Below are 224,858 nucleotides of genomic sequence, written 5' to 3' on the forward strand. Positions count from 1 at the left end.
GGTGCTGCGGCTCTTGCCAGCGGAAGATCGGCTCGCCGGCCGGCGCCACCACGGCCACGACCAGATAGCGGGTGTCGGCCAGGAAGGCCGGCACTTCTTCGGCGCTCGGGGCCGGCTTGATGGTGCCGCCCTTGTGCGCGGCGGCGGCCAGCTTGTGGGTCAGCGCATAGGTTTCGGAATGGGTGCGCGGCAACTGGTCGAGCGAATACAGGGTCGGCGCCATCGCCATGCGCGTGCCTTCGGCCAGCAGGTGGCCGGAGAAGTGCGCGCCGAGGGTGGCCAGCAGGTCCGACGGGATATTGCCGGTGGCGATGGAGAAACGGGTCCAGGCCAGGATTGGCGCCGCGATCAAGAGCGCCTGCCAGGTGACGTCGCCTTTTTCGGTCTGTTCGACCATGCACGACGATTCGCTGACCGCTTCCACGGTATCCATCAGCACGTCGTAGGAGGCGAGGTCATCCTTGAACAGGGTATTCAGGGCGCTGTCGACGCTGTCCTGATGATTGAGCTTGAGCAGCTTTTGCAGGTGCGTGTCCAGCTGGCGTTCCCAGGCCCGTTCCTCGGCCCGGCTGGCAGCTTGCATGAGGGCTTGCGAGAGGCTGACGAGGCGCTGGCTTTCTGCGGAGAGTTTGGTTGAATCTTTGGAAGGACGACGCATGGCGCTTGTGAGTCTCTTGTCGGTGAATGAATCGAAAGTTCAGTGGGTCATGATAAACCCATATCCCCGGTATTGTAGTTGATTCGGCCACAAGTCACGAATACCGGCGGCGGCGCCCGGGTGCGCACGACAGCGCTTGCATGTCGGCGCGAGCCGGTACATAATGAGAACGATTCTCATTCAAAGCCATGTTGAAGGTGCAAGCGTGGCCCAGGGTGCGATTCGATTGAGGCTGCCCGCGACCGGGAAACTCGTCGGTAGCTGGTTTGGCAGCATTGTTTCACGGAGTACCACCCCCGCCGGGAAACCGGATTTGCCCCTCCTGGCGCCGCCAGGGGGGATTTTTTTGTTGGCATTCAAAAAAGAACTGAACATGATGCTGCATATTCCCGGCGTGCTGACGCCGGAGCAGGTGGCGCAGATCCGCGCCCGCCTCGATCAATCTCCCGAATGGATCGACGGCCGCGAAAGCGTCGGGCCGCAGGGCGCGCGGGTCAAGCGCAACCGCCAGCTGGGCGAGAGTACGCCGCTGGCGCTCGAGCTCGGCCAGATCGTCAGCGCGGCGCTGATGGCCAATCCCCTGTTCTTCGCCGCGGCGTTGCCTCTGCGGGTGCTGACGCCTTACTTCAACGCCTACAGCGGCGGCGAGCATTACGGCCTGCACGTGGACGGCGCGATCCGCGCCCAACGCGGCGGCTTGCCGCCGCTGCGGGCCGACGTGTCGACCACGGTGTTTCTGAGCGGGCCGGACGAGTACGACGGCGGAGAGCTGGAAGTGGTGGACCTGTACGGGACGCACGAGGTCAAGCTGGATGCGGGCGATGCGATCGTGTATTCGTCCGGCAGCATTCACCAGGTCAAGCTGGTGACGCGTGGGGAGCGGGTGGCGTCGTTCCTGTGGACGCAGAGCATGGTGCGCGATGACGGCAAGCGGGCCATGTTGCTCGACCTCGATACGCATATCCAGCGGCTGCGCGCCGAGCACGGCGAATCCGAGACGACCGTGGGGTTGACGGCGCATTATCACAACCTGTTGCGGATGTGGGCCGAGGTGTGATGCGCTAAAAAGCAACTGCGTTAGAGGTTGCGAGCAAACGAGCAGTTGACGTGATCGTCTGAGTTTTTGTTGGTTTTACCTTAATGCCCGATGAGCTCCATCGGGCGTTTTGTTTTTCCGAGACACAGTGGAGTTTATTCGGAATATTCCGACAGGTCGACATTGCCTTTGCTCAATTTTTAATGAAGGGAAACTGCCAAAATTCACGCTTATTCAGAAGTGGATCATGGGAGACCGCCGTGCACATTGGTGATGAACTCGTCAGTCTTATGCAGGAGAACAGATACCTGCAAACCACACATCGCCCAATTCGGCTCAAGCTTTTCCATCTAGGCAAGCAGATCAGCGATATCCTGCTTCCGCAGTTTATCCGCGGGAACGAAACCGTATGCGGCGGGCTCGACTATCAGGTCGACTGTGTGGCTACTTCAAACACGCTTCCCCTAAAAGAATTAATCGGTTTGGTCGCCACTATTGAATTTGTCACTGACCGCGGGTCTTTACGACGGGTCAGCGGAATTGTCGCGCAGGCAAATTCCGGCGAATTCGACGGATCAATCGCCAGCTATCGCATCGTCATCCGTGATGTCATGGCGATCATGGAACAGCGTGTCAACACCCGAATCTTCCGAAGGATGAGCTGGCCGCAGGTCGTAACTGTGGTGCTGGACGAATGGGCGCGCTCGAACAGCGCGCTGGCCGGGATTTTTGATTATGAATTCGCGCCAGGATTTCACATGGAGGCGCACTCTGAGCGCGAACAGACAATCCAGTTCAACGAATCGGATGCGGCGTTCGTACGCCGCCTGCTGAAGCGGTCGGGAATCGGCTGGTTCTTCCGGCCGGGCCGTCATCGTGCACGTCCAACGGAGCAGCAGGCCGGTGATGTGCAGGAGGCGCACACACTCACGTTGTTCGATGCATCCAGCATTTTTGATCAGAACGCGGCCGGCGTCGTGCGGTTCCATCGCGACGACGCCACTGAAGAGCGTGACTCGATTACAGGTTGGGCAGGTGTTCGCACGCTTCAACCGGGCAGCGCGAATGTATTCAGCTGGGACTACAAGCGATCAGCAAATATCGATTTTATGCATGCCGAGGTTCCAGGCATGGCCAACCAAGGTCCATTGGGCAACGAGCTGGCTGGAAGCGTGCAAGAGTTTATTGTCGAATCGCCCCATGTAGCTGGTGATGACGAAGAATTGTACCGCCAGGGCCGGTTGCGTATGCAACGCAAGGAGCTTGATGCGAAGCGTTTTACAGGCGAAGGAAGCGTACGCGACTTTCGTGCAGGTGAATACTTCACGATCAAGGGGCATCCGGAGATCGACCGGCATCCAGCAACGGAGCGAGACTTCGTTATCACATCAATTGATATCAGAGCACGAAATAATTTGCCGAGGAGCCTGGAAGAGCGAGTACAGCACCTGTTCGCTCGTAATGGCTGGCATGGCGCGGTTACCAGCTTCAATCCGGCCGGCGCCCCAGAAGCGCCCGCGTTTCATCTGCGGTTCGATGCGGTGCGACGCGGTATTCCGATTGTGCCAGCATTTGACCCGCGTACCGACCTGCGTGATCCGGGTCTGCAGACCGCCCTTGTGGTCGGCGGAGAAAAAGATGTCGTGTATTGCGATGAGTTCGGCCGTGTAAAGATTCGCTTCCCCGCAATGCGTCAGGCTGACCACCAGCATGCAAAAGGTGCCGGTGCGTCAAATACGGATAGCGATTCCGCGTGGGTAAGAGTAGGGACAAATTGGGCTGGCAGTAGCAGTTCACGTTGCGGGACGCTGGCGTTGCCGCGTGTCGGAACCGAAGTTCTGGTGGCCTTTCTGGGCGGAGATCCCGACAAACCGATCATCATTGCGCAGCTATACAACGGACAGGCTCTCCCCGCGCCTTTGAGCGAGCGGGCGAATGTGCCACAGACGCGGTTTCTGTCTGGGATGCGCAGTGAAGAGATTCAGGGTTCACGTGCGAACCAGCTGCGCTTCGACGATACGCCGCGCGAAATCAGCGCCCAATTGGCAAGCGACGAGGGCGCTTCACAACTGAATCTCGGTTGGCTCACGCATCCACGGGGAGAGGGCCATCGGCCTCGGGGCGAGGGGGCGGAGTTGCGCAGCGACCATGCCGTGGCAATCCGAGGCGGCAAGGGCGTGCTGATTACGGCTGACCCGCGTAACAAGGCCGAAGGCAAGCAGCTGGACCGGGAGGAACTCATCGGATTGGCAGACGGATTACGCGACATATCCGATCAGCTCGCGAAGCTGGCGGAGGCCCACGCGAAAGATCCTGCCAGCGGTCCTCTATTGACAGAACTGTTGGACAAGCTCAGGCATCTCGATCACGGCACCAACGCCGTTGAAAGCGGCGGCGGTTCAGGCGGAGCCGGGATTGTGGCAATCGCTGGCCCGGCTGGCATCATCATGGCGAGCGCGGAAAGCGTGGTAATTGGCGCTGAAAAGAATGCCGACTTCATCACGGTTGCGGATACGTCCTTGACCACCGGGGGGAAGACATCAGTACGTGCGGGGCAGGGAATCAGCATGTTTGCCAACGATGGCGGAATGAAGTATATCGCGGCACGTGGCGGCGTAAGGACTGAGGCCCAGGATGGCGTAATTGAACAGGTCGCGAAGAAGGTGATGGAGCTGATCAGCACGACGGACTGGATCAATATCAAGGCTAGAAAAGGTGTACGGATATACGGCGGTGGCAGTGAGTTGAAGATCAGCGCTGAGGGGATCATTGCTAATACAACTGGTAATAGTCATGTGTACGCCGCGGATCATCAGACGTTTGCGAAGAAAGCGTCCGAGATGCAGTTTCCTGACGAACTGCCGCATCATGATATTTGCATTCCTTGCATGCTCGCGGCCGCACGTGCACATAGTCCACTAGTGGAGGCGGAATGAATGATCATAGGTGCGAGATGTTTGTCTATTTCCTGATTGATAATGGACTGCTGCAAGAAGTGTCGGCAGGCTATAGCGAAGATGATGTGAAAAGCCGTCCTGAATGGCTAGAGCCGCTTTATTCCGAACGTGCTTTGGAGGTCAGTCCACTCCTAGTAGATATCGAATCTGCTTACGAAGAAGGTGCCCTTGATCAGGTCATGGGTTACTTGAATGCGTGCAAGCCCGCGCTCCACGTATCGATCATCGAAACTAGCCTGGACCTTAAACAGATCGCTCAACATCTGCGCCGCTTTATCTTTATTCTCGACTCTGCGGGGAAACAGTTCACGCTCAGGTATGGTGATTGCGCAGTGCTCGCGGTACTCCCCTCGATCTTAAATCCAGAGCAATGGGCAGCTATGAGCTTGCCAATCTCACAATGGAATATTTGCAACCGATCAGGAGCGATCGTGCGACTTCCGCTAAATCATTTCACTTCAAGCACACCGACGCCAATATGTTTGGAGCAGGATCAGTTGGATGCCCTTGAGGAATCTAGTGAGCCTGACCATTTCGTTGCCAAAGTGAGGATGATGCACCATGGTGCTGACTTTCCGGGTAGCGCTGCTGATCAATACACTTGGGCATGTGCTGCGCGCCAAATTTGGCGTGCAGCAAATAACTCAAATGAGTTGTGTTTAACTTTTTTGACAGAGGCGGCTATTTTTACGCGCGGCAATATTTTGAGAAGACAAGCCATCCAAGAATTTCTTGCAATTGAAAAGGCAGGGATATTTCGAGAAAGGTTGCAAGAACTGGTCAGGCAGATGAGCTCAATCTGACTTTGTAATAGCAATGGTATTGGTTGATAATATTTTCGAGGAAATTTATGAAAATTGGCCAATTAAAAAATTTCTCGTGGGGTAAGATTTTTTTGTGCGCAATTGCAATCAGCGTGATTTGGTCTTCCGCCAAGAAACATTCCGTTCTAGCAGGTGATGAAGGGTTGCCTGTCACTGTCAAAGGTGTTCATCATCTTGGGCCAGATTATCTGATTAGCCAATTTTATATTGATAAAAAAATTGGCGACGGCGTCGGGGAGGGTGGGGGCGGTGGAAGTAATGTATGTTGTCTGATACTTCCAAAAAAATGGACTCCTGATTTGAAGGTGGAAGTACGCTGGGAGGTACATCATATCGTCAGGCCACATAGTCCGCTACAGTCTGAAACTGCGGAGCTCGTAGGAATATATCAAGCTCAAGTTCCGGTTGAAAAATATAAAGAGCCAGATCTTTTCTGGGTTCATTTCTTTTCGGATGGGAAAGTACGTGTTGTGGTAACTCCTTTTGGATTCGATGGTGATAAACATCCAATTCAATGGGGTAATGCACAGGCAGCTCAATTGGCGTCGTCGGGCAAGATAATAAGAGAATTCTTCAGCGAAGAAGAGGTTGCTGAGTTCGCAAGACAAGCAGATATTGATAAAAAAAATCTTGGAGGATGGTAATGAGTCGCGAGACAATTTCTGCTTCGCCCACGAAACTAGCTCCTGTCAGTGACATGAAGATAGTGGTTCCAAAAGTGAGTTGCGATGTTAAATCGTGCCAAGTAACCCTAAATATAGGATTATTCTTTGATGGTACTAATAATAATATGTATAGAGATTTGCCGCATTTGGCGGATACAAACATCGCACGTCTATTTAGGAGTTATATTGATAGAAGGAAGGACGGATACGAACGTGTCTATATTCCTGGGGTCGGAACAAGTTTTCCTGAAATAGGAGAAGATGGAGAGAGTAAGCTCGGTACGGGATGGGCATTCGGTTGTGAGGGAAGGGTTGTCTTCGGGTTGCTGTCCGTTTTTAACTTCCTAAGTTATCGAACCATGAAGAATTATTTGTTCGATGAGAAAACCGTGCTCGGTTTATGTCGTAATAGATCTCTGTTTACCGGTGTTGCCGATCGCGAGCACCTCGCTAAATTTGATATGGATATGAGCTTGGTGACGGGGGCAGCAGAAGGGGTTAATATCCGCCATCTTTTTCTAAGGCAACAATCGGATTTGCTCGAGGCGAAGCTAAAAAATTACAAACCGCATATTGCTGAATGTTTCATTGACGTATTTGGTTTCTCAAGGGGGGCAGCGGAAGCGCGGGTATTTTGCAACTGGCTAAATGATTTGCTCGTCAATGGTCGCTTAGCTGGCGTTCCATTGCAATTTCGTTTCCTTGGAATAATTGACACTGTCGCGTCAGCAGGATTCTGGTCAGGTACAACAGCGCTAATTAAGAACTCAACTGGTGGGCATGGGTCATGGGCCAGTGCTAAATCACTGCGCGTCCCGAATTCAGTTCAGAACTGCCTGCATATGGTGGCAATGCACGAACTTCGACGAAATTTTCCTTTGGATGCATTTGGAAGCAAAGATAGGATGTCATCCGGATGGGTACAATATGCTTATCCAGGCGCCCATAGCGATGTTGGCGGCGGTTACCGGCCAGGCGAACTAGGTCTCGCGGTAGACGACGACTCCAAAAAGCTATCCCAAATTCCGCTGAATCATATGTTCGATTGTGCTGTAGCTGCTGGCGTTCCATTGAAAAAAACCGTGACTCAGCTATAGGACGTGATCCATTTGCGATTCACTCTGACGTCATTAAGTCTTATGATGATTTCATTTCACAGGCAACGCTGACGCCGCGACCGATGTACGAGTGGCTCCAGCCTTATCTCAATTGGCGTTGGCAAATACGTGAAAGTTTTCATACATCAAATCAAGTTACGCGGGCAGTCCAAGAAGAAAAAGAGATATTGCTAACTTTTAACAAGCGTCTTATCAATGATGCTAATGCCATGACAAGAACTAAAGATATGGGTGTTGGTAGACGAATATTTGAAATTGTTAAAGATCGCACGTTTACTAGAGGTAGGAAAGATTTAATCACTAATCTATTTCTCGAGCCAGAAGCACAGTCAGTGTTGGCACTTGCTAAGAAATCTAAGGCAACACTGCCATCTTTCGCCATATTGTTCGATAATTATGTGCATGACTCCCTTGCAGGATTCAATTTGCACCATTTAGAACTATCTGGATACTGGCGATATAGAAAAGTCTTTTTAGATTCCGATGATCACCTCATCGCTATAAACGAGAGTGTCGCTGGGGCTGATAGCATCGCCTGAGCAAATCAGTTAGGAGTAAAATGAAAAATCAGAACGGACGTGGGGTTATTCGGCTAGGTGACAAGACCAGCCATGGCGGTAAGGTCACCTCCGCAACAAAGGATTTTACTGTACTCGGCAAGCCTGTGGCCGTCGAATGGGATTCAACCTATTGTCCTAAATGTAAAGGCATGTTTCCGATCCAACCAAATGGTAGCGATCGCAAACACCATGGAAAACAAGTCGCTTATCACATGGATACTACTGCATGCGGGGCCAAGCTGATTTCATCAATATGAATACCTATGGGTATGTCGACACTGTCGACATACCGGTATCGAAGCAGGAGCATAAAAAGGCTGGAACCCTCTCAGATTCCAGCCCTTTTTATTTAGACAACCATCCCGTATTGAAAAGACTTTGCCCGATTACGCCGCCAGCAGCTGACGCAGCACGAACGGCAGAATACCGCCATGCTTGTAGTAATCGACTTCGATCGGGGTGTCGATGCGCAGCAGCACTTTGACTTCCTGCGTTTCACCGTTTTCGCGGTGGATCACCAGGGTCGCCAGTTGTTGCGGCTTGATCTCGCCTTCCAGGCCCTTCAGGTCGTAGGTTTCTTTACCCGTGATGCCCAGGGTGTCGACGCTGTCGTTGCCGATGAACTGCAGCGGCAGCACGCCCATGCCGACCAGGTTCGAACGGTGGATGCGCTCGAACGAGCGCACGATCACGGCCTTCACGCCCAGCAGCTGGGTGCCCTTGGCTGCCCAGTCGCGCGACGAGCCGGTGCCGTACTCTTCGCCGCCGAAGATCATGGTCGGGGTGCCCGCTTCCACGTACTTCATCGCTGCGTCGTAGATCGACATCTGTTCGCCCGACGGCTGGTGCAGCGTGATGCCGCCTTCGACCGCCGAACCGTCCGCCTTCGGCGGGATCATGCGGTTCTTGATGCGCACGTTGGCGAAGGTGCCGCGCATCATGATCTCGTGGTTGCCGCGGCGCGAGCCGTAGGAGTTGAAGTCGGCCTTCAGCACGCCGTGATCCTTCAGCCACTTGCCTGCAGGACCGTCTTCCTTGATCGAACCGGCCGGCGAGATGTGGTCGGTGGTGATCGAGTCGCCGAACACGCCGAGTGCGCGCGCGCCGGTGATGCCGGTGGCGGCCGCTTTCGGGGTCATCTCGAAGTCGCTGAAGAACGGTGGTTCGGCGATGTAGGTCGACTCCGGCCAGTTGTACACCTGGCCTTCGGTGGTCGACACGCGTTCCCACAGTGCGCCAGGGTTGCCCTTGACGTCAGCGTAGTTCTTCTTGAACACTTCCGAGTTCATCGCGAAGCGCATCAGTTCGCCCACTTCCTGCGACGAAGGCCAGATGTCGCCCAGGTAGACGTCGACGCCGTTGGTGTCCTTGCCCACTGGCTCGGTCATCAGGTCTTTCGTCATGTTGCCGGCGATCGCGTAGGCGACGACCAGCGGAGGCGACGCCAGGAAGTTCGAACGGATGTTCGGGTGGATACGCGCTTCGAAGTTACGGTTGCCCGACAGCACGGCGGCGGCGACGATGTCGTTCTGGGTGATCGCGGCGTTCAGTTCCGGGGTCAGGTCGCCGGCGTTGCCGATGCAGGTGGTGCAGCCGTAGGCGGTCACGCCGAAGCCCAGTTTATCGAGGTAAGGCAGCAGGCCGGCGGCGGTCAGGTACTCGGTGACCACGCGCGATCCAGGCGCCAGCGACGACTTGATGTGCGGCGCCACGGTCAGGCCGCGCTCGACGGCTTTCTTGGCCAGCAGACCGGCGGCCAGCAGCACGCTCGGGTTCGAGGTGTTGGTGCACGAGGTGATGGCGGCGATCAGGATGTCGCCATTCTTCACGCGCACGCCGTTGGTGGTCTCGTAGACTTTCGACAGGTCGTCCGGGTTCTTGTTGAAGCCGTTCTGGGTGGTTGGCTTGCTGAACAGTTCGGTGAAAGTGTTCTTCACGTGGCCCAGCTCGATACGGTCTTGCGGACGCTTCGGACCTGCCAGCGATGGGGTCACGGTCGACAGGTCGAGTTCCACCACGCGGGTGTAGTCGATCTCGCCTTCTTGCGGCACGCCGAACATGCCCTGCGCCTTGTAGTAGCCTTCGAACGCAGCCAGTTCGTCTTCGGTACGGCCGGTGCCGCGGAAGTAGTCGACAGTCGCTTCGTCGACCGGGAAGAAGCCCATGGTCGCGCCGTATTCAGGCGCCATGTTGCCGATGGTGGCGCGGTCGGTGGTCGACAGCGAGCGGGTGCCTTCGCCGAAGAACTCGACGAACTTGCCGACGACTTTCTCTTTACGCAGCAGCTCGGTGACGGTCAGCACCAGGTCGGTCGCGGTGCAGCCTTCGCGCAGCTTGCCCTTCAGGTTGACGCCGATCACGTCCGGGGTCAGGAAGTACACCGGCTGGCCCAGCATGCCGGCTTCGGCTTCGATGCCGCCCACGCCCCAGCCGACCACGCCGACGCCGTTGATCATGGTGGTGTGCGAATCGGTGCCGACCAGGGTGTCAGGGTAGTACATGTCGCCCTGTTTCATGACGCCGCGCGCCAGGTATTCCAGGTTGACCTGGTGCACGATGCCGAAGCCCGGAGGCACCACGCCGAAGGTGTCGAAGGCTTGCATGCCCCACTTCATGAACTGGTAGCGCTCGTTGTTGCGCGAGAATTCCAGCTTCATGTTCAGGTCCAGCGCGTTCGGTTCGCGGAAGTGGTCGATGGTCACCGAGTGGTCGACCACCAGGTCGACCGGCACCAGCGGCTCGATCTTCTTCGGATCGGCGCCGGTCTTGGCGGCGACGTTGCGCATCGCGGCCAGGTCGGCCAGCAGCGGCACGCCGGTGAAGTCCTGCAGCACGACGCGGGCGACGACGAACGGGATCTCGTCGGTGCGTTCCGCGGTCGCGCCCCAGTTGGCCAGCTGCTTGACGTGCTCTTCGGTGACCTTCTTGCCGTCGCAGTTACGCAGCACGGATTCGAGGACGATACGGATCGACACCGGCAGGCGCGACAGGTTCACACCGAGGTTTTCCGCCAGCGCCGGCAGCGAATGGAACTGGCCGCTCTGGCCGCCGCCGATCGGGAATTCCTTCAGTGTGTTCAGAGTGTTGCGAGACATAATCTCTCCTTCAGTGGGGTATTGTTATTTCAACAGCAGAAATGCGGCCGTCATAACTTCGGGCGATTCGATTTTTCCCGGCCGGGACCGGGGCTTGCATCACATTTCGATTCAACTTTTTACTGCGTCCGCCGGAGCCGCGGCGACGATCGCCGACTGCTCGGCGTTCTTGCATTCATTGGCCAGCTGGCGGTTCAGCTTCGAGTCCAGCAGGATGCCCTTGGCCGGGATGCCGATCCAGATCAGGCCCCAGTGCGGGTTCTCGAAGCGCAGCGCGCCGGTGGTGGTGCCCACGCGCGACAGGCGGTGCAGGCGGTGCTTCCAGCGCAGCGCGATATGGCTGTCGTCGGTCTCGTTGGTGTAGATCGTGACCTTGTTGTTCAGTTCACACGCGTACTCGGTGACCTTGGTGTCGGTGATGTCCGGCTCGTTGACTTCGAGCGGGTCGGCGGCAACAACGGCCGCCGTGGCGGCGCCTGCAACGGCAACGCCGGCGACGGCAGCTTTCGCCTTCTTCGACGGTTTCTTCCTGGCTTGCGCCTTCAGGACTTTTTCCGCTTTCGGGTGCTTTTCCTTGGCGGCAGCGGTTGTACCAGCGGCTGCGGCCGGCACGCACATGCCGGCGCTCGCCAGCGCGACGGCGCAGGCGGCGATCAGTTTGGGGAGGAGGGTGGCCATGGTCGGGTCAGTTGGAGGCTGAGGCATTGGGGAGGTTGACGATTGCCGCAGCCGCCTCCGGCAGCGCGAGGCCGGCCAGCTTAGCGCGCTGCAACACCGACCAATAATATCGGTAGCTCGCACGGTCGTGCAAGCGGCCATGTTGAGCAATCGGTCCCCAATCCGCGGCCATGGCCTCGGTCAAGATATTTGTTGCTTCGTTCACCTCGGAAAGACGCGGCGTAAACGCCTTCAGGATCGGCTTGATCTGGTCCGGGTGGATGCTCCACATGCGGGTAAAGCCGAACTCGGCACCGGCGCGCTGGGCGTCGTTGGCCACCGTTGCCGTGTCCTTGATGTCGGTGGTGACATTGTGCGACGCTACCTTGCCATGCGCATGGCAGGCCGCCACCATTTCCAGCTTGGCGCGCACCACCAACGGGTGGGTGAACTGGCCCGGGGTGCGCATCGCGCTGGCCGGAATCGCGCCATAGTGGCTGGAGACGAAGTCCATGATGCCGAACGACAGGCACTCGACCTGGGGCAGGGCGGCGATGTCGTAGGCTTCGCGCAGGGCGCCGTGGGTTTCGATCAGCACGTGCACCGGCAGATCGGTGCGGGTTCCCGCATGCCCGTTGACCAGGTCGATCGCGCGTCGCACCTCGTCCACGCCCGACACTTTCGGCAGCACCACGTAGGCCAGGCGCGCCGCAGCGCCGCCCACGATGGTAGCGACATCGTTGGCGAAATGCTCGCTGGCCGGCTCGTGCAGGCGCGCGCCGATGCGGTTGTGGCGGTTGTCTTCGCTATTGATGAGCGACGCCACCAGCGCCGCATGCTCGGCTTCGCCGCCGGTCGGGGCGCCGTCCTCGCAGTCGAAGGTGATGTCGAACAAGGGGCCAAGCTCTTGTTGCAGGGCCATCGATTTGCGCATCAGCTTCTCGCTGCCGGCGTAATGGTCGCAGGCGGGGAGAAGAAGCGGCTGGCGTTTGCCCTGGAATAAAACCTCGGAAGGATGCATATCTCTTATGACGACGTAAGACGGTACTGCGCCGCGCCGGGTAAATGGCGCGGCGCGGTTGGCGCGCGGCAGTCGCCGCGCGCCGTGGTACGGCGATCAGCCCAGCAGGTGAGCGACGCCGGCTTTCTCTTCTTCCAGCTCTTTCAGGGTCAGGTTGATGCGCTCTTGCGAGAATGCATCGATGTCCAGGCCCTGGACGATGGTGTATTCGCCGTTCTCGGTGGTGACCGGGAAGCCGAACATGGTGCCTTCAGGGATGCCGTACGAACCGTCCGACGGGATGCCCATGGTGGTCCACTTGCCGTTGGTGCCCAGCACCCAGTCGCGCACGTGGTCGATCGCTGCGTTGGCGGCCGAAGCTGCCGACGACAGGCCGCGCGCTTCGATGATCGCGGCGCCGCGCTTGCCGACGGTCGGCAGGAAGGTGTTGGCGTTCCATTCCTGGTCGTTGATCAGGTCCTTGATCGACTCGCTGCCGGCGGTGGCGAAGCGGTAGTCGGCGTACATGGTCGGCGAGTGGTTGCCCCAGACGACCATCTTTTCGATGTCCTTGACCGCCTTGCCGGTCTTGGCGGCGACTTGCGACAGCGCGCGGTTGTGGTCCAGGCGCAGCATGGCGGTGAAGTTCTTGCTCGGCAGGTTAGGGGCCGATTTCATCGCGATGTAGGCGTTGGTGTTGGCCGGGTTGCCGACCACCAGCACTTTCACGTTGCGCGAAGCGACGGCGTCCAGCGCCTTGCCCTGCACGGTGAAGATCTGGGCGTTGGCTTCCAGCAGGTCCTTGCGTTCCATGCCCGGGCCGCGCGGACGGGCGCCGACCAGCAGGGCGACGTCGACGTCCTTGAAGGCGGTCATCGGGTCGGCGTGGGCGGTCATGCCGGCCAGCAGCGGGAACGCGCAGTCGTCGATTTCCATCATGACGCCCTTGAGCGCCTTCTGAGCCTTCTCGTTGTCGATCTCGAGCAGCTGCAGGATGACCGGCTGGTCCTTGCCCAGCATGTCGCCGTTGGCGATGCGGAACAGCAGGGAATAGCCGATCTGGCCGGCGGCGCCGGTCACGGCAACGCGCATTGGGGTTTTAGCCATGATGAATCTCCAAAGTGGGAATGAACGTGCTCAATTAAGTTAAGCGGTCAACGCCTGGGACTTGCTGGTTCGGTGAAGCTGCAATGATACCAAAAGCGCATGCCAAATTAACCGTGTGTCGCGCGCGTACAATGTCTGCGCAAGTCGCCGCCGACGCCCGGTCGGCCACGAGTGTATTCCTCTGCCGTTGCCTCTGTCAATTCATATCATATGTCTTATATAAGACACATATGTTTGCCAGAGTTGCACTGGACGGTCGTGCGCTTTTGTGGTGAAATCGCGGTCTATGAATTCCGCTCCGTCCAACCCGGCCATCCCGGCCTCAGCCAGTGTCGGCTCGCCGTCGTTCCGGCCGCTGTACCAGCAGATCAAGGCCCTGATCACCCAGAGCCTGCAGGCGGGCGAATGGAAGCCGGGCGAACTGATGCCGAGCGAGGTCGAGCTGGCCGCGCGCTTCAAGGTGTCGCAAGGCACGGTGCGCAAGGCGATCGACGAACTGGCGGCCGAGAACCTGGTCGTGCGCCGGCAGGGCAAGGGCACCTTCGTGGCCAGCCATGCCGAGGAGCGCGCCCACTTCCGCTTCCTGCGCCTGATGCCCGACGAAGGCGTTCCCCACCATCCCGAGAACCGCTTCCTCGAAGTCAAGCGCATCCGCGCGCCGGCCGAAGTGGCGCGCCTGCTCGAGCTGAAATCGGGCGACGCGGTGGTGTACATCAAGCGCGTGCAGTCGTTCGACGGCCAGCCGACCATCCTGGAAGAGTTGTGGCTGCCGGGCCAGCTTTTCAAGGGCCTGAGCGCCGAGCGCCTGGTGGAATACAAGGGGCCGATGTATGGCCTGTTCGAGACCGAGTTCGGCACCCGCATGATCCGCGCCACCGAGAAGATCCGCGCGGTGGCGGCCGACGCGCAGACCGCCGAGCACCTGAAGGTGGCCGAGGGCACGCCGCTCTTGTGCGGCGAGCGGGTGTCGTTCACGTATGGCGACAAGGCGGTCGAATTGCGGCGAGAAATGTATTCGACCGCGAAACACCATTATTTGAATGAGCTGTCATAAAAACAAAATAAACACGATGGAAATCGATCGGTAAATATTCGCTCATTTCTGTCATTTCAAACAGTTCTGAAAATAGCCGAAAAGAATTAAAACTCGCGGCTGCGGCGATTGTTTGATGCGATTAAAATATATTGGTTTTGGGTACGCGACGGACATGACCCGGTTCGCCGCTCGCTGTCCCGCTCGCCCGCTCCGAGTTTCCCCGGATCGGGCCATGCAATCGGCAAGAATGCAGGGTTCATACAAAAATTTGTCATAAATGGGAGGTGTACCATCATGTCGGAAGCCGTGAGAGAAGCAAGCAAGAAAGGGCGGCCGGTGTATCGCAACGTCGACATCGGCGACATCACGACCAAATATCGCATGCCGCCGTCGGCGATCGTGTCGATCCTGCACCGCGTCAGCGGCGCCGGGTTGTTCCTGCTGCTGCCGTTCCTGCTCTACCTGTTCCAGCAGAGCCTGCTGTCCGAGTCGACCTTCGGCTATTTCCAGGGCATCGTCTCGCACCCGCTGGTCAAGATCATCCTGCTCGGCCTGTCGTGGGCTTACCTGCACCACTTCACCGCCGGCATCCGCCACCTGTTCATGGACAATCACTTTGCCCTGGACAAGGATGCAGCCCAGTCGACCGCCCGTTGGGTGCTGATCATCAGCCTGCTGCTGACCGCCGTGGTCGGCCTGAAACTGTTCGGAGTGTTCTAAATCATGGCAAGCAAGAATAATATCGGCCAGCGCCGCCTCGTCGTCGGCGCGCACTATGGCTTCCGCGACTGGCTGGCCCAGCGCATCACCGCGATCCTCATGGCGGTCTACACCGTCGTCCTGCTGGCCATGTTCCTGACCGGCCAGAATTTCACGTATGAAGGCTGGGCCGGCCTGTTCGCCAGGCAGTGGTTCAAGCTGCTGTCGATGGTCACCTTCCTGGGCATGTACTACCACGTCTGGGTCGGCATCCGCGACATCTGGATGGACTACATCAAGAACGTCGGCCTGCGCCTGACGCTGCAATTCATCACCATCTTCTGGCTGGTGGGCTGCGTCGCCTATACCGTGCAAATTCTCTGGAGTGTGTAATCGTGGCAGCAATCAAAACTGCAATCCCTACCCGTCGTTTTGACGCGGTCATCGTCGGCGCCGGCGGTTCCGGCATGCGCGCATCGCTGCAGCTGGCAGAAGCCGGCCTGAACGTGGCCGTGCTGTCGAAAGTGTTCCCGACCCGTTCCCACACCGTGGCTGCCCAGGGCGGCATCGGCGCCTCGCTCGGCAACATGAGCGAAGACGACTGGTACTGGCACATGTTCGACACCGTCAAGGGTGGCGACTACCTGGGCGACCAGGATGCGATCGAATTCATGTGCCGCGAAGCCCCGAAGGTCGTGTACGAGCTGGAACACTTCGGCATGCCGTTCGACCGCAACCCTGACGGCACCATCTACCAGCGCCCGTTCGGCGGCCACACCGCCAACTTCGGCGAGAAGCCGGTCCAGCGCGCCTGCGCCGCGGCCGACCGTACCGGCCACGCGCTGCTGCACACGCTGTACCAGCGTAATGTCCGCGCCCGCACCCACTTCTTCGTCGAGTGGATGGCCCTGGACATCATCCGCGACGCCGAAGGCGACGTGGTCGGCGTGATGGCGCTGGAAATGGAAACCGGCGACGTCATGATCCTGGAAGCGAAGACCACCATCTTCGCTACCGGCGGCGCCGGCCGTATCTTCGCGGCCTCGACCAACGCCTTCATCAACACCGGCGACGGCATGGGCATGGCGGCGCGCGCCGGCCTGCCACTGCAAGACATGGAGTTCTGGCAGTTCCACCCGACCGGCGTGTCCGGCGCGGGCGTCCTGATCACCGAGGGTGTGCGCGGCGAGGGCGGCATCCTGATCAACAGCAACGGCGAACGCTTCATGGAGCGCTACGCGCCGACCCTGAAGGATCTGGCGCCGCGCGACTTCGTGTCGCGTTCGATGGACCAGGAAATCAAGGAAGGCCGCGGCTGCGGTCCGAATAAAGACCACGTGCTGCTCGACCTGCGCCACATCGGCAAGGACACCATCGAGAAGCGCCTGCCGTCGATCCTGGAAATCGGCCACAAGTTCGCCAACGTCGATGCGACCAAGGAACCGATTCCCGTGGTGCCGACCATCCACTACCAGATGGGCGGTATTCCGACCAACATCCATGGCCAGGTGGTTGCCCCTGACGGCAACGGCGGCCAGAAGATCGTCAACGGCCTGTACGCAATCGGCGAATGCGCCTGCGTCTCGGTCCACGGCGCGAATCGCCTGGGCACCAACTCGCTGCTCGACCTGGTGGTGTTCGGCCGCGCGGCCGGCAACCACGTGGTGGCCTCGAACCTGAAGCAGCGCTCGAACAAGGCCTTGCCTGCCGACGCGGCCGACTTCGCGATGGACCGCCTGAACAAGCTGGAGAACGCGACCGGCGGCGAAAAAGTGCAGCACGTCGCCAACGACATCCGCGCCACGATGCAGAAGTACTGCGGCGTGTTCCGTACCCAGGAACTGCTGGACGCGGGCGTCACCGAAATCATGAAGCTCGACGAGCGCCGCAAGCACGTGTCGTTCCAGGACAAGTCGAAGGTCTTCAACACCGCCCGCGTGGAAGCGCTGGAACTCGACAACCTGATCGAGACCGCGAAGGCGACCATCGTCTCGGCGGCGGCGCGTCCGGAATCGCGCGGCGCCCACGCCCACAGCGACTACCCGAACCGCGACGACGAGAACTGGATGAAGCACACCCTGTTCTTCTCGGAAGGCAACCGTCTCGAGTACAAGCCAGTGGTGCAGAAGCCGCTGACCGTGGACACCTTCAAGCCGAAGGCCCGTACTTTCTAATATTGATGTAAAGCCGGAGCAAACCGCTCCGGCTTGATAGAACAGGTAATCAAATGGCACGCACCGTCCAACTGAAAATCTACCGCTACGATCCGGACAAGGATCAGAAGCCTTATATGCAAGACGTGACCGTCGAGCTGAAAGACACCGACAAGATGCTGCTCGACGCCCTGCAGCGCATCAAGTCCGACGTCGACGATTCGCTGGCCCTGCGCCGCTCGTGCCGTGAAGGCGTGTGCGGTTCGGACGCCATGAACATCAACGGCAAGAACGGCCTGGCCTGCACCACCAACCTGAACGAACTGACCCAGCCGATCGTGCTGCGTCCGCTGCCGGGCCTGCCGGTGGTGCGCGACCTGATCGTCGACATGACCCAGTTCTTCAAGCAGTACCACTCGATCAAGCCGTACCTGATCAACGATTCGATCAAGCCGGAGAAAGAGCGCCTGCAGTCGCCGGAAGAGCGCGAAGAGCTCGACGGCCTGTACGAGTGCATCCTGTGCGCCTGCTGCTCGACCTCGTGCCCGTCGTTCTGGTGGAATCCGGACAAGTTCGTCGGTCCGGCCGGCCTGCTGCAGGCCTACCGCTTCATCGCCGACTCGCGCGACGAAGCCACCAACGAGCGCCTGGACAACCTGGAAGACCCGTACCGCCTGTTCCGCTGCCACTCGATCATGAACTGCACGGACGTGTGCCCGAAGGGCCTGAATCCGAACAAGGCGATCGGCAAGATCAAGGAACTGCTGGTTCGTCGCGCCATTTAATGGCGTAGTGCATGTGGCGCCGGAGCAGGGCGCCGCATGCGATCCGGTATGCAGACGTGCGTCGAACGGTGCGGTATGCAGACGCCGGTTGAACGCGTCGGCGGCATAGCCGCCAACCCTACGTAGGGTTGGCGGGTCCCCCGCCGACGCGTTCAGCCAGCCTCGAATCAGCCGCGAAACGTAGGGTGGACGGCTCGCCGTCCACGCGTTCGACGCACGTGTGCATCACCCCGCATCGTCTTCCAAAAAGACGCTGCAATACAGTAAAAGTACCGTACTGCCGAATCGCGGCAGCCGGAGTATGATGTCGAACCAATAACGGACTGTAGAGTGAATCTGAGCTCAACCGCGCATCAAGCCGACCCTGCCAACCGTGCCCGCCTGCGCTGGCGCGCGCGCCGGGGCCTTCTCGAGAACGACCTGATCCTCACGCGCTTCCTGGATGCGCACGAAGAACAATTGACGGACGACGAGGTCGATGCGCTGACCCGCCTGCTGGACCTGGCGGACAATCCACTGATGGATCTGCTTTTGGGACGTGTAGAGCCCGAGGGCGATGTCGACCTGCCGCACGTGCGCGCCTTGCTGGCGAAGCTGCGGCAAGCGTAAGCGAAATTGCGAAGCGGCCGCCGTGTGGCGACCGGTTCACGTAAGGTTTCGTTTTATTTTGTAGAACCCACTCCCACAAGAAGGAAGTGCCATGAATATCTCTGATACCAAAGCCACCCTGTCGTTCTCGGACGGCAGCCCGTCGGTCGACATGCCGATCTACAAAGGCACCATCGGCCCGGACGTCATCGACATCCGCAAGTTGTACGGCCAGACCGGCAAGTTCACCTACGACCCTGGCTTCATGTCGACCGCTTCGTGCAACTCGAGCATCACCTACATCGACGGTGACAAGGGCGAGCTGCTGTACCGCGGCTACCCGATCGAGCAACTGGCCGTCAACTGCGACTTCCTGGAGACCTGCTACCTGCTGCTGAACGGCGAACTGCCGAACGCCGAGCAAAAAGAACAGTTCAGCGACACCGTGACCAAGCACACGATGATCCACGAGCAGATGAACTTCTTCTTCCGCGGCTTCCGTCGTGACGCGCACCCGATGTCGGTGCTGGTCGGCACCGTCGGCGCCCTGGCCTCGTTCTACCACGACTCGCTCGACATCAATGACGCCAAGCAGCGCGAAATCTCGGCCATCCGCCTGATCGCCAAGCTGCCGACCCTGGCCGCGATGGCCTACAAGTACTCGATCGGCCAGCCGTTCATGTACCCGCGCAACGACCTGTCGTACAGCGCCAACTTCATGTACATGATGTTCGCCAACCCGTGCGAAGAGTACAAGGTCAACGACGTGCTGGTGCGCGCCCTGGACCGCATCCTGATCCTGCACGCCGACCACGAGCAGAACGCATCGACCTCGACCGTCCGCCTGGCCGGTTCGTCGGGCGCGAATCCGTTCGCCTGTATCGCAGCCGGCATCGCCTGCCTGTGGGGCCCGGCGCACGGCGGCGCCAACGAAGCGGCGCTGACCATGCTGAAGGAAATCGGCTCGGTCGAGAACATCCCTGCCTTCATCGAGAAGGTCAAGGACAAGAACTCGGGCGTGAAGCTGATGGGCTTCGGTCACCGCGTGTACAAGAACTTCGACCCGCGCGCCAAGCTGATGCGCGAAACCTGCCACGAAGTGCTGAACGAGCTGGGCCTGCAGGACGACCCGCTGTTCAAGCTGGCGATGGAGCTGGAAAAGATCGCCCTGAACGACGAATACTTCGTGTCGCGTAAACTCTACCCGAACGTCGACTTCTACTCGGGCATCGTGCAGTCGGCCCTGGGCATCCCGACCTCGATGTTCACCGGCATCTTCGCCATGGCGCGCACCATCGGCTGGATCGCGCAATGGAACGAAATGATCGCCGATCCGGAGCAGAAGATCGGCCGTCCACGTCAGCTGTTCGTGGGTTCGCCGGTGCGTGACGTGCCGTCGATCGACAAGCGCTGATCGAAACGCGTTGTTACCAAGAAGCGGGCTGCGGCCCGCTTTTTTTACGTCCGTTCAGGGCGGCGCGGCCGTCAGGCGCTGCTGGTACGCGCTCGGCGTGGCGCCGAATGCTCGCCGGAATACGGCGATGAAGGCGCTTGCGCTGGAGTAGCCCAGATCGAGCGCGATCGTGCTGACCGGCTGGCCGGTGGCCAGCAGTTCGAGCGAACGCATCAGCCGGGCACGCTGGCGCCAGGTGCTGAAAGTAAAACCGGTTTCCACCACGAAGCGGCGGCTGAGCGTGCGCGCGCTGATCGCGCCCCAGTCCGCCCATTCGTCCAGTCCGCGTTCTGACGCGGGATCGTCCACCAACGCGCGGGCAATACGGCTCAGCCTCGCATCGACCGGCATCGGCAGGCCGAGCGGCTCGGGTGGCAAAGTGCCGATCTCGTCCATGATCACCTGCGCCACCCGGTCCTGAGCAGGCTGCAATGGCGTGGCGCGTTCCAACGGCCAGCTGCCGGCGCGCAGCACGGCTTCGCGCAGCAGGCCGGAAATGCGGATGGTGCAGGCGCGCTCCGGCAGGGCGCTGCAGGCGCCTTCGGCGACATACGCGCCCCAGCCTTCGAACGGTCCGTGCGAACAGGCCCAGTGAACCCGGTGCGGCGGCAGCCACACCGCGTGGCTGGACGGCACCACCCATACCGCGCTGTCGACACCGACTGTCAGCAGGCCGCGCACCGATCCGAACAGCTGACCGCGTGCGTGCGCATGCGGCGCGGACAGGTGCTCGCTGTCGTCGCGTCCGGCGACGACGATCACGACCGGGCCGTCGCTCCAGTTGACCATGCTGCGGTCGACGGAAAAATCACTCATCAGATAGAAAATGTGGCGCCATTCTGTTATTGAATGGCGGCTTTACCGTACGGCCGCCAGATTGTCCGATGCTACAGTGGCCGCAACGATTCCACAAGGAGCCAGCCATGCCCACCGACCAAGCCACCAGCGAGCAGGAGCGCGTCGATCTCGGCGCCCTGTACGCGCCGCCGCAAGAACGCATCACCAAGGCGGTGCTCGACCACCTGGCCGACGTGCACGAGGAATACCTGCGCCGCGCCACCTTCTTCTGTCTGGCCACGGCCAGCGCCGATGGCCTGGATGCCTCTCCGCGCGGCGGCCCGCCCGGCTTCGTGCGCGTGCTCGACCCGCACACGGTGGCGTTTGCCGACTGGCCGGGCAATAACCGCATCGAATCCATGCGCAACCTGGAACGGGACGAGCGGGTGGGCATGCTGTTCCTGTTTCCCGGGCTCGACATCTTCATGCGCATCAATGGCCAGGCGCGGGTCAGCACCTGGCCGGAATTGCTTGAGCAGCTGGCGGAAAACGGCAAGACGCCGAAGACCGCCACCGTGGTGCGGCTCAACGAAGTGCTGTTTCATTGCGGCAAAGCGGTCAATCGGGCCAGGCTGTGGGACGAGTCGGGACGGATCGGGCGCGACCAGGTGCCGTCGCCGGGCCAGGTATTCGTCCGGCTTGCGGGAGTGACGCAAGAGCAGGGCGCGCAGCTCGACGAGCATTATGCGCATGCGGTAAAGCACGATCTGTACTGAAAGGCCGATCCCGACGTCAAGCGGACGGCGCTGACGCCCGATTTGGCGGAATCACAATTGGCGGACTATACTGGTTGGAATCGTCTTCGTCGTCCGCCATGCATTCTTCCCGACTGCCAGTTCCTCACATCGTCCCGCGCCAGAAGCCAGGCGTGGCAGGCGCGTGCGCGGACAGTCGCATGAATGCCGCCATCGCGTGCCGAGCGGCACACCTCATCGTTCGTCACTGCGCCCGGCTTTCCCGGGCTCGGTGAGGAACCACGGGGGGCTGCCGCCCGCCCGTCCTCCCGAGCCACCTCCATCGCACCGTCGCGCCGGCCAAGCCGGCTTCAAGTCAGGGCCGTCAACCGGCCACACCATGGAGAACACAATGAAACCTTCGATCACCGTATCCTGGCTCGACCTCGAGCGCCTGGAACGCATTCTCGACCGCCTGCCCGCCGCCCAGGCCAACGCACGCGACGCGTTGATGAGCGAACTCGACCGTGCAGAAATGGTCGAGCCCTGGGACATGCCGTCCGACGTCGTGACGATGAATTCGCGTGTGCGCTTTGCCTTTGCCGGCTCGAGCGAGGCGGTCACGATGACCCTGAGCTATCCGAAGGACATGCACGACAGCGACCAGCAACTGTCGGTGCTGACGCCAGTCGGCACGGCTCTACTGGGCCTGCGCATCGGCGACAGCATCACCTGGGAGCGCCCCGATGGCCGGACCTTCGAGGCAACCGTGCTCGACATCGACTATCAGCCGGAGCGGGCCGGCGAGCTGCATCGCTGAGCCGTCTGGCCGCTCAGCCTTCTAGAACAGGCATTTGGCACGCGCCCGCGCGACAAAGATGAAGGGCAGGGCCAGATAGCCGCCGATGACGAAGGGGCCGATGCCGGTCGGTTGGCGCTTGAGGCCATCGTGGTGCAGGCAATACGGCACCTTCGCCTCGGCAAACTCACGCGAAAATGCCCGGTAGCTGTCCCCGCTGAGCGCGGTTTCTTTTTGCTGCCACTCCGCCTCGGATTTAGTGGCCTCGGGTGCGATATCGGGCAGGGCGCTGCGTACAGCCTGCTCCAGCGGCCGCTCGCGGACGGCCTGCCGCAAGTCAGTGGCAGGGGCGGCGGGCAGTTCCTGCGCCAGCACATTGGCTTGCGCCAGGATCATCAGGCCCATCACCGGGCGCAGTACCACACTACGAAACAAGCCCTGCCGGAAACGCGTCATCGCCTAGCCTCATCGTCACGATATTGGCAAATATACACCGGCATCGACGGTCGCAGCAGATTGCATGATTCGCCACATTTCCGTGTGTACAATATCCGCTCGACTCTTGAACTGAAAGGACTTTCATGAAGCGCTTCCTGACCGCCTGTTTCCTGTTCCTCAGCATGCTTGGCAGCGCCCATGCTGCCACTGACGCCGCCCTGACCCGCGACGTCAACGCCTTCCTCGACGGCTGGCACCAGGATGCCGCCAACACCCGCATGTCCTACTTCGACAAGATCGCCAAGGATGGCGTCTACATCGGCACCGACCGCACCGAAGTCTGGACACGCGACGAATTCCGCAAGTGGTCCAAGCCCTATTTCGACGCCAGGAAAGCGTGGACCTTCAAGGCTACCAAGCGCAACGTCTACGCGTCGGCCGACAAGTCGCTGATCTGGTTCGACGAGCAGTTGCACACCGAAAACCTGGGCCCGTGCGTGGCCAGCGGCGTGATCCGCAAGACCAGGACCGGCTTCGAGATCGTGCACTACCAGCTGGCGGTCGCGGTGCCCAACGACGTGGTCGAGCAGGTGACCGGCATCATCGCCGAGCACGAGAAGAAGGCCAAGAAGTAATCCGCGCATCGCCCAAGGCGCCGGCCGCCGCCGGCGCGCGCCGCTTGTGCTAAGGTGGCCGCTTCCCCGCAATAACGAACTTCCCGCCAGTGACTGCATCCCGTCCCATCCCCTACGTCGGCCGCTTCGCGCCATCCCCGACCGGCCCGCTGCATGCCGGTTCGCTGGTGGCTGCGCTGGCCAGCTACCTCGACGCCAAATACCACGACGGCACCTGGCTGGTGCGCATCGAGGACATCGACGAAGGCCGCAGTGTGGCGGGCGCGGCCGACGGCATCCTGGCGCTGCTCGATGCGCTCGGGATGCACGCCGACGGCGACATCGTCTGGCAGAGCCAGCGCAAGCACCTGTACCAGGCCGCGGCCGAGCGCATCGTCCAGGATACCTATCCCTGCGGCTGCAACCGGCGCGAGATCGCCGATTCGCGCCTCGGCTTCGCGCCCGACGGCGCCGCCATTTATCCCGGCACCTGCCGCCACGGCCTGGGGCCGGGACGCACCATGCGCAGCCAGCGCGTGCGCGTACCCGATGCGGGACAGGACGAGATCAGTTTCGTGGACCGCTTCGCCGGCCGCCATACCCAGCATCTGGCGCGCGACTCGGGCGACTTCGTCCTCAAGCGCGCGGATGGCTTCTGGGCCTATCAGCTGGCGGTGGTGGTGGACGACTGGGAGCAGGGCGTGACCGACGTGGTGCGCGGCGCCGACCTGCTCGACTCCACCCCGCGCCAGATCTACCTGCAGCGGCTGCTCGGAGCCCCGACGCCGCGCTACCTGCACGTGCCGGTGGTGCGCAATGCGAACGGCGAAAAGCTGTCGAAGCAGACCGGCGCGCTGGCGGTGACGGTGGAAGACGAGCCGGCCGCCGTGGCTGCGCTCCTGGGGGCGGCGCAGGCGCTGGGCCTGGTGCTGGATGCTGCCCTCGGGCCGAGCGCATCGCGCCAGGACTTCTGGCGCGCGGCGGTCCCGGCCTGGGGCAGGCTGCTGGCGCAATGCGAAATGCCTACACCGGCGGCATGACGCGGCGCCGGCCGTACAGCGCCAGCATTCCCAGGCCCAGCCCCAGCATGCCCCAGGTCGTCGGTTCCGGAATCGGCGCCGCCACGGCGAAGCCGCGGATTTCGCCGGCCGGATAACGCTCGGAGTGGATGTTGACGTAGGCCTGGTTGGCGTTGAAGGCGTCGATCAGCGCGCCGCTGGCCAGCTGCGGCGTGCCGCCATTGGCGGTCAGGAAAGCGGGATCGTAGATCGCGGCGTCGCCCAGATCGAAGCTGTAGCTGTAGTCGCCGGCCCGTCCTCCCAGCGGGAAGTCGACGAAGGGGATTGCGATGGGCGCCACGCCGCGGAAGGCATCCGTCGTGCAGCAGTGGATGTGGGCGCTGATGGCCGGGGCGCTGAGATCGCGGAACGGCACCTCGGCGCGCAGGATCATGTCGTCGATCTCGAAGGTCGACACGCTCGAGCCGGGCGAACCGTTGGGGATGTCCTCGGCCGGGCCGCTGGCCACCGCGCGGTAGGTGACCGGTACGGCCTGGCTCGCCGTGGCGGCGAACAGGGTGGACGCCGCCAGGGCCAGCGCAGCCAGCCTGGGCAGAGTGTGGGCTTTCTTCATGGCATACCTCCTGATTAGGAAAGGATTCCAAGCGCGCTTCCGGCCGGAAGCGCCGCCCAAAAAATTAGCACAGCAAGAAGCAGTCGCCCACACGGTACGGGCGGTCAAAGACCGCTGAGAAACCTCGTCAGCTCAAGAAAGAGTTACCCGGCAAGAAACGGAGCGGCGCAGCGCAAGGAAAAGATTCAGGACGGATTGCGCAGGATGCTGATCCGGCCATCGGCTTCGAGAAAGGCGCACTTCATGTCCGGACGCGGGCAGTCGGCTTCGCGCAACGCTTCCTCGACGTCGCTCTGCGACAGGCGGCAGCGCTTCAGCACCGATTCGAAGAACACGCCGTCGCGCCCGATCAGCACCGGGCTGCCTTCGATGAGCTCTTCCAGCTTCTTGCTGCGCGACGTAAGAAAGGCGAACAGCACGGTCAGCGACACCAGCGTCGCTGCGATGATCAGGCCGCCGAACAGTGTTTCGTCGCCGCCGGTCATCGAGTTCGACACCGCCTCCGACAGCAGCATCACCACCAGCAGGTCGAACGGGGTGAACTGCCCGACCGTGCGCCGGCCGGACAAACGCATCATGGCCAGCAGCGCCAGATACACGATGGCGCCGCGCGCAATGAGTTCCCACCATGGAAGATCGAGATCGAACATATGCCCTCCGCAGGCATGAGGCTGGTGTATGCATTGTAATCACTTTGCCAACAATGCGGTTCCAAGCGTGCGCTTGTCTTAGCTGTGCGGTCACTGCGACTGATTCGGCTATTTATTAGTCTATTTCTTTCAACTAAATGAAATTCTAATAATTATCATTCTAAGAACTGTCAGATAAATAATGAATTTTTCCCGGTATTTGACGGCCTGAACGGATAGGTCCATAGGGCCGGGTCCTACAGAACGGTTGGCGCTTTTCGGTGTTCAGGCTGCCTGACGGTGGCTACGATGGAGTCCTTCGAGTCGGCTTCGGCTGACACGTTTTTTACACTGCATTTGACCGGAGGTAATCATGGCAAACAACGACCAAGGCAACAACCAGTACACCAAGCAGGGTAACAACCAGAGCGACAACCGCGGCAACAACCAGTACACCCAGCAGGGCAACAACCAGAGCGGCAACCAGGGCAACCAGGGCAGCGGCAACCAGGGCTTCGCGTCGATGGATCCGCAACGCCAGCGCGAGATCGCCAGCGAAGGCGGCCGTGCCGCACACGCATCGGGCAATGCGCACGAGTTCAACTCGCAGGAAGCGCGCGACGCCGGCTCGATGAGCCACAAGAACGGCAACCAGCAAAGCGGCAACCAGGGCAATCAGGCTAACCAAGGCAACCAGCAGAGCGGCCAGCGCGGCGGTACGCCGGAGCAACATGCCGAAGCCGGCCGTCAAAGCCACAAGAACGACCAGCGCTAAGCACCGGTCAAGGGCGGGCGGACTGATGTGACAGTCCCGTGCCCTTTATCCATTGCCTGCATCCGCCTTCGTGCGGACGCAGGCTCGCGTCGTTAACAAGGCAAGGAACTTGCTCAGCCGACGTGGTGACGCCGCATCTGGAAACGCATCTTGCCGCTTTCCTTTCGGCACACACCGGCCATCGTTTCATGCGGTCCCAGCTTGACCGTCATCTTGCTGCCGTTCTTGCGCCTTGCGCAGGCAGCGTGCGCGGATTCCGGAATCTCGGCCACGGCGGTCGGCGCCAGCGGGATGGCGGGATTGGGCGGCATCGACGGCGCCGCCAGCGAAGGCGGTCCCATCATTGACGGCGCCACCATCAAGCTCATCGCAGCATCGCCTGGCTTGTCGGGCGGCAGGACCGGCTTCCCGGGCGGCGCGGGTGGCGCCGGTGGCGCGGGTTCCTTCTCGCAATCGCCGCCGCTGGCGCTGCATTTGACGATCACCTGGGCCTGGTAGGCGCCGGCGCTGGTGCCGGCGCACGCCAGCAGGGCGAACAGGATGAGTGGTAACGATTGCTTCATGATGGGGACTCCTTGTCGGTGGCCAGCGGCGCATGGGGCGGCTGGCTGCCACCATCATGCGCCCGAACGTCTTCTCATTCTTGTCATTCTGAAAAGTTCTTGACGTCATCATATCGCTTACGGTCTACTCAGGGCGCTCGCATCCGCAATGCTTCGACCACGACCGTTCACATGCTCAATCTGCTCAACGCCATCCCCCGCGACCTGATTCTTCCTCCGACCAGCCTGTTCTTCGTGATCGGACTCGGCCTGGCGCTGTGGCGCTGGTGGCCGCGCACCGGGCGCATCCTGGCAGCCGGCGGACTGGCGGCGCTGGCGATCCTGTCGAGCAATGCCGGCGCCGGCTTCTTCGTGCGGCCGCTGGAAGCGATGACCACGCCACTGCTGGCGCCGGAGAGCGCCGGCGCCCAAGCCATCGTGGTGCTGGCGGCGGGGCGGTTGCAGGACGCACCCGAATACGGCGAGCGCGACATTCCCGACTACATCGCGCTGGCGCGCCTGCGCTACGCGGCCCACCTGCAGCGGCGCACCGGCTTGCCGCTACTGGTGAGCGGCGGCAATGGATCGAGCGGCGCCGATCCCAAGCCGGAAGACCGCGCCTATACCAAGGCCGACGCGATGGCGACCGCGTTGCGCGAGGATTTCGGGGTACCGGTCAAGTGGGTGGAGGGCAATTCGCGCGACACGGGCGAGAACGCCAGCTACAGCGCGGCGATGCTGGGCAAGGATGGCGTCAAGCGCGTCCTCCTGGTGACCGATGCGATGCACATGGCGCGCGCCCGCTCGGTGTTCCAGCGCGCCGGGCTCGAAGTGGTCGATGCGCCGACGATGTTCTTCAGCGACCAGGCGAGGGGCATCCGTGCATGGCTGCCGAGCGCGGAAGGCATGCGGCGCTCGTGGTATGCAGTGTATGAACTGCTGGGGCTGGCCTGGTACCGGCTGCGTTTCGGCTAAGGGTTGTAGCCGGTGTTGATGATGCTGAATCCCAGGACGAACATAGCGACGGCAACCGCCATCGGGATCATCGACACCAGCATGCCCAGGCGGCTGTAGGGGCCGGGCCTGCGGCGGCGCGCCTGGTAGGCCTTGTAGCCGACGTAGAACGCGAGCGGCGGGAAGATGAATACCGGGATCATGAGCCAGAGGGTAAAGAGGGTCAGGATCGACAGCAAGAGCGAGAGTGCGTACATGATTCCCGGATGGTAGTTGCAGGAGCGTTGCCGGGAATGTAGGTGCTTATTGCTGAGGTCGCAAGTTGGGCTGCAATCGTGCGCTGAGAGCATGGACTCTAATAGACGTCGCGCCGGTAACGTCCATCCGCCATCAGGCGCTCGACCACATCGAGGCCCAGCAATGCGCCCAAGGCCTCGTGCACGCCGCCAGCCATACCCTGCAGGCTGCCGCAGACATAGATCGCCGCGCCGTCGCCCACCCAGCGCCTCAGCTCGTCGCCATGCGCCAGCAGCAGGTGCTGCACGTAGCGCGTTGCGCCGCCGTCGCGCGAGAAGGCGAGGTCGAGCCGCTCCAGCACGCCACCGTCGCGCCACGCTTCCAGCTCGTCGCGGCACAGGAAGTCGTGGGCCGCATTGCGTTCGCCGAACAGCAGCCAGTTGCGCCGCTCGCCGGCGTCGATGCGCGAACGCAGCAGCGCGCGCAGCCCGGCCAGGCCGCTGCCGTTGCCGATCGCAATCAGGGGCCGGCGCGCATTGTCTCCCAGCCGGAAGCGCGCATGGGCGCGCAGGCGCAGGCGGATCGGTTCGCCGTCCTGAGCCCCGCCGCACAGCCAGCTGGAGGCGACGCCGGCGCTGCCATCTTCGCGCTGCTGCAGGCGCACCATCAGGCCCAGGCTGCCTTCTTCCGGCAGCGAGGCAATCGAATACTCGCGCGGATGCTCGGGGTCGCCTGGCGCGCTGACCTGGGCCAGGTCGCCCGCTTCCCACACGGGCAGGATGCCCGACACCGGCACCAGCGCCAGGCGGAACAGGGGCGCGCCCTGGCTGCCGGGATTCATCAGTTCGCGCCGCGCGATGCGCCAGTCGTCATACGTCGGCGCTTCCCATTCGGGCGCGTCGCTGGTGCCGGCCAGCCGGCCGACCTGGTGCTGCCATTCGGCCAGCGCGGACGGGGCGCCACGGTCGACGTCGATGCGCTCGAACAGCGGCGTGGCGCCGCGCGCCGCCAGCCAGGTGTCGAGGGCGCGGCCGAAGCCGCAGTAATTGGTGTAGGTGGCGTCGCCCAGTGCCAGCACCGCGTAGTGCAGGTGCGACAGGTCGGGCAGGGCGTCCATGATCTGTCCGGCGAAGCGGGCGCCGGTGTCGGGGGCGTCGCCTTCGCCGTAGGTGCTGCAGATAAAAAGGATGCGCGAGTTTGCCGCCAGCCCGGCTGCGTCCAGGGTCGACATGCAAGCGGCGCGTGCATTCAGGCCGCCCAGCAGCAGGGTGGCGGAGGTACGTTCGGCCAGAGATTCGGCGCTGCCGGTCTGGCTGGCGTGCACCACCAGCCAGTCGGCCCGCATATCGGACACCCCCGCCGCCCCGGCATGCGCCAGGCGCTGGCGCCAGATGTTCAGGCACATGGCCAGCCAGGCGCCGGACAGGGCCAGCGCGCCGCCCCAGCGCAATGGATCGACGGTCAACATCATTGCTGCATCCGGCTCCAGGCGGCGGACACGGATTCACGCAACCCGTCCGCATCGCGCACCAGGAAGCGCGCGGCGATGCCGCGTGCGTCGGCGAAGGCGAGCCCATCCTTCGGACCCAGCACGGTGAGCGCGGTCGACAGCGCGTCGGCCGCCATGCAGGTGGCTGCCAGCACCGTCACCGAGGCGACATTGTTAGCGACCGGCTGGCCGCTGCGCGGGTCGAGCGTGTGCGAAGCGCGCTGCGCGCCGTGTTCGAAGTACTGGCGGTAGTCGCCCGAGGTGGCGATCGCCAGCCCGTGCAGGGCCACTACCGCTTGGCGCGCTTGGCCGTCCGGCACACTTTCAATCTCGACCCACCATGGCTCGCCATTGTCCTTGACCCCGGCGCCGCGCAGCTCGCCGCCGGCCTCGACCACGAAATGGCGCACGCTGCGCGCTTCCAGGCAGGCCGCCATGCGGTCGACCGCGTAGCCCTTCGCAACCGAAGAGAAGTCGAGCGTCGCGCCGCCCGGCTGCAGCAGGCGTCGGTTGACGCGGTCGAGCAGGGGCTGGCGTTCGCTACGACGTGCCAGCAGCGCGCCGATCGTCAGTGCGTCGGGCGTCCGAAAGCCGTTCTGGTCGTAACGCGCGCTGGAACCGAAGCCCCATAGGGTGACCAGTTCGCCCGCGGCCGGATCGTAGGCGCCGCCGCTATCCTGCGCCACCTGCAGCGCGTAGTCGGCCACCTCATAGAACTGCGGCGGCAGGGCATGCCAGCTGCCGGCCGGCGCACGGTTGTAGCGCGCCAGCAGCGAAGCATTATCCCAGTGGCTCATCTGCGCGACGATCTCATCCAGCTCGGCCTGAAGCGCACGCTCGACGGCGGCGCCGTCGGCACCCGGCGGCAGCATCATGCGCGCCGACCAGCCGGTGCCCATGGTGCGTCCGTCTGCCTTGAACAGCGTGCTGCCGCCAGGCGGCAAGGCCTCGTCAATGGCCAGCGGAACGATCACGTCGCGCATCGAGGCTCCTTACTGCGGCAGCACTTCGAGCGTGGCGGCGTAGCTGTAGCGGCGCGCGCCAGGCTCCGGGCGGCCCTTGCCGGCCTCGAACGGATACTTGGCGCTGAGCCAGTACATGTTCGCGCTCGGCACCGTGAAGCTGGCCTCGCCCCTGGCGTCGGTGCTGAAGCGCAGCTCGCCCAGCGTGCCGCGGTATTTGACACCGCCCGGCACCATGCTGAACGGGAAATTGGCCAGCGGCTTGCCGTCGAGCTGGAACTTGAAGCGGATCGGCTCGCCCGTGCGCAGGTCGGTCGGATTGGTCACCGGCACCAGTTCCAGGCCGACGCCGCTCGGCTTGAGGGCACCGTCGCTGGTGCTGTTGGCCGAGACAAAGGTTTCCAGGCGTGCGTGGGTGGTGCTGGTCTCGACGTCGGTGGCGCCGGCCGGGACCTGGGCGCCAGGCGAACCTTCCGCGCCGCGGAAGCGCTTGGTTTCGCCATTCAGTTTGTAGCTGCCGAACACATTGTTGTTGACGATCGCCAGGCGATACGTGCCGTCCTTCGGCAGGCGCACGTCGATGGTGCTGCGGTACTTGCCGAGCACGGCGCCGGTGGCCTGGGTGGAGACGCCGTCCGGATCGGTGATCGTCAGGCCGTCCAGGCGCAGCGGCACGTGGTGGAATTCGAACAGGCCTTCCGAGATCGCGCCGTCGAGCGTGACCCAGGCTTCCTTGGCCTCGACCATCGAGTTGCTCGGCAACAGCCAGCCGCGGTGGGCCTGGGCCGACAGCGTCAGCGTGGCCAGGGCCAGGCCGAGCGCGGCCGCCTTCATCGTACGAAGTTGCATGGTGATCTCCTTTATTGTTGGGATTATTGGATCTGCAGCGACACCGCGCCCAGTTCTTCCTTGCCGGCCGCGTTGGCGGCCAGCTTGCCCTTGCCGGCCCAGTTGAATGGCACCTTGACCAGTTCGCGTCCGCCCGCTTCGCGCGCCGCTTCCACCACCAGCTTGTATTCGCCGGCCGGCAATTTATCCAGGCCATTGCGGGCGGCATTGAAGTTCATGGTGTGGCTGCCGGCGGCGCGGGTGGCGCCGCTGACGCCGTCGATCGGCAGGGTGGCTTCGCGCCCGGCCTTGCGCCACCAGGTGCGCAAGTCCTTGACCCATTTCTCGCCGGCGTTGTCCTTCTTCTTGACGTCGTACAGCAGGGCCAGGCTGGAGGCGACGCTCTGGTCGGCGCGCTCGATCCAGATCGCGACGTAGGGCTTGTGGTATTCGGCCACGTTCAGCTGCGGCAGGTCGAATTTGACCGACAGGTCGGCGGCCATGGCCCAGCCGGAGGCCAGCGGCAGGGTCAACATCAGGGAACGGGACAGCAGGGTGGGCATCTTGTTGGACATGTTCATTCTTGCTCTTCTCTCGGGTTGTTGGAATCAATGTACGAATAACAAAGCCAGTACGGCCGGCAGCACGATGCCGAACCCCACCACCGGCCAGGTCGACGGCCGCTTGGCCGCGTGGTACTTCAGGATCAGGAAGCCGGTGATGCAGAACACCAGGCAGGCGATGGCGAACAGGTCGATGAACCAGCTCCAGGCCGGGCCGGTGTTGCGGCCCTTGTGCATGTCGTTCAGCCACGAGATCCAGCCGCGCGAGGTGACTTCGTATTCGGCGCCGCCGTCGACCGCGATGCGCAGCCAGGCGTCGCCGCCGGGGCGGGGCAGGGCGATGTAGGCGTCGTCGGGCGTCCATTCGGCGCGCTTGCCGCGCACGTCGACCGGGAAGGTGCGGTTGGTCCAGTCCGCCAACTCTCCCGGCAGCGGCACTTCGGCGTCGGCGTGCTCCTCGGCCCAGGCGCGCAGCTGGATGCGCAGCGGTTCCGGCAGCGTGGCTTTCAGGTGCGTGACCTGGGGCTTCGCTTCGATCAGCGCCGCGTTGTTCAGGGTCAGGCCGGTAAAGCTGAACAGCAGCATGGCCATCAGGCAGATCGCCGAGCTGATCCAGTGCCACTGGTGCAATTGCTTGAGCCACATGGCGCGCCTGGCGCCGGGCAGGGGAGCGGCCGCGGGCACGGCGGCAGCGGCTGCAACGGCAGGCGTTACGCCATCGGGCGAGCTGGTGCGTGGAGCGGAGGGCAGGGTCGAATCCATCTGTAAATAATAATCATTATCATTTACGTGGTCAACTCAGCCGTTGGAAGAATGTCGGAAATACCACGTACGTGGTGACATTTTGAAATAAATAATTTATAGAGGGTGGGTCTATACCGACTGAGATGATGCGTTACAATAACGTGCGCAAATTGGCAGGATTTTGCACACGATTTTGGTCTTGAACAGTCCTTCCCCCACAACTTGATGTCTTGAAGTGCAATCCGCTAACCGGTCAGGCCGTGCCGCGGAAGGTTAATTTAACCCGCCCCAACCTCGCGAAGCGCGAAAAGAAAGGTGAGCAAGAATGATGCAACAATATAACGCCAACTCCTACCTGTTCGGCGGTAATGCGCCGTACGTGGAAGAGTTGTACGAAGCGTATCTGAACAATCCGACGTCGGTGCCCGAAAACTGGCGCGCCTACTTCGACCAGATGCAGCACGTGCCGGCAGTCGACGGCTCGAGCCGCCCCGACGTGGTGCACTCGTCGGTCGTCGCTTCGTTCGCGGAACGCGCCAAGCAGGGCCCGATCCGTACCGTGGTCGCCTCGGCCGACTCCGAACTGGGCCGCAAGCGCGTGGCCGTCACCCAGATCACCGCCGCCTACCGTTACCTCGGTTCGCGCTGGGCCAACCTGGACCCGCTGCAGCGCCAGGAACGTCCGCCCCTGCCGGAACTCGACCCAAGCTTCTACGGCTTCACCGAAGCCGACATGGACACCGTCTTCAACATCAGCAACACCTACTTCGGTCAGGAAACCGCGCCGCTGCGCGACATCCTGAACATGCTGCGTGACACGTACACCCGTTCGATCGGCGCCGAGTTCATGTACATCAGCGACCCGACCGAAAAGCGTTGGCTGCAAGAGCGCCTGGAGTCGATCCGTTCGACCCCGACCTTCAGCGCCGAAAAGAAAAAGCACATCCTCGAGCGCCTGACCGCGGCCGAAGGCCTGGAACGCTACCTGCACACCAAGTACGTCGGCGCCAAGCGCTTCTCGCTGGAAGGCGGCGAATCGTTCATCGCCTCGATCGACGAAGTGATCCAGCGCGCCGGTGAAAAAGGCATCCAGGAAATCGTGATCGGCATGGCCCACCGCGGCCGCCTGAACGTGCTGGTCAACACCCTGGGCAAGAGCCCGGCCGACCTGTTCGAAGAATTCGAAGGCAAGCACGCCGACGACCTGCCGGCCGGCGACGTCAAGTACCACCAGGGCTTCTCGAGCGATATCTCGACCCCGGGCGGTCCGGTCCACCTGTCACTTGCTTTTAATCCTTCTCACCTCGAGATCGTCAACCCGGTCGTCGAAGGTTCGGTCAAGGCGCGCATGATGCGCCGCGGCGACCGCAAGGGCAAGGAAGTGCTGCCGATCCTGGTGCACGGCGACGCTGCATTCGCCGGCCAGGGCGTGGTCATGGAAACCCTGAACCTGGCCCAGACCCGCGGCTACGGTACCGGCGGTACCGTGCACATCGTCATCAACAACCAGATCGGCTTCACCACCTCGGACCCGCGCGACGCCCGTTCGACGCTGTACTGCTCGGACGTTGTGAAAATGATCGAAGCGCCGGTGCTGCACGTCAATGCCGACGATCCTGAAGCCGTCGTGCTGGCCAGCCAGATCGCCCTCGACTACCGCGCCGAATTCGGCAAGGACGTCGTGGTCGACATCATCTGCTACCGCAAACTGGGCCACAACGAGCAGGACACCCCGGCGCTGACCCAGCCGCTGATGTACAAGAAGATCGCCAAGCACCCGGGCACGCGCAAGCTGTACTCGGAAAAGCTGGCCGCGCAGAACACCATCCCGGCGGACGAGGGCGACAAGCTGGTCGCCGCCTTCCGCGACGCGATGGACGCCGGCAAGCACACGGTCGACCCGGTGCTGACCAACTTCAAGAACAAGTACGCCGTCGACTGGGCGCCGTTCCTGAACAAGAAGTGGACCGACGCCGCCGACACCGCCGTGCCGCTGACCGAACTGAAGCGCCTGGCCGAACGCATCACCAAGGTCCCAGAGGGTTTCAAACCACATTCGCTGGTCGAAAAAGTGCTGGCCGACCGCGCCACCATGGGCCGCGGCGAGATGAACCTGGACTGGGGCATGGGCGAGCACCTGGCCTTCGCGTCGCTGCTGTCGTCGGGCTATGCGATCCGCCTGTCGGGCCAGGACGCCGGCCGCGGCACCTTCGTGCACCGCCACGCCGTGCTGCACGACCAGAACCGCGAGCGCTGGGACCAGGGCATCTACCTGCCGCTGGCCAATGTCTCGGATAACCAGGCCGACTTCACCGTGATCGACTCGGTGCTGTCCGAAGAAGCGGTGCTCGGCTTCGAGTACGGTTTCTCGACCGCAGAACCGAACACGCTGACCATCTGGGAGGCCCAGTTCGGCGACTTCGTGAACGGCGCGCAAGTGGTCATCGACCAGTTCATCGCTTCGGGCGAAGTCAAGTGGGGCCGCGCCTCGGGCCTGGTCATGATGCTGCCGCACGGCTACGAAGGCCAGGGTCCGGAGCACTCGTCGGCCCGTATCGAGCGCTTCCTGCAACTGTGCGCCGACAACAACATGCAAGTCGTGCAGCCGACCACGGCCGCGCAGATCTTCCACCTGCTGCGCCGCCAGATGGTGCGCCAGTTCCGTAAGCCGCTGGTGATCTTCACGCCGAAGTCGCTGCTGCGTAACAAGGATGCCGGCTCGGCACTGGGCGACCTGGCCAAGGGCGGTTTCCAGACCGTCATCGGCGAGTGCGACGACAAGATCGACGCGTCGAAGGTCAAGCGCGTGCTGGTGTGCTCGGGCAAGGTGTATTACGACCTGGTCAATTCGCGCAAGACCCGTAATGCGACCGACACCGCGATCATCCGCATCGAGCAGATGTATCCGTTCCCGCACAAGTCGTTCGCGGCCGAACTGAAGAAGTTCCCGAACGCGCTTGAAGTGGTGTGGGCCCAGGACGAGCCGCAGAACCAGGGTCCATGGTTCCAGATCCAGCACAACATCTTCGAAGGCATGGAAGCCGGCCAGCGCCTGGCCTATGCCGGTCGCGCCGCTTCGGCTTCGCCGGCGGTCGGCTACGCCGACAAGCACGTGGCGCAGCAGAAGGAACTGCTGGACACCGCGTTCTCGAAGCTCAAGGGTTTCATCCTGACGAAGTAATGGCACCGGCCCCACGCACGCACCGCGGCGTGGGGCTTTTTGCACAGAATAATTAATCGGAGTTATACATGGCACAAATCGAAGTCAAGGTCCCCCAACTGTCGGAATCGGTTGCTGAAGCGACCCTGCTGTCCTGGCACAAGAAGGTCGGCGAAGCCGTCTCGCGCGACGAGAACATGATCGACATCGAAACCGACAAGGTGGTCCTGGAACTGCCGGCCCCTGGCGCCGGCGTGATCGTGCAACTGCTCAAGGCCGACGGCGCGACCGTGGTCTCGGGCGAAGTCATCGCGATCATCGATACCGAAGCATCGGCCCAGACCAGCCCGATCGCCGTCAAGGCCATCCCGTCGGCAGCCCCGAACGCGCCGATCGAAAGCGCCGCGCCAGCTGCTGCTCCTTCGGCTGACCAGTCGAAAGCCGGCGTCGCCATGCCTGCCGCCGCCAAGATCCTGGCCGACAACAACATGAACGCCTCGGGCATCGAAGGCTCGGGCCGCGATGGCCGCGTGACCAAGGGCGACGCCCTGAATGCGGTGGCCAACAAGCCGGCCGCTGCACCTGCTCCTGCCGCCGCGCCTGCCAAGGCACCGCTGCAGCAAGTCGCCGCGCCGGCGCCAGCCAACCTGGGCGACCGTCCGGAAGAGCGTGTGCCGATGAGCCGCCTGCGCGCCCGTATCGCCGAGCGCCTGCTGCAATCGCAGTCGACCAACGCCATCCTGACCACCTTCAACGAAGTCAACATGGCTCCGGTCATGGAACTGCGTAACAAGTACAAGGACAAGTTCGAGAAAGAACACGGCGTCAAGCTGGGCTTCATGTCGTTCTTCGTCAAGGCCGCTGTCGCCGCCCTGAAGAAGTACCCGATCCTGAACGCCTCGGTCGACGGCAACGACATCATCTATCACGGCTACTTCGACATCGGTATCGCTGTCGGTTCGCCGCGTGGCCTGGTGGTGCCGATCCTGCGCAACGCCGACCAGATGTCGATCGCCGAAATCGAGAAGAAGATCGGTGAATTCGGCCAGAAGGCCAAGGACGGCAAGCTGACCCTGGACGACCTGTCGGGCGGTACCTTCTCGATCTCGAACGGCGGCGTGTTCGGCTCGATGCTGTCGACCCCGATCATCAACCCGCCACAGTCGGCAATCCTGGGCGTGCACGCGACCAAGGACCGCGCCGTGGTCGAAAACGGCCAGATCGTGATCCGTCCGATGAACTACCTGGCGATGTCGTACGACCACCGCATCATCGACGGCCGCGAAGCCGTGCTGGGCCTGGTTGCGATGAAGGACGCGCTGGAAGATCCGGCCCGCCTGCTGCTGGACCTGTAATCACCACTTGCCGGCATTCCTGAAAAGGTGCCGGCTGCTGTTTGCCGGAGAATGACATGCTGTCAGACGAAATCAAGCGGCTGCACGAGCTGCACCAGGCCGGCGCGCTGTCGGACGCCGAATTCGAGCAGGCCAAGGCCCGCATCCTGTCCGGCGCCGCGACCGTGAGCCTGAGCAAGGAGCACGTGTCGCGCGACTCGACCTCGTTCGCCACCCACCGCGACGACCTGCTGAGCGGCCTGCGCCGCTCGCGGCTGGACCGCTGGCTGGGCGGCGTGTGCGGCGGCCTGGCGCGCACCTATGGCCTCGAGTCCTGGGTCTGGCGCCTGATCTTCGTGCTGTTCGTGCTGACCTTCGGCTTTGGCGTCCTGATATACCTGCTGCTGTGGGTATTTGTTCCGGAAGAATAAACACGTTTGATGCGTGAAAGTGTGTCGGTAACCCGCACCTTTGGCACGTCGTTCCCGCGAAGGCGGGAACCCAAGTTCGCCGCGCCGCCATTCGATTCGAGCGCAGCCAGTGTGCAAGCAAACTTGGATCCCCGCCTGCGCGGGGATGACGTGCCGAGGGCGCGGGCCTGTTCCCGCCATACGATCGTGCAAAGGACTTAACAAGGAATTAGTAATGAGCGATAAACAATTTGACGTCGTCGTGATCGGCGGCGGTCCTGGCGGCTACATCGCCGCCATCCGCGCGGCCCAGCTGGGCTTCAAGACCGCCTGCATCGACGAGTGGAGCAACGCCGCCGGCAAGCCTGCCCCGGGCGGCACCTGCACCAACGTCGGCTGCATCCCATCGAAAGCGCTGCTGCAGTCGTCGGAACACTTCGAGCACGCCGGTCACGCCTTCGCCGACCACGGCATCAAGGTCTCGGGACTGGAACTCGACCTGGGCACCATGCTCAAGCGCAAGGACACCATCGTCAAGCAGAACAACGACGGCATCCTGTTCCTGTTCAAGAAGAACAAGGTCACCTTCTTCCACGGCCGCGGCAGCTTCGCCGGCAAGGCGGAAGGCGATGCGGGCTACACCATCAACGTCAGCGGCCCGACCACCGACACCATCACCGCCAAGAACGTGGTCGTCGCGACCGGTTCCAACGCGCGTCAACTGCCGGGCGCTGAGTTCGACGAGAAACTGATCCTGTCGAACACCGGCGCACTGGCGATCGATGCCGTGCCGGGCAAGCTGGGCGTGATCGGCGCCGGCGTCATCGGCCTGGAAATGGGCAGCGTGTGGCGCCGTGTCGGCGCCGACGTCACCGTGCTGGAAGGTCTGCCGACCTTCCTGGGCGCGGTCGACGAGCAGATCGCCAAGGAAGCGCACAAGCTGTTCACCAAGCAAGGTCTGAAGATCAACCTGGGCTGCAAGATCGGCGCCATCACCAAGAACGCCAACAGCGTCACGGTCGAATACGCCGACAGCACAGGCGCGGCGCAAACCGCCGAGTTCGATCGCCTGATCGTTTCGATCGGCCGCGTGCCGAACACGACCGGCCTGGGCGTCGAGACCGTCGGCCTGCAGGTGGACGAGCGCGGCTTCGTGGTGGTGGACGACGAATGCCGCACCAGCCTGCCTGGCGTGTGGGCGGTGGGCGACGTCGTGCGCGGCCCGATGCTGGCGCACAAGGCGGAAGAGGAAGGCGTTGCGGTTGCCGAGCGCATCGCCGGCCAGCACGGCCACGTCAACTTCAACACCATTCCTTGGGTCATCTACACCTCGCCGGAAATCGCGTGGGTCGGCAAGACCGAGCAGCAGCTGAAGGCCGAAGGCGTGCAATATAAAGCCGGCACCTTCCCGTTCATGGCCAACGGCCGTGCGCGCGCGCTGGGCGACACCTCGGGCATGGTGAAGTTCCTGGCCGACGCCACCACCGACGAAATCCTGGGCGTGCACATCGTCGGCCCGATGGCTTCGGAACTGATCTCGGAAGCCGTGGTCGCGATGGAGTTCAAGGCGTCGTCGGAAGACATCGCCCGCATCTGCCACGCCCACCCGTCGCTGTCGGAAGCGACCAAGGAAGCCGCACTGGCGGTGGACAAGCGTTCGCTGAATTTCTAAGCATACGCATCTCGTAGTTCGTAGGGTGGACGGCTCTGCCGTCCACGCGTTCAACCGGCATGCATGGCCGCGGTGCTGATCGGCATACGTGCGTTGAACGCGTGGACGGGGGACCCGTCCACCCTACGTTTTTGGTATCCGGCTTATGAACGTTCAAGAGTATTACCAGCACGCGCTGCAAGAGCGCGGCTTCAAGTCCGATCCTGCGCAGCAGATGGCGGTGGACCGCCTGCAACAGGCGTACGACGACTGGGTCGACTACAAGGCCCAGCGGTCGTCCGCTTTCAAGCGCCTGATCAACCGTCCCGATGTGCCCAAGGGCGTGTACATGTGGGGCGGGGTGGGGCGCGGCAAATCCTTCCTGATGGATTCGTTCTATTCGGTGGTGCCGGTGGTGCGCAAGACGCGCCTGCACTTCCACGAGTTCATGCGCGCCGTGCACGGCCAATTGGATGAGCTGAAAGGCGTGGCCGATCCGCTCGACGAAGTGGCCAAGCGCATCGCCAAGAAATACCGCCTGATCTGCTTCGACGAATTCCACGTCTCGGACATCGCCGACGCGATGATCCTGTACAACCTGCTCAAGGCCCTGTTCGACAATGGCGTCAGCTTCGTGATGACCTCGAACTACGAGCCGTCGACGCTGTACCCGGACGGCCTGCACCGCGACCGCATGCTGCCGACCATCGCCCTGCTGCAGGACAAGCTCGACATCCTGAACGTGGACGCCGGCAACGACTACCGCAAGCGCGCCATGGAACAGGTCGAGGCCTATTACATGCCGCTCGACGCCGCCTCCGACAAGGCGCTGCGCGATGCTTACGCGAAAGTCGCCGATACCGCCGACGAAGCGCCGGTCGTGCACATCGAAAAGCGCGAGATCCGCGCCCTGCGCCGCGCCGGCGGGGTGATCTGGTTCGACTTCGCCACCCTGTGCGGCGGCCCACGCTCGCAGAACGACTACCTGGAACTGGCGCACCAGTTCCATACGGTGATCCTGTCCGGCATCCCGGCCATGTCGGCGGGGCAGTCGTCGGAAGCGCGCCGCTTCACCTGGCTGATCGACGTGTTCTACGACCACAAGGTCAAATTGATCATGTCGGCCGCGGTCGAGCCGGAAGAGCTGTACACGCAAGGTCAGCTGGCAAACGAATTCCACCGCACCGTATCGCGTATCATCGAGATGCAGTCGCGCGAATACATGCTCGCCGAACGGCGCGGCGCGGCCGCCGCCATCGCCTGACCGAAAGGACCACCATGAACCATCACCCGACGCTGCGCCTCCTGGCCGGCGTATGCCTGGCGGCGCTGCTGGGCGCCTGCTCCACGGTCGACCAGACCGCCACCGAGGCGCCGGCCGCGCCGAGCACCTCCGTTGCCCAGGCGGAGCAGCGCCTGGCCGCCGTCGCCGCCGAGCGCGCCGCCATCGAAGCGCGCTACGCCGAGCGCGAAGCGGTCTGCTACGACAAGTTCTTCGTCAACCGCTGCCTGGACCAGGCCAATGAACGGCGCCGCGTGGCGCTGCTGGCCCAGCGTGCGATCGAGATCGAGGCCGAACGCTACCTGCGCCGCAGCAAGGTCGAGGAGCGCGACCGCGCCATCGCCGAGGCCGAGGCAGCGTACCAGAAAGAAGAAGCGGCACTGGCGGCGAATCCACCGCCGGTCAAGCAAGCCGAACCGACGCCGCCGCCGCGTACCAGGACGGCCGAGTCGCGCAGCAAACAGCGTGCCCAGGAAAACAAGGCGCGTCCCGAGGACGATGCGGCCGTGCGCGCGGCCAACGTCGCCGCTTATGAGGAGCGCAAGCGCAAGTCGGAAGAGCGGCAGAAGGAAGTGGCGCGCCGGGTTGCCGAACGCGAGGCCAAGGCGGCGCGGCGGGCAGCGGCGGAGGCGGCCAAGGCAAACGGCACCGCGACCGCGCCGGCGCCTGCGCCTGCGCCTGCGCAGTAAGCGAACACCTAGCGGCCCGGGTTGGCGAACGCGCCGCCCTGGGCCGGTTCCACCAGCTTGACGATCGCCATCGTGCAATTGCCGCCTTTGCCCTGCGAGCGCTCGGCGGCTTTCTCGATCAGCTTTTCCGACGCTTGGCGCGGCGTCGACTTGGCCGTCACCGCGCCCAGTTCGGCGTCAGTGAAGAAGTGCCACAGCCCATCCGAACACAGCAGGAAACTGTCCCCCGCCTTCAAGCCGCTATGGCTGCCGGTCGTCACGAACGGCTCCTTGCGGCTATTGCCCAACGCATTGAGCAGCAGCTTCGAGCGGCGATGATTGCGCGCCGCGTCCGGCGGCAGGCGGTCGCTCAGGATCAGGTGTTCGACATAGGCCGCGTCGCCGGTGCGCAGCGCGCACGCCCCATCCTCGAACCGGTACAGGCGCGAATCGCCGACGTGCGCCCACACCGCCTCGCCATGCGGGCTGAGCACCAGCCCGACGAAGCTGGCCTGGATCTCGGCCTTGGCGGCGATCGCATTCATCTTGATGACCGTGTGCGTCTCGCTGATGATTTCATGGAGCAGGGCGGCCAGGCGCTCGATGTCGGGGCCGTCGGCCGGCTTGAACCCGTCGAAGACCTGGCGCGCCGTGTGCAGCACCTGGTCGGCCCCGGCGGCGCCGGTGATGCCGTCCGACAGCACGGCCAGCACGTAGCCGGGCGCGCGCGCGCCGGTGAACAGGGCGGCGCGGTCGTTCTGTTGGGGGCGATTGCCGATGTGTTGCGCGGTTCCCGCTTCGATCTTGTATGCAGTCATAAATCCGTGTTTTCCGTAGCGCTTACGCCATTCTTTGTTGGCGGCAACCTCTGCCTGCATTAAACTATGCACCGAGAAGCCGCCGCCTTGCAAGCCAAGTTGCCGACACGCTCATCTTTTCACCCATCCAGCCGGCGCCGCCCGCCGCATTCCACTTTCGCTTAACACTGTTTGGAACAGTAATCATGACCGACGTCCAGGACATCCAGCGCCGTATTATCGAACTCGATGTGGAGCACCGCGACCTCGACGCCGTCATATCGCTGCTGACGGCCGACGGCCATGCTGACCAGCTTCAACTGCGCCGGCTGAAAAAGCGTAAACTACAGCTCAAAGACCATATCACGCTGCTCAAGATGCAGCTGGTCCCCGACATCCCGGCCTGACGCGCTTCATCCAGGCCCAACAGAACACGATTTTGACCGACCATCTTCCCGATCCTCTGCCTGGTTCCGGCCACGCAGATCTGTCCGCCGTGCCTGGCGGCGTTGTTGCCGATGCTACCGCTGCCGTAGCCGATCCTGCCGCGCCTGCTGCATCCGACGCATCGGACGTCGCGACCGCTCCGGCTGGCAAGTACGACGCCGACCTCGACCGTCTGTTCGGCGCCGGCGGACCGCTCGCGCCCGCCGTCGGCACCTTCAAGCCGCGCCGTTCCCAGACCGAGATGGCCAAGGCCGTGGCCCAGGCCATCGCCGACCAGCAAGTGCTCATGGCCGAGGCCGGCACGGGCACGGGCAAGACATTCGCCTACCTTGTCCCTGCGCTGCTGTGGGGCGGCAAGACCATCGTCTCGACCGGGACCAAGAACCTGCAGGATCAATTGTTCCTGCGCGATATCCCGACCGTGCGCGCCGCCCTGCGCGCGCCGGTTTCGGTGGCGCTGCTCAAGGGCCGCTCCAACTACGTCTGCCATTTCCACCTGGAGCGTACGCTGCAGAACGGGCGCCTGACTTCGCGCGACGACGTCGGCCACCTGCGCGAGATCTCGCGCTTCATCAAGATGACCAGCTCGGGCGACAAGGCCGAGCTGGCCAAGGTGCCGGAAAGCGCCACCGTCTGGAACCTGGTGACCTCGACCCGCGACACCTGCATGGGCGCCGAGTGCCAGTACTACCAGGACTGCTTCGTGATGAAGGCGCGGCGTGAGGCGCAGCAGGCCGACGTGGTGGTGGTCAACCACCACCTGTTCTTCGCCGACGTGGCGCTGAAGGACACCGGCGTGGCCGAGCTGCTGCCGTCGGCCAACACCATCATCTTCGACGAGGCGCACCAGCTGCCCGATACCGCGACCCTGTTCTTCGGCCAGTCGGTCTCGACCTCGCAGGTACTGGAGCTGTGCCGCGACGTGCTGGCCGAAGGCCTGGCGCATGCGCGCGGCGGCCCGGACTGGGCCAAGGTGGTGACCGTGGTCGAGAAGGCCGCGCGCGACCTGCGCCTGTCGTTTGGCGACGGCAACCTGCGCCTGTCGCTGCCGCAGATCATGCCGACCTCGCAGTTCTTCCCGGCCCTCGAAAAGCTCAAGGACGAGCTGTCCGGCATGATCACGGTGCTGGAAGAAAACGCCGCGCGCGCCGAGACGGTCGAGGCTTGCCGGGTGCGCGCGATCGAGCTGGCCGCCGCCTTCGAGGGCTGGCGCCCGGACCCGAAGGCCAAGGCTTCCGAGCAGGCCGTGCTGTGGGCCGAAGCGTTCTCGTCCTCGCTGCAATTGCACAAGACACCGCTGTCGATCGCGCCGATCTTCGCCAGCCAGCGCGAAGGCACGCCGCGCAGCTGGATCTTCACCTCGGCCACGCTGGCGGTGAAGAACGACTTCAAGCATTTCTCCGATCAATTGGGCCTGACCGGCGAGCCGGCCAAGACCTGGCCCAGCCCGTTCGACTACGAGAACCAGGGCATCCTGTACGTGCCGACCGGCCTGCCCGAGCCGCAGGCGGCGGTGTACACCGACGCCGTGGTCGACGCCGCGCTGCCGGTGATCGAGGCGGCGGGCGGGCGCACCTTCTTCCTGTGCACCACGATCCGCGCCGTGAACAAGGTGGCCGAGCGCCTGCGCGCCGAGTTCGCCGAGCGCGGCTGGGACTTCCCGCTGTTCGTGCAGGGCGAGCGCGGCCGCACCGAACTGCTCGACTCGTTCCGCAATGCCGGCAACGCGGTGCTGGTGGGCAGCCAGAGCTTCTGGGAAGGCGTCGACGTGCGCGGCGATGCGCTGTCCCTGGTGATCATCGACAAGCTGCCGTTCGCGCCGCCCGACGATCCGGTGCTGGCGGCGCGCATCGAGGTGATGGAAAAGCAGGGCCTGAACGGCTTCATGCACCATCAGTTGCCGGAAGCGATCATCACGCTGAAGCAGGGCGCCGGGCGCCTGATCCGCGACGTCGAGGACCGCGGCGTGCTGATGATCTGCGACCCGCGCATCATCACCAAGCCGTACGGGCGCCGCATCTGGCAGAGCCTGCCGTCGTTCAAGCGTACCCGGGTGCAGGAAGACGTGATCCGCTTCTTCCGCGAAGGGCCCGGCGAGGAAGCCGGCCAGGACGCTGCCTGAACGCCGGCGGTGATTCCGCCGCACAATTGCACAGAAACACGGGCCTCCCGCATTGCGCGGCAGGCCCGTGTCTGCTTGTTCGACCGCAAAGCTCGGTGAAGTCGGCGCGCTAGAGTCATGGGGTTGCGAGCGCCACGGCGCCGCGGAACGGGGACCAGCATGGCGATACGTTACGGTTGTTTCTTCAGCTACGCCCATGGGCGCCACGAGCTCATGCGGCAATTCAAGACCAGCCTGGCGGACGCGCTGCGCTGCTATCTCGAACCTTATTTCGACAACGAAGACGAACTCTTCGTCGACACCGAGCAGCTCGGCGGTGGCGACGACCTCGACCGGAAGATTGCGCGCGCGATGTGCGAGAGCGTGTGCATGATCCTGATCTACACGCCCAAGTACGAAGCGCACGCCTACACCCGGCGCGAATACGCCGCCATGCAATTGCTCGAGGCCGAGCGCAGCAACTGGTACGTGCTGCCCAGCCGGCTGGTGATCCCGGTGATCATGACGCGCCACCCTGAGTCGCTCCCGCGCCAGATTTCCGAGTCAACGTTCTACGTCGACTTCTCGCACTACACCATGGCCACCGCCGATCTCAAGTCGAACCCCGACTTCCTGCCCGACATCGACAAGATGGTCAAGCGCATCGCCACCCACTACGCCTGCCAGAAAAAACACACGCCGCACGATCATGACTGCAACCAATTCGTGCTTCCCGCTGTCCCACCCGAATGGCGCGACGTTCCGGACCTGACTTTTCCCAAATGAGGAGCCCTATGGACCACAACCGCATTGCGTTCCAGCCGCTGGCCACGCCCGGCGAAGTGACGACGTTCTACGCATACGAGGGGGGAGCGGCGCGCAACGCCGTTCTGTCGGCGCTGGCGCTGCATCTGGCGGGTGCGAGGTGCAACGCCAGCGCCGATACCGGACCGATGGCCGGCCCGCTGGCAAGCGTTGCCGGTCCGCCCACCTAAGACATGGGCGCCGCCACGGCGCCGGACGGGGAGGATGCACCGGTGCTGGTAATCGACTGGGACCTGGAAGCGCCTGCACTGCACCGCCACTTCGCGCTTCCCTCCGACTGCGCCGACCTGGCCGAGGATGCGGCGCCGGACGCCGACGCCGCGCCTATGCGCGCCGGCCTGCTCGAATTCTTCGAGGCCTGCCGCGCGCGCCTGCGCGGGGCCGGCGGCCACGGCGAAGAACTGGCCGACCGCGTGATCGACGATGCCGGCTGGCGAGCCCACATCGAACGCGCCGACGGCCGCCGTCCGCTGTATCTGATGCGCGCCGGCCGCTTCGACGACAGCTACACCGAGCGCGCCGGCCGGCTCGATTGGGAAGCGCTGTTCGATGCCTGCCCGGCCCTGTTCCGGCGCTTCGCGGCGCGCATGGCCGCCCACTTCCGGCACGTGCTGGTGGCGACCGGCGCCGGCCGGACGGCCGCGGTCAGCGTCTGCTCGACCCTGCTGCCCGACCGCCTGGCCGGCCTGTTCACGCCGGCCCCCGGCAGCCTGGAAGGGCTGGAAGGGGTGGTGCGGCGCGCCATCGACTATCGCTGCACGCACGAGGACGAACAGCGTCCGTTGCTGCTGTACCCGATCGCCTGCAGCGCCGACGGCGCGCGCAGCGATCCGCACGGTCGCTGGCGCCGCGGCGACGTGCGTAACGGCGCGCCGGGCTACCAGCCGCGCCTGGAAGCATTGCTGCGCGCCTGCTATGGCTGGCCGCGCGTGAACCTCGACAGTTACTTCGACGAGGTGCAGCTGGCGCTGGCCGACGCCGTGTCCACGACCGGCGCCGGCGGCGACCGGCGTGCGCTGGCGCGCTTCGCCGCGCAGCTTGGCGAGTGGCTGGCGCCGGGATACTTTCCCTGGCAATCGCTCGACGAAATCCGCCTGCGCGCGGCGTTGGCGCAGGCGCGCGCGGCGACGCAGGAAGGCGCGCAACAGGCTGCGCCGGCAGGGCAGCACGTGCCAGAGCCGCATGGAGGCGCATCGAACGCGGCACCCGCCACGTTGGCCGACGTGCTGGCGCGCCTGGGCCTTCTGTACCGGCGCGAACGGCGGCGCGACGAGGCGCGCGCCTGCTTCGAAGAGAGCCTGGCGTTGCGCGAACGCTTCCAGGGCGAGGACCACGCTGCTACCCGCGCCGCGCGCGCCACCCTGGCCTCGCTGCTGTTCGAGAGCGGTAGCCTGTCCGAGGCGCGGCGCCACTACGATGTACTGGTGCAGGCATGCGCGCGGCGCGCCGGCGCCGACGACCCGGAAACCCTGTGCGCCCGTTCGCAGCTGGCGCGCGTGCTGGCCGGCCTGGGCGAGGGCGAGCGTGCGCTGGCGCTGCACGAGCAGGTGGTGGCGGCCTGCGAGCGCGCGCTGGGCGACGATCATCCGGCCACCCTGGGCTGCCTGGAAGATCTGGCGCGCAGCCTGGCGCAGCAGCACGAAAGCGCACGCGCGCGCATCGTGTACGAGCGCGTGCTCGAAGGCCGCCGCCGCCGCCAGGGCGCCGAGCATCCGGACACGCTGCGTTGCGCCCAGGGGCTGGCGCTGCTGTTCGGCGAGACCGGTGAGCTGGGCAATGCCCGGCGCATGCTGGAAGCGGTGCTGCGTGCACGCGAACGGCATGACGGCCCGGATGCCGCCGGCACTCTCGGGGCGCGCGAGGCGTTGGCCGAGATCCTGGCCGCGCAGGGCGACCTGGCGGCGGTGCGCAGCATCCAGGAATCGTTGGCCCGCGCGCGCGAACGGCACCTGGGGGCCGGCCATCCCGAAACCCTGAACATGCAGCTGCGCCTGGCTTCGACGCTCGGCCAGCAGGGCGAAGCCGAAGCCGCGAGACGGCTGCGCGAGCAGGTGGCCGATCTGCGCCAGCGCTTGCAAGAGGCGGAAGGGTGGGGTAAAGGTCATGCAGGTCTCGACGGTGTTGACGCCGGCGCCACCAATCTTGGCGGAACCGATCCGGTGCCCAGCCGACATTCCATCGCCAGCACCGGCGCATCGGATACCGCGGCTGCTGGAGCTGCCGAAGCGGCCGGCGCCGGCTCCCGCCCGCCGGGCCGGTCGGCGGGCTTGCACGCCGCGTTCCATGACCGTCATGGGCACGAGAGTCGTCGCCCGCACGAGCGCGAGGCGGTGCGTCCGCTGGGCGCGACGGGCATGGCGGGCGACCACGGCGAACCGGGTCATGTCGCCGATAACCTGGGGCACAAGCTCGCACAATTGCAAGACCTGATCGACAGCCGTAGTCCGGGCGAGGCGCGCGCACTGGCCGACAGCCTGCGCACCTCGGTGCTGCGTCCGAGCGCCGCCCACCCGCTACGCCGGCGCGGCGCCGCCATGATCAAGCAGGTCTATTTGCAGGATGGCGACAAGGATGCCTTGCTCTCGTTCACGCAGGACGAGGTATCGCTGCTCGAAGGAGCCCTGATCGAAGCCGCGCGCGACAATCCCATGACGATGCGCTGAGCCCAGCGCCAATGGTGTCCGGCCGGGCAGCAGAGCCGCCGGGCCGGCCTGCTTGGCCTGGCGCCGTTGCTCGTTAAGCCGGCCAGTCTGGCGCAATGGCCAGTCGTTCTTTTCGGTTTGGCGCCTGGCCCGTCGTCCCTTTCGGTCTGGCGCCAGGGCCCGCCGTGCTGTGCGGCTTGATGCCATGGCTCGCCGTCTGCGCAGGCTGGACGGTGTACGCCTGTGCATGGAACGAGTGCTGGCATGAGACCTGAATGGCAGCGGACGCCGTGTCACAGCGTCTACTCAGCGGTCGCGCACGGATTTACGCCCCATACCCCGGCTTACTATAATGGTCACGAACGGCATTTTCCTCGCTTGACGAACTGACAAGCGCACGCGAAAAGCCGCGCCGACCGTTGTTTTCATGCCCGCTCCGGCGTTGTCAGCCTGTTCAGCTTTCGCTAGCGCGCTCCTAGTGCGCTCGATCGCGGCGCTGGCGGCCTTCCCAGATTATGAAATCCCGGCGCGAATTTCGCCCTTCAAACGTCGATACAGGCGTTGCTTCGGGTAAAATCTTCGACATGCGAATTCTTATCAGTAACGACGACGGATATCTGGCGCCTGGTATTAACGCGCTGGCCGACGCGCTCGCCGCAATCGCGGAGATCGTGGTCGTCGCGCCCGACAGCAACCGCTCGGGCGCGTCGAACTCGTTGACACTGGATCGTCCATTGTCGGTGACCAAGGCTGCCAACGGTTTTTACTTCTGCAACGGCACGCCGACCGACTGCGTCCACATCGCCCTGACCGGCATGTCCGACAGCCCGCCCGACCTGGTCGTCTCGGGCATCAACAACGGCCAGAACATGGGCGACGACACGCTATACTCCGGCACCGTCGCCGCCGCCACCGAAGCCTACCTGTTCGGCCTGCCTGCGATCGCCTTCTCGCAGGTCAACGCCGGCTGGGCCCACGTCGATTCCGCCGCGCGCGTGGCGCGCGACATCGTGCAGCGCTACCTGGACGGCGGCCTGGCCATGCTGCCAACGCCGTTCCTGCTCAACGTGAACATTCCGAACCTGCCGTACGAGCAGATCGGTCCGCTGACGCCGACCCGCCTCGGCCGCCGTCACCAGTCCGAACCGGTGATCCGCGCACAGGACCCGCGCGGGCGCGAAATCTTCTGGATCGGCGCGGTCGGCGCCTGCCGCGACGCCGGCGAGGGCACCGACTTCCACGCCACCAGCCAGGGCCAGGTTTCGCTCACGCCCTTGCAGATCGACCTGACTCACAAGACCCAGCTTGACCTGCTGGCGCGGGGACTGGCATGAGCGATCAGCGCAGCAATTTCCCCTTGCCGCTGTCGTCGGTTACCGGCGGCGCCGGGCGCACCACCAAGCCGGCCGCGCGCGGCCCGGTCGCCACGCCGCAGACCGCTACCCGCAACGCCGCCAGCACCGCCACCCAGGGCGGATCGGCCAAGGCGCCGCCGGCCCCGGCCCCGGCGCCTCGTCCGCCGAGCTATGTTCCCAAGGCCAGCAGCGCGCCGGCCGCGCAGCGTTCCGACCTGATGGCCACCGAGGCGGTGCGCCGCGCGATGGTGGCGCGGGTTGCGCGCCAGGGCGTGGCCAACCCCAAGGTGCTGGCCGCCCTGGAAACGGTGCCGCGCCACCTGTTCATCGAACCGGCCCTGTCGAGCCAGGCGTACATCGACGCCTCGCTGCCGATCGGCCACAACCAGACGATTTCCCAGCCCTATATCGTCGCCCGCATGATTGAGCTGATGAGCGAATCGGTGCGCGGCGGCAAGGCGCTGGAACGCGTGCTCGAGATCGGCACCGGCTGCGGCTACCAGGCCGCGGTCCTGTCCTTCGTCGCGAAGGAGGTGTATTCAATCGAGCGCATCAAGCCCCTGCACGAGCTCGCAAAGACCAACTTGCGGCCGCTGCGGATTTCCAACCTTCGTTTGCAGTACGGCGATGGTATGCTAGGCTTGCCGCAGGTGGCGCCATTCGATGGCATCATCCTCGCGGCCGCCGGACTCGAGGTGCCGCAAGCCTTGCTCGAGCAGCTGGCCATCGGTGCGCACCTCGTTGCGCCCGTCGGCGCCCAGGTGCAGCATCTGCACCGCATCACCCGCATCGGCAAATCCGAGTGGACCAGCGAAACGCTGGAAGCCTGCCACTTCGTGCCGCTGCGTCCGGGCACCATCTAACCAGGAAAGGAGCCTGCCAGGCTCCGCCGTACGCCGATAGACTAATTAGAATGCCAATGAAACAAGCACCGCGTTTAGCCCTCCTGACGATCTTCCTCGGCCTCGTTGCCGGTTGCTCCACCACCACCCGCCAGGCCCCGGTCGTCGAACGTCCGGCCACCCAGGCCCACACCCGTCCGGCGCCGGCGCGCGTCGAAGAAGCGCCCAAGCAGGACGAGCGCGGCATGTACACCGTGCGCAAGGGCGATACCCTGCTGCGCATCGCCCTCGATTTCGGCCAGAACTACCGCGACCTGGTCGCCTGGAACAACCTGGCCAACCCGGACGACATCAAGGTCGGCCAGGTGCTGCGCGTCAATCCTGTCGAGCGCGCGACCGCCGCCGTGACCACCCAGCCGGTGCCGATGCCGCCGAGCGCCGGCAGCGTGCCGCGCAAGACCGAACCGCGCGCCGACAAGAAGCCGTACAGCGAGACCGCCGTCGCCGACGCGCGCAAGGACGCCGCGCCGGCCGGCGCGCGCACCGACGCCGTGACCCCGGCCCCGACCTCGGCCGCCGGCAACGCCAGCGTGGCCGCCGGCAGCACCAGCGCTCCCGGCGACGAGAAGCTGAGCTGGATGTGGCCGTCGGACGGCCGCATCATCGCCACCTTCGACGAAGGCCGCAACAAGGGCATCGACATCGCCGGCAAGATGGGCCAGCAGGTGGTCGCGGCCGGCGCCGGCAAGGTAATGTACGCTGGCAGCGGCATCCGCGGTTATGGTAATCTCGTCATCGTCAAGCACAGCAACAGCTTGCTGTCCGCCTACGCCCACAACCGCAAGATCGTGGTCAAGGAAGGCGACAACGTGGCCAAGGGCCAGATGATCGCCGAAATGGGCGATTCGGACGCGGACCTGGTCAAATTGCATTTCGAGATCCGTCAACAGGGCAAACCGGTCGACCCGACGAGGTTCCTGCCCGGCCGATAGGAAGGACATGACGCAGCCGCCGCATTCGCTGGACCTCGACGATTCGGACGAATTTCCGGATGATCCGGACAGCGAGCGTGTGCATGCTGCGGACGGTGCCGGCCATGCCGATGGCGCCGACGGCGCGGATGGCGTTGCCTTGTTGCCCGTCAGCGCCGGCATCGAAACGGTCGACGAGCTGCGCAAGGTGCTGCAGTCCGAACTGGCCACCGACACCACCCAGCACTACCTGAACCAGATCGGGGCCCGCGCGCTGCTCACCGCGCCCGAAGAAGTGCACTTCGCCACCCTGGCCAAGGCCGGCGATTTTTCCGCGCGCCAGAAGATGATCGAGCATAACCTGCGCCTGGTCGTCTCGATCGCCAAGCACTACATCAACCGCGGCGTGGTCCTGCTTGACCTGATCGAGGAGGGCAACATCGGCCTGATGCGCGCCATCGACAAGTTCGAGCCCGAGCGCGGTTTCCGTTTCTCCACCTACGCCACCTGGTGGATCCGCCAGAGCATCGAGCGCGCCATCATGAACCAGGCGCGCACGGTGCGCCTGCCGGTGCACATGGTGCGCGAACTCAACAGCGTCCTGCGCGCCAAATACCACCTCGAATCGCAGCACCACGACGGCAAGGAAGCCTCGAGCGAAGACATCGCCAGCCTGCTCGACCGCCCGGTGGAAGAGGTGCAGGACATCCTGGCGCTGTCCGAGCACGCCACCTCGCTCGACGCGCCGCTGGACAACGATCCCGGCTCGAGTCTGATGGACATGCTGCCCGACGAAGCCGGCGACAGCCCCGACGCACGCGCCGAGCAGCACGAGATGGCGCTGCTGGTGCGCGACTGGCTGGCGCGCCTGCCCGACAAGCAGCGCCTGGTCGTGACCCGGCGCTACGGCCTGGACAACGACGATCCGGCCACGCTCGAGGTGCTGGCCGAGCAGATGGGCGTGACGCGCGAGCGGGTGCGCCAGATCCAGCAGGAAGCGCTGGTCAAGCTCAAGCGGGCGATGGCGGCGCGCGGCGTGGAGCGCGACTCGTTGCTGTAACTGCGTGCTGTAACTGCGTGCCGTAACTGCGTGCCGTAACCGTGGCATACAACATTGCGTTGACGCTCTGGGCGCGCAGCATCACCGTCGTGGTCGTACTGCCTATAAAAATGTAACTAACCAACAGGGATTTGTACTCGCCGAACCCCGGGTCTGCAGGCGCCGACGCCCGCTACGCGCCTGGCCTGCCGCTGGCTTGCGCCTGGCCCGCACCCGGCCCCGCGGTAGCGCCCACCCCGATTCCTTGCTATCATGCCCGCCGGGCGTGAACAGCCCATTTTTTGTTTGTGTCGTCCGCCCGCGCCGCCTTGCGCCGGGCCGGTCAGTGGTCCACTCCCAACTTCTCTCGCCATGCAAGAAATATTCATCGACATCAAATCCCTCGACGCGGATGCCCGTGGCGTCGGCCACCTCGAGAACGAAGACGGCACCCCAGGAAAGGTGATCTTCGTCGAAGGCGCGCTGCCGGGCGAGCGGGTCAGCTTCGAGACGCTGCGCAAGAAGAAGAACTGGGAATCGGGCCGCATGGTCACCCTGCAGCGCGCATCGTCGATGCGGGTCGAACCGAAGTGCCAGCACTTCGGCTACTGCGGCGGCTGCTCGATGCAGCACCTGGAGCCGTCGGCCCAGGTGGCGATGAAGGGCCGCGTGCTGGAAGACAACCTGTGGCACCTCGGCAAAGTGAAGGCCGAGATGATCATGCGCCCGATGTATGGCCCGACCTGGGACTACCGCTACCGCGCGCGCCTGTCGGTGCGCCACGTGGCCAAGAAGGGCGGCGTGCTGGTCGGCTTCCACGAGCGCAGCTCGTCCTACGTGGCCGACATCACCACCTGCGAGATCCTGCCCGACCACGTGGCGCAACTCCTGATGCCGCTGCGCGAACTGATCGGCGCGCTGTCGATCTACAACCAGATGCCGCAGATCGAAGTGGCGATCGGCGAAGAGACCACGGTGCTGGTGCTGCGCATCATGGCGCCGCTGAGCGCCGCCGACGAAGTGCTGGTCAAGGCCTTCGCCGACAAGTGGAACATCCAGTGGTGGCTGCAGCCGAAGGGCCCGGACACCGCCTATCCGTTCTATCCTTTGGGCAAGGAGCTGTACTACACGCTGCCCGAGTTCGGCATCCGCATGCCGTTCAAGCCGACCGATTTTACCCAGGTCAACCACCACATCAACCGCGTGCTGGTGGCCAAGGCGCTGCGTTTGCTGGAAGTGCAGCCGCAAGACCGCGTGGCCGACCTGTTCTGCGGCCTGGGCAACTTCACGCTGCCGCTGGCGACCCAGGCGCGCGAAGTGGTCGGCATCGAGGGCAGCACCGCACTGACCACGCGCGCGCTGGACAACGCCCAGGCCAATGGCCTGGCCGCCAAGACCTCGTTCTCGACCCGCAACCTGTTCGAAGTGACGAAGGATGACCTGGTCGCCCTCGGCAAATTCGATCGCATGCTGATCGATCCGCCGCGCGACGGCGCCATGGCGCTGGCGCTGGCGCTGGCCGAACTGCGCGAGACGCATGAGGAACTGATGCCGCAGCGCATCGTCTACGTCTCGTGCAGCCCGTCGACGCTGGCGCGCGACGCCGGTATCCTGGTGCACAAGGCCGGCTACGTGATGAAGAAGGCGGGCGTGGTGAACATGTTCCCGCACACTTCGCACGTGGAGTCGATCGGCGTGTTCGAGCTGGGCGAGAGGCCGGTTCCGGGCGCCGTGGTGCCCGGGATCGAAGCGGCGCCGAGCGCGTCCGACGCGCACGCGTAAGCCCAGGCGCGCTCCAGGCGCCGGCCACGCGGCCCGGCCGGATCGTTCCGGCCGGGCCGTTGTCGTCCATGCCTTATGGATGAGTGTTAGCGAACAGACCGCTGCGCCTTGCATCGGTTCAACTGCTGTAATGACGCAATGGCGGGTGCAGGCACAATGAACAACGACAAGGATCAGGGCAAGCAACTGGAAGAGGGCTGGCGCGCGGCGCTGCTGGCGCTGACCGACCAGCTCGGCCAGCACGACGACACGTCCAGCCTGGCCGACGTCGCCAGCCGCATCCTGGGCCAGACGCTGGACGTGGAGCTGGTCGGCTATGGCACGATCGACCTCGAGGCCGAGACCTTGACCGTCGAGTGCGATTGGACCCGCGGCGACGCCGGATCGCTCGCCGGCACCGTGCCGTTCCGCGATTTCGGCGCCCACATCGACGCCTTCCGGCGCGGCGACACGGTGGCGGTGCGCGACGTGCGCCGCGATCCGCGCACGCGCGACCATGCGCCGCAGCTGGAGGCGGGCGGCGTGCGCGCCTTTGTCGACACGCCGGTGCTCGAACGCGGCAGCCTGGTCGCTTTGCTGTACGTCAGCAGCGCCCACGCGCGCGAATGGAGCGAAGGCGAGCTGGCCTTCATGCGCGAGGTGGCGCAGCGCACCCATGCCGCCACCGCCCGGCGCCAGGCCGAGCAGTCGCTGCGCCAGCTGGCGGCCTCGCTCGAGCAGCAGGTCAAGGCCCGCACCCGCGAACTCGACCGCTCCTGGCAGCTGTCGCAGGAGCTTCTGGTCGTGGCGCTGCCGGACGGCACCATCGAGATGGTCAATCCGATGTGGACCGTGCTGCTGGGCTATGAGAAGCACGAGATCGTCGGCAAGAAGTTCATCGAATTCACGCACCCGGACGACCTCGACGCAACCTTGATCACATTTGCAGGAATGCTCGAGAAGCCGCTGTCGGTGCCTTACGTCTACCGCTTCCGCCACCGGGACGGCTCCTACCGCCCGCTGTCGTGGACCGGCGCCTTCGAGGAGGGCAAGGTGTACGCCGCCGGACGCGACCTGACCCCCGAGCGCGCGCGCGAACAGGCCTTGAGCGAAGCCGAGGCATTCTCGCGCCTGGCGCTCAATTCGGTCGGCGGCGTCGGCGCCTGGACCTTGGACCTGCACACCGGACGCTACGTATGCGACGCCGCCATTGCTGAGCTGTACGGCGTCGATCCGGTGCGCGGCGCCGGCGGCGTGCCGGTCGAGGAGTTCCTGGCCAACGTCCATCCTGACGACCTGCCGCAGTTGCGGGTCGAGATCGCGCGCAGCATGACGTCCGGCAAGGACATGGCCTACGAGTACCGCCTGCGCCATCCGGGCGGCGCGATCCGCTGGGTGCTGTCGCGCTGGCGCACCCAGCTGGACGAGCACGGCCTGCCGGCGCGCCGCAGCGGGATCGGGATCGAGACCACCGGCCAGCGCAACCTGGAAGAGCAATTGCGCCAGGCGCAGAAGATGGAAGCGGTGGGGCAGCTCACCGGCGGCCTGGCGCACGACTTCAACAACCTGCTGGCCGGCATCACCGGCGCGCTCGACCTGATGCAGATCCGCATTCGCCAGGGCCGCACGGCGGAGCTGGAGCGCTACATGACGGTGGCCCAGGGCGCGGCGCGGCGCGCGGCGGCGCTGACCCATCGCCTGCTGGCGTTCTCGCGGCGCCAGACGCTCGACCCCAGGCCGACCAATGTCAACCAGCTGGTGGCCGGCATGGAAGAACTGATCCGGCGCACCATCGGCCCGCAGGTGGCGCTCGAGGTGGTGGGCGCGGTCGGGCTGTGGCCGGCCCTGATCGACGCCGGCCAGCTCGAGAATGCGCTGCTGAACCTGTGCATCAATGCGCGCGACGCGATGCCCGACGGCGGCCGCATCACGATCGAGACCGCCAATAAATGGCTCGACTATTCGGCGGCCAAGACGCACGCGATCCCGGAAGGCCAATACCTGTCGCTGTGCGTGACGGACACCGGCACCGGCATGACGCCCGAGCTGATGGCCAAGGTGTTCGAGCCGTTCTTCACCACCAAGCCGATTGGCGAGGGCACCGGGCTCGGCCTGTCGATGATCCACGGCTTCGCGCGCCAGTCGGGCGGCGAGGTGCGCATCTATTCCGAGGTGGGGCAGGGGACGACCGTGTGCATCTACCTGCCGCGCTACTACGGCGAGCTGGAGATTGAAGATGCGGGCCTGAAGACCGCCGCCGGCGCCCACGGCGGGCAGGGCGAGACGGTGCTGATCGTCGACGACGAGCCGTCGGTGCGCATGCTGGTGACCGAGGTGCTGCAGGACCTCGGCTACAACGCGCTGGAGGCGGGCGACAGTGCGGCCGGCCTCAAGCTGCTGCAGTCGGATGCGCGCATCGACCTGATGGTGACCGACGTCGGCCTGCCGGGCGGCATGAACGGGCGCCAGCTGGCGGAGGCGGCGCTGGAGCGGCGCCCGGGGCTGCAGGTGCTGTTCATCACCGGCTACGCCGAGAACAGCCTGATCGGCAACGGCCACCTGAAACCGGGCATGCAGGTGCTGACCAAGCCGTTCGCGATCGACGCATTGGCCGCGCGCATCCGCGAGATGATCGCCGCTTAGCACGTACGAATCGTCAGTGCGAAAAAAACCGGCCAGCGGCCGGTTTTTTTATCGTTGCAGAGGCGAATCAGTCGCGGTCGCCGCCGGCAATGCCCAGCAGGTGCAGCAGGCTGGTGAAGATGTTGTACACGTCCAGGTAGATCGCCAGGGTGGCCGAGATGTAGTTGGTCTCGCCGCCGTTGATGATGCGCTGCACGTCGAACAGGATGAAGGCCGAGAAGATACCGATTGCCAGGATCGAGATCACGATCGACAGCGCCGACATCTGCAGGAAGATGTTGGCGACGGCGGCCAGCACCAGGATGATCACGCCGGCCATCAGCCAGCTGCCCATGCCCGAGAAGTCGCGCTTGGTGGTGGTGGCGATGCTCGCCATCACGGCGAACACGGCCGCGGTACCGCCGAACGCGGTCATGATCAGGCTGCCGCCATTGTTGAAGCCCAGCGTGTAGGTGAGCAGCGGGGTCAGCATCAGGCCCATGAAGAAGGTGAAGCCGAGCAGCACCGCCACGCCGACTGCCGAATGCTTGGTCTTTTCGATCGCGAACATGAAGCCGAAGGCGATCGCCAGGAAGACGATGAAGCCGATGCCGCCGGTGAGCATCGGCAGCTGCATCGACACGCCGATGAATGCGCCCAGGACGGTCGGGATCATCGACAGCGCCAGCAGCCAATACGTGTTGCGCAACACCTTGTTGCGCGTGGCCTGGCCGCCTTTGGTCAGGTCGATGGTACTTTGCTGTTGGGTACTAGGGTACATATAGTGCCTCCGGTTGAGTAAAAAGATGCTGCACAATGTTGCAAGGTTTGCTGCACAATGGTGTTGCACTTCGATTGCAACGTGCTTCCAGGGGACTTCGACCGCATCCTACACCGCCAGTCTTAACCGGGGATGAAGAACGGGGGCGAAACCGGGACGGAATTCGTCGCCACTGTACCACCATGCTTGCCACTACCGCAATATCGGTTATATGCGGCAGGTATGCTAAAATTAAAGGTTGATTGAGCCCCGAAGTTCTCACGAATTTCTTAGATTTAACCTTACTTTTATCGGAGTTTTACATGGCAATCGAACGCACCCTGTCCATCATCAAGCCGGACGCAGTTGCAAAAAACGTGATCGGCCAAATCTACAGCCGCTTCGAAGGCGCTGGCCTGAAGGTCGTCGCTGCCCGCATGGTGCAACTGTCGCAAGCTGAAGCCGAAGGCTTCTACGCCGTGCACGCCGCACGTCCGTTCTTCAAGGACCTGGTCAGCTTCATGGTCTCGGGCCCGGTCATGGTCACCGTCCTCGAAGGCGAAGGCGCGATCCTGAAGAACCGCGACCTGATGGGTGCCACCGATCCGAAGAAAGCCGACGCCGGCACCATCCGCGCCGACTTCGCCGATTCGATCGACGCCAACGCCGTGCACGGTTCGGACGCTGCCGAAACCGCCGCCGTGGAAATCGCTTACTTCTTCCCGGCACTGAACGTCTACTCGCGTTAATTGGTCGAGGGGGAGCGCAGTCCGGGCGCTTCCCGGACGTTTTCCTCCCCCGGACTAATTGAATGAGTAACCCGCTCGCCCGCAGCCAAGGGCTGGCGCGAGCGGGTGTTTGAAATAAAGGAATTTGCCATGACGACGCTCACCAACCTGCTGGACTTCGATCCCGCGCAACTCGTCGCCTACTGCGCCGAATTGGGTGAGAAACCGTTCCGCGCCAAGCAGCTGCAGCGCTGGATCCACCAGTTCGGCGCGTCGGACTTCGACAGCATGACCGACCTGGCCAAGTCGCTGCGTGAAAAGCTGAAAACCCGCGCCGAAGTGCGCGCCCCGGCCATCGTCAGCGACAAGACCGCCAGCGACGGCACCCGCAAATGGCTGGTCGACGTCGGCAACGGCAACGCGGTCGAGACCGTGTTCATCCCGGAAGAAAACCGCGGCACGCTGTGCATCTCCACGCAAGCCGGCTGCGCCGTCAACTGCCGCTTCTGCTCGACCGGCAAGCAGGGCTTCAACCGTAACCTCACCGTGGCCGAGATCATCGGCCAGCTGTGGATGGCCGAGTTCGAGCTGCGCCGTACCAAGGGCATCGAGCCGGGCCCGAAGGGCGAACGCCAGATCACCAACGTGGTGATGATGGGCATGGGCGAGCCGCTGCTGAACTACGAACCGACCGTCACCGCGCTCAAGATGATGCTCGACGATAACGCCTACGGCCTGTCGCGCCGCCGCGTGACGCTGTCGACCTCGGGCGTGGTGCCGAACATCGACAAGCTGGCGCAGGACGTGCCGGTGGCGATGGCGGTGTCGCTGCACGCCTCGAACGACGCGCTGCGCGACATCCTGGTGCCGCTGAATAAAAAATACCCGCTGCGCGAACTGATGGCGGCCTGCAAGCGCTACCTGGAATTCGCGCCGCGCGACTTCATCACCTTCGAATACTGCATGCTCGATGGGTTCAACGACTCCGACGAGCATGCGCGCGAACTGATCGCGCTGGTCAACGACCCGGTGGTCGGCGTGAACTGCAAGTTCAACCTGATCCCGTTCAACCCGTTCCCGGAATCGGGCCTGTTCCGCTCCAAGAACCCGCGCATCAAGGCCTTCAGCGAAGTGCTGATGAACGCCGGCATCGTGACCACCGTGCGCAAGACGCGCGGCGACGACATCGACGCCGCCTGCGGCCAGCTGGCGGGCGAGGTCAAGGACCGCACCCGCGTGGCCGAGCGCATGGAAAAGATGGCCGAATACCAGAAGAAGTTCGGCGCCGACTTCGGCCGCATCGTGGAGATCCCGACCTGATGCGCCGCGCCGCCGCACTCGCGCTGCCCTTGATCCTGACCCTGGCCGCTTGCGCCGGGTCCGGTTCGGGCGCCGGCACGACCGCGCGCGGCGAACTCAAGACCGCCTCGGACCAGACCGCGCTCGAAAAGCGCGCCAACATCCGCCTGCAGCTGGCGGTCGGCTACTACCAGGAAGGCAAGCTCGAGATCGCGCTGGACGAGATCAAGCAGGCGATCGCGGCCGACCCCGACTATGCCGACGCCTACGGCGTGCGGGCGCTGATCTATACCGCGATGGGCCAGCTGCCGCTGGCCGACGACAACTACCAGCATGCGCTGCGGCTGGCGCCCGGCAACCCGGACCTGTCGAACAACTACGGTTCGTTCCTGTGCCAGTCGCTGAACCGCCCGCAGGAATCGTTGCGCTATTTCGATGCCGCCATCAGGAACCCGAGCTACCAGACGCCGACCAGCGCGCTGGTGAACGCGGGCGTGTGCAGCATCAAGCAAAAGAATTTCGACGCGGCCGAGCGCTACCTGCTCGACGCCCTGCGTCTGAGCCCCGACCTGGAGCCGGTCAACGCCGGCCTGGCGCGGGTGTACTACGAGCGGCGCGACATGACCCGCGCCGGATTCTTCATTAACCGCCTGATCGAGACAGCCAAACTGGAGACGCTGTCGGCCGATGCGCTGTGGCTTGCCATGCGCGTCCAGCGCAAGCTGGGCGACCGCAGCCACGAAGCGAGCCTGGCCGCGCAGCTGCGGCGCCGCTTCCCCGGATCGCCCGAGTATGCGGCGTTCGAGCGCGGGGCTTTCGACGAATGAGAAAAGGACAAGGACGAGCACAATGAACGAGCACGCAGACCAGCCGGCCACGCCGGGCAACCAGCCCGGCATTCCTGGCCAGACCCTGCAGTCCCAACGCGAAGCGATGGGCTGGACCGTGGAGCAGGTGGCCGACCAGCTGAAGCTGGCGCCGCGCCAGGTGGTGGCGCTGGAAGCCGGCGATTACGCCTCCCTGCCGAGCCCGGCCGTGACGCGCGGCTTCGTGCGCGCCTACGCCAAGTTGCTGCGCATCGACGCCGCGCCGCTGGTGTCGATGATCGAGCTGAACATGCCGCCCGAAGCCCAGGCCGGCGCCAACGCCACCGCCAGCGCCAACCTGCGCCGCGAGCAGCGTCCGGCCGCGTTCTCGGAAACCCGGTTCCCGATCGGTGGCCGCCGCAACCGCTTGCCGCTGGGCTGGATCGCCGCCGTGGTGGTGGTGGCCGGCGCCGCCGTCGCCGCCTGGCAGCTGGGCGCGATTCCCGGCACCGCCCAGCATGACGCGGCCGAGGCCAACCACGTGCTGGAAAACCCGGTCGGCACGGCGGCGCCGAACGGCGTGGCCGTCCCGGCCGGCGCCACCTCGGGCGCAGCCCAGCAGGACCAGTTGCTCAATCCATCGGTGCCGCTGATCTCGGTGCCGTCGCCGGCCGGCGAGGGCGCGCCGTCGAACCCGGCCCCGGCCGCCGCTCCGGGCGCCACACCGGCCACCACCGCGCCTGCAGCCCCGGTCACCACGCCGGCGCCCACCCCGGCGCCCGGCGCGCCGACCGCCGCCACCGTGACCGCGAACGCGCCCGCCGTCGCGACGCCGGTGGCCGCCACCGCTCCTGCCGCCGCCGCTGCTGCGCCTGCCGCTGCCGGCGCCAACACCCTGGTGCTGAACGTGCGCGAAGATTCCTGGGTCCAGGTCGCGCCCGCCGGTGGCGGCCGTCCGCTGATCTCGCGCCTGGTGAAAGCCGGCAGCACCGAATCGATCGAACTGAACGGCCCGGCGACCCTGGTGGTCGGCGCCCCTGGCGGCGTGAGCGCAACCCTGCGCGGCGCCAATGTTCCGCTGCCGCAGCAGCCGGGCAAGACGGTCGCGCGCGTGGCACTGAAATAAACAAGGGAATCCAAGCCTGATGATCTCTCCGAACCAAGTCTCCGAGCTGACCCCGACCGACGCCGCCATCCCGTCCGGCCCGCTGGCGCGCCGCGCCAGCCGCAAGGTCGCGGTGTCGCACGGCGCCCGCACCGTCTGGGTCGGCGGCGACGCCCCGGTGGTGGTGCAGTCGATGACCAACACCGACACCGCCGACGCGATCGGCACCGCAATCCAGGTCAAGGAACTGGCGCGCGCCGGTTCCGAGATCGTGCGCATCACGGTCGACACCCCGGCCGCGGCGGCCGCCGTGCCGGCGATCCGCGAACAACTGGACCGCATGGAAGTCGACGTGCCGCTGGTCGGCGATTTCCACTACAACGGCCACCTGCTGCTGCGCGACTATCCGGAATGCGCGCAGGCGCTGTCGAAATACCGGATCAATCCGGGCAACGTGGGCCAGGGCGCCAAGCGCGACACCCAGTTCGCCCAGATGATCGAGATCGCCGCCAGGTACGACAAGCCGGTGCGCATCGGCGTCAACTGGGGCTCGCTCGACCAGTCGCTGCTGGCGCGCATCATGGACCAGAACGCCGCGCGCGCGAATCCGTGGTCGGCCCAGGCCGTGATGTACGAAGCATTGATTACCTCGGCGATCGAGAATGCCGTGCGCGCCGAAGAAGTCGGCCTGGCGCGCGACAAGATCATCCTGTCGTGCAAGGTGTCCGGCGTGCAGGACTTGATCGCGGTCTACCGCGAGCTGGCGCGCCGCTGCGATTACCCGCTGCACCTGGGCCTGACCGAGGCCGGCATGGGCAGCAAGGGCATCGTCGCCTCGACTGCGGCGCTGTCGGTGCTGTTGCAGGAAGGCATTGGCGACACCATCCGCATTTCGCTGACCCCGGAACCGGGCGGCGACCGCACCCGCGAAGTGGTGGTCGGCCAGGAAATCCTGCAGACCATGGGCCTGCGCAAGTTCACGCCGATGGTGATCGCTTGCCCGGGTTGCGGCCGTACTACCTCGACCGTGTTCCAGGAACTGGCCGACAACATCCAGAGTTTCCTGCGCGAGCAGATGCCGGAGTGGAAGAAGACCTATCCGGGCGTGGAAGCGATGAACGTGGCCGTGATGGGCTGCATCGTCAACGGTCCAGGCGAATCGAAGCACGCCAACATCGGCATCAGCCTGCCCGGCACCGGCGAATCGCCGGCCGCGCCGGTGTTCGTCGACGGCCAGAAATTCGCGACCCTGCGCGGCGAGCGCATCGTCGACGAGTTCAAGACCATCGTGCTGGATTACGTGCAGAAAAACTATAGCCGCGAGGCGGCGACCCAATAATATGCATCGTAGGGTTGACGGCTCCGCCGTCGACGCGGTGGTAGTTTGCAGCAAGATCATCCGGCGCGAAATCGGCGCCGGTCACTATCACCGCGTCGACGGCAGAGCCGTCGACCCTACGCGAATCACGAGATAACCCTATGTCCAAACCAGAAAAAATCGTCGCCATCAAAGGCATGAACGACATCCTCCCGCAAGACGCACCGCTGTGGGAGCTGTTCGAGAACACCACCGAAACGATCCTGAAAAGCTACGGCTACCAGAAGATCGTGACCCCGATCGTCGAGGAAACCCGCCTGTTCTCGCGCGCCATCGGCGCCGTGACCGACATCGTCGAAAAGGAAATGTATTCCTTCGAAGACTCGATGAACGGCGACCAATTGACCCTGCGCCCGGAAGGCACCGCCAGCGTGGTGCGCGCCGTGCTCGAACATAACCTGGTCTACGACGGCCCGCGCCGCCTGTGGTACAAGGGCCCGATGTTCCGCCACGAGCGTCCGCAGCGCGGCCGCTACCGCCAGTTCTTCCAGTTCGGCGCGGAAGCGGTCGGCTTCTCGGGCCCGGACATCGATGCCGAGCTGATCATGATGTGCCGCCGCCTGTGGGACGACCTCGGCATCCAGAACGTGCGCCTGGAGCTGAACTCGATCGGCAATGCCGAAGAGCGCGCCCGTCACCGTACCGACCTGATCGCCTACCTCGAGAAGCACGAAGACATCCTCGATGCCGAAGCCAAGCGCCGCCTGCACAGCAACCCGCTGCGCATCCTGGACACCAAGAACCCGGCGATGCAGGAGATGGTCAACGGCGCCCCGCGCCTGCTCGACTACCTGGGCGAAGAGTCGCTGGCGCACTTTAATGGCGTCAAGAACATCCTGGACCGCGCCGCCGTCCAGTACACCGTCAACCCGCGCCTGGTGCGCGGCCTGGATTACTACAACCGCACCGTGTTCGAGTGGGTCACCGACGAGCTGGGTTCGCAGGGCACCATCTGCGCGGGCGGCCGCTACGATCCGCTGATCGAAACCTTCGGCGGCAAAGCCACGCCGGCGGTCGGCTTCGCGATGGGCATGGAGCGCATCATCGAGCTGATGAAGGCGATGGGCGAGCCGGCCCAGCCGAACCAGTGCGACGTCTACATGGTGCACCAGGGCGAAGAAGCGCGCATGCAGGCCTTCATCCTGGCCGAGCGCATTCGGGATGCCGGCCTGGATGTTGTGTTACATTGCGCAACGCCGGCCGGCGCGGGCAGCTTCAAGAGCCAGATGAAGAAGGCCGACGGCAGCGGCGCGGCGTTCGCCGTGATCATCGGCGAGGACGAGATCGCCAACAACGTGGCGGCCATCAAGTCGATGCGCGGCGCGGCCGGCGAGCAGCAGCAGACCAGCGTGCCGTTCGAGGAAGTGGTCGATCACCTGGTCGACCAGATCATCAGCGGCGGCGGTCATGACCACGATCACGACCACGATCACGGCCACGTGCACTACCATCCGTAATCAGTCCACAACAGCAATCCGAACCTTTCAATAAAAGAAGACGCACATGGCATACGATCATCAAGAACAGGAACAGCTCGATTCCTTCAAGGCGTTCTGGTCGAAGTACGGCAGCATCATCACCTGGGTGCTGATCATCGCGCTCGGTTCCTACGCCGGTTTCAACTACTGGAAATCGCACAAGCGCAACCAGTCGGTCGAAGCCTCGGCCCTGTACGACGAGCTGCAGACTGCGATGATCGCCAACGACAATGCCAAGGTGCAGCGCGTGGCCGGCGACATCCGCGCCAAGTACGACGGCACCGCCTACGCCCAGATGGCGGCGTTCGGCGCCGCCAAGGCCGCCTTCGAAGCGAACGACCTGAAGACCGCCAGGGCGCAGCTGCAGTGGGTGGTGGACAACGGCAACGACGAATACAAGTCGATCGCCCGCATCCGCCTGGCCGGCGTGCTGCTGGACGAAAAAGCCTACGATGAAGCGCTGAAGGTGCTGAACGGTAACGTGCTGCCGCAGTTCGCCGCCGAAGCCAACGACCGCAAGGGCGACGTGCTGGTGGCGCAGAACAAGCTGAAGGAAGCGCGCGAAGCCTATGTCGCGGCGATCGCGGCCATGGATGCGAGCAATCCGGGCCGCCAGGTCGTGGTGATCAAGCTCGAGTCGATCGGCGGCACCGCCCCGGCCGACAAGAACGCGGAACAACAGAAGGCGGCGCAAAAGGCAGCCGCATAACAATCGCGCACGAGATGGCCCGCGCACGCCCTATGGCGGCGCGGGCTTTGCGTCCTCTATAGTCCAGGAACAAGGTAGAAGAAAATGCGTATTAGCAGGAAGCTTGTTGGTGTCGGCGTACTGGCCCTGATGACGGGTTGCTCGACCCTGAGTTCGCTCAATCCGTTTGGCGACAAGGATAAGGCCGACCAGCCGGCCAAGCTGGTCGAACTGAAGGGCACGATGGCCGTGCGCACCGCATGGAAACTCGACATCGGCAAGTCGGAGGGCTACCAGTTCTCGCCGGCGCTGACCGGCAACACCCTGGTCGTGGCCAGCGGCGCCGGCCACATCGCGCGCGTGGAAGCGGCCGGCGGCAAGCAGCTGTGGCGCATCAACACCAAGGAAGAACTGAGCGCCGGCGTCGGCACCGACGGCAACCTGATCGTGGTCGGCGGCGCCAAGGGCAAGCTGCTGGCCTTCGACATGGACGGCAAGCCGCTGTGGGACGTCCAGCTGTCGAGCGAGATCCTGTCGGCCCCGGTCGTGTCGCAAGGCATCGTGGTGGCGCGCTCGATCGACAACCGCATCGTCGGCTTCGACGCCAAGACCGGCGCCCAGAAGTGGATCGTGCAGAAGGTGGCGCCGCCGCTGACCCTGCGCACCGCGCCGGGCATGATCGTGGCCGGTACCGATGTGATCGTGGCCCAGCCGGGCGGCAAGCTGTCGGCATTGATCCTGGCCACCGGCGCCCCGCGCTGGGACGTCGAGGTCGGCGTGGCGCGCGGCGCCACCGAACTGGAACGCGTGACCGACATCGGCGGCGCCCCGGTGCTGTTCGAGAACGACGTCTGCGCGGTGTCGTACCAGGGCCGCGTCGGCTGCTTCGATCTCGGCACCGGCTCGGCGCGCTGGACGCGCGAACTGTCGTCCAGCGTCGGCGTCGCCGTCGACCAGCGCTTCGTGTTCGCCCCGGACGACAAGGGCGGGCTGAACGCGTTCGCACGCGACACCGGCTCGAGCAGCTGGAAGAACGACAAGCTGTCGTTCCGCCGCCTGTCGACGCCACTCTCTTATGGCCGCGCCGTCGCGGTCGGCGACTATGAAGGCTATGTGCACTTCCTGTCGCGCGAAGACGGCACTTTCCTGGCGCGCGCCGCCACCGATGGCAGCCCGATCGTGGGCACGCCGCTGGTGGCCGGCACGAACCTGATTTTTCAAACACAAAACGGAACAGTGACCGCGATCGCGGTCGAATGAATTAACACATGAAGCCGGTAATCGCACTCGTCGGTCGTCCCAATGTCGGGAAATCGACCCTATTCAACCGCCTGACCCGTTCGCGTGACGCGCTGGTGGCCGACCTTCCAGGCCTCACCCGCGACCGCCACTATGGCGAAGGCCGGATCGGCGAACGGCCGTTCCTGGTCATCGACACGGGCGGTTTCGAGCCGGTCGCCAAGGAAGGCATCATGCACGAAATGGCGCTGCAGACGCGCCAGGCCGTGGCCGAGGCCGACGTGGTCGTGTTCATCGTGGACGGCCGCCAGGGCCTGACCCCGCATGACAAGACCATCACCGACTACCTGCGCAAGAGCGGCCGCAGCGTCATGCTGGTGGTCAACAAGTCGGAAGGCATGAAGTACACTTCCGTCACCGCCGACTTCTACGAACTCGGCATGGGCGACCCGTACGTGATCTCGGCCGCCCACGGCGACGGCGTGCACGACCTGGTCAACGAGGCGCTCGACATCGCGTTTGCCAGCCGCCCGAACGAGCCGGAAGAACTGGAACCGGCCGACCACGGCTTCAAGATCGCCATCGTCGGCCGCCCCAACGTCGGCAAGTCCACCCTGATCAACACCTTGGTCGGCGAGCAGCGCGTGATCGCCTTCGACATGCCGGGCACCACCCGCGACGCGATCGAAGTGCCGTTCGAGCGCGACGGCAAGAAGTTCACCCTGATCGACACCGCCGGCATCCGCCGCCGCGGCAAGATTTTCGAAGCCATCGAGAAGTTCTCGGTGGTCAAGACCATGCAGTCGATCTCGGACGCCAATGTCGTGATCCTGCTGCTCGACGCCCAGCAGGACATCTCGGAGCAGGACGCCCACATCGCCGGCTTCATCCTGGAATCGGGCAGGGCGCTGGTGGTGGCTGTCAACAAGTGGGACGGCCTGCAGACCGACCAGCGCGACCAGGTCAAGAACGACCTCGACCGTAAACTCGATTTTCTCGGCTTCGCCAAGACCCACTTCGTGTCGGCACTGCGCGGCACCGGCATTACCCAACTGATGAAATCGGTCGAGTCGGCGTATGCCGCCGCCACCGCCAACCTGTCGACCCCGCGCCTGACGCGCGCGCTGCAGGAAGCGGTCGAGAAGCAGGAGCCGAAGCGCAAGGGCACCAGCCGTCCGAAGATGCGCTACGCCCACCAGGGCGGCCAGAACCCGCCGATCATCGTCATCCACGGCAATGCGCTGGAAGGCATTACCGAACCGTACAAACGCTACCTGGAAAAGCATTTCCGCGAGACGTTCAACCTGGTCGGCACGCCATTGCGCATCGAACTGCGCAGCGGGAAAAATCCGTTCGCCAAGGATTGAAACCAACAGGCTAGGGGCCCGATGTGCGGCCCCTAGCAGTACGACAAAAAGTGGCAAAACAGGTTACAGTAGCTCAGAGCACGCATTCGCCATCGCGGAATGTAGCCCAAGACCTTGAAATCCGGCAAAACGCCTCAAACTTTTAACTACAACAACATTACGGAGCTGTCATGAGCAACAAAGGGCAACTGTTACAAGACCCATTCCTCAACGCCTTGCGCAAGGAACACGTCCCTGTCTCGATCTACCTCGTCAACGGTATCAAACTCCAGGGCCACATCGAATCCTTCGACCAATACGTCGTTTTGCTTCGTAATACCGTGACCCAGATGGTCTACAAACATGCCATTTCCACCGTCGTGCCGGCCCGCGCCGTCAACCTTAACCTCGATTCCAACGAAGCCGAGTAAGGCCGATGGCTGACGCCCCCGGCACTCCAACCCTGCGCGCAGCGCTGGTCGGCATCGACTTCGGGACTGGCGACTTCGCCGCCAGCCTCGAAGAGCTGTCGCTGCTTGCGCGTTCCGCCGGCGCCGAACCGATCACCACGATCACGGCGAAGCGCTCCAGCCCCGACCCCGCCCATTTCGTCGGCAGCGGCAAGGCCGACGAAATCGCCCTCGACGCCAAGTCGCAGGGCGCAGAAATCGTCATCTTCAATCACGCCCTGTCGCCCGCCCAGCAGCGTAACCTGGAGCGCCGCCTCGGCCTGCGCGTGATCGACCGCACCAGCCTGATCCTCGACATCTTCGCCCAGCGCGCCAAGAGCCACGAGGGTAAATTGCAGGTCGAACTGGCCCAGCTGCAGCACCTGGCCACGCGCCTGATCCGCGGCTGGACCCACCTTGAACGCCAGAAGGGCGGTATCGGCCTGCGCGGGCCCGGCGAAACCCAGCTCGAGACCGACCGCCGCCTGATCGGCGAACGGGTCAAGATGCTGCGCGCGCGCCTCGGCAAACTGCGCAAGCAACACGAAACCCAGCGCCGCCAGCGTGGCCGCAACAACACTTTCTCGGTGTCGCTGGTCGGCTACACCAACGCCGGCAAGTCGACCCTGTTCAACACCCTCACCAAGGCCGGCGTGTACGTGGCGAACCAGCTGTTCGCCACGCTCGACACCACCAGCCGCCGCATGTACCTGGGCGACGAGGCCGGCAGCGTGGTGATTTCCGACACCGTTGGCTTCGTGCGCGAACTGCCGCACCAACTGGTGGCGGCGTTTCGCGCCACGCTCGAGGAAACCATCCACGCCGACCTGCTGCTGCACGTGGTCGACGGCTCGTCGCCCGCGCGCATGGAGCAGATCGAGCAGGTCAACGAGGTGCTGCGCGAGATCGGCGCCGATCACGTGCCCCAGATCCTGGTCTGGAACAAGATCGACGCCGCCGGGCTGGAGCCGGCGGTCGAGCGTGATGAGTATGATAAGATCAGCCGGGTTTTCATCAGTGCCCACAGCGGCGCCGGCCTGGACTTGCTGCGCGAGGCCATCGCCGAAGCCGCCAAGTCCGTGCAACGCGAGCCGTACGGAGCAGCGTTCGAAGCGCAAGAATACGAAGAGCAGGACGACCCCCTCGGGCTCGACGACGACGACGACGAGAACGCCGAGCGTCCTGCCGACAATATGCCAACTTCCAACCATGTCAGGCCCCATTAGCCTATGTTTGTTTCTATACTAAAAAGATTCGGCGTCAAGTTGTCGCTGAACGATCCACGCTGGGGCCGTAACCCGGACGACGACCGCAAGGCGCAGGAAGGCCGCCGCCCCGGCGACGGACCGCCCGACCTCGACCAGATGTGGCGCGACTTCAATGCGCGCCTGAACCGCATGTTCGGCGGCCGTGGCAACAACGGCGGCGACAACAACGGCGCGCCGGGCCGCGGCGAAATGCGCGGCGCCGGCATCGGCGCCGGCGTGGTCGCCGTCATCGTCGGCCTGATCTGGCTCGCCAGCGGCGCCTTCATCGTGCAGGAAGGCCAGACCGGCGTGGTCACCACGTTCGGCAAGTTCAGCCACTCGACCACGCCGGGCTTCAACTGGCGCTGGCCGTATCCGTTCCAGGCGCACGAGACCGTCAACGTGTCGCAGATCCGTACCGCCGAGATCGGCTATCGGGGCACCGTGCGCAACAAGCAGCCGCAGGAAGCGCTGATGCTGACCGACGACGAGAACATCATCGACATCCAGTTCGCGGTGCAATACACCCTGAAGGATCCGGTGGCGTGGCTGTTTAACAACCGCGAGCGCGACGACACCGTGCGCCAGGTGGCCGAGACGGCGATCCGCGAAGTGGTCGGCCGTAACAAGATGGACTTCGTGCTGTACGAAGGCCGCGAGCAGGTCGCGACCGACGTCCAGACCATGATCCAGCAGATCACCGACCGTTATGCGCTGGGCGCCCTGATCACCAACGTGACGATGCAGGGCGTGCAGCCGCCGGAGCAGGTGCAGAGCGCCTTCGACGACGCCGTGCGCGCCGGCCAGGACCGTGCCCGCGCCCGCAACGAGGGCGAGGCATATGCCAACCAGATCATCCCGGCCGCCCGCGGCCAGGCCTTCCGCCTGCAGCAGGACGCCGAGGCGTACCGCTCGATGGTGGTCGAGAACGCGACCGGTAACGCTTCGCGCTTCGACCAGGTGGTGGCAGCCTACTCGCGCGCTCCGGCCGTGACGCGCGACCGCATGTACATCGACACCATGCAGCAGATCTTCACCAGCACCACCAAGGTGATGGTCGACTCGCGCGCCGGCAACAACATGCTGTACCTGCCGCTGGATAAGCTGATGCAGCAGGTGCAGGCCAACGACGCCGCCATCGGCAGCAAGTCGGGTCCTGTACAAGTACAAGGAGGGGTGCCATCGTCGGCGCCGACCGCCGAAGTAACCCAAGCCATGGATGCGGTGCGCGAGCGCGATTCGCGCAGCCGCGATTCCTCACGTGACCGGGAGAGCCGCTGATGAACCGCCTTGTAACTTTATTCGTGGCGGGCTTCATCGCACTGATGCTGCTGTCGTCCACCATCTTCGTCGTCGACCAGCGCCGTTTCGCGATCGTATTCGCGCTCGGCCAGGTGAAGGAAGTGATCGCCGAACCGGGCCTGCACTTCAAGCTGCCGCCGCCGTTCCAGAACGTGCTGTACCTGGACAAGCAGATCCTGACGCTCGACACGCCCGACGCCGACCGCTTCATCACGGCCGAGAAGAAGAACATCCTGGTCGATGCCTTCGTCAAGTGGCGCATCATCGATCCGCGCCTGTACTACGTCAGCTTCACCGGCGACGAGTCGCGTGCGCGTGACCGCATGTCGCAGATCATCAAGGCGGCGCTGAACGACGAGATCACCAAGCGCACCGTGCGCGAAGTGATTTCCGGCGAGCGCGCGGCGGTGATGGCGGCGGTGCAGGCCAAGGTCGTGGCCGAGGCCAAGGAGATCGGTGTCGGCATCGTCGACGTGCGCCTGAAGCGCGTCGACTACATCGACCAGATCAATAACTCGGTGTACGAACGCATGCGCGCCGAGCGCGTGCGCGTGGCCAACGAACTGCGTTCGACCGGCGCCGCCGAATCGGAACAGATCCGCGCCGACGCCGACCGCCAGCGCACCGTGATCATCGCCGAAGCGTTCCGCGACGCCGAGAAGATCAAGGGTGACGGCGATGCCAAGGCTTCGCAGATCTATGCCGATTCGTTCGGCAAGAACCCGGAGTTCGCCAAGTACTACCGCTCGCTCGAGGCCTATCGCGCCAGCTTCAAGGATCGCAGCGACGTGCTGGTGGTGGATCCGAGCTCGGAATTCTTCAAGTACATGAAGGCCCCGGCGGCGGGACGCTAAGCGCTGGCCAGTCGTGCTCACGAAAGGGCTCTTGCGAAAGCAAGGGCCTTTTTTTGTTTTGGGCGATTCAACCATAAGGGTGGGCGACGCGACGAACTTGGGTTCCCGCCTGCGCGGGAACGACGGCTTTTAGGCCAGAGGGGAGAGCATGTAAAGCTGAAATGCAGACTGTCTCACCTACCCCCAAGACCGTCATTCCCGCGCAGGCGGGAATCCAAGCTCGTCGCATTCCCCAGCCACATTCAGCACCCGCAGCAAATGTAAACCATCACGGCAAACGTGGCAGGTTGTTAACCTTTCAACCTGTCTATACGGCATTACCTGCCTCGACCTCTCCGTTTTCGGGTAAAATCACCGATTCGGCGTTCGCGCCGCGCGTCGGCACGTCCATCGCTGCCACGCCACATCCAATTCCCAACAACACGCTGTTGCCCATGCCGAACTGGCTATTGCCTGAGAATATCGCCGATGTCTTGCCGTCCGAAGCGCGCAAGATCGAAGAGCTGCGCCGCCTGATGCTCGACAACTTCCGGCTGTACGGCTACGAGCTGGTCATGCCGCCGCTGCTCGAGTACACCGAATCGCTGCTGGCCGGCGCCGGCCTTGACACCGACCTCAAGACCTTCAAGGTGGTCGACCCGCAATCGGGCCGCCTGCTCGGCCTGCGCGCCGACATGACCACGCAAGTGGCGCGCATCGACGCCCACCTGCTCAACCGCGACACCATCACCCGCCTGTGCTATGCCGGCAGCGTGCTGCATACCCGACCATCGGGCTTGCACGCGACGCGCGAACCGGTGCAGATCGGCGCCGAGATCTACGGCCACGCCGGCCTGGAAGCCGACGCCGAGATCCAGGAGCTGGCGCTGGGCACGATGGCGCTGGCCGGCTTTACGGACGTGCGCCTCGACCTGGCCCACGTCGGCGTGCTGCGCGCGCTGCTGAACGAAGATCCGGCCGCCAAGCGCGACGAGACCCAGCTGTACGGCCTGCTGCGCGCCAAGGATGCGCCGGGCCTGGACGAGATCTCGAAGAATTACTACCCGCAGACGCGCCAGGCGCTGCTCGCCTTGCCGCACCTGTACGGCGACGTCGAGGTGCTGGCCAAGGCGCGCGAGGTGCTGCCGGCGCTGCCGGGCGTGCAGCGCGCGCTGGCCGAACTGGCGGCGCTGGCGGCGTCGGCCCTGGGCCGCGCGAACGTCGCGATCGACCTGGCCGACCTGCGCGGCTACCAGTACGAAAGCGGCGCCATGTTCGCGCTGTACGTGCCGGGCCTGCCGAACGCGGTGCTGCGCGGCGGGCGCTACGACCACGTGGGCGAAGCGTTCGGGCGCGCGCGTCCGGCCACCGGCTTCTCGCTCGACCTGCGCGAACTGGCGCGCCTGCTGCCGACGGCGCTGCGCAAGCATTCGATCCGCGCGCCATGGGGCAACGCCCCCGAGCTGAAAGAAAAAATCGCTGACCTGCGCAAGGCAGGCGAAGTCGTGATCCAGAGCATGCCGGGTCACGACAATATTCAGGACGAGTTCGAGTGCGACCGCGTGCTCGTCCTCGAAAACGGAAATTGGATTCTCAAAAACTTAGGTTAAGTGATGTCAAATACTAACGTGGCAAAAAACGTCGTCGTCATCGGTACCCAATGGGGCGATGAAGGCAAGGGCAAGATCGTCGACTGGCTGACCGACCACGCCGCCGGCGTGGTGCGTTTCCAGGGCGGCCATAACGCCGGCCATACCCTGGTGATCAAGGGCCAGAAGACCGCGCTGCAGCTGATCCCGTCGGGCATCATGCGCGAAGGCGTGGCCTGCTACATCGGCAACGGCGTGGTGGTTTCGGTGCCGGACGTGATGCGCGAAATCGACAAGCTGCAGGCAGCCGGCATCGAAGTCGTGTCGCGCCTGAAGATCTCGGAAGCGTGCCCGATCATCCTGCCTTACCACGTCGCCATCGACAAAGCCCGTGAAGCCAAGCGCGGCGAGAACAAGATCGGCACCACCGGCAAGGGCATCGGCCCGGCCTACGAAGACAAGGTGGCGCGCCGCGCGATCCGCATCGCCGACCTGCTCAACGAAGAGCGCTTTGCCGAGAAGCTCAAAGAGAACCTGGAATACCACAACCACGTGCTGGTGAACTACCTGGGCGCCGATCCGATCGACTTCCAGACCACCTACGACGACGCCATGGCCCTGGTCCCGCGCCTGCGTCCGATGGTCGCCGACGTCTCGTCGCTGCTGTACGCCGCGCACAAAGAGGGCGGCAAGCTGCTGTTCGAAGGCGCGCAGGGTTCGCTGCTGGACGTCGACCACGGCACCTATCCGTTCGTCACCTCGTCGAACTGCGTGGCCGGCAACGCCGCCGCTGGCGCCGGCGTCGGTCCGAACATGCTGCACTACATCCTGGGCATCACCAAGGCCTACACCACCCGCGTCGGCTCGGGCCCGTTCCCGGCCGAACTGCCGACCGATGCAGGCGTGGGCGAGCACCTGTCGCGCGTCGGCCACGAGTTCGGCACCGTGACCGGCCGCGCCCGCCGCTGCGGCTGGTTCGACGCCGCGCTGCTGCGCCGCTCGGTGCAGATCAACGGCGTGTCGGGTATGTGCCTGACCAAGCTGGACGTGCTGGACGGCCTGGAGTCGCTCAAGCTGTGCACCGGCTACACCGTGAATGGCCGTGCCGTGGACATCTTCCCGGTCGGCGCCGAAGAAGCCGCCCTGTGCGAGCCGGTGTACGAAGAGATGCCGGGCTGGAGCGAATCGACCGTCGGCGCCAAGTCGATGGCGGACCTGCCGGCCAATGCCCAGGCCTACATCAAGCGCATCGAAGAACTGGTTGGCGTGCCGATCGACATGGTGTCGACCGGTCCGGACCGCGAAGAGACCATCGTCCTGCGCCATCCGTTCGCAGCATAATTTAGAAGATTTGGAGTACTGAAAGATGAACACCCCTGTATCGACCGACAAGGACCTGTGGGTTTCCTGGGACGACTACAACCGCCTCGTCGAGCGCCTGGCGCTGCAAGTGTATGAATCGAACTGGAAGTTCGACATGGTGCTGTGCCTGGCGCGCGGCGGCGTGCGTCCGGGCGACGTGATCTCGCGCATCTTCGACGTGCCGCTGGCGATCCTGTCGACCAGCTCGTACCGCGAAGAAGCCGGCACCAAACAGGGCAACCTGGACATCGCCAAATACATGACGATGACCAAGGGCCCGCTCGCCGGCCGCATCCTGCTGGTCGACGACCTGGCCGACTCCGGCGTGACCCTGCAGCGCGTGCGCGAGCACCTGCAGACCAACTACCCGGACGTCACCGAAGTCAAATCGGCCGTCATCTGGGTCAAGGGCACCTCGACCTTCAAGCCGGACTATCACCTGCAGGACCTGCCGCACAACCCGTGGATTCACCAGCCGTTCGAGGATTACGACGGCCTGCGTCCGCACCAGCTGGCGGCGTGGCTGAAGAAGTTCGAAAAGTAATCCCGTCGTTAACGGGCGAATGAAGCAGGGAAGGGCGCGAGCTCTTCCCTGTTTTTTTATGCGCTTGGATTAATGTGAATACACATTGCGCCGAATATGCCCGAGGCATGGTCAGCGCAGTGACTTTTGTCGATCGCTCTTCGATAATTGATTGATTGAAACTTTCGATTGTCGACCGTGACCCTTTCCCTCCTGCGCCGTAGCGTCGTCGCCGCCTCGCTGGCTTTATTCGTCCTGCCTGCCGCCCATTGTGCTGGCCAGGAAGCCCCCGCCCAACCTGCCGCACCCGAAGCGCCCGCCAAACCAAAGTTCCTGCGTGCAGTCGAACTCGCCACGCAGGAAGTGCAGGACGTGCTGGAATCCAGTCCGCACCTGGGACGCAACATCGAGCGTCTGGTCGGTTTCCAGTTCAGCCCGGCCACCGCGCGCCTGCTCGAGGAAACAATCGGCACCGCGCAACCGATGCATCTCGAGCGGCTCGGCCAGAGCGACGGCCAGGACGCCTGGCGGGTGTTGATGCCGGCGCGCGAGCACGTCGTCGGCGACGGCGTCAGTATGCGCTGGACCGAATCGCCGACCGAACTGCGCGTCGACAAGAGCGGTCGCCGCCTGAGCTCGACCGGCACCTGGGCCGCGCTTGACATCAACGGCAAGGACACGCGCTTCGCGCTGCGCGACATGCGTGGCACGACCTCGCACCGCCTGGGCAAGGGCAAGCTGTGGTTCGGCACGGTGCAGGTCGGTGCGCGAAGCGTCGCGCTGGAAACCCTGGCGCCGGCCCCGGCCGGTCAGCAAGCCCAACCGGTCACGGTCACGATGCAAGACCTGGACTTCAACAGCAACACCACCGAGCGCGCCGCCACGATGGACATCGTGCAGCGCATGCGCATCGGCAGCATCGAAGTCGCGGGCGAGCGGGTGAACAACCTGATCATGAATTACCGCCTGAACCAGATCGACAAGCAGAACATGATCGAGATGACGGCGCGCCAGCGCCAGATCAGGAACGCGGACGGCGACGCCGAGCGCGAGACGACCGATCTGCTGGCGATGTTCAGGGACATGGCGCGCGCGTCCAGCAAGGCCGGCACCGCCTTGACCATCGACCGCATCAGCGCCGACTACGGCGGCCACACCTTCACGCTGCAGGGCCGCGTCGCGCTCAAGGGGGCAAAGGAGAGTGACTTCGACGATCTGGCGCAACTGTTCAAGCGCGTCGACGCCAGGTTCGACATCGCGGTGCCGGTGGCGCTGGTGAAGGCGGGTGCGCTGTCGGCCGCCAAGCGCCAGCTGGCGGCTGCCGGCCAGGCCAGCCAGGATCCGGCCGCGATGGCCCAGACCATGACCGACGTGGTGGTCGGCAAGCTGCTGGGCGAAGGCTTCGCCAAGCTCGACAAAGGCGTGCTGCGCGCCACCATCACGGTGCGCAGCGGCCAGCTGCGCGTCAACGGCAAGGAAGTGTCGCTGCCCAAGCCGCCGCAGCCGCAGTCTGTTCCGAACGGCGGACCGATGCCGACGATGCCGGCGCGCCAAGTCACCGGTTCGTGCGCCATGCCCGATTATCCGAAAGACGTGGTCGAGAGGGATGCGTTATTGATGCTGGGACTGCGCGTGCACGTGGACCAGACCGGCGTTCCCGGCGAGGTCACGATCGTGGACGCAAGCGCCTACCCGGACTACGACAAGCTGGTCGTGGCCGCCGTGGCAAGCTGCCGCTACGTTCCCGCCCTGCAGGGCAACACGCCGGTGGCCACGACCGTGCCGATCGTCATCATCCGTGAACAGGGCTCGGCGCGGCCCTGAGCGGCCGGCTTGACGGCAGCTAGCAGAGACAGGCCGGCCAAACTGCCGGCTTGTCTATACTTCTCTGCTAAGATTGCGGGATTATCGCCGCTGCATCACGCAGCCGGGTAAGCCAACAATAACAACGCCATGACCCAAAGCTTCTTCCAGACCTTCATCCTTCTCATCCTCGTCACCGACCCCTTTGGCAACGTCCCCCTGTTCGCCGCCGCCCTGAAAGACACGCCGGTCGAGCGCCGCGGCAAGATCGTGGTGCGCGAGTGCGCGATCGCCTTCCTGCTGCTGCTGGTGTTCATGTTCTTCGGCAAGCACTTCCTCGAAGCGCTGCACCTGAGCCCGGTCGCGCTGCGCATCGGCGGCGCCGTGATCCTGTTGATGATCGCGATCCGCATGATCTTCCCGCATCCGGACGGCGTGCTGGGCAAGAGCGAGCATGGCGAGCCGTTCATCGTGCCGCTGGCAATTCCCGCGCTGGCGGGCCCGTCGGCGCTGGCGACCGTGCTGCTGTTTTCCTCGACCAGCTTCACCGAGACCATGGTGCACGTGGCGGCGCTGGCCGCGGTCGGCGTGGTCTGGCTGGCGGTTTTCCTCAGTGCCGAAAAGCTGCAGCAGAAGCTCGGTCCGCAAGTGATGACGGCCTTCGAGCGTCTGATGGGCCTGATCCTGACGGCGATGTCGATCGAGATGCTGCTGGGCGGTATTCGCGAATTCGTGCAGACTTTGTAATCTTTGCAAGCCGTGCGGAACACGGCGCACTAATCTGGCACACTCTGGGCACGCACGCGACGTGCTTTCCAGGGAGTGCTTGAACGAATGAGTCCGGAGCAAGGCCAACAATCGGTGGCGTCATCTGAATTGCCATCCCTCTCGCTGTCCGCATCCTTGTCGTTCCTGAGCGGCGGCGGCATGATGGGCGCGATGATGCGCGCCCACGACTGGAGCGCGTCGCCGCTGGGCGACCCGGCCGCCTGGCCGCAGGCGCTGCGCACCGTGGTCGGGCTGATGCTCAATTCCAAGTTCCCGATGTTCGTGGCCTGGGGCGAGGGCCTGGGCTTCCTGTACAACGACTCCTATATCTCGGTGTTGGGCGACAAGCACCCGGCCGCGCTGGGGCGCCGCTTCCACGACGTCTGGGCCGAGATCTGGCACGACATCCATCCCCTGGTCGTGCGCGCCATGAACGGCGAGGCCAGCTACATGGACCGCCTGCCGCTGCGCATGCGCCGCCACGGTTACGACGAGCAGACCTGGTTCCGCTTTTCCTATTCGCCGGTGCGCGGCGAGGACGACCGCGTGGCCGGCATGTTCTGCGCCTGCGTCGAGATGACCGGCGAAGTGCTGGCCCAGCGCTACCGCGACGAAGAGAACGAGCGCCTGATGACCCTGTTCGAGCAGGCGCCCGGCATCATCGCCGTGCTGCGCGGGCCGGACCACGTGTTCGAGCTCACCAACCGCTCCTACCTGGCGCTGATAGGCCACCGCGCCCTGGTCGGCAAGCCGGCGCGCGAGGCGCTGCCCGAAGTCGAGGGGCAGGGCTTCTTCGAGCTGCTCGACCACGTCTACCAGACCGGTCAGCCGTTCGTCGGCCACGCCGTGCCGCTGCGCGTGCAGCGCGACCAGCACGATCCCCAAGCGCCGCTCGAACAGCGCTTCATCGACTTCGTCTACCAGCCGATCCGCGACGCGCACGGCAAGGTCTCGGGCATTTTCGTCGAGGGCAGCGACGTCACGATGCAAAAGCAGACCGAGGACGAACTGCGCGCGGCAAACCGCCAGAAGGACCAGTTCCTGGCCATGCTGGCGCACGAGCTGCGCAACCCGCTGGCGCCGATCACCACCGCGGCCCAGCTGCTGCAGCGCGGCCAGATGGACGCGCCCGGCATCCGGCGCGCCAGCGACATCATCGCGCGCCAGGCCGAGCACATGACGGCGCTGGTGAACGATTTATTGGACGTCTCGCGCGTGACGCGCGGGCTGGTGACGCTGAGCCGCGAAGCGCTCGACGTGGCCGCGCTTGTGCACGAGGCGGTGGAGCAGGTGCGGCCGCTGATCGACACCCGGCGCCACGCGCTGCAGGTCGAGGTCGCGCCGCAGCCGCTGCATGTCGAGGGCGACCGCACGCGCCTGATCCAGGTGCTGTCGAATATCCTCAACAACGCCGCCAAGTACACGGCGCCGGGCGGACGCATTGCGCTGCGCGCCGGCATCGAAAACGATTGCGTGACGGTGGCGGTGCGCGACAACGGGCAGGGCATCGAGCTGCCCGTGCTGCCCTATATTTTCGATCTGTTCATCCAGGCCGAGCGCACGCCGGACCGTTCGCAGGGCGGACTCGGGCTGGGGCTGGCGCTGGTGAAAAGCCTGGTGGCACTGCACGGCGGGCGGGTCGAGGCGCACAGCGAAGGGTCGGGGCAGGGGAGCGAGTTCGTGGTGCATCTGCCGCGCCTGCTCCAGGACGCACCATCGCCGCAGGCGCCGGGGGCCGATGCGGCAGCGTCCGAGAAGGGGCTGCGGGTGCTGCTGGTGGACGACAACGTCGACGCCGCCGAGATGCTGGGCACGCTGCTGGAGATGAGCGGCTACGCCGTGACGCTGGCCTTCAATGGCGAGGATGGGCTGGCCAATGCGGTGCGGGTGCGGCCGGATGCGGCGTTGCTCGACATCGGGCTGCCCGATATCGATGGGCATGAACTGGCGCGGCGTTTGCGTGCCATGCCGGAGACGGCAGGGGCGACGCTGATTGCGCTGACCGGGTATGGGCAGGTGGAAGACCAGCAGCGGGCGCTGAAGGCGGGGTTCGACCATCACATGGTCAAGCCGGCGGACCTGGGGAAATTGTTGGAGTTGCTGGCGACGGTTGAACGCGTCGGCGGCGGAGCCGCCAACCCTACGTAGATACGACGAGCGCCGCTAGGTAGGGTTGGCGGCTCGGCCGCCGACGCGGTGATGGTTGGCAGTGAGATCATCCGGCGCGAAAACGGCGCCGGTAACAATCGACGCGTGGACGGGAAACCCGGCTGCGCGCCCCGGTCCACCCTACGGCATGCCCGTTATGTGCCGAGCAGTGAGACGACGTTGTCGGCCCCCGACGCGGTGATGGTTGGCAGTGAGATCATCCGGCGCGAAAACGGCGCCGGTAACAATCGACGCGTGGACGGGAAACCCGGCTGCGCGCCCCGGTCCACCCTACGGCATGCCAGTTATTTGCCGAGCATTGAGACGACGTTGTCGGCCCCCGACGCGCCAAACGCCTGCTGCTTGAGCACATGCAGCTGGTCGCGCACCTGCGCCGCCTTTTCGAACTCGAGGTTCTTGGCGTGGTCGACCATGAGCTTCTCGAGGCGCTTGATCTCCTTGCTGATCTGCTTCTCGCTCATCGACTCGACCTTGGCCGTCGCGGCGTCCTCGTGGACGCCCTCGACCATCGCTCTCTGCGCGGCGTTGCTGTACACGCCGTCGATCATTTCCTTGATCTTCTTCTGCACACCCTTCGGCGTGATGCCGTTGGCTTCGTTGAAGGCGATCTGCTTGGCACGGCGGCGCTCGGTTTCGTCGATCGCGCGTCGCATCGAGTCGGTGACCTGGTCGCCGTACAGGATCGCCACGCCGTTCAGGTTACGCGCGGCGCGGCCGATGGTCTGGATCAGCGAGCGCTCGGAGCGCAGGAAGCCTTCCTTGTCCGCATCGAGCACCGCCACCAGCGACACTTCCGGCAAGTCCAGGCCCTCGCGCAGCAGGTTGATGCCGACCAGCACGTCGAAGGTGCCCAGGCGCAGGTCGCGCAGGATTTCCACGCGCTCGACGGTCTCGATATCGCTGTGCAGGTAGCGCACCTTGATGCCGTGGTCGCCCAGGTATTCGGTCAACTGCTCGGCCATGCGCTTGGTCAGCGTGGTCACCAGCACACGCTCGTCCTTGGCGATGCGGTCGTTAATCTCGCTCATCAGGTCGTCGACCTGCGACAGCGCAGGGCGCACGATGATCTGCGGGTCGACCAGGCCGGTCGGGCGCACCACCTGCTCGACCACGTTGTCGGCGTGCTGCTGCTCGTATTCGGCCGGCGTCGCCGATACGAAGATGGTCTGGCGCGACTTGCCTTCGAATTCCTCGAATTTCAGCGGCCGGTTGTCCAGCGCCGACGGCAGGCGGAAGCCGTAGTCGACCAGGTTGGTCTTGCGCGAGCGGTCGCCGTTGTACATCGCGTTGAGCTGGCCGATCATCACGTGCGACTCGTCCATGAACATGATCGCATCCTTCGGCAGGTAGTCGATCAGCGTCGGCGGCGGCTCGCCCGGCATCGCGCCCGACAGGTGGCGCGAATAGTTCTCGATGCCTTTGGTAAAACCGATCTCGGCCAGCATCTCGAGGTCGAAGCGGGTGCGCTGCTCGAGGCGCTGTTCTTCGATCAGCTTGTTTTGCTGGCGGAACTCTTCCAGGCGGTCGCGCAGTTCGGCCTTGATCGACTCGACCGCGCGCAGCACGGTCGAGCGCGGCGTGACGTAGTGCGAGCCCGGATAGACGGTGAAGCGCGGGATCTTCTGGCGCACCCGGCCCGTCAGCGGATCGAACAGCTGCAGCGACTCGATCTCGTCGTCGAACATCTCGACGCGGATCGCCAGCTCGGCGTGCTCGGCCGGGAAGATGTCGATGGTGTCGCCGCGCACGCGGAAACTGCCGCGCGAGAAATCCATCTCGTTGCGGGTGTACTGCATCTGGATCAGGCGCGCGATGATGTCGCGCTGCGCCACCTTGTCCTTGTGGCGCAGCGTCAGGATCATCTTGTGGTATTCGTTCGGATTACCGATACCGTAGATGGCCGACACGGTGGCCACGATGACCACGTCGCGCCGTTCCATCAGCGACTTGGTGCACGACAGGCGCATCTGCTCGATGTGCTCGTTGATCGACGAGTCCTTTTCGATGAACAGGTCGCGCTGCGGCACATAGGCTTCCGGCTGGTAATAGTCGTAGTACGAGACGAAGTACTCGACCGCGTTCTGCGGGAAGAATTCGCGGAACTCGGCGTACAGCTGGGCCGCCAGGGTTTTGTTGGGGGCGAACACGATGGCCGGCCGGCCGGCGCGCGCGATCACGTTGGCCATCGTGTACGTCTTGCCGGAACCGGTCACGCCAAGCAGCGTCTGGTACGACAGCCCGTCCTCGATGCCTTCCACCAGCCCGGCGATCGCGGTCGGCTGGTCGCCGGCCGGCGGGAACGGCTGGTGCAGTTTGAAGGGCGAATCCGGGAAGGTGATGACGGTCGGTTCGGGAGATGTTGCGATGGATAAATCAGCCATACGTTCAGACCTTTGCTAGAATGAGAATCCGCTTGCGGCCTTGTAGCATCAGGGGCCGCTGTCTATACAACCGCTGCGTCCCAGCCGACAAACTTAGTTTATCACGATGACTTCCACTGCCTCTGCCAGCTTATTTGGCGCCATTGAAATGGCCCCGCGCGACCCGATCCTGGGCATCACCGAAGCCTTCAATGCCGACACCAACCCTGCCAAGATCAACCTCGGCGTGGGCGTGTATTACGACGACAATGGCAAGGTTCCACTGCTGGCTTGCGTGCAGAAAGCGGAAGCGAAACTGATGGAGCAGCCAACGCCGCGCACCTACCTGCCGATCGACGGCCTGGCGGCGTACGACAAGGCCGTGCAAGAGCTCGTATTTGGTGCCGACAGCGCCGTAATTCAAGAGAAGCGTGCGATCACCGTGCAGGCCCTGGGCGGCACCGGCGCGCTGAAGATCGGCGCCGACTTCCTCAAGCGCTTCGTCCCGCACGCCGACGTCTACATCAGCGACCCGAGCTGGGAAAACCACCGCGCGCTGTTCGAAAGTGCCGGCTTCACCGTGCACAACTACGCCTACTACGATGCAGCCACCCGCGGCGTGAACTTCGACGGCATGCTGGCGGCGCTGAAGGCCATGCCGGCCGGCTCGATCGTCGTGCTGCACGCCTGCTGCCACAACCCGACCGGCGCCGACCTGTCGCAAGCGCAGTGGGATGAAGTCATCGCTGCGGTGAAAGCCGGCGGCCTGCTGCCGTTCCTGGACATGGCGTATCAAGGCTTCGCCGACGGCATCGCCGAAGACGGCGCCGTGGTGCGCCGCTTCGCCGACACCGGCATGCCGCTCCTGGTGTCGAACTCGTTCTCGAAGTCGTTCTCGCTGTACGGCGAGCGCGTCGGCGCGCTGTCGATCGTCGCCACCAGCGGCGAAGAGGCGGCCCGCGTGCTGTCGCAGCTCAAGCGCGTGGTGCGCACCAACTACTCGAACCCGCCGACCCACGGCGGCAAGGTAGTGGCCACCGTGCTGTCGACCCCGGAACTTCGCCAGCTGTGGGAAGAAGAACTGGCCGGCATGCGCGTGCGCATCCGCGAAATGCGCGGCGCCATGGTCGAAAAGCTGAAAGCCAAGGCCCCGGGCCACGATTTCGAATTCGTGCGCGAGCAGGTCGGCATGTTCTCGTATTCCGGTCTCACCAAGGAGCAAGTGGGCAAGCTGCGCGACGAGTCGATCTATGCGGTCGACACCGGCCGTATCTGCGTGGCGGCGCTCAATTCGAAGAACATTGACCGCGTCGTTGACGCGATTGCCAAAGTTCTCTAAAATCGCGGCTCTCCGCAGTTGCTGTAGCAGCGACGGAGAGCGGCAGAGCAGGGTCGAGCACGTTTCGGTTGTTTGCAAGTTTGACAGAAACGTTTCACCAACCCTATAATGCATGCATCAATTCCCTGATAGCTCAGTCGGTAGAGCGACGGACTGTTAATCCGCAGGTCCCTGGTTCGAGTCCAGGTCGGGGAGCCAGAATTAGAAAAGGCCGCATCTCAGGATGCGGCCTTTTTCGTTTGCGCGCCGCCAGCGCATTGGGAGCTATATGCAGCAACTGCCAAACAGCCACGCCACCCTGATCGAAGGGCAGATGTTCCGCTTTGCCAAGTCGGGGCAGGGCAAGCCGTCGATTGTCCTGCTTGCCGGCGCCGGCGGGCCGCTCGATTCCTGGTACAAGCTGTATCCCGAGATCGAGAGCCTGGGCACGGTGTTCGCCTACGACCGGCCCGGCGTCGGCGGCAGCGCCAAGCCGCGCGAAGCGCAATACGGCGAGACCGTGGTGGCGCAGCTGCGCCAGTTGTTGCAGGTGGCCGGCGTCGAGCCGCCGTTCGTGCTGGTCGGGCACTCGTTCGGCGGCCTGCACGCCAACCTGTTCGCGCGCGAATTCGCCGACGAGGTGGCGGGTGTGCTGTTCCTGGAGGCGACCGCGCCGGAAGACGTCAGCGGGCTCAAGCGCTTCCAGTCGCCGCTGCAGCGCGGCCTGGTCAAGCTGCTCGACCGCCTCTCGCCGCGCGACCCGTTCGACGAGATCCGCAACGAGCTCGAGACCGTCAAGGACATCGCCGACGCGCCCGGTTTCCCGCTGGTGCCGGTGACGGTGCTGTCGGGCACCAAGCGCCTGCCGCGCCTGCTGGTGCCGCAGGCGCTGGTGCGCGAGCGCGAACGCACCCAGCTCGGCCTGGCCGTGCTGTCGCCGCTGGGCGAGCGCATCAAGGCCGAGCGCAGTGCGCATTTCCCGCAGTTGTCGGAGCCGGAGCTGGTGCTGGATGCGCTGCGGCGCCTGGTCGCGCGCGTCGGGAGGGGCTGAATCCGGTTTTTCCGCAGGGAAGCTTGCGAAATCGAAAACAGCATGTATAATGCGGCCTCCATTCCCTGATAGCTCAGTCGGTAGAGCGACGGACTGTTAATCCGCAGGTCCCTGGTTCGAGTCCAGGTCGGGGAGCCAGAACAAGAGAAGGGCCGCATGCGAATGCGGCCCTTTTCGTTTATGGGTTGCCGGTCGAAGGCTTGCCCGATACCGGCTTCACCTTCGCCGCTGCCTCCAGCGCCCGCGCACGCGCCGTCTCGATCGACTCCGCCACTGCCAGCGCCACGCCCATGCGCCGCCGTGCAAACGACTCCGGCTTGCCGAACAGGCGCACGTCGGCGCCGGGCACGCGCAGCGCCTCGGCCACGCCTTCGAACGCGATGCCCGCCTCATCCAGCTGCCCGTAGATCACCGCCGACGCGCCGGGCGCACGCAGCGCCGCATTCGTCGGCAGCCCGAGGATCGCCTTCGCGTGCAGTTCGAATTCGCTCTGCACCTGGCTCGCCATGGTCACCATGCCGGTATCGTGCGGACGTGGGCTCACTTCCGAGAACCACACGGTGTCGCCTTTCACGAACAGCTCGACGCCGAACACGCCCAGTCCGCCCAGATTGCCGGTGACTTTCTCTGCGATATCGCGCGCGCGTTCCAGCGCCAGCGGCTGCATCGGATGCGGCTGCCACGATTCGACGTAGTCGCCCTGCACCTGCTTGTGGCCGATCGGTTCGCAGAAGGTGGTCTCGACCTGGCCGTCGGCGCCCAGCGAACGTACCGTCAGTAGCGTGATCTCGTAATCGAAGTCGATGAAGCCTTCCGCGATCACGCGGCCCGCGTCGACCCGGCCGCCGGCGGCGGCATACTCCCACGCGGCCTGCACGTCGGCGGCGCCGTCGAGCTTGGACTGGCCCTTGCCCGAGGACGACATCACCGGCTTGACCACGCACGGGAAGCCGACTGCGGCGCAGGCTTCCTGCAGTTCGGCCAGGCTGCTGGCGAAGCGGTAGGGCGAGGTGGCCAGGCCCAGTTCCTCGGCGGCCAGGCGGCGGATGCCTTCGCGGTTCATGGTCAGCTGGGCGGCGCGCGCGGTCGGGATGCAGGTGATGCGGCCCGCGGCTTCCAGTTCGGCCAGCTTGCCAGTGGCGATCGCTTCGATCTCGGGCACCACCAGGTCGGGACGTTCTTGGGCGATCAGCGCTTCCAGGGCGGCGCCGTCCGTCATGTCGATCACGTGGGCGCGGTGCGCCACCTGGTGGCCGGGCGCGTTCGGGTAGCGGTCGACGGCGATCACTTCGACGCCGAGGCGCTGCAGGGCGATGATTACTTCCTTGCCCAGCTCGCCGGAGCCGAGCAGCATGACGCGGGTGGCGGAAGGGGAGAGCGGAGTGCCGAGGGTGCGGGGTTGGGTCATGGTGACTGTAGGGGTAGTGAGGAATGCAGGACGACGCAGTGTGCGTTGGATTGGGTGCGACTATAGCAAAGCGGCATCGACCATGCAGGCAGGCCCGGGATTAGACGGCGATCCGAACGGCAAGCCGAACGGCGAGCCGACCCATTTGCAATCGAGCACTGGTCAAACTGAAATCCCGCGGCTATAATATTGCCTCAATTCCCTGATAGCTCAGTCGGTAGAGCGACGGACTGTTAATCCGCAGGTCCCTGGTTCGAGTCCAGGTCGGGGAGCCAGAATTAGAAAAGGCCGCATCTCAGGATGCGGCCTTTTTGCGTTGCGCGTCGTGTTCGCATCACGACCGCGGCGGCTGGCGCAACAAGGCATCGTCCTGCAGCGCCGCCGCCGGGCGCGCACGGCCGGCGCATGCTGCAGGAGGCCTTGGCCCCGATGGTTGACAGGCAGCCAGGCCAGCGGGGCGATCGCCTGCAGCGCGCCGGCGTAAAGATGTCGCACCGTCACGAAAGGCGGTAGGATGGTCGCTTTCGAAAGGAAGCTCATGACCCGCACGTTCAGGATCGCCGCGATCGCCGGCGACGGCATTGGCAAGGAAGTCCTCCCGGAAGGCATCAAGGTGCTGGAGGCGGCGGCCGCCCGTTTCGGCATCGCCCTCGAATTCACCCATTTCGCCTGGGCCAGCTGCGACTACTACCTCGAGCACGGCGACATGATGCCGCCCGACTGGAAGGAGCAACTGTCCGGCATGGACGCGATCTATTTCGGCGCGGTCGGCTGGCCGGCCACGGTGCCGGACCACATCTCGTTATGGGGTTCCCTGATCAAGTTCCGGCGCGAGTTCGACCAGTACATCAACCTGCGTCCGGTGCGCCTGTTCGACGGCGTGCCGTGCCCGCTGGCCGGGCGCAAGCCGGGCGACATCGACTTCTTCGTGGTGCGCGAAAACACCGAAGGCGAATACACCAACCTGGGCGGCATCATGTTCCCCGGCACCGAGCGCGAAGTGGTGATCCAGGAATCGGTGTTCTCGCGCCACGGCGCCGACCGCGTGCTGAAGTACGCCTTCGAGCTGGCCAATGCACGCGAGCGGCGCCACCTGACGGTGGCCACCAAGTCGAACGGCGTGGCGATCAGCATGCCGTGGTGGGACGGGCGCGCCGACGCGGTGAGCCGGGATTATTCCGAGGTCACGGTCGACAAGCAGCACATCGATATCCTGTGCGCGCGCTTCGTGCTGCAGCCGAACCGCTTCGATGTGGTGGTCGCCTCGAACCTGTTCGGCGACATCCTGTCCGATCTCGGTCCGGCCTGCACCGGCACCATCGGGCTGGCGCCGTCGGGCAACCTGAACCCGGAACGCCGTTTCCCGTCGCTGTTCGAGCCGGTGCACGGTTCGGCGCCGGACATCGCCGGCAAGGGCATCGCCAATCCGATCGCGATGATCTGGTCGGGCGCGATGATGCTGTCGTTCCTGGGCGACGGACCCGATGCGGGGCCGGAACTGCGCCAGGCCCACGACGCCATCGTGGCGGCGATCGAGCAGGTGCTGCGCGACGGTCCGCGCACGGGCGACCTGGGCGGCAAGGCGCCGACGATCGAGGTCGGCGACGCGATCGCCGCGCTGGTCGCGCGCGGCTGACCGTCACGGCGTCAGGCGGCGCCCAGGCGCCGCACGTGGCGCCGCTCCAGCAGTTCGAACATCCCCATCCCGGCCAGCATGGCCAGGAAGAACAGCCACGGCGCGGCGCCGCCGCTGGCCAGCGAAGCCACTGCCGGGCCGGGGCAATAGCCGGCCAGTCCCCAGCCGGCGCCGAACACCGCGCTGCCGAGCAGCAGACGGCGGTCGATGCGGGTCGCGCCCGGCAGCTGCAAGGATTCGCCGAGCAGGGTGCGGCGCCGCCGCCCTGCCAGCGCATAAGCCGGCGTAGCCGCCGCCAGCGCGCCCAGCATCACCAGGCCGAGCGAAAGGTCCCAGCGACCGGCCAGGTCGAGAAAGGCCAGCACCTTGGCCGGGTTAGTCATGCCGGCCAGGATCAGGCCGGTGCCGAACAGCAGGCCGGCGAGCAGGGCGAGTGCGGTCTTCATGCGGCTCCCTCCGCGATGACGTGGCGCAGCAGATACACCACGACAAAGCCTGCGCCCATGAAGACGGCGGTGGCGGCCAGCGAACGCGGCGAGCGGCGCGCCACGCCGCACACGCCGTGGCCGCTGGTGCAGCCGCCGCCGTAGCGGGTGCCGATGCCGACCAGCAGGCCCGAGGCCAGCAGCGCCAGCGCGCCGGCGTCGACTTCGACCACCGGCAGCGGCGCGGCCAGCATGTACAGCAGGGGCGCGCCGGCCAAGCCGGCGAGAAAGGCCAGGCGCCAGCGCACCTCGCCGCGAACCGGGCGCAGCAGTCCGCCGAGGATGCCGCTGACCCCGGCCACGCGCCCGCCCAGCAGTATCATGGCGGCCGCGGCCAGGCCGACCAGCAAGCCGCCGGCCAGCGCCGTCCATGGCGTGAAATTGGTCCAGTCGATGTGCATTCCCGCTCCCTCGCAATCCATTGGACCGCGGCGGCGCGCGAACTATCCGCAGGCCCGGGCCGGCAGGCCGTCAGCGCTGCTTTTTCTTGTTCGAGGTGTAGGTGCGGGTATAGAACCCGGGCGGCTTCTTCGCCACCCAGTCGATGAAGGCGCGGATATCGTCGTGCCCGCGCAGCGCATCCCAGGTGTGATAGGTCTGCAGCAGCTCGCGCTCGGTGAAGGCCGAGTGGATCTTGCGATGGCAGATCTTGTGGATCGGGAACTGCTCCTTGCCCTTGAAGGTTTTCGGGATCAGGTGGTGGCGGTCGATATGGACGGTCCCGAGGATTCGCCCGCAAAGAGGGCACATTTCTTCATGCACGCTAACTCCCGGTTGTGTTCGATACGCTTATCAGATATGGTGTTGAGCTTAAGATGCACAAGTGTTGACCCGTAATAGCGATCAAAACAAAGGCGGTTCGGACTCTTGTAACAGGGTGATGGTGTAAAATTTAACCTTACTACTTTGCAACAATTCCTCCCCCTGAAAGCGACGCAGTTGCAATGATCGAAGACGACTTCACCCGCTGTTCCGTGCTGTTGATCGACGATGAGTCTTTCGCCCAGGACATCATCGCCCATGGCCTGAAAGGCTGTGCCGGCCACCAGCTCTGCTACGAGTCGAGCGCCGCGCGCGCCGTCGACGTCGCGCGCGAAGTCGCTGCGACCGTGGTGCTGGTCGACCTGCGCATGCCGGAAGTCGACGGCTTCGACGTCACCGCGGCGCTGCGTGCCCATCCCGACACCCACGACGTGCCGGTGATCCTGCTCTCGTCAGAAGACGACCCGGACATCAAGGCCAAGGCGTTCGCGGTCGGCGCCAACGACTACATGGTCAAGTGGCCCGATCCGCGCGAACTGGTGGCGCGCGTGCGCTACCACAGCGCCGCCTGCATCGCGCGCCGCGAACGCGACCAGGCCCATGAATCGCTGCGCCTGAGCCAGGAGCAGCTGGCGGCCAGCCAGTCGGCGCTGCACCAGGCGCAGAAGATGGAAGCGATCGGCCAGCTCACCGGCGGCGTCGCCCACGACTTCAACAACGTGCTGCAGATCATCGGCGGCAACCTGCAATTGCTGAAACTGGTTGGCAGCCTGAACGAGGCCGCCCGCACCCGGGTCGAGATGGCGCTGTCGGGCGTCGAGCGCGGCGCCAAGCTGGCCGCGCACCTGCTCGCCTTCGCGCGCCGCCAGCCGCTGCAGTCGGTGGTGATCGACCCCGGCCACCTGGTGCGCGAGATGGACGACATGATGCGCCGCGTGCTGGGCGGCGGCACCCGCGTGGTGACCGAGATCGCGCCCGGCCTGGGCAGCACCAACGTCGACCCCAACCAGCTCAATAACGTGCTGCTGAACCTGGCGATCAATGCGCGCGACGCGATGGCCGGCGGCGGCACCCTGACCATCCGCGCCAGAAACGCCGCGCCGGACGACGAGCTGCCGGCCGAAGTGCCGAAAAACGATTACGTCATGCTCGAGATCGCCGACACCGGCAGCGGCATGCCGCCCGACGTGCTGCGGCGCGCCTTCGAACCCTTCTTCACCACCAAGCCGACCGGGCAGGGCACCGGCCTGGGCCTGTCGATGGCCTACGGCTTCGTCAAGCAGTCGGGCGGCGAAATCGTCCTGCGCAGCGAAGTCGGCGTCGGCACCAGCGTACGCATCTACCTGCCGCGCAGCAGCGCCGCCCTGCACGTGACCGAGCCCGAACAGCACGGCCCGCTGGCCGGTGGCCTGGAGACCATCCTGGTGGTCGAAGACGAAGAAGACGTGCGCACCTCGACCTGCGGCATCCTGTCGGCGCTCGGCTACGATGTGCTGGAAGCGGGCGACGCCGCCGCCGCGGCGGCCATCATCGAGGGCGGACGCCAGATCGACCTGGTGTTCACCGACGTGATCATGCCGGGTCCGGTCAGCAGCCTGCAGCTGGGCGAGATCGTGGCGCGCCACCAGCCCGACTGCCAGATCCTGTACACCTCGGGCTATGCCGAGGGCGTGCTTGCCCACGAAGGCAAGCTGGACGCGTCGGTGCACCTGCTGCAAAAGCCGTATCATCCGGACGCGCTGAGTGCGCGCATCCGCCACCTGCTGCGGCGCGCCAGGCGCAGCGCCGGCGGCGCGGCGAATGGCGCCGGCAAGAGCCCGGCTTACCTGAACCTGAACTGAGATTCAACCGCTGGCGTGCGTCTGGCACGCGCAGACGTGACGACGCCGGCCTGAACAGGCCGGCGTCGTCGTTCTGGCGTACCGCTTTCGGCGTGCTTACTTTGGCGCGCTTACTTCGGCTTGACGTAGCGGCGCGACCCCGGCGGCGGTTCGTTGAGCACCGCCCAGAAGATGCCGAGGTCGGCGATTGCGCGCACGAACTCGGCGAAGTCCACCGGTTTCACCACGTACGCGTTGACGCCCAGCTGGTAGCTGCGCACCACGTCCTGTTCTTCCTTGGACGAGGTCAGCATCACCACCGGCACCGGCCTCAAGGCTTCGGTGTTGCGGATTTCCTTCAGCACTTCGAGGCCGTCGACCTTCGGCAATTTGAGGTCGAGCAGGATCACGGCCGGGCTGCCGACCGGGCGTTCGGCGAACTCGCCGCGCCGGTGCAGGTAATCGAGCGCATCGGCGCCGTCGCGCACCACCACGACCTCGTTGGCCAGCTGGCTCTTGGCCAGCGCGATGAGCGTCAGTTCCAGGTCGTGGGGATTGTCTTCCACTAGCAGGATGGGCTTGAGCATGGTTGGTCTCAGGTAACAGGGAGTTGTTTTGGAATGCTGAACGAGAAGGTCGCGCCTTCTGCTTGTTTTGATTCGGCCCAGACGCGGCCGTTGTGGCGTTCGACGATGCGGCGCACGTTGGCCAGGCCGATGCCGGTGCCCTGGAAGTCTTCCATCCGGTGCAGGCGCTGGAACACGCCGAACAGCTTGTGCACGTAGTCCATGTTGAAGCCGGCGCCGTTGTCGGCCACGTGGAACACGGTCTCGTCCTGCTTGTCATCGGCCCAGATGCGGATCACGGCCGGGTCGCGCGCGGCCGTGAACTTGACCGCGTTCGACAGCAGGTTGAACAGCGCCAGGTGCAGGAAGGTCGGGTCGGCGTGGATGGTCGGCAGCGCGTCGATGTGCCAGTCGACGTTGCGCTGGCCGATCTCGATGCCCAGCTTGTCGATGCAGGCCGAGACCAGTTCGGCCATGTCGACGTCGGCCGGGCGCAGCGCCGCGCGGCCCATCTGCGAGAACGACAGCAGGTCGTCCACCAGCTTGCCGGCCAGGCGCGCCGATTCCTTGATGTTCTTCAGGAAGCGCTGGCGCATGATCGCATCCTCGGCGCCGGCCGATTCGATCAACAGGTCGGAAAAGCCGACGATGTGGCGCAGCGGCGCGCGCAGGTCGTGCGAGACCGAGTACGAGAACGCCTCCAGTTCCTTGTTCGAGCGGCTCAGTTCCTCGGCCAGTTCGGCCATCTGTTCGGCGCGCTCGAGCGCGATGCCCAGCAGCGCGCTGCGGAACTCGATCGCCAGTTCGATCTCGGCCGCGTGCCATGGCAGGCTGTGGCCGTGGATCGTCTCGCGCCAGGCGGCGAAGCTCTGGCGCGGAGACAGCTGGGTCGGCGCGCCCGGGGGCGCCTGCTTTTCGTAGGGATTGCCGGCCCACTCGACGGTCTGCACCAGCTCCGGGCGGAACCACAGCAGGTAGTGCTGGTGGATGCGCGAGATCGGCAGCGCCATCAGGCCGCTGGCGTTGCGCATCAGGTCTTTGGCCGGCGGGTAGACGTCGGCCAGGTGGTCGGTGTGGAACAGTTCGGTGTGGCCGTGCACCGCGAGCCAGGTTGCCAGGCCGCGGATCGCTTCTTCTCCCGGCGCATCGCCGTAGGTCAGGATGCGCTCGTCGGCGACGATCGCCACGCCGCCGGCGCGCGCGAAGCGCAGCAGCTCGGGGAATACGCCGCTGAGGTTGTCGACGAAGTCGGCGCCCTTGGTCAGGTGGCCGAGCAGGTCGACCATCACGCGCCGCACGTCGAGGCGGAACTGCAGCTCGCCGGCGTCCTCGCGCGTCTCGATGCACAGCGACAGGATCTGGCCCAGTTGCTCGCAGGCGGTGCGCTTCTCGACCGCCACCGGGCACGGCCCGGCGTTGTGGCACGAGATCAGGCCCCACAATTTACCCTTGACGATCAGCGACACCGACATCGACGCCAGCGTGCCCATGTTGCGCATGTATTGCAGGTGCACCGGCGAGACGCTGCGCAGGGCGGCGAACGACAGGTCGTTGCGTGCTCCGGTCAGGGGATTGTCGCCCGGCACCAGCGGCGAAGGCTGGTAGTTGGCGTCCTGGATCAGGCGGATCGGCGACAGCCGGTACAGGTCGCGCGCCTGGGCCGGGATGTCGCTGGCCGGGAACGACTGGCCCAGGTAGGAGTCGTAGCCGGGGGCGAGCGACTCCGCCACCACACGGCCATGGCCGCTGGGGTCGAACTGGTAGACCATCACGCGTCCGTAGCCGGTCACCGAGCGCACGTGGCGCGCGGCCAGCTCGGACAGCGCCGGGATCGAGGCGTGCTCGTTGACTTTCTGCAGGAAGTCGCTGACCAGCGGATACAGGTGGCGGAAGTCGGCCGGCTGCGGGCGGTCGACGTTCTCGAATTCGATGATGAGCAGCCCGTCCCAGGCGTGGCCGAGCACGTCGAAGTGCTTGCCATTGGCGGCGGTGATGGTGCCCAGGTAGAGCGGGCGCGCGCCGAGGTCGGCGCCGCCCAGTTCGTGCTCGAGGCGGGCGCCGGCCGCGTCGCCGATGACGTCGCGCAACGCGCGGCCGATGGCGGCGCCGGCCTCGGCGCCGGTCCAGTCGGCCAGGTTGGCGCTGGCCTGCAGCACTTCCAGCCCGGATGACAGCGTCAGCATGAAGCCGTGCGGCTGGATGCTGCCGGGCGTACGGATCGGTTCGACGTCGCAGCCGGACAGATCGAGGTGGTCGGGAGAAGCCTGGGTCATGGAGCCTTGAAGTCGCACGCAGGGAACAGGACGGTATTTTACCGTGAATGCACTGCTACTGCGCACGAGCGGCCGGCTTATTCGGGTGACAAGACCGCGGCGCCGCGGCGCATGTTGCGAATGCACATCGAGATGCGTGGCGTAATCAGGCAGAGCAGATGTATGATATGCCACTTGATTGGCATAGAGATAATGGATCCAGCACGGCCCATGGACACTTCGCACCCAGCCAGACAGCCGCTGACCGACGAGCAGCGCCTCCAGTACCTGATCGCCGGCATCAGCGATTACGCGATCTACATGCTCGACCCCCAGGGCTACGTCAACAGCTGGAACGCCGGCGCCCAGCGCTTCAAGGGCTACGTCGAGCAGGAGATCCTGCAGCAGCACTTCTCGCGCTTCTACACGCCGGAAGACCGCGCCAGCGGCCTGCCGGCGCAGGCGCTGGCGCACGCCCTCGAGCACGGCCGCTACGAATCCGAAGGCTGGCGCGTGCGCAAGGATGGCGCCCGCTTCTGGGCCCACGTGGTGATCGACCCGATCTACGACGACGCCGGCGCCCTGCTGGGCTTTGCCAAGATCACGCGCGACGTCACCGAGCGCAAGCTGGCCGAAGACAAGCTGCGCGACAGCGAGCAGCGCTTCCGGCTGCTGGTGCAGGGCGTGACCGACTACGCGCTGTACATGCTCACGCCCGAAGGCACGGTGTCGAACTGGAACAGCGGCGCACAGCGCATCAAGGGCTACTGTCACGACGAGATCGTCGGCCACCATTTTTCGCGCTTCTACACCGACGAGGACCGCCTGAGCGGCATGCCGGCGCGCGCCTTGACCACGGCCGGCGACGTCGGCCGCTACGAGGCCGAGGGCTGGCGCGTGCGCAAGGACGGCACCCGGTTCTGGGCCAACGTGGTGATCGACGCCATCCGCGGCGAGGACGGGCGCCTGCTCGGCTACGCCAAGATCACGCGCGACCTGACCGAGAAGAAGGCGGCGGCCGAGGCCCTGGATAAAGCCCAGGCGGCGCTGTTCCAGGTGCAGAAGATGGAGTCGATCGGCCAGCTCACCGGCGGCATCGCGCACGATTTCAACAACCTGCTGTCGGTGATCTCGAGCGGGCTGGAAGTGCTCACCATGCGCCACGCTGGCGGCAGCGACGCCAAGACCCTGGACAGCATGCGGCGCGCGATCGACCGCGGCGCCAACATGACCCAGCAACTGCTGGCGTTCGCGCGCCAGCAGCCGCTCGAACCCGAGACGCGCAACGTCAACCGCATCGTCAGCGGCTTCGAATCGGTGCTGCGGCGCGCCGCCAATTCGTCGATCGACTTCGTCCTGACGCTTGATCCCAAGACCCACAATGCGGTGATCGACGCCGCGCGCCTGGAGTCGGCGGTATTGAACCTGGTGGTCAATGCGCGCGACGCCATGCCGGGGGGCGGGCGCATCGAGATCGTGACCGGCAACGTCCTGCTTTCGCAGGACCAGGTGCACGGCCTGGCCGCCGGCCCCTGGGTGCGTCTGGCGGTGAGCGACACCGGCAGCGGCATGGCTCCCGAGACCATCGCGCGCGCCTTCGAGCCGTTCTTCACCACCAAGGAAGTCGGCAAGGGCACCGGCCTCGGACTGGCCCAGGTGTACGGCTTCATCAAGCAGTCGGGCGGCGACGTCGTGATCGACAGCGTGCTGGGGCAGGGCACCACGATCGCGATCTACCTGCCGGCGGTGACCTCGAACGCGGCCCATTTCCACGACGTCGAGACCGAGACCGTGCTGATCGTCGAGGACGAGCCGGACCTGCTGGACGTGGCCTCCTCGCTGTTCATGAGCATGGGCTACGACGTGATGACGGCGGCCAGCGGCACCGATGCGCTGGGCCTGCTGGCCAGCCGCGACGTCGACATCCTGTTCACCGATGTGGTGATGCCGAACGGGATGAACGGGGTCGAGCTGGCGGCGTACACGCGCCAGAACTACCCGAACATCAAGGTGATGCTGGCGTCGGGCTATCCGCAGCCGGCGCTGCGCCTGGACCGCAGCAAGCTGGGGGAGTTCGCGTTCGTGAGCAAGCCATACCGCCTGTCGGACCTGGCGCGCAGCCTGCGCAGTGCGCATTGAGGTGGTGGCAAGCGCACTGCGATTGCGCATCCATTTACCGCTAACTTAAAAACCGTCATCGCTTCCATTGGTCGCAATGACTTCCCGCGAAGGCGGGAATCCAAGTTTGCTCGCTCAGCCACTAAAGGTCGGGCTAGTGGTGCGCACGGGAACTTAGGTTCCCGCCTTCGCGGGAACGACGGCTTCGAGGGGGGCGGTGCAATCGGGCGATCGTGGTACGAACAGCGTTTCGCATTGACCGCCTCCACCTTACAACCCAAAAATGATATCGCTGATCTGGTCATACAGCTTGTCGGCCGACGGCCCCTTGTTGGGCCAGTTCAGGATGTCGAAGTGGTCGTAGCCCTTGTAGTTGCCCAGGAAATTCCAGGTCCCGCGTAGCGCCGTGCCGTCGTAGTCGCGCGCCGGATGCCCGTCCGGCGCGCGCATGCTGATCGTGTTGACCACGCCATCGTTGGCGAACCAGTCGGCGTCGATGCGCACCCGTCCCGGCGTGCTCTGGGTGTAGCTGCCCATGCCGCGCTGCAGCGCCGAGGGCACGATCCATTCGCCGGCATAGGTCTTGAAATACGGGATCATGTCGGTGCGCGGATACTGGAATAGCGCGGTCTGGATCGGGGCGACCGTGCGGTCGGTGCCGTTGCAGCACCAGCTGCCGCCCTCGGTCGCCACCGTGCCCACCGAAAAATAATAGATGTGCGGCGAGGTGCGCGCCCACAGGTTGAATTCGCGCGCGCCGTCGGGCGCCAGTTCCCAGCCGGCCATGCGGTGGCCCAGGATGTCGCGCAGCGGCAGGTCGAGATTGGGCAGGATGTTGAACACCGCATCCGGCAGGCTGGTGCCGTTGTGCGGCGCCGAGACCGTGGTCACGCTGCGGATCCAGCCGACCTTGCCGCCCGTGTAGAGATCGCCGCCGCCTTCGTCCTGGCTGGAGCCGTGCTCGAGCAGCTCGACCAGCGCGCGGATGGTGGTGCCGCCCTGGCTGTGGCCGATCAGGTGGATCGGGTGGTCCTGGTCCCAGGCCGGATACAGCGCCAGCGGATAGTCTTGCGGATTGTTCTTGGGATCGGCCGCCCAGCACTTGCCGGGCGGCTTTTGGACCTGGCCGGGGACGCCGTGGTCGCGCACGTGGGCGGCGCCATAATCGACGCAACCGCCCTTGATCTGCGTGTACAGGTCGGCGGCGCGGTCCCAGTTGGAACTGATCGGGCCGACCACGGCGGCGAAGATCGCGCGCGGACCGCGGTAGACCTGCATGTGGGCAGCGATGTCGCCGTAGCCGCCCCAGTAGTTGAAGCCGCTGTGCTCGAACTCCTCGGGCCCGAAGCCGAGGAAGCCGTGCACCAGCACCACGGGGTAATTGTTGGCGGCGTGCGCGGACCCGCACGCCAGGGTCAGGCAGGTCAGGCAAAATAGGCAAAACTGGCAGAGCGCCTGCACGGCGGCGCCGCAGGCATGGGCAAGGCGGACCATCTCGCTCCTCCGATCAATGCGTCAGGCACATTGTGGGAGTTCGGACGGGGCTGCGGTTTGCGCTGCATCGACTGCGAGCGCGACAGTGTGTCTTTGTGCGCGGAAACATGCGCGCCACGCTTGACAGCATGGCGCGCCATTTCGGTGTTTATCGAACGGTGGTGCTGCCGACCGAGGTGGTCGGGGCGGTGCTGGCCACCGCCGCGCTTGCCGTCGGCGCCGGCGCCGGCGTCAGGGCCGCGGTAGCGGAGGCCTTCTCGGCCTGATCCAGGCGCTCGTCGTTCCAGACCACGTAGTCGTCGACCGAGTACAGGCGGCACGGTTCCTTGCTCTTGGCCGAGCAGGTGGCCAGCGCGCGGCCGTCCGGGTCTTCGCCTTCCTCGGCCCAGGTCCAGGCGCCGCTGGGCGACACGGCGAAGGCGCGCGGCGTCATCTTGGTCAGGTAGTCGCTGTAGGCGCGGCGGCCGTTCTCGGACAGGAAGGGCACGGCGGCGACGTCGTCGACCCTGGCGAAGCCGGTGCGAGCCGGGCTCGGCATTGGCGCCACGTCGAACACCACCCTGGTCGGCATGCCGATTTCTTTCAGGAACTGTTCCGTATCTCCCAGCCACACTTTCTCGCCGTCGCGGCTGGCCAGCATGCCGTGCGAGTCGCGCTTGAAGGCGGCGAATTCGACAAGCCGGCCGCGTCCGCCGGCCTGGGCGTAGGCGTCGTGCATGCGCTGCGCCAGTTCCGGGCCGAACAGCGAATCGTTCTGGCCGTACATCCACAGGCTCGGCAGCTTGGCTTTGGAACCATATTCGGCGAACGCCGACACCAGCTGCGAGCGCCAGGCGCAGCGGTCGCTGTCGTCGCGCAGGCCGCCGGCAAAGTTGATCAGGCCGCGCACGCCCGGCAAGTCCTGGGTGCCGAGTGCGATCGTGGCCAGGCCGCCGTAGGACTGGCCGGCCACCACGATGTGGTCGGCATCGACCCACGGCTGCTGGCGCGCGAAGGCGAGCGTGGCGCGCACGTCCTCGGCCTGGGTGTAGCCGTTGGCGGTCATGTCGCAGCCGTGTTCGCGGTAGCTGCCACCCGACCTGGAAAAGCCCTGGCGCATCGGCACCATCACCGCGTAGCCGCGCTTCACGAAGGCAGTGGCCATGTGATAGAAGCGGTCGCGCTGTTGCAGGCTGGGGCGGCCCGGGTCCTTGCCGTGGTTGATCACGATCAGGGGGAAGGGACCGGCGCCGTCGGGACGGAACACGGTGGTTTCGAGCAGGGCTTCGCCGTTTTCGCCGGCCGGCACCTGCACGATGCGCTCGTTCATGTGGTAGTCCAGCGCGCGCAGGGCGCCGGCGCTTGCGGCCGCCAGGGGAAGGGCGGCCGGTTCAACCTGGGGCTGGGCTTGAAGCTCGGACTGGGCGTGGGACATCGCCGGCAGCATGGCCAGCACGGCAATCGAAGTGGAGATCAGGGTACGGATGGACATTGTTCTCGACGTGGATGACTCTGGACTTGCTGCGGTTCGCAGTGCTTACGGAACCCGTTCCGAGTGGAACAATTTCCGCATGGAATAATTCAAGTCTAGGACGAGTAAATCCTGAGAGCAATACCGAACAGGCTAATTCTGGAGGTAAATTTTTGCGTGTGGCAAAAGTGTCCATCCGACGTGTTTTTTAACGGAGGAGTATGATTGCGACCCTGATATCCTCAAACCATAACTGATGAGCAAGTATCTGCCGCGCGAGTGGGCCCCCGACGAAAAGCCGATGATGCCCGGCTCGCCGTCCACGCCGGCCCATCCGACGCCGCTGCGCTTTGCCTATCTGTTCGTCGGGATCCTGATCACCATCACCGGTGGCCTCGGCAACGCCCTGGTCACCGTCAACCTGGTCCACCTGCAGGGTGTGCTGGGCGCCTATTCCACCGAGACCACCTGGCTGCCGGCCGCCTACGTGATGGCGAATGCCTCGATGAACCTGCTCTTGGTGAAATTCCGCCAGCAGTTCGGCCTGCGCCTGTTCACCGAGATCTTCCTGGTGCTGTATGCGCTGGTGACCTTCGCCCACCTGTTCGTCAACGACCTCGGCTCGGCGATTGCGGTGCGCGCCGCCCACGGCATGCTGGCGGCGGCGGTGTCGCCACTGGGCCTGTATTACATCCTGCAGGGCTTCAAGAAGGAGTGGCGCCTGCGCGGGGTGGCGCTGGCGATGGGCGCGGCCCAGCTGGCGCTGCCGCTGGCGTATCTTTTTTCCAACGACCTGTTGCAGATCGCCGAGTGGCGCGGCCTGTACATGTTCGAGCTCGGCCTGGCGCTGGTGTCGCTCGGCGCGGTGCTGCTGCTCAAACTCCCGCCGGGCGACTACATCAAGGCGTTCCGCCCGACCGACTTCGTCACCTTCGCCCTGTTCGCGCCCGGCATGGCGCTGCTGTGCGCGGCGATCAGCTTCGGGCGGGTGGAATGGTGGTTCGAGCGCGCCTGGATCGGGATGGCGCTGGCTGGCGGCATCGTGCTGCTGGCGGCGGCGCTGTGCGTCGAGCACAACCGCGACAATCCCTTGCTCAACCTGCGCTGGCTGGCCAGCCGCGACATCCTGCGCCTGGCGCTGTCGATGATCCTGGTGCGCATCGTGCTGTCCGAGCAGAGCGTGGGCGCGGTCGGCTTCCTGCGCGCCGTCGGCCTCGACAATGACCAGCTGCAGACCCTGTACGCGGTGGTGCTGGCGGCGACCGTGGCTGGGATCGTGGTGTCGGCGCTGACCATCAACGTCCAGCACCTGATGGCGCCGCAGGTGATCGCACTGCTGTGCATGGCGCTGGGGGCCTGGATCGACGCCCACGCCACCAACCAGACCCGCACCGAGCAGATGTTCCTGAGCCAGAGCCTGTTGGCATTCGGCGGCACCCTGTTCCTGGGGCCGCTGGTGGTGTCGCTGCTGGGCGCGGTGATCGCGAATCCTTCGAACCTGATCAGTTTCTCGGTGCTGTTCGGCCTGACCCAGAACCTCGGCGGCCTGCTCGGCTCGGCCCTGGTCGGCACCTTCCAGGTGGTGCGCGAAAAATACCACTCTTCCCTGATTGCCGAAGGGCTGTCGAGCCTGGACCCGCTGGTGGCCAGCCGCATCCAGTCGGGCGCCGCCGCGGCCGGGCGCTTCCTGGCCGACCCGGCCGCGCGCACCGCCCAGGGCGTGCAGTCGCTGGCCAGCGCCGCCACGCGCGAAGCCAATATCCTCGCCTACAACGACGTGTTCCTGGTGCTGTCGATGCTCGCCGCCGCCAGCGCCACCTGGATTTTCCTGCACGCCGTGTGGCTGCACTATTTCCCGAAACCGTCCGCCGTGCCCGCGCCGCCGCCCAAGGTCGGCCCGCCGCCGCCGGAACCAGTGACCGATTAATCCGACAATCCCAGCACAAGTCCCACGACCATGCCAGAACCATCGACCGCGCCATCCCGCTCCCGCCGCATCCTGCTCAGTGCACTTGCGTTCGCCGCCATCGCCCTGGCCGGCGTGCTGCTGGTGCTGTACGCCTGGAACCTGCCGCCGTTCCGCAGCACCCTGCAGACTACCGAGAACGCGCTGGTGCGCGGCCAGGTGACGATCATCAGCCCGCAGCTGAGCGGCTACGTGGTCGAGGTGCGGGTGCAGGACTTCCAGAAGGTGGCCAAGGGCGAACTCCTGATGCGCATCGACGACCGCATCCCGACCCAGCGCCTGGCGCAGGCGCGCGCCGAGCTGGCCAACCGCCAGGCGGCGCTGTCCAATTTCGCCCAGAGCGCGAGCAGCGCGCGCGCCACCATCGCCCAGAACCAGGCGCTGCTGGCCTCGAACGAAGCGCAGCGCCTGCGCGCCCAGTCCGACCTGCGCCGGGTGGAAGAGCTGGCCGCCGACGGTTCGCTGTCGGCGCGCGAGCTGGACGCCGCCCGCGCAAGCGGCGCGCAAGCATCGGCCGCACGCGACCAGGCGCGCGCCACGCTCGAGATCGCGCGCCAGAACCTGCGCTCGGTCGACGTCAACCGCGCCGCGCTGGAAGCGGCCGTCGCCAACGCAGAAGCGGCCGTCAAGCTGGCCGAGATCGACCTGGCCAACACCCACATCACGGCGCCGCGCGACGGCCAGCTGGGGCAGGTGACGGTGCGCCAGGGCGCCTTCGTCAACGCCGGCGCCCAATTGACGGCGCTGGTGCCGGAAACCATGTGGGTGATCGCCAACATGAAGGAAACCCAGATGGGCAACGTGGCGGTCGGCCAGCCGGTGACGTTTACCGTCGACGCCCTCGGCAATGCGCGCCTGCGCGGGCACGTCGAGCGCATTTCGCCGGCGACCGGTTCCGAGTTCTCGGTGATCGCGCCGGACAACGCCACCGGCAACTTCGTCAAGATCGCCCAGCGCATTCCGGTGCGTATCAGCATCGACCCGAACCAGCCGCTGGCGCAGCGTCTGCGGCCGGGCATGTCGGTGGTGACCACGATCGATACCGCCTCGGTGGCGACGCAGACGGCGGGGGCGCAGCGGTGAGCCGGCGTCGCTTCAACCTGGCGGCGTTGGCGCTGCCGCTGGCGCTGGGCGCCTGCACCATGGCGCCGCAGCCGGCGCCGGAATCGTCGCTGACGCTGCCGGGCGGCTGGCGTACGTCGGTCCCCGCGGCCGGGGCGCCTGCAGTGGCAGAGCGCAGTGCCGGTTCGACTCCGGCTTCGGGCGTCGTCAATCGCGACTGGTGGCGCAGCTTTGGCGACCCGGCGCTCGACGCCCTGGTGCGGCGCGCGCTCGACAGCAACGGCGACCTGCGCATCGCCCGGTCGCGCCTGCAGGAATATGCGGCGCGCATCCGCGTCGCCGACAGCGCGCGTTTCCCGGCGCTGAACCTGTCCGTGGGACCGACCCGCGCGCGCGCCATCGGCCCGTTCGGCACGCCCGTGGAAACCACGTCGATCGCCGGCACGGTGCAGGCCAGCTACGAGCTCGACCTGTTCGGACGGGTGGCCGGCGCGGTCGCGGCGGCGCGCTTCGAGCAATTGTCGCAACAGGCGGCGCTGGACGCGGCCGCACTGGCGGTCGCCGCCAACACCGCCTCCGGCTACCTGAACCTGCTGGGCCTGGACGCCCAGCTGCAGCTGGCGCGCGCCACGCTGGAATCGCGCGAGCGTTCGTTCGAGCTGGCGCGCCACCAGTTCGAGGTCGGCTACAGCTCGCGCCTGGAAATGTCGCAGGCCGAGGCCGAGCTGCACGCCACCGCCGCCGCCGTCCCTCAGCTGGAGCGCCAGATCGCGCTGCAGGAGCAATCGCTCAACCTGCTGCTGGGAGCCAGCCCCGGCCCGGTGGCGCGCGGCGCCGACCTGCTGTCGCTGCGCGAACCGGCAGTCATGCCCGGCCTGCCGTCCGAACTGCTGCGCCGCCGTCCCGACATCGCCCAGGCCGAGAACGCCCTGGCCGCAGCCGACACCAGCCTGGCGGTGGCGCGCAGCCAGCTGCTGCCGTCGATCCGCCTGACGGCGTCGGTCGGCGCCGCCGCGCACAGCCTGCCAGACCTGCTGCAATCGCCGACCGACCTGTGGAGCATCGGCGGCAGCGTGCTGGCGCCGCTGTTCGACGCCGGCCGCCTGCGCGCCCAGGCCGAGATCGTCGGGACCGTGCGCGACCGCGCCATCTTCACCTATGAATCCGTGGTGCGCACCGCGTTCGCCGAAACCGACAACGCGCTGGCCTCGATCGACGGCCTGCACCGCCAGCTGGTGGAAGCCGAGGCGCGCCGCGTGGCCGCCAACGAAGTGCTGCGCGTGGCGCGCAACCGCTATGCCAACGGCTATGCGTCCTACCTGGAAGAGCTGGACGCGCAGCGTACGGCGTTCACCGCCGACGTGAATGCGCTGCAATTGCGCGCCAGCCTGCTGGCGGCGCACGTCGATCTGTATAGGGCGCTAGGGGGAGGATGGACGCCGGGAGTGGATGTGGTTCCCGCATCAGGCGCACAGCGTTAGCTCGAGATAGGACACGTAAGCAAGCACGTCGTCCCCGCGGAGGCGGGGACCCAAGTTCCCCACCGAAGCCGCACCACCCGCATGACCCAACCCAAAGCCAAGCGCCCAACCTGCACCACCTGCCTGCGCGCCGAATCCGCCTGCATCTGCCACTGGATCACCCCGATCCATTCACAGGCATCGCTGCTGATCCTGCAACACCCCCTCGAAGTCGGCAACGCCAAGAACAGCGCCCGCCTGTTGCACCTGAGCGCCACGGAAAGCACAATGGCCATCGGCGAAACCTTCGCCCCCGACCAGCTCCACACCTTGCTGCACGCCGGCGCCCGTACCGCGGTGCTGCTGTACCCGGACACCCCCGGCGATGCCGGATTACCAACGCCGCCACCATTTCCAGCGCGTCCCGCCTCGGCCGTGCGCCTGGTCGTCCTCGACGCCACCTGGCGCAAGAGCCGCAAGATGCTCTACCTGAACCCGCTCCTGCAGCGCCTGCCACGCCTGGCCCTGACCGACGTCGCCCCGTCGGGCTACCGCATCCGCAAGGCCCATGCGCCACACCAGCTCTCGTCGCTGGAAGCGGCCGCCCAGGCCCTGGCCCAGCTCGAAGGCGACGCCGCCCGCTACGTCCCGCTGCTGCAAGCCTTCGACGGCTTTGTGGAACAACAAGCCGCCTGGTTCCGCTGAAAATCCCGCTTGAGTTCCATGTCGGTGCGGCGTAAGATACTGTATAAACATACAGTATGGAGCGCCAGCCATGGCCATCTCTCATCCAGCCCACCAGCACACCGTCCGCGAGTCCCTGATCGAGCAGCCCCTGCCCGTGCCTGCGCCCGTGGCGCGCAAGGGCAGGGGAGCGGTATCGAACCTGCAAGGCCGCTACGAGGTCAACGGCCGCGAACGCTTCGACGACGGCTGGGAGCACCATCTCGACGACGCCGCCGTGCGCACCGTCGTCACCGACGAAGTCGCCAAGACCATCCTGACGCGCAACACCTCGCCCGACATCCCCTTCAATGTCTCGCTGAATCCCTACCGCGGCTGCGAGCACGGCTGCATCTACTGCTTCGCGCGGCCGACGCACAGCTACCTCGGGCTGTCGCCCGGCCTGGACTTCGAAAGCCGGCTGTTCGCCAAGGTCAACGCCCCCGAACTGCTGCGGCGCGAACTCGCCAGGCCCGGCTACGTCCCCGAGCACATCGCCATCGGCGTCAACACCGACGCCTATCAACCGTGCGAGCGCGAACGCGGCATCACGCGCCAGGTGCTCGAAGTGCTGTCCGAATGCCGCCACCCGGCCGGCCTGATCACCAAGTCCTCGCTGATCGAGCGCGACATCGACCTGCTGGCGCCGATGGCCGCCAAGGGGCTGGCCTGCGCCGCCATCACCCTGACCACGCTCGACGCCCAGATCGCGCGCACGCTGGAGCCGCGCGCGGCCGCCCCGATGCGGCGCCTGCGCACCATCCGCACCCTGACCGACGCCGGCATCCCGGTCAGCGTCAGCGTGGCGCCGATCATCCCGTTCGTCACCGAGCCCGAGATCGAGCGCATCCTGGAAGCAGCGCGCGACGCCGGCGCGGTCGGCGCCCACTACACGGTGCTGCGCCTGCCGAACGAGGTCAATCCGCTGTTCCAGGAATGGTTGCAAGCCCATTTCCCCGACCGCGCCGCGCGCGTCATGAACCGCATCCGCGACATGCGCGGCGGCAAGGATTACGACAGCGACTTCGCGCGCCGCATGCACGGCGAAGGCGTATGGGCCGACCTGATCCGCCAGCGTTTCGAAAAGGCGGCCGAGCGGCTCGGCATGACCGAGTTGCGTGGACGTTTCGGGCGGCTCGACACGACGCAGTTCAGGAAGCCGCTGGTGGTGCCGGCGGCGGTGGGCAAGAGCAGCGCCAAGGCTAGCGCGCAGATGGATCTGTTCTGACGTGCGGCGCCCGGGCTTGCACCGGGCTCCAGCGGTGGGCTCGGCGCGAAACGGCAAATGGCTTGTCTACATGCAAGCAAGTGCCGCGGTTGCAACACCGCTATGACGCGACCAGCACCTCGACCGTGCTTACAACAATCCTGTCGCCATCGCTGCACGTCAGCCTGAAGATGCGGCGGCCACTGCCGTCCAGCCGAATACGTTCGGTGCCGGCTGCGGTTCTGGCGCCGCTCCATCCCTCGTCCGCCGTGCAGTATGCGGTGTCGTACGAGGACCAGTTCAGCATCACCCATCCGCCCGGCGCCAGCACCGAAGGCGAAGCGACGAAGGACATCCGCAGATCCCACTCGTCGCCGCCACATCCGCCGAGCGCGGGCAATCCCAGCAAACCCAGCAAGCTCAAGCGTTTGCACATTGCGCGCATGGCTGTCTCCGCACAGTCGATCGAACTGCCATGGTATGCAACTGTGTCATTTAGGCGTTCGCCTCCGGCCAGCTTTTTGAGTCGTCTCAAACCAGCCGCATCATCCATCAATAAGGGTGAACTTGCCGGCCTAATGGTAGCCAGTTCGGGATCGCGCCGTTTTTGAGCACGACCTTAGTGCGATGCCTGGCCGGACGCCGGCGTTGCGCCGGGCGACGTCCTGCCCGCCTGGCAGAATGCCGCGATCTGCTGCAGCGCAGCCTCGGCGCGATAGATGTCGAGCCCGGCGCCGAACCGGTAGCGCTGGTTGGCGGTGTCGATCTCAATCAGTCCCTGCCCCATTCCGAGCCATGCCATTCTCGATTCGAAGGCGGAAATCGTGGATGCGGGGCGCAGGTGCACGGAAACGATGTCGCGGGCGTCGAGACAGATCGCGCCCATGCCGCGAACCGGCAGCGCGCCATGTCCGATCAGAAGCTGGTCCTGGTAGACGAAGTTGCGGTACAGGATGACGACCAGGAATACCACCATGAACAGCGACACCGCTACGAACAGATACGCTTCGCCGGCTACGATGCGCGGCCAACCGTTTCGGTACGCCGTGGTCAGGACCAATATGCCGGCGATGCACAAGAGCGTGGGCGCGAGCAGACATTGCCGGGGGCAGGTCAGGTGCAGTGTCTCGGGTCCTGCGGCGTTCACTGATTCGACGACGACGGTGCGTTTGGCGGCCGGGGAACGCATCGGGATGCTAGGCCGGTCGCGCCGCGTTGTCTGCTTCCAACGCGAGCAGTCGGCGCTCGAGCTCGAACACGTGCTCGTCCGGCTTGCCCAGTTCGCGCAGCGCCTGCGCCAGGCGCAGCAGGTATTCACTGTTCGGCCCGCTCGGTCCGCGCGCCGACGCGATCTGGCGCGCGATATCGGGTTCGCTCGCCGGTCCCAGGTAGGCCGCGTTGTCGTGGGTGGCGATGTAGACGATGCCCTCGACCGTGCTGCCGTCCTCGAAGTGCATGTCGGTCGCCAGGCGCAGGTAGCCGTTCTTTTCGCGGTGGTCGAGGTGGGCGAATTCTTCCGGCGTGACCAGGTAAGCCATGCCGTGGCACACGGCGCCTTCCTGCGGCGCCAGCGTCACCACCCGGCCGGGCGCGGTCTCGGTGCCGCGATGGTCGTGCGAGCCCTGCCAGAAGCGGCGGGTCCAGCCGCGGATACAGGCCGGGCGCCGCTCGATGAAGGGAAAGTCGGCCTTGAAGATCAGCGAGCCGTAGCCGAACAGCCATACGCTGGCGTGGCCGTCGAAGCGGTTCATCTGCTGGTTGATCGCGATCGTGTTGAGGGACATCGTCAAGGGCCGGACACTGGTGAAGGAGCGCCAGATTGTAGCGCGGGGGCGCCATGGACGCGCTCGACGTGGCCGAACAGAAAGGCGATGAAGGCCTCGGACGCCGGCGACAGCGAGCGGCCGGGCCGGGTGTACACCAGGAAGCGGCGGCTCAGCACCGGGTCTTCCAATGGACGCAGCGCCAGCCGGTGCTGCGCCACCAGCGGCGCGGCGTATGGCAGGCATACGGTCACGCCAAGGCCGGCGCCGACCATCGCCAGCGCGGTGGTCATGAAGGTCACCTCGTGCGCCGGCCGCACCGTGACGGCGCGCGCTGCAGTGGCCGCATGCATGTCGTCCAGCAGGCGCTCGGTGAACTGGCCCTGCAGCGAGATCAGCGGATACGCCGCCAGGTCGTGCCACGTGACGCGCTGCTGTGCCTCGAGCGGGTGGCCTTGCGGGAACACCGCCGCGAACGGCATCTCGAATAGCTGGCGCGCCATCAGGGGTGGCGCCGGCATGCGCTCGGGGCCGATGCCGACGTCCGCTTCGCCCGACAGCACCCGGGTGACCACGCCTTCGACCTCGGTGTCGGCCAGCCGCACTTCGACGTCCGGATGCTGCGCGCGCCAGGCCGCGATCACCTGCGGCAGCAGGGTGCACGCCAGCAGTTGCGGCGCGGCGATGCGCACCACGCCTTTCTTGAGGCGCGTATGGTCGGCGACGTTAGCCAGCGCACCGTCCAGGTCATCGATCATTTGGCTAAATAAGGGGTATAGCTCGCGCCCGATGTCGGTCAGGTCGATGCGGCGCGTGCTGCGGTCGACCACGCGCGCGCCCAGGGTCTGCTCCAGCTCCTTGATCAATCCGGACAGCGCCGATTGCGTCACGTGCAGCGCCTGCGCGGCGAGCGTGAAGTTGCCGCTCTTGGCCAGGGCGACGAAGGCGCGCATCTGGCGCAGGGTTGGATTCATGAGAAAGTCCGATAGATCGTGCGGAAAATATCGTTTGAATGATAATTGGTTTTCCTCTGTAATGGCGACTGCTCAGCAACAGCGAAGGAAACGCCCATGAAACTCGCCACCATCAAGAACGGCCGCCGCGACGGCGCGCTGGTCGTCGTCAGCCGCGACCTGGTCACCTGCCAGGCCGTGCCGGAAATTGCCGCCACCCTGCAGGCGGCACTGGACGACTGGGAACGCGTCGCGCCGCAATTGCAGGCGGTGTACGACCAGCTCAACGACGGCGCCGCCGACAACGCCGAATCCTTCATCGAGCACGAATGCCACTCGCCGCTGCCGCGCGCCTACCAGTGGGCCGACGGCTCGGCCTACATCAACCACGTCGAACTGGTGCGCAAGGCGCGCGGCGCCGAGGTGCCGGCCTCGTTCTACAGCGATCCATTGATGTACCAGGGCGGCGGCGACTCCTTCGTCGGCCCGTGCGACCCGATCGCGGTGCTGTCCGAAGACTGGGGCGTCGACCTGGAAGCCGAGGTGGCGGTGATCACGGGCGACGTGCCGATGGGCGCCAGCGTCGACGAGGCGGCCGGCGCAATCCGCCTGGTGATGCTGGTCAACGACGTTTCGCTGCGCAACCTGATCCCGAACGAGCTGGCCAAGGGTTTCGGCTTCTACCAGTCCAAGCCCGCCAGCGCCTTTTCTCCGGTGGCGGTCACGCCGGACGAACTGGGCGGCGCCTGGACCGGCAGCAAGCTGCACCTGCCGCTGCTCGTCACCCTCAACCGCGAGCCGTTCGGCCGACCCAACGCGGGCGAGGACATGACCTTCAGCTTCGCCCAGCTGGTCGCGCACGCGGCCACCACGCGCGAGCTGTGCGCGGGCAGCATCATCGGTTCCGGCACCGTCTCGAACAAGCAGGGCAGCCTGCACGGTTCGAGCGTGCAGAACGGCGGCGTTGGCTACTGCTGCCTGGCCGAAGTGCGCATGTACGAAACCATCGAGGGCGGCAAGCCGCAGACGCCGTTCTTGCGCTACGGCGACACGGTGCGCATCGAGATGTTCGATGACAGTGGCGTCAGCATTTTCGGCGCCATCGACCAGGAGGTGGTGCAGTATCACGGCCCGCGCCACGGCGAACGCCAGGGCGTCCAACACGCGAGGTAATCCATGAAGCTGTTCACGTATTTCCGCAGTTCGGCCGCCTACCGGGTGCGCATCGCGCTCAACCTCAAGGGTCTGCACTACGACGCGGTGCCGGTGCACCTGCTGCGCGGCGGCGGCGAGCACCTGCAGGACGAGTACCGCAAGATCAACCCGAGCGGCCTGGTGCCGTCGTTCCAGGACGACTGGATCACGCTGACCCAGTCGATGGCGATCATCGAGTACCTGGAAGAGACGCACCCGCAGCCGCCGCTGCTGCCGAAGGATGCGCCGGGCCGGGCGCGGGTGCGCGAACTGGCCCAGATCGTCGGCTGCGACATCCACCCGGTCAACAACCTGCGCGTGCTGAACTACCTGGTCAAGCACATGGGACTGTCGGACCAGGCCAAGACCGAGTGGTACCGCCATTGGGTCATCGAAGGCTTCCAGTCGCTCGAGGCGCACCTGGCGCGCGACCCCGGCGCCGGGCCGTTCTGCCACGGCGACCATCCGACCATCGCCGACTGCTACCTGGTGCCGCAGGTGTTCAACGCCCAGCGTTTCAATATCGACGTCGCGGCCTACCCGAACATCGACCGCATCAATTCGCTGTGCATCGAACTGCCGGCGTTCAGGGCGGCGCATCCGTCGCAGCAGCCGGACAAGGAATAGCCCGGCGCCGCGACCGCCAGCCGGCCGTGGCACACTTTCTTCAATGCCGCAGCGTCGAGCGGTCCGGCTCGGCCGGCGTCGAGATCTCGTCCAGCGTGCGGTCGACCTGGGCCGAATGCTTGGCCGCCCAGCGAGACGATGCCGACCAGGCGCTGCGAGGCCTGATCGATCACCGGCACGCGCCGGATCTGCACGTCGCCCATCTGGTGCATGACCGCGTCGACTTCCTGGTCGCTGGTGCAGGTGCGCACGTCGGTGCTCATCACGTCGGCCACGCGGGTGGCGTCGGGCGCCTGGCCGGCGGCGACCGAGCGCACCGTGATGTCGCGGTCGGTGATCATGCCGACCAGGCGCTCGCCGTCGCACACGGGAATCGCGCCGACATTAAGTTCATCCATCATCTGGGCCGCGCGCTGCACCGATTCCTGCGGCGAAATCGTGCGTACGTCGGGTGTCATCACTTCGCGAATGGTTTGCATGCTGTCCTCCTGAGCCTGGTCGAAGTTCCCGCGTGGGGAAAGGCGGCCATGATGCGCCGCTTCGCCCATGGCGGACGCCACCTTGAACGGTGGCAAGCTGCGCGCGTCGCAGCACCGCCCTGTGCGACAATCGCGCCTCTTCCGACTTGCCATTCCACCATGTCCAACATCGACATCCCCGCACCGATCCTGCAAGCCCTCGACCTGGCCGACGCTTCCTGGCGCCCGACGCTCGAGGCCGGCCTGGCGGCCGTCGCCCGCGCCAACCCCGGCTACCTGGCGGCGCTGGCGGCCGACGATTACCTGCCGACCGAAGGCCGCCTGTTCGCCGCTTTTGCCCAGCCTGTCGAGCGGGTCCGCTATGTGCTGGTGGGGGAGGGGCCGTACCCGCGCGCCGAAAGTGCGACCGGGGTCTGCTTCATGGACGGGGCAGTGGGAGAATTGTGGTCCGCGACCGGGCTGTCGAAGCCGGTCAACCGCGCCACCTCGCTGCGCAACTTCATGAAGATGCTGCTGGTGGCCGACGGTCAATTGCAGCCGGGCGCGACCGGCGGCGACGCGCTGGCGTCCGTGGCCCGGGCGGCGCGCGCCGGCGCGGCGATCCAGACCCTGGCGCAGCTGCAGGACAAGCTGCATGGCCAGGGCTTCCTGCTGCTGAATGCGGCGCTGGTGTTCCGCAAGCACGTGGCGCCGGCGATCGACGCCCGCGCCTGGCTGCCGTTCCTGCAGACGGTGCTGGCGGCGCTGGCCGGGCAGTCCCGGCCGCCGACCCTGGTGTTATGGGGCAAGATCGCCGAGCAGCTGAAGAAGCTGCCGGAGACGGCGGCCTTCCCGCAGGCCGTGGCCGAGCATCCCTACAATCTGACGTTCATCGAGCATGAAGGCATGCACCGCCTGTTCGGTCCGATGCATTTGCTGAAACCGTAGGGTTGGCGGCTCCGCCGCCGACGCGGTGGTCGTTTGCAGCGAGATCATCCGGCACGACAGCGGAGCCGCCAACAATCACCGCGTCGGCGGCATAGCGCGGGGCCGCCGAGGCCAACCCTACGTTGCCATCAAGATCAGGGAAAAGGTGGGGTGGGAACGCCCCGGCCGTTTTTGGGGCCCTCCAAGACAAGTCCCCCGCGATTTGCTATACTTGACTAAATCGTTCAACTAATCAGGTTATTCATCTGCCCCTCTGCAGAAACTGCATAAGACGGGGTGTTGAACAAGAGGAATATTTTAACATTAACCGGGGTTGTCATGCGTCTGACTACCAAAGGCCGTTTCGCTGTTACCGCGATGATCGATCTAGCCATGCGTCAAGGCAATGGTCCGGTCACGCTGTCGGGCATCAGCCAGCGCCAGGCCATTTCGCTGTCCTACCTGGAGCAGCTGTTCGGCAAGCTGCGCCGCCACGAGATCGTCGAGTCGATCCGCGGCCCGGGCGGCGGCTACAGCCTGGCGCGCACTGCCGAAAAGGTGACGGTGGCCGACATCATCATCGCCGTCGACGAACCGATCGACGCGACGCAGTGCGGCGGCAAGGAAAACTGCGCCGGCACGGCCGCCCACGGCGCCCGCTGCATGACCCACGAACTGTGGACCACGCTGAACGAAAAGATGGTCGATTACCTGGATTCGGTTTCCCTGCAAGACCTGGTCGACCAGCAGCGGCAGAAAGAGCAAGCCGAACAGAATGTGGTGCACGTGCACCGCGGCGCCCCCGCCGCCGTCGGACAAAACTAATAGCAAGTTGAAGCTTACTGGAGTGAATTGATGAACGCGCCTTTGGACAAGAAAACCGAGCAGAGCTTCGCGACTGCCCCCCATTTCCCGATCTACCTGGACTACTCGGCCACCACGCCGATCGATCCGCGCGTGGCGGACAAGATGATTCCGTTCCTGCGCGAGCAGTTCGGCAACCCGGCTTCGCGTTCGCACGCCTACGGCTGGACCGCCGAAGCGGCGGTCGAAGAAGCGCGCGGCCACGTCGCCGCCATCGTCGGCGCCGATCCGCGCGAAATCATCTGGACCTCGGGCGCCACCGAAAGCAACAACCTGGCGATCAAGGGCGCGGCGCATTTCTATAAAACCCGCGGCAAGCACATCATCACCGTGAAGACCGAGCACAAGGCCGTGCTCGACACCGTGCGCGAGCTGGAACGCGTCGGCTTCGAAGCGACCTACCTCGAGCCGCAGGATAACGGCCTGATCACCGTCGAGCAGCTGCAGGCGGCGATCCGTCCGGACACCATCCTGGTCTCGGTGATGCTGGTGAATAACGAGATCGGCGTGATCCAGCCGATCGAAGAGCTGGCCACCCTGTGCCGCTCGAAGAACATCATCTTCCACTGCGACGCCGCGCAAGCGGTCGGCAAGGTGCACATCGACCTGGCCAACAGCAAGGTCGACCTGATGACCTTCACCGCGCACAAGGTGTACGGTCCGAAGGGCATCGGCGCCCTGTACGTGCGCCGCAAGCCGCGCGTGCGCCTGGAAGCGCAGATGCACGGCGGCGGCCACGAGCGCGGCCTGCGTTCGGGCACGCTGCCGACCCACCAGATCGTGGGCATGGGCGAAGCCTTCCGCATTGCCAAGGAAGAAATGGACGCCGAACTGGTGCGCGTGAAGGCGCTGCGCGACCGCCTGGCCAAGGGCCTGATGGAGATCGAAGAGGTCTACGTCAACGGCGACATGGACCACCGCGTGCCGCACAACCTGAACGTCTCGTTCAACTACGTCGAGGGCGAGTCGCTGATCATGGCGGTCAAGGACATCGCCGTCTCGTCCGGTTCGGCCTGCACCTCGGCCAGCCTGGAACCGTCGTACGTGCTGCGCGCCCTGGGCCGCAGCGACGAACTGGCGCACAGCTCGATCCGCTTTACCATCGGCCGCTTCACGACCGAAGAAGAAATTGATTTTGCTGTCGAACTGCTGAAGAGCAAAGTCGGCAAACTGCGCGAACTGTCGCCGCTGTGGGACATGTTCAAGGAAGGGATCGACCTGAACTCGATCCAATGGGCAGCCCACTAAATTACTGAATTCAAGGAGCATCACCATGGCATATTCGGACAAAGTTCTGGACCACTACGAAAACCCGCGCAACGTCGGCGCCTTCGACAAGGGCGACGATGCGATCGGCACCGGCATGGTCGGCGCGCCGGCCTGCGGCGACGTCATGAAACTGCAGATCAAGGTCAACGACCAGGGCCTGATCGAAGACGCGAAGTTCAAGACCTATGGCTGCGGTTCGGCCATCGCCTCCAGCTCGCTGGTCACTGAGTGGGTCAAGGGCAAGAGCCTGGACGAAGCGCTGGCGATCAAGAACACGCAGATTGCCGAAGAACTGGCGCTGCCGCCGGTCAAGATCCACTGCTCGATCCTGGCCGAAGACGCGATCAAGGCCGCCGTTGCCGACTACAAGGCAAAGCACGCCGACAAGGCAGCAGCGTAATCACCGTCGTCACTGTAGAAACAAGCTGGAGAAGCACATGGCAATCACCCTGACCGAAAAAGCTGCGAAACACGTCAACCGCTACCTCGAACGCCGGGGCAAGGGCATCGGCTTGCGTTTCGGGGTGCGCACCACGGGCTGCTCCGGCCTGGCCTACAAGCTGGAGTACGTCGATGAAAGCGCGGCCGAAGACAGCGTCTTCGAGTCGCACGGCGTGAAGGTCTTCGTCGACCCGAAAAGCCTGGCCTACATCGACGGCACCGAACTCGACTTCGCACGCGAAGGCCTGAACGAAGGCTTCCGCTTCAACAACCCGAACGTCAAGGACAACTGCGGCTGCGGCGAAAGCTTCCGTATCTAAGGGCTTATGCAGAATCACTTCGACCTGTTCCAGCTGCCGGCCCGCTTCGAGGTCGACCAGGACGCCCTGGACGCCGCCTACCGCGAAGTGCAGGGGCGCGTCCATCCCGACCGTTTCGTGAACGCCACCGACGCCGAGAAGCGCGTGGCGATGCAGTGGGCGACGCGCGCCAACGAGGCGTATCAGACGCTGCGCCATCCGCAGAAGCGCGCGCAGTACCTGTGCGAGCTCAATGGCGTCGATCTGCAGACCGAATCGAACACGGCCATGCCGCCGGCATTTTTGATGCAGCAGATGGAATGGCGCGAAGAGCTGGAAGACGCGCGCGCAGCCAGGGATGCGATCGCGCTCGACCGTCTTGAAGCGCAGCTGCGCAGCGAGCGCAAGAACCTGCTGGGCAGCGTGGAAAAGCAGCTTGATGCGGGCGACTACAAGGCCGCTGCTCAAGGCGTACGCTCGCTGATGTTCCTCGACAAATTCGGCGACGAAGTGCAGTACGCCTTCGAAGCCATCGAAGCCTGACCTGTTGCGCCACCGTACGGTGGCGAATACGGCCTGCCGCCCGGCGCGCGATCCCGATTCGGCGTATCATCCCCGGCGCACAAAAACAATATTGGTAACACGACTATGGCACTCCTCCAAATCGCCGAACCCGGCATGTCCACCGCCCCGCACCAGCACCGCCTGGCCGTGGGCATCGACCTGGGCACCACCAACTCGCTGGTCGCCACCGTGCGCAGCGGCAGTCCCGAAGTGCTCAGCGACGAGGAGGGCCGCTCGCTGCTGCCGTCGATCGTGCGCTTCCTCCCGGATGGCAACGCCAATATCGGCCACAAGGCGCGCGCGCACCAGACCACGGATCCGAAGAACACCATCGTCTCGGTCAAGCGCTTCATGGGCCGCGGCTTGAAGGACATCGCCCACGCCGAAAACCTGCCCTACGATTTCGTCGACGGCGAAGGCATGGTGCAGCTCAATACCGTGGCCGGCGTGAAGAGCCCGGTCGAAGTCTCGGCCAACATCCTGGCCACGCTGCGCCAGCGCGCCGAGGATTCGCTGGGCGACGACCTGGTCGGCGCCGTGATCACCGTGCCGGCCTATTTCGACGACGCCCAGCGCCAGGCCACCAAGGACGCGGCCCAGCTGGCCGGCCTGAACGTGCTGCGCCTGCTGTCCGAACCGACCGCCGCCGCCATCGCCTATGGCCTGGACCATGGCAAGGAAGGCGTCTATGCCGTGTATGACCTGGGCGGCGGCACCTTCGATATCTCGATCCTCAAGCTCTCCAAGGGCGTGTTCGAAGTGCTGTCCACCGGCGGCGATTCGGCGCTGGGCGGCGACGACTTCGACCACCGCCTGTTCTGCTGGATGGTCGAGCAGGCCAAGCTGGCGCCGCTGTCGGACCAGGACACCGCGACCCTGATGGTCAAGGCGCGCCAGGCCAAGGAACTGCTGTCGACCAATGAAGAGACGTCGATCGAAGCGATCCTGAAATCGGGCGAGATCGTGCAGCTGACGATCACCGCGCACACCTTCGCCGAGATCACGAAAAACCTGGTCAACAAGACCATGAACGCGATCCGCAAGGCGATGCGCGACGCCGACGTGGCGGTCGAGGACGTCGACGGCGTGGTGATGGTGGGCGGCGCGACGCGCATGCCGCACGTGCGCCGCGCCGTGTCGGAATTCTTCCAGACCATCCCGCACGCGAACATCGACCCGGACCGCGTGGTGGCGCTGGGCGCCGCGATCCAGGCCAACCTGCTGGCCGGTAACCGCGCCGAAGGTGACGACTGGCTGCTGCTGGACGTGACCCCGCTGTCGCTCGGCATCGAGACCATGGGCGGCCTGGTGGAGAAGATCATCCCGCGCAACTCGACCATCCCGGTGGCGCGCGCCCAGGAGTTCACTACCTTCAAGGACGGCCAGACCGCGCTGGCGGTGCACGTGGTGCAGGGCGAGCGCGAACTGGTGAGCGACTGCCGCTCGCTGGCGCGCTTCGAACTGCGCGGCATCCCGCCGATGGCGGCCGGCGCGGCGCGCATCCGCGTCACCTATCAAGTCGACGCCGATGGCCTGCTGGCGGTGGCGGCGCGCGAGATGCGCTCGGGCGTGGAAGCCTCGATCACGGTCAAGCCGTCGTACGGCCTGGGCGACGACGAGGTGGCGCGCATGCTGCAGGATTCGTACTCGTCGGCTTCCGAAGACATGCAGATGCGCGCGCTGCGCGAAGAGCAGGTCGAGGCTGAGCGCATCCTGCTGGCGACCGCCTCGGCGCTGGCGGACGACGCCGAGCTGCTGTCGCCTCAAGAACGCGCCGCGGTCGCCGCGCTGGAGCAGGGCGTGGTCGATGCGATCACGTCGTCGCAGGACGCCGCCTTGGAAGCCGGCCAGCGCCAGGACGCGCTGCACAATGCGGTGCAGGCGCTTGCGCGCGGCACCGAAGAATTCGCCGCCCGGCGCATGGACAAGAGCGTGCGCAAGGCGCTGGCGGGCAAGTCGCTGGACGAGGTCTGAGGTGGTCGAACTTGTGGACGGCATAGCCGTCCACCCTACGTCCTGAGCTGCGCTACACATAAAACAAATTAACGAGGTAACCCAAGTGCCACAAATCGTCATCCTCCCGCACCCGGTCTTCTGCCCTGACGGCGCCGTGCTCGAAGCCCCGGCCGGCAAGTCGGTCTGCGACGTCCTGCTGGACAACGACATCGAGATCGAACACGCCTGCGACCGCGTCTGCGCCTGCACCACCTGCCACGTGATCGTGCGCGAAGGCTTCGACTCGCTGAACGAGCAGGAAGAAAAAGAAGAAGACATGCTCGACAAGGCCTGGGGCCTGGAGCCGAACTCGCGCCTGTCGTGCCAGGCGATCATCGCGGAAGAAGACCTGGTCGTCGAAATCCCGAAATACACGATCAACCACGCCGCCGAAAAGAACCACTGATTTGTCCATGAAGCGCGAACCCGTCGCCAAGAAGGCGCCTGCCGCCACCGAGCTGCCCCCGGAAGTGCGTCCCGGCCAGTCGATCGAGCTGCTCAAGGAGCTGCACATCCTCACGCGCGACGGCAAGCTCAATCAGGACAGCCGCCGCAAGCTGAAGCAGGTCTACCACCTGTACAACTTCATCGAGCCGCTGCTGCGCGACGTGCAGGAAGCCAAGGGCAGCGTGTCGCTGGTCGACCACGGCGCCGGCAAGTCCTATCTCGGCTTCATCCTGTACGACCTGTTCGTCAAGCAGCACGGCGAAGGTTCCCATATCTACGGCATCGAGACGCGCGAAGAACTGGTCAGCAAATCCACCGAGCTGGCCGCGCGCCTGGGCTTCTCAGGCATGTCGTTCCTGCCGCTGTCGGTGGCCGAATCGACCACCTCGAGCCAGCTGCCGCAAGAGATCGACATCGTCACCGCGCTGCACGCCTGTAACACCGCCACCGACGACGCCATCGACTTCGCCCTCAAGAAGAAGGCCAGGCACATGGTGCTGGTGCCGTGCTGCCAGGCCGAAGTGGCCAGCGTGCTGCGCAAGAACAAGGGCAAGGACCTGGGGCGCAGCGCGCTGACCGAGATCTGGCGCCACCCGATCCACACCCGCGAGTTCGGCAGCCAGATCACCAACGTGCTGCGCTGCCTGCAGCTGGAAGCGCACGGCTACCAGGTCACGGTCACCGAACTGGTGGGCTGGGAACACTCGATGAAGAACGAGCTGATCGTCGCCACCTATAAAAACCTGCCGCGCCGCCGTCCGGCCGAACGCCTGCACGAAGTGCTGGCCGAAGTCGGACTGACCGAGATGCGGCACCGCTTCTATACCCCGCAAGCCGAGACCACGGAGTAACGCCGAGATGAACGAGAACAAGCAACGCTGGATCGACCTGCGCAGCGACACCGTCACCCAGCCGGGCGCCGCGATGCGCGCCACCATGGTGGCAGCCGACGTCGGCGACGACGTGTACGGCGACGACCCGACCGTCAACCGCCTGCAGGACTACGCGGCCGACCTGTTCGGTTTCGAAGCCGGCATGTTCGCGCCGAGCGGCACCCAGACCAACCTGATCGCGCTGATGACGCATTGCGGTCGTGGCGACGAGTACCTGGTCGGCCAGGAAGCGCACACCTACAAGTACGAAGGCGGCGGCGCCGCGGTGCTGGGCAGCATCCAGCCGCAGCCGATCGCCAACCAGCCGGACGGCTCGATCGCTCTGAGCGACATCGAGGCTTACATCAAGCCCGACGACATGCACTTCGCGCGCACTCGCTTGCTGGCGCTGGAAAACACCGTCGGCGGCCGTGTGCTGTCGCAAGAGTACGTTGCTGCTGCGACCGCGCTGGCGCACAGCAAGGGCCTGGCCACGCACCTGGACGGCGCCCGCATCTGCAACGCCGCGGTCAAGCAGGGCATCAGCCTGCGCGATGCCGTCAAAGGCTTCGACACCGTCTCGGTGTGCCTGTCCAAGGGCCTGGGCGCGCCGGTCGGCTCGGTGCTGCTGGGGCCTAAAAGCTTCATCGAGCAGGGCAAGCGCTGGCGCAAGATGCTGGGTGGCGGCATGCGCCAGGCCGGCGTGATTGCCGCCGCCGCGCATTACGCGCTCGAGCACAACGTGGCGCTGCTGGCGCAGGACCACGACAACGCGGCCGAACTGGCGCGCGGCCTGGCCAGGATCGAACAGCTGAAGGTCACGACGCCGCAGACCAACATCTTCTGGATGGACGTGCCGGCCGCCGCCTGCGCGCCGCTGCGCCAGGCGCTCGAGCGCGCCGGCATCCGCGCCACCGTCGGCCCGAAAATGCGGCTGGTGACCCACCTGGACATCTCGGCCGCCGACGTGGCGCACACGGTCGACGTGTTCAGCACGTTCTTTTCGGACTGGCGCGCATGACCGACGCGATCAAACCTGATGACGGCATCCGCCTGGCCAAGCGCGTCGCCGACATTGCGGCGTGCTCGCGCGCGGACGCCGAGCGTTATATCGCCGGCGGCTGGGTCAGCGTCGATGGCGTGCTGGCCGAAGATCCGGCCAGCCGCGTCACGCCGGCGCAGGAAGTCGTGCTGCTGCCGGGCGCCACGCCGGTGGAACCGGAGCCGGTGACGATCCTGCTGCACAAGGCGGCCGGGGTCAGCATGGACGATGCGCTGGCGGGCCTGAACGCCGAGACGCAGGTGCTGGAGAACGGGCGCGGCAAGCCGTTCCTGCGCCGCCATCTGTTCAAGCTGCAGTCGGCCACGCCGCTGGAAGACATCGCGTCCGGCCTGGTGGTGTTCAGCCAGGACTGGCGCGTGATGCGCAAACTGGTCGAAGACGCGCCGCGCAACGAGTATGAATACGTGGTCGAAGTCGATGGCCAACTGGCCGACGGTGGCCTGGACAAGCTCAATCGCATGTTCAAGGCCAGCTGGCAGAACGAGACGCGCCTGCGCATCGCCGGCAAGAACATCCAGCGCGGCCAGATCGCGCGCTTGCTGGGCGACGTCGGCCTGTCCGTGGTCTCGATGCGGCGCCTGCGCATCGGCCGCATCTCGATGGGCGGCGTCCCTAGCGGCGGCTGGCGTTTCTTGCGCGACGTCGAGCGTTTCTAGTTTTCCGGCCATGCCCGGCAAGGCCTGAACGCGTCGATCATGACAGCGACAAGATGCGTCATATCGCTGTCATGATCGATCCTTATGCTGTCGGTTTTTCATCCTTGAGAAATCGACAACCATGCCGCATCGCCTCGTCACCCCTTCGAAGTTCCTTCCCATGCTGAGCGCCATCGCGCTGGCCTGCACCCTGGTTGCCTGCGGCGGCGACGACGACGATCCGACGCCGACCACGCTGGCGATGGAGAAGATCGGCAGCTTCGATGGCGGCGCGGTCGGCGCAGCCGAGATCACCGCCTATGACGCGGCCAGCAAGCGCCTGTTCGTGGTCAACGGCGCCAACGGCACGGTCGACGTGCTCGACCTGTCCGCGCCAGGCTCGCCCAAGCGCGTCGGCACCATCAGCGTGGGCAGCATGGGCGCCGCCGTGAACAGCGTTGCGGTGCACGACGGCCTGGTGGCGCTGGCGATCGAAGCCGCGCCCAAGACCAGCCCGGGCACGGTGGCGTTCTACAACGCGGCCGACCTGAAGCTGGTCAACAGCGTGAAAGTCGGCGCACTGCCCGACATGCTGGTGTTCACGCCGGACGGCAGCAAGGTGCTGGTCGCCAATGAAGGCGAGCCAAGCGGCTATGGCGTGGAGCGCGCGGTCGATCCCGAAGGCTCGATCAGCATCATCACCGTCAATCGCGGCGGCGCGCCATCGGTCGCCAGCGCCGACTTCAAGAGCTTCAACGGCCAGGAAGCGGCGCTGCGCGCGCAGGGCATCCGCATCTTCGGTCCGGGCGCCAGCGCGGCCCAGGACTTCGAGCCGGAATACATTACGGTCAGCGACGACGGCCGCACCGCCTGGGCCACGCTGCAGGAGAACAATGCGATCGCCACCATCGACGTGGCGGCTGCCCGCATCACCTCAGTCAAGCCGCTCGGCTTCAAGAACCATAACGTCGCCGGCATGGGGCTGGACGCGTCGGACGAAGACGGCGGCGCCAATACCAACAGCGGTTCGCCAAGCGTGAAGATCGCGCCGCAGCCGGTGAAGGGCATGTACCTGCCGGACGCCATCGCCAGCTACAGCGTGGACGGCGTGCGCTACCTGATCACCGCCAACGAGGGCGACGCGCGCGCCGACTGGCCGGGCTTCAACGAAGAGACGCGCGTGCGCGCCCATTGCACCGCCGGCCTGGATCCGGCCGTGTTCCCGGACGCCGCCAATCTGATCCTCGATTCGAACCTGGGCCGCCTGCGCATCACGACCACGCCGAACGGCGGCAGCACGGGCAAGAACGCAGCGGGCCAGTGCACCGAGCTGTACGCCTTCGGCGCGCGCTCGTTCTCGATCTGGAACACCGACATCACCCGCGTCTACGATTCGGGCGACGAGTTCGAACAGCGCACCAAGGCGCTGCCGAACGTGAAGTTCAACGCCAGCAACGACAACAATGAACTGGACGGCCGCAGCGCCTCGAAGGGGCCGGAGCCGGAAGGCGTAGTGGTGGGTAAGTTCGGCGCCAAGACCTATGCCTTCATCGGCCTGGAGCGCGTGGGTGGGGTGATGGTGTACGACGTCAGCAAGCCGTCGGCGGCGTCGTTCGTGACTTACCTGAACACACGCGACGGCGACAAGGGCGACCTGGGACCGGAAGGCCTGACCCTGATCCCAGCCGACAAGTCGCCCAACGGCAAACCGCTGCTGATCGTGGGGAATGAAGTCAGCGGCACGACGGCGGTCATGCAGATCAACCTGCGCTTCGAGTAAGCGCAGGCCGGGCGCTTCAGCCGCGCTTGCGCAGCAGCTGCGCGCCGAGCGCCGCCGCGACCACGGCGGCGCCGATCACCAAGCCCTTGTTGCGGCCGCCCGACCTGTCATGGCGGCCGCGCTGGCCGCTGTACAAGCCGTCGGCGCGCGCGGTCGGTGCGTACAGCGCGCCCTCGGTCACCGGCGTGCGCTTGGCCTTTTTCGACCACGCGCTCAGGAAGCGGTGCATCCCGGCCGCGGCCAGGTGCGGGGTCGCGAACTCGCTCAGCTTGAGCGCGCTCGCCGGCGCGCCCACCGCGGTGGTGGCGCGCGGACGGCGTCCCAGCTCGACGACGGCGTCGGCCACCGTTTCCGGCGCCAGCACGCCCGGCGGGAATTTCATGCGCGCGCCGGTGTAGTTGGCGGCGTGCTTGAAGCCGGGCGTGTCGACGAACAGGGGATAGACGTCGCACACGTGGATATGGCGCCTGTCGCCGACTTCGGCGCGCAGCGCTTCGCTGAAGCCGCGCAGGCCGAACTTGCTGGCCGAATAGGCTGCGGCATAGGGCGAAGCGACGAAGCCGCCGGCCGAAATCATGTTGACCCAGATGCCGTGGTCCTGCTCCAGGAAGATCGGCAGCACCGCGTGGGCGTCGTTCATGTGGGTGATCAGGTTGGTCTCGATCACGCGGTGGTGGTCGGCCAGCGGCACGTCGGCGTACTTGCCGACCACGCCCGCGCCGACGTTGCTGAACCACAGGTCGATCTCGCCCAGCGTGCGGCGCGCGAAGCGGGCGAACGCGGCGACTGCGTCGGCGTCGGTGGCGTCGACCGTCTTGATCTCGGCCGTGCCGCCGGCCTGGCGGCAGCGCCAGGCCACGTCTTCCAGTCCTTCCCTGCCGCGTGCGCCCAGCACCAGCTGCGCACCCTGGCGGGCGAAGGCGATGGCGGTAGCGGCGCCGATGCCGCTCGAGGCGCCCATGATGACGACGCGACGTGTCGAATAGGTCATATTCATCCTTTCTGAAATGGTGGGAATGTGTTTCCTTCCCAGCGATTATTTCAGTATTTGAACGAACGCCGCACGCGCGTGCCTAGCGGAAATTTACGGTGATGCCGGGCTTACCTGGGAATCGCGACCAGCCGCGTGCCGGCCAGGCGGTCGTGCAGGAACTGGCGATCGCGGTCGAACAGGGCGGTCATGGCCCAGGCCAGCACCCCGACCAGCAGCGCGAGCGCGATTTCGCCGCGCGCATGCAGCCCGAACACGGCGCACACCAGCAGCGCCGGTGCGAACCAGGCCCAGGCCAGCAGGTAGCGCAGGATGGCCGCGCGCCACGGCAGGCGCGCGTGGCCGGGCTTCACGACCCGGATGCGCCAGGTCTTCATCGCCAGCGTGTGGCCGGTATTGGTCCAGCTCCAGGTGAAGTAGGCGCCGGTGACCAGGAACAGGAACAGTTTCAGGCCGTGCTGGAACAGCGGTTCCTGGCGGTTGCCGGTGGCCAGGATATAGATCAGCACCGCCAGCATCTCGACGGCGAACAGCAGGAAGAATTCGTAGACCATCGCCGTCAGGCGGCGTTTGAGCGTTGGCGTATGGAGTGCCGGCACGCCGGCGGTGGCCGGCTCAGTTGCTCGCATTCGCGGCCTGGGCTGCGGAGGAAGAGGGGGCGGCAGCGGGCGCCGCCGGTGTCGGTGCGGCAGGTGCGGGGGGCGCAGCCGGAGCCGGGCTGGGGACCGGAGGCGTCGACGCGGTCGCGGCCGGCGCAGCGGCCTCGGGCGCGCCGATCACGATGCATTCGGCGCCGCGGCGGGTGGTGTTCGGCGGACACGGCATCGGCACGACCAGCGCCGGCGCTTCCGGCGCGGCGGCCGGGGCCGGCTTGCGCGCGCCGGCGCTGCGCGCCAGGTTGCGTTTCTCGTCAGCCGACAATTGCTTGTAGTTTTCCCAATCGGCGGCCTTGTCGCCCTGGGCCAGGCGACTGGTCTTGCTGTAGTTTTCGCGCGCGCGTTCGCGCTGCTCGGGCGTCAGGCGCATCCATTGGCGCATGCGTTCGTGCACGCGCTGCTGCTCAAGCGAGGGCAGCGAGGCGAATCTGGACGACATCTCGATCCACTTGCGCTTGCGCAGGCCTTCCATCCGGTCCCATTCGGGCTCGAGCGGGGCGAGCGCCACTTGCTGGCTGCTGCTCAGGTCGCGCCACAGCGGCTTGTCCAGGGTCTTCGGCAGCGGGCGCGCGCCGCTGACGGCGTCGGCCACGGTAGGGATCACGGCCGGGGTTTCGAAGCGGTCGACGATCACCCAGGCGATGGCGCCGGCGGCCAGCACGCCGGCCACCGTCCGCAACACGGGAAAGCGGGACTTCGAAACGGTCTTCTTGGTCATTGCCGGCGCTGCTGCGACTCCAGGTAGGCGCTGAAGCCGGGATCGAGGTAGGCGGTCAGCGGCAGCTCGTCGGCCAGCACGGCGGCGTCGAGTTCGGCCAGTTCGGCGATCTGTTGCTGCTGCTCGTGCTGGTACACGCCGCCGAAGCCGATCACCAGCGCCAGCAGCGGCACGGCGATCGCCAGGCGCGACATCGCCGGCGTGCCGAACAGCGCGCTCAGGCGTGCGCCGGCGGCGCGCCAGCCCTGGACCTTGACCGGTTCCGGCTTCTTGCGCGCGAGCGCGGCCGCGCGTGCGGCGGCCAGCCGGTCGGTGGTCGAGGCTGGCAGGGTGTCGAGCTGTTGGTCCAGCGCGTGGCGGATCTTGTACGCCAGATTGATGTCGTCGGTGTTCATAATGTGATTCCCTTGGCCTTGAGCGCTTCGGCGAGGGCGTGGGTGGCTCGCGAGCAATGGGTTTTGACGCTGCCTTCAGAGCATCCCATCGCTTCAGCCGTCTCGGCCACGTCCATATCCTGCCAGTAACGCATGAGGAAGGCTTCCCGTTGACGCGCGGGGAGCTTTTGTACTTCTTCGTCGATCACGCGCAAGGTTTGTGCCCGCTCAAGCTGATCGGCAGTCGATTCTGCGGCAGCCGAGCCTTCCTCGGCTTCGTATGAGGCAAGTATATCAAAGTCATCATCGTCCTCGCCGCCACCGCGGCCGAAGCCCGAGAACAGGCTGACCCAGGTGTTGCGCACCTTTTCGCGGCGGAAGTAGTCGAGGATGGTGGTCTGCAGGATGCGCTGGAACAGCATCGGCAATTCGGCGGCGGGCTTGTCGCCGTATTTCTCGGCCAGCTTGATCATGGCGTCCTGCACGATGTCCAGTGCCGACTCGTCCTTGCGCACCGCATACACCGCCTGCTTGAACGCGCGCCGTTCGACATTCTCGAGGAAGTCGTTAAGTTCTTTGTCTGTGGCCATGCGGGTTCAGGGAAGCGCGCGTCTCGTGCTTTAAGGAAAACTTACGAATCCTAGCAAAAAACGCCATCGGTTGCACCGGAATCGCTCAGACGACACTTGCGGCGCCCTGGCGGAGTGCGGCGCGAAAAACGCATGTCGATAGGCGAATTCATTCGTTTCCAGGCTCCGAGTGCGTGGATATTCTGCCAACACGACCATACGCCACGCCATTTCGAACATGCCTCTCGACACCATTCGCCAGGATTTCGCCATCCATCCTTTCCCCGGCGCCGCGCTCGGCGCCGAAGTCATCGGCCTCGACCTGTCGCACCCGCTCGGCGCCGGCGATTTCACACGCCTGCACCGCGCCCACCTGAGCCACCACGTGCTGGTGTTCCGCGACCAGCACATCACGCCGGCGCAACAGGTGGCGTTCTCGCGCCGCTTCGGCGAACTGCAGATCCACGTGCTGCGCCAGTTCCAGCTGCCCGAGCAGCCCGAGGTGCTGATCATCTCCAACATCCGCGAAAACGGCGCGCCGATCGGCCTGGGCGACGCCGGCCACCTGTGGCATTCCGACCTGTCGTACAAGGAGACGCCGAGCCTGGGCTCGATGCTGCACGCCCAGGAGTTGCCGGAAGAGGGCGGCGACACGCTGTTCGCCAACCAGCACACGGCCTGGGACACGCTGCCCGACGACCTGAAACGCGAGATCGAAGGCTTGCAGGCCGAACACTGGTATTTGGCGCGCTACGAAGACCTGCGCCGGCGTAATCCCTGGCGGCCCAGGCTGACACAAGCCCAGATCGACGAAGTCAAGCCGGTGCGCCACCCGGTGGTGCGCACCCATCCCGAGACCGGCCGCCGCGCGCTGTTCGTCAGCGAGCATTTCACGACCCGGATCCTCGGCGTGTCCGAACAACGCAGCCGCGAGCTGCTCGACGCGCTGTTCCAGCACAGCACCCGCGCCGAGCTGGTCTATCGGCACCAATGGCAGCCGCACGACATGGTGTTCTGGGACAACCGCTCGCTGATGCACCTGGCGGCCGGCTGCCCGGACCACCTGCGCCGCAAGCTGTACCGCACCACAATCGCGGGCGACGTTCCGTTCTGACCGAGGGATTCCATGACCACCATTCAAAAGTTCGCCGCCATCGCTGCTACCAGTGCAGCGCTGGCGCTGGCGTTTTCGTCGTCAGCCCAGGCCGAAGGCAAGATCCGCATCGCCGAGCAGTTCGGCATCGTCTACCTGCTGCTGAACGTGGCGCAGGACCAGAAGCTGATCGAAAAGCACGGCAAGCAGCAGGGCGTCGATATCGATGTCGACTGGGTCAAATTGTCCGGCGGCGCCGTGATCAACGATGCGCTGCTGTCGGGCTCGATCGACATCGCCGGCGCCGGCGTCGGTCCCCTGATGACGATCTGGGACCGCACCAGGGGACGCCAGAACGTGCGCGGCGTGGCCTCGCTCGGCAGCTTCCCCTACTACCTGGTCAGCACCAACCCGGCGGTCAAGACCATCGCCGACTTCGGTCCGAAGGATCGCATCGCGCTGCCGGCGGTGACGGTGTCGGTGCAGGCGCGTATCCTGCAGATGGCGGCCGCAAAACAGTGGGGCGTGGCGCAGTTCAAGAAGCTCGATCCGATCACCCAGGCCGTGCCGCATCCGGACGCTGCCGCGGCGCTGATTGCCGGCAAGACCGAGCTGAATGCCCACTTCGGCGGGCCACCGTTCCAGGAACAGGAGCTGGGCGGCAACCCGAACGCGCACGTCGTGCTCGACTCGTACCAGGTGCTGGGCGGGCCGGCCTCGGCGACGGTGCTGTATGCCACCGAGAAGTACGTGAAGGAAAACCCCAAGACCTACCGCGCCTTCCTCGACGCGCTGACGGAGGCGGCGCAGATCATCGCCACCAATCCGGAAGCCGCCACCGACAGCTACCTGCGCGTCAACAAGGCCAACACCGACCGCGCACTGGTGCTCAAAATTATCAAGGACCCGAAGGTGCAGTTCCGGGTCGCGCCACAGAACACGCTGGGCCTGGCGCAATTCCTGCACCAGGTCGGCGCGATCCGCAACAAGCCGGCCAGCTGGAAAGACTATTTCTTTGTCCATCCCGCCATCGCTTCGGGGAGCTGATCATGAGTCCATTGAACCTGGTGCAAAACCGGCCCGAACCCTTGCTGCGCGCCGAGCACGTGACCCTGGAATATGCGGGCGAGCGCGGCGTCGTGCGCGCGCTGGACGATGCCAGCTTCGAGGTATGGCGCGGCGACCGCTTCGTGCTGCTGGGGCCATCGGGCTGCGGCAAGTCGACGTTGTTGAAAGCGGTCGGCGGCTTCATCCAGCCGCGCGCCGGCAGCCTCAGTCTGGCCGGCAAGCCGATCACCGGACCGGGGCCGGACCGCATCGTCGTGTTCCAGGAATTCGACCAGCTGCCGCCGTGGAAGACGGTCAGGCAGAACGTGATGTTTCCGATGCTGGCCGGTGGGGTCAAGCGCGCCGAGGCGGATCAACGCGCGCGCCACTGGCTGGGCAAGGTCGGGCTGGCGCGCTTTGCCGACGCCTATCCGCACACGCTGTCGGGCGGCATGAAGGCGCGGGTGGCGATCGCGCGCGCGCTGGCCATGCAGCCGGAAGTGCTGCTGATGGACGAGCCGTTCGCCGCGCTCGACGCGCTGACCCGGCGCAGCATGCAGGAAGAGCTGCAGTCGCTGTGGGACGAGATCGGCTTCACGATGCTGTTCGTGACGCACTCGATCGAGGAAGCGCTGGTGGTGGGCAACCGCATCCTGCTGCTGTCGCCGCATCCGGGGCGTGTGCGGGCCGAGCTGAATAGCCACCAGTTCAGCTTGCACAGTGCCGGCAGCCAGGAGTTCCAGGGCGCGACCCAGCGCATCCACGATCTGCTGTTCGGTGTTGAAGAAGGTGTCGAAAAAACGCAGCCGGCGCTGCAACCAGCCGTGGCGGTGCATCCATGACGGCGCTGCGCGAACCGCCGATCCGGGCCGAATACGTGTTGCCGTCGCGCCCGGCCGCGCCTGCCGTCGCGACAATCGATTCACGGCGCACGCCGTTTCCCCTCCCGAGCCTCGGCTGGGCCGGCAAACCGGCGATCCTGCTCGTCATCGCCCTGCTGTGGGAAGCGGCGGCGCGCTGGTTCGGCAACGACCTGTTGCTGCCCGGCGCCTGGCAGACCGCGCTCGCCTTTGTCGACGGCCTGCGCTCAGGTGAACTGATCGGGTTCGTGTCGGTGTCGCTGGCGGTGCTGACCCAGGGCTTCGTGCTGGGTGTGGGCGCATCCTTCCTGCTGACCTGGTTGGCGGTGTCGAGCCGCCTGGGGCGCGAGCTGATCGACACCCTGACTTCGATGTTCAACCCGCTGCCGGCGATCGCGCTGCTGCCGCTGGCGCTGCTGTGGTTCGGGCTCGGCAAGGGCAGCTTGCTGATGGTGCTGGTGCACTCGGTGGTGTGGCCGCTGACGCTCAACGCCAGCGCGGGCTTTCGCGCCGTGCCCGAGACGCTGCGCATGGCCGGCCGCAACTACGGTCTGGGCGGTCTGCGCATGGTGCTGCAGATCCTGATCCGGGCGGCGCTGCCGGCTATCCTGTCGGGCCTGAAGATCGGCTGGGCGTTCGCCTGGCGCACCCTGATCGCGGCCGAGCTGGTGTTCGGCAGCACCTCGGGGCAGGGCGGACTCGGGTGGTACATCTTCCAGAGCCGCAACGAACTGTTCACCGATAAGGTGTTCGCCGGGCTGGCGACCGTGATCCTGATCGGGCTGGCGATCGAGCACTTCGTGTTCCAGACGCTGGAACGGGTCACCGTGCGGCGCTGGGGCATGCAGCGTTGATAGCCGGCGAAAGCAAAAAACACGCAGATTGCCGACATCCAGCCAAATTTGTTGCACCATTTTCGGGCTTGCGGCGATTTATATCTTTCCTTCTTGACCAAAATGGTGCGGCGCGGTATGGTGTTCCCCACGCTTTGCACCCCCAAGGCAACCACGTCATCCGGACCCGGCACACAAGGCCAGGCCCGGTTGTGACACGCTTTCATTTGTAGGCAGTTTGCTCCGACCCGCGCCACAAGCGCGAGAGATGCGACCGTCCACTACAAACACTCACGCTGAACGAGTTGCGCCCAGCGCCAGTGCGTAAGGACCCTACGGCGTCCTGAAACATCGGCGTGCACGCAGAAAGAAGGGAAGCCTGAGGGGTCGTAGTGCACGACGCATATCGTTAGGAACGGGCATCCGATCAATCTCCCTCTGGGTCTTGAAAGGAATGAACATGAGTAACGATTCAGCCGTCCCCGGGGCAACAGTCCCCATCACGGGCGCTGAGATAGTGGTGCGTTGTCTCGCGGAAGAGGGCGTCAAGCACGTCTTCGGCTACCCGGGCGGCGCGGTCCTCTATATCTACGACGCTATTTTCCAGCAGGATAAATTCCAGCACGTGCTGGTGCGCCACGAACAGGCCGCGGTACATGCCGCCGACGCCTATTCGCGCAGCTCGCAAACCGTCGGCGTCGCCATCGTCACGTCCGGTCCGGGCGTCACCAATGCCGTCACGGGTCTCTCCACCGCGTACATGGATTCGGTGCCAATGGTCGTGATCTCGGGCCAGGTGCCGAGCCACGCGATCGGCCAGGATGCGTTCCAGGAATGCGACACCGTCGGCATCACCCGCCCCGTGGTCAAGCACAACTTCCTGGTCAAGGACGTGCGCGAGCTGGCATCGACCATCAAGAAGGCCTTCTTCATCGCCCGCACCGGCCGTCCCGGTCCCGTGCTGGTCGACATCCCGAAGGACATCACGGTCAACAAGTGCCTGTACGAGTATCCGCGCGAAATCGAGATGCGCTCCTACCGCCCGGTGGACAAGGGCCACGCCGGCCAGATCCGCAAGGCGGTGGCGCTGCTGCAGAACGCCGAGCGGCCGATGATCTATGCCGGCGGCGGCGTGATCCTGGCCAATGCCTCGAACGAGCTCAACCGCATGGTCGACAAGCTCGGCTTCCCGATCACCAACACGCTGATGGGCCTGGGCGCCTCGCGTTCGTCCAGCCCGCACTTCGTCGGCATGCCCGGCATGCACGGCACGTATGAAGCGAACATGGCGATGCAGCACTGCGATGTATTGATCGCCATCGGCGCCCGCTTCGACGACCGCGTGATCGGCAACCCCAAGCACTTCGCCTCGCACCCGCGCAAGATCATCCATATCGACATCGACCCGTCATCGATCTCGAAACGGGTGAAGGTCGACATCCCGATCGTCGGCAACGTCAAGGACGTGCTGGTCGAACTGCTGTCGCAGCTGGAAGCCGGCAACGTGCAGCCGAACACGACTGCGCTGCAGGGCTGGTGGAAGCAGATCGACGAATGGCGCGGCCGCGACTGCCTCAAGTACGCCGGTTCCGACACCCTGATCAAGCCGCAATCGGTGATCGAGCAATTGCACAAGGTGACTGATGGCGACGCCTTCATCACCTCGGACGTCGGCCAGCACCAGATGTGGGCGGCCCAGTACTACCCGTTCGACAAGCCACGGCGCTGGATCAATTCCGGCGGCCTGGGCACGATGGGCGTCGGCCTGCCGTTCGCGATGGGCGTGCAGATGGCCAATCCGGATGCGACCGTGGCCTGCGTCACCGGCGAAGGCTCGATCCAGATGTGCATCCAGGAACTGGCTACCTGCAAGCAGTACCACCTGACGCCGAAGATCATCCTCCTGAACAACCGCTTCCTGGGCATGGTGCGCCAGTGGCAGCAGATCGACTACGGCTCGCGCTATTCCGAGTCGTACATGGATTCGCTGCCGGACTTCGAAAAGCTGGCCGAGGCCTATGGCCACGTCGGCATGCGCATCGAAAAGCCATCCGACGTCGAAGGCTCGCTGCGCGAAGCCTTTGCCATGAAGGACCGGCTGGTGTTCATGAACTTCATCACCGACCAGAGCGAGAACGTGTGGCCGATGGTCAAGGCCGGCCGTGGTTTGAATGAAATGCTGCTCGGTTCGGAGGATCTGTGATGCGCCATATCATCTCTGTCCTTCTTGAAAACGAAGCCGGCGCGCTGTCGCGCGTGGTCGGCCTGTTCTCGGCGCGCGGCTACAACATCGAAACGTTGACGGTCGCGCCGACCGAAGACGCGACCCTGTCGCGCATGACGATCGTCACCTCCGGCTCGGACGACATCATCGAGCAGATCACCAAGCACCTGAACCGCCTGATCGAGGTGGTCAAGGTGGTCGACCTGACCGAGGGCCAGCACATCGAGCGCGAGCTCATGCTGATCAAGGTCCGCGCCGTGGGCAAGGAACGTGAAGAAATGAAGCGCACCGCCGACATCTTCCGCGGCCGCATCATCGACGTCACCGAAAAGACCTACACGATCGAGCTGACCGGCGCCAAGAGCAAGCTGGACGCCTTCATCGACGCCATCGACCGCGCCTCGATCCTCGAGACCGTGCGCACCGGCGGCTCCGGCATCGGCCGCGGCGAACGCATTCTAAAAGTCTGACCGGCACCAAAAAAAATTGATGGACGTAGGGTTGGCGGCTGTGCCGCCGACGCGTTACGCCCGCACACCAATAACGATATTCAGATACAGGACACCCAAATGAAAGTTTTCTACGACAAAGACTGCGACCTCTCCCTCATCAAAGGCAAGAACGTCGCCATCATCGGCTACGGCTCGCAAGGCCACGCGCACGCCCAGAACCTGAGCGAATCGGGCGTCAACGTCACCGTCGGCCTGCGCCGCGGCGGCGCCTCGTGGGGCAAGGTCGAGCAGGCCGGCCTGAAGGTGGCCGAGGTCGACGAGGCGGTGAAAGCCGCCGACGTCATCATGATCCTGCTGCCGGACGAAAACATCGCCGACGTCTACAAGCAGAACGTCGAGCCGAACGCCAAGCAGGGCGCGGTGCTGGCCTTCGCCCACGGCTTCAACGTGCATTATGGACAGGTGGTGCCGCGCGCCGACCTCGATGTGATCATGGTCGCGCCGAAAGCGCCGGGCCACACCGTGCGCGGCACCTACACCCAGGGCGGCGGCGTGCCGCACCTGGTCGCCGTCTACCAGGACAAGTCGGGCGCGGCGCGCGACATCGCGCTGTCGTACGCCATGGCCAACGGCGGCGGCCGTGCCGGCATCATCGAGACCAACTTCCGCGAAGAGACCGAGACCGACCTGTTCGGCGAGCAGGCCGTGCTGTGCGGCGGCGCGGTCGAGCTGATCAAGGCGGGCTTCGAGACCCTGACCGAAGCCGGCTACGCACCCGAGATGGCCTACTTCGAATGCCTGCACGAGCTCAAATTGATCGTCGACCTGATCTACGAAGGCGGCATCGCCAACATGAACTACTCGATCTCGAACAATGCCGAGTACGGCGAGTACGTGACCGGCCCACGCGTGGTGACCGCGCAGACCAAGGAAGCGATGCGCCAGTGCCTGAAGGACATCCAGACCGGCGCATACGCCAAGAGCTTCATCCTGGAAAACAAGGCCGGCGCCCCGACCCTGATCTCGCGCCGCCGCCTGACCGCCGAGCACCCGATCGAAGAAGTCGGCGCCAAGCTGCGCGGCATGATGCCGTGGATTGCAAAGAACAAGCTGGTGGATCAGTCGAAGAACTGAGATATTTAGTTATCTTTGAGACCGTCATCCCCGCGCAGGCGGGGATCCAAGTCCGTTGCGCCGCCACTTCGTTCAACGTAAGTGGCATGCAAAGTAAACTTGGGTCCCCGCCTGCGCGGGGATGACGGTTTTTGGGATAGTGGCCAACGGATGCGTAGCTGGTATATCTCCCGAAGGGCTGGCGACAATTGGAGACACCCATTTCAAAAGCTACTCATTTGCAACTGTCCATTACAAATTCCCGATAGAAGCCCCGAGGGCGCTATCGTATAAACCAAGTCAGACATTCGTCGCAACTTACTTGGAGAATAATAAATGGCCTTCGCAAAATCCATCGTCGCCGCCGCCCTGGTCCTGGCCTTCAGTGCCGCCCACGCGCAAACCGCCCCGGCGCCATCCACCGCCGGCACCATGGTCGTGGTCCCGGCCTTTGGCGAAGTGAAACACGCCAACGACCAGGCCACCGTGATCTTCGCCGTCGAAGAGCACGACAAGGACAAGAATACCGCCGCCGACCGCGTCAACCGCAAGATGAAGGAAGGCACCGAGATCGTGCGCCGCCTTGACCCCAACGCCCAGCTGAAAACCCAGGGTTATTACACCTACCCGGTCTACCCGGAAGTGCCGCCGATGCCGCAGCCGACCACGCGCGCGCCGGTGAAGCCGGTGCCGATCGCCTGGCGCGTCGGCCAGTACCTGGAAGTCAAGACCACCAACCTGGCCGCGCTGCCGAAGACCGCCGCCGCCGCCCAGAAGGTTCTGCAGATCAATAACATCGATTTCGGCCTGACCCCGGAAACCGAAAAACGCCTGGACGACCAGCGCATCGCCGCAACGTATAAAAACCTGAACGAGCGCATCGTCTCGATCGCGCGCGCCATGGGCCGCCAGCCGGGCGACGCCGTGCTCGACACGGTCGACTTCGAGGGCTCGGGCAATTACGCAGGCGACAACCAGGCCGCCCCGGCCATGATGCGCATGAGCGCCAAGCGCGAGAGCGGCGACGCGATGAGCGAGCCAAGCTTCGAGCCTGGCGAAACCACGCTGCAGATGCGCCTGGTGGGCAAGGTCAAGTTCAAGTAACGGCCGACACCGGTTGCTGCTCAGTTCAAGTAAGCGCCACCGCTTTGCCAGTCGCGCTAGGGTATTGGTTAGCTAACAATTGCCCTCGCCTCTATAATGGGGGAAATGCCCGGCGGGGGAATGTCCCCAGGGCGCTTTACTTGAATGTGACTGCTTATGCCAACCTTTCCACGAAGAAGAACACCAGGGGCACCAAAGACGCCACGATTCGCCCGCCTGAAACGCTTCGGCCGCCGCGCCGAAGACCGCCAGCGCGGACGCGGCATCTACCTGCTGCCGAACGCGTTTACTACCGGCGCGCTGTTCTGCGGCTTTTACGCCATCGTCATGGCCATGAACCAGCGTTTCGAGCACGCCTGCTGGGCCGTGTTCATCGCCATGGTGCTCGACGGCCTGGATGGACGCATCGCGCGCCTGACCAACACCCAGTCCGAATTCGGCGCCCAGTACGACAGCCTGTCCGACATGGTCTCGTTCGGCGCCGCGCCGGCGCTGGTGATCTATGAATGGTCGCTGCGTGGCCTCGGCAAGCTGGGCTGGATCGCGGCCTTCATCTACTGCGCCGGCGCCGCGCTGCGCCTGGCCCGCTTCAACACCAATATCGAGGTGGTCGACAAGCGCTTCTTCCAGGGCTTGCCGAGCCCTGCCGCGGCGGCGCTGGTGGTCGGCTTCATCATGATGATGACCGACCCCGACATCAGCGTCAGCGCGCGCAAGGTCGATTGGGTGTCCTGGTGCATTGCCGTGTTCGCCGGTCTGACCATGGTCTCGAACGTGCCGTTCTACAGCTTCAAGGACGTCAATTTCAAGAAGTCGGTGCCGTTCATCGCCGTGTTCCTGATCGCGCTGGTGCTGGCGCTGCTGGCGATCGACCCGCCCAAGGTGCTGTGGCCGATCTTCGTGATCTATGGCTTGTCCGGCTACGCCGTGTACGTGTGGCAGAAAGCCAAGGGCAAGCGCGTCAGCATCATCCCGCTCGACAAGGATGAGGAAGAGGGCGTACGCCGCTGAGCGCTGCCCTGGATAATAAAGTGCGCGCGGCGCACTGGCGGGTCGCCCTGGCCCGTCTTCATATAATTTCTTCAGTTCAAATGTGTTATGAGATGGTCCGGCCCGATATACTCGGGTCGTGACCAGCTCCGATCGCACCCGATGAGAACGTTCTACCGCGCGGCCAGTGCCGCATTCGTCCTGCTTCTGACCAGCTTGCTGGCCGGCTTCCTGACCGGCTGCTCGCCGCTGGCGCTGGTCAATGTCGTGTCGCCAAGCGGCGCCGATCGCACCACCACCAGCGCGGCCTATGGCGCCAACCCGCGCTATACGCTCGACATCTACCGTCCCGAGAGCGGCGCCGAGCGGGCGCCGGTGATCGTGTTCTTCTACGGCGGCAACTGGGTCAGCGGCGAGCGCAAGGATTACGCCTTCGTCGGCCATGCCCTGGCCGCGCGCGGTTTCGTGGTGGTGATTCCCGACTACCGCCTGTATCCGCAGGTGCGCTATCCCGACTTCCTGGACGACAGCGCGCGCGCGGTGGCCTGGACCGAGCGCAAGATCGCGGCCTATGGCGGCGACCCGAAGCGCATCTACCTGATGGGCCACAGCGCCGGCGCCTACAACGCGGCGATGCTGGCGCTGGATCCGCGCTGGCTGCGCCGCCAGGGCGGCGACCCGGCCCGGTTGCGCGGCTGGATCGGGATGGCGGGGCCGTATAACTTCTTGCCGGTGCAGAACCCGACCACGCGTCCGGTATTCAATTACCCCGACACGCCGCCTGACTCGCAGCCGCTGGCGCACGTGCACAAGGGCGCATTGCCGGCGCTGCTGATCGCCGCCAACAAGGACGACCTGGTCGACCCGCAGCGCAATACCGGCGTGCTGGCCGACCGCCTGCGCGCGGCCCAGGTGCCGGTGCGCGAGATCTACTATGACCGCGTCAACCACAACACACTGGTGGCGACCCTGTCGTCGACGCTGCGCCGCCTGGCGCCGAGCCTGAAGGCAGTGACCGAGTTCGTCAGCAGCGACGGCGGGCGCACGGCGCCACGCCCTGGCGCCGGCAAATAAGCGAGCCGATGCGCCTGGCGCCGGCCGGGCAGGGCGTCACCAGCGGCCGCGGTCGCGCGGCTCGTACATCGGGTCCGGCCCGTTGAGCATCTGGCGCACCACGCCCTGCCCGTCGAAGTGCACGTGCATCAGCGAATTCCACACGCCGGCTTCTTTATAACGGTAGGACCAGACCTCGTAGTTGTTCATTGCCACCCGCGAGCGCTCGGCCGGGCGGCCGACGGTGCGCAGCACGTCGGCATGGGTGGCCTGGTCGATCTTGATGGTGGCGAATTTCTCGCTGGTGAGCACCTGCTCGTAAGACGCCAGCCGGCCATCCGGTCCCAGGCGCGCCATGTACGTGTACTGGCCCATCGGTCCGGTCGCGTATTCCAGCACGCGCAGGTCGCCGTCCTGGTAGGTGCCGGTCGGCGTGCCCATTTTCGCCTGCACTACCTCGGCCGGGTCGCCCGGATTCGGGGCCTGGCGCAGCATGGCGGCGCAGCCGGACAGCAGCACGACGGCTGCCAATGATGCAATCTTGTTCATGTTTTTCATCGTGTCACCCGTGGTGGTGTTGCCAGCATAGCCAAAAATACAGCAATCGGCGTGACAACAGCGCCGCCCGCGTCGGTAAATACTGGCTACCGTCGCCGTTTTGCCCTATACTTGCCGGTCTGTCGAATCCCGACAGACAATTTGAACAATCACGGTGCGCCGGGTTCCGACTCTTGCACCGCATGTGAAAGGTAATATCATGTCCGTAGAAAACATCAACAAAGCCGCGATCATCGCGGACAACGCACGTGGCCAGAACGACACCGGTTCGCCGGAAGTGCAAGTTGCACTGCTGACCGCACGCATCAACGAACTGAACGGTCACTTCAAGGCCCACCAGAAGGACCACCACTCGCGCCGCGGCCTGATCATGATGGTCAACCGTCGTAAGAGCCTGCTGGCTTACCTGAAGAACAAGGACCTGAACCGTTACCGCGACCTGATCGCCAAGCTGGGTCTGCGTAAGTAATCATTGCGCCAGACGGTTTAGTCACGAAAATGCCTGCGCCAGTTCACTGACGCGGGCATTTTTGTTTTCTACCGTTTGACGCGGCAAGGTCGCCGCCGACGCGGCGGCCGGTGGTGAGGTGAACGACAGCCCCTGAAAATCTGTCGGCAAAATGAAAGGGAATCCCCATGTTTAACAAAGTTACGAAAACCTTCCAGTACGGCCAACACACTGTCACCCTGGAGACGGGTGAAATCGCGCGCCAGGCATCCGGCGCCGTCGTGGTGTCGGTCGAAGACACCGTCGTGCTGGCTACTGTGGTTGCCAAGAAAGACGCGAAGCCGGGCCAGGACTTCTTCCCGCTGACCGTCGACTACATGGAGAAGAGCTACGCCGCCGGCAAGATCCCGGGCGGCTTCTTCAAGCGCGAAGGCCGTCCTTCGGAAAAGGAAACCCTGACCTCGCGCCTGATCGACCGTCCGATCCGCCCGCTGTTCCCGGAAGGCTACCTGAACGAAGTCCAGGTCATCATCCACGTGCTGTCGGTGAACCCTGAAATCGATCCGGACATCCCTGCGATGATCGGCGCCTCGGCCGCCCTGTGCATCGCCGGCATCCCGTTCAACGGCCCGATCGGCGCGGCGCGCGTCGGCTACGCGAACGGCCAGTACATCCTGAACCCGACCACCACCGAGCTGAAGACCTCGCAGATGGACCTGGTCGTGGCCGGCACCGAAACCGCCGTCCTGATGGTGGAATCGGAAGCCCAGCAACTGTCCGAAGAAGTCATGCTCGGCGCGGTCGTGTTCGGCCACGACCAGATGAAGGTCGTGATCGACGCGATCCACGACCTGGTCGCCGAAGGCGGCAAGCCGGAAGTCGAATGGGCGCCGGCGCCAAAGAACGAAGCGCTGATCGCGCGCGTCGGTGAACTGGCCGGCGCCAAGATCCGCGACGCCTACCAGACCCGCGAAAAATCGGCGCGCCAGCAGAAGCTGAAATCGCTGTCGTCGGAAGTGATGGCCGACCTGGCCGCCGCCGGCGAAGCCGCTGACGCAGCAGACGTTGGTAACATCCTGTTCGACATGGAAGCCAAGATCGTGCGTTCGCAGATCCTGGACGGCGAGCCACGCATCGACGGCCGCGACACCCGCACCGTGCGTCCGATCTCGATCCGCTCGAGCGTCCTGCCGCGCACCCACGGCTCGGCCCTGTTCACCCGCGGCGAGACGCAAGCCCTGGTGGTCGCCACCCTGGGCACCGCGCGCGACAGCCAGAAGATCGACGCGCTGATGGGCGAGTACACCGACGACTTCATGATGCACTACAACATGCCTCCGTTCGCCACCGGCGAAACCGGTCGCGTGGGCACCCCGAAGCGCCGCGAAGTCGGCCACGGCCGCCTGGCCAAGCGCGCGCTGGTCGCTGCGCTGCCTAACCCGGAAGATTTCAGCTACTCGGTGCGCCTGGTGTCGGAAATCACCGAGTCCAACGGTTCCTCGTCGATGGCATCGGTCTGCGGCGGCTGCCTGGCACTGATGGACGCCGGCGTGCCGATGAAGGCGCACGTGGCCGGTATCGCCATGGGCCTGATCAAGGAAGGCGGCAAGTTCGCGGTCCTGACCGACATCCTGGGCGATGAAGACCACCTGGGCGACATGGACTTCAAGGTGGCCGGCACCGCGCAGGGCATCACCGCGCTGCAGATGGACATCAAGATCCAGGGCATCACCAAGGAAATCATGCAGGTCGCACTGGCGCAAGCCAAGGACGGCCGCCAGCACATCCTGGCCGAAATGCAGAAGGCCATGCCGACCGTGAAGACCGAACTGTCGGACTTCGCACCGCGCCTGATCACCATCCGCATCAACCCGGAAAAGATCCGTGACGTGATCGGCAAGGGCGGCGCCGTGATCCGCGCGCTGACCGAAGAAACCGGCACCCAGATCGACATCACCGACGAAGGCATCGTGACCATCGCCTCGGTCGACGCCGCCGCCGGCCAGGAAGCCAAGCGCCGCATCGAAGAGCTGACCGCATCGGTCGAAGTGGGCAAGACCTACGACGGCACCGTGCTCAAGCTGCTGGACTTCGGCGCGATCGTGCAAGTCATGCCGGGTAAAGATGGCCTGCTGCACATCTCGCAGATCGCCAACGAGCGTGTGAACGCCGTGGCCGATTACCTGAAAGAAGGCCAGCAAGTGCGCGTCAAGGTCCTGGAGACCGACGAGCGCGGTCGTCTGAAGCTGTCGATGAAGGCGGCCGATCCGGTCGAAGGCGCGGCGCAGTAATATGTCGCTTAGCCGATAGCGGTTCGCCGCTTCGTTAAAAACCGCCAGTGCGTGAGCCTGGCGGTTTTTTTATGCGCGTTTTTCTTCACGCCGAAAGGTCGTTGGCAGGCAAGGCCGGGAGTTATTGGTAGCGGTGGATCATGTCATTGCTCGACATTTATGTGTCCAGCATACCGCCGCACCGCTCAACCGTTCGATATCAAGAGTAGGTGGCAGTGATATACTGAAACGTACTTTCACGTGTTAATCAATAGGCGAGAGGATGGCGATTTCCCTTGATGCGCTAGCGTCCGCGATCAATGAACAGTTGGCAGGTACGTACACTCAGTATCGCCGCGTTTTACGTTTAACCGCGCCGCCCGGTGCTGAAGGATTGCTGGCGGAAAGCTTGCGTGGCGAGGAGCAGGTCGACGCCGGATTCCGGTTCGAATTGTCCGCACTTTCGCTTGATGCGGCGATCCCTCTCAAGGCGCTGATCGGACAGCCGATGTCGGTCGAACTGCAGAGTGCCGGGATGATGCAGCCACGCATGTTTCATGGTCACGTTACCAGGGCCGAGCAGGTTGGCGCCAATGGCGGATTCGCACGCTACCGGCTTACTCTAGAGCCGTGGACATCGTTTCTGGGGCTGGGACGCGATAGCCGCGTATTTCAGGACCTGACGGTATTCGATATCCTCGATGCGGTGTTCCAGTCTTATAGCGGAAAAGGCCGTCTCGCCCCGGCCTGGCGTTTCGATATCCGCGACCGCAATGTCTATCCGCGACGTAGCCTCGTTACCCAATACCAGGAAAGCGACCTGGCGTTCGCCGAACGCCTGATGAGCGAAGAGGGACTGTTTTACTTCTTCGAGCACGAGGGCAGCGCCGATAGTCCCGACTTGGGACGCCACACGCTGGTGGTGGCCGATCACAACGATGCATTCGTTCCCAATCCCCAGACCGAGGTGCGCTTCACGCAACCGGGCGCGGTGATGAAAGAGGATAGCCTCGACCGCTGGCGCCGCGAGATGCGCGTGCAGACCAATACCGTCGAACTGGTCAGCTGGGATTACCGCAGCCGTATGCAGCGCACGGTGACAAGTGGCGCCTACGAAAGCGATGCCTTGGTCAGCCGCGATACGCCTGGTGCGTATGCCTTCTCGAGCACTGAGCAAGGGCAACGTATTGCCGACAACCAGTTGCAGGGACTGCAGGCCCGAAGGGAAGTCTTTACGGGAGCCGGTACCGTGCGCACCATGGCACCGGGCACGACGTTCACCTTGCATGAGCATGCGTCGCACAACGGCGGGGAAGCGGACCGGTTTGCGATCCTGCGTGTCGTTCATCTTGCGCACAACAACCTGAATGCCGAAACAGACAAGGCCCTCCGGGGACTGCTCGGTCTCAACCTCCTGCAGCAGGAAAGTGATGCCGAACTGGCAACCAGTCTGCACGCGACCGGACGTGGCGCGGGTGAACGTCCAGTCTACCGAAACCGCATCGACGCTATCCGTAGCAGTGTGCCGTATCGCCCAAGCCGCACTGATGGGCAGGGCCAGTTGCTGCATCCCCGGCCTTCGGTACAGGGGCAACAGACGGCGATCGTGGTGGGGCCGCCTGGTTCCGTTATTCACACTGACCGAGATCATCGAATCAAGATCCAGTTCCACTGGCAGCGTGGCGAGAGCAGCCACAGCCGTTTGACGCATCCATCTCCCGACGGACACGGAGGCGCGCCCGGGGACGACCGGGCGGGCACCTGGGTGCGGGTGGCCACGCCGCTGGCGCCGGTCGCCGGCAGCAACTGGGGCAGCAATGCGCTGCCGCGCGTCGGGCAGGAGGTGCTGGTCGATTTCTTGGAGGGCAATATCGATCGGCCGGTCGTGATCGGGGCGCTGTACAACGGCCGCGGGCAACCGGATGCGCAGCATAATCAGGTGGCACAGGGCGCGGGCGCGGGCGCGGCGACCGGCAACGCGCCGACGTGGTTTCCGGGCGAGAGTGGGGCGCATGCGCATCCGGCAGTGCTATCTGGGATCAAGACGCAGTCACTGGCCGCTAGTCAAGGTGGAACGGGTGCGTACAACCAGCTGGTGTTTGATGACAGTCCTGGCCAGCCGAGGGTCGTGCTGCAGCGTCACGGCGCGCTGCATGACGGGTCGGCAGAGTTGAATCTTGGTCATCTACGCCATCAAAGCGATAACCAGAGGCTAAGTCCGGCTGCGTTTGGCGCCGAACTCAAGAGTGAGCATAGTGCGGCGCTCCGTGCCGGGCAGGGGCTGCTGTTGTCGGGCGATGCGCGCGGAGCCGGAGCCGGTGATCAGCTCGATGTGCGCGAAGCCATTGCTCAGATCGAGCAGAGCCATGAAATGCAGCTCAACCTGGCCAGTTTGGCCCAAAAGCATAGAGCGGGAATCAAGACCGAGCCAGAGGCGGAGCAACTGCCGGCTTTGATGCGCCTTGTGAACAGCATCGAGGTCCTGGAGAGCAAGGATGGCGGTGACGGAACGGCGAACGACGATGAGCCGAATCTGGCAACCGGATATAGCGAGCCTCAGCTGGAATTATCCAGCCCGGACGGCATCGTTGGAACGACCCCGGCCGATGCGATATTCGTTTCGCGAAAGACGAGCAATCTGAGTGCCGATCACGATGTGAATTTTGCTTCGCAAGGCAATGGGTTCTTCGCAAACAGGAGTGGTATTAGCCTGTTTACCTATGGGAAAGCCAGTGCGAGCGAAAAACCAAACAAGGAAATCGGGATCAGCTTGCACGCGGCTAGTGGGAAGGTAAGTGCGCAAAGCCAGTCGGAGGCGACCATGATCATGGCAGACAAGGCTGTCACGGTTGCCAGCGTGATGAAAGGGGTCATGGTGCGTGCAGACAAGCATGTTTTATTAAACGCGCAAGGCGCTCAACTGAACCTTAAGGGTGGAAACATCGAGCTCTATGCGCCTGGAAAAGTCGAGTTTAAGGCGAGCTTAAAAGAACTTGCGGGGCCACAAGGTACGGGCGATGGTGTCAGCTTGCCGATGCTATCGGAGCTGAAGGATTGCGCACAGAAAATTTCGGCTGCCGCCGGTGAAGGCGGCGCCATCGTCACGCTATGACATGGATATGCAAACTGCAGGCATGGCGATGCAGTAGCACAGCTTGACGCGGCGCAGGTGCTGGCAGTAAGCAACTCTAATAAGTGCAACTTGCAGATGAATCTATATGTCTGATCAAAGCGGTGTTGAGGACGCGGTAGCAACAGTCGATATCCTCGTCAACGATGCCATCGCCGCGTTACGCTTGGCTCTCGCCAGCAGTAACCAGCAGGGCCTGGCAATCTTGGTCGACCCAGCAATGGGCGACCCCATTCTAGAACTGTATCGCGCGCACGGCCTTCCAGTGAGAAGGCTGGCGGTACCATATGGTGACGTGGCTGACGAAGTCAAACCTTATATTGTGCTGGTGGCAGATGAGCAAACCCATGAGCGGTTCGTTAATGAAACCGTTTCAGTGGCTGTGCGAGAAAGTATCATCGCCCGAGACAAATGGCCTGCGGCACGGTCGGTAAGTGCTTGGCTCATCATGGATGAGCAAGAGGCCAGAACTTTAATACACGAGTTCAGATCACGCGCAACGCTGCGCGATCCAGTGCAGAGAAACCGATGCCATCTCTTGCGCTTCTGGGATCCGCGCGTCATGCCCCAGCTTGCCCGCCTGGTCGGGCAGCCGGCTTGGACCTCATGGATGAATGTCACGATGACGTGGTTGTCGGTCGATGCTTGGGGGCGGATGAATACGCACCGTTTTATAAAAAGCGCAGACAGTACGCATGTCAGCACATCGACCCGTACAGTCTCAGTTGATGCGCTGGCGCGCATCGCAGAGGTCAATCAATGCATGACGCTCAGCGGTAGACTTAATCGCAGTGCCGATGAACAGCTGTTCGAACATTTTAATCGCCTCTTGATCCGTGCAGAAGAATTAGGATGTAGCCGAAACGTCGACCGTGTGACCTATGCTGTAGTCGCCGATTCCATGCAACTGCCACTCGAAACCCATCCGCGCATTACCGCGATGTTAGCGCAGACCAAATGCGACGAAGAGTCCTTTGCCGATCTACTGTCCGTTCTTGAATCCGAAGATTGGAATCGAATTCGCGACGATCTCACACGTACTGCAGACTCCAGGCCCTTATCAATTCTTAAGCAGGCATCTTCATGAATCAAGCGATTCTCGTCAACAAAGTACGTGCGTCTTCAACGCAAGCAACAGGCAGCGACTGCCGGGCCTGCCCGACCATGGGCCTGCCAATCTTGCCAGTCCGGTATGCAGTGGTTCCTAAATCCTTAACAGGCTTCGAACTACCTTCAACGTGCGCTAATCCGCTTGTGTCCCCTGAAGATAAAGGAAAAGTGACTATCGAAAGCAGTAAGTATGCGCTACGAACGTTACGCCCCGGATTTCTTTATATTACTTACGAACACCCTTCGAGTGGCGCGCGGATCTGGCAGTGTTTCATGATTTCACCAAGCGGATCGCTGCGTGAAATTCCCTTGGCGTCGAAAGGAGTCATCCTTCCGGAAGACCCCAAACCGATTTGTGAGCGTGTAGGACACAATATCAATTCCAGCTTCATAGCGCTAAAAAACCCAGAAAAAATCCACAAGGCTTATATCGGGTATAGCGAGCATTTTTGGTCTCGCAAAGCGTTTGAAAAATATAAGAATAGCTTCCGTAATAGGTTAATTGAATTTAGCCCATCTTCCTGGATAAGCCGTTTAGTCCAAGACAACGCAATACCTATATCTCAGTTGGAGAAAAATGTTGTTGAATATTCGCCAAAAAATATTGAAAAATTTTTGAAAACTGGGGCATTTGATCATCATAGTAGAAGCGGTCAAGCTACAGCGCTTCAAGCGAGGATGGAGAAAATCAATCCAGGTAAAGGGATGGTGCTGGCTATTCCTGATCCGATTGGGTGTATTTGTGATCTTAATTCTTATCGAATGCACATGGTGGATGCGCGCCAGAAATATATAGCTAGGGAGGACGTATCTTGGAAACTTTCGTGCGCTATTCAAATTGAGGGACTGCGAAGCGGGGCTGCGGCGCAGGTTAAAGAATCATTAAAAAATGCAAAGCCAAAGTACGTCGGAAATGCTTTAATAGGAGGTCGGGTCCGCACAATTACTAAGGAAGATCAGATAAAAAATTTGACTGAAGAAGCTTGGAAAAAACTCGCTGAACATTATGATGAAGAGGCTCGAGTAAACTTTATCGAGAAATTCAAAAATGATTGCGCTAAATTTGACGACGATATTTTTAAGCTAGATACAGACTATGTTAATTGGAAGAAAAGTCGCAGTTTAGCGCTTGTGATTCAAGACTTTGATCGAACTCCTGGATCTTCTTGCATAGAAGCATCTAAGACTCTTTGCCGAGTTCTGGACGGAGGCCCTGTTTCTGCTGTAAGTACCAATTCGTGGAAAGAGATGCTGATGCTAGAGGCGAGTAATTTAGAAAATTACGCGATCTCAGCGATCATGTTAAACCAAGAGGAATGGTTAAAGAAATTTGAAAATACAGATGCGAAAAACTTGGTAAGTAATATTTGGGGTGATAATAGTGGAAAAATCTATGATTTTTCAAAGAACTTTGTAGAGGCTAAGGAATTTGAAAATCCCAATAAGCGGGTCAACGATGAGATAAGCAATTTATCTGGATTGCTGGCAAAGGGTATCGCGAATGTTATTGGGGCGATCGCAAGTGTGATAAGTTCCACGACGAAAAAAACAGGCAGAGCTGTCGATGCTGGCGCATTGAAAACAATATCAGCACTCGAGAGTCTACAAATAAAGTTAGGGGCTGCGTATAGTTATTTGTACTCGGGGTCTAACTTCGTGGTATTTTCGGTGGAGCTCACTGTAAATGAGTGGCACCGCATCATGTCAGAAAGCTTGCGGAAATCTATGGAAATGATTTCACGTCAAGCTACTAAGGGTTTTGCAGCAATGGCAGTAGCTGCCAGGGTAAGCCTACCCGCTGACAGCGTAGTTGCATCGAAATTGATCTCGTTCACGTTTTGGATGAGTGGCAGCGTAGACCAAATCACGAAAACGCTTAATTTTGTTGGCAACGCGGCTAGCGGCGGCGTGGCAGCGACAACAAAGGCAGCTGCGAAAGGAGCGGTCGTAATAGCGGGAGGAACCGCAAAAGCTTCCGTTTCAAGTGCAGGATCAGTTGCTGGTAGTGCTGCTGGAGGGGTGCGGAAACTTCGTATATTGGCACATGCACTTCCAGCAGAAATCGCGGCGAGGCTTCCGACCAATATTTCAGCGACGACCGCTGGCCAACTTGCCGCTAAAGTGTCGCGCAACAGTCTTACAATATTGGGTGCTGCTGATGCAAAACTCGCCGCGCCAGCGCTAGGCTTTCAAATATGGGCTCTCTGGAAAGCATCTAATGATATAAACGGCGCCGTAGGATACAAATATGACGATGCTCAATGGACGGTTGCATCGAGCATTCTCGGATTCGCAGGAGCTTCTTTTGATTTGTTTGGCAAGAGCTGGAAGGCATTGAGTTATTCAGCAACAGGTGCAGTGAGCGTACGAGTAGAACGGCTAATCCGACATGCAGGATTCGTGAGTGCGGGCGCTTCTGTCGTGGACTGCTTTCAAGCAATAATGAGAATGAATGTAATGATGAAGCGCGGAGACAATGATGCAGCTGCATATCAATCTCTATTGGCAGTGACAGCGGTAGCGGCTGGGGGCGCTAGCCTTGCGATGGCCTTCGGTTATACAGCACTTCTTGGGCCAGTTGGTATATTGCTAGCGTGTATCGTTGCAGGTATTGCATTGACGATCTTGGCTGCCAATGCTCAGGACCTGGCGATCGAGATTTGGCTGGACCGATGTAAGTTCGGTTATGCCAGACGTATCGAGGGGAAGTTTGCTACAAAGAGGCATGAGGCTGACTCTTTGGAGCTGGTTTATAGAAATATTAATATTGAACTGGAATGGCTTGATAAGCCATTTACCTCATTGCGCACGAATGAGATTTCCGTTTGCATCAAGCGTAGCAAGCAAGCAAGCGATGGGTTAATTATCGGGCTGGTAATCGAAGGTCGTGCGGGACGGAGAAAAGTTATATATCTACATAATGGCTTGGGAAAAATAGAGGACCATTGTAAGGTTGGCTGGCCTGTGACATTTTCAAAGATGGAAGTTGCTCGTCAACTTGAAGGAGGCGAGTTCGAGGCGAGAATAAAAAACGGCGAGCGTAAGATAAAAGATATGAACGAAGGGGAGCAAATTACGATTTCTTGGGAGGAGAAAGTGGAGTTGAATCCTGAAAAATTTGATAGAGCTAAGCTAATGGTTAGATACTTTCCTGATAAAAATGATGGAACACATTTTTTTGACGAAGAACTGTTGGTAGCTGATGATAGCTCATCAATTAAAAGAATAAATAGTGGAAAATAAAATGAAAAATGGTCCGCAAGGTGCAGTCCATAATTTTGGCGGCACAAAAATTTTTTCAGACACGCGACTAGATGATTTTCTGGCGTCTCACCGCGAAACTAATAAGTGGATGATATTGCCCGGGGCCGACTCTAAGGCCTTGGAGCCTCCAAATGGTGGTGTGATTAAAACTTTGCCACCTCCGGAAGTAAGCGTGGTGCCTCAATCATTGCCGCCTATGCATTTGGATGTGCGAGAAATTAATCAAAAATTTCTCGAGTTAACTTCAGGGCTAGCGTCGAGTAAATGGATAGCCATAGCTGGATCAATATTGTTTGGTCCGATTGTGCTATGTTTCCCGATCTTTGCGATCTGGCAAATTTTTTGGGGCGCAGATAACGAACAGCTTTTCGGGCTTAGAATCCTTTTGTTGCTGATTTCGTTATTTACAGTGGCCTTTTTTATGGGGATTTTTTCCATTGCTTTTCTTGCGCCGGAAGATGAGCCAATACGGTTCTGCAAGGCCAATCAAAAGGTCTACCGTTACGAGGCCCGTCACAGGAAGTGGTTGGGAATAAAGCTGTATACTTTTACCGGTAGTCGAATCACCGTGTACGATTGGGCTACGTGCAGGGGCGAGGTTGTCAGAAAAATTGTTGGATCGACCAATTCTGCACGTTATGAATGCTTTTTAGAACTGGCGATTATTGATCCACTCTCACAGTGCGTAGTTGAGCGTTTTAGAGTTGGTGATCGGGATGTGTACAGTGATTTCTCAGGACGTGTTTTGCTATGGGAAACGATCCGAAGGTATATGGCTGAAGGTGCCGATAGCGTACCTCCAACTACTTTGAAAACCAATCGCGGAAAATTTCTAGATTGTGTCGATGAGTTTAACCCATTTTCAATGCCCACCAGATCTAGTTCGGGGTTACAACGTTTCGCCGCCTACCTATTTGGAGCTTTGATATGGTTGAGTAGTGTTTTCGTCTGGCTCGCTGTGCTCTCTCGGTGGATCGAAATAAGGACTGCCAGAAAAGTTCATTGGGGTGAGTTGGAAAGAAGCGTATTCAATATTGATCCATCGGACTCTTCGGTCAATATAATGAACGGCGCGATAAGGGAATTGCCCGATGGCTGGCATAGCGAGCTTGAGAGGCGTAAGCGGGCAGCGTGCTGGTGGGGTATATCTATCATTTGTCAACTAATAATAATCTGGTGGATTATCTTTGGGCCTTCTTCGTTTTAAGGAAAGGTTAGGCGCCTTTTGTTGCTTATCTGCCGGGTAGTGCATCTCGTCGGCTTAGCCGAACTTGGTACTTTTGAGCTGTCAGCACACAGGCGCATCGATCTGCGGCGATATGTTTCCCATATCCGCGACCCAATTTCGCGACTTACTTGGCCGTGCGGACCGAAGCATCGTTGTATATCACCTGTCGAATGTGCTTAACCCTGAAGCTGGTACACGGTATCTAATAGTAGGTAGAAGCGACCAACCGGCCGCGCCCTTGCCCTCGCACCCACTGTGATGAAACGCCCGCTGTTGATACTGCTGCTGATTGTAATACCGCTCCAGTCCGTCTGGGCCGCGTGCGCGGTCTGTTTCAGCCACGGCGAAGCGACGCTGCATCCGGGCCACCACGTTCACAAGCCCCCGCCATCGAGCAGCCAGGATTGACGACGGCGCGACGCAACCTTGCGACGAATGCGAGGCCTGTCATCACCTGTCGTCAAGCTGCCCGAGCTGTACTCGATGTACAGCGCATACAGTATGAAGCGGATGTACGAGTCGAATTCTGTTGCAGGCGGGGGCGATATTTTGTTTTGATTTTGCGAGATTGTGAGTAGGTAAGTCGAAATCGGGTAAATAATGCTGCTGTATTGGTTTTCTACGCTTGTTTGTTAATAATGGGTGGTGCGCGATGTCGAAAAATGAGTCTAAAAAAATTAATTCTATTCATCATTTCAATCCGCGGGAGAGAGCCTCGAAAAACCCCATTAGCTTGGATTTGATAAAAAGCGTATTTTGTGATGCCATTGAGTATCGCGGTATCCCTTTGGGAACGCGTGGGATGGCTAGTACTATGGGGTTGCTGTGCCTTAGTGCGGCGATATGGGCAGCTTATATGATATTGTCGACGACTAATCCTGAAAATTTCTTCATTCATATATTCGACCTGACAGCTGTAGTAGCATTTAGTTCTTTCGGGGTTTTCACTTTTCTAAAGATGATTAGGCTCGAGTTATTCCAGCCGGAAGATGCTCCCATTATATTTGATCGAAAACATCGGAAAATATATCGAATCGGTAGCGAGATTGCACCTGGGTGGATGGGGCTTTTGAAGCATTGGCCTATGAAATTTGCTGAATATTCATGGGACCTTGTAGACGCTGAACACCATGCACAACTCAATGTCAATACGGCCGCCGCTAGTCGTATCCATGAACTGCTTTTTTTAGTTCGTAAGAGCCAAACGGACTCTTCTGTTGTAGATGCGTTTTCAGTAGGCAATAGCCTTGTTCTGGGAGAGGTTACAGTCGCGCCAGTTTGGGAGCATATTCGGAGTTTTATGGAAGAAAATGGACCGCAACTTCCTTTAGGGGAAACACTGCGTCAGCATCATAAGCCAAAAAATTATGTAGAGAGTGTCGCACGCGCGGTGAATCTATATATCGGATTTTGGAAAGAATACCGGTTTCTTGCAATAACTTTGACTCTTCTTTTTCCAATAACGCTCCCCGGCGCTGTGTTGATAACGATATTTTCCTGGTTGTCGTACAAAACAGCAATTCCGGTCCAATGGCCGCAGCACGTACTGGATGCTATCGGCCTTCCAATGGACGATCAGTCGGAAGCTGATCAATCAATCAGGTTACATTGTCGGTAAACATTCGCCCTGTCGGAGAGTGCGAAGTGAACGATTAGACCGGCGTCCCAGTGTCAGAAGGGGCATTCAACGGCCTGGCTGTGCAGCGAATGTTGGATGTGCTTGACCCTGTAGCTGGTACAAGGTATCTAATGGCAGGTAGAAGCGGCCAACCGGCCGCGCCTTTGCCGTCGCGCCCACTGTGATGAAACGCTTGCTGTTGCTACTGCTGTTGATCGTGATGCCGCTCCAGTCCGTCTGGGCCGCGGGCGCGGTCTATTGCAGCCACGACGAAGCGACGCCGCATCCGGGTCACCACGTCCATAAGCACCCACCGTCGAGCAGCCAGGACGATGACGGCCCGGCCCAGCCGTGCGACGACTGCGACGCCTGCCATCACCTGTCGGCCAGCGCCATCCCGTCTGCCCAGCCAAACCTGCCGCTTCCCAAGGTGTCCGCCCACATGCGCGGCGACCTGCGGCGCTACGTCTCCCACATCCCCGACCTGATTCCTCCGCCTGACCGAGCGTCCCGCGCCTGACAGGGCGGGACATCTCACGGAAACAGCGCGCCCGTCGAGGACGACGCTACACCGCCGCGCACCATCCCGCCGAATTTCCACCGATTCGGAGCAACATCATGAAACCATTATTCGCACTGCCGGTGCTGTGTCTGGCCGTGCTCGCTATGCCGCGCATAACCTACGCGCAGGCGCCGGTCACGCTGGCGGCGGCGATCGAACGCGCGCTGCACGCCAATCCCACCCTGCGTGCCGGCCTCAACGAAGCTGCGGCACAGGAAGGAACTTTAGACCAGGCGGGCGCCTTGCCCAACCCGGAACTGTCGCTGCTGCGCGAAGGCCAGGACCGCGCCACGCGCACGTCGACCGTCACCCTCGGCATTCCCATCGAACTGGGCGGCAAGCGCGCGGCCCGCATCGACGCCGCGACGCAGGAGCGCCAGCTGGCGCTGATCGAAGCCGACGCCCTGCGCGTGCAGCTGCGCGCCGACACCGTCGCCGCCTTTTACGACCTGCATGCCGCCGCCGAGCGCTTGCGCATGGCGGGCGAGATGGCGGCGCTGGCGGCCAGCGCCACCCATGCCGCCGCGCGCCGGGTCAAAGCCGGCAAGGTCTCGCCGGTCGACGAGACCCGCGCCCGCGTGGCCGAGGCCAATGCCCGCATCGACGCGCTGCACGCCGCGCGCGACCTGGAGACGGCGCGGGTGCGGCTGGCCGTGCTGTGGGGCGGCGATGGCGCCGGGCTGGAGATCGCGGCGCCGGCGACAACGGCATTGCCCGAGACGCCATCGCTCGAGCGGCTGCTGGCGCGGCTCGACGACGCCCCGGCCATGCGCCTGGCGCGCGCCCGGGTAGCCCAGCGCAGCGCCCTGGCGCGGGTCGAGCAGGCACGCCGCACGCCGGACGTGAACCTGATCGTCGGCGCCCGCCGCGAAGGTCCGGAGCAGCGCAACCAGGCGGTGCTTGGCCTCTCGGTGCCGCTGCCGCTGTTCGACCGCAACCACGGCGCGGTGCTGACCGCGCTGCGCCGGGTCGACCGCGCGCGCGACGAGCAGGAGGCGGAAAGCCTGCGCCTGCGCACTGCGTTGACGGAGGCCCACGCGCGCTTGAGCACCGCCCGCGCCGAAGCGCAACTGATCGACGCCGAGATCCTGCCCGGCGCGCGCAGCGCCGCCCGGGCCGCGCAGCGCGGTTTCGAAGCCGGCAAGTTCGGCTTCCTCGACGTGCTCGACGCCCAGCGCACGCTGTTCCAGTCGCAGACCCAATATCTGAATGCGGTGGCGCAATGCCACCGCGCCGCCGCCGACATCGCCCGCCTGAGCGGCGCGTCGGTCGACCAGGAGAATCCATGAACAAGCAACAAGCCAAGATCATCGCCGTCATGCTGGCGCTGGCCCTCGTCCTCGCCGCCGTCGTGCTGCTGCGCGATCGCGGCAGCGCCGAACAAGACAGCCACGGCGAGCACGCCGAAGAGCAGCACGGCGAGGCCGACGCCGGCCGCGACGGCGACCACGCGAACAAAGCCCACGACGACGGCGTGATCCGCTTCAGCGACGCCCAGGTGAGCACCGCCGGCATCACGCTGGCGACCGCAGGCCCGCGCCACCTCGACACCTTCATCCGCATGCCGGGCCAGATCATGCTGAACCAGGACCGCACCGCCCACGTCACGCCGCGCGCGTCCGGCGCGGTGGAATCGGCCCCGGCCAGCCTGGGGCAGCGCGTGAAGAGGGGCCAGGTGCTGGCCACCATCGCCAGCGCCGACGTGGCATCCCAGCGTGGCGCCTTGCTGGCCGCCGAACGGCGTCTGGCCACCGCGCGCAGCGTGCACGCTTCAGAAAAAATGCTGTACGAAGAAAAGGTCTCGGCGCGCCAGGACCTGATCCGCGCCGAGCAGGAGTTGCGCGAAGCCGAGATCGCGGTGCAGGCCGCGCGCCAGCAGCTACAGGCACTGGGCGCCGGTGGAGCAAGTGAGGCATCCAACCGCCTGCAGATCCGCGCCCCATTCGACGGCGTGATCGTCGAAAAGCACATCGCGCTGGGCGAAGTGGTCGGCGCCGATACCCGCGTGTTCACGGTCAGCGACCTGTCCACGGTATGGGCCGACGTCGTGGTGCCTGCGCGCGACCTCGACATCGTGCGCGAAGGTACGGGCGCCGTGATCCGCTCGATCGCCGCCGGCACGACGGCACCTGGCAAGGTCAGCTTCGTCAGCTCGCTGATCGGCGAAGAATCGCGCTCGGCCACCGCGCGCGTGGTGCTGGACAATCCCGGCGCCGCCTGGCGTCCCGGCCTGGCCGTGAACGTCGACATCGTCACGGGTTCGAGCGATGTGCCGGTGGCCATCGACCGCGCCGCGCTGCAGACGGTCGAAGGACGCCAGGTGGTATACCGCCGGGTAGATAACGGTTTCGTCGCCCAGCCAGTTGCCACCGGCCGCTCGGACGGACGCCACATCGAAATCACCTCGGGCCTGCAGGCCGGCCAGCAAGTTGCGGCCGCCGGCAGCTTCGCCGTCAAGGCGGAGCAGGGCAAGGGCGAAGCCAGCCACGATCATTGAGGACCACGCCCATGTTCAACCGAATCATCCAGACCGCCATCGCCCAGCGCTGGCTGGTGATGCTGGCCACGCTGGCGATGGCGATCATCGGCGTCTACAACTACGGCCGCCTGCCGATCGACGCGGTGCCCGACGTGACCAACGTCCAGGTCCAGATCAACACCGCCGCTCCCGGCTACTCGCCGCTCGAGACCGAGCAGCGCATCACCTACCAGGTCGAATCGGTATTGGCCGGACTGCCGCAGCTCGAGTCGTTCCGCTCGCTGTCGCGCTACGGCCTGTCGCAGGTGACGGTGGTGTTCAAGGAGGGCACCGACATCCACTTCGCGCGCCAGCTGGTCAGCCAGAAGCTGCAGGACGCGCGCGAAGGCTTGCCCGAGGGCGTGGTGCCGGCGCTCGGCCCCATCGCCACCGGCCTGAGCGAAATCTACCAGTGGACGGTGGAAAGCGAACCGGGCGCGAAGAAGCCGGACGGCTCGCCCTACACCCCGACCGACCTGCGCGAAATCCAGGACTGGATCATCAAGCCCCAGCTGCGCACCGTGCCCGGCGTCACCGAGATCAATTCGATCGGCGGCTTCGACAAGGAATACCTGGTCGCGCCCAGCACCGCCGCGCTGTCCTCGTACGGCCTGGAGCTGGCCGACGTGGTGCGCGCCCTGGAGCGCAACAACAGCAACGTCGGCGCCGGCTACATCGAGCGCGAGGGCGAGCAGTACCTGGTGCGCGCGCCGGGGCAGGCGGCGTCGATGGACGACATCGGCAACATCGTGGTCACCAGCATCCGCGGTATCCCGGTGCGGGTGCGCGACGTGGCCGAAGTCTCGGTCGGACGCGAGCTGCGCACCGGCGCCGCCACTGAGAACGGGCAGGAGGTAGTGCTCGGCACCGTGTTCATGCTGATCGGCGAGAACAGCCGCGCGGTCTCGAAGGCGGTCGACGCGCGCATGCTCGAGATCAACCGCAGCCTGCCGCCCGGGATCAAGGCGGTCACGGTGTACGACCGCACGGTACTGGTCGAACGCGCGATCGCTACCGTGCGCAAGAACCTTGTCGAAGGCGCGATCCTGGTGGTGGCGGTGCTGTTCCTGTTCCTCGGGAACATCCGCGCCGCGATCCTGACCGCGCTGGTGATTCCGCTGGCGATGCTGTTCACCTTCAGCGGCATGGTCGGCAACCGCGTCAGCGCCAACCTGCTCAGCCTGGGGGCGCTGGACTTCGGCATCATCGTCGACGGCGCGGTGGTGATCGTCGAGAACTGCGTGCGCCGCCTCGCCGCCGCGCAAACAAGGCTCGGGCGTGTCCTGAGCCGCGAGGAACGCTTTGCTGAAGTGTTCGCGGCGGCCGGCGAGGCGAGAAGGCCGCTGGTCTACGGCCAGCTGATCATCATGATCGTCTACCTGCCGATCTTCGCGCTCACCGGCATCGAAGGCAAGATGTTCCACCCGATGGCCTTTACCGTGGTGTTCGCGCTGCTGGGCGCGATGATCCTGTCGCTTACTTTCGTGCCGGCCGCCGTGGCCCTGTTCATCGGCCGCTCGGTGCAGGAAAAGGAAAGCCGCATCATGCACGGCGCGCGGCGCTGGTATGAACCGTGCCTGACGTATGCGCTGGCGAATCGCCCGGTGATGCTGGCCTTCGCCGCGCTGGTGATCGCGCTCGCGGCCCTGATGGCCACCCGCCTGGGCCTGGAGTTCGCGCCCAACCTGGACGAAGGCGACATCGCCGTGATGACGGTGCGCATACCCGGCACCAGCCTGAGTCAGTCGGTCAAGATGCAGCAGCAGATCGAAGCGACGCTGCTACGAAAGCACCCCGAGATCGCGCGCGTGTTCGCCCGCATCGGCACCGCGGAGATTGCGTCCGACCCGATGCCGCCGAATGTCGCCGACGGCATCGTCATGCTCAAGCCCGAAAAGGACTGGCCGCGCCCGCGCAAGACGCGCGCCGAACTGGTGGCGGCGATGCGCGCCACGCTCGACGCCTTGCCCGGCCAGAGCTATGAATTCAGCCAGCCGATCCAGCTGCGCGTGAACGAGCTGGTGTCGGGCGTGCGCAGCGACGTCGCGGTCAAGGTGTTCGGCGACGACCAGGCCGTGCTGGACGCCAGCGCGCAGCGGGTGGCCGCCGCGCTGCGCCGCATCGACGGCGCCAGCGAAGTGCAGGTCGAGCAGACCAGCGGCCTGCCGATGCTGCAGATCCGGGTCGATCGCGAGCGCGCCGCGCGCATGGGACTGAACATCGGCGACGTCCAGGAAGCGATCGCCACCGCCACCGCCGGGCGCGTGGCCGGCACCCTGTTCGAAGGCGACCGTCGCTTCGACGTGACCGTGCGCCTGCCGGAATCGCAGCGCGCCGACATCGACGCGCTGCGCCGGCTGCCGGTGGCGCTGCCCGGCCAAACAGCAGGGCAGGCGCGCAGCTTCATCACGCTGGGCGAGATCGCCGCCTTCGAGGTCGCGCCCGGCCCCAACCAGTTCAGCCGCGAGCAGGGCAAGCGGCGGGTGGTGGTCAGCGCCAACGTGCGCGGACGCGACATCGGCTCGTTCGTGGACGAAGCACGGGAGCGGGTGGCGCAGGACGTGGCGCTCACGCCCGGCTATTGGCTGGGCTGGGGCGGCCAGTTCGAGCATTTGACGACCGCCGCCGAGCGCCTGCGCCTGATCGTGCCGGCTTCGCTGCTATTGGTTTTTGCTCTCCTGTACCTGGTGTTCAACAGCCTGCGCGACGGCTTGCTGGTGTTTTCCGGGATTCCCTTCGCGCTGGCCGGCGGGGTGGCGGCGCTGTGGCTGCGCGGCATACCCCTGTCGATCTCGGCGGCGGTCGGCTTCATCGCCCTCAGCGGCGTCGCCGTGCTCAACGGCCTGGTGCTGGTGTCGTTCATCCGCAACCTGGTCGAGGGCGGCATGGCGCTGCCGCAGGCGGTGCGCGAAGGGGCGCTGGCGCGCCTGCGGCCGGTCCTGATGACGGCGCTGGTGGCCTCGCTCGGTTTCGTGCCGATGGCGCTGGCGACAGGCACCGGGGCCGAGGTGCAGCGGCCGCTGGCGACGGTGGTCATCGGCGGCATCTGTTCGTCCACGGTGCTGACCTTGCTGCTGCTGCCGGTGCTGGTCGAGTGGCTGCACGGCAGCCGGCGCAGGGCGCTCGCCGAGGAAGCCGCCGCGCCCGGCTTGTCATAGTGGCATCGCGGTGTGGGCGTTCGCCAACGACAGCGTTGGCGTTCGCTTGCGCACCGAACTAAAATGCTGGATGTTGGCAGAATAAACGCCCGGAGCGCCGCATCGTGCTTTCCCGCCGCCCCTCCCTCAGCAGTTTCATGTAATTTTAACCATAAGGGCCGGAAAAACCGGCGCCATCTTCGCAGCGTTTACTTCCATGCCCCGTTCTTCTTCGAACTCGCTCCACGATCTTTCTTCTGATCAACGTTACCGTCTCTTGGTCGACCATGCTTTCGAACATGCGCTCGTCGTCACCGATGAAAAAGGGGTGATCGTGGAGTGGTCGGTGGGTGCGGAACGGCTGCTCGGCTGGGACGCGCAGGAGACAATCGGCCAGCCGATCGCCATGATCTTCACCCCCGAAGACCGCGAGGCCAACGCGCCGCAGGAAGAACTGTTCAATGCGCTGGCGCTGGGCCGTTCGTCCGACGTGCGCTGGCACCTGCGCAAGGACGGCACCAGCGTATTCTGCGACGGCATCGTCAACAAGCTGCTCGACCCGCACGGCAGGCACCTGCTGGGCTACGGCAAGGTGCTGCGCGAAGCCTATTCGAGCAGGAAATACCTGCCCGAACAGCACGCGCACGTGGGCGGCGAACAGCGCTCGTTCCTGGCGGCGGTGCTGGAGAGTGTGGAAAGCGGGGTGGTCGCCTGCGACCGCCAGGGCAAGCTGACCTTCTTCAACGAGGCGGCCCAGGAAATCCATGGCCTCGAAGCCGAACCGCTGTCGTCGGCGCACTGGTCGAGCCATTACCACTTGTACCGCCCGGACGGCAAGACCCTGCTGCCGGTCGAGGAAATCCCGCTGCAGCGCGCGCTGCGCGGCGAGCGGGTGGAGGCGGCCCGGATCGTGGTGCGCACGCCGGCCGGCCGGCAGCGCGATATCGAGGTCAATGGCCGCGCCCTGCGCGACGGCGCCGGCAATATCCTGGGCGCCGTGATCTCGATGCACGACGTCAGCGCGCGGCGCCAAGTGCAGGCGGCGCGCGACGAAACCACGCGCGTGCAGACCCTGCGCGACGAGGGCCTGGCCGCGCACGAACAGCTGCGCAAGGCCGAAGAGCAACTGCGGGTGGCGACCGAGGCCGCGCGCCTGGGTATCTGGACCTGGCAGGTGGCTCACGGCAGCGGCACCTGGGAAAACGAGCGCATGTACGACATCTTCGGCGTGCCGCCCGAGCAGCCGGCGCTCGACCCGTTGCGCCTGATCGCCGAGTACCTGCATCCGGACGACGCCGAGGCGTTTCGCCAGTCCACGCGCGTCACGGTCGAGGAGCGCGGCCGCTTCAGCTTTGTCGGCCGCATCCAGCCGCGCGACCGGCAGCCCATGCGCTGGATCGAACTGACCGGCGAACTGGCCCCGCGCCTGTACGGCGACACCGACGTCATCATCGGCACCGCCGCCGACATCACCGAGCGCAAGGAAATCGAGCAGACGCTGGAAGACGCGCGCCTGCGCCTGAACGCCACCCTGTCGGCCGGCGAAGTCGGCACCTGGATCTGGGACATCCGGCAAGACCGCATCCGCGGCGACGGCAACCTGGCCGACCTGTTCGGCGTGGCGCCCGAAGCGGTGGCCGAGGCCACGCTGGCGGTGTACCTGGGCGCGGTCCATCCCGACCACCTGAACGAGGTGCTGCGCCAGATCCGCCACAGCGTCGATACCGGCGAACCCTACTTCGCCACCTACCGCATCCGCCATCCGGAAGAGGGCTACCGCTGGGTCAGCGCGCGCGGGCGCGTCGAAAGGGACGAAGAGGGCAACCCGGCGCTGCTGGCCGGCGTGATCCTGAACATCACCGAGCAGAAACAGGCGCAGGAAGCGCTGGAACAGGCCGAGGAACGCTACCGCACCCTGATCACCTCGATGGACGAGGCGTTCTCGATCGTCCAGGTGCTGCTCGACGCCGACGGCCGTCCGGCCGACTACCGCTTCGAGCAGGTCAACCGGGCGTTCGAGGAGCAATCGGGCCTGGTCGACGCCGCCGGCAAGACCATCCGCGAGATGGTACCCGGCATCGAAGCGCGCTGGATCGAGATCTACGGCGCCGTGGCGCTCAAGCGCGAACCGGTGCGCTTCACCGAGCATTCGGCCGCCATGGGCTACTGGTGGGACGTGTACGCGACCCCGATCGGCAAGCCCGAAGAGCGCCGCATCGCGATCCTGTTCACCGACATCACGGCGCGCCGCGCGGCCGAGGAAGCGCTGCGCCAGACCGCCGCCGACCTGTCCGAAACCAACCGCCGCAAGACCGAGTTCCTGGCCACGCTGGCGCACGAGCTGCGCAATCCATTGGCGCCGATGCGCACCGGCCTCGACCTGCTGCGCCTGGGCACGAAGGAAGGGCAGGGCGGCCCGGGCAACACGCGCGTGATGGACATGATGGACCGCCAGCTGCGCCAGATGGTGCACCTGATCGACGACCTGATGGACGTCTCGCGCATCAGCAGCGGCAAGATCGTGCTCAAGCGCGAGCGGATCGACCTCGGGCAGGCGATCGCCAACGCGGTCGAGACGGCGCTGCCGGCGGCAGAGGCGGCGCGCCATGCGCTGACGGTCGACCTGGCCGATGGCGGCCTCGAAGTCGAGGCCGACGCCACGCGCCTGGCCCAGGTGCTGAGCAACCTGCTCACCAATGCCGTCAAGTACACCCCGCCCGGCGGACGCATCCGGGTCTCGGTGCGCCGCGACGGCGACGCGGCGAGCGTCGCCGTCAGCGACAGCGGCATGGGCATTCCGCGCGAGGAGCAGGCGCGCGTGTTCGACATGTTCAGCCAGGTCTCGCGCAATATGGGACGCGCCCAGGGCGGTCTCGGCATCGGCCTGTCGCTGGTGCGCAGCCTGGTCGAAATGCATGGCGGCAGCATCGCAGTCAGGAGCGCGGGCGCCGGCCAGGGTTCCACCTTCACCGTCACGCTGCCGCTGGCGAGCGCAGCGGGCGCGCAATCCACGCCCGCCTCCGGCGTGGCGCCGGATGGCGGCGCGCGTCATGCGGCCCTGCGCATCGTGGTGGCCGACGACAACGTCGACGCGGCGCTGATGCTGGGCAGCCTGCTGGAGGCCGCCGGCCACCACGCCGAAACCGTGCACGACGGGGTGCAGGCGCTGCACCGGATCGACGCCATCCATCCCGACGTCGCCATCCTCGACATCGGCATGCCGGGCCTGAACGGCTACGAAGTGGCGCAGCAGGTCCGGGCCACGCCAGGGCGGCGCGACACGATCCTGATCGCGCTCACCGGCTGGGGCGGTGAACTCGACCGCAGCCGCTCCGGCGCCGCCGGATTCGACGCCCACCTGACCAAGCCGGCGGGGCTCGATGAACTGGATCGACTGATCGCCGGCATCGTCGCGCAACGGGCGGCGCGCCAGCGCTGACCTGTGTTCCGTGCGCTGCATTTAACAATTTCCGGTAAATATGCCTTTTCGGCAACAGACGTGCCCATTGCAGAGGGCGGGAAATGGTATAGTCCAATGTCGTACCGGATAGCGCCGGCATTCCCCGATTTAAGCCGCGATCTTGACTGGCGGCCCCCTATCATTTCAAGGAAATAAAAAGATGAGCATGAAGGATTACGCGAGCGCGATCAGCGAAGTGATTCAGCAGAACGAAGCCGCAATCGGTTCCGAGTGGATCGCCCAGCTCGAAGCGCTGATGGTGCGCAGCACCAGCGCGTCGCGTGAACAGCTGCGCTCGCACTGCCAGCAGTTCCTGAAGGCGTTCGCCGCCGCCACCCGTTCCGGCGAACTGGGCAATATCGAGCACCGCGCCTGGGACGAGGTGCGCGACCTGCTGGCCGAGATTTCGTCCAGCCGCGCCAAGAGCGGCTCGACCCCGAGCGAGACCGCGACCTTCGTGTTTTCGCTCAAGCAGCCGCTGTTCGCCCAGCTGCAGCAATCCTTCGTCGCCGATCCGGCGGCCCTGGCCGCCGCCTCGTGGACCATCACCACGCTGCTCGACCGCCTGGGCCTGTACACCATCGAGGTGTTCCAGAAGACCAAGGACCAGATCATCGTGCGCCAGCAGCAGGAGTTGCTCGAGCTGTCGACGCCCGTGGTCAAGCTGTGGAACGGCATCCTGGCGCTGCCGCTGATCGGCACCCTGGATTCGGCGCGCACCCAGGTGGTGATGGAAAACATCCTGCAGAAGATCGTCGACACCGGCGCCATGATCGCCATCATCGACATCACCGGCGTGCCGACCGTCGACACCCTGGTGGCGCAGCACCTGATGAAGACCATCGCCGCCGCGCGCCTGATGGGCGCCGACTGCATCATCTCGGGCATCCGCCCGCAGATCGCGCAGACCATCGTGCACCTGGGCGTGAACCTGGAAGACGTGATCACCAAGGCCACCCTGGCCGACGCCTTCCTAGTGGCGCTCGAGCGCACCGGCGCCTCGATCACGATCAAGCACGCGTAAGGGCCGGCATGGAACGCATCCCGATTCTGCGCATGGGCGACCTGCTGCTGGTGACGATCCAGGTGGACATGCACGACCGCCTCGCCATGCAGCTGCAGGACGACCTGACCCAGCGCATCGTCGCCGACGGCGCCAAGGGCGTCCTGATCGACATCTCGGCGCTCGACCTGGTCGACTCCTTCATCGGCCGCATGATCAGCAACACCGCCGCCATGGCGCGCGTGCTCGACGCCCGCACCGTGGTGGTCGGCATGCAGCCGGCGGTGGCGATAACGCTGGTCGAACTGGGCCTGACCCTGCACGGCGTCAAGACCGCGCTCAACGTCGAGAAGGGCATGGCCCTGCTCGGAAAGCGCTGGCAGTGATGGTCGGCGAACATAGCGACGCAGTCCTGTTCGACACCGCGCTGCTGGACCGCAACCGCCAGCACCGCACGGGGCGCGTGACGCTGCCGCTGCGCAGCGACGAAGACGTGGTCAACGTGCGCAAGCAGGTGCGCGAGCGCGCAGTGGCGATCGCCCTGTCGCTGGTCGACCAGACCAAGCTGGTGACCGCGGCCAGCGAACTGGCGCGCAACACCATCAAGTACGGCGGCGGCGGCGAGGTCTACCTCGATGACCTCGACGACGGCGTGCGCAAGGGCGTCGGCCTGCTGTTCGTCGACGCCGGCCAGGGTATCCCCGACATCGGCAGGGCGCTGCAGGACGGTTACACCACCGGCGGCGGCCTGGGCCTGGGCCTGAGCGGCTCCAAGCGCCTGGTCGACGAATTCGACATCGACAGCCGTCCGCAGGAGGGCACCGCGGTGCTGATCGTCAAATGGAAGCGCTGATCAGTTCCCAGACCCCGCAGCTGGTGTTTGCGGTGAACCACGCCAGCGACGTCGCCGCGGTGCGCCGCGCCGGCCAGAAGCTGGCCGACGCGCTCGGCTTCGACGAAACCCGCGCCGGCAAGCTGGCCCTGATCATCACCGAGGCCGCCACCAACATCCTCAAGCATGCGCAAGAGGGCGAGATCCACGTCGGCCCGGCGCAGTCGGCGGCCGGCGTCGGCATCGACGTGCTGGCGCTGGACAAGGGCCCCGGCATCGCCGACCTGGCCGGCAGCCTGGTGGACGGCGTCTCGACCGCCGGCACCGCCGGCACCGGCCTGGGCGCGCTGGCGCGCCTGTCGGACGAATTCGACGCGTATTCGGAAGGCGGCAACGGCGCCGCGTTCTTCATGCGCCTGTGGCGCGACGTGCCGGCCCCGCATCCGTGCGGGGTCGAGATCGGCGCGCTGTGGACTCCGATCGCGGGCGAGGACGTGTGCGGCGACGGCTGGGCAGTGCTGTGCGGCGCCGGCGGCGCCACCGTGCTGGCCTCGGACGGCCTCGGTCACGGTCCCGACGCGGCGCGCGCCAGCAATGCGGCGATCGACGCGCTGGCGCGCAGCCATCCGGCCACCGCCGGCGAGGCCATGCAGGCCGTGCACGAGGCGCTGCGCGCCACCCGCGGCGCGGCGCTGGCGGTCGCGCGCATCGATTACGAGGCCGACGAATTGCGCTTCGCCGGCGTCGGCAACATCGCCGGGGTGGCGATCGACGACGCGCGCCGCGCGCTGGTGTCGCACAACGGCATCGTCGGCCACAATATGCGCAAGGTGCAGGAGTTCGCGCTGCCGTTCGGGCCCGGCGCGCTGTGCATCCTGTGCTCGGACGGGATCCAGACCCAGTGGGACCTGAACAAGTATCCCGGCCTGCAGGGACGCAGCCCGGCCCTGATTGCGGCGGTGCTGATGCGCGACTTCATCCGCCGCCGCGACGACGCGATGGTGCTGGTGGTGCGCCGATTGAACGGAGCAGGATGAACCCGCAGCGCATTCTCGGCGTGGCCCTCGACAGCGACCAGGACGTGGTGCTGGTGCGCCAGCGCGCGCGCCAGATCTCGGCGCTGCTCGGCTTTTCGCAGCAGGACCAGGTGCGGATCGGCACCGCGGTGTCCGAAGTGGCGCGCGGCGCCAGCCGGCCCGGGATGGGCGGGCGCGCCGTGTTCCAGCTGCGCGAGCAGGACGGCCGCCAGCATCTCGAGATCCTGGTCAGCGCTGCCGGCCGCGCCGGCATCACGGCCGGCCAGCAGGACGCCGAATCGCTGCGCGAGCTGGCGATCGTCACCGCGCACCGCCTGATGGATGCCTGCGAAGTCGATCCGGGCGAAGCCGGCGCCACCACCGTCACGGTGCGCAAGGCGCTGCCGCGCCACGAGCACATTACCCCGGCCCGGATGGCCGAGATCGGCGCGCGCCTGGCCGACAGCCCGGTCTCCAATCCCGTGCACGAGCTGCAGCTGCAGAACCAGGAATTGCTGGCCACGCTGGCCGAGCTGCGCGAGCGCCAGGACGACCTGCTGTCGCTCACGCGCGAGCTGGAAGACACCAACCGCGGCATCGTCGCGCTGTACGCCGAGATCGAGGACAAGGCCGAACGCCTGCGCCGCGCCGACGAGATGAAATCGCGCTTCCTGTCGAACACCAGCCACGAACTGCGCACCCCGCTGTCGTCGATCCGCGCGCTGTCGCAGCTGCTGCTGCAGCGCCTGGACGGCGAACTGACCGAGGAACAGGAGCGCCAGGTGCGCTTCATCGATACCGCCGCCAGCGAACTGTCGGAACTGGTCAACGACCTGCTCGACCTGGCCAAGATCGAGGCCGGGCGCGTCAGCGTGCAGAGCGATCCGGTGGTGGTGGACAACCTGTTCCGCGCGCTGAAGGGCATGATGCGTCCGCTGGTGGACGAGTCGCGCGTGGAACTGGTATTCGAGCCGTCCGGCATCGAGCTGCCGTTCATGTCCGACGAAGGCAAGATCTCGCAGATCCTGCGCAACTTCATATCGAACGCCCTCAAATTCACCGAGCAGGGATCGGTGCTGGTGTTCGCGGCCCACGATCCGGAAGCCGACACGGTCGCCTTCGCGGTGGCCGACACCGGCATCGGCATCGAGCCCGACGACCTGCAGCTGATCTTCGAAGAATTCGGCCAGGTCGAGCATCCGCTGCAGCGCCGCGCCAAGGGCACCGGCCTCGGGCTGCCGCTGTGCCGCAAGCTGGCCGACCTGCTCGGCGGCCGGGTCGACGTTTCCAGCACCCCCGGCGTCGGCTCGACCTTCACGCTGACCCTGCCGCGCACGCCACCCGCCAGGCGGAATGGCGCCGACCAAGACGGAACCGCATCATGAACCCACATTCGACCCAGATCCTCAACGTCGACGACAACGACGGCGCGCGCTACGCCAAGACCCGCATCCTGCAAAGCGCCGGCTTCACGGTGATCGAAGCGGCCAACGGCACCGACGCCCTCGAGATCGTCAAGCGCGTGCAGCCGGCGCTGGTGCTGCTCGACGTCAAGCTGCCCGACATCAACGGCATCGAGGTATGCCGCCGCATCAAGGCCGATTCCAGCAGCAGCAGCGTGCTGGTGCTGCAGACCTCGGCCGCGCTGACCGGGCGCGCCGACAAGATCCGCGGCCTGGAAGGCGGCGCCGACAACTACCTGGCGGCGCCGATCGAAGCCGACGAGCTGATCGCCAACGTGAATGCGCTGCTGCGCATGCGCCAGACCCAGGTCGACCTGCGCGACAGCGAGGAACGGTTTCGCCAGCTAACCGACAATATCGACGACGTGTTCTGGATGTTCTCGCTGCCGGGGCGCGAACTGGTGTACGTCAGCCCCGAATACAGCGCAGTGTGGGGCGGCAGCGACGAGTCGCTCGGCCAGCAGCCGGGCGGCTGGCTCGCTGCCGTGCATCCGGACGACCAGGCCCGGATGGCCCGGCGCTGGGAGCGCGTGGCCGACGAGCCGCATTATGACGAAGAGTTCCGCATCAACGCCGCCGACGGCCAGGTGCGCTGGGTGCGCGACCGCCTGTTCCCCGTGCGCGATGCGCGCGGCAATGTCTATCGGGTCGCGCGCGTGACCAGCGACATCACGGCGCGCAAGGAAATGGAAGCGCTGCTGCGCGCCGCCGACAGCAACAAGAACCAGTTCCTGGCGACGCTGGCGCACGAGCTGCGCAATCCCCTGAGCCCGATCCGCAACGCCGCCGCGCTGCTGGGCGCGACCGGCGAGGGCGCGGCCGAACTGCAGGCGCGCGCGCGCGACGTCATCACGCGCCAGGTCGACCACCTGGCGCACCTGGTCGACGACCTGCTCGACGTGGCGCGCATCTCGGAAGGCAAGATCGTGCTGCGCAACGAAGAGGTCGACCTCAAGGGCGTGGTGGCGCAGGCGATCGAGACCGCCGCGCCCCTGATCACGGCGCGCGGCCATCGCCTGGAAGTGGTGCAGCCGGCGCAGCGCATCTGCGTGCTGGGCGACCCGGTGCGCCTGGCGCAGTCGATTGGCAACCTGCTGCACAACGCCGCCAAGTTCACGCCCACCGGCGGCGAGATCGTGCTGAGCGTGGCGATGGATCATGGCGACGGCGGCCGGGTGCGGATCTCGGTGCGCGACAACGGCATCGGCATCGACGCGGCCAACCTGCCGCGCATCTTCGCCATGTTCGCCCAGGTCGGCGCGCCGCCGGATCGCGCGCCGGAAGGGCTGGGCATCGGCCTGTCGCTGGTGTCGCACCTGATCGAGCTGCATGGCGGCCACCTGTCGGCGGCCAGCCCGGGCATCGGCCTGGGCAGCACTTTCACGCTCGACCTGCCGCTGCTGCATGCTGGCGCCGACGCCGACGCGGCGGCGCCCGCGCAGGCGCCGCAGGAGCAGCCGTCGTCGGGCGGCATGCGGGTGCTGCTGGTGGACGACAACGTCGACGCGATGGAGATGATGGGCTTCCTGCTGGCCGAGATGGGCTACGAGGCGCGCACCACGGCCGACGCCAGCGAGATCGAGGCGATCGCGGCGAGCCACAAGCCGCAGGTGATCGTGCTCGATATCGGATTGCCGGGCGTCGATGGCTACGAAGTGGCGCGCCGCCTGAAGGCCAATCCGCAGCTGGCGCACATCCGGCTGGTGGCGCACACGGGGTATGGCTCGCCCGAGGACCGCAAGCGCGCACACGAAGCCGGCTTCGATGCGCACCTGGTCAAGCCGGCGGAGTTGTCGGACCTCGAAAAAGCGCTGCGCGGGGACTGACAGTCTTCAGGGCGTGGGTTCAGGCGAGCAATGCGACCGCTTTCACCTGCGCCCATACCTCTCGCCCCGCCACAATATCCAGCTCGCGCCGCGAGCGCTCCGTAATCCGCGCCAGCAGCGCCGTCTCTCCGATCCGCATCCGCACCAGCACCTGCCCTGGCGCGCCGCCGGGACCCACCGTTTCCACCGTCGCCGGCAGGATATTGGTGATGCTGCTCCCTCGCGGCTTCTCCAGCGCCAGGCTGACGTCGCGCGCGTGGATGCGGCAGCGCATCCGGCCCCCCGTGACGGCATCGCGCCGCGCCACGAACAGCGTCCCGCCCGGGAACGCCAGGTGCGACAAGCCGTCGGCATCGTGCCCGCTGACCACCGTCTCGATCATCACCCCGGCATCGTCCTCGAAGCTGCCGGCGACGTCGATCCGCGCCAGCGTCGCGGCCAGGGCGCCGCTGGCGCTCACGCGGCCGGCGTCCAGCACCACCAGGTGGTCGGCCAGGCGCGCCACTTCGTCGGCCGAGTGGCTGACGTAGACCACCGGCAGCGCCAGCTCGTCGTGCATGCGTTCGAGATACGGCAGGATCTCGAGCTTGCGCTTGAGGTCGAGCGCGGCCAGCGGTTCGTCCATCAGCAGCAGGCGCGGCGACGACAGCAGGGTGCGCGCGATCGCCGCGCGCTGGCGCTCGCCGCCCGACAGCGTGGCCGGGCGCTGGTCGAGCAGGTGGCCGATGCCCAGCAGCCCGGTCACCTGGCCCAGGTCGAAACGGCGATCGGCGGCCGGCAGGCGCTTGCGTCCGAATTCCAGGTTGGCGCGCACGTCGAGATGCTCGAACAGGCTCGGCTCCTGGAACACGTAGCCGACGCCGCGCCGGTGGGTCGGCACGAACACCTGGTTCGCATCGTCCTGCCACACTTCGTCGCCCAATGCCACGAAGGCGCCGGGGGCGCGTTCGAGTCCCGCCAGCACGCGCAGCAGCGTGGTCTTGCCGGAACCGGAATGGCCGAACAGGGCGCTCACACCGCGTCCCGGCAGGGACAGGTCGACGTCGAGCTCGAAGCCGTCGCGCACGATGCGCACGCGGGTACGGATCGCAGTCATGATTCCGTTCATCGGTTGGCCCCCCGCATCGACTGCGGATACAGCGTGTACAGCAGCAGCAGCACCACGAAGCTGAACACCAGCATGCCGCCCGCCAGCCAGTGGGCCTGGGCGTATTCCATCGCCTCGACGTGGTCGTAGATCCGGGTCGAGACCACGCGCGTGCGGTCCGGGATGTTCCCGCCGATCATGAGCACCACGCCGAACTCGCCGACCGTGTGCGCGAAGCCGAGGATGGCGCCGGTCACGAAACCCGGCCGCGCCAGCGGCATTACCACCGACCAGAACGTGTCCCACGGCCCGGCGCGCAGCGTGGCCGCCACTTCCAGCGGACGCGGGCCGATCGCCTCGAACGCGTTTTGCAGCGGCTGCACCACGAACGGCAGCGAATAGAACACCGAGGCGATCACCAGGCCGGTGAAGGTGAAGGCCAGCGTGCCCAGGCCGAGCGCGCCGGTCAGCCGGCCGAGCGGGCCGTCAGGCCCCATCATCAACAGCAGGTAGAAGCCGATCACGGTCGGCGGCAGCACCAGCGGCAGCGCCACCAGCGCGCCGACCACGCGCTTGAACGGCGAGCGGGTGCGCGTCAGCCACCAGGCCAGCGGGGTGCCGATCAACAGCAGCAGCAGGGTGACGACGGTAGCCAGTTTCAGGGTCAGCCAGATCGCGGCCAGGTCGGTCGAATCCAGCGCCATCAGCACGGCCTCACACTTCGTAGCCGAAGCTGCGGATCAGGGCCTTTGCCTTGTCGCTGCGCAGGTACTGCAGCAGCGCCCGGGCCGCCGGATTGCCGGCGCCCTTGTTCAGCAGCGCCGCATCCTGGCGGATCGGGTCGTGCATGCTGGCCGGGACGATCCAGCCCGAACCCGCGGTGAACTTGCCGTCGCGCCAGACCTGGGACTGGGCCACGAAGCCCAGTTCGGCGTTGCCGGTGCTGGCGAACTGCCATGCCTGGGCGATGTTCTCGCCCTGGACGATGCGCGGCTGCAGCCGGTCGCGCAGGCCGAGACGCTCGAGCGTCGCGACCGCGGCCGCGCCGTACGGCGCCGTCTTCGGATTGGCGATCGACAGGTGTCTGAAGCCGCCCGTCTTGAGGACGTTGCCGCTGGCGTCGACGTACGCATCCTTGGCCGACCAAAGCACCAGGCGCCCGACCGCATAGGTGAAGCGCGAGCCGGCGACCATCTGGCCTTCCTTCTCCAGCCTCGCCGGGGTCTCGTCGTCGGCCGCCAGCAGCACCTCGAACGGCGCGCCGTTGCGGATCTGGGCGTAGAACTTGCCGGTGGCGCCGGTGGCGACGATCGCCTTGTGGCCGGTGTCGCGCTGGAATTCGGCCGCCAGCTTTTCCATCGGTCCCGCGAAGTTGGCGGCGACGGCGACCTGGACTTCGCCCGCGTGGGCACCGGCGCAGGCGAGGAGGGCGATCAGGCTGGCAAGACGTTTCATGTTTTCTCCAAAAGGGATATGCTCGGACTGCAGAGCAAGCGCTATAAACGCGAGTATATAACGAAATTTTGGATGACAGGCAACGAAGCAGAATATGGACAAGGCAGACAAGGGCATCGCCCTCGAAGGCAAGCTGTGGATGACCGTCGGCGGCGAGAACCTGGGCGGCGCGAATCGGGTCGAACTGCTGGCGGCGATCGCGCGCCTCGGCTCGATCACCGGTGCGGCCAAGGCGGTCGGCCTGAGCTACAAGGCGGCGTGGGACGCGATCGACACCATGAACAACCTGGCCGGCGAGCCGCTGGTCGAGCGCGTCACTGGCGGCAAGGGCGGCGGCGGCACCCGGCTGACGGCGCGCGGCGTCGGGCTGGTGGACAATTTCCGGATGATCGAACAGGTGCACAATGACTTTCTCGAACGACTCAACCGCCAGGCCGCAGGCTCGCCGTCCGCGCTGGCCGACGACCTGGCTCTGTTCACGAGGTTCAAGATGAGGACCAGCGCCCGCAACCAGTTCTTCGGCACAGTGGCGCGCGTCGACCGCGGCGCCGTCAACGATGAAGTCGTGATCGGGATCGCCGGCGGCCAGCAGATCGTCGCCATCGTCACGCGCGAGAGCGCCGAGAATCTCGGGCTGGCGCCGGGACGCCAGGCATTTGCGCTGATCAAGTCGTCGTCGGTGATCGTGATGACTGAAGGCGCAGGCGCGCGGCTGTCGGCGCGCAACCAGTTGCAGGGAACCGTGACGCGCGTGATGCGCGGCGCCGTCAATTCGGAAGTGGTGATCGCGCTGCCGGGCGGCGGCAGCGTGGCCGCCACCATCACCAACGAGAGCGCCGCCGCGCTGGGCCTGGCCGAAGGGGCGGCGGCGACCGCCCTGTTCAAGGCGTCGAGCGTGATCCTGGGCGTGCCGGACTGATTATCCGGGCTGGTTGGGCAGGCTAGCCGTGTTCGCCGGTCGGTACGACGAAGGCGCGCAGCTCGACCATCTTGTCGTCGCGGAAGCGCCAGACGTCGGAGTAGGCGTTGGCGACCGGCTGGCCGTCCGCGCCGGCGGTCGTGATGTCGCCCAGCGCCACCACCCAGTCGCCCTCGGCAATCAGGGTGTGCACCGAAAACGCGGGCGGATTCACGTATTCCTTCTGCATCGCGGCGCGCACGGCGTCCTTGCCGCGCAGTGTTTCGCCGCCCACCGTCGACCACACGATATCGTCGGCGCAGAACGCCAGGAAGCCCTCGTTGTCGCCGGCGCTGACCGCCGCGTTCGCCTTTTGCAGAATGGATTTGTTCAGTTCGGACATGTGATTCTCCAGTGATTGAAGGGGACATGCATCTGCCTGAAAGTCTAGCGCAAGGCGCCGCGGCGCACGGCTGGCGCTACTTGTCAGACGCCGATGCCGTCGGCCAAGTCGATGACGCCGCCGGTGATGTAGCCGGCCGCCGGCCCCGGCCAGGAAGCACACCGTGGCATGCACGGCATGGCGGTGCAGGGCAAGGCCGGCTTCAGCCGCGCGATGCTGGCGGCGGTGGCCGAGCAGGCCTTGTCGGCCTGGCCGGGGAGCGGGTCAGCGCGTTTGTGACGATCCTTCCTGCGCCGGCAGCAGGCGCGGCGGCGGCTCGCAGCGGCACAGGCACAGGTCGCCGCTGAGGGCATGTTGGCGGCCATTGTCGCGCGCGCCGTCGCGCGGGGCGTCGAGGGCAATGACGCCGTTCGAATGGCAGCCTTCGCACCAGACGCTGTCGCCTTCGAGGGCGGTGCGGACGCCGTTGACCGAGAGCAGGGAACTGGCGGAGGAGACCTTGCCGCCGGCGGTGGTGGGGGCGCCGAGGGTGATGTAGAAGCGTCGGGGCATCGTGGCTGGCGGGTAACGGAAAAGGCCAGCTTAGACAGCGGCGCCGTGAATGGGTTTGCGCGCACACAATCGTGCAACGGTCTTGCGCGCGTGCAGTCAGCAACTTCGTTCTTCCAATAGCGCAAAGACCGTCATTGCCGCCAATCGCGGCAATGACGGTCTTCGGGCCGGGGGGCGTCTACGCAAGCGCGGACCGCGCTTACTTCTCGACGACCGTGAACTGCCCGTACGGCTTCAACTGCTCATCCAGCTTGGACGGATCGCCCACCACCACGATCGACTGCCGCTCCGGCGCGAAATATTTCTTCGCCACCGTGCGCACCTGCTCCGGCGTGACTTTCTGGATCAGCGGCACGTACTGCCCCAGGAATTCCGGCGGCAGCCCCACCAGCCAGTTGCTGGCCAGCGTCGCCGCGACCGAGCGCTGCAGCTGGTTGCTGAGCAGGTAGCCGCCCGCCACGTAGCGCTTGTTCATCTCCATTTCCTTGGGCTGCACCAGCTCGCTGCCGATGCGCGCGTATTCGCCGAAGTATTCCTTCAGCGCGGCGCCGGTGACTTCGTTGCGCACGTCGGCGCCGCCCACCATCATGCCGCCCGCGCGGCTCATGCGCGCGCCGGCCGAGGCACCGTAGGTGTAGCCCTTTTCTTCGCGCAGGTTGGTGTTGACGCGGCTCGAGAAGCCGCCGCCGAGGATGGTGCTGGCCAGGCGCAGCGGGATCTGGTCGGCGGCGCTGGCGGCAATCCCCGGGCTGCCCAGGCGCAGCGTCGACTGCACGCTGCCTTCGCGCTTGAGCACGATGCGCGCCGGCTTGGCGCTGACGGCGGCCGGCGGCGTGTCGGGCAGGGCCGGGCCGCTGGCTTTCCAGTCGCCGAAGGCGGCTTGCGCCAGTTTCATCGCTTCAGCCTCGCTGATGCGGCCGGTGACCACCAGCAGCGCGTGGTCCGGGCGGAAGCGCCGCGCGTGTTCGGCGCGCAGCACTTTGGCGTCGACCGCGTTGATCGAGGCCACGGTCGGGTCGGTGCGGCCGTACGGGTGGTCGGCGTAGACGGCCGCCTTGATCGCACGCTCGGCGCGGAAGGTCGGCTGGGTTTCCGAGACGCGCAGCGCCTGCAGTGCGTTGGCCTTGGCCAGCGCCACTTCGTTCTCGGGGAAGGATGGCTGGCGCGCGACCTCGGCCAGCAGTTCCATCATGCCGGACGCGTGCGAAGCGAGGGCGTTGGCCGAGATGACGATGCCGTCGGCCGCCGGGCTGGCGCCGACTTCGCCGCCCATGCTCTGGGCCGCTTCGGCGATGGCGCGCGAATCGCGCTTGGCCGTGCCTTCGTTGAGCATGCCGGCCAGCATCGCCGCGAAGCCGGACTGGGCCGGGGTGTCGGCGGCGAAGCCGGCGCCGCGCAGCGCCAGCACGTAGTCGACACGCGGCAGGCCCTGGCGCGGCACCACCCACACGGTGAGACCGTTGGACAGGGTCTGTTTGGCGATCTTCGGCGCCGGGATCGTGGCTTCCTTGCCGAAGGCCGGCATGCCGGCCGGGGTTTTCACGTCGGCGGCGGCGTGCACGGCCAGCGGCGCCAGGGCCGCCGAGACGGCGATTGCGAGCATCAGTTTTTTCATCGATGCGCTCCTTATTTCTGGGTGGCGCCGGCTGGCGCGGTGGTCTTGGTGGCGCCCTTTTCAGCGGCGAGCATGGCGGCCGGCTTGCGGTCAATCACGGTGCGGTTGGTCGGTACGATATAGGTCTTCACCACGCGCTGGATGTCGGCGGAGGTGACGCCTTCGATCCAGCCCGGGATCTTGTTGACCACGTTGGCGTCGCCCCACAGGGTCTGCATGCGCGCCATGGTGTCGGCGCGGTTCACGAAACTTTCCAGCTTGTTGTTCCAGTCGGCCAGCATGCGGGTCTTCACGCGCGTCAAGGTGGCGTCATCGACGCCGTTCCTGGCGATTTTCGCGATCTCTTCATCCATCGCCTTGAGCATGGCGTCGGCGCTGCTGTCCGGCTTGTACAACGCGAACACGGTCATCAGGGTCGGGCCGTTGTATTCCCACGGGCTGGTCAGGCCGAACATGGTGTCGACATTGAGCGCGATCTCGCGCCCCTTGACCAGTCCCTGGTAGAACAGCGAGGCGTCGCCGCCGCCCAGCAGTTCGGCCAGCACCGCGATCGGCGCCTGGTCGCGGCTGCCGCGCTCGGGCACCTTCCAGGCGGCGGCGATGGCCGGCACCTGGGCGTGGGCATCGCTTTGCTGGATGCGTTTTTCGACGGTATTGAGCGGCTCGGAAAAGTCGGTCGGTTTCGGCGTCGGACGCGCCGGGATGCTGCCGAAGTATTTCTGGGCCAGCGCGAAGCCCTGCTGCGGCGTGATGTCGCCGGCGATCGCCAGCACCGCATTGTTCGGGCCGTAGTAGTCGCGGTGGAAAGCGCGCACGTCGTCCAGGCTGGCGTTCTCCAGGTCTTCGAAACTGCCGTAGCCGTCGTGGTTGTTTTCCCACTTCTGGAAGGCGTGCTGGCCGATGTCGATCCACATGAAGCCGCCGTATGGCTGGTTCTTGACGTTGACGCGGATCTCTTCCTTGACCACGTCCTGCTGGTTCTTCAGCGTGGCCGGATTGAAGTCGAGCGTCTTCATGCGGTCCGCTTCCAGCCACAGGATTGGCTCCAGCGCGGTGGAGGGCGCGGTCTCGATGTAGTTGGTGAAGTCGGCGCGGGTCGAGCCGTTGTTCCAGCCGCCGCCGGCGGTGATGGTGGTGTCGAACACGCCTTTCGGCGCGTGCGGCGTGCCCTGGAACATCAGGTGCTCGAACAGGTGGGCGAAGCCGGTGCGGTTCTTCGGCTCCAGGCGCATGCCGACGTGGTACACCACCGACACGCCGACGGTCGGCGAGCTGCGGTCTTCCGAGACGATGACGGTCAGGCCATTGTCGAGTTTCTTGACGTTGACCGGCAGGGTCCACTGGTCCGATGGCGCCGCGTGGACAGTCACGGCGGCCGACATCGACAGCGAAAGCCCGGCCAGCAGGGCAGGGAGTTGGCGCATGCGCATGGGTTCCTCTTTTATCGAATTCTGGGTGATGCACCGGACAGGACGGGGTCATGCTCCGCTGCCCGGCGGCGCAACGATCTTAGCGCAACGGCATGCTGATAAGTAATCTTTTTGATATGCATACACGTGACATGTGGCTGTCATGTGGACGGTATGCAGGTGGCATGCAGGGTCGCCGGACGACGCTCCAGGCGCCGTTTCGTGCAGTTCGTCGCATGCCGCTGGGGTCGTGCCCGGCACGGCGATATAGTTTCGGCATGCCAAACCTACCAGATTGTTCAGATGAAATAATTTTGGTGGAGCGGGCGCCGCGTTGCTGGTAACGTATGGCGACAACAAGCAGAAGAACAACGACGAGAACCGGAGAACCCGATGAATCAATTGACCAAGCTGGGCGTGGCGGCGGCCTTTTGGGGCGCCGCCTCTGTCTCCGTCTCCGGCTGCGCGCAGGCCGCCACCGACACGATCACCGAGACGCGTCCGATCGACGCGCGCGTGGTGCGCGTCAAGCTCGACGGCGTGGTCGACCTGCGCATCCGCCAGGGCAGCAGTGCGCAGCTGGTGCTCACGGGCGACGCGCGCCTGCTCGGCAAGACCACCACCCAGCAGCGCGGCGACACCCTCAACATCGACACCGAGATGCGCTCGGCCAGCTTCAACTTCGGCCGCAGCGAAGGCCTGCGCGCCGAACTGGTCTTGCCCGAACTGCGCGCGGTGACCTCCGAAAGCGTCGGCGCCACCGAGGTCAGCGGCTTCTCGGGCGACAAGCTCGAGATCAGCCTGGACGGCGCCGGGTCGATGAAGGTGTCGTCCAACTACCGCTTCATCTCGGCCAGCCTGGACGGCGTCGGCAGCCTGCGCGTGCATGGGATGGACAGCGAAGCGATCGAACTGAACCTGAACGGGGCCGGCCTGGTGACGCTGTCCGGGCGCAGCAAGACCCTGCGCGGCGAGTTGGGTGGCCTGGGCAGCCTGGATGCGCGCCAGTGCACGGTGGAATCGGTGGCGCTCGAGCTGTCGGGCCTGGGCAACGCCACCGTCAACGCCCAGAACAGCGCCAACCTGATGCTGTCGGGGATGGGCTCGGTGACGGTGTTCGGCAAGCCGGCCAACCGCAAGGTGGTGCTCGACGGCCTTGGCAAGGTCAACTGGAAATGATGGCGGCGCTCGACGAGCGACCTGAGACGACGGGGTTGTTGATTTCCGTGCACGAGACATGAAAAAACCATTCCTAGCGATCGCGCTGGCGATCGTCCTGCAATTCTGCCTGCAGCCGGGCGCCGTGGCCGGCTTTGCGGAAGGGGCGAGCGCCTATAACGCCCGCAACTATGCGCTGGCGCTGAAAGAGATCACGCCATTGGCCAGGGCCGGCAACGCCGACGCCCAGCACCTGATGGGCCTGATGTACTACATGGGACGCGGCGTCACGCGCGACTACAAGCAGGCCTTCGCCTGGCACCACAAGGCGGCGCTGCAGGGCAAGTCGGATGCCCAGTACGTGGTCGGCGCCATGTACTACACCGGCAACGCGGTGCCGCAGGACCAGAAGCATGCCGTCACCTGGTTCCGCAAGGCGGCCGAGCAGGGCCACGCCGAAGCCCAGCACGCGCTGGGGCTGATGTACCGCTACCATGTGGCCGGCCTGCCGCAGGATTCGGTGCTGGCCTATATGCTGTGGAACCTGGCCGCGGCCGGCGGCAACCGCAACGCCGCCGACCAGCGCGCCGCCATCGCCAAACGCATGTCGCAGGAGCAGATCGAGGAGGCCCAGGCCTTGTCGCGCACCTGGAAGCCGGGGACCAGCTTGCCGACGGCGTCGCGCACCGGCGGCGAAGGCTGATGCACCGGCCAAGGCGCCGATGTCAGCGCGGTGGCGCGGTCACGCCCGCCGCTGTCCGGAACAACTCGAGCGGCACCGCATTGCCCATCGCCTGGTAGCCGAGGTCGCCCGGATGCAGGTGGTCGCCGCTGTCGTAGGCCGGCAGCAGGCGGCTCGGGCGCGCCGGGTCGCGCGTGGCGCGGTCGAAGTCGATCACGGCGTCGAACTCGTCGCCGCTGCGGATCCAGGCATTCACGGCCTGGCGCAGCGCCTCTTTTTCCACCGAGTAGTACGCCGCGCCTTCGAACGGCAGCAGCGTGGCGCCGATGATGGCGATGCGCGCGGCGCGGGCGCGTGCGATCAGCTGGCGGTAGCCGGCGATCAGGTCCTCCGCCGTCACCGGATTGCTCGCGGAACTGTTGCCGATATCGTTGATGCCGATGAGTACCACCAGGTGGCGCGCGCCGCTAGTCGCCAGCACGTCGCGGTCGAACCGTTCCAGCGCGCTGCGCCCGGCCAGCAGGTTGGCGCTGTTGGCGCCCAATAGCCGGTTGCCGCTGATGCCGCGATTGACCACGCTCGGGCGCGGGGGCGATGCGGCGCGGGCCTCGCGCGTGGTCTGCAGGCGCCGCGCCAGCACGTCGGTCCAGCGGCTGTTGGCGTCGACCGTGCTGCGGGTGCCGTCGGTGATCGAGTCGCCCAGCGCCACGATCGCCGCGCCCCCGGCGTCGACGTCGAGCGCGGTCAGGAACGGCCATTGCGTGATGGTGCGTTCGACCTGTAGCGCGGTGGCGTTGCTGTAGTCGCCTGCTGTCGAGACATATCCCGTCTGTAGCGCCGTACCGTGCAGCGTGGTGGCCGGCATCAAGCCTGGCAGGTACAGGCTGACCGCGACGTCGGCCAGCGGCGCCAGGTTCAGGTCGACCGGATCGGACAACGCCGGCGTGCCGGGCGCGAGCGTCACGCCGGCGCGCCCGCCGAAGGTCAGCGCGCGCGTGGTTCCCGGCGCCAGGTCGGAACCGGACGCGCGCAGGCCGATTGCGGCGGCGCCGACGGTCAGTGGCGCCGTTCCCATCTCGTTGGACAGCCGGATGCGCACCCGGTTGCCGCCCATGCTCGGGCGCACGATCAGGCGTACGGTCTGGTTGGTGAAGGTCTGCAGGCCGGCGTCGGGCGGTGGACCGGCCGGTGCCGTACCCCAGGCGCCTTGCCAGCGCGCATTGTCCCAGTGCTGGGCCACGGCCGGCGCGCCGGGCAGGGCGATGGCGGCGGCCAGCATGGCGCTGCCCAGCAGCAGGCGACGGCGCGCGGGCGACAGCCGGCGCAAGGTGGTCGTGAAATCGGACGCCAGCCGGGCGGCGACGTCGAGGAGGGTGGAAAGTGTGGTCATGGATGGCTTTCGAAGCGGCCATGCAGCAAGCATGAGCTCGTCTGAACAATCTAGCCCCCGTACCGACCTCGGCATAGACGGCAGCGGACCTCTTCATTGCGCAGCATCGAATTGCGCTCAGGTTGAGATTCCGAAGGGAAAATACGCGTATTGACACCGCTTGTTGGCGGAAAACACCAGATTTTGAACAAGTTCTACGCGAAGGTGCCGAAGTGCGAAGTAACGAACTGAAGCTTAACGAACGGGCGTTCAGTATGGAACTGACCCAACCGCACGGAGGCTGACATGGCAACAGTTCGATTTTCACTTGCAACCAAGGTCCCGGCCTCCACCCAGGAGGTCTGGTCCTGGTCGACCTCGATCCGCGGCATCAAGTCCGAAATGTGGCCCATCCTGAAGATCACCTTCCCCAAGGAAATGACCCACATCGGCAAGGAAACCGCACTGGGCAAACCGCTGTGCCGCTGCCAGTTCCTGCTGCTGGGCCTGTTCCCGATCGACATGTCGAAACTGACCTTCGCCGAGATCGAGCCGGGCCACCGCTTCGTCGAACAGTCGCCATTGCTGTCGATGCGTTCCTGGCGCCACGAGCGCGTGGTGACCGCGTCCGGCGACGGCACGCTGGTCACCGACAACCTGGAATTCTCGCCCCGTTTCGCGGGGCCGGTCGTCGGCTGGTTCGTCAAGCAGTTTTTCCAGCACCGCCACAAGGTGCTGGCGCGTTCGCTCGCAGCGCGCGAGAGCAGGCGAGCCGTCGTCGGCAATGGCGCGGACAGCATTCCACACCATTGAGCGGTCGGCATTACTCCAGATGCGTCCGCATGTAGTTGTGATAGAACGGTGAGGAGTTAAGGGGACGCAGTGCCCACTCGTAGCGCGAACCGGAGCGTTTGCCGATGACGTCGTTGATCGACTTGTCGGCATATTCGTAATGTGGGCAGCAACGGGTTTCGAACTGCTTGTTCCACAGCGGCGCCGAGCCATACTTTTGGCCGAAGCGCTCGAGAATGGCGGCCTCCGCGTCCTTGTATGCGAACTCGCTGTTGCGAATCCGGGGCACGGCGATGCAGACTTCGAATTCGAAGTCGCCGACCAGCTGTTTCAGCTCGGTCACCCATTCACGGTGCTTGTTGATCCGTTGGTGGAAGTTGCCTTCACCGACGTACACGGTCGGGGAGGTTCCCCACGGGTAGTCGATGCAGTATTCGCCATTGAGCCTGATGACATACACCGAACGCTTGAGTTCGGTGAGCGTTAGTCCCATGTCTTCCAACATCGGGAGCGTTTTCTTTGACCAGCTATCGTCCGGTAACCATTTAATGCGTTGCCATCCGAGTGTTACGTGCACCATTGCTTCCTCTTCTGTGAAAAAGCTGTCACCGGGCATCGGTTGGCCAAGCCGACAGCCCGTGCAGTATAAGTTCCGTACGGCAATAAAAATGCACGGATAGTCACGGACTTGTTTCGACGAACCAAGTGCGTTACATGCTCGATATGTCGCCAGAGCGCGGTCCGGCCCGCCGGCGTGGTAGGCTTCGCCTCTGAATAATGCGTTTGTATCACTTGCCCGCGCTCTGTTTCCTGAGCCCGGGCCATTTGGAGCTTGTATGTTGATTGCCACTCACGGCGGCAAATTCCACGCGGACGACGCGTGGGCGGTCGCCGTCCTGAAGGTGCTGTTCCCCGATGCGGAGATCGTCCGCACGCGCGAAGCGGCCCGTATCGAAGCTGCCGATTTCGCCATCGACGTCGGCGGCATCTGGGACCCGGCCACTGGCCGCTTCGACCATCACCAGAAGGAATTCGACGGCGCCCGCGCCAGCGGCGTGCCCTATGCCAGCGCCGGCCTGGTCTGGAAAGAGTTCGGCGCGCGCTGCGTCGCCGTGCTGGCCGAGAAGCATACCGGGCAGCAGATCGCGGACGACACCGCCCAGCAGATCGCCTATGCGATCGACGCCGACGTGGTGCAATACCTGGACCTGTCCGACGTCGGCGTGGCGCGCAGCGCGCCCGGCAGCTACGGCTTGTCGGCCACCGTATCGGGCTTCAATCCCGGCTGGCTCGACGAGCAGCGCCTGGGCTATGGCGAGGCGGTGGAGGCGTTCCGCATGGCGCAGTTCATGCGCGCGCTGGAATTCCTCACTGACATCATGGCGAATGCCGTGCGCTACCGCGTGGGGGCGATCCTGGCAGTGAGCCAGGTGCGCGCCGCCGAGGCGCTCGAAGACGGGCGCGTCTTGTTCCTGAAGAATGCCGCGCTGCCGTGGAGCAGCGTGGTGCGCAAGGAAATGCCGAAGGTGCTGTTCGTGATCAGCTACAGCATCCTCGAGAACCGCTACATCCTGCACACGGTGCCGGTCGACGCCGAAAGCTTCGACGCCCGCGCCGACTTGCCGGCCAGCTGGGCCGGCCTGCGCGACGCCGACCTGGCCGCCGTGACGGGCGTGCCGGACGCCGTGTTCTGCCATACCGGACGCTTCATCGCCGCGGCCCGCTCCTACGACGGCATCCGCATCATGGCGCGCCAGGCACTTGCCGAAGCCGCAGCTTGACCAAGGTCAAGATCTTGAATATTTCTGGCTGAAAGCGGACCGACAGGACGGCGCACGATCGGTCCGGCCCGGCGCACGCATCGCGCGTCTCCCGTACAATTGCGGTTTTGGTAACTCGGGAGCATTGCATGCGCGCCATCGAAATCACCCAGCCGGGTAAACCTGAGGTCCTGCAACTGTGCGAACGGCCCCGGCCGGTCCTGAAGGCAGGCGAAATCCTGATCCGCGTCCACGCCGCCGGCATCAACCGGCCCGACGTGCTGCAGCGGATGGGTCACTATCCGGTGCCGCCGGGCGCCTCCGATCTGCCGGGCCTGGAAGTGGCCGGCGAGATCGTCGACGGCGACCTCGGCGACAGCGGATTCAAGCGCGGCGACATGGTGTGCGCGCTGGTGCAGGGCGGTGGCTATGCCGAATACTGCGCCGCGCCGCTCGAACAGTGTCTGCCGCTGCCCGAAGGTCTGAGCCCGCTCGAAGCGGCGACCCTGCCTGAAACCTATTTCACCGTGTGGAGCAATGTGTTCGACCGCGCCCGCCTGGCCGCCGGCGAAAGCCTGCTGGTGCAGGGCGGCAGCTCGGGCATCGGCGTCACCGCGATCCAGCTTGCCACCGCGCTCGGCCACCGCGTGTTCGCCACCGCCGGCAGCGCGGACAAATGCCGCGCGGTCGAGGCGCTGGGCGCCGAGCGCGGCATCAACTACCGCAACGAAGACTTTGCCGCCGTGGTCAAGGAACTAACGAACAATAAAGGTGTCGATGTCATTCTGGATATGGTCGCCGGCGACTACGTGGCGCGCGAAGTGGATTGCCTGGCCGACGACGGCCGCCTGGTGATCATCGCGCTGCTGGGTGGCGCCAAGGCCAATCTCGACATGGGGCAGGTGCTGCGCCGCCGTTTGACCCTCACCGGCTCGACCTTGCGGCCGCGTCCGGTGGCGTTCAAGGCGGCGATCGCGCGCCAGTTGCGCGAGCAGGTGTGGCCGCTGTTTGGCCAGGGCAAGCTGAAACCGGTGATCCACCGCATCTTCCCGCTGGAGCAGGCGGCCGAGGCGCACACGCTGATGGAGTCGAGCACCCACGTCGGCAAGATCGTGCTGCAGGTGGTGTAAGCCGCAGCGGTGCAACAGTCAAACGGCGGGCCGGATGCAGGCGTCCGGGACCGCTTAATGGTCGAACAAGTGGCTCAGCCATTGTTTGACCGTCAGATTATCGACCGCTAGAATAGCGGGTTATTCATCATGGGGTAGTATGCGTTCCAAACTCGTCGTAGGTAACTGGAAGATGAACGGCAGCCGCGAAGCCAATGCCGCGCTGCTGGACGGCATTCTCGCGGGGCTGGACGGCACCGGCGCGGATTGCGCGGTGTGCGTGCCGGCGCCGTATCTGTTCCAGTGCGAACAGCTGCTCGCGGGCAGCGCCGTGGCGTGGGGCGCGCAGGACGTCGCGACCGAGCCGTGCGGCGCGTTCACCGGCGAGGTGTGCGCCGCCATGCTGCGCGACTTCGCCTGCCGCTACGTGATCGTCGGCCATTCCGAACGGCGCGCCTACCATGGCGAATCGAATGCACTGGTGGCGCGCAAGGCCAAGGCCGCGCTCGACGCCGGCCTGACCCCGATCGTGTGCGTCGGCGAAACGCTGGCCCAGCGCGAGGCGGGCGAGACCATGGCCGTGGTCGGCGCGCAGCTGGGCGCGGTGCTGGCGCTGCTGGGGCCGGGCGCGGCCGCCAAGATCGTGCTGTCCTACGAGCCGGTATGGGCGATCGGCACCGGCAAGACCGCGACCCCGGCGATGGCGCAGGAAGTGCACGCCGCGCTGCGCGCGCAGCTGCGTGATTGCAACGCAGAAAGTGCTGAAAACGTACAAATCCTTTACGGCGGCAGCATGAAGCCGGAAAATGCTCGCGACCTGATGGCGCAGCCGGACATCGACGGCGGCCTGATCGGCGGTGCGGCGCTGAAGGCGGCCGATTTCCTCGGGATTATCCGGGCGGTTGCATAAAGCACTAAACAGCGCCGCACGCGCGCTAAACAGATGCAGGCAGTACCCGCTGGGCAATAAGAGCGAATTAAGAAGTAAACAGCGCCACGACTGAAAATGCAGTAGTTTTCGAAGCTTTCGAAAATAAAAGAAATTTAAAAACGCAGTGTAACCTTGGAATGGAATTGCAATGATCCACAATCTGATTATCGTCGTGCAGGTTATTTCGGCCCTGGCCATTATCGGTCTGGTGCTGATGCAGCACGGTAAAGGCGCCGACATGGGCGCGGCTTTCGGTTCCGGCGCCTCGGGCAGCCTGTTCGGCGCCACCGGCTCGTCGAACTTCATGTCCAAGGCCACCGCGCTGGCGGCGGCAATCTTCTTCGGCTCGACCCTGGCGCTGGCCTACATCGGCAACACCCGTGTCGCCGGCACCGACGAAGGCGTGATGGGCCGCATCACCGTGCCGTCGAGCCAGGCTCCGGCCAGCGGCATCCCGGCCACCACTCCGGCCCAGACCGCACCGGCCGACGTGCCGACCCTGCCGGCAGGCAGTGCTGCGCCGGCAGCGGACGTCCCGGCAGCGCCGGCCGCTCCGGCTCCGGCTCCGGCTCCGGTGACCCCGGCCCCGGTGACCCCGGCGCCTGCCACCAACTAAGCGGCAGGGCGCCCATGGCGCCGTCGCAGTATCCCGAAAGCGCGCCTCACCGGCGCGTTTTTCATATGTGCTCTTGATTCCTGAAATCAGTTTCTTTAGTTCCAGAATTTTCAGTAATTTGATGCACTGCAATAAATGCGCGATAATACGATCAAGAAGCCATGAGGTATTGACGGCATTAATGGAGGGCGGCTCAATAATTGAGTCCTTCTATTATCCAAAGTGGGTTCGGCTTAAAATATCCTTGTGATATCGCAATTTGAGCATTGAAAAGTAGTGCTAAGACAGGGTAAAATACTGGTCTCCAGCCGACGTGGTGAAATTGGTAGACACGCTATCTTGAGGGGGTAGTGGCGCAAGCTGTGCGAGTTCGAGTCTCGCCGTCGGCACCAAGAATTTGATGAAAGAAAAGCCAGCAAGGGCGCATGAGGATTGACTCCTCTTGCCTAAGCTGGTTTTTTTACGAGGATTGTTCGTACGATCCTGGTGGCAACCTTTGCCAGGTTCGCGCGATTCGGCGCCGCATCCATGCGGTGTGTTTTCTAACCGATCGTTCAAATAGGCATCATCGTGAACCTCGAAAATTATCTCCCCGTCTTACTCTTCATCCTGGTCGGCATCGGCGTCGGTGTCGCGCCCCAGGTGCTGGGCCGTCTGCTCGGCCCCTACCGTCCCGACTCCGCCAAGCTGTCCCCGTATGAATGCGGCTTCGAAGCCTTCGAAGACGCGCGCATGAAGTTCGACGTCCGGTACTACCTGGTCGCGATCCTGTTTATTTTGTTTGATCTGGAAACGGCATTCTTCTTCCCATGGGGCGTCTCGATGCGCGAACTGGGCTGGACCGGTTTCATCACGATGATGGTGTTCATCGCCGAATTCGTCGTGGGCTTCTGGTACATCTGGAAGAAAGGTGCCCTTGATTGGGAATAAGCCATGGCAATTGAAGGCGTTTTAAACGAAGGTTTCATCACCACCACAGCCGACAAGCTGATCAACTGGGCGCGCACCGGGTCGATGTTCCCGATGACGTTCGGCCTGGCCTGCTGCGCGGTCGAGATGATGCACGTGGGCGCGGCCCGCTACGACATGGACCGCTTCGGCATCGTGTTCCGCCCGTCGCCACGCCAGTCGGACGTGATGATCGTGGCCGGCACCCTGTGCAACAAGATGGCGCCGGCGCTGCGCAAGGTCTACGACCAGATGGCCGAGCCGCGCTGGGTGATCTCGATGGGCTCCTGCGCCAACGGCGGCGGCTACTATCACTATTCCTACTCGGTGGTGCGCGGCTGCGACCGCATCGTCCCGGTCGACGTCTACGTCCCGGGTTGCCCGCCGACTGCCGAAGCTCTGCTGTACGGCATCATGCAGCTCCAGAACAAGATCAAGCGCACCAATACCATCGCGCGCTAACAAGAATCGGTCTACTTCATGACGACAAAACTCGAGAACCTTGAACTCGCCCTGCGCAACGCGCTCGGCGAGGGCGCCGCTATTACCTCGGCGCTGGGCGAACTGACGGTGGTGGTCAAGGCCGCCGACTACCTCCAGTCGATGCAGACCCTGCGCGACAATCCTTCCCTGCGCTTCGAAGAAATGATCGACCTGTGCGGCGTCGACTATTCGCAGTACGGCGAAGGCACTTACGACGGTCCGCGCTTCGCCGTGGTGGTGCACCTGCTGTCGCTGGAGCACAACTGGCGCGTGCGGGTGCGCGTGTTCTGCCCGGACGACGACATGCCGCTGGTCGAATCGATCACCCCGATCTGGCGCTCGGCCAACTGGTTCGAGCGCGAAGCGTTCGACCTGTTCGGCATCCTGTTCGACGGTCACGGCGACCTGCGCCGCATCCTGACCGACTACGGCTTCATCGGCCACCCGTTCCGCAAGGACTTCCCGGTCTCGGGCTACGTCGAGATGCGCTACGACCCCGAGCAGAAGCGCGTGATCTACCAACCGGTGACGATCGAACCGCGCGAGAACATCCCACGCGTGATCCGCGAAGAAACCTACGGGACGAAATAATGGCTGAGCTTAAGAATTACACCCTGAACTTTGGTCCGCAGCACCCGGCAGCGCACGGCGTGTTGCGCCTGGTGCTGGAGCTGGACGGCGAGGTGATCCAGCGCGCCGACCCGCACATCGGCCTGCTGCACCGCGGCACCGAGAAGCTGGCCGAGACCCGCACCTATCTGCAGTCGGTGCCGTACATGGACCGCCTGGACTACGTGTCGATGATGTGCAACGAGCACGGCTACGTGCTGGCGATCGAGAAGCTGCTCGGCATCGAAGCGCCGATCCGCGCCCAGTACATCCGCACCATGTTCGACGAGATCACCCGCATCCTGAACCACCTGATGTGGCTCGGCGCGCACGCGCTCGACATCGGCGCCATGGGTCCGTTCCTGTACTGCTTCCGCGACCGCGAAGATCTGTTCGACGTGTACGAGGCGGTGTCGGGCGCGCGCATGCACGCGGCCTATTACCGCCCGGGCGGCGTGTACCGCGACCTGCCGGACACCATGCCGCAACACAAGCAGTCGCCGATCAGGAGCGCCAAGGCGATCGCCGAGCTGAACGAGCACCGCCAGGGTTCGGTGATCGACTTCCTGGACGCGTTCACCAAACGCTTCGACGGCTACGTCGACGAGTACGAGACCCTGCTGACCGATAACCGTATCTGGAAGCAGCGGACCGTCGGCATCGGCGTGGTCTCGCCGGAAGACGCGAAAGCGATGGGCTTCACCGGCGCCATGCTGCGCGGTTCGGGCGTCGCCTGGGACCTGCGCAAGAACCAGCCGTATGCAGCCTATGACAAGGTCGAGTTCGACATACCGGTCGGCACCAACGGCGACTCCTACGACCGCTACCTGGTGCGCGTGGAAGAGCTGCGCCAGTCGAACCGCATCATCAAGCAGTGCCTGGCCTGGCTGCGCGCCAACCCGGGCCCGGTGATGATCGATAACAACAAGATCGCACCGCCGAACCGGATGGACATGAAGTCCAACATGGAATCGCTGATCCACCACTTCAAGCTGTTCACCGAAGGCTTCCACGTGCCGGAAGGCGAAGCGTATGCGGCGATCGAGCATCCGAAGGGCGAGTTCGGCATCTACATCGTGTCGGACGGCGCCAACAAGCCATACCGCCTGAAGATCCGCACCCCGGATTACGTCCACCTGCAAAGCCTGGACGAAATGGCGCGCGGCCACATGATCGCCGACGCGGTCGCCATCATCGGTACGCAAGATATCGTGTTCGGCAGTATCGACCGATAAGAAGGGCAGAGAGAAGACTATGTTATCCCCGCAGTGCTATCAAAAAATCGATCGCGAGCTGGCCAAGTACCCGGCCGATCAACGCCAGTCGGCCGTGATGGCTTCGCTGGCCCACGCCCAGGTCGAACTGGGCTGGCTGTCGCCTGACACCATGCAAGAGATCGCCGACTACATCGGCATGCCGGCGATCGCCGTGCAAGAGGTGGCGACCTTCTACAACATGTTCAACATCAAGCCGGTCGGCCAGCACAAGATCACCGTGTGCACCAACCTGCCATGCGCGCTGTCGGGCGGCGAACGCGCCGGCCAGCGCATCAAGGACGCGCTCGGCATCGACTACCGCGACACCACCGCCGATGGCAAGTTCACGCTGCTGGAAGGCGAGTGCATGGGCGCCTGCGGCGACGCGCCGGTGATGCTGGTGAATAACCACCGCATGTGTTCGTTCATGAGCGACGAGAAGATCGACGCCCTGCTTGAGGAACTGAATAAATGACCAGCCTGCACGACCGTCACATCAAGCCGCTGATCCTCAAGGATCTGAACGGCGACAACTGGCATTTGTCCGACTACGTCGCCCGTGGCGGCTATTCGGCCCTGCGCCGCATCATCGAAGAAAAGATCACGCCGGAACAGATCATCGCCGACCTGAAAGCCTCGGGTCTGCGCGGCCGCGGCGGCGCCGGTTTCCCGACCGGCCTGAAGTGGAGCTTCATGCCGCGCCAGTTCCCGGGCCAGAAATACCTCGTCTGCAATACCGACGAAGGCGAGCCGGGCACGTTCAAGGATCGCGACATCATCCGCTACAACCCGCACGCGCTGATCGAAGGCATGGCCATCGGCGCCTACGCGATGGGCATCACCGTGGGCTACAACTACATCCACGGCGAGATCTTCCAGGAATACCTGCGTTTCGAAGAAGCGCTGGAAGAGGCGCGCGCCGCCGGCTTCCTGGGCGACCGCATCCTGGGTTCGGACTTCTCGTTCCAGTTGCACGCGCACCATGGTTATGGCGCCTACATCTGCGGCGAAGAAACCGCGCTGCTCGAGTCGCTCGAGGGTAAAAAGGGCCAGCCGCGCTTCAAGCCGCCGTTCCCGGCCTCGTTCGGCCTGTACGGCAAGCCGACCACCATCAACAACACCGAGACCTTCGCCGCGGTGCCGTTCCTGCTGAACATCGGCCCTGAGAACTACATGGCGCTGGGCAAACCGAACAACGGCGGCACCAAGATCTTCTCGATCTCGGGCGACGTCGAGCGTCCGGGCAACTACGAAGTTCCGCTGGGCACGCCGTTCGCGACCCTGATGGAACTGGCTGGCGGCATGCGCGGCGGCAAGAAGATCAAGGCCGTGATTCCAGGCGGTTCGTCGGCGCCGGTGATTCGTGGCGACGTCATGATGCAGACCGACCTCGACTACGATTCGATCGCGAAAGCCGGCTCGATGCTGGGTTCGGGCGCCGTGATCGTGATGGACGAGACGCGCTGCATGGTCAAGTCGCTGCTGCGCCTGTCGTACTTCTACTACGAGGAATCGTGCGGCCAGTGCACGCCGTGCCGTGAAGGCACCGGCTGGATGTACCGCATGGTGCACCGTATCGAGCATGGCAAGGGCCGTCCGGAAGACATGGATCTGCTGAACAACATCGCCGACAACATCAAGGGCCGCACCATCTGCGCCCTGGGTGACGCCGCCGCGATGCCGGTGCAAGCCATGATCAAGAACTTCCGCGAAGAATTTGAATATCACATCGAGCACAAGCACTGCCTCGTGCCCGCATACCTTTAAACCAGGTCAGGTAACGATCAAATGGTTGAAATCGAATTAGACGGCAAGAAAGTCGAAGTCCCACCAGGTTCCATGGTGATGGACGCCGCAAACAAGCTCGGCACCTACATCCCGCACTTCTGCTATCACAAGAAATTGTCGATCGCGGCCAACTGCCGCATGTGCCTGGTCGAAGTGGAAAAAGCACCGAAGCCGCTGCCGGCGTGCGCCACCCCGGTCTCGCCGGGCATGATCGTGCGCAGCCACAGCGACAAGGCGGTGCACGCGCAGAAATCCGTGATGGAATTCCTGCTGATTAACCACCCGCTGGATTGCCCGATCTGCGACCAGGGCGGCGAATGCCAGCTGCAGGATCTGGCCGTCGGCTACGGCAAGAGCGGCTCGCGCTACGAAGAAGAAAAGCGCGTGGTGGCCCCGAAAGAAGCGGGTCCGCTGATCTCGATGGAAGAGATGTCGCGCTGCATCCAGTGCACCCGTTGCGTGCGTTTCGGCCAGGAAGTGGCCGGCGTCATGGAATTCGGCATGCTGGGCCGCGGCGAGCACTCGGAAATCACCACCTTCGTCGGCAAGACCGTCGACTCGGAAGTGTCGGGGAATATGATCGACCTGTGCCCGGTCGGCGCGCTCACCAGCAAGCCGTTCCGCTACTCGGCACGTCCGTGGGAACTGCAGCGCCGCAAGTCGGTGTCGCCGCACGATTCGCTGGGCGCCAACCTGATCGTCCAGGTCAAGGGCGGTAAAGTGATGCGCGTGCTGCCGCTGGAGAACGAAGCGCTCAACGAGTGCTGGCTGTCGGACAAAGAGCGTTTCTCGTACGAAGCGCTGGACAATGCCGACCGCCTGATCAAACCGATGATCAAGCAGGGTGGCGTGTGGCAAGAGACCGAGTGGCAGACCGCCCTCGAGTACGTCGCCCACGGCCTGCGCAACATCCGCCACGAGCACGGCGCCGACAGCCTGGCGGCCGTCGCCACCGCCCACTCGACGGTGGAAGAGCTGTACCTGCTGAACAAGGCGTTCCGCGGCTTCGGTTCCGACAACGTCGACTTCCGCCTGCGCCAGAGCGACTTCGCGCTGGACGGTAAAGTCACCCCATGGCTGGGCATGCCGATCGCGGACATCAGCAAGCTCAAGCGCGCCTTCGTCATCGGCTCGTTCCTGCGCAAGGATCACCCGCTGGTCGCCACGCGCCTGCGCGCCGCCACCAAGGGCGGCGCCCGCCTGTCGCTGCTTGGCGCGAGCGATGACGAACTCCTGATGCCGATCGCCCATAAACTGATCGCAGCGCCGGCCGACTGGCTGGTGGCGCTGTCCGAAATCGTGGTCGCGGTCGCCGCCGCCAAGGGCGTCGCCGCCCCGGCCGGTTTCGAAGCGGTCGAAGCGTCGGATATCGCCAAGTCGATCGCCGCCTCGCTGGTCGTCGTCGGTGACGTCGAACTGCCGGGCGCAGTCCTGATGGGCAACGCCGCCGCACAGCACCCGCAAGCCTCGAAGATCCACGCCGCTGCGCAATGGATCGCCGAACAGACCGGCTGCAGCTTCGGCTACCTGGTCGAAGCCGCCAACAGCGTCGGCGGCCACCTGGTCGGCGCAACGAGCGGCAAGGGCGAATCGCTGTTCGCGTCGCCGAAGAAAGCCTACGTGCTGCTCAACGCCGAACCGGAACTCGATGCGGCCAACCCGCAGCAAGCGACCGCCGCGCTGGCGCAAGCCGAGATGGTCGTGGCGATGTCGGCTTTCAAGCACGGCATGGACTACGCCGACGTGCTGCTGCCGATCGCGCCGTTCTCGGAAACCGCCGGCACTTTTGTCAACTGCGAAGGCCGCGCCCAAAGCTTCAACGGCACCGTGCGTCCGCTGGGCGATGCGCGTCCGGCCTGGAAAGTGCTGCGCGTGCTGGGCAACCTGCTGGGCCTGCAAGGCTTCGATTACGAAACCTCGGAATCGATCCGCGACGAAGCCTTCGGTAAGGGCAATACCGACCTCTCGGCCAAGCTGAACAACGTGTCGACCCTGGCGCCGACCGTGGGCTCTTACGCCCCGGCCGGCCAGCTCGAGCGCGTGACCGACGTGCCGGTGTACTTCACCGACGCCCTGGCGCGCCGTTCCGAGCCGCTGCAGCGCACTGCCGACGCGAATGCGCCGCTGGTCACGCTGTCGAAAGCGGTCGCCGAACAGATCGGCGTGCAAGCCGGCGACAGCGTCAAGGTCACCCAAGGTAACGGCTCAGCCGTGCTGGTGGCCGACGTCGATCCGCGCCTGCCGTCGAACGCGGTGCGTGTCGCCGCCGGCCATCCGGCCGTCGCGACCCTCGGCGCGATGTTCGGTTCCATCCAAGTTGAAAAAGCAGGGGAGGGCAAGTAATGGCAACGCCCGGTCTTATCGATAGTTTCACCGCCGGCGGGGCTGACCTGCTGGGCCCGGTCTGGCCGCTGGCCTGGACCTTACTGAAAGTGGTCGCGGTGCTCGCGCCGCTGATGATCTGCATCGCCTACCTGACCCTGTGGGAGCGCAAGCTGATCGGCTGGATCCAGATCCGCGTCGGTCCGAACCGCGTCGGTCCCGGCGGCCTGCTGCAGCCGATGGCCGACGGCCTGAAGCTCCTGATCAAGGAAATCGTGATCCCGGCGAAAGCCAACCGCAACCTGTTCGTGATCGGTCCGATCATGACCATCATGCCGGCGCTGGCGGCCTGGTCGGTGATCCCGTTCGGCCCGCAGTTCGCGCTGGCCGACGTCAACGCCGGCGTGCTGCTGCTGCTGGCGATCACCTCGATGGAAGTCTACGGCATCATCATCGCCGGCTGGGCGTCCAACTCGAAGTACTCGTTCATGGGCGCGATGCGCGCCTCGGCGCAGATGATCTCGTACGAAATCCCGATGGGCTTCGTGCTGGTCGTGGTGCTGATGGTGTCGGGCAGCCTGAACTTCTCGGATATCGTCGGCGCGCAACAAGTCGGCATGTTCGCCGACTGGGGCCTGACCTTCATGTCCTGGAACTGGCTGCCGCTGCTGCCGTTGTTCGTCATCTACATCATTTCCGGCCTGGCCGAGTGCAACCGTCACCCGTTCGACGTCGTCGAAGGCGAATCGGAAATCGTGGCCGGCCACATGGTCGAGTACTCGGGCATGTCGTACGCGATGTTCATGCTGGCCGAGTACGGCAACATGATCCTGATCGCCTGCATCGCCTCGCTGCTGTTCCTGGGCGGCTGGTCGGCGCCGTTCGCCTTCCTCGACGTGGGCGGCACCATTGGCGGCTTCATCGGCTTCTTCTGGCTGTTCCTGAAAACCTTCTGCATCGTTTCGCTGTTCATCTGGATTCGCGGCACGTTCCCACGCTACCGCTATGACCAGATCATGCGCCTGGGCTGGAAGGTCTTCATCCCGCTGACCCTGATCTGGCTGGTGCTCATCGCTGCCTGGATGCAGACGCCGTGGAATATTTGGAAGTAAGGAACAGACAATGTCACGAATGAAAGAAATCCTCGGCAGCTTGATGCTGACCGAGCTGTTCAAGGGCCTGGCCCTGACCGGGAAATACGCGCTCTCGCGCAAGATCACGGTCCAGTACCCGGAAGAAAAGACGCCGATGTCGAACCGCTTCCGCGGCCTGCACGCGCTGCGCCGCTACCCCAACGGGGAAGAGCGCTGCATCGCCTGCAAGCTGTGCGAAGCCGTGTGCCCGGCGATGGCGATCACGATCGAATCGGCGCAGCGCGAGGACGGCACCCGCCGCACCACGCGCTACGACATCGACCTGACCAAGTGCATCTTCTGCGGCTTCTGCGAAGAATCGTGCCCGGTCGACTCGATCGTCGAAACCCACGTGCTGGAATACCACGGTGAAAAGCGCGGCGATCTCTACTACACCAAAGAGATGCTGCTCGCCGTGGGCGACCGCTACGAAGCCGACATCGCCGCCGCCCGCGAGGCGGATGCGAAGTACCGCTAATAACTACAGGCTCGGGAAATGACTTTTACTAACGTTTTGTTCTACGTGTTCGCGGCCGTGATGGTGCTGGCCAGCCTGCGCGTCATCACCGCCAAGAACCCGGTGCACGCCGCGCTGTTCCTGGTGCTGGCCTTCTTCAACGCCGCCGGTATCTGGCTGCTGCTGAAGGCCGAATTCCTGGCCATCGTGCTGGTGCTGGTGTACGTCGGCGCCGTCATGGTGCTGTTCCTGTTCGTCGTCATGATGCTCGACATTAATATCGACCGCATGCGCGAAGGTTTCTGGGGCTACCTGCCACTGGCTGCCGGCATCGGCATCCTGATCGTGGTCGAGATGGGCGCCGTGCTGTGGAATGGCTACGCCAACTTCGCGCAGACGCCGGAAGCGGCCGCGCTGAACATCGGCGGCACCAAGGAACTGGGCCTGCAGATCTATACCAAGTACATCTACGGCTTCGAGATCGCCGCCGTGGTGCTGCTGGTGGCCATCATCGCCGCCGTTGCCCTGACCCTGCGCAAGCGCAAGGACAGCAAAGCCATCGACCCGGGCCAGGCGGTCCGCGTCAAGCGTAACGACCGCCTGAAGATCGTCAAGGTCGCCACGGTCAACCAGCGCGCCATCGACGCAGCGAACGTCGAGGCAGCAGCTGCCGCAGCCGCAGCCGCAGCGCCAGTCGAACCGAAGGAGCCGAAATGACCGTATCGCTCGCACACTACCTGATCCTGGGCGCGATCCTGTTCGCGATCTCGGTGGTCGGCATCTTCCTGAACCGGAAGAACATCATCATCCTGCTGATGGCCATCGAACTGATGCTGCTGGCGGTGAACCTGAACTTCATCGCGTTTTCCCATTACCTGGGCGACGCGGCGGGGCAGATCTTCGTGTTCTTCATCCTGACCGTCGCCGCCGCCGAATCGGCCATCGGCCTGGCGATCCTGGTGGTCCTGTTCCGTAACCTGGACACGATCAACGTGGAAGACCTCGACAGCCTCAAGGGCTGATTGGTCTCGCTCGATAACTTATAACGAATAAGGTTCAACAATGGCGGGGCAAATCTCTACCTCACTCTTACTGGCGGTGCCGCTGGCGCCGCTGGCAGGCTCGGCGATCGCCGGCCTGCTCGGCACCAAGTTCCTGGGCAATGTGGTCGGCCGCAAGGTGTCGCATACGGCGACCATCCTGGGCGTCGCGATCGCGCTGGTGATCTCGGTCATGACCCTGATGGCCACCCTGGACGGCTTCAAACTGAATGAAGACATCTACACCTGGATGACGATCGGCACGCTGAAGATGGCGGTCGGCTTCCAGATCGACACCCTGACCGCGATGATGATGTGCGTCGTCACGTCGGTGTCGCTGATGGTGCACATCTACACGATCGGCTACATGGCGGAAGACGACGGGTACAACCGCTTCTTCTCGTACATCTCGCTGTTCACGTTCGCGATGCTGATGCTGGTCATGTCCAACAACTTCCTGCAGCTGTTCTTCGGCTGGGAAGCGGTGGGCCTGGTCTCGTACCTCCTGATCGGCTTCTGGTACACCCGTCCGACCGCGATCTTCGCCAACATGAAGGCCTTCCTGGTCAACCGCGTCGGCGACTTCGGCTTCATCCTCGGTATCGGCCTGCTGCTGGCCGCGTCCGGTTCGATGCAGTACACCGAAGTGTTCGCGCAAGCCGACCAGCTGGCGCAAATGACCGTGCCCGGCACCGACTGGCCGCTGCTGACCGCCGCCTGCATCTGCCTGTTCATCGGCGCGATGGGCAAGTCGGCGCAGTTCCCGCTGCACGTCTGGCTGCCGGACTCGATGGAAGGCCCGACCCCGATCTCGGCACTGATCCACGCCGCAACGATGGTTACCGCCGGCATCTTCATGGTGTCGCGCATGTCGCCACTGTTCGAGCTGTCGGATGGCGCACTGAGCTTCATCATCGTCATCGGTTCGATCACCGCGCTGTTCATGGGCTTCCTGGGCATCATCCAGAACGACATCAAGCGCGTCGTCGCTTACTCGACCCTGTCGCAGCTGGGCTACATGACCGTAGCGCTGGGCGTGTCGGCCTACTCGGTCGCCGCCTTCCACCTGATGACCCACGCGTTCTTCAAGGCACTGCTGTTCCTCGGCGCCGGCTCGGTCATCATCGGCATGCACCACGACCAGGACATGCGTAACATGGGCGGCCTGCGCAAGTACATGCCGATCACCTGGATCACCTCGCTGATCGGCTCGCTGGCCCTGATCGGTACCCCATTGTTCTCGGGCTTCTACTCGAAGGACTCGATCATCGAGGCGGTGCACGCAAGCAATCTGCCGGGTGCCGGTTTCGCCAACTTCGCGGTGCTGGCCGGCGTGTTCGTCACGGCGTTCTACTCGTTCCGCATGTACTTCCTGGTGTTCCACGGTGAAGAGCGTTTCGGCAAGGCGCATGCCCATGATCACCACGATGCGCACCACACCAAGGCCGCCCACGGCGACCCGCACGCGCTGCACGATTCGGATGCGCACCATGAGGAAGAGCACGACGACCACGGCCACCACGGCCTGGCCCCGGGCCAGAAGCCGCACGAGTCGCCATGGGTCGTGACCCTGCCGCTGATCCTGCTGGCGATCCCGTCGGTCATCGTCGGCTACCTGGCCATCGGTCCTATGCTGCACGGACACTTCTTCGACGGCGTCATCACCGTCAACCCGAGCCACCCGGCAATGGCCGAACTGGGCGAGATGTTCCACGGCGCCGGCGCCATGGCGCTGCACGGCCTGCAGACCGCACCGTTCTGGCTGGCACTGGCAGGCGTGGTTGCCGCGTATTACTGCTACATGATCAATCCACGCGTGCCGGCATGGTTCTACGCCAAGCTCAAGCCGCTGCACACCCTGCTGGACAACAAGTACTACATGGACGCGTTCAACCAGAAAGTCTTTGCCGGCGGCGCACTCGGCGTCGGCAAGGGCCTGTGGAACGTGGGCGACCGCGGCCTGATCGACGGCCTGATCGTCAACGGCAGCGCCAAGGTGGTGGCATGGTTCTCGACGGTCACCAAGACCGCCCAGACCGGCTACATCTACCACTATGCGTTCGTGATGATCGCAGGCGTGCTGGCCGCCATGCTGTACTTCTTCCCGTTCTGGCGCGGTTAATCAGAGGCAGAGACAAAAAAAATGACGCAGTTATCCACTTTTCCACCGTACCTGAGCCTGGCGATCTGGCTCCCGATCCTGTTCGGCGTGCTGGTCCTGGCCGTCGGCCGCGACAAGAACGCCGGCATGGTCCGCATGCTGTCGCTCGTCGGCGCGGTCGTCAGCCTGCTGCCGACGATCCCGCTGATCACGAATTTCGACAACGCCGCCCACGGCATGCAGTTCTTCGAACAGGCAGCCTGGATCGAACGCTTCAACATCTTCTACCGCCTCGGCGTGGACGGCCTGTCGCTGTGGTTCGTGCCGCTGACCGCCTTCATCACCATCATCGTGGTGGCGGCGGCGTGGCAGGTGATTGAGGAACGTGTCGCCCAGTACATGGGTTCGTTCCTGATCCTGTCGGGCCTGATGATCGGCGTGTTCGTCGCCCTCGACGGCCTGCTGTTCTACTTCTTCTTCGAAGCCACCCTGATCCCGATGTTCATCATCATCGGCGTGTTCGGCGGCCCGAACCGTGTGTACGCGGCCTTTAAATTCTTCCTGTACACGTTCTTCGGTTCGCTGCTGACCCTGGTCGCGATCGTCTACCTGTACAACAAGTCGGGCTCGTTCAACATCCTCGACTGGCACAACCAGCCGCTGACGATGAAAGAACAGATCCTGATCTTCATCGCCTTCTTCATGGCCTTCGCCGTGAAAGTGCCGATGTGGCCGGTGCACACCTGGCTGCCGGATGCCCACGTCGAAGCGCCGACCGGCGGCTCGGTGGTGCTGGCCGCGATCATGCTGAAGCTGGGCGCTTATGGCTTCCTGCGTTTCTCGCTGCCGATCGCCCCGGACGCCAGCCAGTACCTGGCCCCGGTGGTCATCGTGCTTTCCTTGATTGCCGTCATCTACATCGGCCTGGTGGCCCTGGTGCAGAAGGACATGAAGAAACTGGTCGCCTACTCGTCGATCGCGCACATGGGCTTCGTGACCCTGGGCTTCTTCATGTTCAACGACCTGGGCGTGCAGGGCGGCCTGATGCAGTCGATCTCGCACGGCTTCGTGTCGGGCGCGATGTTCCTGTGCATCGGCGTGCTGTACGACCGAGTGCACTCGCGTGAAATCGCCGCCTACGGCGGTGTGGTCAACACCATGCCGAAGTTCGCCGCCTTTGCCGTGCTGTTCTCGATGGCCAACGCCGGCCTGCCCGCCACCTCGGGCTTCATCGGCGAATTCATGGTCATCCTGGGCGCGGTCGAGTTCAACTTCTGGACCGGCGTTGCCTCGGGCACCGCGCTGATCCTGGGCGCCGCCTACTCGCTGTGGATGGTCAAGCGCGTCATCTTCGGACCGGTCGCCAACAAGCACGTCGCCGAACTGACCGACCTGAACGGCCGTGAGTTCGCCATCCTGTCGGTGCTGGCGATCGCCACGCTGCTGATGGGCCTGTACCCGGCGCCGATCGCCGAAACGCTGCAGGTGTCGGTCACCGACCTCCTGCAACACGTCGCAGTCAGCAAAGTGCCTCAATAAACTGCCATGAATGAAATGAACTCCACATTGCTCGCGGCCACCGACACCAACCTGGTGCCGGTGTACGCCGAAATCTTCCTGCTGATCGCGGCTTCCGCGATCCTGCTGATCGACATGTTCCTGAAAGAGGGCAAGCGCAACCTGACCTATGGCCTGTCGCTGCTGGCCATCGGCGGCTGCGCCGCGTTCTCGTTCGTCGACTTCAGCGCCGGCAGCACGGTCTACACGTTCAACCACATGTACGTGTCGGACCCGATGTCGAACCTGCTCAAGCTGTTTACTTACCTGGCCACGGCCATGACCATCGTCTACTCGCGCCAGTACGCCGGCGAGCGCGGCATGATGTCGGGCAACCTGGGCGGCGAGTTCTACGTGCTGGCCCTGTTCTCGATGCTGGGCCAGATGATCATGATCTCGGGTAACAGCATGCTGTCGCTGTACCTGGGTCTGGAACTGATGTCGCTGTCGCTGTACGCGCTGGTTGCCCTGCGCCGCGATCACGCGATCTCGACCGAAGCGGCGATGAAGTACTTCATCCTGGGCGCACTGGCTTCCGGCTTCCTGCTGTACGGCATCTCGATGATCTATGGCGCCACCGGCACCCTGGACATCAACGCCATCAACGCCGCTGCCACCGCAGAGGGCGCCAACCGCACCATCCTGGTGTTCGGCCTGGTGTTCGTGGTGGCCGGCCTGGCCTTCAAGCTGGGCGTGGTGCCGTTCCACATGTGGGTCCCGGACGTGGTGCAGGGCGCCCCGACCGCCGTCACCCTGCTGCTGGGCGGCGCGCCGAAGATCGCGACCTTCGCCATGGTCATCCGCGTGCTGGCCGAGGGCCTGCCGTCGATGGCTTTCGACTGGCAACAGATGATGATGGTGCTGGCCGTGCTGTCGCTGGCGTTCGGCAACATCACCGCGATCGCGCAGACCAACATCAAGCGTATGCTGGCCTACTCGACCATCGCGCAGATGGGCTTCGTGCTGCTGGCCATGGTCGTGGGTAATGTTGATGGCGACACCACCAACGCTGCCGCCGCCTACAGCGCCGCGATGTACTACACCATCGTCTACGTGATCACCACCGTCGGCACCTTCGGCCTGATCATGATGCTGGCGCGCGCCGGCCATGAAGCCGAGCTGATCAGTGACTTCAAGGGCCTGGGCAAGCGCAGCCCATGGTTCGCGATCGTCGCCACCATCCTGATGTTCTCGCTGGCCGGCGTGCCGCCGATGGTCGGCTTCATCGCCAAGTACGCGGTGCTGCAGGCGGTGGCGAATGCGGGCATGGTGTGGCTGGCGGTCGTGGCCGTGCTGTTCTCGCTGATCGGCGCGTTCTACTACCTGCGTATCGTCAAGACCATCTGGTTCGACGAAGCGGTGGATGCGAGCGCCATCTCGACCCCGACCGACATGCGCGTCATCATGTCGCTCAACGGCGTCGCGATCGTGGTGCTGGGCATCATCCCGGGTGGTCTGCTGGCGATCTGCTACGCCACCATGCAGGCAACCCTGGCAAACTAAGCTTTGGATAATTCCATCGCTGCCTGGCTGGTGGTCGCCCTCGCGGCGGCCGCGGCCAATCTTCCTTTCCTCAGTGAGCGCGTCTTTGGCGTGGTTCCACTTCCTGGCCGCAGCAGCGGTCAGGAAGCAGGGGAGGCGCGCACCAAGCGCTTCCCGTTGCGCCTGCTCGAACTGATTGTCTTATACTTCCTCGTCGGCTTCGTCGCGCGCCTGCTCGAATCGCGTATCGGTTCGGTGTACGTGCAGACTTGGGAGTTCTTTGCGGTGACCGGGTGCCTGTTCCTGGTGCTGGCGTTTCCGGGATTCGTGCTGCGCTACCTGCGCAAGCGGCGCAATTAGATGACGTTGCCGACACAGCCATCATTCACTCAAACAATGGAGCGCGCATAGTGTCGGAACTCAAAGAAACCCGCCTCGACGGTGGCCTGGTGTACGACGGCCACTTCCTCAAAGTCGAGCGCGACCGCATCGAGCTGCCTAACGGCAAAACCAGCCACCGCGAATTCATCCGTCATCCGGGCGCCGTCGTCATTCTTCCTCTCTTGCCCGACGGCCGTGTGTTGCTCGAGCGCCAGTTCCGCTACCCAAACTCGCAAGTCTTCATCGAATTCCCGGCCGGGAAGATCGATCCGGGCGAACAGCACCTGGCCTGCGCCCAGCGCGAGCTGAAAGAAGAAACCGGCTACACGGCGGGCCGCTGGCGCTTCGTCTGCACCATCCACAACGCCATTGCCTATTCGGACGAGCACCTGGAACTGTTCCTGGCCGAAGACCTGGTCGCCGGCGAGCAGAAGCTCGACGACGGCGAGTTCCTGGAACTGTTCACCGTGACAGTGCCCGAGCTGCTGGAAATGGTACGGCGCGGCGAGATCACCGACGTCAAGACCATCATCGGCGCCTTCTGGCTCGAGAAGATCCTGTCCGGGACGTGGACGCCCGCCTGATCAGGATGGGCGTGCTGGCCGCCGGCCTCTTGGGCGCAGCCTGGCCGACCGCCGCGCAACAGCGCACGCCGTTCCAGGCCAAGTGCGAAGATACCATCGGCCAGTCGATCTCGGTGCTGTCGGCCCAGCAGCAGGGCTACCGCGTCGACCCCACCCGTTCCTTCTACGACCTCACTCGCTTGAAAGGACAGTCTCGCGCCAACGAATGGGTGCTCGGACTGACCCACACCGACGCCCGGATCGACATCAAGGCCGGCGGGCGCATGCTGCAGGATCGCGCCAGCGGCTACGAATGCATCATGCCACGGATCGACGTCTCGCTCACCTATCTGCCGATCATGGTCTACGTCAGCCGCGAGTTCCCGCCCGGGACCTGCTCGTACCGCGAGGTGATGGCGCACGAGATGCGGCATCTCAAGACCTACCAGGATTTTCTGCCGCAGGCTGAGGCGCGGGTGCGCGCTGCGCTCGCCAAGCGCTTCGCCGGCAAGCCGCTGTATGCGCCGATCGGCCAGGCCCAGGCATCGCTACAGCGCGAGATCGACCGCAGCTGGATGCCCTACATCAAGCGCGAAATGGCGAAGGTCGAGTTGCTGCAGGCCGCCATCGACACGCCGCAAGAGTACGCGCGACTGGGCAAGGTATGCGGAGGTGAGGTACAGTCTTTGCTTCGACCCAAGCGCCGCAACTGACACACCACTGAATGACCGAACACCAGAACACTCCAAACCAGGACATGACCGTGCGTCACGTTGCCCTGATCCCGGCCGCCGGGGTGGGTGCCCGCATGGCTGCCGGCAGTCCCAAGCAGTATTTGACCATCGGCAGCAAGCCGATGTTGCGGCATACCGTGGACGCGTTTCTCTCCAGTCCATTGATCGCACACACTTACGTCGTGGTCAGTGCCGACGATCCCTTCATCGACGGCGTCCTTCCGGATGCGAGCGAAGAGGGCGCACGGGTCACGGTCCTGCGCTGTGGTGGAGCGACCCGTATGGAGTCGATCCGCAACGGGCTGCGTGCAGTCCACGGCACGCTGGGCCAGAACGATTGGGTACTGGTGCATGACGCTGCCCGTCCTGGACTGGACGCGGAACTGATCGAACGCTTGATTACTGAAACCGGCGAGCACCCGGTCGGCGGCTTGCTGGCCCTGCCGGTAGTCGACACCGTCAAGCGCAGCGCCCTGGATAAAGTCAGCACCGTCCCGCGCGACAGCCTGTGGCTGGCGCAAACGCCGCAAATGTTCCGCTATCAATTGCTCGGTCGCGCACTCGATGCCGCGACCGATCCTTCCGCGATTACCGATGACGCCAGTGCGGTTGAAGCCCTCGGCCTGGCCCCCAAGTTAGTCGAAGGACATCCCCGCAACCTGAAGGTCACGCTGCCGTCCGACATCCGCATCGCCGAGATGTACCTGGCCGCGGCCGCCCGACCTTGAACCCGCCTTGAACCGACCATTACAAGCAAACCACACCATGGCACTCGCATCCTACAATCCTACCCCGCCGTTTCGCATCGGCACTGGCTACGACAACCACCGCCTGGTCGAAGGCCGCAAGCTGATCGTCGGCGGCGTCACCATCCCGCACCGCCTCGGCCTGCTCGGCCACTCGGACGCCGACGTGCTGCTGCATGCGATCATCGACTCGCTGCTGGGCGCGGCCGCGCTGGGCGACATCGGCAAGCACTTCCCGGACACCGACCCGATGTTCGCCGGCGCCGATTCGCGCACGCTGCTGCGCGAAGTGGCGCACCGCGTGCTCAACGCCGGCTACACCATCGGCAATATCGACGCCACCATCATCGCCCAGCAGCCGAAGATGGCGCCGCACATCCCGCAAATGGTCTCGCGCATCGCCGAAGATCTGGGCGTGTCGCCGCAGCAGATCAACATCAAGGCCAAGACCAACGAGAAGCTGGGCTACCTGGGACGCGAAGAGGGCATGGCGGCGCAGGCGACTGCGCTGCTGATCCGGGTAAACGCCGACTAAAAACCCGTATCTGGATGAATGCTGAAGCCTTGAGCAGTATCGACTGAACGCATGAATCTTCGTCCGAAGATACTATTGATGAAGGAGAGTTCTTCATGTCATCTAAAAGCAATGAACTTAGAGCACAACCGTTTCGGTAGGTACTGCTGATGATGTTATGTCCGGGGCAGATCTGATAAAGCCTGAGGCCTGATAAATTCCAGCTTGCGAATCCTGTCATTGACACAATGGACCCGCCAACCGAGATCTGGCCGCATTCACGTCGAGAGGATTGCCGCCAAAGGCGTTTGACTATACATTTTTTCAAGCACTTGCGAGGTTGCTCGAGAATTCTAGAGATATACTTGAGCAAGCCGTCCGCGCTGACTTCCAACGATCCCAAGCAATGAGGCTTTGATATTACCAAAGGATAAAGTAGATTTTGCGACCATTGCTGGTCATCTATATGGGGCACTCGCGAAACAGGCGCAATGCAATATGGTTGCGGTGGGCGCTCTTATTGAAGTTGCGAAAATAACGCGTTCTAGCGGGAATAGCGAAATAATTCAAAAAGCAGAAGATTTTCTGAAATTATCAAAAGAGCAAAACGACATACTGAATGTCGTACATGATGAGCTTCAGAAAATGACAGCTGCACTGAAAGAAGAGCTTAAAGAAGAGCTTAAAGAAGAGCTCAAAACTGCGCAGGATATGCAGACTGAAGAGAAGAAGGTTGAGTCTCATGACGGAACGTAACCATCTTCAGATAGTTGACTTGGAGTATCAGCTGGCGCAAGAGAAGATCGCAGAGCAAAAACAAACGGGTTTTGACGGCGGCGGCGGCGGGGGATATGATGGCACCATGGAAAAGCGCCTCACCGCTCTGGAAGCCCGGCTCGATGCAATTCTGCCGACGCTCGCCACTAAGGCCGATCTCACTGACCTGAAAATCGAGGTGGCTGGGGTTCGTACAGAGGTGACCAAATCTATCGGGGACGTCCGAACTGAGCTCGTCAAGTCGACCGGAGAACTAAAAGCGGAAATCACCCGTAGCACCGGTGAAACCCAGAAGTGGATGATTGCTACCGTTATTGGCCTGTTCGTGGGTTTCGGTGGGCTATTTATGGCCATGAGCAACGCTCTGAAACCTAGTGGGGCCAGCCAACCACATTCGACTCCCGCACAAGTGGTGTATGTGCCAGTTGCCCCGGGTACGACGCAGCCATCTGCGCCTCCAAGTCAAGCTGCTCCTGCTGTCCCACCGGGATAATGTGCTGTTCGACCAAGCCTCGCTAGAGCGAGGCTTTTGTTACCATTCTCAATAATATCGGGCACACTCCGAATCAATGCGGGCCGTTGACCTGCGTAAACAGCTCTTGATAGCCTGCTTGCCCCTGTGCGGCGGCGAAGCGCTGGCGATGGACGCGTTGCACCAGCACTTCCGGCGTATCGTATGTTTCCAGGAGTTGCATCACCTCGTCGATGAACTCGGCCAGCGGCATGGCGCGTGGATCGCTGGCCTGCTGCGCGCCCATCAGCTCTGTCTGTACGTAGGGCGGGGCGATTTCGATTACCTCGACCGCCGTGTCTTTCAACTGGTGCCGCAGCGATTCGCTGAACGAATGGATCGCGGCCTTGGTCGCGCTGTAGGTCGGCGTGATCGCCAGCGGCAGGAAGGCCAGGCCGGACGAGACGTTGACCACGTTTGAGGCGGCCTGCTTGCGCAGCTGCGACAGCAGGGCGGCCGTGAGCAGGATCGGCGCCAGCAGGCTGGTGGCAATGGTCGCTTGCGCCGTTGCGGTGTCGACGTTCTCCGCCGTCCAGTCTTCGGCGCGCATGATGCCGGCATTGTTGATCAGCACGTTCAGTGCCGGATAGTCGCACACGATCTGCTGCGTGAAGCGCGCGATGTCCTGCGCATCGGTCACGTCCAGCACGGCCGTCGCCATGCCGGGGTTCGCATTCGCGACCTCGTCCAGCACGGCCTGGCGCCGGCCGGCGATGATGACCTGGTTGCCGCGTCGATGAAAGGCTTCGGCCAGTGCGCGGCCGATGCCCGAACCGCCGCCGGTGATGAGCATGGTATTTCCAGTCGTTTTCATGAATCCTCCTTGCAAGTTGAACCAGGCTCCGAAGGCGCCAATCCGCCTCGAATCCGTGCTAGCCTAGTCGCAATACTCTCAAACAGGAAGTAGGCACTTTTTTGTGCTGTACGAACATAACGGTAAGGATTGGGCCGCGATGGGCAACAAGGCAGGACAACGGCATGTGGTCTTCGAACCACTGCAAGGAGGCGCCGGCGGACACCAGCCGCGTCCCGAGCTGGACGCACTGGTACTGGACGTGCTCGACCGCGTGGCCGACAAGTGGACCATGTGCGTGCTCGAGGTGCTGCACCAGCACGGCGTGCAGCGCTTTACCCGCGTGGGCGAACTGGTCAGAACGATCAGCCAGCGCATGCTGACCAAGACCCTGCGCCAGCTCGAAGCCGACGGCCTGGTGCTGCGCACCGTGCATCCGGAAGTGCCGCCGCGCGTCGAGTATCAACTAACCGAGATGGGCGCCAGCCTGTGCGCCGCATTCTGCAGTCTGTGGGTGTGGGCCGAACGGCACGAGCCGGAGCTGCGCCAGCACAAGCTCGCCCGCGCTGGCGCTACCGTGGAGCGCGGCTGACATGGCGCGCGACGCATGGGCCTACCGCGAGGTCGCGGTCGAATCGGTGCTCGATCAACGCAGCGGCAAGCTGCGCATCCGGCCGATGGCGGGGCAGGCGGTGTCCACCGGCATGCGCGTGCAATGCTCGCGTCAGCTGCTCGACACCGACGTCTATCCGCCCGGCACCCGCTTCCTGCTGTCGGCCAGGCTCACCGATCGCCTGGGCGGCGAACCGTTTTTGTATGCCTGGCACGGCGACCCGGTCAGGGTGCTGAGCGCGGCCGCCGCCAGGCGCTTCCTGCAAGCCTACCGCCGTTTGCGCCTGTGAGTCGCGTCCGGCAATAAGGACAGGAACGCAAGCTTGCAAAAATGGTTATCATCGGCCATCGACAACGACCTCATTCAAGGAACCATCATGGCCACCAAACACATTGCCGTCCTGGTCGGCAGCCTGCGCAAGGAATCGTTCACCCGCCGCGTCGCCAACAGCCTGATCGCGGTCGCCCCGGACAACCTGCACCTAGAGATCGTCGAACTGCGCGACCTGCCGCTGTACAACGAGGACGACGAGACCGCTACCCCGCCGGCGTCGTTCACCGCCTTCCGCGATGCGATCCGCAAGGCCGACGGCATCCTGTTCTGCACCCCGGAGTACAACCGTTCGGTGCCGGGTTGCCTGAAGAACGCGATCGACGTCGGTTCGCGCCCCTACGGCAAGGCGGTGTTCGCCAACAAGCCGGCCGCCATCGTCAGCGTCTCGCCGGGCGCGCTGGGCGGCTTCGGCGCCAATCACCACCTGCGCCAGATGTTACCGTTCCTGAACATGCCGACCATGCCGGCGCCGGAAGCCTACGTCGGCGGCGTCGCCTCCAAGTACGACGGTCATCAATTGACCGACGAATCGACGCGCGCCTTCTTCCAGCAATTCATGACTGCCTACGGCGCCTGGGTCGACCAGCATGCGGTCTAAGTCAGGTCCTGCAGGCCCTGTCGACACGACCGGCTGCGGGGCGGCCGGCCAATGATCCGTTCCACCGATTCGAAAATCGTCCCCACCGCGCCGCGCGACCTGCCTGCGCTGCTGGGCCGTCCCGGCGGCGGCTGGCGCGCGCGCATGTTCGACGTCATCTTCGGCACCGACACCCCGGCCGGGCGCCGCTTCGACATCGCGCTGGTGTGCCTGATCCTGCTCAGCATCCTGGTGGTGGTGCTCGACAGCGTGCCCGAGATCGGCGCCCGCTACGCGTCGGTGATGACGGCGCTGGAATGGACCTTCACGCTGCTGTTCACGGTCGAATACGTCGCGCGCCTGGTCTGCATCCAGCGTCCGGGGCGCTACGCCACCAGCTTTTATGGCGTGATCGACCTGGTGTCGGTGCTGCCGACCTACCTGTCGCTGCTGCTGCCGGGTAGCCAGGTGTTCCTCGACGTGCGCATCCTGCGCCTGTTGCGGGTGTTCCGCATCTTCAAGCTCACGCTCTACATCGAGGAATACCACAAGCTGGGCCAGGCGCTGGTGGCGAGCCGGCGCAAGATCATGGTGTTCCTGTCGGTGGTGCTGATGCTGGTGCTGATCCTGGGCACGGTGATGTACGTGATCGAAGGGCCGGAAAACGGCTTCACCAGCATTCCGATGGCGATGTACTGGGCCACGGTGACCATCACCACGGTCGGCTACGGCGACATGACGCCGCATACGGCGCTGGGCAAGGGCATCGCCTCGTTCATGATGCTGCTCGGCTGGGGCATCCTGGCGGTGCCGACCGGCATCGTCACCGCCGAGATGACCTCGCAGAAGCTGTCGCGCAACGCGCCGCGCGGCCAGCCGCGCCAGTGCGCGGCCTGCGGCAGCGGTGGACATGACCCGCGCGCCCACTTCTGCAAGGATTGCGGCGCGGCGCTGGCGCCGGCCGAGGCAGTACAGGAAGGTAGCTAGGCGGCCTGCTGGGCGAAGCGCGCCAGCGCCGACGCCGGCGTCAGGCGCGCCCGGGCGCTCTCCGGCGCCGCCGTCTCGCAGGCCGGCGCCGGGATCGAGCCGTCGCGCTCCAGCCAGTAGCTGAACTGGCCGAAGGTCGGCACCGCGTTCGGTTCCTGGTCCTGGAAGAAGTGCTCCAGCATCATGCGGTAGGCGGCGCGGCGCGAGAAGTCGTCGTGGCTGGCCGCATAGCGCGCGGCGGCGGCGCGGAAGATGGCGCGGATCCGCTCGTCGGCATTCAGGCCGGTGCCGGCATCCTTGCGCGGGCGGCCGCGCTTGATGCCGGCCGTGACCGCACGGGTGCGCCCCGGCGCGCCCGAGTTGCCGTAGTCGGGCAGCAGCGCGTCCGGGGTCTGGCCGCGTTCCCAGAAGCGGCGCAGGTAGCGCAGGATGCTCGACTTCGAGATGCCGTGCGCCGTGGCGTAGGCCGCCACCAGCGCGGCGCGGCGGCGCGGATCGTACAGCGCGCGGCGGTCGGCGTGCAGGGCGCGCACCGCCGACCAGGCCTTGGCCTGCAGCGCCAGGTAGCCGGCCGGCATGGTGTCGGGCGGAACCGGCGCCGCGCACGGGTCGACCAGCAGCCGCCGCGCGCGGCCCGAGGCCACGTCGTCGCGCAGCGCGCGCAGCGGCGCCGGGCTCGGCACCGCGGCGCGGCTGCGCAGTTCATAGGTATACGCCAGCGCGTGTTCGACGTCGATCCACAGGACGCGGATCGCGCGGTCGGGCGCCGTCACATATTCGAGCACATCGTTTTGCACCAACATCGCCTTCTCCCGGACGAGTTCACGGTGCTTTCTACCATGCAAGGATCGCGCCAGCTCAGTTTGCATGGATACGAATTCGTTTGTTCCAGATCAAAGGTTGAGCACGCTTGGGCCTTTAGCCTTCTAGGCTCGTGTCGTCAGGAAGTATCGAGCGCAGCGCCACATGCCAGAAATGCCCGCGGCTGGACAGGTTTGCTCCGGGATGGCCCGCTTCCGTGCACCGCCAGGGTGCGCGTGGGGCGGGCCGGGCACGCCGCGCCGCGCCGGGACTGCCGGCGGCACGCACTCCAACCAAACCAGAGAGGTTCCAGCATGTACCCATTCCCGCAATCCGTGACGCCGGCCGTGCGCAGCCACATGGACGCCCAGACCGCTTTTGTGAACGACATGTCGAAATCGCTGTTCCGCTCGTTCCAGCAGATGTGCGAACTGAACATCCAGCTGGCCCAGACCATGCTCGAGGAAACCACGCTCACCAGCCAGCAGGTGCTGAGCGCCGACCGCCAGTCCGAAGTGCTGAGCGCGGCATCGTCGCGCGCCCAGCCGGCCACCGAGAAGCTGCGTTCCTACCAGCAGCACATCGCGCGCCTGGCGAGCGACGCCCAGGTCGAACTGGCCAGGGTCACCGAGCAGCACGTGCAGAACACCACCCGCACCGCGCGCGCCCTGGTGGACGAAGTGGCGCGCACCTCGGCCGAAGAAGCCGAGCGCGGCATCCGCAGCCAGCAGGAAGCGATGCGCAACCTGTCCGATCCGTTCACCCGCCAGGACGGCGCCATCCACAGCCGCGCAGGCGACGGCGCCGCCCACGCGTCGCAGCCGAACGGCCAGGCCCAGGCCACCTCGACCGCCATCAGCGCCCAGCACGGCCAGGGCAGCCAGCAAAGCCGCCAGACCGGCGCTTCCTCGCACTAAGGTCTCGCGATCCTTCTCCGCTAAACCGCGGACGCCGGCCGGCTGCCTGCCTTGGCGGCTGGCCGGTCGTCGGCAGCACGCAATGCGCGCAATCCGAACAGGGGACGCAGCAATGCCGCCCGCTGTACTGCCTCGTACAGGGCAAAGCTGGCGGCCGCCGTCAGCGCCACCAGTAGCGGCGCTTCCAGCCCCGGCGCCAGGTTGCGCGGCTGCCATCGCGCCGGTAGTCTTCCACCGTGACCAGCACCATCAGTATTTAGAACAGGACCCACGCCAGGCTGCCGGCGATCCTCGGACGGGGAGCAAGGATGACGGCGTGAACGAGTGACGGCAAACCGATAGTCACCCATCAGTGCCTACTTTCAAAGTGCAACCGTAGCCGGCCGCGGCACGATTGAGGCAAGCGCGCCACGTCGGATGCGCCACATGTCCAAGATTGCCTATGGTCAATCATCGTTCGTGCGACAATGGAACGATGAACGATTTTGGCCAAGACACACCGGTTTCCGCAGCCAGCGGCGGCATGCGTGCGCTGCTGCGCGCCCACCCATGGGAGGCGAGTGCGCTCGGCCACCCCGAGCATTGGCCACGCGAACTGCACGCCGCGGTCGAGATCATGCTCGAAGCGCCGCACCCGGCGCTGATCGGGTGGGGCGGGCAGGCCGTGGTGCTGTACAACGACGCCTACGCCGCGCTGCTCGGCGCGCGCCATCCGGCCGCCCTCGGCCAGCCTTTCAGCCTGGCCTGGCCGGAACTGTGGCAGACAGCCGGCGTGCGTGCAGCCGGCGCCCTGGCCGGGATTGCCCAGCACATGGACGACGCCCCGGCCCTGATCGCGGACGGCGGCACGCTGCGCCAGCACTGGTTCACGGTGTCGTATGCGCCGCTGCGCCTGGCCGACGGCGCGGTGGCCGGCTTCTTCCATAGCGCCCTCGACACCACCGACCGCGTCAACGACCTGCGCTGGCGCAGCTTCCAGCTGGCGCTGTCCGAGCGCCTGCGCAGCGTCGACACCTCGCACCAGATCGTCGAGGCGGCCAGCGCCATGATCGGCGCCGAACTCGATGCGGCGCGTGTGTTGTACGCCGAAGCGGAACAGGACGGCGAAGGTGGCGAAGGCTTCACGGTGCTCTCCGAATGGGTGCGCGAGGGCGTTGCCCGGCTGGCCGGCGCCGATGCGCGCCTGCACGATGTCGGCCCGGTGCTGGTCGCCGCGCTGCGCGCCGGCCAGGCGGTGGCGGTAGGCGACGTCGCCCATGACGAACGCACCGCCGGCCACGGCGCGCGCTATGCCGGCGCCGGGGTCGGCGCCCTGCTGGCGCTGCCGCTGCTGAAGAACGGCCGCCTGCTGTCGGTGGTAGTGCTGCAATCGGCGCAGCCGCGCCACTGGCAGGACATCGAACTGCGCCTGCTGCAGGACGTGGCCGAGCGCACCTGGACCGCGCTCGACGCGCTGCGTTCGCACCAGGCGCTGCGCGCCAGCGAAGCGCGGCTGTCGGCGGTGTTCGACAGCCTGCCGGTCGGCGTCGGCGTGGCCGACCCGGACGGCAGGCTGGTGCTGTCCAACCAGGCCATGCAGCGCTTCGTGCCGAGCGGGATCATGCCCTCGCGCGACGAGCGCCGCTACGCGCGCTGGACCGCGCTGCATCCCGACGGCAGCCCGGTCGGACGCGACGACTATCCCGGCGCGCGCGCCCTGCGCGGCGAGCGCGTGGTGCCCGGCATCGAGGCGCTGTACCGCGACGACGACGGCGCCGAGATCTGGACCCACATCGGCGCGGTGCCGATCCGCGATGTCGAAGGCCGCATCACCGGCCAGGTGTCGGTGGTCACCGACATCGACCGCGTCAAGCGCGCCGAGGCGCAACTGCGCGTGTCCGAGGCCAAGTACCGCAAGCTGTTCGAGCGCATGGACGCCGGCTTTTGCATCGTCGAGATCCTGTTCGACGAAGGCGGCCGGCCGCGCGACTTCCGCTACCTGGAACTGAACCCGATGTTCGAAAGCCAGTCCGGCCTGCTTGATGCGCGCGGACGCACCGCGCTCGAGATGGTGCCGGGCCTGGAGCAGGCCTGGATCGAACGCATCGGCAATGTGGCGCTGAGCGGCGTGTCGGACCAGTTCGAGGCCTATTCGGACGTGCTGGGCCGCTGGTTCGAGACCAATGCCTCGCCCCTGGGCGAAGCCGGCGCGAATCAGGTGGCGCTGATCTTCCGCGACACCACCGCGCGCCGCGAGACCGAGGACAACCTGCGCCGGCTGGCGGCCGAGGACGCTGAAGCGAGCCGGCGCAAGAGCGAATTCCTGGCGGTGCTGGCGCACGAGCTGCGCAACCCGATGGCGCCGATCCGCACCGGCCTCGAGATCATGCGCCTGCGCGCCGACAGTCCCGAGACCATCGAACGCGTGCGCGAGATGCTGGAGCGCCAGACGCGCCAGATGACGCATCTGATCGACGACCTGCTCGACGTCGCGCGCGTCACCAGCGGCAAGATCGAGATCCGCAAGCAGCTGGTCGACCTGAACCGCGTGGCGGCCAGCGCGGTCGAGACCAGCACCCCGATGATCCAGGGCGCACGGCATGTGCTGGACGTGAGTATGTGGGGCGAAGCGCTGCTGCTCGAGATCGATCCGACCCGCATCGCCCAGGTGGTCAACAACCTGCTCACCAACGCCGCCAAGTACACGCCGCCGGGCGGGCGCATCGCGCTCGCGGTGCGCAAGGAAGGGCGCGAAGCGGTGATCGCGGTGACCGACAGCGGCGTCGGCATCCCGCCCGAGCATCAGGACTCGATCTTCGAGATGTTCAACCAGGTCGGCCGCAACATGGGCCTGGCCCAGGGCGGCCTCGGGATCGGCCTGTCGCTGGTGCGCCAGCTGGTGGCGCTACACGGCGGCCGCGTGAGCGCGGCCAGCCCCGGCGTCGGCCAGGGCAGCACCTTCACGGTGCGCCTGCCGCTCGGCGTGCAGGCGGAGGGCAACGGCGGCGACCCGGCGCTGCCCGAGCGCCGCACCGCGCAGCGCCGCACCTTCCGCATCCTGGTGGTGGACGACAACACCGACGCCGCCGAGAGCCTGTCGCTGCTGCTGCAGCTGAACGCGCACGAGATCCGCACTGCCACCAATGGCCGCGACGCGCTCGAGATCGCGCGCGAGTTCCGGCCCGACATCGGCTTCCTCGACATCGGCATGCCCGGCATGACCGGCTTCGAACTGGCCAGCCGCCTGCGCGCCATGCCCGAACTGGCCGGCATGACGCTGGTGGCGGTCACCGGCTGGGGTTCCGAGGACGACCTGGCGCGCTCGCGCGAAGCCGGCATCGACCACCATTTCACCAAGCCGATCGCGGCCGAGACGGTCAGCCGGCTGCTGAGCCAGATCACCTGACCGCGGCGCGGCGCGCAAGCGAACGGCGCCGCGCGCGCACTCTGTTACCATGCGGCCGATGAAGAACATACTATTGGTCGATGACCTGGGCATCGACCTGATGTTGACGCGGCTGGCGCTGGAACAATATGCCGGCGCCGGCCGGGTCGATGTCGCCACCGCCGCCGACGGCGAAGACGCGTACCGCATGATCGAGGCCGACGGCTTCGACCTGGTGCTGCTCGACATCAAGATGCCGCGCGTCGACGGCTTCGAACTGCTCGAGCGCCTGCGCGCCAACGCGGTGCGCCATGCGCCGGTGATCATCTTGTCCGGTTCTGGCCTGGCCGCCGACCGCCAGCGCGCCGCCGCGCTGGGCGCGATCGACTACATCCAGAAGGCCGTCGACTTCAGCGGCTTCAAGCGCGAGCTGGCGGCGACGCTGGACCGGCACGGCTTGCTCTGACCATCGCGGCATCATTGCGCTCGCCAGCGTGGGTGCGGCGGGCTACACTGGCCGCATGCTGAACCATTCGATCCTGTTGCAGGGCTGGCGCTCGCTGTGGGAATTCCGTCCCGCCGCCAACGTTGTCCTGGGCGCGCGCCTGCTGGCCGCGTCGCTGCTGGCCGTGGCGCTGGCGCTCGGCCTGATGGCCTTCGTCGCCGTGTTCGGGCGGGTCGACCGGCCCGGATGGTGGTGGGCTTCGATCCTGCCCAATATCGGCATCTGCATGTGCATCGTGCACACGCTGTTCGGCGTGCTGCGCCTGGCCGGACGCTGGCTGCCCAACACCCTGGTCGAGCGCATGGCCGACGTGCGCGACCTGCGCGCCGGCATGCTGCTCAGCGCGCTGGCGCTGGGCTCCATCATCCTCGGCATGACGATCGGCTTCACGATCGTGCCGATCCTGGTCGGCTTCAACGTCTGGGGCATGTTTCACTCGCTGCCGGCGGCGCTGACCAAATTCGCCGTGTTCCTGCTGTGCGTGATGGGCGTGAACTGGGCCTGGTGGCGCGCGCGCCTGCGCCGCCAGCAGCTCGAACGCGACGCGCTCGATGCGCGCCTGCGCCTGCTGCAGGGGCAGATCGAACCGCACCTGCTGTTCAACACCCTGGCCAACGTCCAGAGCCTGATGGATTACGACCCGCCGCGCGCCAAGCGCATGCTGGAGACGTTTTCGACCTACCTGCGCGCCGGCTTGAGCCAGATGCGCAGCAGCGACGCCACGCTCGAGGACGAGCTGGCGATGGCGCGCAGCTACCTGACGCTGATGGGGATCCGCATGGAAGAGCGGCTGCGCTTTCGCATCGAGGCCAGCGTCGAAGCGCGCGCGGCGCAGGTGCCTGCGCTGATGCTGCAGCCGCTGGTCGAGAACGCGGTCCATCATGGCCTGGAGCCGCAGATCGACGGCGGCAGCATCGTGGTGCGCGCCGACGTGCGCGAAGGCCGGCTTGAAGTCAGTGTGATGGACGATGGCGCCGGCATCGATGCGCCCGGACGCCGCCTGCGGCCCGGCGCCGGGATGGCGCTGGCCAACCTGCGTGCGCGCCTCCAGGCGCAGTTCGGCAGCGACGCCAGGTTAATTCTGCGCGCCGGAGCCGGCGGCGGCACCGAGGCCGTGCTGGTGCTCCCTTATCATCGCGCGGACGACCTGCTTGTCGCGGCGGTGGCGGCATGACGCGTGCGCTGATCGCGGACGACGAGCCGCACCTGGCGCAGTACCTGCGCGACCAGTTGCTGGCGTTGTGGCCCGGCCTGGAGATCGTCCACGTCGCGCGCAACGGCGTCGACGCCGCCGCGCGTATCGCCGAGCTGGAGCCGGACCTGGCCTTCCTCGACATCCAGATGCCGGGCTTGACCGGCCTGGAAGTGGCGCAGGGGATCGAGGGAGCCACCCGCGTGGTGTTCGTCACCGCCTTCGATGCGTTCGCGCTGCAGGCGTTCGAGCATGCGGCGCTGGACTACGTGCTCAAGCCGGTCGGCACCGAGCGGCTGGCGCGTACGGTGGCGCGGCTGCGCGCGGCGACAGCGCCGGCCGTGGCGCCCGACGCTGCGCTGGCGCAGGCGTTGCAGCAGCTGATGGCCGCTCCGGCGCAGCCGCGCCTGCGCTATATCCTGGCCGGGCAGGGCGAGCGCACGCGTCATCTGGATGTTGCGGACGTGCGCTTCTTCCAGGCCGACGACAAGTACACCGTGGTCGCCAGCGTGCACGGCGAATACCTGATCCGCACCACCATCACCGACCTGGTTGCCCAGCTCGACCCGCAGCAGTTCTGGCAGGTGCATCGGTCCACCATCATCAATCTGGCCTGGCTGGAAGGCACGCGGCGCGACGACGCCAGCCGGCTGTTCCTGCGCGTGCGCGGCCACGCCGGCGAGCTGCCGGTCAGCCGGGCTTTCGTCCACCTGTTCAAAGCGATGTAGCCGAGGCGCTTGCCATTCATCGGCTGTGCCGTCGATTCGTCGCATGGCGAATGCATTGATGGCGCGCGGCGGCGATGCTGGCGTTTTCTTCGACGGAGACGCCCATGTCCAGGTCCACATTTTCCTTGTCCTTGCCCTTGTCCGCCCTCGTGCTGTTGTGTCTTGTTACCGGCCCGGCGCCAGCAGCCGCGCCGGTGCCGACCGTCGAAACCATCGCCGGGCGCCAACTGGAATCGCTCATCATCCGCCATCCGGCATCGAAAGACGTGATCGTGTTCGAAGGCGGCTCGCGCAACACGATCGAGAAATGGGGCGTGGTGCCACAGCTGCTGGCACGCGACGCCACCGTGTTCGCCTACAACCGTCCCGGCTACGGCCACAGCGAGGCGGCGCCGACGCCGCGCGACGGCCGCACGGTGGTCGAGGAGCTGCGCGCCGTGCTGCGCCACAAGGGCCTCAAGCCGCCTTACGTGCTGGTCGGGCATTCGCTGGGCGGCCTGTACGTGCAGCTGTTCGCGCGCGCCTATCCGGACGAGGTGAAAGGTCTGGTGCTGGTTGACGCGCTGTATCCGCGCATGGTCAAGCGTACCGCCGACTTTCCGCTGTACAGCCGCCTCGCCGGCCGGCTGGCCTTTTCGCGCACGGTCTGGCGCGAGATCGAGGGCATCGACGAGACCGGAGAACAGATACTGGCGCTGGATGGCATCGACGACAAGCCGATCGTGCGCCTGGTGAACCAGCCGCAGTCGGCCACCGCCATCGCAGTCGATTTCGGCGCCTTCAGGATGGACGAGGAGACGCGGCGCCAGGTGAGCGCGCTGTATCCGAAGGCAAAGAAGGTAGTGGTCGATTCGAGCCACCAGATGGCCTTGACCTCGCCCGAGGTAGTGGCGGCGGCGGTGCGCGACGTGATGGCCGCAGCCGACTAGCGCGCCGGGATGGCGTCGAGCGTGCTGTTGCCATGCGGGCGCTGGCTGCCGCGATGGCGGGCATGCACGCCGGCGGCCTCAGAGGCGGGGCGGTTCGGCCAGCGGCCGGATCGCCAGCTCATCCCAGCCTGACGCGGGATCGGGTTCGCGGCTGAAGCGCACATCGGGCAGCGCCGCCAGCAGGATCTCGGCCGTGGTGCGCACGATGCAGCCCGGCGCCACATGGCCGCCCGTGACGCGGCCGTCGGCATCGGCCACGCTGATGTGCAGGTGGGCGCCGTCGGGCGACAGCGAGCCGGCCAGCGTCAGGATTTCGAGGTCGCCGCGCAGTTCGGTGGCGTCGCCGCGGCCGGCGAAGCGGATGCGGGCGACGCTCAGGCTGCCGATGCCTTGCAGGACGAAGGCGGCAGCCAGGCCATGTTCACGCGCCAGCGCGTCGAGCGCGCTGCGCAGGTCCTGTTGCGGGCGGAGGCGTACGGGCAGTGTGCGCATGGGAGAGGGGGCGGTGGCGCCGCGGGGTCGATGATGGAACTCCGATTGTATTACCGGAGCGCGAGCTCCAGCATTCCCGTGGGAGCCGCGCGATAGCCGAGCCCCCGGAACAGGCGCTGCGACCGTTCGTTGTCGGGCGCGACATCCGCATTCAGGTGCCGCAGGCCCAGCCCGTCCACGGCATGGCGCGTCATCAAGCCGATCGCTTCCGTCATGTAGCCCTGGCCCCAGCACGCACGCCGCAGCATGCAGCCGACCTGCGCGGCCCGTGCGCCGTAGTCGAAGCCGTGCAATCCGCAGGTCCCGACCACCTCGCCCGATGCGTGCAGGACGATCGCCCATTCCAGCGACGCGCCCTCGGCCAGCAGCCTGCGCACGCTTGCCAGCATGACGGCGACCGTTTCCACGCCGGGAAACGGTTCCTCGTCGGTATGGCGCATGACGCCGGGATCGCCGTAGATGGCGAACAGCGCTGCGGCATCGGCGTCGGTCATCGCCCGCAGCAAGGCGGTCGCCGTGCAGGATCGGCAGTTCGGCGGTCAGGTGAATGCGGTCCATGCGGTCAGGCGGTGACAGGCGCAGTGTCACGTTCGGCGGCATCCTGGCACAGCGCGTGATGTTCGCTACCAAACAGCATCGCGTACAGGCCTGGAATATCTGCGACCAGCTGGAACCTGGCAATCGGAACGACCCGCAGATTTGGCCTCTCCTTTTTTACACCCGCAGCATCCGCTTTTGCGTGCTTCGCTGTCGGGAAATCGGCGAGCGATGGCAGCCGGGCGCCAGGCTCGCCGCCGAAGAACAAGAAGGGGCCGAGGGTCATGCTGTCGGCATCGAACCGGCTCCAGATGACGCAGCCGGATGGTTTGCCGAGTAGTCCGAGATGCACTTTTTGGTGGGCCGTTGTCGCGTTTCGAGAAGAGGATTTGAGTTGAACGTGGCGCGTTACGCCGTTCGCTTCGAGTACCACATCGTGACCGGAGCGGTCGATCGACGGCTGCGAGACTTCCAGGGTGGCGCCGGCGTGTAACCACGAATACTTCAGCAGATCGCCGATCAGGAGATGCTCAAGCAGACGCTCGCGGTAGACCGATTGATGGGTGTTGAGGTTGAAGGATGACATGCTGTGGCACAGGGTTGTACGGAACCTGAAGCATACAGAACGACCTACTCGGCCGGTTCAACCCGGGCGAAAAAATCTATCGGCAGCCAATTTCTTCATCCGGCCGTAACATAGTTCTCGGGAGGCTTGCCCATCCTTTTTTCAGCTTCGAGCAGCATCTCTTCTTTTGGCAGAGGAGTACCGTCGGCCAGGCGCTCCAGGTAAGGAATCAGCCACAATCCGTTCGTGATGTCGAAGTTCGCGCGCCATCGTTCGGCCAGCGCCTCGCGCGCCGCGAGCCGGCAGCCGGCACTTCCCCAGCCGACGCCTTCGCTGAGCGCCACCGGAGACGCAACGCCGTCGAAGCAGATATCGACATCGTAAGGCCACGGATAGTCGTTGCTCATCGCGAGCGCCCTGGTGCCGTGTGCCAGGTTGAACCAGGTGGGCATATCCTCGTCCGGACAGCGTGAATGGAGCGCAGAGTATAGCAACGCACCGGCGCGGGCGCGCCATCGGCGCTACTGCCCGCCACGCTCCGCATCGATCTCCTTCTTCATCGCCCCCACCTGGTTGATGTACTCCGCCACCGGCGCATCCGGGCTGGCGCGCAGTTCCGGCGGCAGCAGCACCGGCATGTACAGCTCGTCGGCCATCAGGCCGTGCTGCTGCTGGTTCCCGGCCAGCACCAGGATCGACACGATGACCGCCAGCACCGCGCACACGATGCGCAGGCGCCGTCGCAGCTGCGGCGTGACGGTGGCCAGGTGGAAGTAGATCATGCCCGCCAGCGTGACCACCGCCGCGTGCGAGGCGTAGCCGGTGACCCATTCGAGCGACCAGGCGTAGGCGACGACGCTCGCCAGCAGGCGCACGCACAGCAGCGTCGCCAGGCCGCAGCCGAAGATGAAGTAGTGGCGGCCCAGGCGCGCGCGGCGCCCGAACAGGCGGTTGCCGAAGGCCCACAGGCCGCTCCAGACCAGGCCGACGCCGATGGCGGCGGCCGGCCATTGCACGTAGCGCTGCAGCTCGATGTTGTTGCGGTCCGTGAGCCAGGCCGCCAGCAGCGCGCACAGGGCGGTGAGCAGGATCCCGGCCAGGCCGGGCACCACGCCTTCCCAGCCGTGCATGGTGCGGTCGCGCAGCTCGGGCGGCACCGGGTGCGAGGCGGGGCGGATGCGCAGCGTGGTGTGGCCCATGCGCACCACGGTGTCGCCGCCCATCGCCAGTTCCTTGACGCGGCGCTTCTTGTGCACGATGCCGTTGCGCGTGCCCAGGTCGCGCAGCAGCAGCTTGCCGTCCGGGCCGGCGTCCACCAGCGCGTGGTGCGGGGCGGCGTAGTCGTCGTCGACGATGAAGTCATTGTCGTAGGCGCGCCCCATGCGGATCGGGAGCGTGTTCACGCGCTGGCGCTGCAGCACCTCGCCGTTGCGCGCCAGGGTCTCGATGGTCCACGGCCCGCCCGTGGCCACGTTCGGCGGCATGGCGGCCTGGGTGTCGGACGGCATGCCCGCATGTTCGCGCGTCTGCTGGTCCATCGGCGTCACCTGCGTCCGGCGCGCCCGAAGGCGCCGAGGAAGGCGCGCGTCACGCGCAGCCCGTTTTCGTAGGAGACGCCGGAGACGTCGAGCCGGCTTTGCAGGCTGGCCTGCGAGGCGTCGGTGCTGGCCGTGAGCAGCGTGAAGTTATACAGGCCCTCGAAGTTGCGGTAGGCGCGCACGCAGGTCACGGCGCGCAGCGGCAGGGTGCGGGTGTGCACGAAGCGCTCGGTGCAGAACGGTTTCGTCAGGCGCGCATCGCCGATGCCCAGGTTATCGACCTTGAACAGGTCGCTCGCCAGCGCGGCGAAGCGCAGCGGCTCCATGCTGCCGGAGCGGATGTACTGGTGGGTCATGGCGACGTTGCCGGTCTGCTGCGAGTCGGACACGAACACCGCCGACTGCATCACGCAGCTCATGGCGTCGGTATTGAAGGCGGCCCCGCGCTTGACGCTCGAACGCCCCCAGCAGCGCACCTGGCCGGACTCGCGCACCGGCACCAGGTACGGCCCCATGCCCTTGAGCGTGAGCGGCTCTTCCAGCAGTTTATCCACCATCCCGCTCTGGTGCGCCAGCAGCTGCTGGCCGATCAGCGGATTGAAGTCGTCGGGCGGCGCCGGTTGCGAGGCCACCTTGCGCAGCAGTTCCTGGGCGTAAGCCACGGGCACCAGGAAGCTGACCGATTCGCCGTCGCGCCGCCGGGCGACATTGATGCCGGCCACGGTGCCGCTGGCGGTGACGCTGGGGCCGCCGCTCATGCCGGAGTTGATCGGGCCGCCGAAGATCAGGCGGTCGTAGAAGCTGCGCGTGAGCACGCCGTTGTAGGCGCCCTCGGAGATCGCGAAGCCGAGGTCGAGCGGGTTGCCGAGCGAGTACAGCGGCTGGCCCTGGCGCAATTTGACCGCTTGCTCGGGCACCTTGAAGAAGCCGCTGCCGTTGCGGTTGACGCGCACCACGGCCAGGTCGTGCAGCACGTCGACCGCCATCAGTTCCACCGGGCCGGTGTTGCCGTCGGTGTCGATGTACTCGGCCGTGTACACGTCCGGGTCGAGCGCCATCTGCGACACCACGTGGTAGTTGGTCAGGGCCAGGTTGCTGGTGCCGACCAGGAAGCCCGAGCCGACGGTGGACTGGGTACGGCCGTTCTTGAGCAGCATGCGGATCTGCAGCAGGTCGCCGCGCGCCGATTCGTACAGGTCCTGGGCGGCCGACGACGGCTGCGGCAGTGCGTCCTGGGTCTCGACTTCGCCCGGGATCGGAGAATTGGGCGTGGCAGCGGGCGGGGTCTCGGCCGGCATCTGCGGCGGCGGCGAGACGGCGGGACGGGCGGCATTCGGACTGGTGCCGTTGCCCGGCGCCGAGCGCGCGGACGCCGCCGGCGCATTCGCCTGGGGCGCGGCGGCGGCGGCAAAGCAGGACAGCAACAGTGCGATGACGGCCCGTTTCATGCAATCTTCATAGGAGAATTGAAGATGCTATCTTGCCACCGGTTTAATGGGCGGTGCGCGCGTTAGCGCGGCGGCCGTGGAGTGCTCCCAGCCGGGAGCCCCGTTCAGTCCTGCTTGACGACGATCTTCTCGTCCTGCTCCAGCGTCGGCACTGGCGCCATCATGTGGCCCAGCTTGGCCTGCTTGGTGTTCAGATACTTGTCGTTGTAGGCGTTGCGGTTGACCAGCAGCGGCACCCGTTCGCTGACCACGATGCCCAGGCGGGTGAGGGCGTCGATCTTGCGCGGATTGTTGGTCATCAGGCGCACCGCCGTGATGCCGAACTGCTCCAGCATCGGACGGCACAGTTCATAGTTGCGGGCGTCGGCATGAAAGCCCAGCTGCAGGTTGGCCTCGACCGTGTCGGCGCCGGCTTCCTGCAGGCGGTAGGCGCGGATCTTGTTGAGCAGGCCGATGCCGCGCCCTTCCTGGCGCAGGTACAGCAAAATGCCGCGGCCTTCCTCGGCGATACGCTGCAGCGCGCCTTCGAGCTGGGCGCCGCAGTCGCAGCGCTGCGAGAACATCACGTCGCCGGTCAGGCATTCGGAGTGGATGCGCGCCAGCACCGGCTGCCCATCCGACAGATCGCCCAGCGCCATCGCCAGGTGCTCCTTGCCGGTGGCCGGCTCGACCCAGGCGTGCAGGGTGAACTGGGCCCAGGGCGTGGGCAGCGCGCACGACGTGGCGTACTCCAGGATGGCGGGGTTGGCAGGGACAGTGGCGGTGGCTGGCATGACGGTGTTTCCAATCGGGTGCAAAAGCGAGCGGGGTGGTTCTCCAGACCGGCAAGTTTACCGGAAATCGAGGGTTGCCGTGGGAAATGCCCGGTTTTGGGCCGGGCACGGCCGGCTTCGGATGGCCGGGCCGGTGCGCCAATCGCTGTCATGACGCGAAATTGTCACGGTGTTACGCATGCTTGCCGCATAACCAGAGAGTTTCTTGCTTCGCATCAAAGCCCCTGTGATAATCTGTAATATCCCATATACCCGCATTTAACATGCCCCATTCGCGCCGTCTGTTGCACCGTTTCACGCCCCGCGGCCTCGGCGCCTGGCTGGCGCTGGCCTTTTCAATGCTCACCGTCGTGCTGACGCTGCTGTTGGTCGCGGTGGTCGAAAGCGCCGCCACCAGCCAGGTCAAGAGCAGCATCGGCCACGCGCTGGGAGAAATGGCGAACCAGACCGCCGACAAGCTCGACAGCGGCATGTACGAGCGCTTCCGCGAAGTACGGCTGATGGCGCGCCGCAGCGACCTGATTTCTTCCGGCGCCAGCCAGGAACAGCGGCGCCGCATCCTGCGCGACATGCAGGACACCTACGGCTACTACGAATGGATCGGCATGGCGGGCCTGGACGGCGCCGTGCTGGTCGAGGCGCGCGGCATGCTGGAAGGGAAGAACGTGGCCAAGCGGCCGTGGTTCAGCAATGCGCTCAAGGGCAACTTCGTGGGCGACGTGCACGAGGCGGTGCTGCTGGCCAAACTGTTGCCGGTGCAGGAAGGCGAGCCGCGCCGCTTCGTCGACGTCGCCTTCCCGTATCTCGATGCGCAAGGCAACCCGGCCGGCGTGCTCGGCACCCACCTGTCGTGGCAATGGGCGCGCGACGTCGAGCGCTCGATCATCGCGCCGGTGCAGGTCCGCAACAAGGTGCAGGCGCTGATCGTCAGCGCCGAAGGCGTGGTGCTGCTCGGCCCCGAAGGACTGCAGGACACCACCATCGACCTGGCCAGCCTGCGCGAAGCGCGCCAGGGCCGCACCGGCTACGCGGTCGAGCGCTGGCCGGACGGACGCGACTACCTGGTCGGCTACGGCGCCACGCGCGGCCGCGGCGACTATCCGGGCCTGGGCTGGTACGTGCTGGTGCGCCAGGACGTGCAGGATGCCTACGCCCCCGTGCGCGAACTGCGTAGCCGAGCGCTGTGGAGCGGCCTGGGGCTGGCGCTGCTGTTCTCGCTGGTCGGGGTGCTCGTGGCGCGCCGCATCACCCGCCCGCTCCAGGCGCTGGCCACCTCGGCCGACCACCTGCGCCGCGGCGACAGCACCGAGCTGGTGCCGGGAGGGCGCGGCTACACCGAAGTGCGCAAGCTCTCGGGCGCCCTGAACGCGCTGGTGGCGGCGCTGGTGCAGCGCCGCGCCGAGATGCAGGCGCTCAACGACACGCTCGAGCAGCGCGTCGAAGAGCGCACTGCGGAACTGGAGCGCGCGCTGTCCTCGGTGCGCGCCAGCGAGCAGCGCATCGCCGCCATCGTCGAGGCGGCGCAGGACGCCTTCATCGCGGTCGACCGGCGCGGCATGATCATCGACTGGAATCCGGCGGCCGAGCGCATGTTCGGCTGGGCGCGGCACGAGGCGGTGGGCTGGCCGCTGGCCGAGATGATCCTGCCCGAACGCTACCGCCCCAGCATCGCCAAGGCGCTGCACTCGCTGCGCCAGCTCGAACCGGACGCCCAGGTGCGGCGGCGCCTGGAACGCACCGTGATCAGCCGCGAGGGCGCCGAGTTCACGGTCGAGACCTCGGTGGCGCTGGCGGGCACGGGCAGCGACGCCTTCTTCAGCATCTTCCTGCACGATATCTCCGAGCGCAAGAAGGTCGACCGCATGAAGACCGAGTTCGTGTCGACCGTCTCGCACGAGCTGCGCACGCCCCTGACCTCGATCCACGCCTCGCTGTCGATGCTCGACCAGGGCATGGCGGGCGACTTGCCGCCCGACGTGGCGGGCCTGATCCGCATCGCCAGCCAGAGCTGCGAACGCCTGATGCGGATGGTGAACGACCTGCTCGACATCCAGAAGATCGAGGCCGGCCAGATGGAGTACAAGCGCACTGCCCAGCCGCTGGCGCCCTTGCTGCGCCACGTGGCCGACGCGATGGCCGGCCACGCCAACCTGACCGACGTGAAAATCAAGCTCGACCTGCCGCCCGGTTCGGACGGGGTGCGCGCCGAGATCGACCACGACCGCATGGTGCAGGTCTTGACCAACCTGGTGTCGAACGCGATCAAGTTCACGCCGTCGGGCAAGGAAGTGACGATCGGGCTGGCGCAGCGTCCGGGCTGGGCGCGCCTGAGCGTGACCGACGAGGGGCCGGGGATCGCGCCGGCGTTCCAGCCGCGCGTGTTCGAACGGTTTGCGCAGGACGATGCGGGGGATTCGCGGCAGAAGGGCGGGTCGGGGCTGGGGCTGAACATCAGCAAGGCGATCGTCGAGGAGCATGGCGGGACGATCGGGTTCGAGACGCATGCGGGGCTGGGGACGCGGTTTACGGTGGAGTTGCCGCTGGCGTCTTGATTAGCTTTTTTTATTGTTACCTTATAGACCGTCATTCCCGCGAAGGCGGGAATCCAAGTTCGTTAAGTAGCCACCTGCTTAAACGATGGTGGTATGCGTAAAACTTAGATTCCCGCCTTCGCGGGAATGACAGTCTTTAAGTTAGTAGCAAGAGGGAGAGGGAACGTAGCTGCGCGCAGTTATCGCAGCTCGTGCAGCGCCATCCCGTGGAAACTCTTCCACGCCCCGAACACGCTTTCCAGCTGCGGCAACAAGCGCATCATCGCCGCCTTGTCGCGATGGAAGGTGGTCGCCGAGCCGTCGATGATGCGGCTGCCGCCGAGGGCATACATCCGTCCTTGGGAATAAGCCCCCGGCGCGCGCAGCAGCACCAGCACCTGCCGTCCCTCGTGCCCGGTCAGCAGCAGGTCGCCTTTCGCGCCCGGTTCGACCTGCCGGTAACGCCGTTGCTCCTCGGCCGCGATCGGCCCGGCTTCGAGCGCAATGCGCACCCGCTTGCCGTGCTCCACGCCCCAGTCCAAAAACGGCGCCGCGAAGCGCTGGATCTGGCCGGGATCGGTGCGGTAATCCATCACCGCCAGCCCATCGGCATGGCGCGCCAGCTCGCGCAGCAGCTCGCGCTTGCCATCCCACCAGAACGGCACCACGAATTCGAGCGGCATCGCGCCGGCCGCCTGGCGCAGGGCGGCGGCCAGTTCCAGGAAGCGGCGGTCGCGCAGCGCCGGGTCGAGCACCGTGGCCGGCAGCAGATACGGTTCGACGTCGAACTGCATGCCTTTCAGGCGCGCCGCCGGTTCGGCCCCCGCGTTGTAGGCGGCGTAGGCGCGCGCCCGCGCGCTGCTGGGCGCGTGCTGCTCCGGCAGCACCATGTGCGGATCGCCCTCGACCGCCGTCACCGCCACGCCACGCGCGCCGGCGCGGCGCACGAAGGCCGCCAGCGCCTCGGGTTCGGCCACCCGCCCCTCGAGCAGCGGCACCGTGACGAACACTTCGCCCAGGCCCTGGCTTGCCGCCCAGTCGATCAGCGCGTCGCCGCGCTCGCGCCATTCGCTGCGGTCCCAGGCCCAGGTCGAACGCGGCGGCCGGCCCGGCGCCGCTGCGGCCGGCTCCAGCGTCAGCGCGTCGAGCGTCAGCTGGCCGCCGTCCTGCGGGCACAGGAGCGTGAACTGGCGCCAGCTGCCCCGATCGAGGTTCGGCGCCAGCGTCAGGCGCGCGCTGTCCACTTTGTCTGCTGCCGCCACGATGCCCAGGTCGAGCGCGCCCTCGCGCGCCGCCAGCCGCGCATCGGCCGCCTGCCACGTGAAACGCCCGGCGCCGGAAAACGCCGCCTGCAACACGACGTCGGCGCGCGGCAGATACCACGGTCCCTGCAGCAGCACGCCGGCGGGACGCGTCCCCGGCCGGCAGGCGATGCGCAGGCGGCCGTCCTGCAGCGTCGCGCTAACGCGTTCCTCGATGCCGAACGTGCGCTTTGTCATGCCTTCGAGCAGATTGGCGCCGAGCGGCATCGGCCCCGGCGAGTCTGGCGCGGGTGTCGATGCCGGCAGCGTGTGCTCGCTGATCTCGAAGCGGCCATCCTTTTCCACGCCCTGCAGCAGGATGAGCTGCTCGGGCCGGGCGTCGCGCGGCAGCGGATACACGGCCAGCACCTGGGCCGGATCGACGCCCGGCGGCACCGACGCGGCGTGGACGGGAGCGATGGTCAGGAGCATCGGCAGTAGGTAACGAATGGCGGAAAGGGACATGAGCGCAGTCTAGCGCGCAGCGCGCCGGATGCGCGCTCAGTTCGGCGGCGAGGCGCCGTCGGCATCCTTCACCGTGCCGCGGCGCTGCATCGCGCCCCAGCTCGCTTCGCGCTGGGTCGCCCAGCGCCACATGCCGACCAGGCGCCACCAGGCATTGACCTGGCGATAGCCGAAGTTCTCCAGGATCACGATCGCGCCCAGCGCCAGCAGCTGTTTGCCGCGCGGGTAGATGTGGAACGACATCTCTTCCAGCAGCAGCCCGGAGCTTGACAGCAGGATGCCGAGCCCGATCGCCACGAACAGGAAGGCGCCGAACGCCTGCCACGAGATCAGGCCGGTGAAGAAGGCGAAGATCATGAAGACGTAGCCGCCCAGTTCGACCAGTGGCCCGAGCCACTCGAACAGCAGCATGAAGGGAAATGCGATCCACCCCGGCACGCCGCCGTGCCGCGAGAACATCAAGCCCCAGTTGGCGCTCAGGCTCTCGGCCAGGCCGCGCTGCCAGCGGATGCGCTGGTTGCGCAACGTGCGCAGGTCTTCCGGCGCCTCGGTCCAGCACACCGGATCGGGCACGAACTCGATGCGGTAAGGCTGCCTGCGCGCGCGCAGCAGGCGGTGCATGCGCACCACCAGTTCCATGTCTTCGCCGATGGTGTTGACGCGGTAGCCGCCGGCCAGCACCACTGCATCCTTGCGGAACACGCCGAACGCGCCCGAGATGATCAGCATGCCGTTCATCGCCGACCAGCCCAGGCGTCCGAACAGGAACGCGCGCAGGTACTCGACCACCTGGAACAGCGCCAGCGCATTGTTCGGCAGGCCGACGCGGGTCAGGAAGCCGCCGCTGACCTGGCAGCCGTTGGCCACCCGCACCGTGCCGCCGGCCGCCACCACGGTGGGGTCGCGCAGGAACGGCTCGGTGACCTTCGACAGGCTGTCGCGCTGCAGGATCGAATCGGCGTCGACGCCGCAGAACAGCGGATAGCGCGAGACGTTGATGCCGGCGTTGAGCGAGTCGGCCTTGCCGCCGTTGACCTTGTCGATCACGCGCACGTTGGGGTAGCGCGTCGAGCGGTACACCTGGCGCACTTCTTTGGTGGCGATCTGGCGCCGGTAGGCCTCGGGGAAGGGCAGCAGCGCGAACTCGCGCTTGAGCACTTCCAGCGTGCCATCGGTAGAGCCGTCGTTGACGACGATGATCTCGAACTCGGCGTAGCTCAGTTGCAGCATCGAGCGGATCGAGGCCGCGATCGAGGCTTCCTCGTTGTAGGCCGGGACCAGGATGCTGATCGGTGGCTCGAGGCCCGAATAGGCGCGCGGCAGCTCGGCCATGAACATCTCCTGCCCCTTGCGCCGCAGTGCGCGCAGGGCGAAGCCGTTCAGGGCCAGGTAGCCGGCGTTGAGCGCGATAAAGTAGCAGAACACGAACCAGGTGATGAATTCGACCAGCAGGTGCTGCACGTTCATGCCGTCTCCTGTTCGGCCAGCACCTGGTCCAGCATGTCGAGCGCGAAGCGGTCGGTGAGCGAGGCGCGCACCGCCGCCATGTCGGCGCGGGTCAGCGCCGGCAGTTCGCGCAGGGCCTGGGCCGCGCGGTAGCGCACCCACCATTGCTGGTCGCCCAGCAGGGCGGTCAATCGCGGCGCGTCCTCGCGGCTGCCGATGCGGCCCAGCGCGCGCGCCGCCTGCACCCGCACCTGCCAGTCGGAATGCGCCAGCAGGGCGCGCACCTCGGCGATGGTCTCGGGCGTCATCACGCTGCGCAAACCGGCGATCACCACCGGCACCGCGCCGCTGGTCAGGGCGCCGGCCAGCACCGGTCCCGGCAAAGGCACGCGCAGGGCTTCGGCGATGCGCAGCGCGCGCGGCAGGCGTTCTTGCGGCAGCGTCGGCAGGATGCGGCCCAGCACTGCGGCGGTGGGCGCGGCGGCCTGCTGCAGGATGCCGGCCACGTGCGACAGCGCCCAGTCGTCGCGTTCGATGAACAGCGGCGTCAGGTAGTCGGCGGCGGCGTGCGGGTCGACCCGCACCAGCGCCCACAGCGCGGTCAGGCTCAATGCGCTGTCGGGCGCCTGCGCCAGCGGCAGCAGCCGGTCCCAGGCCGCGCGGTCGGCCAGGTGGCCCAGCACCAGCGCCGCCAGCAGGCGTTCGTCGCGCGGAGCGCGCGCCAGCATGCGGCGCGCCAGTTCATCGACGCCGAGCCGGCGCGCCACCGCATTGAGTGCCAGCGTGGCGTCGCCGCGCAGCGAGCCTTGCAGGTGCACCCACAGGCGCATGAAGTGGATCCGCTCGTGCGCCGGCAGCGCCGGCAAGGCCGGCTGCTCGCCGACGATGGCGGCGTTGAGCAGCGGGCGCCAGCGCGCCACCACCTGCGCGTCGCGCCGCTGGTGGCGCCGCAGTTCGACCCGCAGCAGCACGATCTGGCAGGCCAGCAGCAGGGTCACGCCGAGCGCGATGGCGCCGGTCCAGACCGCGATGGTGACGAAGGAATCGGTTGGCGGGGCGGGCACGTTCCGGCAGGCGTCGGTGTGCGCCTCAGGCGCCGAGCTTGAGGAAGCGCCGCACCCGCGCCAGCAGCTCGTTCGGCTGGAACGGCTTGATGACGAAGTCGTTGGCGCCGGCGTCGAGCGCGCGCACGGTGTCGCGCTCGGTGTTCTTGGCGGTCAGCATCAGGATCGGCACCGCGGCCCACTCGGCGCGCGCACGCGCCTGGGCCACCAGCTCGAAGCCGTCGATATACGGCAGCATGACGTCGAGCAGGACCAGGTCGGGCAGCGGCAGGTCCACTGTACCGGCGCCGGCGATGTACTCGCTCGCCGCGCGGCCGTCGGCCAGGTGCGTGACGCGGTAACCCTGGCGTTCGAGCATGAAGCGCAATACCTGGGCGATGTGATCGTCGTCCTCGACGACCAGCACCAGCGGTGCGGGAGCTTGTTGGTTGTCCATGATGGCGGTGTAATGAAGTGACGCGATTATACCGATGACAGCGGTTCGGATAACAAACTGCAATTGAACAGTTTGTTGTTGTCTAGCATCAAACAATCGCCGCCGGTAACACTCCCCGGCGCAGTGGGTCGAGCAGGGCGCGCAGGTCGTTGTGGTCCAGCTCGTACATCAGCGCCAGCAGCTGGCCCAGCTCGCCGCGCGGAAAACCCTCGCGCGCGAACCAGCCCAGGTAGTGGCCGGGCAGGTCGGCGATCTTGCGGCCTTTATATTTCCCGTACGGCATTTCACGGACGAGGAGTAGTTGCAGGTGGTCGGCGTTCATCGTGCGGCACTTTAGCAAACAACGGCGGCGTTGTAGCATTTGGAGGACAGAAGGGAGGGGATATGGAGAGCAATTACGATCTCGAGCGCTTCGTGCAGGCGCAGGAGCCGGTGTACGCCACGGTGCTGGACGAACTGCGCGCCGGCCGCAAGCAAAGCCACTGGATGTGGTTCATCTTTCCGCAGATCGCCGGCCTGGGGCGCAGCAGCATGGCGCAGCGCTACGCCATCGCCAACGACGACGAGGCGGCCGACTACCTGGCGCACC

Annotated in this window: 210 protein-coding genes and 4 tRNA genes (2 of these 214 cut by a window edge); 153 read left to right on the forward strand and 61 right to left on the reverse strand. The window is 64.9% G+C overall.

Annotated elements, in window-relative coordinates:
- Nucleotides 1-658: the 5' portion of a DUF2863 family protein gene (locus QPK27_RS04545; RefSeq protein ID WP_290417021.1), read on the reverse strand. The gene continues 593 nt to the left of window position 1, outside the view; the window shows 658 of its 1,251 coding nt (coding positions 1-658); it begins with the start codon at nt 656-658; the stop codon falls past the left edge of the window.
- Nucleotides 659-1,031: 373 nt separating this feature from the next.
- Here QPK27_RS04545 and QPK27_RS04550 point away from each other — a divergent pair, with 373 nt between their 5' ends.
- From QPK27_RS04550 to QPK27_RS04580, 7 genes are all read left to right on the forward strand, one after another.
- Nucleotides 1,032-1,715, forward strand: coding sequence for a Fe2+-dependent dioxygenase (locus QPK27_RS04550; RefSeq protein WP_290417237.1), 684 nt, complete (start codon nt 1,032-1,034; stop codon nt 1,713-1,715).
- A 239-nt stretch (nt 1,716-1,954) separates the two neighbouring features.
- The gene (locus QPK27_RS04555) at nt 1,955-4,630 is read left to right on the forward strand and encodes a type VI secretion system Vgr family protein (RefSeq protein WP_290417022.1); all 2,676 of its coding nucleotides are present in this window, start codon (nt 1,955-1,957) and stop codon (nt 4,628-4,630) included.
- A gap of 17 nt (nt 4,631-4,647) precedes the next feature.
- Nucleotides 4,648-5,454: a DUF4123 domain-containing protein gene (locus tag QPK27_RS04560; protein WP_290417023.1), complete on the forward strand. Its 807-nt coding sequence runs from the start codon at nt 4,648-4,650 to the stop codon at nt 5,452-5,454.
- A 47-nt stretch (nt 5,455-5,501) separates the two neighbouring features.
- Nucleotides 5,502-6,119, forward strand: a complete 618-nt coding sequence (locus QPK27_RS04565; RefSeq protein WP_290417024.1) for a DUF3304 domain-containing protein — start codon at nt 5,502-5,504, stop codon at nt 6,117-6,119.
- A complete protein-coding gene (locus QPK27_RS04570; protein WP_290417025.1) occupies nt 6,119-7,237 on the forward strand; it encodes a DUF2235 domain-containing protein in 1,119 nt (372 codons plus the stop codon). The genes QPK27_RS04565 and QPK27_RS04570 overlap by 1 nt, the downstream gene beginning before the upstream one ends.
- 83 nt (nt 7,238-7,320) lie before the next feature.
- Nucleotides 7,321-7,797: a hypothetical protein gene (locus QPK27_RS04575; RefSeq protein WP_290417026.1), complete on the forward strand. Its 477-nt coding sequence runs from the start codon at nt 7,321-7,323 to the stop codon at nt 7,795-7,797.
- Between the two features lie 20 nt (nt 7,798-7,817).
- Nucleotides 7,818-8,075 carry a PAAR domain-containing protein gene (locus tag QPK27_RS04580; protein WP_290417027.1) on the forward strand — a complete coding sequence of 86 codons (258 nt, stop codon included), beginning with the start codon at nt 7,818-7,820 and terminating at the stop codon, nt 8,073-8,075.
- A 129-nt stretch (nt 8,076-8,204) separates the two neighbouring features.
- On the opposite strand, the gene acnA is transcribed toward QPK27_RS04580, so the two are convergent.
- The 4 genes from acnA to QPK27_RS04600 form a co-directional block, all read right to left on the reverse strand.
- Nucleotides 8,205-10,913: an aconitate hydratase AcnA gene (acnA, locus tag QPK27_RS04585; protein ID WP_290417028.1), complete on the reverse strand. Its 2,709-nt coding sequence runs from the start codon at nt 10,911-10,913 to the stop codon at nt 8,205-8,207.
- 111 nt (nt 10,914-11,024) lie between these two features.
- On the reverse strand, nt 11,025-11,591 hold the full coding sequence (locus QPK27_RS04590; protein ID WP_290417029.1) for a hypothetical protein: 567 nt from the start codon (nt 11,589-11,591) through the stop codon (nt 11,025-11,027).
- Between the two features lie 7 nt (nt 11,592-11,598).
- The gene (locus QPK27_RS04595; RefSeq protein ID WP_290417030.1) at nt 11,599-12,591 is read right to left on the reverse strand and encodes a CoA ester lyase; all 993 of its coding nucleotides are present in this window, start codon (nt 12,589-12,591) and stop codon (nt 11,599-11,601) included.
- A gap of 96 nt (nt 12,592-12,687) precedes the next feature.
- Complete coding sequence (locus QPK27_RS04600; RefSeq protein ID WP_290417031.1) at nt 12,688-13,677, reverse strand: malate dehydrogenase; 990 nt, start codon at nt 13,675-13,677, stop codon at nt 12,688-12,690.
- A 286-nt stretch (nt 13,678-13,963) separates the two neighbouring features.
- On the opposite strand from QPK27_RS04600, the gene QPK27_RS04605 reads away from it, so the two are divergent.
- The 7 genes from QPK27_RS04605 (at nt 13,964) to gltA (ending at nt 20,352) form a co-directional block, all read left to right on the forward strand.
- The gene (locus QPK27_RS04605; RefSeq protein WP_290417032.1) at nt 13,964-14,731 is read left to right on the forward strand and encodes a GntR family transcriptional regulator; all 768 of its coding nucleotides are present in this window, start codon (nt 13,964-13,966) and stop codon (nt 14,729-14,731) included.
- 276 nt (nt 14,732-15,007) lie between these two features.
- On the forward strand, nt 15,008-15,433 hold the full coding sequence (sdhC, locus tag QPK27_RS04610; RefSeq protein ID WP_290417033.1) for a succinate dehydrogenase, cytochrome b556 subunit: 426 nt from the start codon (nt 15,008-15,010) through the stop codon (nt 15,431-15,433).
- Between the two features lie 3 nt (nt 15,434-15,436).
- Nucleotides 15,437-15,805 (forward strand): succinate dehydrogenase, hydrophobic membrane anchor protein, encoded by a 369-nt coding sequence (sdhD, locus tag QPK27_RS04615; RefSeq protein WP_290417034.1) that lies wholly within the window; start codon nt 15,437-15,439, stop codon nt 15,803-15,805.
- A gap of 2 nt (nt 15,806-15,807) precedes the next feature.
- The gene (sdhA, locus tag QPK27_RS04620) at nt 15,808-17,586 is read left to right on the forward strand and encodes a succinate dehydrogenase flavoprotein subunit (RefSeq protein ID WP_290417035.1); all 1,779 of its coding nucleotides are present in this window, start codon (nt 15,808-15,810) and stop codon (nt 17,584-17,586) included.
- Between the two features lie 53 nt (nt 17,587-17,639).
- Nucleotides 17,640-18,350 (forward strand): succinate dehydrogenase iron-sulfur subunit, encoded by a 711-nt coding sequence (locus tag QPK27_RS04625; RefSeq protein ID WP_290417036.1) that lies wholly within the window; start codon nt 17,640-17,642, stop codon nt 18,348-18,350.
- A gap of 330 nt (nt 18,351-18,680) precedes the next feature.
- Nucleotides 18,681-18,959 (forward strand): succinate dehydrogenase assembly factor 2, encoded by a 279-nt coding sequence (locus tag QPK27_RS04630; protein WP_290417037.1) that lies wholly within the window; start codon nt 18,681-18,683, stop codon nt 18,957-18,959.
- Nucleotides 18,960-19,050: 91 nt separating this feature from the next.
- Nucleotides 19,051-20,352 carry a citrate synthase gene (gene gltA / locus QPK27_RS04635; RefSeq protein WP_290417038.1) on the forward strand — a complete coding sequence of 434 codons (1,302 nt, stop codon included), beginning with the start codon at nt 19,051-19,053 and terminating at the stop codon, nt 20,350-20,352.
- Nucleotides 20,353-20,406: 54 nt separating this feature from the next.
- On the opposite strand, the gene QPK27_RS04640 is transcribed toward gltA, so the two are convergent.
- Entirely contained in the window at nt 20,407-21,207 is an 801-nt protein-coding gene (locus QPK27_RS04640) for a helix-turn-helix domain-containing protein (protein ID WP_290417039.1), read from the reverse strand.
- A 107-nt stretch (nt 21,208-21,314) separates the two neighbouring features.
- On the opposite strand from QPK27_RS04640, the gene QPK27_RS04645 reads away from it, so the two are divergent.
- Both QPK27_RS04645 and rnk read left to right on the forward strand, forming a co-directional pair.
- Complete coding sequence (locus QPK27_RS04645; RefSeq protein WP_290417040.1) at nt 21,315-21,944, forward strand: MSMEG_1061 family FMN-dependent PPOX-type flavoprotein; 630 nt, start codon at nt 21,315-21,317, stop codon at nt 21,942-21,944.
- 370 nt (nt 21,945-22,314) lie between these two features.
- Nucleotides 22,315-22,722, forward strand: a complete 408-nt coding sequence (rnk, locus tag QPK27_RS04650) for a nucleoside diphosphate kinase regulator (protein WP_290417041.1) — start codon at nt 22,315-22,317, stop codon at nt 22,720-22,722.
- A 21-nt stretch (nt 22,723-22,743) separates the two neighbouring features.
- On the opposite strand, the gene QPK27_RS04655 is transcribed toward rnk, so the two are convergent.
- Nucleotides 22,744-23,157, reverse strand: a complete 414-nt coding sequence (locus QPK27_RS04655) for a hypothetical protein (protein WP_290417042.1) — start codon at nt 23,155-23,157, stop codon at nt 22,744-22,746.
- 125 nt (nt 23,158-23,282) lie between these two features.
- Between QPK27_RS04655 and QPK27_RS04660 the strand changes: the two genes are divergently transcribed.
- The gene (locus QPK27_RS04660; protein ID WP_290417043.1) at nt 23,283-23,774 is read left to right on the forward strand and encodes a nuclear transport factor 2 family protein; all 492 of its coding nucleotides are present in this window, start codon (nt 23,283-23,285) and stop codon (nt 23,772-23,774) included.
- 89 nt (nt 23,775-23,863) lie between these two features.
- Nucleotides 23,864-24,793, forward strand: coding sequence for a tRNA glutamyl-Q(34) synthetase GluQRS (gene gluQRS / locus QPK27_RS04665; RefSeq protein WP_290417044.1), 930 nt, complete (start codon nt 23,864-23,866; stop codon nt 24,791-24,793).
- Here gluQRS and QPK27_RS04670 read toward each other — a convergent pair.
- The gene (locus tag QPK27_RS04670) at nt 24,777-25,385 is read right to left on the reverse strand and encodes a CHRD domain-containing protein (RefSeq protein ID WP_290417045.1); all 609 of its coding nucleotides are present in this window, start codon (nt 25,383-25,385) and stop codon (nt 24,777-24,779) included. The two genes, gluQRS and QPK27_RS04670, sit on opposite strands and share 17 nt — an antisense overlap.
- 185 nt (nt 25,386-25,570) lie before the next feature.
- Nucleotides 25,571-26,035 carry a DUF421 domain-containing protein gene (locus QPK27_RS04675; protein ID WP_290417046.1) on the reverse strand — a complete coding sequence of 155 codons (465 nt, stop codon included), beginning with the start codon at nt 26,033-26,035 and terminating at the stop codon, nt 25,571-25,573.
- Nucleotides 26,036-26,387: 352 nt separating this feature from the next.
- Between QPK27_RS04675 and QPK27_RS04680 the strand changes: the two genes are divergently transcribed.
- Entirely contained in the window at nt 26,388-26,789 is a 402-nt protein-coding gene (locus tag QPK27_RS04680; RefSeq protein ID WP_290417047.1) for a KGG domain-containing protein, read from the forward strand.
- 113 nt (nt 26,790-26,902) lie between these two features.
- Here QPK27_RS04680 and QPK27_RS04685 read toward each other — a convergent pair whose 3' ends face one another.
- Entirely contained in the window at nt 26,903-27,352 is a 450-nt protein-coding gene (locus tag QPK27_RS04685) for a hypothetical protein (RefSeq protein WP_290417048.1), read from the reverse strand.
- A gap of 171 nt (nt 27,353-27,523) precedes the next feature.
- Between QPK27_RS04685 and QPK27_RS04690 the strand changes: the two genes are divergently transcribed.
- Nucleotides 27,524-28,306 (forward strand): YdcF family protein, encoded by a 783-nt coding sequence (locus QPK27_RS04690; protein WP_290417049.1) that lies wholly within the window; start codon nt 27,524-27,526, stop codon nt 28,304-28,306.
- Here the strand turns inward: QPK27_RS04690 and QPK27_RS04695 are convergent.
- The 6 genes from QPK27_RS04695 to QPK27_RS04720 form a co-directional block, all read right to left on the reverse strand.
- Nucleotides 28,303-28,542, reverse strand: a complete 240-nt coding sequence (locus QPK27_RS04695) for a hypothetical protein (protein WP_290417050.1) — start codon at nt 28,540-28,542, stop codon at nt 28,303-28,305. The two genes, QPK27_RS04690 and QPK27_RS04695, sit on opposite strands and share 4 nt — an antisense overlap.
- 98 nt (nt 28,543-28,640) lie before the next feature.
- Nucleotides 28,641-29,993: a sulfite reductase subunit alpha gene (locus QPK27_RS04700; protein ID WP_290417051.1), complete on the reverse strand. Its 1,353-nt coding sequence runs from the start codon at nt 29,991-29,993 to the stop codon at nt 28,641-28,643.
- Nucleotides 29,990-30,994, reverse strand: coding sequence for an FAD:protein FMN transferase (locus QPK27_RS04705; protein WP_290417052.1), 1,005 nt, complete (start codon nt 30,992-30,994; stop codon nt 29,990-29,992). The genes QPK27_RS04700 and QPK27_RS04705 overlap by 4 nt, the downstream gene beginning before the upstream one ends.
- Before the next feature lie 9 nt (nt 30,995-31,003).
- Complete coding sequence (locus QPK27_RS04710) at nt 31,004-31,822, reverse strand: DUF4198 domain-containing protein (RefSeq protein WP_290417053.1); 819 nt, start codon at nt 31,820-31,822, stop codon at nt 31,004-31,006.
- Nucleotides 31,823-31,845: 23 nt separating this feature from the next.
- On the reverse strand, nt 31,846-32,376 hold the full coding sequence (locus QPK27_RS04715; protein ID WP_290417054.1) for a DUF2271 domain-containing protein: 531 nt from the start codon (nt 32,374-32,376) through the stop codon (nt 31,846-31,848).
- Nucleotides 32,377-32,409: 33 nt separating this feature from the next.
- Nucleotides 32,410-33,009, reverse strand: coding sequence for a PepSY-associated TM helix domain-containing protein (locus QPK27_RS04720; protein WP_290417238.1), 600 nt, complete (start codon nt 33,007-33,009; stop codon nt 32,410-32,412).
- Between the two features lie 424 nt (nt 33,010-33,433).
- Here QPK27_RS04720 and QPK27_RS04725 point away from each other — a divergent pair, with 424 nt between their 5' ends.
- The 6 genes from QPK27_RS04725 to QPK27_RS04750 all read left to right on the forward strand — a co-directional run bounded on the left by QPK27_RS04725 (nt 33,434) and on the right by QPK27_RS04750 (nt 41,634).
- Nucleotides 33,434-36,289, forward strand: a complete 2,856-nt coding sequence (locus QPK27_RS04725) for a 2-oxoglutarate dehydrogenase E1 component (protein WP_290417055.1) — start codon at nt 33,434-33,436, stop codon at nt 36,287-36,289.
- A gap of 68 nt (nt 36,290-36,357) precedes the next feature.
- The gene (gene odhB, locus QPK27_RS04730; RefSeq protein WP_290417056.1) at nt 36,358-37,623 is read left to right on the forward strand and encodes a 2-oxoglutarate dehydrogenase complex dihydrolipoyllysine-residue succinyltransferase; all 1,266 of its coding nucleotides are present in this window, start codon (nt 36,358-36,360) and stop codon (nt 37,621-37,623) included.
- 56 nt (nt 37,624-37,679) lie between these two features.
- Nucleotides 37,680-38,033, forward strand: coding sequence for a PspC domain-containing protein (locus QPK27_RS04735; protein WP_290417057.1), 354 nt, complete (start codon nt 37,680-37,682; stop codon nt 38,031-38,033).
- Between the two features lie 214 nt (nt 38,034-38,247).
- A complete protein-coding gene (gene lpdA, locus QPK27_RS04740) occupies nt 38,248-39,684 on the forward strand; it encodes a dihydrolipoyl dehydrogenase (RefSeq protein WP_290417058.1) in 1,437 nt (478 codons plus the stop codon).
- A gap of 145 nt (nt 39,685-39,829) precedes the next feature.
- Nucleotides 39,830-40,927, forward strand: a complete 1,098-nt coding sequence (zapE, locus tag QPK27_RS04745; RefSeq protein WP_290417059.1) for a cell division protein ZapE — start codon at nt 39,830-39,832, stop codon at nt 40,925-40,927.
- A 14-nt stretch (nt 40,928-40,941) separates the two neighbouring features.
- Entirely contained in the window at nt 40,942-41,634 is a 693-nt protein-coding gene (locus QPK27_RS04750; RefSeq protein ID WP_290417060.1) for a hypothetical protein, read from the forward strand.
- 8 nt (nt 41,635-41,642) lie between these two features.
- Here the strand turns inward: QPK27_RS04750 and QPK27_RS04755 are convergent, their stop codons facing one another.
- Nucleotides 41,643-42,431, reverse strand: a complete 789-nt coding sequence (locus tag QPK27_RS04755; RefSeq protein WP_290417061.1) for a PP2C family serine/threonine-protein phosphatase — start codon at nt 42,429-42,431, stop codon at nt 41,643-41,645.
- A 185-nt stretch (nt 42,432-42,616) separates the two neighbouring features.
- On the opposite strand from QPK27_RS04755, the gene QPK27_RS04760 reads away from it, so the two are divergent.
- From QPK27_RS04760 to QPK27_RS04810, 11 genes are all read left to right on the forward strand, one after another.
- Nucleotides 42,617-42,817, forward strand: coding sequence for a YdcH family protein (locus QPK27_RS04760; RefSeq protein WP_005666222.1), 201 nt, complete (start codon nt 42,617-42,619; stop codon nt 42,815-42,817).
- 32 nt (nt 42,818-42,849) lie between these two features.
- On the forward strand, nt 42,850-44,979 hold the full coding sequence (locus QPK27_RS04765) for an ATP-dependent DNA helicase (protein ID WP_290417062.1): 2,130 nt from the start codon (nt 42,850-42,852) through the stop codon (nt 44,977-44,979).
- Between the two features lie 159 nt (nt 44,980-45,138).
- The gene (locus QPK27_RS04770; protein WP_290417063.1) at nt 45,139-45,744 is read left to right on the forward strand and encodes a toll/interleukin-1 receptor domain-containing protein; all 606 of its coding nucleotides are present in this window, start codon (nt 45,139-45,141) and stop codon (nt 45,742-45,744) included.
- A gap of 8 nt (nt 45,745-45,752) precedes the next feature.
- Nucleotides 45,753-45,953 (forward strand): hypothetical protein, encoded by a 201-nt coding sequence (locus QPK27_RS04775; RefSeq protein WP_290417064.1) that lies wholly within the window; start codon nt 45,753-45,755, stop codon nt 45,951-45,953.
- Between the two features lie 3 nt (nt 45,954-45,956).
- Nucleotides 45,957-48,446, forward strand: a complete 2,490-nt coding sequence (locus tag QPK27_RS04780) for a tetratricopeptide repeat protein (RefSeq protein ID WP_290417065.1) — start codon at nt 45,957-45,959, stop codon at nt 48,444-48,446.
- Between the two features lie 563 nt (nt 48,447-49,009).
- A complete protein-coding gene (gene surE / locus QPK27_RS04785) occupies nt 49,010-49,759 on the forward strand; it encodes a 5'/3'-nucleotidase SurE (RefSeq protein ID WP_290417066.1) in 750 nt (249 codons plus the stop codon).
- Nucleotides 49,756-50,643 (forward strand): protein-L-isoaspartate(D-aspartate) O-methyltransferase, encoded by an 888-nt coding sequence (locus QPK27_RS04790; protein WP_290417067.1) that lies wholly within the window; start codon nt 49,756-49,758, stop codon nt 50,641-50,643. The genes surE and QPK27_RS04790 overlap by 4 nt, the downstream gene beginning before the upstream one ends.
- Nucleotides 50,644-50,699: 56 nt before the next feature.
- A complete protein-coding gene (locus QPK27_RS04795; RefSeq protein ID WP_290417068.1) occupies nt 50,700-51,614 on the forward strand; it encodes a peptidoglycan DD-metalloendopeptidase family protein in 915 nt (304 codons plus the stop codon).
- Nucleotides 51,615-51,621: 7 nt separating this feature from the next.
- Nucleotides 51,622-52,653 (forward strand): RNA polymerase sigma factor RpoS, encoded by a 1,032-nt coding sequence (gene rpoS / locus QPK27_RS04800; protein WP_290417069.1) that lies wholly within the window; start codon nt 51,622-51,624, stop codon nt 52,651-52,653.
- A 351-nt stretch (nt 52,654-53,004) separates the two neighbouring features.
- Nucleotides 53,005-54,414, forward strand: coding sequence for a 23S rRNA (uracil(1939)-C(5))-methyltransferase RlmD (gene rlmD / locus QPK27_RS04805; protein ID WP_290417070.1), 1,410 nt, complete (start codon nt 53,005-53,007; stop codon nt 54,412-54,414).
- A 156-nt stretch (nt 54,415-54,570) separates the two neighbouring features.
- Nucleotides 54,571-57,036 carry a PAS domain-containing protein gene (locus tag QPK27_RS04810; RefSeq protein WP_290417071.1) on the forward strand — a complete coding sequence of 822 codons (2,466 nt, stop codon included), beginning with the start codon at nt 54,571-54,573 and terminating at the stop codon, nt 57,034-57,036.
- A 67-nt stretch (nt 57,037-57,103) separates the two neighbouring features.
- On the opposite strand, the gene QPK27_RS04815 is transcribed toward QPK27_RS04810, so the two are convergent.
- Nucleotides 57,104-57,796, reverse strand: coding sequence for a Bax inhibitor-1/YccA family protein (locus QPK27_RS04815; RefSeq protein WP_290417072.1), 693 nt, complete (start codon nt 57,794-57,796; stop codon nt 57,104-57,106).
- Between the two features lie 302 nt (nt 57,797-58,098).
- Here QPK27_RS04815 and ndk point away from each other — a divergent pair, with 302 nt between their 5' ends.
- The 19 genes from ndk to QPK27_RS04910 all read left to right on the forward strand — a co-directional run bounded on the left by ndk (nt 58,099) and on the right by QPK27_RS04910 (nt 79,866).
- A complete protein-coding gene (gene ndk, locus QPK27_RS04820) occupies nt 58,099-58,524 on the forward strand; it encodes a nucleoside-diphosphate kinase (protein WP_290417073.1) in 426 nt (141 codons plus the stop codon).
- Between the two features lie 129 nt (nt 58,525-58,653).
- A complete protein-coding gene (gene rlmN, locus QPK27_RS04825; protein ID WP_290417074.1) occupies nt 58,654-59,823 on the forward strand; it encodes a 23S rRNA (adenine(2503)-C(2))-methyltransferase RlmN in 1,170 nt (389 codons plus the stop codon).
- Nucleotides 59,823-60,629 (forward strand): type IV pilus biogenesis/stability protein PilW, encoded by an 807-nt coding sequence (gene pilW, locus QPK27_RS04830; protein ID WP_290417075.1) that lies wholly within the window; start codon nt 59,823-59,825, stop codon nt 60,627-60,629. Before rlmN ends, pilW begins: the two co-directional genes overlap by 1 nt.
- A 22-nt stretch (nt 60,630-60,651) precedes the next feature.
- Nucleotides 60,652-61,734 (forward strand): helix-turn-helix domain-containing protein, encoded by a 1,083-nt coding sequence (locus QPK27_RS04835; protein ID WP_290417076.1) that lies wholly within the window; start codon nt 60,652-60,654, stop codon nt 61,732-61,734.
- Between the two features lie 19 nt (nt 61,735-61,753).
- Nucleotides 61,754-63,052, forward strand: a complete 1,299-nt coding sequence (ispG, locus tag QPK27_RS04840; protein WP_290417077.1) for a flavodoxin-dependent (E)-4-hydroxy-3-methylbut-2-enyl-diphosphate synthase — start codon at nt 61,754-61,756, stop codon at nt 63,050-63,052.
- A 140-nt stretch (nt 63,053-63,192) separates the two neighbouring features.
- On the forward strand, nt 63,193-64,548 hold the full coding sequence (gene hisS, locus QPK27_RS04845) for a histidine--tRNA ligase (RefSeq protein WP_290417078.1): 1,356 nt from the start codon (nt 63,193-63,195) through the stop codon (nt 64,546-64,548).
- A 46-nt stretch (nt 64,549-64,594) separates the two neighbouring features.
- Nucleotides 64,595-65,278, forward strand: a complete 684-nt coding sequence (locus QPK27_RS04850; RefSeq protein WP_290417079.1) for a tetratricopeptide repeat protein — start codon at nt 64,595-64,597, stop codon at nt 65,276-65,278.
- 84 nt (nt 65,279-65,362) lie between these two features.
- Complete coding sequence (gene bamB / locus QPK27_RS04855) at nt 65,363-66,517, forward strand: outer membrane protein assembly factor BamB (RefSeq protein ID WP_290417080.1); 1,155 nt, start codon at nt 65,363-65,365, stop codon at nt 66,515-66,517.
- Nucleotides 66,518-66,525: 8 nt separating this feature from the next.
- Nucleotides 66,526-67,863, forward strand: a complete 1,338-nt coding sequence (gene der / locus QPK27_RS04860) for a ribosome biogenesis GTPase Der (RefSeq protein WP_290417081.1) — start codon at nt 66,526-66,528, stop codon at nt 67,861-67,863.
- A 170-nt stretch (nt 67,864-68,033) separates the two neighbouring features.
- The gene (gene hfq / locus QPK27_RS04865) at nt 68,034-68,273 is read left to right on the forward strand and encodes an RNA chaperone Hfq (RefSeq protein WP_005666255.1); all 240 of its coding nucleotides are present in this window, start codon (nt 68,034-68,036) and stop codon (nt 68,271-68,273) included.
- A gap of 32 nt (nt 68,274-68,305) precedes the next feature.
- Nucleotides 68,306-69,517 (forward strand): GTPase HflX, encoded by a 1,212-nt coding sequence (gene hflX / locus QPK27_RS04870; RefSeq protein ID WP_290417239.1) that lies wholly within the window; start codon nt 68,306-68,308, stop codon nt 69,515-69,517.
- A gap of 3 nt (nt 69,518-69,520) precedes the next feature.
- Complete coding sequence (gene hflK / locus QPK27_RS04875; RefSeq protein ID WP_290417082.1) at nt 69,521-70,819, forward strand: FtsH protease activity modulator HflK; 1,299 nt, start codon at nt 69,521-69,523, stop codon at nt 70,817-70,819.
- Nucleotides 70,819-71,694, forward strand: coding sequence for a protease modulator HflC (gene hflC, locus QPK27_RS04880; protein WP_290417083.1), 876 nt, complete (start codon nt 70,819-70,821; stop codon nt 71,692-71,694). The genes hflK and hflC overlap by 1 nt, the downstream gene beginning before the upstream one ends.
- A 434-nt stretch (nt 71,695-72,128) precedes the next feature.
- Nucleotides 72,129-73,283 carry an ATP phosphoribosyltransferase regulatory subunit gene (locus QPK27_RS04885; protein ID WP_290417084.1) on the forward strand — a complete coding sequence of 385 codons (1,155 nt, stop codon included), beginning with the start codon at nt 72,129-72,131 and terminating at the stop codon, nt 73,281-73,283.
- A gap of 3 nt (nt 73,284-73,286) precedes the next feature.
- A complete protein-coding gene (locus QPK27_RS04890; RefSeq protein WP_290417085.1) occupies nt 73,287-74,603 on the forward strand; it encodes an adenylosuccinate synthase in 1,317 nt (438 codons plus the stop codon).
- Between the two features lie 25 nt (nt 74,604-74,628).
- Nucleotides 74,629-75,168 carry a phosphoribosyltransferase gene (locus QPK27_RS04895; RefSeq protein WP_290417086.1) on the forward strand — a complete coding sequence of 180 codons (540 nt, stop codon included), beginning with the start codon at nt 74,629-74,631 and terminating at the stop codon, nt 75,166-75,168.
- A 177-nt stretch (nt 75,169-75,345) separates the two neighbouring features.
- On the forward strand, nt 75,346-76,971 hold the full coding sequence (locus QPK27_RS04900; protein ID WP_290417087.1) for a DUF945 family protein: 1,626 nt from the start codon (nt 75,346-75,348) through the stop codon (nt 76,969-76,971).
- 129 nt (nt 76,972-77,100) lie between these two features.
- A complete protein-coding gene (locus tag QPK27_RS04905) occupies nt 77,101-77,697 on the forward strand; it encodes a MarC family protein (protein WP_290417088.1) in 597 nt (198 codons plus the stop codon).
- Between the two features lie 129 nt (nt 77,698-77,826).
- Nucleotides 77,827-79,866: an ATP-binding protein gene (locus tag QPK27_RS04910; protein ID WP_290417089.1), complete on the forward strand. Its 2,040-nt coding sequence runs from the start codon at nt 77,827-77,829 to the stop codon at nt 79,864-79,866.
- Between the two features lie 305 nt (nt 79,867-80,171).
- Here the strand turns inward: QPK27_RS04910 and uvrB are convergent, their stop codons facing one another.
- A complete protein-coding gene (gene uvrB, locus QPK27_RS04915; RefSeq protein WP_290417090.1) occupies nt 80,172-82,268 on the reverse strand; it encodes an excinuclease ABC subunit UvrB in 2,097 nt (698 codons plus the stop codon).
- A gap of 106 nt (nt 82,269-82,374) precedes the next feature.
- On the opposite strand from uvrB, the gene QPK27_RS04920 reads away from it, so the two are divergent.
- The 4 genes from QPK27_RS04920 (at nt 82,375) to QPK27_RS04935 (ending at nt 84,754) form a co-directional block, all read left to right on the forward strand.
- A complete protein-coding gene (locus QPK27_RS04920) occupies nt 82,375-83,586 on the forward strand; it encodes an amino acid aminotransferase (protein ID WP_290417091.1) in 1,212 nt (403 codons plus the stop codon).
- Nucleotides 83,587-83,708: 122 nt separating this feature from the next.
- Nucleotides 83,709-83,784, forward strand: a tRNA-Asn gene (locus tag QPK27_RS04925).
- 70 nt (nt 83,785-83,854) lie between these two features.
- Nucleotides 83,855-84,616, forward strand: coding sequence for an alpha/beta fold hydrolase (locus QPK27_RS04930; RefSeq protein WP_290417092.1), 762 nt, complete (start codon nt 83,855-83,857; stop codon nt 84,614-84,616).
- Nucleotides 84,617-84,678: 62 nt separating this feature from the next.
- A tRNA-Asn gene (locus tag QPK27_RS04935) sits at nt 84,679-84,754 on the forward strand.
- Nucleotides 84,755-84,794: 40 nt separating this feature from the next.
- Here QPK27_RS04935 and purT read toward each other — a convergent pair.
- The gene (purT, locus tag QPK27_RS04940) at nt 84,795-86,024 is read right to left on the reverse strand and encodes a formate-dependent phosphoribosylglycinamide formyltransferase (protein ID WP_290417093.1); all 1,230 of its coding nucleotides are present in this window, start codon (nt 86,022-86,024) and stop codon (nt 84,795-84,797) included.
- A gap of 199 nt (nt 86,025-86,223) precedes the next feature.
- On the opposite strand from purT, the gene QPK27_RS04945 reads away from it, so the two are divergent.
- Nucleotides 86,224-86,299, forward strand: a tRNA-Asn gene (locus tag QPK27_RS04945).
- Between the two features lie 263 nt (nt 86,300-86,562).
- The gene (locus tag QPK27_RS04950; protein WP_290417094.1) at nt 86,563-87,660 is read left to right on the forward strand and encodes a tartrate dehydrogenase; all 1,098 of its coding nucleotides are present in this window, start codon (nt 86,563-86,565) and stop codon (nt 87,658-87,660) included.
- An 11-nt stretch (nt 87,661-87,671) separates the two neighbouring features.
- On the opposite strand, the gene QPK27_RS04955 is transcribed toward QPK27_RS04950, so the two are convergent.
- The 3 genes from QPK27_RS04955 to QPK27_RS04965 all read right to left on the reverse strand — a co-directional run bounded on the left by QPK27_RS04955 (nt 87,672) and on the right by QPK27_RS04965 (nt 88,907).
- Entirely contained in the window at nt 87,672-88,106 is a 435-nt protein-coding gene (locus QPK27_RS04955) for a DUF6691 family protein (protein ID WP_290417095.1), read from the reverse strand.
- On the reverse strand, nt 88,103-88,546 hold the full coding sequence (locus QPK27_RS04960; protein ID WP_290417096.1) for a YeeE/YedE family protein: 444 nt from the start codon (nt 88,544-88,546) through the stop codon (nt 88,103-88,105). Before QPK27_RS04960 ends, QPK27_RS04955 begins: the two co-directional genes overlap by 4 nt.
- Nucleotides 88,547-88,616: 70 nt before the next feature.
- Nucleotides 88,617-88,907: a hypothetical protein gene (locus QPK27_RS04965; RefSeq protein WP_290417097.1), complete on the reverse strand. Its 291-nt coding sequence runs from the start codon at nt 88,905-88,907 to the stop codon at nt 88,617-88,619.
- Between the two features lie 182 nt (nt 88,908-89,089).
- Between QPK27_RS04965 and QPK27_RS04970 the strand changes: the two genes are divergently transcribed.
- Nucleotides 89,090-90,748 carry a response regulator gene (locus QPK27_RS04970; protein WP_290417098.1) on the forward strand — a complete coding sequence of 553 codons (1,659 nt, stop codon included), beginning with the start codon at nt 89,090-89,092 and terminating at the stop codon, nt 90,746-90,748.
- A 110-nt stretch (nt 90,749-90,858) separates the two neighbouring features.
- Here QPK27_RS04970 and QPK27_RS04975 read toward each other — a convergent pair whose 3' ends face one another.
- Together QPK27_RS04975 and QPK27_RS04980 are read right to left on the reverse strand one after the other, a co-directional pair.
- Nucleotides 90,859-91,314, reverse strand: coding sequence for a response regulator (locus QPK27_RS04975; RefSeq protein WP_290417099.1), 456 nt, complete (start codon nt 91,312-91,314; stop codon nt 90,859-90,861).
- An 8-nt stretch (nt 91,315-91,322) separates the two neighbouring features.
- Nucleotides 91,323-93,566 (reverse strand): ATP-binding protein, encoded by a 2,244-nt coding sequence (locus QPK27_RS04980; RefSeq protein WP_290417100.1) that lies wholly within the window; start codon nt 93,564-93,566, stop codon nt 91,323-91,325.
- A 210-nt stretch (nt 93,567-93,776) separates the two neighbouring features.
- On the opposite strand from QPK27_RS04980, the gene QPK27_RS04985 reads away from it, so the two are divergent.
- On the forward strand, nt 93,777-95,684 hold the full coding sequence (locus tag QPK27_RS04985) for a PAS domain-containing sensor histidine kinase (protein WP_290417101.1): 1,908 nt from the start codon (nt 93,777-93,779) through the stop codon (nt 95,682-95,684).
- Between the two features lie 249 nt (nt 95,685-95,933).
- Here the strand turns inward: QPK27_RS04985 and QPK27_RS04990 are convergent, their stop codons facing one another.
- On the reverse strand, nt 95,934-97,157 hold the full coding sequence (locus tag QPK27_RS04990) for a triacylglycerol lipase (protein ID WP_290417102.1): 1,224 nt from the start codon (nt 97,155-97,157) through the stop codon (nt 95,934-95,936).
- 148 nt (nt 97,158-97,305) lie between these two features.
- Nucleotides 97,306-98,628, reverse strand: a complete 1,323-nt coding sequence (locus QPK27_RS04995; RefSeq protein WP_290417103.1) for a dienelactone hydrolase family protein — start codon at nt 98,626-98,628, stop codon at nt 97,306-97,308.
- A gap of 235 nt (nt 98,629-98,863) precedes the next feature.
- On the opposite strand from QPK27_RS04995, the gene QPK27_RS05000 reads away from it, so the two are divergent.
- From QPK27_RS05000 to QPK27_RS05020, 5 genes are all read left to right on the forward strand, one after another.
- Complete coding sequence (locus tag QPK27_RS05000) at nt 98,864-100,534, forward strand: MFS transporter (RefSeq protein WP_290417104.1); 1,671 nt, start codon at nt 98,864-98,866, stop codon at nt 100,532-100,534.
- Between the two features lie 30 nt (nt 100,535-100,564).
- A complete protein-coding gene (locus QPK27_RS05005; protein ID WP_290417105.1) occupies nt 100,565-101,656 on the forward strand; it encodes an HlyD family secretion protein in 1,092 nt (363 codons plus the stop codon).
- Entirely contained in the window at nt 101,653-103,116 is a 1,464-nt protein-coding gene (locus QPK27_RS05010; protein WP_290417106.1) for an efflux transporter outer membrane subunit, read from the forward strand. Before QPK27_RS05005 ends, QPK27_RS05010 begins: the two co-directional genes overlap by 4 nt.
- 81 nt (nt 103,117-103,197) lie before the next feature.
- A complete protein-coding gene (locus QPK27_RS05015) occupies nt 103,198-103,800 on the forward strand; it encodes a tRNA-uridine aminocarboxypropyltransferase (RefSeq protein ID WP_290417107.1) in 603 nt (200 codons plus the stop codon).
- Between the two features lie 70 nt (nt 103,801-103,870).
- A complete protein-coding gene (locus tag QPK27_RS05020; protein ID WP_290417108.1) occupies nt 103,871-105,046 on the forward strand; it encodes a PA0069 family radical SAM protein in 1,176 nt (391 codons plus the stop codon).
- A 100-nt stretch (nt 105,047-105,146) separates the two neighbouring features.
- Here the strand turns inward: QPK27_RS05020 and QPK27_RS05025 are convergent, their stop codons facing one another.
- The 4 genes from QPK27_RS05025 to QPK27_RS05040 all read right to left on the reverse strand — a co-directional run bounded on the left by QPK27_RS05025 (nt 105,147) and on the right by QPK27_RS05040 (nt 107,762).
- Nucleotides 105,147-105,470, reverse strand: coding sequence for a hypothetical protein (locus tag QPK27_RS05025; RefSeq protein ID WP_290417109.1), 324 nt, complete (start codon nt 105,468-105,470; stop codon nt 105,147-105,149).
- 174 nt (nt 105,471-105,644) lie between these two features.
- Nucleotides 105,645-106,214: a hypothetical protein gene (locus QPK27_RS05030; protein ID WP_290417110.1), complete on the reverse strand. Its 570-nt coding sequence runs from the start codon at nt 106,212-106,214 to the stop codon at nt 105,645-105,647.
- Nucleotides 106,215-106,221: 7 nt separating this feature from the next.
- On the reverse strand, nt 106,222-106,809 hold the full coding sequence (locus tag QPK27_RS05035) for a gamma-glutamylcyclotransferase (RefSeq protein ID WP_290417111.1): 588 nt from the start codon (nt 106,807-106,809) through the stop codon (nt 106,222-106,224).
- 2 nt (nt 106,810-106,811) lie between these two features.
- Entirely contained in the window at nt 106,812-107,762 is a 951-nt protein-coding gene (locus QPK27_RS05040; RefSeq protein ID WP_290417112.1) for a LysR family transcriptional regulator, read from the reverse strand.
- A gap of 96 nt (nt 107,763-107,858) precedes the next feature.
- Between QPK27_RS05040 and QPK27_RS05045 the strand changes: the two genes are divergently transcribed.
- Nucleotides 107,859-108,914: a fumarylacetoacetate hydrolase family protein gene (locus QPK27_RS05045; RefSeq protein ID WP_290417113.1), complete on the forward strand. Its 1,056-nt coding sequence runs from the start codon at nt 107,859-107,861 to the stop codon at nt 108,912-108,914.
- Nucleotides 108,915-108,917: 3 nt separating this feature from the next.
- Nucleotides 108,918-109,562, forward strand: a complete 645-nt coding sequence (gene maiA, locus QPK27_RS05050) for a maleylacetoacetate isomerase (protein WP_290417114.1) — start codon at nt 108,918-108,920, stop codon at nt 109,560-109,562.
- On the opposite strand, the gene QPK27_RS05055 is transcribed toward maiA, so the two are convergent.
- On the reverse strand, nt 109,472-110,041 hold the full coding sequence (locus QPK27_RS05055) for a CBS domain-containing protein (RefSeq protein ID WP_290417115.1): 570 nt from the start codon (nt 110,039-110,041) through the stop codon (nt 109,472-109,474). The two genes, maiA and QPK27_RS05055, sit on opposite strands and share 91 nt — an antisense overlap.
- Before the next feature lie 159 nt (nt 110,042-110,200).
- On the opposite strand from QPK27_RS05055, the gene QPK27_RS05060 reads away from it, so the two are divergent.
- The 12 genes from QPK27_RS05060 (at nt 110,201) to QPK27_RS05115 (ending at nt 121,176) form a co-directional block, all read left to right on the forward strand.
- Entirely contained in the window at nt 110,201-110,968 is a 768-nt protein-coding gene (locus QPK27_RS05060) for a uracil-DNA glycosylase (RefSeq protein ID WP_290417116.1), read from the forward strand.
- 318 nt (nt 110,969-111,286) lie between these two features.
- Nucleotides 111,287-111,772 carry a Fe-S cluster assembly transcriptional regulator IscR gene (gene iscR / locus QPK27_RS05065; protein ID WP_290417117.1) on the forward strand — a complete coding sequence of 162 codons (486 nt, stop codon included), beginning with the start codon at nt 111,287-111,289 and terminating at the stop codon, nt 111,770-111,772.
- Between the two features lie 30 nt (nt 111,773-111,802).
- Complete coding sequence (locus QPK27_RS05070) at nt 111,803-113,059, forward strand: IscS subfamily cysteine desulfurase (protein WP_290417118.1); 1,257 nt, start codon at nt 111,803-111,805, stop codon at nt 113,057-113,059.
- 25 nt (nt 113,060-113,084) lie between these two features.
- Nucleotides 113,085-113,480, forward strand: coding sequence for a Fe-S cluster assembly scaffold IscU (gene iscU, locus QPK27_RS05075; RefSeq protein ID WP_290417119.1), 396 nt, complete (start codon nt 113,085-113,087; stop codon nt 113,478-113,480).
- A gap of 37 nt (nt 113,481-113,517) precedes the next feature.
- Complete coding sequence (gene iscA / locus QPK27_RS05080; RefSeq protein WP_290417120.1) at nt 113,518-113,841, forward strand: iron-sulfur cluster assembly protein IscA; 324 nt, start codon at nt 113,518-113,520, stop codon at nt 113,839-113,841.
- Between the two features lie 6 nt (nt 113,842-113,847).
- The gene (gene hscB / locus QPK27_RS05085; protein ID WP_290417121.1) at nt 113,848-114,363 is read left to right on the forward strand and encodes a Fe-S protein assembly co-chaperone HscB; all 516 of its coding nucleotides are present in this window, start codon (nt 113,848-113,850) and stop codon (nt 114,361-114,363) included.
- 105 nt (nt 114,364-114,468) lie between these two features.
- On the forward strand, nt 114,469-116,358 hold the full coding sequence (hscA, locus tag QPK27_RS05090) for a Fe-S protein assembly chaperone HscA (protein WP_290417122.1): 1,890 nt from the start codon (nt 114,469-114,471) through the stop codon (nt 116,356-116,358).
- Nucleotides 116,359-116,443: 85 nt separating this feature from the next.
- Nucleotides 116,444-116,785 carry an ISC system 2Fe-2S type ferredoxin gene (gene fdx, locus QPK27_RS05095; RefSeq protein WP_290417123.1) on the forward strand — a complete coding sequence of 114 codons (342 nt, stop codon included), beginning with the start codon at nt 116,444-116,446 and terminating at the stop codon, nt 116,783-116,785.
- Nucleotides 116,786-116,792: 7 nt separating this feature from the next.
- Entirely contained in the window at nt 116,793-117,677 is an 885-nt protein-coding gene (locus tag QPK27_RS05100) for an SAM-dependent methyltransferase (protein ID WP_290417124.1), read from the forward strand.
- Between the two features lie 7 nt (nt 117,678-117,684).
- Nucleotides 117,685-118,719: a low-specificity L-threonine aldolase gene (gene ltaE, locus QPK27_RS05105; protein WP_290417125.1), complete on the forward strand. Its 1,035-nt coding sequence runs from the start codon at nt 117,685-117,687 to the stop codon at nt 118,717-118,719.
- Nucleotides 118,716-119,417 carry an RNA pseudouridine synthase gene (locus QPK27_RS05110; protein ID WP_290417126.1) on the forward strand — a complete coding sequence of 234 codons (702 nt, stop codon included), beginning with the start codon at nt 118,716-118,718 and terminating at the stop codon, nt 119,415-119,417. The genes ltaE and QPK27_RS05110 overlap by 4 nt, the downstream gene beginning before the upstream one ends.
- 160 nt (nt 119,418-119,577) lie before the next feature.
- Nucleotides 119,578-121,176 (forward strand): choice-of-anchor I family protein, encoded by a 1,599-nt coding sequence (locus tag QPK27_RS05115; RefSeq protein ID WP_290417127.1) that lies wholly within the window; start codon nt 119,578-119,580, stop codon nt 121,174-121,176.
- 16 nt (nt 121,177-121,192) lie between these two features.
- On the opposite strand, the gene QPK27_RS05120 is transcribed toward QPK27_RS05115, so the two are convergent.
- The 5 genes from QPK27_RS05120 to QPK27_RS05140 form a co-directional block, all read right to left on the reverse strand.
- Nucleotides 121,193-122,167 carry an SDR family oxidoreductase gene (locus tag QPK27_RS05120; protein WP_290417128.1) on the reverse strand — a complete coding sequence of 325 codons (975 nt, stop codon included), beginning with the start codon at nt 122,165-122,167 and terminating at the stop codon, nt 121,193-121,195.
- A gap of 110 nt (nt 122,168-122,277) precedes the next feature.
- Nucleotides 122,278-122,796 carry an RDD family protein gene (locus tag QPK27_RS05125; RefSeq protein WP_290417129.1) on the reverse strand — a complete coding sequence of 173 codons (519 nt, stop codon included), beginning with the start codon at nt 122,794-122,796 and terminating at the stop codon, nt 122,278-122,280.
- Nucleotides 122,783-123,541 (reverse strand): DUF3106 domain-containing protein, encoded by a 759-nt coding sequence (locus QPK27_RS05130; protein WP_290417130.1) that lies wholly within the window; start codon nt 123,539-123,541, stop codon nt 122,783-122,785. The genes QPK27_RS05125 and QPK27_RS05130 overlap by 14 nt, the downstream gene beginning before the upstream one ends.
- Nucleotides 123,538-123,936: a DUF3619 family protein gene (locus tag QPK27_RS05135; protein ID WP_290417131.1), complete on the reverse strand. Its 399-nt coding sequence runs from the start codon at nt 123,934-123,936 to the stop codon at nt 123,538-123,540. The genes QPK27_RS05130 and QPK27_RS05135 overlap by 4 nt, the downstream gene beginning before the upstream one ends.
- The gene (locus QPK27_RS05140; protein ID WP_290417132.1) at nt 123,933-124,505 is read right to left on the reverse strand and encodes an RNA polymerase sigma factor; all 573 of its coding nucleotides are present in this window, start codon (nt 124,503-124,505) and stop codon (nt 123,933-123,935) included. The genes QPK27_RS05135 and QPK27_RS05140 overlap by 4 nt, the downstream gene beginning before the upstream one ends.
- A 217-nt stretch (nt 124,506-124,722) precedes the next feature.
- Between QPK27_RS05140 and QPK27_RS05145 the strand changes: the two genes are divergently transcribed.
- The 10 genes from QPK27_RS05145 (at nt 124,723) to QPK27_RS05190 (ending at nt 135,274) form a co-directional block, all read left to right on the forward strand.
- Nucleotides 124,723-125,598, forward strand: coding sequence for a TauD/TfdA family dioxygenase (locus QPK27_RS05145; protein ID WP_290417133.1), 876 nt, complete (start codon nt 124,723-124,725; stop codon nt 125,596-125,598).
- Nucleotides 125,599-125,610: 12 nt separating this feature from the next.
- On the forward strand, nt 125,611-126,624 hold the full coding sequence (locus QPK27_RS05150) for an ABC transporter substrate-binding protein (protein WP_290417134.1): 1,014 nt from the start codon (nt 125,611-125,613) through the stop codon (nt 126,622-126,624).
- Between the two features lie 2 nt (nt 126,625-126,626).
- On the forward strand, nt 126,627-127,466 hold the full coding sequence (locus QPK27_RS05155) for an ABC transporter ATP-binding protein (RefSeq protein WP_290417135.1): 840 nt from the start codon (nt 126,627-126,629) through the stop codon (nt 127,464-127,466).
- Entirely contained in the window at nt 127,463-128,338 is an 876-nt protein-coding gene (locus QPK27_RS05160; protein WP_290417136.1) for an ABC transporter permease, read from the forward strand. Before QPK27_RS05155 ends, QPK27_RS05160 begins: the two co-directional genes overlap by 4 nt.
- Nucleotides 128,339-128,771: 433 nt before the next feature.
- Nucleotides 128,772-130,520, forward strand: coding sequence for an acetolactate synthase 3 catalytic subunit (locus tag QPK27_RS05165; protein ID WP_374047013.1), 1,749 nt, complete (start codon nt 128,772-128,774; stop codon nt 130,518-130,520).
- Nucleotides 130,520-131,011 (forward strand): acetolactate synthase small subunit, encoded by a 492-nt coding sequence (gene ilvN / locus QPK27_RS05170; RefSeq protein WP_027867685.1) that lies wholly within the window; start codon nt 130,520-130,522, stop codon nt 131,009-131,011. Before QPK27_RS05165 ends, ilvN begins: the two co-directional genes overlap by 1 nt.
- A gap of 15 nt (nt 131,012-131,026) precedes the next feature.
- Complete coding sequence (ilvC, locus tag QPK27_RS05175; protein WP_290417240.1) at nt 131,027-132,127, forward strand: ketol-acid reductoisomerase; 1,101 nt, start codon at nt 131,027-131,029, stop codon at nt 132,125-132,127.
- A 315-nt stretch (nt 132,128-132,442) separates the two neighbouring features.
- A complete protein-coding gene (locus QPK27_RS05180) occupies nt 132,443-133,210 on the forward strand; it encodes an SIMPL domain-containing protein (protein WP_290417138.1) in 768 nt (255 codons plus the stop codon).
- A 156-nt stretch (nt 133,211-133,366) separates the two neighbouring features.
- The gene (gene pssA / locus QPK27_RS05185; RefSeq protein WP_290417139.1) at nt 133,367-134,221 is read left to right on the forward strand and encodes a CDP-diacylglycerol--serine O-phosphatidyltransferase; all 855 of its coding nucleotides are present in this window, start codon (nt 133,367-133,369) and stop codon (nt 134,219-134,221) included.
- Nucleotides 134,222-134,362: 141 nt separating this feature from the next.
- Nucleotides 134,363-135,274, forward strand: coding sequence for an alpha/beta hydrolase (locus QPK27_RS05190; RefSeq protein ID WP_290417140.1), 912 nt, complete (start codon nt 134,363-134,365; stop codon nt 135,272-135,274).
- 36 nt (nt 135,275-135,310) lie between these two features.
- Here the strand turns inward: QPK27_RS05190 and QPK27_RS05195 are convergent, their stop codons facing one another.
- Complete coding sequence (locus QPK27_RS05195; protein WP_290417141.1) at nt 135,311-135,802, reverse strand: hypothetical protein; 492 nt, start codon at nt 135,800-135,802, stop codon at nt 135,311-135,313.
- Nucleotides 135,803-136,010: 208 nt separating this feature from the next.
- Here QPK27_RS05195 and rpsO point away from each other — a divergent pair, with 208 nt between their 5' ends.
- The 18 genes from rpsO to QPK27_RS05285 all read left to right on the forward strand — a co-directional run bounded on the left by rpsO (nt 136,011) and on the right by QPK27_RS05285 (nt 164,696).
- Nucleotides 136,011-136,280 carry a 30S ribosomal protein S15 gene (gene rpsO / locus QPK27_RS05200; RefSeq protein WP_005666365.1) on the forward strand — a complete coding sequence of 90 codons (270 nt, stop codon included), beginning with the start codon at nt 136,011-136,013 and terminating at the stop codon, nt 136,278-136,280.
- A gap of 167 nt (nt 136,281-136,447) precedes the next feature.
- Nucleotides 136,448-138,550, forward strand: coding sequence for a polyribonucleotide nucleotidyltransferase (gene pnp, locus QPK27_RS05205; protein ID WP_290417142.1), 2,103 nt, complete (start codon nt 136,448-136,450; stop codon nt 138,548-138,550).
- Nucleotides 138,551-138,812: 262 nt separating this feature from the next.
- On the forward strand, nt 138,813-141,641 hold the full coding sequence (locus QPK27_RS05210) for a type VI secretion system Vgr family protein (protein ID WP_290417143.1): 2,829 nt from the start codon (nt 138,813-138,815) through the stop codon (nt 141,639-141,641).
- A gap of 106 nt (nt 141,642-141,747) precedes the next feature.
- A complete protein-coding gene (locus tag QPK27_RS05215) occupies nt 141,748-142,746 on the forward strand; it encodes a DUF4123 domain-containing protein (protein ID WP_290417144.1) in 999 nt (332 codons plus the stop codon).
- Nucleotides 142,743-146,012, forward strand: a complete 3,270-nt coding sequence (locus QPK27_RS05220; RefSeq protein ID WP_290417145.1) for a T6SS effector BTH_I2691 family protein — start codon at nt 142,743-142,745, stop codon at nt 146,010-146,012. The genes QPK27_RS05215 and QPK27_RS05220 overlap by 4 nt, the downstream gene beginning before the upstream one ends.
- A complete protein-coding gene (locus QPK27_RS25435) occupies nt 146,002-147,240 on the forward strand; it encodes a DUF6708 domain-containing protein (protein WP_290417146.1) in 1,239 nt (412 codons plus the stop codon). The genes QPK27_RS05220 and QPK27_RS25435 overlap by 11 nt, the downstream gene beginning before the upstream one ends.
- A gap of 673 nt (nt 147,241-147,913) precedes the next feature.
- A complete protein-coding gene (locus QPK27_RS05230; RefSeq protein ID WP_290417147.1) occupies nt 147,914-148,879 on the forward strand; it encodes a DUF6708 domain-containing protein in 966 nt (321 codons plus the stop codon).
- A gap of 184 nt (nt 148,880-149,063) precedes the next feature.
- A complete protein-coding gene (locus QPK27_RS05235) occupies nt 149,064-149,399 on the forward strand; it encodes a DUF2946 family protein (protein ID WP_290417148.1) in 336 nt (111 codons plus the stop codon).
- 98 nt (nt 149,400-149,497) lie between these two features.
- Nucleotides 149,498-150,730, forward strand: coding sequence for a TolC family protein (locus QPK27_RS05240; protein WP_290417149.1), 1,233 nt, complete (start codon nt 149,498-149,500; stop codon nt 150,728-150,730).
- A complete protein-coding gene (locus tag QPK27_RS05245) occupies nt 150,727-151,938 on the forward strand; it encodes an efflux RND transporter periplasmic adaptor subunit (RefSeq protein WP_290417150.1) in 1,212 nt (403 codons plus the stop codon). The genes QPK27_RS05240 and QPK27_RS05245 overlap by 4 nt, the downstream gene beginning before the upstream one ends.
- Before the next feature lie 11 nt (nt 151,939-151,949).
- Nucleotides 151,950-155,117, forward strand: a complete 3,168-nt coding sequence (locus QPK27_RS05250) for an efflux RND transporter permease subunit (RefSeq protein ID WP_290417151.1) — start codon at nt 151,950-151,952, stop codon at nt 155,115-155,117.
- A gap of 196 nt (nt 155,118-155,313) precedes the next feature.
- Nucleotides 155,314-158,535, forward strand: coding sequence for a PAS domain S-box protein (locus tag QPK27_RS05255; protein ID WP_290417152.1), 3,222 nt, complete (start codon nt 155,314-155,316; stop codon nt 158,533-158,535).
- 181 nt (nt 158,536-158,716) lie between these two features.
- Nucleotides 158,717-159,580, forward strand: a complete 864-nt coding sequence (locus tag QPK27_RS05260; RefSeq protein ID WP_290417153.1) for an STAS domain-containing protein — start codon at nt 158,717-158,719, stop codon at nt 159,578-159,580.
- Nucleotides 159,581-159,588: 8 nt separating this feature from the next.
- The gene (locus QPK27_RS05265; protein ID WP_290417154.1) at nt 159,589-159,945 is read left to right on the forward strand and encodes an STAS domain-containing protein; all 357 of its coding nucleotides are present in this window, start codon (nt 159,589-159,591) and stop codon (nt 159,943-159,945) included.
- Entirely contained in the window at nt 159,945-160,412 is a 468-nt protein-coding gene (locus tag QPK27_RS05270) for an anti-sigma regulatory factor (protein WP_290417155.1), read from the forward strand. Before QPK27_RS05265 ends, QPK27_RS05270 begins: the two co-directional genes overlap by 1 nt.
- Nucleotides 160,400-161,428: an ATP-binding protein gene (locus QPK27_RS05275; protein WP_290417156.1), complete on the forward strand. Its 1,029-nt coding sequence runs from the start codon at nt 160,400-160,402 to the stop codon at nt 161,426-161,428. The genes QPK27_RS05270 and QPK27_RS05275 overlap by 13 nt, the downstream gene beginning before the upstream one ends.
- On the forward strand, nt 161,425-162,792 hold the full coding sequence (locus tag QPK27_RS05280) for a sensor histidine kinase (RefSeq protein WP_290417157.1): 1,368 nt from the start codon (nt 161,425-161,427) through the stop codon (nt 162,790-162,792). The genes QPK27_RS05275 and QPK27_RS05280 overlap by 4 nt, the downstream gene beginning before the upstream one ends.
- Nucleotides 162,789-164,696, forward strand: a complete 1,908-nt coding sequence (locus QPK27_RS05285) for a response regulator (RefSeq protein ID WP_290417158.1) — start codon at nt 162,789-162,791, stop codon at nt 164,694-164,696. Before QPK27_RS05280 ends, QPK27_RS05285 begins: the two co-directional genes overlap by 4 nt.
- A 19-nt stretch (nt 164,697-164,715) precedes the next feature.
- On the opposite strand, the gene modC is transcribed toward QPK27_RS05285, so the two are convergent.
- From modC to modA, 3 genes are read right to left on the reverse strand one after another with little or no spacing between them, the layout of a single operon-like run.
- Nucleotides 164,716-165,792 carry a molybdenum ABC transporter ATP-binding protein gene (gene modC / locus QPK27_RS05290; RefSeq protein WP_290417159.1) on the reverse strand — a complete coding sequence of 359 codons (1,077 nt, stop codon included), beginning with the start codon at nt 165,790-165,792 and terminating at the stop codon, nt 164,716-164,718.
- An 8-nt stretch (nt 165,793-165,800) separates the two neighbouring features.
- Nucleotides 165,801-166,487: a molybdate ABC transporter permease subunit gene (gene modB / locus QPK27_RS05295; protein WP_290417160.1), complete on the reverse strand. Its 687-nt coding sequence runs from the start codon at nt 166,485-166,487 to the stop codon at nt 165,801-165,803.
- A gap of 10 nt (nt 166,488-166,497) precedes the next feature.
- Nucleotides 166,498-167,238 carry a molybdate ABC transporter substrate-binding protein gene (gene modA, locus QPK27_RS05300; protein WP_290417161.1) on the reverse strand — a complete coding sequence of 247 codons (741 nt, stop codon included), beginning with the start codon at nt 167,236-167,238 and terminating at the stop codon, nt 166,498-166,500.
- A gap of 94 nt (nt 167,239-167,332) precedes the next feature.
- Here modA and QPK27_RS05305 point away from each other — a divergent pair, with 94 nt between their 5' ends.
- Nucleotides 167,333-168,157: a TOBE domain-containing protein gene (locus QPK27_RS05305; RefSeq protein ID WP_290417162.1), complete on the forward strand. Its 825-nt coding sequence runs from the start codon at nt 167,333-167,335 to the stop codon at nt 168,155-168,157.
- A gap of 22 nt (nt 168,158-168,179) precedes the next feature.
- On the opposite strand, the gene QPK27_RS05310 is transcribed toward QPK27_RS05305, so the two are convergent.
- The 4 genes from QPK27_RS05310 to QPK27_RS05325 all read right to left on the reverse strand — a co-directional run bounded on the left by QPK27_RS05310 (nt 168,180) and on the right by QPK27_RS05325 (nt 172,130).
- Nucleotides 168,180-168,539 carry a nuclear transport factor 2 family protein gene (locus tag QPK27_RS05310; RefSeq protein ID WP_290417163.1) on the reverse strand — a complete coding sequence of 120 codons (360 nt, stop codon included), beginning with the start codon at nt 168,537-168,539 and terminating at the stop codon, nt 168,180-168,182.
- 264 nt (nt 168,540-168,803) lie between these two features.
- Nucleotides 168,804-169,091, reverse strand: a complete 288-nt coding sequence (locus QPK27_RS05315; protein WP_290417164.1) for a PAAR domain-containing protein — start codon at nt 169,089-169,091, stop codon at nt 168,804-168,806.
- Nucleotides 169,092-169,290: 199 nt separating this feature from the next.
- Entirely contained in the window at nt 169,291-170,706 is a 1,416-nt protein-coding gene (locus tag QPK27_RS05320; RefSeq protein ID WP_290417165.1) for a pitrilysin family protein, read from the reverse strand.
- Nucleotides 170,707-170,717: 11 nt separating this feature from the next.
- On the reverse strand, nt 170,718-172,130 hold the full coding sequence (locus QPK27_RS05325; protein ID WP_290417166.1) for a pitrilysin family protein: 1,413 nt from the start codon (nt 172,128-172,130) through the stop codon (nt 170,718-170,720).
- A 378-nt stretch (nt 172,131-172,508) separates the two neighbouring features.
- On the opposite strand from QPK27_RS05325, the gene QPK27_RS05330 reads away from it, so the two are divergent.
- Complete coding sequence (locus QPK27_RS05330) at nt 172,509-173,294, forward strand: GIN domain-containing protein (RefSeq protein ID WP_290417167.1); 786 nt, start codon at nt 172,509-172,511, stop codon at nt 173,292-173,294.
- Nucleotides 173,295-173,352: 58 nt separating this feature from the next.
- A complete protein-coding gene (locus QPK27_RS05335; RefSeq protein WP_290417168.1) occupies nt 173,353-173,976 on the forward strand; it encodes a tetratricopeptide repeat protein in 624 nt (207 codons plus the stop codon).
- Between the two features lie 22 nt (nt 173,977-173,998).
- On the opposite strand, the gene QPK27_RS05340 is transcribed toward QPK27_RS05335, so the two are convergent.
- The gene (locus QPK27_RS05340) at nt 173,999-175,345 is read right to left on the reverse strand and encodes an SGNH/GDSL hydrolase family protein (protein WP_290417169.1); all 1,347 of its coding nucleotides are present in this window, start codon (nt 175,343-175,345) and stop codon (nt 173,999-174,001) included.
- Between the two features lie 285 nt (nt 175,346-175,630).
- Between QPK27_RS05340 and QPK27_RS05345 the strand changes: the two genes are divergently transcribed.
- A complete protein-coding gene (locus QPK27_RS05345) occupies nt 175,631-176,137 on the forward strand; it encodes a hypothetical protein (protein WP_290417170.1) in 507 nt (168 codons plus the stop codon).
- 10 nt (nt 176,138-176,147) lie between these two features.
- Here the strand turns inward: QPK27_RS05345 and QPK27_RS05350 are convergent, their stop codons facing one another.
- Nucleotides 176,148-176,621, reverse strand: coding sequence for a hypothetical protein (locus tag QPK27_RS05350; protein ID WP_290417171.1), 474 nt, complete (start codon nt 176,619-176,621; stop codon nt 176,148-176,150).
- Between the two features lie 331 nt (nt 176,622-176,952).
- Here QPK27_RS05350 and QPK27_RS05355 point away from each other — a divergent pair, with 331 nt between their 5' ends.
- From QPK27_RS05355 to QPK27_RS05480, 26 genes are all read left to right on the forward strand, one after another.
- The gene (locus QPK27_RS05355) at nt 176,953-177,897 is read left to right on the forward strand and encodes an MYG1 family protein (RefSeq protein ID WP_290417172.1); all 945 of its coding nucleotides are present in this window, start codon (nt 176,953-176,955) and stop codon (nt 177,895-177,897) included.
- Nucleotides 177,898-178,025: 128 nt separating this feature from the next.
- On the forward strand, nt 178,026-179,006 hold the full coding sequence (locus tag QPK27_RS05360; protein ID WP_290417173.1) for an NAD(P)H-quinone oxidoreductase: 981 nt from the start codon (nt 178,026-178,028) through the stop codon (nt 179,004-179,006).
- 139 nt (nt 179,007-179,145) lie between these two features.
- Nucleotides 179,146-179,895, forward strand: coding sequence for a triose-phosphate isomerase (gene tpiA, locus QPK27_RS05365; protein WP_290417174.1), 750 nt, complete (start codon nt 179,146-179,148; stop codon nt 179,893-179,895).
- Nucleotides 179,896-180,064: 169 nt separating this feature from the next.
- Nucleotides 180,065-180,532, forward strand: coding sequence for a preprotein translocase subunit SecG (gene secG, locus QPK27_RS05370; RefSeq protein WP_308633402.1), 468 nt, complete (start codon nt 180,065-180,067; stop codon nt 180,530-180,532).
- A gap of 307 nt (nt 180,533-180,839) precedes the next feature.
- A tRNA-Leu gene (locus QPK27_RS05375) sits at nt 180,840-180,924 on the forward strand.
- 178 nt (nt 180,925-181,102) lie between these two features.
- A complete protein-coding gene (locus QPK27_RS05380; protein WP_290417175.1) occupies nt 181,103-181,462 on the forward strand; it encodes an NADH-quinone oxidoreductase subunit A in 360 nt (119 codons plus the stop codon).
- A gap of 3 nt (nt 181,463-181,465) precedes the next feature.
- Nucleotides 181,466-181,942 (forward strand): NADH-quinone oxidoreductase subunit B family protein, encoded by a 477-nt coding sequence (locus tag QPK27_RS05385; protein WP_005666428.1) that lies wholly within the window; start codon nt 181,466-181,468, stop codon nt 181,940-181,942.
- An 18-nt stretch (nt 181,943-181,960) separates the two neighbouring features.
- Nucleotides 181,961-182,554, forward strand: a complete 594-nt coding sequence (locus tag QPK27_RS05390; protein WP_290417176.1) for an NADH-quinone oxidoreductase subunit C — start codon at nt 181,961-181,963, stop codon at nt 182,552-182,554.
- Entirely contained in the window at nt 182,554-183,807 is a 1,254-nt protein-coding gene (locus tag QPK27_RS05395) for an NADH-quinone oxidoreductase subunit D (RefSeq protein ID WP_290417177.1), read from the forward strand. The genes QPK27_RS05390 and QPK27_RS05395 overlap by 1 nt, the downstream gene beginning before the upstream one ends.
- A gap of 19 nt (nt 183,808-183,826) precedes the next feature.
- Nucleotides 183,827-184,303 (forward strand): NADH-quinone oxidoreductase subunit NuoE, encoded by a 477-nt coding sequence (gene nuoE / locus QPK27_RS05400; RefSeq protein ID WP_290417178.1) that lies wholly within the window; start codon nt 183,827-183,829, stop codon nt 184,301-184,303.
- A complete protein-coding gene (gene nuoF / locus QPK27_RS05405; protein ID WP_290417179.1) occupies nt 184,300-185,595 on the forward strand; it encodes an NADH-quinone oxidoreductase subunit NuoF in 1,296 nt (431 codons plus the stop codon). The genes nuoE and nuoF overlap by 4 nt, the downstream gene beginning before the upstream one ends.
- Before the next feature lie 21 nt (nt 185,596-185,616).
- Nucleotides 185,617-187,959 carry an NADH-quinone oxidoreductase subunit NuoG gene (gene nuoG, locus QPK27_RS05410; RefSeq protein WP_290417180.1) on the forward strand — a complete coding sequence of 781 codons (2,343 nt, stop codon included), beginning with the start codon at nt 185,617-185,619 and terminating at the stop codon, nt 187,957-187,959.
- Nucleotides 187,959-189,050, forward strand: coding sequence for an NADH-quinone oxidoreductase subunit NuoH (gene nuoH, locus QPK27_RS05415; RefSeq protein ID WP_290417181.1), 1,092 nt, complete (start codon nt 187,959-187,961; stop codon nt 189,048-189,050). Before nuoG ends, nuoH begins: the two co-directional genes overlap by 1 nt.
- Before the next feature lie 10 nt (nt 189,051-189,060).
- Nucleotides 189,061-189,549, forward strand: a complete 489-nt coding sequence (gene nuoI / locus QPK27_RS05420) for an NADH-quinone oxidoreductase subunit NuoI (protein ID WP_290417182.1) — start codon at nt 189,061-189,063, stop codon at nt 189,547-189,549.
- An 18-nt stretch (nt 189,550-189,567) separates the two neighbouring features.
- Nucleotides 189,568-190,245, forward strand: a complete 678-nt coding sequence (locus QPK27_RS05425) for an NADH-quinone oxidoreductase subunit J (RefSeq protein WP_290417183.1) — start codon at nt 189,568-189,570, stop codon at nt 190,243-190,245.
- Entirely contained in the window at nt 190,242-190,550 is a 309-nt protein-coding gene (nuoK, locus tag QPK27_RS05430) for an NADH-quinone oxidoreductase subunit NuoK (protein ID WP_183557698.1), read from the forward strand. Before QPK27_RS05425 ends, nuoK begins: the two co-directional genes overlap by 4 nt.
- A gap of 40 nt (nt 190,551-190,590) precedes the next feature.
- The gene (nuoL, locus tag QPK27_RS05435; RefSeq protein ID WP_290417184.1) at nt 190,591-192,690 is read left to right on the forward strand and encodes an NADH-quinone oxidoreductase subunit L; all 2,100 of its coding nucleotides are present in this window, start codon (nt 190,591-190,593) and stop codon (nt 192,688-192,690) included.
- A 21-nt stretch (nt 192,691-192,711) separates the two neighbouring features.
- Entirely contained in the window at nt 192,712-194,208 is a 1,497-nt protein-coding gene (locus QPK27_RS05440) for an NADH-quinone oxidoreductase subunit M (protein ID WP_290417185.1), read from the forward strand.
- Nucleotides 194,209-194,223: 15 nt separating this feature from the next.
- On the forward strand, nt 194,224-195,729 hold the full coding sequence (gene nuoN / locus QPK27_RS05445) for an NADH-quinone oxidoreductase subunit NuoN (protein WP_290417186.1): 1,506 nt from the start codon (nt 194,224-194,226) through the stop codon (nt 195,727-195,729).
- 3 nt (nt 195,730-195,732) lie between these two features.
- Nucleotides 195,733-196,068 (forward strand): DUF2818 family protein, encoded by a 336-nt coding sequence (locus QPK27_RS05450; protein WP_290417187.1) that lies wholly within the window; start codon nt 195,733-195,735, stop codon nt 196,066-196,068.
- 47 nt (nt 196,069-196,115) lie between these two features.
- Nucleotides 196,116-196,673, forward strand: coding sequence for an NUDIX hydrolase (locus QPK27_RS05455; RefSeq protein ID WP_290417242.1), 558 nt, complete (start codon nt 196,116-196,118; stop codon nt 196,671-196,673).
- A complete protein-coding gene (locus tag QPK27_RS05460; RefSeq protein WP_290417188.1) occupies nt 196,658-197,365 on the forward strand; it encodes a hypothetical protein in 708 nt (235 codons plus the stop codon). The genes QPK27_RS05455 and QPK27_RS05460 overlap by 16 nt, the downstream gene beginning before the upstream one ends.
- An 11-nt stretch (nt 197,366-197,376) precedes the next feature.
- Nucleotides 197,377-198,114 (forward strand): 2-C-methyl-D-erythritol 4-phosphate cytidylyltransferase, encoded by a 738-nt coding sequence (gene ispD, locus QPK27_RS05465; protein WP_290417189.1) that lies wholly within the window; start codon nt 197,377-197,379, stop codon nt 198,112-198,114.
- 37 nt (nt 198,115-198,151) lie between these two features.
- A complete protein-coding gene (gene ispF / locus QPK27_RS05470; protein WP_290417190.1) occupies nt 198,152-198,667 on the forward strand; it encodes a 2-C-methyl-D-erythritol 2,4-cyclodiphosphate synthase in 516 nt (171 codons plus the stop codon).
- Between the two features lie 393 nt (nt 198,668-199,060).
- On the forward strand, nt 199,061-199,402 hold the full coding sequence (locus QPK27_RS05475) for a hypothetical protein (RefSeq protein WP_290417191.1): 342 nt from the start codon (nt 199,061-199,063) through the stop codon (nt 199,400-199,402).
- Nucleotides 199,389-199,916 (forward strand): hypothetical protein, encoded by a 528-nt coding sequence (locus QPK27_RS05480; RefSeq protein WP_290417192.1) that lies wholly within the window; start codon nt 199,389-199,391, stop codon nt 199,914-199,916. Before QPK27_RS05475 ends, QPK27_RS05480 begins: the two co-directional genes overlap by 14 nt.
- Nucleotides 199,917-199,989: 73 nt before the next feature.
- On the opposite strand, the gene QPK27_RS05485 is transcribed toward QPK27_RS05480, so the two are convergent.
- Complete coding sequence (locus tag QPK27_RS05485) at nt 199,990-200,748, reverse strand: SDR family oxidoreductase (RefSeq protein ID WP_290417193.1); 759 nt, start codon at nt 200,746-200,748, stop codon at nt 199,990-199,992.
- A 166-nt stretch (nt 200,749-200,914) separates the two neighbouring features.
- On the opposite strand from QPK27_RS05485, the gene QPK27_RS05490 reads away from it, so the two are divergent.
- The 4 genes from QPK27_RS05490 (at nt 200,915) to QPK27_RS05505 (ending at nt 203,237) form a co-directional block, all read left to right on the forward strand.
- Nucleotides 200,915-201,319 (forward strand): helix-turn-helix domain-containing protein, encoded by a 405-nt coding sequence (locus tag QPK27_RS05490; protein ID WP_290417194.1) that lies wholly within the window; start codon nt 200,915-200,917, stop codon nt 201,317-201,319.
- Between the two features lies 1 nt (nt 201,320).
- On the forward strand, nt 201,321-201,629 hold the full coding sequence (locus QPK27_RS05495) for a hypothetical protein (protein ID WP_290417195.1): 309 nt from the start codon (nt 201,321-201,323) through the stop codon (nt 201,627-201,629).
- 87 nt (nt 201,630-201,716) lie between these two features.
- Entirely contained in the window at nt 201,717-202,271 is a 555-nt protein-coding gene (locus tag QPK27_RS05500; RefSeq protein WP_290417196.1) for an NADPH-dependent FMN reductase, read from the forward strand.
- A 51-nt stretch (nt 202,272-202,322) separates the two neighbouring features.
- The gene (locus QPK27_RS05505; protein WP_290417197.1) at nt 202,323-203,237 is read left to right on the forward strand and encodes an ion transporter; all 915 of its coding nucleotides are present in this window, start codon (nt 202,323-202,325) and stop codon (nt 203,235-203,237) included.
- Here the strand turns inward: QPK27_RS05505 and QPK27_RS05510 are convergent.
- Nucleotides 203,234-204,040, reverse strand: coding sequence for a hypothetical protein (locus QPK27_RS05510; protein WP_290417198.1), 807 nt, complete (start codon nt 204,038-204,040; stop codon nt 203,234-203,236). The two genes, QPK27_RS05505 and QPK27_RS05510, sit on opposite strands and share 4 nt — an antisense overlap.
- A 312-nt stretch (nt 204,041-204,352) precedes the next feature.
- Here QPK27_RS05510 and QPK27_RS05515 point away from each other — a divergent pair, with 312 nt between their 5' ends.
- From QPK27_RS05515 to QPK27_RS05540, 6 genes are all read left to right on the forward strand, one after another.
- Nucleotides 204,353-204,955 (forward strand): phasin family protein, encoded by a 603-nt coding sequence (locus QPK27_RS05515; RefSeq protein WP_290417199.1) that lies wholly within the window; start codon nt 204,353-204,355, stop codon nt 204,953-204,955.
- Nucleotides 204,956-205,430: 475 nt separating this feature from the next.
- Nucleotides 205,431-208,340, forward strand: a complete 2,910-nt coding sequence (locus tag QPK27_RS05520) for an ATP-binding protein (RefSeq protein ID WP_290417200.1) — start codon at nt 205,431-205,433, stop codon at nt 208,338-208,340.
- Nucleotides 208,341-208,398: 58 nt separating this feature from the next.
- Nucleotides 208,399-208,785 carry a response regulator gene (locus tag QPK27_RS05525; RefSeq protein ID WP_290417201.1) on the forward strand — a complete coding sequence of 129 codons (387 nt, stop codon included), beginning with the start codon at nt 208,399-208,401 and terminating at the stop codon, nt 208,783-208,785.
- Between the two features lie 55 nt (nt 208,786-208,840).
- Nucleotides 208,841-209,998, forward strand: coding sequence for a sensor histidine kinase (locus QPK27_RS05530; protein WP_290417202.1), 1,158 nt, complete (start codon nt 208,841-208,843; stop codon nt 209,996-209,998).
- Nucleotides 209,995-210,744, forward strand: coding sequence for a LytTR family DNA-binding domain-containing protein (locus tag QPK27_RS05535; protein ID WP_290417203.1), 750 nt, complete (start codon nt 209,995-209,997; stop codon nt 210,742-210,744). Before QPK27_RS05530 ends, QPK27_RS05535 begins: the two co-directional genes overlap by 4 nt.
- Nucleotides 210,745-210,848: 104 nt before the next feature.
- Nucleotides 210,849-211,673: an alpha/beta fold hydrolase gene (locus QPK27_RS05540; protein ID WP_290417204.1), complete on the forward strand. Its 825-nt coding sequence runs from the start codon at nt 210,849-210,851 to the stop codon at nt 211,671-211,673.
- A gap of 78 nt (nt 211,674-211,751) precedes the next feature.
- Here QPK27_RS05540 and QPK27_RS05545 read toward each other — a convergent pair whose 3' ends face one another.
- The 7 genes from QPK27_RS05545 to ribA all read right to left on the reverse strand — a co-directional run bounded on the left by QPK27_RS05545 (nt 211,752) and on the right by ribA (nt 217,026).
- Nucleotides 211,752-212,165, reverse strand: a complete 414-nt coding sequence (locus QPK27_RS05545) for a PPC domain-containing DNA-binding protein (protein WP_290417205.1) — start codon at nt 212,163-212,165, stop codon at nt 211,752-211,754.
- Between the two features lie 50 nt (nt 212,166-212,215).
- Complete coding sequence (locus QPK27_RS05550) at nt 212,216-212,659, reverse strand: GNAT family N-acetyltransferase (RefSeq protein WP_290417206.1); 444 nt, start codon at nt 212,657-212,659, stop codon at nt 212,216-212,218.
- 68 nt (nt 212,660-212,727) lie between these two features.
- Nucleotides 212,728-213,288, reverse strand: coding sequence for a hypothetical protein (locus QPK27_RS05555; RefSeq protein WP_290417207.1), 561 nt, complete (start codon nt 213,286-213,288; stop codon nt 212,728-212,730).
- Between the two features lie 95 nt (nt 213,289-213,383).
- On the reverse strand, nt 213,384-213,719 hold the full coding sequence (locus QPK27_RS05560; protein WP_290417208.1) for a hypothetical protein: 336 nt from the start codon (nt 213,717-213,719) through the stop codon (nt 213,384-213,386).
- A 69-nt stretch (nt 213,720-213,788) separates the two neighbouring features.
- Nucleotides 213,789-214,805, reverse strand: a complete 1,017-nt coding sequence (locus tag QPK27_RS05565; protein WP_290417209.1) for an FHA domain-containing protein — start codon at nt 214,803-214,805, stop codon at nt 213,789-213,791.
- Nucleotides 214,806-214,810: 5 nt separating this feature from the next.
- On the reverse strand, nt 214,811-216,253 hold the full coding sequence (locus tag QPK27_RS05570) for a serine protease (protein WP_290417210.1): 1,443 nt from the start codon (nt 216,251-216,253) through the stop codon (nt 214,811-214,813).
- Between the two features lie 104 nt (nt 216,254-216,357).
- Nucleotides 216,358-217,026 carry a GTP cyclohydrolase II gene (ribA, locus tag QPK27_RS05575; RefSeq protein WP_290417211.1) on the reverse strand — a complete coding sequence of 223 codons (669 nt, stop codon included), beginning with the start codon at nt 217,024-217,026 and terminating at the stop codon, nt 216,358-216,360.
- Between the two features lie 263 nt (nt 217,027-217,289).
- On the opposite strand from ribA, the gene QPK27_RS05580 reads away from it, so the two are divergent.
- Entirely contained in the window at nt 217,290-219,578 is a 2,289-nt protein-coding gene (locus QPK27_RS05580) for an ATP-binding protein (protein ID WP_290417212.1), read from the forward strand.
- Between the two features lie 179 nt (nt 219,579-219,757).
- Here QPK27_RS05580 and QPK27_RS05585 read toward each other — a convergent pair whose 3' ends face one another.
- The 5 genes from QPK27_RS05585 to QPK27_RS05605 all read right to left on the reverse strand — a co-directional run bounded on the left by QPK27_RS05585 (nt 219,758) and on the right by QPK27_RS05605 (nt 224,591).
- Nucleotides 219,758-221,323, reverse strand: a complete 1,566-nt coding sequence (locus QPK27_RS05585) for a hypothetical protein (RefSeq protein WP_290417213.1) — start codon at nt 221,321-221,323, stop codon at nt 219,758-219,760.
- Between the two features lie 36 nt (nt 221,324-221,359).
- Entirely contained in the window at nt 221,360-222,790 is a 1,431-nt protein-coding gene (locus QPK27_RS05590; RefSeq protein ID WP_290417214.1) for a glycosyltransferase family 2 protein, read from the reverse strand.
- A complete protein-coding gene (locus QPK27_RS05595; RefSeq protein WP_290417215.1) occupies nt 222,787-223,833 on the reverse strand; it encodes a HEAT repeat domain-containing protein in 1,047 nt (348 codons plus the stop codon). Before QPK27_RS05595 ends, QPK27_RS05590 begins: the two co-directional genes overlap by 4 nt.
- Nucleotides 223,834-223,858: 25 nt before the next feature.
- Nucleotides 223,859-224,269 (reverse strand): response regulator transcription factor, encoded by a 411-nt coding sequence (locus QPK27_RS05600; protein WP_290417216.1) that lies wholly within the window; start codon nt 224,267-224,269, stop codon nt 223,859-223,861.
- Nucleotides 224,270-224,357: 88 nt separating this feature from the next.
- Nucleotides 224,358-224,591, reverse strand: coding sequence for a DUF3820 family protein (locus tag QPK27_RS05605; RefSeq protein WP_290417217.1), 234 nt, complete (start codon nt 224,589-224,591; stop codon nt 224,358-224,360).
- A gap of 62 nt (nt 224,592-224,653) precedes the next feature.
- Between QPK27_RS05605 and QPK27_RS05610 the strand changes: the two genes are divergently transcribed.
- Nucleotides 224,654-224,858: the start of a DUF1810 domain-containing protein gene (locus tag QPK27_RS05610; RefSeq protein WP_290417218.1), read on the forward strand. Its footprint extends 215 nt past the window's final position; 205 of the gene's 420 nt are visible here — the first part of the coding sequence; it begins with the start codon at nt 224,654-224,656; its stop codon lies off the right edge, out of view.

This window comes from Massilia sp. YIM B02443 (assembly GCF_030411955.1).
Lineage (GTDB): Bacteria > Pseudomonadota > Gammaproteobacteria > Burkholderiales > Burkholderiaceae_D > Telluria.

What these genes read in the sequence shown, in the direction of transcription:
- QPK27_RS04550 (WP_290417237.1), top strand. Translation starts at nt 1,032, where the DNA reads ATGATGCTGCATATTCCCGGCGTGCTGACGCCGGAGCAGGTGGCGCAG.
- QPK27_RS04560 (WP_290417023.1), top strand. Translation starts at nt 4,648, where the DNA reads ATGTTTGTCTATTTCCTGATTGATAATGGACTGCTGCAAGAAGTGTCG.
- QPK27_RS04565 (WP_290417024.1), top strand. Translation starts at nt 5,502, where the DNA reads ATGAAAATTGGCCAATTAAAAAATTTCTCGTGGGGTAAGATTTTTTTG.
- QPK27_RS04570 (WP_290417025.1), top strand. Translation starts at nt 6,119, where the DNA reads ATGAGTCGCGAGACAATTTCTGCTTCGCCCACGAAACTAGCTCCTGTC.
- QPK27_RS04575 (WP_290417026.1), top strand. Translation starts at nt 7,321, where the DNA reads ATGTACGAGTGGCTCCAGCCTTATCTCAATTGGCGTTGGCAAATACGT.
- QPK27_RS04580 (WP_290417027.1), top strand. Translation starts at nt 7,818, where the DNA reads ATGAAAAATCAGAACGGACGTGGGGTTATTCGGCTAGGTGACAAGACC.
- acnA (WP_290417028.1), bottom strand. Translation starts at nt 10,913, where the DNA reads ATGTCTCGCAACACTCTGAACACACTGAAGGAATTCCCGATCGGCGGC.
- QPK27_RS04590 (WP_290417029.1), bottom strand. Translation starts at nt 11,591, where the DNA reads ATGGCCACCCTCCTCCCCAAACTGATCGCCGCCTGCGCCGTCGCGCTG.
- QPK27_RS04595 (WP_290417030.1), bottom strand. Translation starts at nt 12,591, where the DNA reads ATGCATCCTTCCGAGGTTTTATTCCAGGGCAAACGCCAGCCGCTTCTT.
- QPK27_RS04600 (WP_290417031.1), bottom strand. Translation starts at nt 13,677, where the DNA reads ATGGCTAAAACCCCAATGCGCGTTGCCGTGACCGGCGCCGCCGGCCAG.
- QPK27_RS04605 (WP_290417032.1), top strand. Translation starts at nt 13,964, where the DNA reads ATGAATTCCGCTCCGTCCAACCCGGCCATCCCGGCCTCAGCCAGTGTC.
- sdhC (WP_290417033.1), top strand. Translation starts at nt 15,008, where the DNA reads ATGTCGGAAGCCGTGAGAGAAGCAAGCAAGAAAGGGCGGCCGGTGTAT.
- sdhD (WP_290417034.1), top strand. Translation starts at nt 15,437, where the DNA reads ATGGCAAGCAAGAATAATATCGGCCAGCGCCGCCTCGTCGTCGGCGCG.
- QPK27_RS04625 (WP_290417036.1), top strand. Translation starts at nt 17,640, where the DNA reads ATGGCACGCACCGTCCAACTGAAAATCTACCGCTACGATCCGGACAAG.
- gltA (WP_290417038.1), top strand. Translation starts at nt 19,051, where the DNA reads ATGAATATCTCTGATACCAAAGCCACCCTGTCGTTCTCGGACGGCAGC.
- QPK27_RS04640 (WP_290417039.1), bottom strand. Translation starts at nt 21,207, where the DNA reads ATGAGTGATTTTTCCGTCGACCGCAGCATGGTCAACTGGAGCGACGGC.
- QPK27_RS04645 (WP_290417040.1), top strand. Translation starts at nt 21,315, where the DNA reads ATGCCCACCGACCAAGCCACCAGCGAGCAGGAGCGCGTCGATCTCGGC.
- rnk (WP_290417041.1), top strand. Translation starts at nt 22,315, where the DNA reads ATGAAACCTTCGATCACCGTATCCTGGCTCGACCTCGAGCGCCTGGAA.
- QPK27_RS04655 (WP_290417042.1), bottom strand. Translation starts at nt 23,157, where the DNA reads ATGACGCGTTTCCGGCAGGGCTTGTTTCGTAGTGTGGTACTGCGCCCG.
- QPK27_RS04660 (WP_290417043.1), top strand. Translation starts at nt 23,283, where the DNA reads ATGAAGCGCTTCCTGACCGCCTGTTTCCTGTTCCTCAGCATGCTTGGC.
- QPK27_RS04670 (WP_290417045.1), bottom strand. Translation starts at nt 25,385, where the DNA reads ATGAAGAAAGCCCACACTCTGCCCAGGCTGGCTGCGCTGGCCCTGGCG.
- QPK27_RS04675 (WP_290417046.1), bottom strand. Translation starts at nt 26,035, where the DNA reads ATGTTCGATCTCGATCTTCCATGGTGGGAACTCATTGCGCGCGGCGCC.
- QPK27_RS04680 (WP_290417047.1), top strand. Translation starts at nt 26,388, where the DNA reads ATGGCAAACAACGACCAAGGCAACAACCAGTACACCAAGCAGGGTAAC.
- QPK27_RS04685 (WP_290417048.1), bottom strand. Translation starts at nt 27,352, where the DNA reads ATGAAGCAATCGTTACCACTCATCCTGTTCGCCCTGCTGGCGTGCGCC.
- QPK27_RS04690 (WP_290417049.1), top strand. Translation starts at nt 27,524, where the DNA reads ATGCTCAATCTGCTCAACGCCATCCCCCGCGACCTGATTCTTCCTCCG.
- QPK27_RS04695 (WP_290417050.1), bottom strand. Translation starts at nt 28,542, where the DNA reads ATGTACGCACTCTCGCTCTTGCTGTCGATCCTGACCCTCTTTACCCTC.
- QPK27_RS04700 (WP_290417051.1), bottom strand. Translation starts at nt 29,993, where the DNA reads ATGATGTTGACCGTCGATCCATTGCGCTGGGGCGGCGCGCTGGCCCTG.
- QPK27_RS04705 (WP_290417052.1), bottom strand. Translation starts at nt 30,994, where the DNA reads ATGCGCGACGTGATCGTTCCGCTGGCCATTGACGAGGCCTTGCCGCCT.
- QPK27_RS04710 (WP_290417053.1), bottom strand. Translation starts at nt 31,822, where the DNA reads ATGCAACTTCGTACGATGAAGGCGGCCGCGCTCGGCCTGGCCCTGGCC.
- QPK27_RS04715 (WP_290417054.1), bottom strand. Translation starts at nt 32,376, where the DNA reads ATGTCCAACAAGATGCCCACCCTGCTGTCCCGTTCCCTGATGTTGACC.
- QPK27_RS04720 (WP_290417238.1), bottom strand. Translation starts at nt 33,009, where the DNA reads ATGTGGCTCAAGCAATTGCACCAGTGGCACTGGATCAGCTCGGCGATC.
- QPK27_RS04725 (WP_290417055.1), top strand. Translation starts at nt 33,434, where the DNA reads ATGATGCAACAATATAACGCCAACTCCTACCTGTTCGGCGGTAATGCG.
- odhB (WP_290417056.1), top strand. Translation starts at nt 36,358, where the DNA reads ATGGCACAAATCGAAGTCAAGGTCCCCCAACTGTCGGAATCGGTTGCT.
- QPK27_RS04735 (WP_290417057.1), top strand. Translation starts at nt 37,680, where the DNA reads ATGCTGTCAGACGAAATCAAGCGGCTGCACGAGCTGCACCAGGCCGGC.
- lpdA (WP_290417058.1), top strand. Translation starts at nt 38,248, where the DNA reads ATGAGCGATAAACAATTTGACGTCGTCGTGATCGGCGGCGGTCCTGGC.
- zapE (WP_290417059.1), top strand. Translation starts at nt 39,830, where the DNA reads ATGAACGTTCAAGAGTATTACCAGCACGCGCTGCAAGAGCGCGGCTTC.
- QPK27_RS04750 (WP_290417060.1), top strand. Translation starts at nt 40,942, where the DNA reads ATGAACCATCACCCGACGCTGCGCCTCCTGGCCGGCGTATGCCTGGCG.
- QPK27_RS04755 (WP_290417061.1), bottom strand. Translation starts at nt 42,431, where the DNA reads ATGACTGCATACAAGATCGAAGCGGGAACCGCGCAACACATCGGCAAT.
- QPK27_RS04760 (WP_005666222.1), top strand. Translation starts at nt 42,617, where the DNA reads ATGACCGACGTCCAGGACATCCAGCGCCGTATTATCGAACTCGATGTG.
- QPK27_RS04770 (WP_290417063.1), top strand. Translation starts at nt 45,139, where the DNA reads ATGGCGATACGTTACGGTTGTTTCTTCAGCTACGCCCATGGGCGCCAC.
- QPK27_RS04775 (WP_290417064.1), top strand. Translation starts at nt 45,753, where the DNA reads ATGGACCACAACCGCATTGCGTTCCAGCCGCTGGCCACGCCCGGCGAA.
- QPK27_RS04780 (WP_290417065.1), top strand. Translation starts at nt 45,957, where the DNA reads ATGGGCGCCGCCACGGCGCCGGACGGGGAGGATGCACCGGTGCTGGTA.
- surE (WP_290417066.1), top strand. Translation starts at nt 49,010, where the DNA reads ATGCGAATTCTTATCAGTAACGACGACGGATATCTGGCGCCTGGTATT.
- QPK27_RS04790 (WP_290417067.1), top strand. Translation starts at nt 49,756, where the DNA reads ATGAGCGATCAGCGCAGCAATTTCCCCTTGCCGCTGTCGTCGGTTACC.
- QPK27_RS04795 (WP_290417068.1), top strand. Translation starts at nt 50,700, where the DNA reads ATGAAACAAGCACCGCGTTTAGCCCTCCTGACGATCTTCCTCGGCCTC.
- rpoS (WP_290417069.1), top strand. Translation starts at nt 51,622, where the DNA reads ATGACGCAGCCGCCGCATTCGCTGGACCTCGACGATTCGGACGAATTT.
- rlmD (WP_290417070.1), top strand. Translation starts at nt 53,005, where the DNA reads ATGCAAGAAATATTCATCGACATCAAATCCCTCGACGCGGATGCCCGT.
- QPK27_RS04810 (WP_290417071.1), top strand. Translation starts at nt 54,571, where the DNA reads ATGAACAACGACAAGGATCAGGGCAAGCAACTGGAAGAGGGCTGGCGC.
- QPK27_RS04815 (WP_290417072.1), bottom strand. Translation starts at nt 57,796, where the DNA reads ATGTACCCTAGTACCCAACAGCAAAGTACCATCGACCTGACCAAAGGC.
- ndk (WP_290417073.1), top strand. Translation starts at nt 58,099, where the DNA reads ATGGCAATCGAACGCACCCTGTCCATCATCAAGCCGGACGCAGTTGCA.
- rlmN (WP_290417074.1), top strand. Translation starts at nt 58,654, where the DNA reads ATGACGACGCTCACCAACCTGCTGGACTTCGATCCCGCGCAACTCGTC.
- pilW (WP_290417075.1), top strand. Translation starts at nt 59,823, where the DNA reads ATGCGCCGCGCCGCCGCACTCGCGCTGCCCTTGATCCTGACCCTGGCC.
- QPK27_RS04835 (WP_290417076.1), top strand. Translation starts at nt 60,652, where the DNA reads ATGAACGAGCACGCAGACCAGCCGGCCACGCCGGGCAACCAGCCCGGC.
- ispG (WP_290417077.1), top strand. Translation starts at nt 61,754, where the DNA reads ATGATCTCTCCGAACCAAGTCTCCGAGCTGACCCCGACCGACGCCGCC.
- hisS (WP_290417078.1), top strand. Translation starts at nt 63,193, where the DNA reads ATGTCCAAACCAGAAAAAATCGTCGCCATCAAAGGCATGAACGACATC.
- QPK27_RS04850 (WP_290417079.1), top strand. Translation starts at nt 64,595, where the DNA reads ATGGCATACGATCATCAAGAACAGGAACAGCTCGATTCCTTCAAGGCG.
- bamB (WP_290417080.1), top strand. Translation starts at nt 65,363, where the DNA reads ATGCGTATTAGCAGGAAGCTTGTTGGTGTCGGCGTACTGGCCCTGATG.
- der (WP_290417081.1), top strand. Translation starts at nt 66,526, where the DNA reads ATGAAGCCGGTAATCGCACTCGTCGGTCGTCCCAATGTCGGGAAATCG.
- hfq (WP_005666255.1), top strand. Translation starts at nt 68,034, where the DNA reads ATGAGCAACAAAGGGCAACTGTTACAAGACCCATTCCTCAACGCCTTG.
- hflK (WP_290417082.1), top strand. Translation starts at nt 69,521, where the DNA reads ATGTTTGTTTCTATACTAAAAAGATTCGGCGTCAAGTTGTCGCTGAAC.
- hflC (WP_290417083.1), top strand. Translation starts at nt 70,819, where the DNA reads ATGAACCGCCTTGTAACTTTATTCGTGGCGGGCTTCATCGCACTGATG.
- QPK27_RS04885 (WP_290417084.1), top strand. Translation starts at nt 72,129, where the DNA reads ATGCCGAACTGGCTATTGCCTGAGAATATCGCCGATGTCTTGCCGTCC.
- QPK27_RS04890 (WP_290417085.1), top strand. Translation starts at nt 73,287, where the DNA reads ATGTCAAATACTAACGTGGCAAAAAACGTCGTCGTCATCGGTACCCAA.
- QPK27_RS04895 (WP_290417086.1), top strand. Translation starts at nt 74,629, where the DNA reads ATGAACACCCCTGTATCGACCGACAAGGACCTGTGGGTTTCCTGGGAC.
- QPK27_RS04905 (WP_290417088.1), top strand. Translation starts at nt 77,101, where the DNA reads ATGACCCAAAGCTTCTTCCAGACCTTCATCCTTCTCATCCTCGTCACC.
- uvrB (WP_290417090.1), bottom strand. Translation starts at nt 82,268, where the DNA reads ATGGCTGATTTATCCATCGCAACATCTCCCGAACCGACCGTCATCACC.
- QPK27_RS04920 (WP_290417091.1), top strand. Translation starts at nt 82,375, where the DNA reads ATGACTTCCACTGCCTCTGCCAGCTTATTTGGCGCCATTGAAATGGCC.
- QPK27_RS04930 (WP_290417092.1), top strand. Translation starts at nt 83,855, where the DNA reads ATGCAGCAACTGCCAAACAGCCACGCCACCCTGATCGAAGGGCAGATG.
- purT (WP_290417093.1), bottom strand. Translation starts at nt 86,024, where the DNA reads ATGACCCAACCCCGCACCCTCGGCACTCCGCTCTCCCCTTCCGCCACC.
- QPK27_RS04950 (WP_290417094.1), top strand. Translation starts at nt 86,563, where the DNA reads ATGACCCGCACGTTCAGGATCGCCGCGATCGCCGGCGACGGCATTGGC.
- QPK27_RS04955 (WP_290417095.1), bottom strand. Translation starts at nt 88,106, where the DNA reads ATGAAGACCGCACTCGCCCTGCTCGCCGGCCTGCTGTTCGGCACCGGC.
- QPK27_RS04960 (WP_290417096.1), bottom strand. Translation starts at nt 88,546, where the DNA reads ATGCACATCGACTGGACCAATTTCACGCCATGGACGGCGCTGGCCGGC.
- QPK27_RS04970 (WP_290417098.1), top strand. Translation starts at nt 89,090, where the DNA reads ATGATCGAAGACGACTTCACCCGCTGTTCCGTGCTGTTGATCGACGAT.
- QPK27_RS04975 (WP_290417099.1), bottom strand. Translation starts at nt 91,314, where the DNA reads ATGCTCAAGCCCATCCTGCTAGTGGAAGACAATCCCCACGACCTGGAA.
- QPK27_RS04980 (WP_290417100.1), bottom strand. Translation starts at nt 93,566, where the DNA reads ATGACCCAGGCTTCTCCCGACCACCTCGATCTGTCCGGCTGCGACGTC.
- QPK27_RS04985 (WP_290417101.1), top strand. Translation starts at nt 93,777, where the DNA reads ATGGACACTTCGCACCCAGCCAGACAGCCGCTGACCGACGAGCAGCGC.
- QPK27_RS04990 (WP_290417102.1), bottom strand. Translation starts at nt 97,157, where the DNA reads ATGGTCCGCCTTGCCCATGCCTGCGGCGCCGCCGTGCAGGCGCTCTGC.
- QPK27_RS04995 (WP_290417103.1), bottom strand. Translation starts at nt 98,628, where the DNA reads ATGTCCATCCGTACCCTGATCTCCACTTCGATTGCCGTGCTGGCCATG.
- QPK27_RS05000 (WP_290417104.1), top strand. Translation starts at nt 98,864, where the DNA reads ATGAGCAAGTATCTGCCGCGCGAGTGGGCCCCCGACGAAAAGCCGATG.
- QPK27_RS05005 (WP_290417105.1), top strand. Translation starts at nt 100,565, where the DNA reads ATGCCAGAACCATCGACCGCGCCATCCCGCTCCCGCCGCATCCTGCTC.
- QPK27_RS05015 (WP_290417107.1), top strand. Translation starts at nt 103,198, where the DNA reads ATGACCCAACCCAAAGCCAAGCGCCCAACCTGCACCACCTGCCTGCGC.
- QPK27_RS05020 (WP_290417108.1), top strand. Translation starts at nt 103,871, where the DNA reads ATGGCCATCTCTCATCCAGCCCACCAGCACACCGTCCGCGAGTCCCTG.
- QPK27_RS05025 (WP_290417109.1), bottom strand. Translation starts at nt 105,470, where the DNA reads ATGCGCGCAATGTGCAAACGCTTGAGCTTGCTGGGTTTGCTGGGATTG.
- QPK27_RS05030 (WP_290417110.1), bottom strand. Translation starts at nt 106,214, where the DNA reads ATGCGTTCCCCGGCCGCCAAACGCACCGTCGTCGTCGAATCAGTGAAC.
- QPK27_RS05035 (WP_290417111.1), bottom strand. Translation starts at nt 106,809, where the DNA reads ATGTCCCTCAACACGATCGCGATCAACCAGCAGATGAACCGCTTCGAC.
- QPK27_RS05040 (WP_290417112.1), bottom strand. Translation starts at nt 107,762, where the DNA reads ATGAATCCAACCCTGCGCCAGATGCGCGCCTTCGTCGCCCTGGCCAAG.
- QPK27_RS05045 (WP_290417113.1), top strand. Translation starts at nt 107,859, where the DNA reads ATGAAACTCGCCACCATCAAGAACGGCCGCCGCGACGGCGCGCTGGTC.
- maiA (WP_290417114.1), top strand. Translation starts at nt 108,918, where the DNA reads ATGAAGCTGTTCACGTATTTCCGCAGTTCGGCCGCCTACCGGGTGCGC.
- QPK27_RS05055 (WP_290417115.1), bottom strand. Translation starts at nt 110,041, where the DNA reads ATGCAAACCATTCGCGAAGTGATGACACCCGACGTACGCACGATTTCG.
- QPK27_RS05060 (WP_290417116.1), top strand. Translation starts at nt 110,201, where the DNA reads ATGTCCAACATCGACATCCCCGCACCGATCCTGCAAGCCCTCGACCTG.
- iscR (WP_290417117.1), top strand. Translation starts at nt 111,287, where the DNA reads ATGCGTCTGACTACCAAAGGCCGTTTCGCTGTTACCGCGATGATCGAT.
- QPK27_RS05070 (WP_290417118.1), top strand. Translation starts at nt 111,803, where the DNA reads ATGAACGCGCCTTTGGACAAGAAAACCGAGCAGAGCTTCGCGACTGCC.
- iscU (WP_290417119.1), top strand. Translation starts at nt 113,085, where the DNA reads ATGGCATATTCGGACAAAGTTCTGGACCACTACGAAAACCCGCGCAAC.
- iscA (WP_290417120.1), top strand. Translation starts at nt 113,518, where the DNA reads ATGGCAATCACCCTGACCGAAAAAGCTGCGAAACACGTCAACCGCTAC.
- hscB (WP_290417121.1), top strand. Translation starts at nt 113,848, where the DNA reads ATGCAGAATCACTTCGACCTGTTCCAGCTGCCGGCCCGCTTCGAGGTC.
- hscA (WP_290417122.1), top strand. Translation starts at nt 114,469, where the DNA reads ATGGCACTCCTCCAAATCGCCGAACCCGGCATGTCCACCGCCCCGCAC.
- QPK27_RS05100 (WP_290417124.1), top strand. Translation starts at nt 116,793, where the DNA reads ATGAAGCGCGAACCCGTCGCCAAGAAGGCGCCTGCCGCCACCGAGCTG.
- ltaE (WP_290417125.1), top strand. Translation starts at nt 117,685, where the DNA reads ATGAACGAGAACAAGCAACGCTGGATCGACCTGCGCAGCGACACCGTC.
- QPK27_RS05110 (WP_290417126.1), top strand. Translation starts at nt 118,716, where the DNA reads ATGACCGACGCGATCAAACCTGATGACGGCATCCGCCTGGCCAAGCGC.
- QPK27_RS05115 (WP_290417127.1), top strand. Translation starts at nt 119,578, where the DNA reads ATGCTGAGCGCCATCGCGCTGGCCTGCACCCTGGTTGCCTGCGGCGGC.
- QPK27_RS05120 (WP_290417128.1), bottom strand. Translation starts at nt 122,167, where the DNA reads ATGACCTATTCGACACGTCGCGTCGTCATCATGGGCGCCTCGAGCGGC.
- QPK27_RS05125 (WP_290417129.1), bottom strand. Translation starts at nt 122,796, where the DNA reads ATGCGAGCAACTGAGCCGGCCACCGCCGGCGTGCCGGCACTCCATACG.
- QPK27_RS05130 (WP_290417130.1), bottom strand. Translation starts at nt 123,541, where the DNA reads ATGACCAAGAAGACCGTTTCGAAGTCCCGCTTTCCCGTGTTGCGGACG.
- QPK27_RS05135 (WP_290417131.1), bottom strand. Translation starts at nt 123,936, where the DNA reads ATGAACACCGACGACATCAATCTGGCGTACAAGATCCGCCACGCGCTG.
- QPK27_RS05140 (WP_290417132.1), bottom strand. Translation starts at nt 124,505, where the DNA reads ATGGCCACAGACAAAGAACTTAACGACTTCCTCGAGAATGTCGAACGG.
- QPK27_RS05145 (WP_290417133.1), top strand. Translation starts at nt 124,723, where the DNA reads ATGCCTCTCGACACCATTCGCCAGGATTTCGCCATCCATCCTTTCCCC.
- QPK27_RS05150 (WP_290417134.1), top strand. Translation starts at nt 125,611, where the DNA reads ATGACCACCATTCAAAAGTTCGCCGCCATCGCTGCTACCAGTGCAGCG.
- QPK27_RS05155 (WP_290417135.1), top strand. Translation starts at nt 126,627, where the DNA reads ATGAGTCCATTGAACCTGGTGCAAAACCGGCCCGAACCCTTGCTGCGC.
- QPK27_RS05160 (WP_290417136.1), top strand. Translation starts at nt 127,463, where the DNA reads ATGACGGCGCTGCGCGAACCGCCGATCCGGGCCGAATACGTGTTGCCG.
- QPK27_RS05165 (WP_374047013.1), top strand. Translation starts at nt 128,772, where the DNA reads ATGAACATGAGTAACGATTCAGCCGTCCCCGGGGCAACAGTCCCCATC.
- ilvN (WP_027867685.1), top strand. Translation starts at nt 130,520, where the DNA reads ATGCGCCATATCATCTCTGTCCTTCTTGAAAACGAAGCCGGCGCGCTG.
- QPK27_RS05180 (WP_290417138.1), top strand. Translation starts at nt 132,443, where the DNA reads ATGGCCTTCGCAAAATCCATCGTCGCCGCCGCCCTGGTCCTGGCCTTC.
- pssA (WP_290417139.1), top strand. Translation starts at nt 133,367, where the DNA reads ATGCCAACCTTTCCACGAAGAAGAACACCAGGGGCACCAAAGACGCCA.
- QPK27_RS05190 (WP_290417140.1), top strand. Translation starts at nt 134,363, where the DNA reads ATGAGAACGTTCTACCGCGCGGCCAGTGCCGCATTCGTCCTGCTTCTG.
- QPK27_RS05195 (WP_290417141.1), bottom strand. Translation starts at nt 135,802, where the DNA reads ATGAACAAGATTGCATCATTGGCAGCCGTCGTGCTGCTGTCCGGCTGC.
- rpsO (WP_005666365.1), top strand. Translation starts at nt 136,011, where the DNA reads ATGTCCGTAGAAAACATCAACAAAGCCGCGATCATCGCGGACAACGCA.
- pnp (WP_290417142.1), top strand. Translation starts at nt 136,448, where the DNA reads ATGTTTAACAAAGTTACGAAAACCTTCCAGTACGGCCAACACACTGTC.
- QPK27_RS05210 (WP_290417143.1), top strand. Translation starts at nt 138,813, where the DNA reads ATGGCGATTTCCCTTGATGCGCTAGCGTCCGCGATCAATGAACAGTTG.
- QPK27_RS05215 (WP_290417144.1), top strand. Translation starts at nt 141,748, where the DNA reads ATGTCTGATCAAAGCGGTGTTGAGGACGCGGTAGCAACAGTCGATATC.
- QPK27_RS05220 (WP_290417145.1), top strand. Translation starts at nt 142,743, where the DNA reads ATGAATCAAGCGATTCTCGTCAACAAAGTACGTGCGTCTTCAACGCAA.
- QPK27_RS05230 (WP_290417147.1), top strand. Translation starts at nt 147,914, where the DNA reads ATGTCGAAAAATGAGTCTAAAAAAATTAATTCTATTCATCATTTCAAT.
- QPK27_RS05235 (WP_290417148.1), top strand. Translation starts at nt 149,064, where the DNA reads ATGAAACGCTTGCTGTTGCTACTGCTGTTGATCGTGATGCCGCTCCAG.
- QPK27_RS05240 (WP_290417149.1), top strand. Translation starts at nt 149,498, where the DNA reads ATGAAACCATTATTCGCACTGCCGGTGCTGTGTCTGGCCGTGCTCGCT.
- QPK27_RS05245 (WP_290417150.1), top strand. Translation starts at nt 150,727, where the DNA reads ATGAACAAGCAACAAGCCAAGATCATCGCCGTCATGCTGGCGCTGGCC.
- QPK27_RS05250 (WP_290417151.1), top strand. Translation starts at nt 151,950, where the DNA reads ATGTTCAACCGAATCATCCAGACCGCCATCGCCCAGCGCTGGCTGGTG.
- QPK27_RS05255 (WP_290417152.1), top strand. Translation starts at nt 155,314, where the DNA reads ATGCCCCGTTCTTCTTCGAACTCGCTCCACGATCTTTCTTCTGATCAA.
- QPK27_RS05260 (WP_290417153.1), top strand. Translation starts at nt 158,717, where the DNA reads ATGAGCATGAAGGATTACGCGAGCGCGATCAGCGAAGTGATTCAGCAG.
- QPK27_RS05265 (WP_290417154.1), top strand. Translation starts at nt 159,589, where the DNA reads ATGGAACGCATCCCGATTCTGCGCATGGGCGACCTGCTGCTGGTGACG.
- QPK27_RS05270 (WP_290417155.1), top strand. Translation starts at nt 159,945, where the DNA reads ATGGTCGGCGAACATAGCGACGCAGTCCTGTTCGACACCGCGCTGCTG.
- QPK27_RS05275 (WP_290417156.1), top strand. Translation starts at nt 160,400, where the DNA reads ATGGAAGCGCTGATCAGTTCCCAGACCCCGCAGCTGGTGTTTGCGGTG.
- QPK27_RS05280 (WP_290417157.1), top strand. Translation starts at nt 161,425, where the DNA reads ATGAACCCGCAGCGCATTCTCGGCGTGGCCCTCGACAGCGACCAGGAC.
- QPK27_RS05285 (WP_290417158.1), top strand. Translation starts at nt 162,789, where the DNA reads ATGAACCCACATTCGACCCAGATCCTCAACGTCGACGACAACGACGGC.
- modC (WP_290417159.1), bottom strand. Translation starts at nt 165,792, where the DNA reads ATGACTGCGATCCGTACCCGCGTGCGCATCGTGCGCGACGGCTTCGAG.
- modB (WP_290417160.1), bottom strand. Translation starts at nt 166,487, where the DNA reads ATGGCGCTGGATTCGACCGACCTGGCCGCGATCTGGCTGACCCTGAAA.
- modA (WP_290417161.1), bottom strand. Translation starts at nt 167,238, where the DNA reads ATGAAACGTCTTGCCAGCCTGATCGCCCTCCTCGCCTGCGCCGGTGCC.
- QPK27_RS05305 (WP_290417162.1), top strand. Translation starts at nt 167,333, where the DNA reads ATGGACAAGGCAGACAAGGGCATCGCCCTCGAAGGCAAGCTGTGGATG.
- QPK27_RS05310 (WP_290417163.1), bottom strand. Translation starts at nt 168,539, where the DNA reads ATGTCCGAACTGAACAAATCCATTCTGCAAAAGGCGAACGCGGCGGTC.
- QPK27_RS05315 (WP_290417164.1), bottom strand. Translation starts at nt 169,091, where the DNA reads ATGCCCCGACGCTTCTACATCACCCTCGGCGCCCCCACCACCGCCGGC.
- QPK27_RS05320 (WP_290417165.1), bottom strand. Translation starts at nt 170,706, where the DNA reads ATGAAAAAACTGATGCTCGCAATCGCCGTCTCGGCGGCCCTGGCGCCG.
- QPK27_RS05325 (WP_290417166.1), bottom strand. Translation starts at nt 172,130, where the DNA reads ATGCGCCAACTCCCTGCCCTGCTGGCCGGGCTTTCGCTGTCGATGTCG.
- QPK27_RS05330 (WP_290417167.1), top strand. Translation starts at nt 172,509, where the DNA reads ATGAATCAATTGACCAAGCTGGGCGTGGCGGCGGCCTTTTGGGGCGCC.
- QPK27_RS05335 (WP_290417168.1), top strand. Translation starts at nt 173,353, where the DNA reads ATGAAAAAACCATTCCTAGCGATCGCGCTGGCGATCGTCCTGCAATTC.
- QPK27_RS05340 (WP_290417169.1), bottom strand. Translation starts at nt 175,345, where the DNA reads ATGACCACACTTTCCACCCTCCTCGACGTCGCCGCCCGGCTGGCGTCC.
- QPK27_RS05345 (WP_290417170.1), top strand. Translation starts at nt 175,631, where the DNA reads ATGGCAACAGTTCGATTTTCACTTGCAACCAAGGTCCCGGCCTCCACC.
- QPK27_RS05350 (WP_290417171.1), bottom strand. Translation starts at nt 176,621, where the DNA reads ATGTTGGAAGACATGGGACTAACGCTCACCGAACTCAAGCGTTCGGTG.
- QPK27_RS05355 (WP_290417172.1), top strand. Translation starts at nt 176,953, where the DNA reads ATGTTGATTGCCACTCACGGCGGCAAATTCCACGCGGACGACGCGTGG.
- QPK27_RS05360 (WP_290417173.1), top strand. Translation starts at nt 178,026, where the DNA reads ATGCGCGCCATCGAAATCACCCAGCCGGGTAAACCTGAGGTCCTGCAA.
- tpiA (WP_290417174.1), top strand. Translation starts at nt 179,146, where the DNA reads ATGCGTTCCAAACTCGTCGTAGGTAACTGGAAGATGAACGGCAGCCGC.
- secG (WP_308633402.1), top strand. Translation starts at nt 180,065, where the DNA reads ATGATCCACAATCTGATTATCGTCGTGCAGGTTATTTCGGCCCTGGCC.
- QPK27_RS05385 (WP_005666428.1), top strand. Translation starts at nt 181,466, where the DNA reads ATGGCAATTGAAGGCGTTTTAAACGAAGGTTTCATCACCACCACAGCC.
- QPK27_RS05390 (WP_290417176.1), top strand. Translation starts at nt 181,961, where the DNA reads ATGACGACAAAACTCGAGAACCTTGAACTCGCCCTGCGCAACGCGCTC.
- QPK27_RS05395 (WP_290417177.1), top strand. Translation starts at nt 182,554, where the DNA reads ATGGCTGAGCTTAAGAATTACACCCTGAACTTTGGTCCGCAGCACCCG.
- nuoE (WP_290417178.1), top strand. Translation starts at nt 183,827, where the DNA reads ATGTTATCCCCGCAGTGCTATCAAAAAATCGATCGCGAGCTGGCCAAG.
- nuoF (WP_290417179.1), top strand. Translation starts at nt 184,300, where the DNA reads ATGACCAGCCTGCACGACCGTCACATCAAGCCGCTGATCCTCAAGGAT.
- nuoG (WP_290417180.1), top strand. Translation starts at nt 185,617, where the DNA reads ATGGTTGAAATCGAATTAGACGGCAAGAAAGTCGAAGTCCCACCAGGT.
- nuoH (WP_290417181.1), top strand. Translation starts at nt 187,959, where the DNA reads ATGGCAACGCCCGGTCTTATCGATAGTTTCACCGCCGGCGGGGCTGAC.
- nuoI (WP_290417182.1), top strand. Translation starts at nt 189,061, where the DNA reads ATGTCACGAATGAAAGAAATCCTCGGCAGCTTGATGCTGACCGAGCTG.
- QPK27_RS05425 (WP_290417183.1), top strand. Translation starts at nt 189,568, where the DNA reads ATGACTTTTACTAACGTTTTGTTCTACGTGTTCGCGGCCGTGATGGTG.
- nuoK (WP_183557698.1), top strand. Translation starts at nt 190,242, where the DNA reads ATGACCGTATCGCTCGCACACTACCTGATCCTGGGCGCGATCCTGTTC.
- nuoL (WP_290417184.1), top strand. Translation starts at nt 190,591, where the DNA reads ATGGCGGGGCAAATCTCTACCTCACTCTTACTGGCGGTGCCGCTGGCG.
- QPK27_RS05440 (WP_290417185.1), top strand. Translation starts at nt 192,712, where the DNA reads ATGACGCAGTTATCCACTTTTCCACCGTACCTGAGCCTGGCGATCTGG.
- nuoN (WP_290417186.1), top strand. Translation starts at nt 194,224, where the DNA reads ATGAACTCCACATTGCTCGCGGCCACCGACACCAACCTGGTGCCGGTG.
- ispD (WP_290417189.1), top strand. Translation starts at nt 197,377, where the DNA reads ATGACCGAACACCAGAACACTCCAAACCAGGACATGACCGTGCGTCAC.
- ispF (WP_290417190.1), top strand. Translation starts at nt 198,152, where the DNA reads ATGGCACTCGCATCCTACAATCCTACCCCGCCGTTTCGCATCGGCACT.
- QPK27_RS05480 (WP_290417192.1), top strand. Translation starts at nt 199,389, where the DNA reads ATGACGGAACGTAACCATCTTCAGATAGTTGACTTGGAGTATCAGCTG.
- QPK27_RS05485 (WP_290417193.1), bottom strand. Translation starts at nt 200,748, where the DNA reads ATGAAAACGACTGGAAATACCATGCTCATCACCGGCGGCGGTTCGGGC.
- QPK27_RS05495 (WP_290417195.1), top strand. Translation starts at nt 201,321, where the DNA reads ATGGCGCGCGACGCATGGGCCTACCGCGAGGTCGCGGTCGAATCGGTG.
- QPK27_RS05500 (WP_290417196.1), top strand. Translation starts at nt 201,717, where the DNA reads ATGGCCACCAAACACATTGCCGTCCTGGTCGGCAGCCTGCGCAAGGAA.
- QPK27_RS05505 (WP_290417197.1), top strand. Translation starts at nt 202,323, where the DNA reads ATGATCCGTTCCACCGATTCGAAAATCGTCCCCACCGCGCCGCGCGAC.
- QPK27_RS05510 (WP_290417198.1), bottom strand. Translation starts at nt 204,040, where the DNA reads ATGTTGGTGCAAAACGATGTGCTCGAATATGTGACGGCGCCCGACCGC.
- QPK27_RS05515 (WP_290417199.1), top strand. Translation starts at nt 204,353, where the DNA reads ATGTACCCATTCCCGCAATCCGTGACGCCGGCCGTGCGCAGCCACATG.
- QPK27_RS05520 (WP_290417200.1), top strand. Translation starts at nt 205,431, where the DNA reads ATGAACGATTTTGGCCAAGACACACCGGTTTCCGCAGCCAGCGGCGGC.
- QPK27_RS05525 (WP_290417201.1), top strand. Translation starts at nt 208,399, where the DNA reads ATGAAGAACATACTATTGGTCGATGACCTGGGCATCGACCTGATGTTG.
- QPK27_RS05530 (WP_290417202.1), top strand. Translation starts at nt 208,841, where the DNA reads ATGCTGAACCATTCGATCCTGTTGCAGGGCTGGCGCTCGCTGTGGGAA.
- QPK27_RS05535 (WP_290417203.1), top strand. Translation starts at nt 209,995, where the DNA reads ATGACGCGTGCGCTGATCGCGGACGACGAGCCGCACCTGGCGCAGTAC.
- QPK27_RS05540 (WP_290417204.1), top strand. Translation starts at nt 210,849, where the DNA reads ATGTCCAGGTCCACATTTTCCTTGTCCTTGCCCTTGTCCGCCCTCGTG.
- QPK27_RS05545 (WP_290417205.1), bottom strand. Translation starts at nt 212,165, where the DNA reads ATGCGCACACTGCCCGTACGCCTCCGCCCGCAACAGGACCTGCGCAGC.
- QPK27_RS05550 (WP_290417206.1), bottom strand. Translation starts at nt 212,659, where the DNA reads ATGACCGACGCCGATGCCGCAGCGCTGTTCGCCATCTACGGCGATCCC.
- QPK27_RS05555 (WP_290417207.1), bottom strand. Translation starts at nt 213,288, where the DNA reads ATGTCATCCTTCAACCTCAACACCCATCAATCGGTCTACCGCGAGCGT.
- QPK27_RS05560 (WP_290417208.1), bottom strand. Translation starts at nt 213,719, where the DNA reads ATGCCCACCTGGTTCAACCTGGCACACGGCACCAGGGCGCTCGCGATG.
- QPK27_RS05565 (WP_290417209.1), bottom strand. Translation starts at nt 214,805, where the DNA reads ATGGACCAGCAGACGCGCGAACATGCGGGCATGCCGTCCGACACCCAG.
- QPK27_RS05570 (WP_290417210.1), bottom strand. Translation starts at nt 216,253, where the DNA reads ATGAAACGGGCCGTCATCGCACTGTTGCTGTCCTGCTTTGCCGCCGCC.
- ribA (WP_290417211.1), bottom strand. Translation starts at nt 217,026, where the DNA reads ATGCCAGCCACCGCCACTGTCCCTGCCAACCCCGCCATCCTGGAGTAC.
- QPK27_RS05580 (WP_290417212.1), top strand. Translation starts at nt 217,290, where the DNA reads ATGCCCCATTCGCGCCGTCTGTTGCACCGTTTCACGCCCCGCGGCCTC.
- QPK27_RS05585 (WP_290417213.1), bottom strand. Translation starts at nt 221,323, where the DNA reads ATGTCCCTTTCCGCCATTCGTTACCTACTGCCGATGCTCCTGACCATC.
- QPK27_RS05590 (WP_290417214.1), bottom strand. Translation starts at nt 222,790, where the DNA reads ATGAACGTGCAGCACCTGCTGGTCGAATTCATCACCTGGTTCGTGTTC.
- QPK27_RS05600 (WP_290417216.1), bottom strand. Translation starts at nt 224,269, where the DNA reads ATGGACAACCAACAAGCTCCCGCACCGCTGGTGCTGGTCGTCGAGGAC.
- QPK27_RS05605 (WP_290417217.1), bottom strand. Translation starts at nt 224,591, where the DNA reads ATGAACGCCGACCACCTGCAACTACTCCTCGTCCGTGAAATGCCGTAC.